We start from the raw sequence: 228,046 nt of genomic DNA on the forward strand, positions 1-228,046 counted from the left end.
GAACGCGCCGACCGCGGCCGAGACCTTCAGTTGGGCGGCCACGCCGGCCACCAGCAGCGTCAGTCCGAGCACGCCGAGCAGCAACGCCTCCGGATTGTTCACCGGAAAAATCGCCGAGATGGCCCGGCCGTACCGGGTGGCCACCAGCAGCACGACCACGACGGTGGCTACGGCCACCACGAGCGCGATCCCGCCGCCCAGCAGGCCGGTGCCGGCCAGCAGCGCGGTGAGCAGCGGCAGGTAGAGCGCCATGGCGAGGTCCTCGATCACGAGGACGGAAAGGATCACCGGGGTCTCCCGGTTGCCGAGCCGGCCCAGATCGGCCAGCACCTTGGCGATGACCCCGGACGAGGAGACCCACGTGACGCCGGCCAGCACCACCGCCGACAGCCACCCCCAACCCAGCAGCAGCGCGAAGGCCGCGCCGGGCAGGGCGTTGAGCACGCCGTCGATCAGGCCGGCGGGAGCGGCCGAGCGCAGGTTGCCGACCAGCTCGTCGGCCGAATATTCCAGGCCGAGCATCACCAGCAGCAGGATCACGCCGATCTCGGCGCCGGTGGCGAAGAACTCCTCGCTGGCGTTCAGCGGGAGCAGGCCGCCCTGGCCGAAGGCCAGGCCGGCGAGCAGGTAGAGCGGGATGGGGGACAGGCCGATCCGCCGGGCGAGCCGGCCGAGCATGCCGAGGCCGAGCAGCAACGCCCCGACCTCGATGAGCAGGACGGTCGTCTCGTGGTGCATCCTCCTCAGCCGTCCGGCAGCATCTGGGCGAGAATCCGGGATACCCCGTCGATGCCGTCGCGGGTGCCGACCACCACCACCACGTCACCGGCGGCGAACACGAAGGACGGGTCCGGCGAGGCGATCACCTCGGCCTCCCGCAGCACCGCCACGATGGAGGCGCTGGTCCGGGTCCGGGCCTTCGTGTCGCCCAGGGGGCGGCCGACGTACCTGGAGCCGGCGGGGATGAGGATCTGCTCGGTGAGCAGCCCGGCGGCCTGCTGCCGCAGCCCGGCGAGCTGGCCGAGCATCAGCGAGGCGCCGAGGACGTCGGCCAGCGCCTCCGCCTCGTCGTCGGTGAGCGGGACGCTGGCCGCGCACGAGTCGGGGTCGTCCTGGTCGTAGAGCACGAGATCGCGGCGTCCGTTGCGGTGGCTCACCACGCCGATCCGCCGACCGGAGTCGGTGATCACGTCATGGCGTACACCGATGCCGGGCAGGGTCGTCTGCTCCACGCGTACTCGCACGTCGTCCAGGCTACCGAGTCCGGCCGTCGATGATTCGCGGCCGGCGGTGGGTGGAGATCCCGGCGCCGGGTCGGGATCATCTCCGGTATGACCCGGAGTCGTCGCCGCGCCGCCGGCGCGCTCGCGCTCGCCGTGCTGCTGCTGGCCGCGCCGGGCTGCTCGATCGGCAAGGTACGCCGGGCCGTGCCGCCGTCCGGACCGGCCGGCACCGCCACGCCGGCCGGTACGGCGCCGGTCGTCGCGGTCCGCACGGCCCGGGTGCCGGTGCCGGACGACTTCCGGCTCCAGCAGCTTGACTTCGTCACCGCGGAGCGCGGGTACGCGCAGTTCACCCGCTGCGGCACGGTCACCGATCCGAGCGGAAGCCGACCGAGCTGCGCGGCCAGCCTGCTGCGCACCGACGACGGCGGACTGTCCTGGCGGCCGCTCCGGCATCCCCGGCCGGAGGCGGCCAGCCACCAGCTCGTGGTCACCCGGGACGGCGATCTGTTGCTGTGGGCCGCGCCGAACTGGTACCGGTCCACCGACGGCGGCCGCAGCTTTGCCCGGGTCGCCGGGGGCGCCGAGCAGGAGATCCCGGACGCCTTCCAGGAGAGCCTTTCGCGGTTCCAGCACGACACCGCGCGGCCGGAACGGATCGTCGACTGGCGCGGCGGCCGGGCCCGGCCCGTTCCGGCGCCCCCCTCGGTTCCCGGGAACAGTGTCCTGACGTACCGGAAGGGGCAGCTGTGGGCGACCGGGGTGGCCGGCGGCTGGCCCGTGGTGGCGCTCTCCACCGACGATGGCCGGACCTGGCGGCCGACCCCGGTCCCGGATCCGGGCCCGCCGGACATCACCGTCGTACAGGTGGAGGTCGCCCCCGACGGGGAGCCGTGGCTGGTCGTCCGGTCCGCCGATCCGGCCCGCCCGCCCGCGTTGTGGCGCTACCAGTCGCCGCCCGGGGCGACCGATCCCGGCGCCACCGAGCTGCGGGCCTGGGCGCCGGTGCCCGCGACCGGCCTGCCGGCGGCTCGGGCCGAACAGGTGCTGCCGATCGGTGGTGGTCTGCTGCTCACCTCGGGACCGGCCGGCAACGGCCTGGTGGCGGCGGACCGGTACCGGGCCCTGGACTGGCCGCTGAACAACCAGGGGATCGAGGTGCTCTCCGACGCCACCGTCCTGGTGCCGTCGCCCGGCGGTGACGGGCCGCTGCTCGGCGTCGGTACGGGTGCGGACCGGACCTGGTTCCGGATCGTGCTGGTACCGGAGTGATCAGCGGAGGGACGATGGATCGATGAGGGTCCGGTTCCGGTCCGCGGCGGCGCTCGCCGCCGTGCTGCTGCTCGCGCCGGCCGGCTGCGGTATCGGGGACGTCCGCCGGACCCCGGCCCGGCCCAGCGCGCCGGCGAGCGCCCGGCCGAGCCTCGACGAGCCCTGGCCGGTCCGCACCGCCCGGGTGCCGGTGCCGGCCGACTACCCGTCCTGGACGGTCCGGTTCACCGACGCGGAGACCGGGTACGTGCTGTTCTCGCGCTGCTACGCGACCAGCCTCGGCGCCGAGCCGGGCGGCACGCCGCCGCCGCCGGAGTGCCCGGGCGTGCTGCTGCGGACCCTGGACGGTGGCCGGCACTGGACCTCCCTGCCGCTGCCCCGGGCCACCGCCGCCAACTTCCAGCTGTTCGCCCGGGATGACCGGCTGGTGCTGGTGGCCGAGCCGCACGGCTGGTACGCCTCGACGGACCGGGGCAGCACGTTCAGCCACCCCTCCGCGCGGACGGATCCACCGCCGGCGGCGTACTTCATGGTTCAGGGACGCTTCCAGGTGTGCTGCGACCGGGACCGGCGGCCCCCGGCGGTGCTGGAGTGGGCGGCCGACCGGGCGCGCCCGCTGGCCCGCCAGCCGGACGTGCCGGGGCTGGCGGAGGTGGCGTACGCGAACGGCCGGCTGGTGGCCACCGGGGTGCGGGACGGGCGGCCGTACGCGGCCATCTCGCCCGACGACGGGCGGACCTGGCGCTCCACCCCGGTGCCGGCGCCCGGCGGCCGGTTGGGTCGGCTGGAGCCGCAGGTCGACGGCGGCGATGCGTGGCTGGTGGGCTGGCCCGCCGACAATCGCCAGTTCCCGACGCTGTGGCGGCTCGTCGGCGACGCGTGGCGGCCCGAGTCGGCGGCCGGACATCCGGACCTGGCCTACGCGGTGACCGCCATCGGCGACGGCGTGCTGGCGGTGCAGGGATCCGCCGGCGCGGGGGTGGTGGTTGCCGGCCGGTACCGGCGGGCGGCGTGGCCGGCCGTCGGAGACCTCACCCTGCTGGCGGACGGGGCGTTGTGTGTGGTGACCGAGGCGTACCCGCGGACGATCTGGCTGGGCCGCGGCGCCGGGGTGGACCGGCGATGGGTCCGGCTCGAGTTGGTCACCGAGTGACCGGCGTCACAGCCTAGACTTGAGCGGAATAGACTCAAGTCTGGTTGTGTCATGCCTAGTGGACACACCTGACCCCGGGGGAGCCATGAACGCCGAACGCCTTACCACCAAGAGCCGCGAGGTCATCACCGGCGCGGTTGCCATCGCCAACCAGCGGGGGCATGCCACCGTCGAGCCGTGGCACCTGCTGCTCTCGCTGCTGGACACCGGCGGCTCGACCGCGGCCGCCCTGCTGCGCGCCACCGGGGCCAACCCGGCCGACGTCCGGCGGGCCGCCGCCCGGGCCGTCGAGAACCTGCCGGCCGCCCGCGGCTCCAGCGTGGCCGAGCCCAGCCTGTCCCGCGAGTTCGTCAACGCCGTCGGGGCCGCCGAGCAGATCGCCCGGCCGCTCGGCGACGAATACACCTCGACCGAGCACCTGCTCGCCGGGCTGGCCCGGGTGGGCGGGGCGGTGGCGCAGGCGCTCAAGGCCGCCGGCGCCACCGAGGAGACCCTGGTGGCCGCGTTCCCGACGGTTCGCGGCGGCGACCGCCGGGTGACCACGGCCGATCCCGAGCAGACGTACCAGGCGCTGGAGAAGTACGGCGTCGACCTCACCGAGCGGGCCCGCGAGGGCAAGATCGACCCGGTCATCGGCCGGGACTCGGAGATCCGCCGGGTGGTCCAGGTGCTCTCCCGGCGTACGAAGAACAACCCGGTGCTCATCGGCGAGCCCGGCGTCGGCAAGACGGCGATCGTGGAGGGCCTGGCCCAGCGGATCGTGGCCGGCGACGTGCCAGAGTCGCTGCGGGACAAGAAGCTCGTCTCGCTGGACCTCGGCGCCATGGTGGCCGGCGCGCAGTACCGCGGCCAGTTCGAGGAGCGGCTCAAGTCGGTGCTCGAGGAGATCAAGAACTCCAACGGCCAGGTCATCACGTTTTTGGACGAGCTGCACACGGTGGTGGGCGCCGGCAAGGGCGAGGGCTCGATGGACGCCGGCAACATGCTCAAGCCGATGCTCGCCCGCGGCGAGCTGCGGATGGTCGGCGCCACCACCCTGGACGAATACCGCGAGCACATCGAGAAGGACCCGGCGCTGGAGCGCCGGTTCCAGCCAGTGCTGGTCGGCGAGCCGACCATCGAGGACACCATCGGCATCCTGCGCGGCCTCAAGGAGCGGTACGAGGTGCACCACGGCGTACGCATCACCGACGCCGCCCTGGTGGCCGCGGCCGCGCTGTCCGACCGGTACATCACCGACCGCTTCCTGCCGGACAAGGCCATCGACCTGGTCGACGAGTCCGCGTCCCGGCTGCGTATGGAGATCGACTCGCGGCCGGTCGAGGTCGACGAGATCGAGCGGGCCGTCCGCCGGCTGGAGATCGAGGAGATGGCGCTGGCCAAGGAGCCGGACGAGGCCTCGGCCGAGCGGCTCGAGCGGCTGCGCAAGGAGCTGGCCGACAAGCGCGAGCAGCTCACCGCGCTGTCGGAACGCTGGCAGCTCGAGAAGAGCCACATCGCGCGGCTGTCCGCCGCCAAGGAGGAGCTGGAGCGGCTCGGCGGCGAGGCCGAGCGGGCCGAGCGGGACGGCGAGCTGGAGCGCGCCGCCGAGCTGCGCTATGGCCGGATCCCGGAGCTGCGTGCCGACCTTGCCCGGGCCGAGCAGGAGCTGGCCGGGCTGCAGGCCGACGGCGGGATGCTCAAGGAGGAGGTCGGCGCCGACGACATCGCCGCGGTGGTCGCCTCCTGGACCGGCATTCCGGCCGGTCGGCTGCTGGAGGGCGAGACCGCGAAGCTGCTGCGGATGGAGGACTCGCTCGGCGCCCGCGTGGTGGGCCAGGCCGAGGCCGTGGCCGCGGTCTCCGACGCCGTACGGCGGGCCCGCGCCGGCGTGGCCGACCCGGACCGCCCGACCGGCAGCTTCCTGTTCCTCGGGCCCACCGGTGTCGGCAAGACCGAGCTGGCCAAGGCGCTCGCCGAGTTCCTCTTCGACGACGAGCGGGCCATGGTGCGGATCGACATGAGCGAGTACGGCGAGAAGCACTCGGTGGCCCGCCTGGTCGGCGCCCCGCCCGGATACGTCGGGTACGAGGAGGGCGGCCAGCTCACCGAGGCGGTGCGCCGCCGGCCGTACTCGGTCATCCTGCTGGACGAGGTGGAGAAGGCCCACCCGGACGTCTTCGACGTGCTGCTGCAGGTGCTCGACGACGGCCGGCTGACCGACGGTCAGGGCCGCACGGTGGACTTCCGCAACGCCATCCTGATCCTCACCTCCAACCTCGGCTCGTCGGTGATCACCGACCTGACGCTGAGCGAGGAGGAGCGCCGGGAGGCGGTGCTCGCGGTGGTCCGGTCGGAGTTCAAGCCGGAGTTCCTCAACCGGCTCGACGACATCGTGGTGTTCGCCAGCCTCGGCGGCGAGCAGCTGCGGTCGATCGTGGACATCCAGCTGGACCGGCTGCGCCGCCGGCTGGCCGAGCGCCGGCTCACGCTGGACGTGTCCGACCCGGCCCGCACCTGGCTGGCCGAGCACGGGTACGACCCGATCTACGGCGCCCGGCCGCTGCGCCGGCTCGTGCAGACGGCCATCGGCGACCAGCTCGCCAAGGCGCTGCTGAGCGGCCAGATCCGCGACGGCGACACCGTGCGGGTCGACCTGTCCGACACCAAGGACGCCCTCGCGGTAACCCGCCCCTGACCGGCCTGGTCGGTCAAGAAGTCAGCGGCGATTCGATCTCCGATGTCGCCGCCAACTTCTTGATCGATGTGCGGGTCGAGGGGTGGGTGCCGGGCGGGTGGGGAAAGGGAGTGGGCATGCTGGGACGAGGCAAGCGGGACCGGGAACTCGACGACGCGATCCGGGAGTTGGCGGAGGCCGACACCCTCGCCTTCGGTGGGGTGGGCTTCGCCGGCCAGACCCTGCCACCCACGGCCGCGTACGAGGCCCTCGAACGGCTGCTGCCGGACCGCGCCGAGGAACTGCGGGAGCGGCTGACCACGATCCTGGCCGACGGCTCCCCGGCCGGCAAGGCGTACGCCGCCAGCCTGCTCGGTCGGTTCGACGCGGCCGCGGCACGGGCGGCCTGGGAGTCGCTGACCGAGGACCGCGGCGAGCTGACCACGTTCGTCGGCTGCGTCATGGGCCGCACCACCCTCGGCGAGTACGCCCGGGACCGGCTGCGCCCGGACGAGGACTGAGCCCGGGCTCCCCGCAGGATCCGGTCGGCGGGTCCCCTGCCGTTTGTCGCCCAACGCTGGCAGGGTATCGATGACCAATCTCGTGGATCTAGGAAGGGAGAGCCCGTGTCGGAACCGAGCAATCCGGCCGCGCCGGCGCCCGGTGTGCGATCGAGCAGCGTCACCATCTCGACATATCTGCTGTACGCGGTCGCCGCTCTGCAGGTGATCAGCGCGATCGTGGCGTTGTCCGTTCTCGGCAAGATCAATAGCGTCTACAAGGAGTTGTACGCCGGCACCTCCGCGGAGGGCGCCGAGTCGTTCGCCACGGTCGGCGCGATCGTCGGCGTCGTGGTCTCGTTGCTGCTCGCGGTCGCCTACGTGGTTCTCGGCATGTTCAACAACCGCGGCAAGAACGCCTCGCGCATCGTGACCTGGGTGCTGGCCGGCATCGGCGTCTGCTGCACCGGCGGCGGGCTGGCCGGCCGCGGCCTGACCGGTTCGATGGGCGGCAACGGCGGCAACGCCGACGTGCCCAGCGCCACCGAGGTGCAGAACCGGCTGAACGACGTGCTGCCGTCCTGGTACGGGCCGGTCGCCGCGATCCTGTCGGTGCTCGCGGTGCTCGCCCTGCTTGCGGTGATCATCCTGCTCGCCCTGCCCGCCTCCAACGCGTTCTTCCGGAAGCCGCAGCCCGGGTTCGAGCCGCCGACCCCGGGGGCCGCCTACCCGTACCCGCAGACCCCCGGATACCCGTCGGCGCCCGGCGAGTCCCAGACCCCCGGCTACCCGCCGTCGTCCGGCCAGCCGGGCCAGTGGCAGCCGGGCCAGGGCCAGGCGGGCGAGGGCACGCCGCCCCCGCCGGCGGAGGGCCCCGGCGGCTACGGCGCCGAGGGGCAGGGTCCCGGAACGCACGGGCCCGGGTCGTTCGGCCCCGGATCGCACGGTGACCGGCCGGAGGACGAGGCCGGTCCGCCGGCGCGGTAGCGCGCCCGCCCCTGGCGCGCCGCCGACCGGACCGACGGCGCGGCGTACCGGTGCGGCTGACGTTCCGCCGGGCGATCCCTCCGGGTAGGTTGCGAACCAACCGCAAACCCGGAGGGATCGCCCGTGTCGTACCCAGGATCGGCGCCGGTCGCCGAGGCGGATCCACACCGGCCGGCCGCGCCGGTCCGCCCGGGCCGGCGTCGGCCGGTCGCCGTGACCGGCGCGGCGGCGCTGCTGACCCTGATGGCCGCGGTCGGGCTGGTGCACGCCCTGATCGGACTGTCGATCCTGAGTGGCACCGTGGCCCGGTTCCGGTCGGCAACGGCCAGCACGGCCGCCGACCACGCCCAGCTCACCGTCGCCGTGACGCTCATCCGCGGCGCGGCGGCGCTGGCCACGTTGATCGCGGTGGGCATGGCCGTGTTGCTGGGCCTGCTGGCCCTCGGTCTGCTCCGCGGCACCCGCGGGTCCCGGCTGGCCGTCTGGGCCGTCAGCGCCATCGGGCTGCTGCTCGGCTGTGGCGCCCTGGCGGTCACCGGCCTGCAGCGGGTCGTACCGCTGGACTTCCGGCCCGAGGACCTGGCAACCGAGCAGCTCGTCCGGGCCGCGGCCGGGGCGTACCCGGCCTGGTGGGCGCCGCTCGGCGCCGCGCTGTCGACGGGCCAGGCCCTCGGCTACCTTGTGGTGGCGCTGCTGCTGGCGCTGCCGGCGGCCAACGCGTACTTCGACCGGACCGATGCGGACTTCCCGGCCGCCGACCGACCGGTGAGATGAGGAACCGACAGTGACCGAGGCCGAGCCCGTTCCCGCGCCCGCCGTCGCCGCCCGGGATGGCGGCACCGCGCTGATCACCGGCGCCACCTCGGGGATCGGTGCGGCCTTCGCGCGCCGGCTCGCCGCCGACGGCCGCCGGTTGGTGCTGGTAGCCCGGGACGGCGACCGGTTGGCGGGCACCGCGGCCGAGTTGACCGCGCGGCACTCCACGGCCGTCGAGGTGCTGCCGGCGGATCTGGCCAGCGAGGACGGCTGCGCGGCGGTGGCGGACCGGCTGCGCGACGGCGCGGACCCGGTCGAGATGCTGGTGAACAACGCGGGCATCAGCCTGAACCGGCCGTTCCTGCGGTCCGCCGTCGAGGACGAGATCCGGCTGCTGCGGTTGAACGTGCATGCGGTGCTCCGACTGACCCACGCGGTCCTGCCTGGCATGGTGGAACGGCGTCGTGGGGCAGTGATAAATGTCTCTTCGGTTGCCGGTTTCGGTGCGGTGATGCCCGGCTCGACCTACTCGTCGAGCAAGGCCTGGGTGACCAACTTCAGCGAGTCGGTGGCCCAGTCCGTGCGGCCGTTCGGCGTACGGGTGCTGGCGCTGTGCCCGGGCTACACGCGCACCGAGTTCCACGACCGGGCCGGGATCAACATGACCAAGACGCCCCCCTGGCTCTGGCTGCGTGCCGACGATGTGGTCGCCGAAGGCCTGCGTGACCTGCAGAAAGGGCGGCTGGTCAGCGTTCCGGACTGGAAGTACAAGCTCGCCGTCTTCGGCCTGCGGCACACGCCGCGGCGGTTGCTCCAGGGCGTCGCCCGGGACACCCGCGGACGGCTCGGCCGCGACCAGGGCTGAACCGTCACGGCCGGTGGCCGGGCCGGCGCGGCGGACAGTCGTACGTCGATGTGGGCCGCCGCGCGGCTCGGCCGGTGCGGCCGGGGCACTCAACGAGTTCTCAGACTCGGGCAGTACGATCCTGCGGCATGGGGGACCACGACGACCTGCGTAAATTCATCACCGACCTGGCTGTGATCCATGGACCGGTGGTGTTGTCGTCGGGCCGCGAGGCGGATTGGTACATCGATCTCCGTCGGGTCACGCTGCATCACGCGGCCGCCCCGTTGGTCGGTCGGGTGCTGCTCGACCTCACCCGTGACTGGGAGTACGACGCGGTCGGCGGGTTGACCCTCGGAGCTGACCCGGTCGCCGCGGCCATGTTGCACGCGGGGGCGTCGCTGGGCGGGTCGCTCGACGCGTTCGTCGTCCGCAAGTCCGCGAAGACACACGGGCTGCAACGGCGGATCGAGGGACCGGGCGTGGCGGGTCGTCGGGTCCTTGCCGTGGAGGACACGTCGACCACGGGGGGGAGTGTGCTGACCGCCGTCGAGGCGTTACGCGAAGTTGGCGCCGAGGTCGTGGGAGTGGCGGTTATCGTCGATCGTGGAGCCGGCGAAGCGGTGCGGGACGCCGGATTGCCCTACCGGGCGGCCTACACGATGGCTGACCTCGGCCTTCTGGCGTAAAAGTTTGCCGATTCGGATCTGCTGATATGCAGGCGGGTCGATGCTGCAAGTGGAAGGATGGAATACGTGGGAACTGCGTTGGCCGAAATGACAATGCCTCAGATCTCGCCGCTTGCCGGCGAGCCGATCGAACGTGCCGACGCCGAGCGACTGGCGGGAGTGCTCAAGGCACTCGCCGACCCGGCTCGGCTGCGGCTGCTCAGCCTCATCCAGTCGGCGCCCGAGGGCGAGGCGTGCGTGTGTGACCTCACCGCGCCGCTCGGACTCTCCCAGCCGACGGTGAGCCACCACCTGCGAATCCTGACCGAGGCGGGTCTGCTCGAGCGGGAGAAGCGGGGCGTGTGGGCGTATTACCGGCTGGTGCCGACGGCGATCGCCACGATCGCCGATCTGCTCACCCCGCCGCGTAAGCGCGCCACCAAGAAGGCTCGCTGAGCTTCGGGTTCGGCGGCGGATCACGCCGCCGGACGACGGTCGTCCGATGCCCGTCCGCGGTTCGGATGCGCATTGGGCGACCGTCAGCTACACGCTGCGCGTGACATCCCTCGGGGTGCCGTGCGGCGCCTCCGCGCGCCGTCGCGGTCAGCACCAAGCCTGTCGCTGATGTCGGGTGTCCGGGAAATCCCGGGACCCAACATCAGCGACGTCGTGTCTCCGAGCGGATCCCGCGCCGTGCCGTCGGGCGGTCAGCGTCCGCCGTCGTGCCGGTGCCGCGGGCTGTGCTGCCCGCGCTCGCGGTCGTCCTGGTGCTCGCCGCGCAGCGTCTCGGCGGCGCCGGCCGCGCCGGACGAGGCCACCACCTCCAGCGCCTTTGCCCGTCGCCGGGACCGTCGGTCCCGCAGCAGCTCCAGCAGGATGGGCAGCACCGAGATCAGGATGATCACCGCGACGACCGGCAGGATGTACTTGTCGATCTGATCGCCGATGGCGTCGTAGATCTGCCGGGCCAGCAGGTAGCCGATCAGCAGGATGCCGTCCACCCAGAGCACGGCCCCGACGATGTTCCACACCAGGAACTGCCGGGCCGGCATGCCGAGCACCCCGGCCACCGGGTTCAGGAAGGTCCGCACGATCGGGATGAAACGAGCCAGCACCACCGCCTTGGCCGGGCCGAACTTGCGGAAGTAGTACTCCGCCTTTTCGACGTACTCCCGCTTGAACAGCCGGGAGTTCGGCCGCTCGAACATCCGGCGGCCGTACCGGGCGCCAAGGAAGTGCCCGAGCTGGGCGCCGAGGATCGCGCAGATCGGACCGCCGATGAGCAGCGCGGGCAGCGACAGCCGGGTCCCACCACCGAAGATGGCGTCGGCCACCGACGACGCCGCCACGCCGGCCAGGAACAGCAGCGAGTCCCCCGGGAAGAAGAACCCCACCAGGAGACCCGTCTCGGCGAAGAGGATCACGCAGACCCCGATCAGCCCGAAGGTGTGCAACAGGTCCTTCGGATCAAGCGGGTTGATCGCCAGGTTGTCGGAGAGTGCGCGGATGTGCTCGGCGGTGTCCACGGGCACAAAGGGTACCGGCATCGGCCGGGGCGCCGGGCGTGAGTGCCGGGCGGCCGCCCCGGCCACCGGCGGCCTCCGTCAGTGGTCGTAGTCGTCGTCCGGGCCGACCACCCGGGCCTGTTCCATGGCGTCCCAGTCGTCGACCTCGAGCCCGCGGTGCGGTACGTCCGGCTCGGCGCTCGGGTCCGCGACCGTCGCCTGCTCCACGGCGTCGTCCTCCGGCGCCTCCGGGTCGCGTTCCTCCGGCGTGAGGTGGTCGCCCGGGGCGAAGTCCTCGTCTGGCTGGGTCATCCCGCCTCCTCTGTCGCCGATCACGGAACGGTCCATCCACCGTACGGGCTGTGCCGGTCGCCCGCGACCGACTCTCCTGCCCGTTGCGCCCGGGACGAAACCGCGGGGGCCGGCCCGGAACCGCGCGGGTCGGCGAATTGACGGCCGGCGGCGGCCGTCGGGTGCCAGGATGGGAGCGTGGCGTTCCTGATCCGGCTCGTGATCAACGCGTTCGCGCTGTGGGTCACCACCCTGGTCGTCGACGGGATCGACGTGACGGCCCGCACGGCCGGCGGCAAGGCCGGCACCGTGCTCGTGGTGGCCCTGATCTTCGGCGTGGTCAACGCCGTGCTGAAGCCGATCATCCGGGTGGTCGGCTGCGTGTTCTACGTCGTCACGCTCGGCCTGTTCGCGCTGGTCGTCAACGCGCTGCTCTTCCTGCTGACCGGCTGGATCGCCGAGCGGTCCCACCTGCCGTTCTCGGTGAACGGCTTCTGGGCGGCGTTCTGGGGTGCGATCGTCATGGCGGTGCTCAGCTGGATCATCAGCCTCGTGGTCCCCGACCGGGCCGAGCGCGGGTGAATCGGGGGGCGTGGGACGGGTACCGGTCGGTTGTGCCCACGCCGGTGCGCTACGGGATACTGCCGGCACGCAGACAACGCGGTCAGGCGCACCCGCCCAGGACAGCGGCCCGCCGGGGCCCAGAGCGATATGAGTAAGGAGCCTTCGAGATGCCCATCGCTTCGCCCGAGGTGTACGCCGAGATGCTCGACCGGGCCAAGGCCGGCCGGTTCGCGTACCCCGCGATCAACGTGACGTCGTCGCAGACCCTGAACGCCGCCCTGCAGGGGTTCACGGAGGCGGAGAGTGACGGCATCGTGCAGGTCTCCACCGGCGGCGCCGACTACCTCTCCGGTCCCACCATCAAGGACATGGTGACCGGCGCCGCGGCGTTCGCCGCGTACGCCCGCGAGGTGGCCCGGAACTACCCGGTCAACGTCGCGCTGCACACCGACCACTGCCCGAAGGACAAGCTGGACAAGTTCGTCCGGCCGCTCATGCAGCTGTCCAAGGAGCGGGTGAGCCGCGGCGAGGAGCCGCTGTTCCAGTCGCACATGTGGGACGGCTCCGCCGTGCCGGTCGCCGAGAACCTGGAGATCGCCAGCGAGCTGCTGGACCGGGCCGCCGAGGCCAAGATCGTGCTGGAGATCGAGGTCGGCGTCGTCGGCGGCGAGGAGGACGGCGTCGAGAACGCCATCAACGAGAAGCTCTACACCACGGTCGAGGACGGCCTGGCCATGGTGGATGCGCTCGGCCTCGGCGAGAAGGGCCGCTACATGGCCGCGCTCACCTTCGGCAACGTGCATGGCGTCTACAAGCCCGGCAACGTGAAGCTGCGCCCCGAGGTGCTGAAGAACATCCAGGAGGCGGTGGGCGCCAAGTACGGCAAGGAGAAGCCGCTCAGCCTGGTCTTCCACGGCGGGTCCGGTTCGCTGCTGTCGGAGATCCGCGAGGCGCTGGACTACGGCGTGGTGAAGATGAACATCGACACCGACACCCAGTACGCCTTCACCCGGCCGGTGGCCGACCACATGCTGCGCAACTACGACGGCGTGCTGAAGGTCGACGGCGAGGTCGGCAACAAGAAGATGTACGACCCGCGCGTCTGGGGCAAGGCCGCCGAGGCCGGGATGGCCGCCCGGGTGGTCGAGGCCTGCGAGGCGCTGCGCTCGACCGGCACGAAGATCGGCAAGTAGCCGGCAGGGTCGAGCTGGGGCATGTGGTCGCTGGTTGATCTCCGATCGCGACCGTGTGCCCCGGCTCGACATGCCCTAGCTCGACGGCGGTGTGGGGGGCGTTGCCGGCGCGGCGGTGAGCAGCCGGACCGCCTCGGTCAGGTCGTCGGTGACCTGGATGAGCGGGCTCAGGTCGCCGCCCCGGGCGCCGGCCAGCAGCGGCCGCAGCAGGCTCTCAACCGGCAGCGTCCGGGTCCAGTAGTCCCGGCCCAGGAAGACGTACGGACCGCTGGCGCCGTCCGTGCCATAGAACGTCTTCGTGGCCGCCTGGAACACCTCCTGTACGGTCCCGGCCTGACCGGGGGCGAAGACGATGCCGCCACGGGCCAGCCGCAGGATGGTGTCCTCCCGGATGGCGTTCGAAAAGTACTTCGCGATCCGCCCGGCGAACAGGTTGGCCGGCTCGTGGCCGTACAGCCAGGTCGGGATGGCCAATCCGCCCCGGCGCGCCCAGGCCGGCGGCACCGGGACCCGCGACCCGGACGGACCCGGCTCGGCCTCCGCCGGTGGGCGGGACCGGGGCACGACGGCCGGGGCCGGGAAGCGGTCCCGGACTGCCAGCGCCGCGGCCGTGTACGGTCCGTGGTCCGCGAAGTCGGGCGCGGTGGCCAGCAGGTCGATCGCCGCGCCGAGGTCGTCGGTGGGCCGGCTCGCGAGGAATGCGCCGAGGTTGGCCGCCTCCATCACCCCGGGGCCGCCGCCGGTGACCACCAGCCGGTCGGCCCGGGCCAGCTGCCAGCCGAGCGCGGCGGCCATCCGGTACGCGGGCTCGCCGCGCAGCACCGCGTGCCCGCCCATGATGCCCACCACGGTCGCCGGCCCGTGCGCGGCGAGCCAGGAGCGGATCGCGTCGGCCAGCGCGTTGTCGATCCCGTGATCGTGCAGCCGCTGCGCCAGCGCCTCCCGGACCGGCGGCAGCGCCCCACCGGTGTGCCGGAAGTGCTCGTACACCCGGGTGTCGTACATGGTCGCGAAGCCACCCTCGGCGAACCCCGCGGTCAGGTCGTCGGCGGTGTAGAGCCGGGCCGGCTGGGTGGGGTAGGGCACGTCCCGGAACGGCGGTACGACGTGCGCCCCGCGCCTCACCAGCGCCGCCTCGACCTCCGGGTCGGCGAAGTGGCAGCCCACGAAGAGCGTGTCGGTGACGTCGACCCCGACCAGGTCCGGCGCCGGATGCTGATCCAGCCGCAGTCCCTGCACGGTGAGCCCGGCCAAGCTGCCGGCCCGCAGGTGGGGTTCGAGTTCGGCCCGGGATTCGATCTCGTTCGGCGTGGTGTCGTGCGGTTCCACGATCTCGGGTGGCGGAGGGCTGGGCACGACCGCCATCATGCCGGTCGGCCGGCGCCGGGGGCCGCGCCGGGGCGGTGTCCGGACAGGGCGAGAGCCCGGCGACTGGTCGCCGGGCTCTCGCCGCCGGTTCCTGGGGAGGCTCCGGACCCTCAGTTTTAGTGCAGCGCGCGGCCGGCCGCACCGGCGTACCGGGTGGATCTCCTCCACCGTTCAGCCAGCCCACCACCGCCCCGGTGTGCCCACCCCCGCTCCGAGCGGGTTGAATGGGCCGATGCAGAACCTCTTGCCCGAGCCGCCGGCAACGCTCCTGCCGACCGACGAGGCCGCCGAGGCGGTCCTCGCCGGAGCCGACGCGCAGAACACCGACGAGGCGTACGCCGCGGTGGCCGCGGAGTTTCCGGCCTTCAGCGCCGGCTGGGCCGCCCTGGCCGGGCGGGCGCTGGACGAGGGCCAGGTGGTGGCCGCGTACGCGTACGCCCGCACCGGATACCACCGCGGGCTGGACCAGTTGCGGCGCAGCGGCTGGAAGGGCCACGGCCCGGTGCCCTGGTCACACGCGCCCAACCGGGGCTTCCTGCGCTGCCTCTACCTGCTCTCCCGGGCCGCCGGCGAGATCGGTGAGTCCGACGAGGCGGCCCGGTGCGCCCAGTTCCTCCGGGACTGCGACCCGGCCGCCGGGGACGCGCTGGCCGGCAGCTGACCCGGCCGCCGAGGCCCGTTACAGTCCCTCGGCCACCGCCGCGGCGATCTTGAGCCAGGCGTCCCGGGTGGCCGAGGTGAGCTGCCCGTACCGCATCGGCTCGCCGGTGTCGATGAGCCGCTCGTATGGCGCCAGCAGCACCGCCCGGGTCCGGGCCGCGAAGTGCCGCTCGATGGCCGGCAGGTCGATCTCCTTGCGGGACGGCGGCATGGAGACCACCGTCACGGCCTGCCGGACGAGCCGGTGCCGGCCGCTCTGCTCGAGGTGGTCGAGCATCCGGGCCGCCGTCTCGGCGGAGTCGTTCCGGGCGGACATCGTGATCAGCAACTGGTCGGTGGCGTCGATGGCCGCCTGCCAGTTCTGCGCCCGCACGTTGTTCCCGGTGTCCACGAAGATCAACTTGTAGAACCGGCTGACGACCTCGCGGATCTCCCCGAAGGCCCGGGCCGTCAGCATCTCGCCGCCGGTGGCCGACTCGTCGGAGGCCAGCACGTCGAACATGCCCTCGCCCTGCGCGCGGACGTACTGGGAGAGGTCCCCGATCCGGCCGTGCGCGCCCTGGAACTGGCCCAGGTCCCGCAGCAGGTCACGGACCGTACGGGAGTGGAAGTCCTGCTGGGCCCGCATCCCGAGGGTGCCCTGGGTCTCGTTGTTGTCCCAGGCCAGCACGTACCCGCCGCGCTTCTGGCCGAAGGTCATCGCCAGCAGCAGGATGGCCACGGTCTTGCCGGCGCCGCCCTTGGGGTTGACCACCGTCACCTGACGCAGCCCGCCGAAGTTGCGGCGGACCATCTCGATGTCGCGCTTGATGTCCTGCTCGTGCCGGCTCGGGGCGAGCCGCACCAGGCCCAGCTTGTTGACGGCCGCCCGGACCCCCATGGTGGCCACCGGGTCGGCCGGCCGGACCGCCCGGCGCTGGGCGAACTCCTCGGCCGTCGGCACCGACGGGTCGGGCACCCACGGCGTGTCGTCGTACTCGCCGGCGGCGGGGGCGCCGGGATAGCCCGGGGTCGGCGCCGGGCCTGGCGGCGCCGGGTAGCCGGCCGCCGCGCCGTAGCCGGGCGGCGGCGTCCAGGTCGGCGGCTGTGGCGGGTACGGGCCGGGATGCGGCGGTTCCTCCGGCCCGTCGAACCGCGCGCCCTCGACCTGCGGCGGCGGGCCGTCCGGCCGCGACACCGGCGGCAACGGCCGGGCCGGCCCGGCCCAATCGGGCTGCGCCGGCGAGGCGTGCCAGCTCGGCTCCCCCGGCCAGGGCCCGGGCGGATCCGCCTCCCCGGTGAAGGTCGCCTCCGCGGGCGACCCGGGCTCCGCGGCGAAGGCGGCCGGCCCGGGGAAGGCAACCTCCGCAGGCGGCGCGGCCTCGCCGGGCCACGGTGACGGACCCGGCGGTGCCTCGCCGGGCCATGGACCGGGATCGGTGACCGCCGTCTCGGCCCCCGGCGCCGGCGGCCGGGCGGGCGGCTGTGCCCACGGAGACGCCGCCTCCGGTCGGACAGGTCCCGCCGGTGGGCCGGCCGGGCCGTCCGGCGCGCCGGGCGGCCCGCTGCTGTCCGGCCCGGTGGGCGGATCGTCGTGGTCGAACGGCTGGGCGAGGCCGCCCGCGCCGTTCGGTCCGGCCGCGGCCGGACCGAGCTTCACCGATCCGCCGGCCGCCGGTGGGCCCACGGGCCCACCGCTGGGCGGGGTGAAATCCGGGCCGTCGCCGGCCGGGGCGTCCCGCGGCCCGATCACCGGCCACGCCCGGGTGGGCAGGTCGCCGGTCGGGGCCGGGGGCGGGTCGGCGGGCAGGCCGGCGCCCGGCGCGGGCCTGATGACCGGGGGGATTCCCGGAATGTCCGGCGCGGGCGGCAACGGCGCGCTGGCGTCCGGCGTCGCCTGGTCGTCGATCCCGGGCTGGGACGCGGTGACCCACGGCGGCAGCGGCTGGGTGGTCGCCCAGGACGGCGCGTCGCCGGGAGTCGGTTGGTCGCCGCCGGCGTACGCCGGCTCGGCGCCCTCGCCGGCCGGCCGTTCCCGCAGCCAGGACGGTACGGGTGGCGTACCCGATCCGGGTGCCGGCGTGCCGGACGACGGCCCGGACGCGCTCGCGGGGTCGGCGGCCGGCGGCGTGCCGCGGTGGATCTCCCGCGCCTCCGGATCGGTCTCCTCCTCCGGCGGCCAGAACGGCTCACCGGCCCGCTGCGGACCCGAGCCTCCCTGGCCGGGCACGTACACCCTGTCGTCGTGCACCACGGATACCTCCCCCATCTCCCATGCCGAGGATATGCCCGCCGGGCAGTACGGCACGGATCCCGGTCGATCGAGCTACCCGGACACGCTCGGGTCGAAAACCGCCCATGCCCCGGGCTCGACCCACCAGGACCGCTTCCTGGTCAGCTCGCCGCCCACCCCGTCGTCCAGGTAGGACACCCGTTCGGTACGCGGGTTCACCGCCACCGCGCGACCCCGGGCGCGACGGATCTCGACGCGGACCCGGGGGCGGCGGGTCCAGCCGGAGCGCGCGACCACCGGCACCGCCACGGCCACCTCCACCAGCCCGTCGGCCGGATCGGTGGCCGTCAGCAGCGGCACCCCCTCCACCTCGGCGTACCCCCCGGCGTTGCCGACGACGCAGGCCAGCAGTTGCTCCTGCCCGTCGGACAGCACGGCGCCGTCCACCTCGACCCGACCCTGCCACGGCCGGGGCGTTCCGCTCTCGTCCGCGCCGCCGATCAGGGCGCCGTCCAGGGTCACCGAGCCGCCATCGTTGCGCAGCAGATCCAGCCGCCGGACCCGGCCGGTCAGCACCGCGCCGGCCACCTCCGCGGGGCTCCTCGGCAGGCCGAGCTGGGCGATCAGGTCGGTGGCGCCGGACCCCGGACCCCGGGCCGGATCGAGCGGCAGCAGTCCGATCGCCGGCAGGTCCGGAATCGTGCGGTTGGGGGCAAGGTCCGCCGGGCGGCGGCTGGGCGGTGGCGCGTACCGGCGCACCAGCCGGCGCAGGACGGCCCGCAACTGGCCGTCGCTGGCCACCGCCACCACCAGCCTGGCCTTGCCGTCGGAGTCCGGCCAGCTGAGCCCGTCCGGCCGGGGCGACCCGTCCAGGCGGGCGAGCGCGGCATCGATCTCGGCGTCCGAGTGGGCCGTGACCGTGCTCACCCGGGCGCCCGCCCGGGTGAGGGCGTCGGCGCAGGCCAGCACGGGCACCCGGGGCGCATCCGCGCAGCCGTCCCCGCCGCAGCCGTCCGAGCCCGGGCGGTCGGAGCCGCAGCCCTCCGAGCCCGCGCGGTCGGAGCCGAGGGCGAGCAGCACCACGTCGTACACGGCCGGGGCCTCCTTCGATGATCCGGCCGCTGCGGCCCGGACCACCACTAGTTGTTAACCTGACTCACCGGGCTTGTCGCGCGGTCGCCACCTGGGCACCCGAGCCCCTTGGAGGCGGTTTCACGATGCCAGCGATCGTGCTCATCGGCGCACAGTGGGGCGACGAGGGCAAGGGCAAGGTTACCGACCTGCTCGGGGAGCGGGTTCACTACGTCGTCCGCTACTCGGGCGGCAACAACGCCGGGCACACGGTGATCACCCCGGACGGCCAAAAGTACGCCCTGCACCTGATGCCTTCGGGTGCGCTCTCCCCGAACGCCAAGATCGTAATCGGCAACGGCGTGGTGGTGGACCCGAAGGTCCTGCTCGAGGAGATCGACGGCCTCGCCGCGCGCGGTGTCGACGTGTCCCGGCTGCGGATCTCCGGCGACGCGCACCTGATCATGCCCCACCACCGGGCGCTGGACCGGGTGGTCGAGCGCTACCTCGGGTCGGCCCGGATCGGCACCACCGGTCGCGGCATCGGTCCCGCGTACGGCGACAAGGTGGCCCGGATGGGCATCCGGGTCCAGGACCTGCTCGACCCCGGCATCCTGCGCAAGAAGCTCGACCTCGTGCTGCGCGAGAAGAACCAGATGCTGTTCAAGGTCTACAACCGCAAGGCCATCGACGCCGACGCGGTGGCCGAGGAGTACCTCGAGTACGCGGCGCGGCTGCGGCCGTACATCACCGAGACCCGGGCGCTGCTCTGGGACGCCCTGGACCGCGGCGAGAACGTGCTGCTGGAGGGCGCCCAGGCGACCATGCTGGACATGGATCACGGCACCTATCCGTTCGTGACCTCGTCGAACCCGACCGCCGGCGGGGCCTGCGTGGGCGCTGGCATCCCGCCGACCGCCATCGGCCAGGTGATCGCGGTGAGCAAGGCGTACACCACCCGGGTCGGCGCCGGGCCATTCCCGACCGAGCTGTTCGACGCGAACGGCGAGCACCTGCGCAAGGTCGGCGTGGAGTACGGCACCACCACCGGCCGGGAGCGGCGGTGCGGCTGGTTCGACGCCGTGGTGGCCCGGTACGCCTGCCGGCTCAACGGCGTCACCGACCTCGTGGTGACGAAGCTGGACGTGCTCACCGGCCTGGAAAAGGTGCCGATCTGCGTCGGCTACGAGATCTCCGGCGAGCGGGTGGACGACATGCCCATGACGCAGACCGCGTTCCACCACGCCAAGCCGGTGTACGAGGAGCTCGACGGCTGGTGGGAGGACATCTCCAAGGCCCGCTCCTGGGACGAGCTGCCGCTCAACGCCCGCCGCTACATCGAGCGGATCGAGCAGCTCTGCGGCACCCGGGTCAGCGTCATCGGCGTAGGCCCCGGCCGCGAGGAGAACGTGGTCCGTCACGACCTCCTCTGAGGGCCGGCGCAGCCGAGGCGACCCGTAGGATGCGGGGTCGTGCGCGTACTTCTTCTCGGCGGGGGTGGGCGGGAGCACGCCCTGGCCCTCGGCCTGGCCACCGACCCGAGCGTCGACCACCTGATCGCCGCGCCCGGCAACCCGGGCATCGCCACGCTGGCCGAGCTGCGGGAGGTGCGGACCACCGATCCGGCCGCGGTGGCCGCGCTCGCCGTGGAGACCGCCGTCGATCTCGTGGTGATCGGCCCGGAGGCGCCGCTGGTGGCTGGGGTCGCAGATGCCGTACGCGCCAAGGGCATCGCGGTGTTCGGTCCGTCGGCGGCGGCCGCGCACCTCGAGGGCTCGAAGACCTTCGCCAAGGAGATCATGGCTGCCGCCGGGGTGCCCACGGCCCGGGCCCGGACCTGCGAGAACCCCGCCGAGGTGGCCGCGGCGCTGGACGAGTTCGGCGCGCCGTACGTGGTCAAGGACGACGGCCTGGCCGCCGGCAAGGGTGTGGTGGTGACCGACGACCGGACGGCCGCCGAGCGGCACGCCGCCGAATGCGGCCGGGTGGTCATCGAGGAGCACCTGGCCGGCCCGGAGGTCTCGCTCTTCGTGGTGACGGACGGGGAGGCGGCCGTCCCGCTGCTGCCGGCCCAGGACTTCAAGAGGATCGGTGACGGCGACACCGGGCCGAACACCGGTGGCATGGGGGCGTACGCACCACTGCCGTGGGCGCCGGCCGGCCTGGTCGACGACGTACTGGCCCGGGTGGTGGGGCCCACCCTGGCCGAGCTGCGCCGCCGCGGTACGCCGTTCGTCGGCCTGCTCTACGTGGGTCTCGCGCTCACCGCTAGCGGACCCAAGGTGATCGAGTTCAACGCCCGGTTCGGTGATCCGGAGACGCAGGTCGTGCTCACGCTGCTCGACAGCCCGCTCGGTGCCCTGCTGCACGCTGCGGCCACCGGCACGCTGGCCGCACACCCGCAGCTGCGGTGGCGGCCGGGCGCGGCCGTCACGGTGGTCGTCGCCGCGGCCGGCTACCCGGGTACGCCCCGGACGGGCGACCCGATCACCGGCGCCGAGCGCCCCGGCGTGATCCACGCCGGTACCGCCCGATCGGCCGACGGCACCCTGGTCTCGGCCGGCGGCCGGGTACTGGCCTGTACGGCCGTCGCGACCGGGCTGGTGGCCGCCCGCGAGGCCGCGTACGCCCTGGTCGACGGCATCGGCCTGGCCGATGCCCAGTACCGTCACGACATCGCGCTGGCCGCCGCCGAGCACCGGATCGGCCTCCCAGGCTGAGTCGCGCCCCGGACCATCCCGCCACCCCAGGTCGGGCTCGGATCCGCGCGTCGTACCGATCCGCCATCGAACGGGCGGTCGGCTGGCGGAAGATCCTGGCCGTTCCGGTCGGTGGAACGTCAGCGACCTCACCGGGCTTCCATGAGGTCGCTGACGTACCACCGACCGCCGGGCCCTAATGCGGTCGCGCCGGACGTCCGGGTGAGACAGGGTGGACGGATGCTGATCAGGGAGGCGACCGCCGGGGACTGGCCGGCGATCTGGGCGTTCTTCCGGCAGATCGTGGCGGCCGGGGAGACGTACAGCTATGACCCGGACATGCCCGAGGAGCGGGCCCGGGAGATCTGGATGCTGGCCCCGCCGGGCCGGACGTTCGTGGCGGTGGACGACTCCGGCGTCGTGGTGGGCTCGGCCAAGCTGAACCCCAACCAGGGCGGGCCGGGCGCGCACGTGGCCAGCGCCAGCTTCATGGTCGATCCGGACCACGCCGGCCAGGGCGCCGGTCGGGCCCTCGGCGAGTACGTCATCGAGCGGGCCCGGTCGGACGGCTACCGGGCGATCCAGTTCAACGCGGTGGTGGAGACCAACACCCGGGCCGTGCGGCTGTGGCGGTCGCTCGGCTTCGAGGTGCTGGCCACCGTGCCGGAGGCGTTCCACCACCCGAAGCACGGGTACGTCGGCCTGCACATCATGCACCGCCGGCTTGGCTGACGAGGCTGCGTTAACAAGGGCCCCTTGCTATACCAAAAGCGATAACAAGGGGCCCTTCCTTCCGGGCGGGTCAGCCGCGGTACTGGCGGAGGTCGCGGGCGACCACCTTGCCGGTGGCGTTGCGCGGCAGGTACGGCGGGAAGTACACGTCCCGGGGGACCGAGAACCGCGCCCGGTAGTGCCGGACGTATTCGCGCACGGCCTCCGCGTCGAGCGTCTCGCCCCGGTGCAGCACCACGTACGCGGCCAGCCGCTGCCCGTACTCCTGATCCGGTACGCCGATGACGGCCACCTCGCGGACCTGCGGCAGGCCGGCCAGCAGGTCCTCCACTTCGGAGGGAAATACGTTCTCGCCGCCGGAGACGATCATGTCGTCCTGCCGGCCGTCGACGTACAGCAGTCCGTGCTCGTCCAGGTGACCGAGGTCGCCGGTGTCCATCAGCCCGTCCCGCCGCTCCCGGCCGTTGCCCGAGGTGTAGCCCTCGAACAGCATGTCGTTGCCCACGAAGATGCGCCCGGTCCGGCCGCGCGGCACCGGCGCGCCATGCTCGTCGAGGATGGCCAGCCGGGTGCCGTGCGGCGGCCTGCCCGCGGTGGTCGGGGCGCGCCGCAGGTCGGCGGGGGTGGCGATCGATGCCCAGGAGACCTCGGTGGAGCCGTACAGGTTGTAGAGCACGTCGCCGTACAGGTCCATGAACCGCGGCGCGAGCCCGCCGGGCAGCGCGGAGCCGCTCACGGCCACCACCTCGACCGGGGGACGGCGCGCCGGCGGCGGCACCTCCAGCAGGCGTTGCAGCATCACCGGTACGGCGAACAGCGCCCGGCAGTCGTGCCGGTCGAGGGCCCGGAGGGTGGCCACCGGGTCGAACCGGCGGTGCAGCACGATCGTGGCGCGCAGCCCAAACCCGAGCTGGAGCGCCGCATAACCCCAGGTGTGGAAGATCGGTGCGGTGATCAGCATCCGATCATGGACGTTCAACGGGATCCGGTCGATGATCGACACGAGCGGGCCGAAGTTGCTCGGCGTACGCCGCCGGGCGCCCTTCGGAGCACCGGTGGTGCCGGAGGTGAGCACGATGGTGCGGCCGCTGCGGGCCGGCGGCCGGAGCGGCTCCGGCGGCGCGGTGGCGATCAGTTCCTCGTGCCGCCGCTCGTCGACCCGATGGATGTGGGCCGGCAGGCCGACCGTGCGGTCCGCGAACTCGGCGTCGTAGATGAGCACCCGTAGGTCCTGTTCCTGCGCCACCACGTCGAGCTGTGGCCCGGACAGGCCGGTGTTGACCAGCACCGAGTCGGCGCCCAGCAGGGACGCCGCCACGCATGCCTCGACGAGCCCGCCGTGGTTGCGGCACAGGATGCCGATCCGGCGCCCCTCCTCGAGGCCGAGGGAGCTGCGCAACGCCGCAGCCAGCCGCTCGGCCCGGCGGAGCAGGGCGCCGTACGTGATGCTGCCGTAACCATCGTCGACGAGCGCGACCCGGTCCGGGTCGCGGTCCGCCGCCTGCCGTAGCTCGCCGGCCAGGCTGTAGCCCCATTTTCGCAGCGTGTTCAGCTGGGAGAGCACCCGGCCGGGCGCTCCGGGGCTGAGCATGCCGCGGCGGGTGAGGGTGGCGACGACGAACGGTAGGTCCACAGGCTGTCCTTGGGGTCAGTGATCGATCGGGGCCTTCCTCCGGGGTGTCTCGCGAGGTCGCGGAACACCCTCTTGGTTGAATCGGCGACGGGGCGGCTGTTGTTACGTCAGCGGATCTGGCGGCCGGAGATTGCCCGCGAGATGACCAGGCGTTGGATCTCGGAGGTGCCCTCGAAGATGGTGTAGATCTTCGCGTCCCGGTACCAGCGCTCCACGGGGTGTTCCCGCAGGAAGCCGGCGCCGCCGAGGATCTGCACGGCCTTCTCGGTGACCGCCACGGCCACCTCGCCGGCCTTGAGCTTCGACATCGAGCCCTCGCCCGCGGTGAACGGCCGATTGTTGCGGCCCATCCAGGAGGCGCGCCAGACCAGCAGCCGGGCCGCGTCGATCTCCATCCTCATGTCGGCGAACGCGAACGCCACGGCCTGGTTCTCGATGATCGGCCGGCCGAACTGGACCCGGTTGCCCGCGTACTCCAGCGCGTACTCGTAGGCGGCCCGGGCCACCCCGATGGCCTGCGCCCCGACGGTCGGCCGGGACAGCTCGAAGGTCCGCATGGCGGCCTGGGACGCCGCCCGTTGCCCCGAGCGGGCGCGGGCCAGCCGTTCCTCGAGCGCCTCCCGGCCGCCGAGCAGGCAGGAGCCGGGGACCCGCACGTCGTCCAGGAACACGTCCGCGGTGTGCGACGCGCGCAGGCCGAGCTTCTTGAGCTTCCGGGTCGAGGCCAGCCCGGGGGTGCCGGGCGGGATCACGAACGCGGCCTGGCCGCGGGAGCCGAGCGACGGGTCCACCGAGGCGGTGACCACGTGCACGGCCGCGATCCCGCCGTTGGTGGCGTACGCCTTCTGGCCGTTGAGCACCCACTCGTCGGTGGCCTCGTGGTAGACGGCCCGGCTGCGCATGGCGCCGACGTCCGACCCTGCCTCGGGCTCGGTGGTGCAGAAGGCGCCCACGGCGGGCTCGTCGACGGTGCCGAAGCACTGCGGCACCCACTCGACGAGCTGCTCGGGCGTGCCGGAGCCATAGATGGCGGCCACCGCGAGCGAGGTGCCGAAGATGCCCAGCCCGATGCCGGCGTCGCCCCAGAACAGCTCCTCGCTGGCGATCGGCAGGGACAGGCCGGTGGGGTCGGCCCAGCAGTTGGCGAGGAACTCGAAACCGTACAGACCGATCTTGGCGGCCTCCTGGATGACCGGCCAGGGGGTCTCCTCGCGGGCGTCCCACTCGGCGGCGGCCGGGCGCACGGTTTCGCGGGCGAAGCCGTGCACCCAGTCGCGCAGGTCCCGCTGTTCCTCCGTCAGGTCAAGCGAGAACTCGGCCATGGTCAGGCCTTCGGGATGTCGAACAGGTTGGCGATGTTGGCCGCCAGACCCAGGTCGCCCTTGGCCTTCAGCTTGCCGGTCATGAACATCATCACCGGGTTGGCGGCGCCGGCGACGATCTTCAGGAACTCGACCGGACCCATCGTGAGGGAGAGCTTCGGGTCGCGCTGCGGGGTCTCGGTGACCGTGCAGGCGCCGTTCTCGATGGCCACCTCGTAGGTGTCGGTGCCGCCGTCGGGCCGGCCGGTGATGTTCCAGTGGATGACCGCGTTCGTGGAACCGGCCCGGTCGGCCCGGAACAGCGACGGCATCCGGGTGAAGACCTCGTTGAGGACCTTGCCCCGGGCGTCGCCGGACATGACCTCGGCGATCTTCGCGTCCGGAGTGGACTTGACGAGCTGGGCGAATTCCTTGGGGCCGACCGTGGCGAAGTTGGCCGGGTCGAAGTCGGTCATGATTGCACCTTCCGCGGGCAGACTTGGTTACTCCCGCGTAACCCTACGCACGAGTAGGTATGCTCGCAAGGGTGCCGACCTCGTTCAAGCGACTGCCCCGGGCCGTACGCGAGCAGCAGATGCTCGACGCCGCGGTCAAGGTCTTCTCCCGGCGCGGCTATCACGCCGCGAGCATGGACGAGATCGCCGACGACGCCGGCATCAGCAAGCCCATGGTGTACGCCTACCTGGGCGCCAAGGAGGAGCTGTTCACCGCCTGCCTGCACCGGGAGGGCACCCGGCTGATGGAGGCCATCGCGGCCGCGGTCGAGCCCGACCTGCCGGCCGACGAGCAGCTCTGGCGCGGCCTGCGGGCGTTCTTCCGGTTCGTCGGCGCGCACCGGGACGGGTGGGCGGTGCTCTACCGGCAGGCCCGCGGCGAACCGCCGCTGGCCGGGGCCGTGGTGACCATGCGCGGCCGGATGATCGATGTGGTCACCGGCCTGCTCGAGCGGGCCCTGGCCGCGCGGGGCCGCGAGGTCCGCGCGAGCGAGCTCGAGATCATGGCGTACGCGCTGGTCGGCGCGAGCGAGTCGGTGGCCGACTGGCTGGCCGACCACCCGGAGGCCGACGCCGACCGGGCCGCCACCCGGATGATGAACGTCGCCTGGCTCGGCGCCGGCCAGCTGCTCGATGGCGAACTTTGGCGCCCCGCCGACGCCGGCTGAGCCGGCTCAGGGGCCGCCGGTGGTGCAGGCCGCCCGGTTGAACGTGAACGTGCCGGGTGCCGCGTTGCTGGTCGCCCACCGGCTTGACCTCAACGCGGCTTGAGGTTGCACGCTGGTCGCCACGAAGGTTGGCGAGCGGGGGAGCGGCGCATGCGCGCGGTGTGGTTGACCGGGTACGGCGGGCCGGAGGTGCTGGTGCCGGGCGACGCGCCCGAGCCGGCGCCCGGCCCGGGCCAGGTGCTGGTGGACGTCGCGTACGCCAACATCACCTTTGTCGAGACGCAGTTCCGGGCCACCGGGTTCGGGCCGTTCCGGGGCGAGCTGCCGATGATCCCGGGCAACGGCGTCGGTGGCCTGGTCGCGGCGGTCGGGCCGCAGGTCGACCCGGGCCTGGTGGGCCGCCGGGTGGTCACCGGGACGGGCGGCGCCGGCGGGTACGCCGAGCGGGTGGCCGTACCCGTCGACGGGTTGTTCCCGGTGCCGGCCGGGCTGCCGCTGGACGGCGCCGTCGCCCTGCTGGCCGACGGCCGTACGGCCACGATGCTGATCGCGGCCGCGGAGCTGGCGCCGGGGGACCGGGTCCTGGTGGAGGCCGCCGCCGGCGGCGTCGGGTCGCTGCTGGTGCAGCTTGCCCGGGACGCCGGCGCCCGGGTGGTGGCCGCGGCCGGCGGGTCACGGAAGACCGGGCTGCTCGGCGGGCTCGGCGCGGACGTGGTGGTCGACTACGCCGAACCGGGCTGGTCGGAGCGGATCCGGTCCGAGCTGGGCGGTCTTGACGCGGCCTTCGACGGGGTCGGCGGCGAGATCGGCCGGTCGGCGTTCGAGCTGCTCGAGCCGGGCGGCCGGCTGCTCAGCTTCGGTCTGGCCAGTGGCGGCTGGACGGACGTGCCGGCCGAGCTGGCGGCCGAGCGCGGAGTGCGGCTGCTCCGGCCCGCCGCCCCGCCCGAGCGGCTGCGCGCGTACACCGAGCAGGCGCTGGCGGCCGCGGCGGCCGGCCGGCTGCGACCGGTGATCGGGCAGCGGTTCCCGCTGGAGGCCGCCGCCGCGGCGCACGCCGCCATCGGCGCCCGGCGGACGATCGGCAAGACCCTGCTGGTCACGGGCCTTCCCGGCTAGCCCGTGGGGCGCACCCGACGCCGCGACCGCCGGGCCACCCGAGCCGCGGGTGCCGGCGCCTCCGGGTGGGCGGCCTTGTTAGGATCGCGCGGTGAGTTCACTCCTTACGGAACCGCTCGCCGCCTCCCGCGCCGCCCTGATCGTGGTGGACCTCATGCCGCGCATCGTCGAGCAGGACATGGGGCCGCACGATGGCGCCAGCGTGGTGCGGCGCGCCGTGCGCCTGGCTGCGGCCTTCCGGCGGGCAGGCGGCACGGTGGTCCTCGTCCGGGTCGACCGGCCGGGGGTGACCGAGCAGCCGCCGGGCAGCGGTTTCGTGCCCGAGCTGCGGCCGCAGGACGGCGACATCACCGTGGTGAAGCGAACGATCGGCGCCTTCTATGGCACCGATCTGGCCGACCGGCTGCGGCAACGTGCAATCGACACCGTGGTGATGGCCGGGCTGGCCACCACCATGGGGGTCGAGTCGACCGCTCGGGCCGCGGCCGACCACGGCCACGAGCTGGTGTTCGCGTCCGACGCGATGAGCGGCATGACGGCCGAGGAGCATGAGCACGCCCTGACCGTCATCTTCCCCCGCTTCGGCGCGGTCCAGACGACCGACGAGATCCTGGACCGGCTCGCCTGAGCGGGGCGCCGGTTAACAGGGGACCCTTCCTATACAAAAAGCGATAAGAAGGGGCCCTTCCTTACTCTCGGCGGGCGGTGCCGGAGAGGTGGGGTTTGCCGGAGGTCGCGGCGTGCAGGGCGAACCGCCAGCCGTCGCCGTCCGGCGCGGCGCTGAAGGCCACCGTGGAGGGCAGCGGCAGCGGCAGCTTGAACCCGACGTCCACCGTGTACGCGTCGGGCAGCCGGCTGTGCAGCGCCGCCAGGCAGCGGGCCTTGCTCCACATGCCGTGCGCGATCGGCCGGGGGAAACCGAGCAGCCGGGCGCCGAGCCGGGAGGTGTGGATCGGGTTGTGATCCCCGGAGACCCGGGCGTAATCCGGGCCGACCCGGGGCTCGACCCGCCACCGGGCGGCCGGGGCCGGCGGCGCCGGTCGGTCACCGCGGTCGCGCCGCTCACCCTGGCCGGCCCCGCGGTCCCGGCTCAGGTACGTCGAGACGTCCCGCCAGACCTCCTCGCCGCCCACCGAGGCGGTGGCCACCACGTCGAGCTGGCGGCCCCGATCGTGCGGCCGCAGGTCGGTGGCGCGGACGGCCAGGTCGTACCGTTCCCCCGCGTCCAGCGGCCGGCGCACGGTGATCCGGTTGGCCAGGTGCACGAGGCCGACCATCGGGAACGGGAAGTCGGGCGCGGTCATCAGCCGCAGCGCCAGCGGGAACGCCATGATGTGCGGGTACGTGGCCGGCAGCCGGTCGCCGAGCGGGAAGCCGCAGACCCGGTCGTACCCGGCCAGGTGCTCGCGGTCGACGGGCACGTCCCGGACCACCAGCTCGAGGTCGGGCAGCTCGGCGGCCCGGCGGCCGCCGCCGACGCCCGGCACGAGGGCCAGGGCGGCCCGCCGGTACAGCGGGCCGGCGGCCGGCAGCCGCGGCAACTCCAGGGTGGACATCCTCACGCTCCCAGCAGGCTCTGGCCGCACACCCGGACCACGTTGCCGGTGATCCCGCCGGCGGCCGGGCTCGCCAGCCAGGCGATCGTCTCGGCCACATCCACCGGCAGGCCGCCCTGGGCCATGCTGTTCATCCGCCGGCCCGCCTCGCGCAGCATCAGCGGGATCCGGGCGGTGAGCCGGGTCTCGATGAAGCCGGGCGCGACCGCGTTGACGGTGATCTCCCGGTCGGCCAGCACCGGCGCCATCGACCGCACCAGCCCGACCACCCCAGCCTTGCTGGTGGCGTAGTTCGTCTGGCCGCGGTTGCCGGCCAGCCCGGCGATCGAGGAGACGCCGATCAGCCGGCCGCCGGCCCGGATCAGGTCCCGGTCCAGCAGCACGTCGTTGATCCGCTCCTGGCTGGACAGGTTGACGTCCAGCACGGCGTCCCAGCGGCCCGGATCCATCCGGCCGAGGGTCTTGTCCCGGGTTATCCCGGCGTTGTGCACCAGCACGTCGAGCTGCCCGTGCCGGTCGGCCAGGTATCGGGCCAGCCGGTCCGGCGCGTCGGCCGCGGTCAGGTCGAGCTGCACGGCCTCACCGCCGATGGCGTTCGCCACCGCGGCCAGCTCGTCGCCGGCGGCCGGCACGTCCAGCGCGACGACCCGGGCGCCGTCCCGGGCCAGCACCCGGGCCAGCTCCGCGCCGATGCCGCGGGCCGCGCCGGTCACCAGGGCCACCCGGCCGGCCAGCGGCCGGTCCCAGTCGGCCGGCGCGGTGGCCGGCCCCGGGCCGATCCGGATCACCTGGCCGGACACGTACGCCGAGCGGCCGGAGAGCAGGAAGCGCAGCGTGGACTCGAGGCTGACCGGCGAGCCGTCCCGGTCGACGTACACCAGCTGGCTGGTGCTGCCCCGGCCGAACTCCTTGCCGATGCTGCGGGTCAGACCCTCCAGGGCGCGCTGCGCGGTCGCCTCCCGGGGCGTCGCGCACGCCTCCGGCGGGGTGCCGAGCACGATCACCCGGCCGGACGGGGTGAGGCCGCGGGCGTACGGGTGGAAGAAGTCGTACAGGGCGCGCAGGCCGGTCGAGTCGGTGATCCCGGTGGCGTCGAAGATCAGCGCCCCGTACCGCTCGGCGGACCGGCCGTCGGCGGTTGCGTCGGTGGCCGCGGCCGGCTCGCGCAGCTCGACACCGGCCGCGGTCAGGATCTTGGCCACCTGATCGCGCAGCCGGCCGCCGGGCGCGGCGCCCAGCAGCGCCGGACCGGGCAGCAGCGGGTCGCCGGGCCGGTGGCGGCGCAGCCGGGGCGGGTCGGGCAGGCCGAGCCGCTTGACGAGCGTCCGGCCGGGGCCGGAGTTGGCGAAGCTGGCGTACCGGTCGGTCATAGCCGTAGCCTACTGGCGAGTAGGTTGGGCGCAAGCCCGTCGCGGACTGAGGAGGCCGGATCGTGCAGGAAATCCGTCGTGTCGCGGTGCTCGGAGGCAACCGGATCCCGTTCGCCCGCTCGAACGGCCGGTACGCCCGCGCCTCGAACCAGGACATGCTCACGGCGGCGCTCGACGGGCTGGTGGCCCGGTTCGGCCTGGCCGGCCAGCGGATGGGCGAGGTGGTGGCCGGCGCGGTGCTCAAGCACTCCCGCGACTACAACCTGACCCGCGAGGTCGTGCTCGGCTCGCGGCTCGACCCGCACACCCCCGCGTACGACATCCAGCAGGCCTGCGGCACGGGGCTGGAGGCGGCGATCCTGGTGGCCAACAAGATCGCCCTCGGCCAGCTCGACGTGGGCGTGGCCGGCGGGGTGGACACCACGTCCGACGCGCCGCTCGCGGTCAACGAGGAATTCCGGCAGACCCTGTTGCGGATCAACTCGGCCCGCAGCCTGGGCGCCCGGCTCCGGGCCGCCACCGCGCTCCGCCCGCACCACCCGTTCACGCCGGAGATCCCGCGCAACGCCGAGCCCCGTACCGGGTTGTCCATGGGCGACCACGCGGCCATCACGGCCCGGCGCTGGAACATCGACCGGCGGGCCCAGGACGAGCTGGCGCTCGCCTCCCACCAGCGCCTCGCGGCCGCGTACCAGCGCGGGTTCTTCGACGACCTGGTCACGCCGTACCTCGGATTGCAGCGCGACCAGAACCTGCGCCCGGAAACCACGCTGGAGAAGCTCGGCGCGCTGAAGCCGGCCTTCGGCGCCCGTGGCCCGGAGACCGACGCCGCCACCATGACGGCCGGCAACTCCTCGCCGCTCACCGACGGCGCCTCCACGGTGCTGCTCGCGTCCCAGGAGTGGGCCGCGGCGCACAACCTGCCGGTGCTGGCCTGGTTCTCCGACGCCGAGACCGCGGCCGTGGACTTCGTGCACGGCGACGAGGGGCTGCTGATGGCCCCCGCGTACGCGGTGCCCAGGCTGCTGGCCCGGAACGGGCTGACGCTGCGGGACTTCGACTTCTACGAGATCCACGAGGCGTTCGCGTCGCAGGTGCTGGCCACCCTCGCGGCCTGGGAGTCGCCGGAGTTCTGCAAGGAGCGGCTGGGCCTGGACGCCCCGCTCGGCTCGATCGACCGCGACCGGCTGAACGTCAACGGGTCGTCGCTGGCGGCCGGCCATCCGTTCGCGGCGACCGGTGGCCGGATCGTGGCGACGCTGGCCAAGCTGCTGGCCGAGAAGGGCAGCGGGCGGGGCCTCATCTCCATCTGCGCCGCGGGCGGCCAGGGCGTGGTGGCCATCCTGGAACGCTGATCGCGCCGGGTCCGGCGCCCACCGGCCCGGCTCTCGGCCGGCCCGACGGCCACCGGGCCGGCGCCCACTCCCGGCGCCCACTCCCGGCGCCCACTCCCGGCGCCCACTCCCGGCGCCCACTCCCGGCGCCCACCCCCGGCGCCCACGGGGCGGCCACCGGCCCGACGGCCACCTGCCGGCCCGACGGCCACCTGCCGGCCCGGCGTCCCCGGGTCAGCCCGGCGTCGGCCCGGCCGCCGGCCGGGTGGGCGGCGGGGTGCGGCGTGGACTCGGGCTGACGGTCCGGGTCCGGCTCGGCGTCGGGCGGGCCGACGGGGTCGGGCTCACGCACCGGGACGGCTCGCAGGTCGGCGTCGGCGAGCCGGTCGGGCTCGGCCGCTCGGTCGTCGGCGCGGGCGCGGCGGTGGTCGGCGCGGGCGGCGGGCCGCTGGGGGTGGCCGGGGTGTCGTCCGGGAACGCCGGCGCCTCGAAGCGGTACTTGTCCGGGTCGAGCTTGAGGGCTGCGGTGGCCTGTTCCATGAACTGCCGCCAGATGGGCGCCGGCCCGGTGGCCCCGTACACCTCGTAGCTGCCGCTCCGGGTCTTCAGCGGCTTGCCGTCGTCGGTGCCCAGCCAGACCGCGGCCGCGAGCGCCCCGGTGTAGCCGACCATCCAGGTGTGCACGTTCTGGGTGGTGCTCTGACCGGCCTGCCAGGTACCGGTCTTGCCCGCCGAGTCCCAGCCGTTGCCGAGCTTGGCCGCCTTCACCTGGCGGAGCGTCCAGTCCAGCTGGTTGACCGCCTCCCGGTCCAGCCCGAGGTCGCTCTGGGTGAGCTGCTCGTCGTACACCTTGTCGTCGCCCTTCGTCACGGACCGCACGAAGTGCTCGTCGGACCGCTTGCCGTGGGCCGCGAGGGTGGCCATCCCGTTGGCGTGGTCGGCCACCGTGATGCCGTACTGGCCGATGCCCACCTCGGTGCTGAACTGCTTGGCGGTCTCCTCGCCGGGGTGACCGCGCAGCTCCACCCGCTGCGGGTGGGGGTTGCCCGGCACGTCCTTCCACATCGAGTCGATGCCCGCGCGGGTGGCCAGGTCGACCACCTTGGCGGTGCCCAGCTTCTCGGTCAGCTCGAAGTAGGTGACGTTCAGCGAGGCCACCGTGGCCTCCCACAGCGCGCAGTCCGGCTGGCACGGCGCGTGCTCGGCGTTGCGGATCGGGCCGGCCGGGCTGCCCTTCGTCCGGCCGGACTCCGGGAACTCCTTGGTGTCCGGGGAGTCGAAGTGCTGCTTCACCGAGATGTTCTGCTGCACGGCCGCGGCCAGGTCGTACGCCTTGAACGACGACCCCGGCGGGTGCTGGCCGTAGCCGCGAGCCTCGCCCTTTTCGTCGTAGTACCAGCCGGCGTAGTCCGGGCTGTTTCCGTTGTTGCCGCCGTAGTAGCCCAGCACCCGGCCGGTGCCGGGTTCGACCGCCACGAGCGCGGCCCGCCAGTTCTTCGGCTGGCCGCGTACCTCCGCGGGCGCGCTGTCCCGGTTGATGTCGGCGGACGCCTCGGCGGCGTCCTGGACCCGCTTGTCGATCGTGGTCACGATCTTGAAGCCGCCGTTCGCGATGTAGTCGGCCGGCTTGTTCTTGAACGGGTCGGTCTGCCGCAACTCGCTGAGCACGTGATTGACCACCTGGCCGGTCGGCTTGTCCAGCCCGGACTGCCCGGCGTTCGGGTCGACCGGCTTCACCGAGTCCGGGTACGCCAGGTTCGCGGCCTGGTCGGGGGTGAGGTAGTTCAGCCGCACCATGCCGTCGCGGATGTAGTTCCACCGTTCGATGGAGTTCTGCCGGGCCTTCGGGCCGCGCCGCGGGTCGTAGCCGGGCTGGCCCGCGGGGTCGTCCGGGTTGGCCTCCGGCTGCTTGACCATGGCGCACAGCACCATCGCCTCGGCCACCGTCAGTTGCTTCGCCGCCGGCGCGTCTCGGCGCACGGTCTTGCCGAAGTACGCCTGCGCGGCCGCCTCGATCCCGTACGCGCCCCGGCCGAACGGGACGGTGTTCAGGTAGTAGCCGAGGATCTCCTGCTTGCTGTACTTGTCGTCCAGCTTCCAGGCGATCACCGCCTCGCGGAGCTTGCGCGAATAGGTGACCCCCTTGAGGTCGGCGGCCACCCGCGCGTACTGCTGGGTGATGGTCGACGCGCCCTGCCGCTGCCCGCCGGTGAGGTTGGACCAGGCCGCCCGGAGCACGCCGGTGAAGTCGATGCCGCGGTTGGTCCAGAAGGTGCGGTCCTCGGCCGCCACGATCGCCTGCTTCGGGCCGTCGACCATCTGGTCGTACGGCACGATCGTGCGGTTCTCGGCCCCCAGCGTGGCCATCGCGGTCCTGCCGTCGGAGTAGTAGACGGTGGTGGACTCCGGCAGCTTGAGGTCGGTGGGCGCCGGCACGCTGTCGACGTAGTAGATGCCACCGATCAGACCGATGCCGGCCACGAGCGCCGCCACGGCCAGCGCGGCCAGTAACCGATTGCGCCGGCGTCGCGGGGCGACCGGGCGCCGGCCCGCGCCCGGTTCGCCGGAGGCGGGGCGCGGCCCGCCGCCGGCACCGTACTGGTACCCGTTGCCGGCACCCTGCTGATACCCGTCGGGAGACATCCGCACCCGTTACCCTGCGGCGCCGTCGCCGAATCCCGTGCCGGGCGGGACCGTGGCGGGTCGACCCCCAAATGAGTGTTTGACAGTAGGGCGCCGAGAGCCTTAACCTCCAAACATGTCTTTGGGAGATGAGGCGCCGGGCGGCGCGGCCGAGGAGGACACCGCGCGGCTCCGGGCGCTGGCGCACCCGATCCGGCTGCGCATCCTCTCCCTGCTCACCGGGGCGGCGCTGACGGCCGCCGAGGTGGCCCGGGAGCTCGACCTGACCCACGCGAACGCCAGCTACCACCTGCGGCAACTGCTCGCCGCCGAGGCCATCGTGATCGCCGGCGAGGAGCGCATCCGCGGCGGCGCGGCGAAGCGCTACCGGTACGACCCCGACCGGGACCGGGACCGGCCCCGCAACCACGACGACATCCAACTCACGTACGAGGCGCTCACCACCGAGTTGCGGCGCCGGGCCACCGCCTGGCGTCCCGGCACGGCCGCGCTGGTCGACGCCGAACTCTGGGTCGACCCGGAGGTCTGGGCCGAGGTGACCAGGGCGATCGGCGAGGCGGCCGTCCGGCTGCACCGGGCCGCCAAGCCGCCCCGCACCCCCGGCGCCACCCACGTCAACGCCACCGTTGCGCTCTTCCAGATGGAGGACTGATGTTCGCGCCCCTGCGGCACGCCGCATTCCGCAACCTGGCCCTCGGCCGGCTGATCAACATGCTGGGCAACTCGATCGCACCGATCGCGCTGGCCTTCGCCGTACTGGATCTCACCGGCTCGGTGCGCGACCTCGGCCTGGTGGTCGGCGCCCGGTCGCTGCTGAACGCCGTGTTCGTGCTCTTCGGTGGCGTCCTGGCCGACCGGCTGCCCCGCCGGGTGGTGCTGGTCGGCTCCAGCCTGCTCGGCGCGCTCACCCAGGGCGCGGTGGCGGCCCTCGTGCTCAGCGGAACGGCCACGATTCCCCTGCTGTTGGCGCTGAGCGCGGCCAACGGGGTGGTGAGCGCGCTGGCTCAGCCGGCCGCCGCGGCGCTCACCCCGCAGACCGTGCCGCGGGAGCTGATCCAGCCGGCCAACGCGATCAACCGGCTGGGCATCAACGCCGCCATGATCGGCGGCGCGGCGCTGGGCGGCATCCTGGTCGCGGCCGTGGGGCCGGGCTGGGGCCTCGCGACCGACGCCGTCACGTTCGCGCTGGCCGGCCTGGTCTTCGCCCGGGTACGGGTGCCGGCGTCCGCCGCGGCGGCCGGCGACCGCCGGAGCATCCTGGCCGATCTGCGGGTGGGTTGGTCCGAGTTCGTGGGCCGGACCTGGCTCTGGGTGGTGGTGCTCGGCTTCATGGTGCTGAACGCCGTCCTCGCCGGCGCGGTGAACGTGCTCGGCCCGGCGGTGGCCGACGGCACCATCGGGCGGAGCGCCTGGGGCGTGGTGCTCGCGGCCGAGGCCGCCGGGATGATCGTGGGCGGCCTGATCGCCCTGCGGATCCGGGTACGCCGGCTGCTGCTGCTCGGGGTGTCCTGCATGTTCGCCGAGGCGCTGCTGCTGTTCGGGTTGGCCCTGGCGCCCCGGGTCCTGGTGCTGGTGCCGGCGGCCATGCTGGCCGGGCTGGGCGTGGAGCAGTTCGCGGTGGCCTGGGAGACGTCGATGGCCCAGCACATCCCGGCGGACCGGCTGGCCCGGGTCTACTCGTACGACATCCTGGGCTCGATCATCGCGATCCCGCTCGGTCAGGTCGTGGTCGGACCGGTGGCGGCCGCCGTGGGTAACCGGGACACGTTGCTCGGCGCCGCGGCGCTGGTGGTGCTGTCGGTGCTCGGCATGCTCGCCAGCCGGGACGTCCGGCGGCTGCCGGTCGGCTCGCCGGCCGACGGCGCCGACGGGTCGGCCCCGCCCGGCGGCGGTGTCCCTGGCGCTCCGGGCGGGGCCGACCCGGTGTCCGCCCCCGCGTGACGCCGTGCATTTCCGCGGGCTCGACCGACGGGAGACCGTCGCTGGGCCATCCTGTCCCTAGAATCACCGCTCGTGACGACGATTCCGAATGTGCTGGCCGCCCGCTACGCCTCGCCGGAGCTGGTCGCGCTCTGGTCGCCGGAGGAGAAGATCCGGATGGAGCGCCGGCTGTGGGTCGCGGTGCTGCGCGCCCAGCGCGACCTCGGGGTGCCGGTGCCGGACGGCGTGGTCGAGGCGTACGAGCGGGTGCTGGACCGGGTCGACCTGGCCTCCATCGCGGAGCGCGAGCGGGTCACCCGGCACGACGTCAAGGCGCGGATCGAGGAGTTCAGCGCGCTGGCCGGGCACGAGCACATCCACAAGGGGATGACCTCCCGGGACCTGACCGAGAACGTCGAGCAGCTGCAGATCCGGGCGTCGCTGGAGCTGATCCGGGACCGGGTGGTGGCCGCGCTGGCCCGGCTGGCCTGGCTGGCGCACGAGCACTCCGGCCTGGTGATGGCCGGCCGGTCGCACAACGTCGCGGCCCAGGCCACCACGCTGGGCAAGCGGTTCGCGTCGGCCGCCGAGGAGCTGCTGATCGCGTACGAGCGGCTGGCCGACCTGCTGGCCCGGTACCCGCTGCGGGGCATCAAGGGCCCGGTCGGCACCGCTGCCGATCAGCTGGACCTGTTCGACGGCGACGCCGGCAAGGTCGCCGAGCTGGAGCGGCGGGTGGCCACGCACCTCGGGTTCGCCCGGGTGATCAACAGCGTGGGCCAGGTGTACCCCCGCTCGCTCGACCTCGACGTGCTGTCGGCGCTCGCGCAGACGGCCGCGGCCCCGTCGTCGCTGGCCACCACCATCCGGCTGATGGTCGGCCAGGAGCTGGTCACCGAGGGCTTCAAGCCGGGTCAGGTCGGCTCGAGCGCCATGCCGCACAAGATGAACACCCGGTCCTCGGAGCGGGTGAACGGGTTGGCCGTGGTGATCCGAGGCTACCTCTCGATGGTGGGTGAGCTGGCCGGGGACCAGTGGAACGAGGGCGACGTCTCCTGCTCGGTGGTGCGTCGGGTGGCGCTGCCCGACGCGTTCTTCGCGGCGGACGGACTGTTCCAGACGTTCCTCACGGTGCTCGACGAGTTCGGGGCGTACCCGGCGGTGATCGCCCGGGAACTGGACCGCTACCTGCCCTTCCTGGCCACCACCAGGATCCTGGTCGGCGCGGTTCGTCGGGGCGTCGGCCGTGAGGTGGCGCACGAGGTGATCAAGGAGCACGCGGTGGCCGTGGCGCTGGCCATGCGCGAGAAGGGCACGGTGGAGAACGACCTGTTCGATCGGCTGGCCACGGACGGCCGGCTGGGCCTGTCCCGGGCCGAGATCGACGAGCTGGTGGCGGACCGGACCGCCTTCGTGGGAGCGGCCCGCGCCCAGGTCGACGCCGTCACGAAGCGCATCACCGAGGTGGTGGTCGCGCACCCCGAGGCGGCCGCGTACAGTCCGCCGCCGATCCTCTGACTCAGTTCCCCCGTGTGGGGGTCTCGCCGGCCGTCCGCAGGTTGGGCGCGCTGGGCGCCTCGGCGATCGCGCCCGAGTCGATGGGTTCGGCCGGGTGCGCGGTCTCGGCGGCCACCAGCGGCTGGTCCGGCGCCGGCGCGGTGGGGATCCGGTACGCCACCACGGCCGTGCCGTAGGCGCAGACCTCCATCCACATCTCGCCGACCTCGCGGTGCTCGAACCGCATCCCGAGCACCGCGTTCGCGCCGAGCCGCCGGGCCTCCTCGCCGAGCCGGGCCACGGCGTCGGTACGCCAGCGGGTGAGGTTCTCCGGCGCGGCGGGGTCGTACGCGCCGCCGCGCAGGCTCTTCACTCCCTCGCGGTAGACGTTGCGGGTACGGGCCTGGGAGGAGACGACCTGGCCCAGGACCTCGCGGATCTCGTACCCCGGAAGGTGGTCCATCGTCACGACCAGCACGGATGTGATGCTCGCAGACCGGAACCGGGCGGATTCGTGAAGCATGTTCACGTCATCGCATGCTGCGAAACCGGTCGGGCGGGACGGCCGCGACGCGGTGGTCCGGACGGGGCGGGCCGGGCGGGCCGGGCGGTGACCGGGACGAACCGCCCAGTCGGCGCCGGAGCACTCCCTGTGGACAGGGTAACGCCGTGCTGACGGCCGGTGTCGATCATTGATCGCGACGACTTTTCCACAGGGTTTTCCACAGCCGGCGGGCGGTGCTTCCACGGGTCCTCCTGGCAGGTAGGCTTGGGCGCGCTTGCCCCGTTGGGGCCCGCATCCGCGCTGCCCCAACCAGTCAGGAGTGGCCCGTGCCTCGCGTGGTGGTCGACGTCATGCTCAAGCCCGAGATCCTCGACCCGCAGGGTCAGGCCGTCGCTAACGCGTTGCCCAGCCTCGGGGTCGACGATGTCGCCTCGGTGCGGATCGGCCGGCGGATCGAGCTCGAATTCACCGGTGAACCCGACCTGGACCGGGTGCGGGAGCTCGCCGACAAGCTGCTGGCCAATCCGGTGATCGAGGACTTCACGGTCCGGCTGGCGGGGGCCGACGAGAGCGCGGTGCCCTCGTGAGCGCCCGGATCGGCGTGGTGACCTTTCCCGGCTCGCTCGACGACGGCGACGCGGCCCGGGCCGCCCGGATCGCCGGCGCCGAGGCCGTGCCGCTCTGGCACGCCGACCCCGACCTGCACGGGGTGGACGCGGTGGTGCTGCCCGGCGGCTTCTCGTACGGCGACTACCTGCGCTGCGGGGCCATCGCCCGGTTCGCGCCGGTGATGCGTACGGTCGTCGACGCCGCCCGCGAGGGCCTTCCGGTGCTCGGCATCTGCAACGGCTTCCAGATCCTCTGCGAGGCGCACCTGCTGCCCGGCGCGCTCACCCGCAACGGACACCTGCACTTCCGCAACCGCGACCAGGTGCTCCGAGTCGAAACGACCGACACCGCGTGGACCAACGCGTTCCACCCGCGGCAGGAGATCCTCATTCCGGTCAAGAACGGCGAGGGCCGGTACGTCGCCGACGAGCGCACCCTGGACGAACTGGCGGCGCAGGGCCAGATCGTGGCGCGCTACCTGGGGGAGAACCCCAACGGCTCGCAGCGCGACATCGCGGCCGTGGCCAACGAGGCCGGCAACGTGGTCGGCATCATGCCGCACCCCGAACACGCCGTCGAGGAGCTGACCGGGCCGTCCCTGGACGGCCTGGGCTTCTTCACGTCGATCCTCAAGCACCTCGCGGGAGCACCGGCATGACGATCCAGTCCGACGCGGCGCCCGGCGCCGCCGACCCGACCGAGTCCGGCCGGGAGGCCGCCGGCGGGAGCGGATCCGGCGAATCGTTGGGTGCCGGGATCCCGGCCGGCCGGATCCCGACCGGATCCAGCGGCGGCGAGCACGCCAGCCGCGAGCAGACCGAGCTGGACGGGGTCGACACCGTCGACCGGGCGGCCGGCACCCCCGAGGAGCTGCAGCCCTACCCCGAGCTCGGGCTGCACGACGACGAGTACGACCGGATCCGGCAGATGCTGGGCCGCCGGCCCACCCAGTCCGAGCTGGCCATGTACTCGATCATGTGGAGCGAGCACTGCTCGTACAAGTCGAGCAAGGTCCACCTGCGCCAGTTCGGCGAGAAGGCTCCGCCGTCGGAGCACCTGTTGGCCGGCATTGGCGAGAACGCCGGCGTGGTCCGGGTCTCCGACCGGTTGGCCGTGACGTTCAAGGTCGAGTCGCACAACCACCCGAGCTTCGTCGAGCCGTACCAGGGCGCGGCCACCGGGGTCGGCGGCATCGTCCGGGACATCCTCGCGATGGGCGCCCGCCCGGTGGCCGTGATGGACGCGTTGCGGTTCGGCGCGGCCGACCATCCGGACACCGCCCGGGTGCTGCCCGGCGTGGTGGCCGGGGTTGGCGGCTACGGCAACTGCCTCGGCCTGCCGAACATCGGCGGCGAGGTCGTGTTCGACGACTGCTACCAGGGCAACCCGCTGGTCAACGCGCTCTGCCTGGGTGTGCTGCCGGTCGACCGGCTGCAGAACAAGGCCGCGGCCGGGGTGGGCAACGTCGTGGTGCTGATGGGCGCCAAGACCGGCCGGGACGGCATCGGCGGGGTCTCCGTGCTGGCCAGCGCCACCTTCGAGGAGGGCGGCGAGGGCCGCCGTCCGTCGGTCCAGGTGGGCGACCCGTTCATGGAGAAGCTGCTGATCGAGGCCTGCCTGGAGCTGTACGACGCGCAGCTCGTCGTCGGCATCCAGGACCTCGGCGGTGCCGGCCTGACCTGCGCGCTCACCGAGACCGCCGCCGCGGCCGGCACCGGTATGCGGGTCGTGCTGGACCGCGTGCCGCTGCGGGAACCCTCCATGCTGCCGCACGAGATCCTGGCCAGCGAGTCCCAGGAGCGGATGCTGCTGATCGTCGCCCCGGAAAAGTTGGAAGCGGTGCTCAAGACCGCGGCCAAGTGGGGCGTACCGGCGACCGCCATCGGCGAGGTCACGCCGGCGGCCGAGGACGGCACCCCGGGCCGGCTCCTGATCACCTGGCGCGACCGGGCGGTCGTGGACGTGCCGCCGGCCACCCTGGTCGACGACGGCCCGGTGTACGCCCGCCCGCTGCGCGAGCCGGCCGACCGCATCCTCTTCGACGCCGACCGCGCCGAGACGCTGCCCCGGCCGAACACGCCCGAGGCGCTGCGGGAGACCGTGCTGCGGATGATCACCGCGCCCAACCTGTGCGACAAGACCTGGGTCACCGAGCAGTACGACCGGTACGTCCTCGGCAACACGGTGCTGGCCCAGCCGGAGGACGCGGGCGTCATCCGGATCGACGAGCAGTCCGGGCTGGGCGTGGCCCTTTCCCTCGACGGGAACGGCCGGTACACCCGCCTCGATCCCTACTCGGGGGCCAAGCTCGCGCTCGCCGAGGCGTACCGGAACGTGGCCGTGACGGGCGCCCGGCCGCTCGCCGTGACGAACTGCCTCAACTTCGGCTCGCCGGAGGACCCGGCGGTGATGTGGCAGTTCGCCGAGGCGGTCCGCGGGCTCGCCGACGGCTGCGCCGAGTTGGGCATTCCGGTGACCGGCGGCAACGTCAGCTTCTACAACTCGACCGGAGCGGCCGCGATCCATCCGACGCCGGTGGTCGGCGTGCTCGGGGTGATCGACGACGTCGCCGATCGGGTGCGGATGGGCTTCGTCCGGACCGAGCACCTCGGTGACGAGCTGATCTTCCTGCTCGGTGAGACCCGGGCCGAGCTTTCCGGCTCCGAGTGGGCCTCGGTGGTGCACGGGCACCTCGGCGGTCCGCCGCCCGAGGTCGACCTGGCGCGCGAGCGGGCCCTCGCCGAGCTGCTGGCCGAGGCCAACCGGGTGGGGCACCTGCGCACCGCCCACGACCTCTCCGACGGCGGCCTTTCACAGGCCCTGATCGAGTCCTGCCTGCGGTACGGCGTCGGCGCCCGCATCGCGCTGCCGGCCGAGTTCACCGACGGCACAATGCCGTTCGTCTACCTGTTCAGCGAGTCCACCGGACGGGTGCTGGTCACCGTGCCGCGCGGCCAGGACAAGGCCTTCACCGCGCTGTGCGACGAATTTGGGGTGCCGTGGACGGGGCTCGGGGTGACCGATCCGGCCGGCGGGGTGCTGGAGATCCGTGATCAGTTCCGGATCGGCCTGGACGAGCTGCGCGAGGCGTTCACCGGCACGCTGCCGATGCTGTTCGGTGGCGCGGCCGAGGCGCCGCGGCCGGCGGGCACGGTGCCGACCGAGATCGGCGTGGCCGAGTCGGCCGTGGCCGAGCCGGTCGAGACCGAGCCGGTCGTGGCCGAGCCGGTCGTGGCCGAGTCGGCCGCCGAGGCGGTCGTGGCCGAGTCGGCCGCCGAGCCGACGTTGGTTGCCGAAGCCGCGCCGGCCCCCGAGTCGGCCAGCGTGGAGCGTGCGGCCGGGGACGCCCCGGTCAGGACCGAGCCGGCGGATGGCGCCACGGTCGAGCCCACGCCGCAGGTCGTGACCGAGCCCGCACCCGAGGCGGCAACGGCTCCGGCGGCCGAGTCGGCCGCCGAACCGGTCGGCGAGACCGCCGACACGTCCGGCACCGAGAACCGCGACGCCGCGGCTCGCCACCCCGCGGCTCGCCACCCCGACGGCCGTAGCCCCGAGGATCAGGGCTCCGAGGGTCGCAGCCCCGAGGGTCACGGCTCCGAGGGTCACGGCGGTCAGCCGCCGGCCGGGTCGAGGTGACGCTTCCGGTCTTCGGGCAGCCGGGGACCGGCGTCCGGTTCGACTGGGGACTGTCGGGCGCGGCCGAGCTCGGCCGGGTCTGCGCGGTGCTGGTCGTTGTCGACGTTCTTTCCTTCACCACGTCGGTGGAGGTGGCGGTGAGCCGGGGGATGCGGGTCCACCCGTTCCCCTGGGGCGCTCAGGCCGCGGAATTCGCCGCCCGGATCGGCGCGGTGGCCGCGGTGGGCCGGGGCGCGGTCGACGAGCGGCATCCGTGGTCGCTCTCCCCGGCCGCGCTGCGCGTGGCACCGGTGGTGCCCGACCTGGTGCTGCCGTCACCCAACGGCTCCGCCATCTGCGCCGCCGCCAGTTCCACCGGGACGCCGCTGGTGACGGCCTGCCTCCGCAATGCGGCCGCCGTCGGTCGCTGGCTCCGGGCCGAGGGGTACGGCTCGGTCGACCGGCCGGTGGGGGTCGTGGCGGCGGGCGAGCGGTGGCCCGACGGCACGCTTCGACCCTGTGTGGAGGATCAGCTCGGCGCGGCGCTGGTGCTCGACGCCCTCGCCACCGCTCCGGGTGGACTGTCGATCGAGGCCGCGGTCGTGCTGACGGTCCTCGGTGGAATTCCCGACCTCGGGGCGGCCATCCGCGGCTGCGTGTCCGGACGGGAACTGATCGCGCGCGGCTTCGGCGAGGACGTCGAGCTCGCCGCCCGGACCGGTCTGTCGAGCACGGTTCCGGTGCTGCGCAACGGCGTACTCACCGCGGCCTGACCGGCCGGACCGCAACGTCGTACCCCGCCGCGGCCTGACCGGCCGGACCGCAACGACGTAGTCACCGCGGCGACCGGCCGGACCGTCCCCGGGACGGCGGCGGGCGGGCCCCGGGACGGCTGCGGGCGGGATCAGTCGTCGAGCCAGTCCACGGAACGACGCCCGGCCCGGTTGTCCTGCTGGTGGCCGCCGGCCTGGTGCTGGTCACCGTAGTAACCGTTGCCCTGCTGCTGGCCGCCGTTGTCGTAGCCGCCCTGCTCGCCGCCGTAGCCGCCGCGGTTGTCGTAGCCGCCACCCTGGGCGCCGTACTGGTCGTAGCCCTGGCCGCCGCCCTGCTGGCCATAGCCGTAACCGCCGCCGCCCTGCTGGGCGCCGTTGTCGCCGTAGCCGCCGTGCTGGGCGCCGTTGTCGTACCCGCCGCCCTGCTGGGCGCCGTTGTCGCCGTAGCCGCCGGGATATCCGGCGCCGTTGCCGCCGTACCCGCCGTCGTTGCCGGCGCGGTTGTCGTAGCCGGCGCCGTTGTCGCCGTATCCGTTGTTGCCGGCGTAGCCACCGGCGGGGTAAGAGCCCTGGTCGGCGCCGTACCGCTGGTCGTCGCCGCCCTGACCGGCCTGGCCATAGGCCGTGTTGTACGGATCGGCGGGCTGCTGCTGGCCGTAGCCGCCACCGTCGTACCGGCCGGTCGGCTCGCCGTACCCGCCGCCGTAGCCCTGGTTTTGCTCGCCGTATCCGCCCGCGCCCGCGCCCGAGCCCGGGGCGTTGCCGTACCCGCCGGCGCCGGCGCCCGAACCTGGGGCGTTGCCGTACCCGGCGCCCGAGCCCGGTGCGTTGCCGTACCCGTTGCCGTTGCTGTTGCCGTAACCCTGGCTCTGGGCGGCGCCGTACCCGGCCGCCCCGGCGGCGCCGTAGCCGACCTGGGTGGGCGCGCTGTTGTCGGGGTAGCCGGCGCCGGCCCAGTCGTCGGCCTGGCGGCCGTAGCCGGGTTGCTGGCTGGGCAAGGGGGCGCCGTACGGGTCCGGGAACTCGTCGTCCACCAGCGGCCGGTTGTGCATCATGGTCGGTGCCTCGGCGAGCGCCGCGCCACCGGCCATGGTGGGGTCGGCGCCGGGCCGGTTCGCCACCCGGGTGGCGTCGCTCGCGCCGGCATAGCCGCCCCCCTGGGCCGGAGCCACCGGAGCCGACGGTCCGGACGCGCCCGTTCCCGGGCCGTCGTCGTCGCTCTCCTTGCGCCGCATCCAGAGCAGCACGATGGCGCCCACGCCCAGGGCCACCAGCAGGCCGCCGGCGATGATGAGCAGCCACTGGCCCATCCCGCCGCCCGACGAGGCCGGCTTGCTGGCGGTGTTCGCCGGTGGCGCCTCGGTCGGCGCGGCCTCGGTGGCCTCGTCCGTCGCCCCGTCGTCGCTCGGCAGGTCGGTCGGCGTCGCCTCGGCCGACGGCGTGGCGCTCGGGGTGGGCGCCGGAATGTTGAGCGAGAGCCGCTGGCCGCTGATGGACTGGCCGGCCGCGGCGGTCAGCGACTTGGTGTCGGTGACGTCGTTCTTGCCGGCGCCGAGCTGGAGGGTGCCGGGGACGATCGGGTTGCCGGAGCTGCCGTTGAAGCAGAAATTGCCGTTGCCGTTCGAGATGGTGGAGTGGGTCTTCCCCTGGCCATCCTGCAGCTGCACCGTGGCGTTCGAGATCGCCGCGCCGGAGTTCCGGTTGACAACCTTGCCGCAGACCTGCTTGACCGTCTGCGGCTGGTCAGGCGGCGGTGCGGCCTTACCCTTCAGCCCGACCTGGATGCTCTGCGAACTCTGGCCGCCGCCGCCCTGTGAAACCGCGCGAATAGTGATGTTGGCCGACTGGTCAGAGGTACCCGCATTCGCGTACCGGAACGTAGCGGTGCGGTCGCCACTGTCGGTGACCGCGGCGGCGCTACAGCCGTCCACACAAATCAGCCTGGGATTGCTGGATGCCACGGTGATGTCGGCGGGTCCGTCCTGGACCGGCTGGAACTTGAGCGAGTAGCTGACCCGCACGGTCCCGCCCTCGTCCACCGAGTTTGGTGACGCCGAGACGTTGGTGATGTTGGGCGCGGCTGCCATCGCTGGTGTGGTGGGGACGGCGAGCAGGGCGCCGGTCACCAGCGCCACGACCACACCGGCCCGTTGGCTCCAGGCTCGTCGGTGTGTTGTCACGTCCACCGCCTTCCGCGTCCGGCCTCCCCGGCGCGGCTTGACCGCCTGGGAGTTACCGCCGTACGAATTACACCGTCGGCCACTATGCCTTGTGAAGCCGGATCGGCGCGACCCAGGGGCCACGGCGAACGTTCGCCGTCCGGGTCGTATCGTCCCGACGTGTCCTCTCCGCACAGTACGTCCGCGCCGGTCCGGGCCGTGTTGGCGGCCCTCGATGCCGGCGAGTCGCCCGAACGGACAATGCTGCGCGACGCGGTGCGCGTACTTCTCGCCGGATTGTCCGAGCGGGCACCCGGACGATCGGTGGAGGTACGTGTCCCACCATATGGGGCGGTGCAGGTCGTTGCGGGTCCGCGACACACCCGTGGCACCCCGCCCAACGTGGTCGAGACCGATCCGCTCACCTGGGTGCTGTTGGCCACCGGTCGGCTGGACTGGGCGGCGGGAGTAGGGGACGGCCGGATCAGGGCCAGTGGGATCAGGGCCGATCTGTCGGGTCTGCTCCCGATTTGGGACGCGCCCGGGCCGGACCGCTGAAGATGCCAGAAGTCAACGATGGTTGACCTTTCGATCGCGCAGCTCAGCCGGGTCGAGACATTGATCAGCCTCACCGTATGCGGTCGGCGGCTGGCTCCCTGTTGTGGTGTCGTCTCGCGTACACTCTGGGGGCGACGGTAGTTCCCGGACCGATTCCCAGCAGCTCACAGAGGGAGCGTCAGGTGCCCCGAGGCGATGGCCGGCTGAACCACGACCTCGACCCCGAACGGCCCGGCCCGCAAGATGCCTGCGGAGTCTTCGGCGTCTGGGCCCCGGGCGAAGACGTGGCCAAGCTCACATACTTCGGCCTGTACGCCCTCCAGCACCGCGGCCAGGAAGCGGCCGGGATCGCGGTCAGCGACGGGTCGGGCGTGGTGGTCTTCAAGGACCTCGGTCTGGTCGCCCAGGTCTTCGACGAGCCGACCCTGGCGAGCCTGCGCGGACACCTGGCCATCGGCCACGCCCGCTACTCCACGACCGGCGGATCGACCTGGGAGAACGCGCAGCCGACCATCCGGGCCACCGAGGCCGGCACCACGATCGCGCTGGCGCACAACGGCAACCTGGTGAACACCGCCGAGCTGACCGGGCAGCTGGCCGAGCTGGGCGTCGACCTGGACGGCGCCACCTCCGACACGAGCCTGGTCACCGCGCTGCTGGCGAGCCGGCCCGGGATGTCGGTGGAGGCGGCCGCGCTGGACGTCCTGCCCCGGCTGCGGGGGGCGTTCAGCTTCGTCCTGATGGACGAGTCGACGCTGTACGCGGCCCGGGACCCGCACGGCGTACGACCGCTGGTGCTGGGCCGGCTGGAGCACGGCTGGGTGGTGGCCAGCGAGACCGCCGCGCTGGACATCGTGGGCGCCAGCATGGTGCGCGAGGTCGAGCCGGGCGAGCTGCTGGCGATCGACGCCGACGGCCTGCGGTCGGTGCGGTTCGCCGCTCCCGAGCCGAAGGGCTGCCTCTTCGAGTACGTCTACATCGCCCGACCCGACTCCACCATCGCCGGGCGGAACATCCACGCGGGCCGAGTGGCCATCGGTCGCCAGCTGGCCAAGGAGCACCCGGTGGAGGCCGACCTGGTGATCCCGGTGCCGGAGTCCGGAACGCCGGCCGCGATCGGCTACGCGGAGGCCTCGGGCATCACGTACGGGGCGGGGTTGATGAAGAACCCGTACGTCGGGCGCACCTTCATCCAACCCTCCCAGACGCTGCGACAACTCGGCATCCGGCTCAAGCTCAACCCCCTTCGGGAAAACGTCCGCGGCAAGCGGCTGGTCGTGGTGGACGACTCGATCGTGCGCGGCAACACCCAGCGGGCCATCGTGCGGATGCTGCGCGAGGCCGGCGCGGTGGAGGTGCACGTTCGGATCTCCTCGCCGCCGGTCAACTGGCCGTGCTTCTACGGCATCGACTTCGCCACCCGTGCCGAACTGTTGGCCAATGGGCTGGACAACGAGGGCATCCGGCGGTCGATCGGCGCCGATACGCTGGGCTACGTCTCCCTCACCGGGTTGATCTCGGCGACCGAGCAGCCGAAGACCCGGCTCTGCCGGGCATGTTTCGATGGCGAGTACCCGATCGAGCTGCCGGCTGGCAACCTGATCGGCAAGCACCTGCTCGAAGGCGCGGCGCGGCGGCCAACCGGCCGGCCGGGCGCTGCCGGAGGGCCCGACCCCGCCGCCGGGACCGACCGTCCCGGGTCGGGGACGTTACCGCTCGTCGCCAGCCCCGGTGGGGCCGACGCACTGCACCGCCCATAGCACCGGCCGGTGCCATCCACCGGCAGTCAGCGCCGCCGGATGGTCTCCGTCGATCACGGATCCGGTCGGCCGCACAACGAAGGGAAAAATGGTGACCCACGTGTCCGAGCGCAGCGGCGCAGCTGGCGGACCGACCGGCGGCTCGGGTGCCGACCGGCGACCCTGGACGGCCGGTGGCCGTGCCGGGCGGAAGCGGAGCGCGTCGTACGCCGAGGCCGGGGTCTCGATCGACGCCGGGGACCGGGCGGTGGAGCTGTTGAAGTCCAAGGTGCGGGGCACCCGCCGGCCGGAGGTGCTGGGTGACCTCGGTGGTTTTGCCGGGCTGTTCCGGCTCGATACGGCACGCTACAAGCACCCCATTCTCGCCTCCTCCACCGACGGCGTGGGGACCAAGCTGGTCATCGCGCAGCAGCTGAACATCCACGACACGGTCGGCATCGACCTGGTCGCCATGGTGGTGGACGACCTGGTGGCGTGCGGCGCCGAGCCGCTGTTCCTGCTCGACTACATCGCCTGCGGCGAGGTCGTGCCCGACAAGGTCGCCGAGATCGGCGCCGGCATCGCCGACGGCTGCCGGTACGCCGGCTGCGCCCTGCTCGGCGGCGAGACCGCCGAACACCCGGGGGTGCTGCGCCCGGACGAGTACGACGTGTCGGCCACCGGCGTCGGCGTGGTGGAGGAGAGCGAGCTGCTCGGTCCGGACCGCGTCGAGGTGGGCGACGTGGTGATCGCCATGAAGTCCTCCGGGCTGCACTCCAACGGGTACTCCCTGGTCCGGCACGTGCTGCTGGGCGCCGGCCGGATGCGCCTGGACACGGTGGTGGACGACTTCGGCGGGCAGCGGACGCTCGGCGAGGAGCTGCTCACGCCCACCAAGATCTACGCGCAGGACTGCCTCAAGCTCATCACCGAGGCGGAGGTGCGGGCACTGGCGCACGTGACCGGCGGCGGCATCCCCGGCAACCTGGTGCGGATCCTGCCGGACACCGTCGACGCCGTGGTCAACCGCGCCACCTGGAAGCCCCAGCCGATCTTCGACCTCATCCAGGCGAAGGGTCGGATCGAGGACAGCGAGATGGAGTCGACCTTCAACATGGGCGTCGGCATGTTCGCGATCGTGTCGGCCGAGGATGCCGACCGGGCTCTGGCCACGCTTGCCGGCCGCGGCGTGGAGGCCTGGCAGGTCGGGGAGATCATCGAGGGCACCGGCCAGGTGCAGATGATCGGCCAGCACACCCGCGGTTGATCACGCTCCGCACATCCTACGTCTACCTGATGGGCCTTCACCCGACCGGCCATGGCCCCTAGCCTGGTAGCACGTCAGGGGCGGGGGAGGTGTGAATGGAGGCACCGCTGGCACCGTCCGGGATGCGTGGCCTGGCCGCCGTCCCGGCGTACGTGGTGATGCAACCCACCACGCTCTGTAACCTTGATTGCGCCTACTGCTATCTCCCGTTGCGCGGCACGGACCGGCGGATGCCGGTGGCCGTCGCGGCCGCGGTCGCCGAATCGGTGAACCGCTGGGCGGCGGATGGGCGGTTCTCGGTGGTGTGGCACGGCGGTGAGCCGCTCGCGGCCGGCCGGCGGCACCTGACCGCGCTGTTCGCCCCGTTCGCCGGGTCGGTCGAGCACCACGTGCAGACCAACGCCACGCTGATCGACGACGACTGGTGCGAGTTCTTCGTCGAGCACCAGGTGCGGGTGAGCGTCAGCGTCGACGGTCCCCGGGCACGGAACGCGGACCGGACCAGCCGGGCCGGCCGGCCGGCGTACGACCGGATCCAGCGCGGGATCGCGGCGCTGCGCCGGCATGACATCCCGTTCTCGGCGCTGTGCGTGGTGTCCCGCCCCGAGCCGGGGCTGGCCACCGAGCTGTACGAATACTTCCTCGACCTCGGCTGCTCGGTGCTGGGCATCAACATCGAGGAGACCGAGGGCGTCAACACCCGGAGCAACGCCCATCCGGCCGGACTCGTGCGCGGCTTCTGGGCCGAGCTGGTCGCGGCCTGGCGCCGGGACCCGCGGATCCACCTGCGCGAGGTGGAATGGTCCCTGCGGTACGCGGGGGCGGTCCTCGACGACACGGCGGACGAGCTGCTGCCGCGCCGTCTCGACCCGATCCCGACCATCGCCGACGACGGCTCGGTGGTGCTGCTCTCGCCGGAGCTCGCGGGCTTTTCCGACCCGCGGTACGGCGACTTCAGCAGCGGCAACGTGCTGTCCACCCCGTTGCCGGAGATCCTGGCCGCATGTCCGGACACGCCATGGGTGGCCGAGTTCCTGCGCGGCGTGGAGGCCTGCCGGTCCGGGTGCGCCTACTTCGGGTTCTGCGGCGGCGGGCACGCGGCCAACCGGTACTTCGAACATGGCCGCTTCGACGGGACCGAGACCGAACACTGCCGGAACAGCAAGATCCGCCTACTGGAGGGAGTGTTGGACCATGCCCGAGACCACCAGCAACCGGTCGCCTGAGCACGCCGGGGACGGCGTTGCCGAACGGGTGCGAGGGGCGCGCGCGGGACTGGACGCCCTTCTGCGGGAGGCCGAGCAGGCCCGCCGGGGTCGCGCCGAGGCGGCCGGCGACAGCGCCGTCTGCGCCTGGAACCACTTCGAGAACATCCCGACGTTCTACAACTGGAACAACCGCCCCCGCTGACACCGACCGGGGGGAGCGGGGTTGGGAACCTGCCGCGGTACGGATGAGCCGACCGGGCCGCGACAGGTTCACCGACCGTCGTGATGTGTTTCGGCGATGCGCTGGGACCCGTACCGGACATGCGTGAGCACGCGGATGTCACCGCGTGCTCGTCAATCCTTCAGGGTCAGCGGGTGCGAGGCGCCCAGGAGTCCTGGTCGTCCTCGTCTAGATCGTCGTCCTCGTCGTCGACCAGTTCCTTGTAGTCGTCGTCGAAGCCGCGGTCCGACTTGCCGCCGCCGCCGAGTTCCCGCTGCAAGGCGGCGAGATCGGTGTTCGGGGTGTGATATTTCAACTCCCGGGCCACCTTTGTCTGCTTGGCCTTAGCACGGCCGCGCCCCATGGCTCGACCCCCTCGCACAGAATTCGGGGCAGCCCAAAGGCGGGCCCCGATGACGTTAGGCATCTCTCGTGGCTCTTACGGTACATGGGCGGGCGGCCGTTTGGCACCTCGGGTTCCCTCGGTCACGCCCGCGCGTCGCGATCCATGCGAGCCCTACTCATTGTAACCAGTAAGGCACACCCGCCCGCCCACCCATTATCTTCGGGAGCCGACTAACCCAGGCGGATGGACCGCAGCCGCCCGATCTCGGCCATCCGGCGCTCGGCGAGCCGGTCGGCGGCCACCGCGGGCGGCACCCCCTCGGCGTCGGCGAGCCGGAGGATCTCCCGGGTGGTGTCGAAGATCCGGGTGGCCCGCAGCTTGGCCCGCTCGAAGTTGAAGCCCTCGATCTCGTCGGCCACCTGGATCACGCCGCCGGCGTTGATCACATAGTCCGGCGCATACAGCACGCCGCGGTCGGCGAGGACCTTTTCGATCCCCGGGTGCGCGAGCTGGTTGTTCGCCGCGCCGGCGACGATCTTGGCGCGGAGCACGGCCACGGTCTCGTCGTTCAGGGCGCCGCCGAGGGCGCACGGGGCGTACACGTCGATGTCGGCGCCGACCAGCTCGGCCGCGTCGGTGACCAGGTCCACCTGCGGGTAGGTGTTGCGGACCCATCCCCGGGCCCGGTCGTTGACGTCGGTGGCCACCACGGCGGCCCCGTCGTCCAGCAGGTGCTTGGTCAGGTGCTTGCCCACCTTGCCCAGGCCCGCGATCCCGACCCGGCGCCCGGCGAGGGTCGGCGAGCCCCACTGGTGCTCGGCAGCGGCCCGCATCCCCTGGAACACGCCCCAGGCGGTGAGCACCGAGGAGTCGCCGGCCCCGCCGTGCTCCACGCTGCGCCCGGTGACGTAGCGGGTCTCCCGCGCCACGATGTCCATGTCCGAGACGTAGGTGCCGACGTCGCAGGCCGTGTAGTAGCGGCCGCCCAGCGACTGGATGAACCGGCCGTACGCGCGCAGCAGCGCCTCCGACTTGATCTGCTCGGGGTCGCCCCAGATGACCGCCTTGCCGCCGCCGAGGTCCAGGTCGGCCAGGGCGTTCTTGTACGCCATGCCGCGCGACAGCTCGAGCACGTCGTGCAGCGCCGCTTCCTCGCTCTCGTACGGGTAGAAGCGGGTGCCGCCGAGCGCGGGTCCGAGCGCGGTCGAGTAGATGCCGATGATCGCCTTGAGGCCGGTCGGCTTGTCCTGGCAGAAGACGACCTGTTCGTGTCCGGTCGCCGTGGCGTCGGTGCTGCTGAATACACCCATGACTGCTCTGCTCCTCGTCGGTGCGCCCTCGTGGGGCGCGCGGGCCGGTGGGGTTCGCCGGCGGGGGTGGTGCCGGTGTTGCGAGCCTAGTACGCATCGGTCGTGCGCCCGCCGCGCGCGGATGGAGTGGCCGCTCGGCGGGACGGCGGCCCGTCGCCCGCCACACCGGCGATCCGGCCGATCCTGACGACGGGGTAATCGGACTTTCATGGGAGGATCGCGGCGTGCCGTCGCTCTTCGCTGCCTATCTGCGCGTGTACGAGCCGTTGACCGCCTTCGACCGGGACCGCCAGACGTTCTGGCGCCGGTACGTCCAGTCCGGCCGTGCCGTGACGCCGCTGGACGGCCCCGGCCGGCAGCGGACGGCGGTGATCGAGGCCCTCGGCGCCGGCTGGACCCGGCTGCCCGACCTGCCCGACGAGGCGTACGTCCTGCAGGTCGAGGACACCCTGCTGGTCTGCCCGTGGAACCTTCGGCTGCGGGTGGCCGAGGCGGCCCTCAATGCCCGGGACGGCGTGCCGTCGGTGCTCGCCGACGCCTTCGTGCCGCCCATCCTGGCCGGCCAGGCCAAGGCCGTGGTGGAGGACTGGCGCAGCGGCGCCCGGGTGCTGGAGCACGGCGTGCCGCGGGTGCACGAGCAGATAGCCACCTGGGGGGTGCCGCTGCGCTGGTTCGTCTTCGTCTCGCCGGACGAGCGGGAGTTGAGCGTCGAGCCGGGCCGGCGGATGCTGCGGTACCGCACGGAGATCTCCAAGGCCCGTCGCCGCGCCTCCCGGGGGCTGTCGGTGCTGCGCAAATCGGTGGGCGACGCGCCAATCACCGAGGCGGTCGAGGAGGGCGCCCGGTGGCTGGAGGAGTTCCACCCGCGTTCGGTGGTGGAGCTCGACTACGGCGGCCTGGTCGATCTGCTGCCGGACGACAAGCTCAACGCGGACGACTCGCCCGAGCTGGTGGCGAAGGGCCTGGCCGCGCTGTCCCGCAGCGACGGCGAGGCCGCCACCGAGGCGTACGAGAGCCTGGTGGCGCGCTGGCGGGCGGTTCAGCTGCTGGAACGGTGCAATTAACCCGAATCAGGATCGAAGGGTCGTGGGCACGCGCCCATTGTGAGCGCTGTTCGTGGCTGAGGGGTTGCCGGGCGCGATCATGAGTCCGAATAAGACCGGTTCTGGCATAAGAAAATGGCATAATTCGGTCTTGGTTCATCCGTCCGACCAAGGACGTTCGGCCGTTCGGCCCATGTCGGACATCGGGGACTAGCCGGACCATGGGAGGCGCGTCGGCCGGCGGGACCCCGGCCGATGTCTATAGGTACCTGTGGAGGAGTGACCGATGGCATCGCGTACGCACGAACCCGAGCCGCTACTCACACCGGCCGAGGTGGCGTCGATGTTCCGTGTCGACCCGAAGACCGTGACCCGGTGGGCGAAGGCGGGCAAGCTGAGCGCCATTCGTACGCTGGGCGGCCACCGCCGCTACCGGGAGTCGGAGGTTCGCGCACTGCTGCAGGGGCAGATTCCCCAGCAGCGCCAGGGTGACTGACAACCCACTTTCCGCCAGTTCGCCCCGGCGAACGCAACCCCCGGAAAGCAGCACCGGCGTGGCGGGTCAACCCCCCAATCCGCCCACCGGGACGAGGTAGCTCGATCAGGGGCGGAGTTCCACGGACACCGTGGGGCTCCGCCCCTGAGGCGTCTAGCGGACCGGTCACCGGATACCGTCTGCTGATGCCCGGCCAACCCCGCATCGGCGACGTCTTCGGCGAACTCCTCCGCGACGCGTACGCGGTGCAGACCGGCGTCGGTCCCCGACCGCTCGCCGGCGGCCGGTTGCCCCGGCCGGTCATCGAGGTCATCGAGCGCGACGACGGCCTCATCAACGGCGCCCCGGCCGAGCATTACCTGGCCGGCCCCGAGCAGTGGCAGCCGCACGACCACCGGGCCATCGACCGGGTCCGCGGTCGGGTGCTCGACGTGGGGGTCGGCGCCGGTCGGATCGCCCTCGAACTGCAGCGCCGCCGGGTAGCGGTCACCGGCCTGGACATCTCGGCCGGCGCTCTCGACATCGCCCGCCGGCGCGGCGTCCGCGACCTCGTGCTGGCCACCGTGGACGAGCACGCGGCGGTCGGGCGGCGCTACGACACCTTCCTGTTGCTGGGCAACAACCTCGGGCTGATCGAGGGACGGGACCGGGCGCCCGGCTTCCTGGCCGCGCTGGCCGCGCTGGCCCGACCGGGCGCGGAGATCATCGCGCACGGCACCGACCCGTACGGCACCACCGACCCGGTGCACGTGGGCTACCACCGGTGGAACCGGGAGCGCGGCCGGCTCGGCGGCCAGCTGCGGCTCCGGTTGCGGTACCGGGAGCTGGGCACGCCCTGGTTCGACTATCTGGTGTGCAGCCCGGACGAGCTGGCCGAGCTCGTACACGGTTCGGACTGGCGGTTGGCCGACGTGGACCGGCTGGACGCGCCGTACTACCTGGCGACGCTGCGGCTCGCGGCCTGACCGGCCGGCACGGCCGCCGCGCCGGGGCGGGACGCGGGCCGTGCCCCGCCGGCCGCCGGCCGGGACGCCGGCGGCGGCAGCCCGGCGGTCAGCGCCGCGAACGCCTCCCGGCGCAGCTGGGCGAGGCCGCCGCGGCCGTCGGCCGCGGCCCACGCGGTGAGGGCGACGTCCCACGAGGCCACCGCGGCGCTGGCCACGAGCAGCGGGTACGGATCGGTGTCGGGCAGGCCGGTCCGGTCGGCGACGAACTCCACCACCACCCCGTGCAGCTCGCGGTTGAGCAGCAGGTAGACGCCCACCAGCGACGGCTGCCGCTCCATCAACCGCATCCGTACGACGAGTTCCTGCTGCTCGTCCGGGCCCATGTCCAGGGCGTCCAGCACGACCCGGACCGCCTCCACCGGCGCCAGCTCCGGCGGGCTCGCCGCCAACGCGGCCCGCAGCCGGCCCACCCGCTGGTGCGCCGCGTCGCCGAACAGGACGTGCTGCTTGGAGGCGAAGTACCGGAAGAAGGTCCGGACGGCCACGTCGGCGGCGTCGGCGATCTCCTCGACCGTCGTGTGCTCGTAGCCCTTCTCGGCGAACAACCGCAACGCCGCCCGCTCCAGCGCGGCCCGCGTCTCCCGCTTCCGGCGCTCCCGCCGACCGGGCGAGAGGTTGGGTGGGGCGGGCAGGTCCGGCGGCGCGGACAGGTCGGCGGCGGTCACGAGCCCATGGTCGCACGCGGTCGGCGGCCGGGACGTACCGTCGGTCCGGGCGACCGGGCCGCGCGGGGCCGGTCCGGACCGACGGTCGTCCGCCGGTCATGAGCCGTGCCGGTGGGCTGCCGCAACCGGAGGCGGCGGCGCGCGGAGGCGCCGGCGGTATCGCGAGACCGCCGGCGACAGCGCGGCTGGTGCTTCAGGCGGTCGGCGGCAGGTCGGCCGGCGGGAGACCGCCGTCCCCGTCGACAACCTCGTCGGGGGTGCCGTCCTCGTCGATGTCCACCATGGTGATGTCGACCTTGCCGTCGCCGTCCGTGTCGAACTGGAACAGGTCGGCCTTGCCGTCGCCGTCCGTGTCCACCACCCAGACGTCGGTCTTGCCGTCGTTGTTGGCGTCCGCGCGCAGCAGGTCCACGCGGTCGTTGCCGCGGGTCTCCACGGTCTCCTGCGATCCGGTCTCCGGCGCCTCGCTCATGCTCAAGTCCCTTCGTCGCTCCTGCACGCCCTGTCGCCGGACGGACTTACCCGGATCTCGTGCGCGGCAAGCCCGGGACCGGGCCGGCCGCGGCCCGGCCCGGTCGGCGGGCCGCCCGCCTGCGCGACGGCGGGCCGCCCGGGCGCTCGACGGCGGGGCAACCCCGCGATGCCGGCCGGGAAACCCGCTGCATAGGGTCGCCAGCATGACTGATCGCTTCGTGGTCGTCGGCGCCGGCACCATGGGCCTCGGCATCGCCTACGTGGCCGCCGGGGCCGGTTTCACCGTGGAACTGGTCGAGGTGGACGCCGGTCGGGCCGAGGCCGGGACCGCCAGCCTGCACCGGCTCTGGGACTCCGCGGTGCGTCGCGGCAAGCTCTCGGCGGCCGAGGCCGACACCGGCCGGGACCGGCTCGCCGTCCGGCAAGACCTGGCCGAGACGGCCGAGGCGCCGGCGGTGACCGTGGAGGCCGTCCCGGAGCGGCTCGACCTGAAGCGGGAGGTGCTGGCCGCGGCCGAGGCGCGCGGGCCGCTCCTGCTGGCCAGCAACACCTCCAGCATCCCGATCGCCGAGCTGGCGACCGGGCTGCGCGCCCCGGACCGGCTGCTCGGGCTGCACTTCTTCAACCCGGTCTGGGCCATGCCGCTGCTGGAGATCGTGGTGGGCGCGGCCACCGCGCCGGACCGGGTCCGGGACGCGGTTGCGCTCGCCGGCCGGCTGGGCAAGGACCCCATCGTGGTACGTGACCTGCCCGGCTTCGCCACCTCCCGGCTCGGTGTGACGCTCGGGCTGGAGGCCATCCGGATGGTGGCCGACGGGGTGGCCAGCCCGGCCGACATCGACAAGGCCATGGTGCTCGGCTACCGGCATCCGGTGGGTCCGCTCGAGCTCACCGACCTGGTCGGCCTGGACGTCCGGCTCGACATCGCGCGGACCCTCCAGCGGGCGTACGGGGACCGCTTCGCCCCGCCGCCGCTGCTGGCCGAGATGGTCGCCGACGGCCGGCTGGGCAAGAAGTCCGGGCAGGGCTTCTATCGCTGGGAAGGCGGAACGAAGGCATGAGCGAGCGGGTTGGCAGCGTGCGGGTGGAGCGCCGGCCGGACCGGACCGTGGTCACGCTCGACCGGCCGGCCCGGCGCAACGCCATCGACGCGGAGATGGTCGCCGCGCTGCACGAGGTCTGCGCCGAGCTGGAGGCCGAGCCCCGGCTGCTGCTGCTGACCGGAGGGACCGACGGGATCTTCGCGGCGGGCGCCGACATCGGTCAGCTGCGCGAGCGGGGTGTTCGGGACGCGCTCGCGGCCATCAATTCCGCGATCTTCGCCCGGATCCGGGCGCTGCCGCTGCCCACCGTGGCGGCCGTGGACGGGCCGGCGCTGGGCGGCGGCGCCGAGCTCGCGTACGCCTGCGACCTTCGGGTGTGTACGGCCCGGGCGGTGTTCGGCCAGCCCGAGGTGCGGTTGGGCATCATCGCCGGCGCTGGCGCCACGCACCGGCTGCCGGCGCTGGTCGGCGAGGCGCGCGCCAAGGAGCTGCTCTTCACCGGCCGGCGGGTGGAGGCGGCGGAGGCGCTCCGGATCGGCCTGGTCAATCGGGTGGTAGCGGAACCGGACGAGCTGCCGGCCGCCGCGCACGAGCTGCTCGACGAGATCGCGAAGGCCTCGTCGCTGGCCCTGCGGCTGACCAAGCTCGCCGTGGACGCGCCCGCGGCCGCGCATCCGCAGCTGGACCTGGTGAGCCAGGCGGTGCTGTTCACCGACGCGGAGAAGCACCGTCGGATGACCGAGTTCCTCGACCGGCGCCGGGACCGGTGACCGCGCCGGTCCCGGCGATCGTGCGGGTCAGTGCCGGATCTGCACGCCCGCCGCGGTGAGCGCCTTGATGACCTGGGCCGACTCGCCGAAGCCGATCACGAGTACGGCGTCCGCGCCGAAGCTCTTGATCTCCTTGGCGCCGGCCGAGAAGTCCAGGGTCGACGTGGCGGGGTTCTCCGGCGGGTCGTAGGTCACCAGCTTGAGCTTGTCCTCCCCGATGCCGGCCTTCTCGAGCTCGGTGCGGACGTATCCCTGCAGGCCCTCGCCGTAGGCATCCTTCCGGGCGACCAGCGCGATCTTGTGTGGACCGTCCCGCAGGATCACATCGGCCAGGGCCCGACCCTGCAGGATGTCGGACGGAGCGGTCCGGAAGTAGAGGCCCTTGTCGTCGGGGCTGCTGAGGCCGGCGTCGGTGTTGCAGGGTGAGAACAGGACGATGCCCGCGGCCACCACGTCGGGCAGGACCGCCCGGGAGATGCCGGACGCGCCGGCCCCGATGATCACGTGTACGCCCGCGGCGATGTGCCTTGCCACGGTCTCCTTGGCGACCTTCGGGTTCGTCCCGTCGTCCCCGTCGATCCACTGCACCGGGTCGCCCAGCACCCCGCCCGCGGCGTTGACGTCCTTGATCGCCAGCTTCGCGCCGGCGATCAGCGGCGGGTAGGCGAGGGCCAGGTCACCGGTCTTCGGCAGCAGGCCGCCGATTTTCAGCGGGGACCCGTCCTTCTTGTCGTTCTTGCCGCCCTCCTGCTTCTTCGGCGCCGGCGGCGCGGCCGTGCTGGCCGCGGACTCGTCGCCGGCGCCCACGTACTCGGTCTTCCCGTCGTCGAGCTGGTCCGAGTCGTTGAAGTGCAGCGTTCCGTAGCTGGCCGTGGAGGGCTCGCCGGCCGCCGTGAAGCCGCCCCGGGTGAGCGACGCTCCCCGGTATTCGACGTCCACTCCGGACCGCGCCAGCTTGAGGCACTGGGCGGCCGAGTCGCAGCGCTCTCCGGTGAGGGTCACCCCGTTGATCTGCTGGGCGATCTTGGCCGGGTTGGTGGTGCCGGCCAGCTGGGCGGCGATCGAGCTGATCACCACGGCGTCGTACGTCTCGGCGGCGTAGAGGAAGTCGTTGAGCTTCGGATCCACGGTGCGCAGCCGGCTCTTGAAGTCCTGGGACAGCGGGGTGAGCGGGGTGGTGCCCTTCATCCCGGACAGCACGCCGGCCTGATCGGTGAACTCCTTGCCGAAGGAGTTCTGCATGTTGCCGTCCGTGCCGTAGAGCCGAACCTGAGGGGCGGGCGTGCCGGCCTCCTTGTCGTCCTTGTCGCCGCACGCGGTGGCGGTCAGCGCCAGGACGGCGCACGCGGTCAGCGCGACGCCCCGGGTCAGACGGGGAACAAGCATGGGTCCGTCCTTTCTCCCCTGAAGTCCGGTGCGCACCATAGCGTGCCGAAGCGGTCGGGTGTGATAGAGGCCGCAGGGAAGTTTCGACGCCCACTCGGGCCGCGCCCGACCGGACGGTTCCGCTGCGCGGGTTGACGGGGAGGAATACTGTTCGGCACGTGACGGATCTGCCTCCGGAAACCCTCGACGACGCCGCCGCCGTGCTGCGCTCGGCCCTGTCCGGCGACACCGCCGCCGTGGAGGGCGCCTTCGACGCCGTGCTGGACCGGTCCGGGGTGGTCGGGGCGTACGACGTGGCCTGGTGCCTGGCCGCCGCCATGGTGCCCGCCGAGGCGCCCAGCGGGTCCTGGACGCTGGACTTCCCCGGCATCGAGCAGGCCCGGTACGACGCGCGGTGGGTGGCCCGGTTCGTCAGCGCGTACGCCAACTGTGACGTGCCCACCGCCGAGGCGCTGTTCGGCGCGGCGCTGGCCGACGGACAGCTGCCGGACTGCCTGCTGACCCTGGCCGGCTCCGCCGGGGCCACCCTGCGCCGCCGGACGTAAGGAAGGGCCCCTTCCTATCGTTTTCGGTATAGGAAGGGCCCCCGGTTAACCGCGCGGTGGCCCGGCCGCCGCCCCGGCCGGGTCGCCCGGGTGCTCAGTAGGCGGTGTCGGAGATCAGCGGGTCGTACTGGAAAAAGTTGTTCGAGAAGCGGACCCGGAAGTGCGCGCCGTCCCGCACGTTCGTTGCCACGACGTAGAAGCCCGACTTCGCGGGCAGGTAGGTCCAGTAGTTGCAGTTGTTGGTCTTGTCGACGAAGACCACGCAGGCGTTGGTGCTGAACACGCTGTCGTTGCGCACGTTGATGTCGAGACAGCGGGTCGAGGCGGTGAAGGTGCCCACCTCACCGCCCCAGCCACCCTGCTGGAACACCCGGTGGGCGGCGCCGTCGTAGCAGCCGGCGAGGGTGGCGGCGGCCAGGTTGGCGCCGCCGGATTCGAGGTCCGGTGCGGCCTGCGAGGCCTGCGCGGCCTGCGGGAAGAGTGCCATCGTGGTGACCAGGGGCAGGGCCGCGCCCAGCAGCACCCGGGCGGAGGATGGGGACATGGTGCCTCCGAGTGGGGAAGGGTCAAAACATCGATGATCATATCTTTTCGCGCGGCGCTGCGGCAGCCCCTCGTCGCACCCACGTGGTAGTTGTGGTGCCATGTCGGACGCGATCCTGGACAAGGTACGCAAGTTGCTGGCCAAGGCCGAGGACCCCGGTTGCACGGCCGAGGAGGCGGCGGCGTTCACGGCCAAGGCCACCGACCTGATCGCCCGGTACGGGGTGGACCGGGCGCTGCTCGCCGCCCGCAACCCGGAGACCGACCCGGTCGGCGACCGGGTGCTCGAGATGCTGCCGCCGTACGCGCTGGACAAGGCGGGACTGCTGGCCGGGGTGGCCGGTTCGCTGCGCTGCCGGTCGGTCCGCCGCCGGTCCGGACCGGGTCGCTTCGACATGCACCTGTTCGGCTTCACCAGCGACCTGGATCGCGCCGAGCTGCTCTTCACGTCGCTGCTCGTGCAGGCCGCGCACGGGCTCGCCGGGACGCCCGTGCCGCTCGACGAGCATCCCGCGGCATTCCGCCGATCCTGGCTGGCCGGCTTCACGGCCGCTGTGGCCCACCGGCTGCGCGCGGCCGAGACGGCCGCCGCGGAGGACTCTGGCAAGGCGCCGACGATGGCCTTGGTGCTGGCCGACCGCTCCGGCCGGGTGGACCGGCGACTGGCCGAGGCCTACCCGCGGACCAGCACGGCGGGCGCCCGACGGCTGGTGGGCGGCGGCAGGGGACTCGGCATCGCGGCCGGCCGCCGGGCCGACCTGGGTGACCCACGGCTCACCGGATCGGCCGGCGGGCGCCGCGGCGTGACGGGCTGATCGCCCGGCCAACCGCCGTCAGGGCACCCGCAACATGTCGGCGTACCGGCCGAGCAGCTCCTGCCAGCCGGCGGTCAGCGCCTGCAGGTAACCCTGCGCGTCGTCGCCGTGCCGGTCGAAGCCGCGGTGGTCGAGCTCCACCAGGGTCCGCACGTCGCCATCGGGGACGAACCGCACCTCGATCTCGCTGGCCTGGCCCGGGTCCGGCACCGGCACCCGGTCGGGACCGATCTGCCAGGTGAGCACCAGGCGCTGCGGCGGGTCCCAGACCAGCACCCGGCCGAAGTCCGTCCGGAAGCCGTGCGGCCCGATCTCGTACGCCATCCCGTCCGGCCGCGGCTCGATGCCGATGTCCGCCAGCGCGGCGGGCCCGGACCAGGTGTACTCCCGTACCCACCAGTCGGCGAACCGTTCGGTGAACGCCGCGAAGGCGATCGCCGGCGGCACCGGCACGTGAATCCGGCAGTGCAGGGAGAAATCGGCGGCGTCCGGCCGGACCTCGGGGAGTTTGATGGCGCCCTGTCCCATAGGCCCGGACCATACCGGCCGGTTCTGGGAAGTTACACCTTGGCGATCATTTCGGAACGACAACGGCGGCTCAGGAAACCTTGGCGACGATCTCCACGAGGTTGCCGTCCGGGTCCCGCAGCAGCGCGTTGCGGTTGCTGTTGCCGGAGTCGCGCGGCGGCCGGACCGCCGGCGCCCCGGCCGCGGTCAGCATCGCGAAGGCCGCGTCGACGTCCCGGGTCCACACCACCAGCGCCATGGCGGGCCGGCCGGGTTCGGCGGTCACCCCGTGCGCCCGGGCGGCCGCCTCGACCGTGCCGAGCCCCAGGGTGAAGCCGTCGAGCCGCAATTCGACGTGCTCCGGGACCCCCTCGGTGGGCGTCCGGAACGTCTCGGCGAACCCGAGCAGGTCGCGGTAGAACCGGATCGCCGCCTCGATGTCGGCGGTGTACACGTTGACGAGTGCCGATTCGAACATGCGTACACCCTAGCGGCGGTAGAGCTGCGGCAGGGGCCCGGGCACAAGCAAGAGCGCCGACCGGCGTTTCCGCTGGTCGGCGCTCTAATAGCCCGGCGAAAGGCTATGTGGCCAGGGGCGGGGTCGAACCGCCGACCTTCCGATTTTCAGTCGGACGCTCGTACCAACTGAGCTACCTGGCCGGGTTTGCTCGGGTCATGCTACCCGCTTGGCGGGCCGGCCGCCGAACGGGTTGCTGCACCCGTAAACGCAAACCGCCGCGCGATGATCGCGCGGCGGTCGGCGCTGTGCGGTCCTGACGGGACTTGAACCCGCGACCTCCGCCTTGACAGGGCGGCGAGCACTCCAACTGCTCCACAGGACCTTGCTGACCGGCTGGGCCGGGTGTTGCGTGCCCCCAACGGGATTCGAACCCGTGCTACCGCCTTGAAAGGGCGGCGTCCTGGGCCGCTAGACGATGAGGGCGGCCCCGCAATCATTGCACATGTTGCACATGACAACTCAGCGGCTGTGCTCCCATCCGGCCCCGCCGGAAGCTTGGAAAGCATACGTGATGCCCCGCCGCCCGACCAAACCGGTACCCCCGAAGCCGGGGGCACCGGTCGCCGCGCGGCGCTCAGCGGAGCTGGACGAGGCCGTACCGCTGCTTGAGCCAGGGGATGACCGCCGGGCAGGCGGCGACGGTCCCGCTGCGGTTCCCGCCGCCGTCGTGCATCAGCACGATGGCCCCGGGGTGGGCGTGGTGCTCGACGCTGGCCACGATCGCGGCCTTGCCCGGGCTGCGCCAGTCCTGCGGGTCGACGGCCCAGTGCAGCGGGCTCATCCCCAGCTCCTTGACCACGGCCAGTTCCGGGGTCGTCCACTCGCCGCCGGGCTGCCGGAAGAACTTGATCGGCGCGCCCGGCGCGGCCTTGTGGATCGCGTCGTTGGTCCGCAGGAGGTCGGCGCGGATCGCGGCCGGCGACTGCCGGCCGAGCCGCAGATCGTGCGACCAGCTGTGGTTGCACAGCGTGTGGCCCTCGCGGACGATCCGGGCGACCAGCTGCGGATATTCCTGTGCCTTCACCCCGATCAGGCAGAACGTGGCCTTTACCTGGGCGGACTTCAGGTAATCCAACACCCTGGGGGTCCAGGTCGGCTGGGGGCCGTCGTCGAAGGTGAGCGCGACGGCCCGTACCCCGGTCGAGTGGCGGGCGGCTCGAATGGCCGCCAGGTCCGGCTTGGTCGGTCCGGGCCGACTCACGGTCTTTGGCGGCGCGGCCGGCTTGCCGCCGGGCTTGGCCGGCTTGCCACCGGGCTTGGCCGGCGGCCGGGCGGCCGTGGGGCTCGGCGCCGCACCGGCGCCGGCCTGGCCGGCCCGGCCGTGGCTCGCCGTCGCGGTCGGGCCATGGGTCGGCGCGGGTCCCGGTCCGCCGTCTCCACCACAGGCTCCGGCGAAGAGCGCCAGGAGCAGGAGCAGCGCGACCGGAGCGCGATTAGGCATCAACGTCTCCGAGGGGGTATCGGAAGCTCGGCGAAACGGACGTTAGCGCATCGATGCCGCCCGTGTCTGCCTCGGATTCGTCACCGGGCGGCTCACCTGCGCTTGCTCCGTCCGCACGAGGTGCGGGGTCCAGTCGAGGTTAGCCGGCCGCCGGCCGGTCGGTCGAGTCGCGTACCGCGGTGGTGAGGCTGACGGCCTGGGCGAGGTCGCCCGGCCGGACCACGCCCGGCGGCAGCGTCTCGGGACGCCATCCGGGTCCGGCCGCCAGCAGCAGCAGCGGGCGGTGCGGACCGGCCAGCACCTCGGCCAGCTGGGCCGGATCCGACGTGGCGCGGTCGTGCGACCAGACCACCACGGCCACCGGACCGGTCCGGGCGATGGCCCGGACCAGCGCGGCCGGCGGGACCCGGGCGCCGAGCATCCGGCACGGCACGCCGGCCTCGGCGAGCGCCGCGGCAAGCGCCTCCAGCGGCAGCGTGTGCTGCTCCTCGTCGGCGCAGGCGAGCAGGATCTGCGGCGCTCCGCCGGCGGCGCCCGGCCGGGGCACCGCGGAGAACGCCTCGGAGATCGACCGGCTGAGCAGGTGTTCGACCTCGATGAGCCCGCCCCCGGTGAGGTGCCGCAGGCCGATCCCGGCCAGGACGGGCCGCAGCAGCCGATCCCAGGAGTCCACCACGCCCCGGGCGGAGATCGCCCGGTCGATGGCGGACCGCACGCCGGTCTGGTCCAGCCGCATGGCGGCCCGGGCCAGTCCCTGGGCGGCCGGTCCGGACCGGCCCAGCGGGATGGACGGCCCGGGCGCGGCGGCGCGGGCCCCGGACCGGCGCCGTCCGGACGGCGTACCGGCGCCGGACCGCGAGCCGTCCGGCTCGTACGGGTTGGGCACCCGGCGGGCCCAGCGGGCGGCCTCGGCCGGACTCACCCCGTCCGCGGTGAGCCGGCGCATGATCTCGAGCCGGGCCAGGTCCTCCGCCGTGTAGCGCCGGTGGTGGCCCGGGACGTGCTGGCTCGGGCCGAGGCCGTAGCGCTGATGCCAGGTCCGGAGCGTGGTGACCGCCACACCGAGCCGGCGGGCCACCACGCCCGCGCTCAGCACCTCATCGGCCACCCGACCGCTCCACCACCTCGCCGGACAGTTCCACACCGGTCCGTTCCGGGCCGGCGGGCCCAGCGGACCGGAGCAGCTGCTGGAGGACCCCGGAGAACCACGGCGCGTACGCGTCGGGCCGGGCGGCCAGGTCGGCCGCCACCTCCGTCGGATCCACCCAGCGGACCTCCGCCACCTCGTCCGGATCGGGATCGGCCTCGATCCCGGCCGGCGCCTCGGCGCGCAGCACGTGGTCGTACTCGAACTCCACCCGACCGGTGGCCGGGTCGTCCGCGCGGTACAGATGGACCCCGCACTCGGTCAGCGCGGCCGGCGGGAGGCCCAGCTCCTCGCCGAGGCGGCGGTTGGCCGCCTCGGCCAGCGGCTCCTCCGGCGCCGGGTGGCCGCAGCAGGAGTTGGCCCAGCGCAGCGGGAAGCGGGTCTTCCGTGCCGACCGGCGCTGCAGCAGCAGCCGCCCGTCGCCGTCGACCAGGAACACCGAGAAGGCCCGGTGCAGCCGGCCGGGTGGCTCGTGCGCCGCGCGCACACTGGTCTCGCCCACCGGCGTACCGTACTCGTCGACCAGCTCGACGAGGTGATCCTCCCGGGACGTCATCGCGCACCCCCGGTGATCCGGCCGGCCGCGAGCTTGCCGGAGATGAGCACCATCGGCACTCCCACGCCGGGCTGGGTCCCGGATCCGACGAACACCACGTTGGACAGTGTGCGATGCAGGTTGCCCGGGCGGAACGGGCCGGTCTGGAACAGGCTGTGCGCCGCCGCGAACGGCGTACCGGCGGCCATCCCGGCGTCGGCCCAGTCGGCCGGCGTGACGGTGTGCAGCACCTCCACGCCGTCGGCGAACCCGACGTATCCCCGCTCCTCCAGCGTGCGCATCAGCTCGTCCGCGTACCTGCGGTCCAGCCCGCCCCGCCAGTCCAGCGGGGCCCGGTCCAGGTTCGGCACCGGCGCCAGGACGTAGTACGTCTGCCGGTCCGCCGGGGCCGCCGAGGGATCCGTCCGGGTCGGGTTGGTGACCAGCAGGGACGGGTCGGACATCAGCTGACCGTGCCGGATCACCTCGGCGAAGGTGCGCCGCCACGGCTTGCCGAAGTGGATGTTGTGGTGGGCGATCTGCGAGTATGCCTGGCGGGAGCCGACGTGCAGCACCACGCAGGACGGCGAGTAGGTCAACCGGCGCGTCCGGGCCGGCGGCAACAGATCCCGGTACGCCACCGGCAGGTCGGGGTTGAGCACGACCACGTCGGCCGGGATCCGCTCCCCGTCGGCGGTCAGCACCGCGGTGGCGCGCCCGGCGGACGTCTCCACCCGGGTCACCGTGGTGCCGTACCGGATCTGCACGCCGTGCTTCTCAGCCGCCCCGGCCAGCGCGCGCGGCACGGCGTGGATGCCGCCGCGCGGGAAGCTGACCCCGGCCACCGAGTCCAGGTAGGCGATCACCGCGTAGATGGCCAGCGCGTCCTGCGGGGCGAGGCCCGCGTACATGGCCTGGAAGGAGAAGATCCGGCGGGTCCGGGGATCCTTGAAAAACTGATCGATCTTGGTCTGCAGCCGCCGGAACGCGCCGTTGGTCAGCAGCCGGAGCAGGTTGCCGGTGATCAGGTCGGTCGGCGCGTCCAGGTTGCGGTCGATGAAGTCGGTCCGCTCCAGCCGCCACAGCTCCCGGGCGTAGTCGACGAACCGCAGGTAACCGTCGGCCTCCCGGGGACCGCAGACCCGGGAGATCTCGCCGGCCATCCGCACCGTGTCGGTGATCACGTCCAGCGTCGAGCCGTCCGGGTAGTAGGCCCGGTACGCCGGGTCCAGCGGGGTGAGGTCGAGCCAGTCGCTCAGCTCCTCGCCCACCGCGTCCAGCGCCTCGGCGATCAGCTCGGGCATCGTCAGCACGGTGGGACCGGTGTCGAACTCGTACCCGTCGAGCGCCAGCCGGCCCGCCCGGCCGCCCGGGACCGGTTCGCGTTCCAGCACCGTCACCTGCCGACCGCTGCCGGCCAGGTGCAGCGCGCAGGCCAGGCCGCCGAGACCCGCGCCGACCACGACCACGTGGTCCGTCCGTCCGGTCACCGTCCGCACGTCATCACCTTCCTCGATCGCAGTTGTCAGGCTCGCCGCTGAGTCGCGGAGACGGCGAGTTCGCCGAGCGCGTGCCGCGCGGCCGGGTCGATCGGGGAGCTGTCCAGCGCCGTGAGGGCCTCGTCGACCCGGTCGGCGATCAGGCGCTCGATCCGGTCCACCGCGCCGGTGGCCCGGACCACCTCGGCCAGTTCGCGCACCGACCCGGCCGAGCCGCCATCGGGTGCCGCGGAGCCGTCCGGCGCCGTCGAGCCGCCCGGGGCCGCGGAGTCGGCCGGGGTGGGGCGTACCCCGTCCAGGACGGCCCGCTGGGCCGGCGTGGCCAGCTCGCGGGCCAGCATGAGCAGCCCGGTGGGCTTGTTCCGGAGCAGGTCCTCGCCGGCCGGCTTGCCGGTGGTGCGGGGGTCGCCGTACACCCCGAGGAGATCGTCGCAGAGCTGGAAGGCCTCGCCCACGGCCAGGCCGTACCGGTGGTACGCCGCCGCCAGCGGGCCGTCCCGGCGCAGGTCGGCCAGGGCGGCGCCGAACAGCAGCGGGCGCTGCACGGTGTAGCAGGCGGTCTTGTAGCGGGCCACCCGCATGGCCCGGTCCAGTGACCAGGAGGACACGGCCGTCTCGCTGAGCACGTCGAGGTATTGCCCGGCGACCGTCTCGACCCGCATCTGGTCGTAGCACCGGCGGGCTTCCAGGATCGTCGCGGCCGGCAGGTTGGCGTGCCCCAGCAGTCGGTCGGCCCAGACCAGGCACAGGTCGCCGACCAGCACGGCGGCCGCCTCGCCGAAGCGGTCGCCGTCGCCGGTGCGGCCCGCGGCCGCGTGCTGGGCCGCCAGCGCGCGGTGCGCCGAGGGCCGGCCCCGACGGGTGGCCGAGGCGTCCATCACATCGTCGTGGACCAGCGCGAACGCGTGCAGCAGCTCGAGCGCCGCCAGCGCCGGCAGGACCGGGGCGACCGGCTCCGAGCCGCCGACCACGCCACGCCAGCCCCAGTACGCGAACACCGGGCGGATCCGCTTCCCGCCGGCCAGCACGGCGTCCTGGGCGGTCCGGCCGAAGTCGCCGGCCGCCGGGTCGATCTCGTCGAGCGCGCCCACCTCTCCGGTCAGGAAGGCGGTCAGCGTGGCCTCGATGGCGCCACGCACGGCGAACGGCCGTTCGGCCTGCCGGGACACCCGGGGGTCGCTCGGCTGGGGGTGCTGGCCCGGCACGGTGCGGATCAGGGGAATCGCGTTACCCGCAACGGCTTCGTTGGCCACGACCGCGAGCGTACCCTAAGCTTAGTTCTTGCGTCGATTGGTGCGTCGATTGACCAGCCCAGGGGGACGGAGCGGAACCGGTGGACACGGATCTCGGTGCGGCCTATCAACGCTGCCGTGAGCTGCACAGACGGCACGGCCGCACCTACTATCTCGCGACCCGGCTGCTGCCGGGGTGGAAACGCCGTCATGTGCACGCCCTCTACGGCTTCACCCGCTACGCGGACGAGATCGTGGACCGCACCGAGGACCTGCCCTCGGCCGAGCGGGCCGCCCGGCTGTCCGCCTGGTCCGAGCGCTTCCTGGCCGGCCTGCACGGAGCCCCGGTCGACGACCCGTTGCTGCCGGCCGTCCTGCACACCATCGCCGTCTTCGACCTCGACCGCGCCGACTTCTCCGCCTTCCTGCGCAGCATGGCCATGGACCTGACCGTGGGCTCATACCCCCGCTACGACGACGTACTCGACTACATGGAGGGCTCCGCGGCGGTCATCGGCACGATGATGCTGCCCATCCTCGGCAGCGCCGATCCGGCCGCCGCCCGGGAGCCGGCCCGGCAGCTCGGCTTCGCGTTCCAGCTCACCAACTTCATCCGGGACGTGGCCGAGGACCTGGAGCGCGGCCGGACGTACCTGCCGGACGAGGACCTGGACCGGTTCGGGGTGCGCCGGGACGACCTGGTCGAGGCCGCCCGGCGGGGAGCGGCCACACCGCCGATCCGGCAACTGATCGAGTACGAGGTGACCCGCGCGCAGGCGCACTACGCCGCCGCCGCGCCGGGGATCCTGCTGCTGGAGCCGGCCTCGCAGGCCTGCATGCGCACCGCCTACGCGCTGTACGGGGGCATTCTCGACGAGATCGCCGCGGCCGGGTTCGACGTCTTCGCCCGCCGCGCGGTGGTGCCCAACCGGCGCCGGATGGCGGTCGCGGCCGGCTCGCTGCTGGCCCGGACCGGCGCCCCGGTCGGGCTGCCCGGCCCGGTCCCGGTGGCGGCGTGACCGAGGAGTCCGGATGACCCGTACGGCGGTCGTGCTGCTCACCCGCGACCTGCGGTTGCACGACCAGCCGGCGCTGGCCGCGGCCTGCGCCAACTTCGCCGAGGTGGTGCCGCTCTTCGTGCTCGACCCGGCGCTGGCGGGGCTGGCCGTCAACCGGCACCGGTTCCTCGCGCAGAGCCTCGCCGACCTGCGCGAGTCGCTCCAGGCCCGGGGCGGCGACCTGGTGCTGCGCCGCGGCGATCCGGTGGCCGAAACGATCAAGGTGGCCCGCGCGGTGGACGCCGCGGGCGTGGCCCTGTCGGCGGACGTCAGCCGGTACGCCCGGCGCCGCGAGCGCCGGCTGGCCCGGGAGTGCGAGCGGCACCGGATGTCGCTGCGGCTGTTCCCCGGCGTGACGGTGGTCGACCCGGGCGCGCTGCAGCCGGCCGGCGGCGACCACTTCAAGGTCTTCTCGCCCTACCACCGGGCGTGGCTGGCCAGCGACTGGCGCACCGAGGTGAGCACCCCGAAGCGGATCACCCTGCCGCCGGACGTGTCGCCCGGCCGGCTGCCGGGCGAGCCGCGGGGCGGGTCGCCGGACGTGGTCCCCGGCGGCGAGCGGGCCGGCCGGGACCGGCTGCGCGGCTGGCTCAAGATCGAGGACCGGTACGACGACCTGCACGACGACCTGGCCGGCGACGGCACCTCGCGGCTCAGCCCGTACCTGCGGTTCGGCTGCCTGTCGCCGCTCGCGGTGGCCCGCTCGGTGGACCGCGCCGGCCCGTTCGCCCGGCAGCTGGCCTGGCGGGACTTCAACTACCAGACCGCGCTGGCCCGGCCGGACCTCGCCGAGCAGCCGCTGCGGCCGCGCTCGCCGCGGGAGTGGCGGCACGACGAGGCCGCCCTGGCGGCCTGGTCGCAGGGGCGGACCGGGGTGCCGATCGTGGACGCCGGGATGCGGCAGCTGCGCGCCGAGGGGTGGATGCACAACCGGGCCCGGCTGATCACCGCGTACTTCCTGACCCGGAACCTCGGCCTGGACTGGCGGTCCGGCCTCAAGGTGTTCGGCGACTGGCTGGTCGACGGGGACGTGCCGAACAATGCCGGCAACTGGCAGTGGGTCGCCGGCACCGGCGCGGACACCCGGCCGAACCGCGGGTTCAACCCGATCCGCCAGGCCGAACGCTACGACCCCGACGGCGAGTACGTCCGGCGCTACGTCCCCGAACTGGCGGACGTGCCGGAACTCGCCGGCAAGGCCGTGCACCAGCCGTGGAAGCTACCCCCCGAGACCCGCCGCCGCCTCGACTACCCACCCCCGCTGGGGATGTAAGGAAGGGCCCCTTCTTATCGTTTTCGGTATAGGAAGGGCCCCCTCTTAACACCTCCTAACGCCTCGGCCCGAAGGCTGGCAGCCGGCGATCTCCTCGGGCATGCTGGCCGGGTGACGGAGACGCGGGTTGACGTGGTGGTACTCGGGCTCGGCGTGGGCGGCGAGGAGGTGGCCGGCAAGCTCGCCGAGGCCGGCCTCACCGTCGTCGGCATCGAGGACCGGCTGGTCGGCGGCGAGTGCCCGTACTGGGGCTGCATCCCGAGCAAGATGATGATCCGCGCCGCCAACGCGCTGGCCGAGACCCGCCGGGTGGCCGAGCTGGCCGGCCGGGCGACCGCCGAGCCCGACTGGGCCCCGGTGGCCAAGCGGATCCGCGAGGAGGCCACCGACAACTGGAACGACGAGGTGGCGGTCCGCCGGTTCACCGACAAGGGCGGCCGGTTCGTCCGCGGCCGGGGCGTGCTGGACGGCCCGGGCCGGGTCCAGGTCGGCGACGACGTGTACGTGGCCGGGCGCGGCATCGTGATCGGCACCGGCACCACCGCCTCGGTGCCGCCGATCGACGGCCTGGCCGGCACGCCGTACTGGACGAACCACGAGATCATCGAGTGCGACGAGCTGCCGGAGTCGCTCATCGTGCTCGGTGGCGGCGCGATCGGGCTGGAGCTGGCCCAGGTGTTCGCCCGGTTCGGGGTGCGGGTGCAAATCGTCGAGGCGTTCGAGCGGGTGCTGCCGATCGAGGAGCCGGAGGCCTCCGACGTGGTGGCCGAGGCGCTGCGGGCGGACGGCGTCGAGATCGTCACCGGCGCCAAGGCGGAAGGGGTGAGCCACGGCCCGGACGGCTTCGTCGTACACCTGGCCGGCGGCCGGGAGGCGCGCGGGGAGCGGCTGCTGGTGGCCACCGGGCGGCACGCCGGGCTGGCCGAGCTCGGCCTGGACAGCGTCGGCCTCGACCCGCGCCAGCGATACCTCGTACCGGACGAGCGGATGCGGGTGGGCGAGCGGATCTGGGGGGTCGGCGACGTCACCGGGCAGGGCGCCTTCACGCACGTGGCGATGTACCAGGCCGCCATCGTGGTGCGGGACGTGCTGGAGCGCGGCGGCCCGGGCGCCGACTACCGGGCGCTGTCCCGGGTGACCTTCACCGACCCGGAGGTCGGCGCCGTCGGGCTGACCGAGCGGCAGGCCCGGGAAAGGGGCCTGAACGTTCGGGTGGCGGTCAGCCCGCTGCCCGAGTCCACGCGCGGTTGGATCCACAAGGTGGGCAACGCCGGCTTCATCAAGCTGGTGCTGGATGCCGACCGGGGCGTCCTGGTGGGCGCCACCTCGGCCGGCCCGGCCGGCGGCGAGGTGCTGGGCTGGCTCAGCGTGGCCGTGCACGCCGAGGTGCCGGTCGAGACGCTGCGCAACATGATCTTCGCGTACCCGACGTTCCACCGGGCCATCGAGGACGCCCTGCACCGCCTGGACTGACACAGCCCTGCACCGCCTGGACTGACACAGGGGTGACGGCGCGCCGGTCAGGCCGGTGGGGCGGGCTCGCCGTGTCGGCCCGCGCCGGCGGCGAACCGGGCCGCCCCGGCCGCCGCGTCGGCGGCCAGCGACGCCATGCCGTAGCCGAACTCGTCGGCCAGCGCGGCCGCCTCGGGCCGGCCGGCGGCGTTCAGCACCGACAGCCGGTCGTTGCGCAGGCACGTCTGCGGCAGGGCGGCGAGCTGCGCGGCCAGCTCCTCGGCGCTGGCCCGGGCGCCGCCCGGCGGCGCCAGCCGGTTGACCAGACCCATGTCGTACGCCTCGGTGGCCGGCACGGGCCGGCCGGTGAGGATCAGGTCCATGGCCCGGCTCTCGCCGATCAGCCGGGGCAGCCGGACCGTGCCGCCGTCGATCAGCGGCACGCCCCAGCGCCGGCAGAACACCCCGAGCACGGCGTCGGACTCGGCCACCCGGAGATCGCACCAGATCGCCAGCTCCAGGCCGCCGGCCACCGCGTACCCGGCGATGGAGGCGATGACCGGCTTGCTGAGCGCCATCCTGGTCGGGCCCATCGGGCCGTCGCCGCTCGGCTCGACGCGGTTGCCGCGCGGCGTACCCAGGGCCTTCAGGTCGGCGCCCGCGCAGAACGTGCCGCCGTCGCCGTGCAGCACCGCGACGGCGGCCGCGTCGTCCGCCTCGAACGCCCGGAACGCGTCGGCGAGCGCCCGCGCGGTCGGCCCGTCGACCGCGTTGCGCCGCTCCGGATGATCGAGGATCACCGTGGTCACCGGCCCGGACCGCTCCACCCGTACGCCCATCGCCCGAGTGTAAGGAAGGGCCCCTTCTTATCGTTTTTTGTAGAGGAAGGGTCCCTTCCTAACCGCCAGCGGCCCGTCCCGCGTCAGAACGCCTCGTCGAGCGCCACCCGCCCCTCGACCGCCACCTGGTACGCCGACACCCGCCGCTCGAAGAAGTTCGTCAGCTCCTGGACGTCCTGAAGCTCCATGAACGGGAACGGGTTGGCCGAGCCGTACTCGGCCGGCAGGCCAAGCCGGGCGAGCCGCTGGTCGGCGACGTACTCCAGGTATCGCCGCATGTCGGCGGTGTTCATCCCGGGCAGCCCGTCGCCGCACAGGTCGTGGGCGAACGCCAGCTCGGCCTCCACCGCCTCGCGCAGCATGTCCCGGACCTGCCCGGCCAGGTCCGCGTCGAACAGGTCCGGCTCCTCCCGGCGTACGGTGTCGACCACCGCGAACGCGAACTCCATGTGCATGGACTCGTCCCGGAACACCCAGTTGGTGCCGGTGGCCAACCCGGGCAGCAGGCCGCGGGAGCGCAGCCAGTAGACGTACGCGAACGCGCCGTAGAAGAACAGCCCCTCCACGCAGGCGGCGAAGCAGATCAGGTTCAGCAGGAAGGACCGCCGGTCGGCGCGGCCGTTCAGCCGGCGCAGCTCGCCGATCGAGTCGATCCACCGGAAGCAGAACTCGGCCTTGTCCCGGATCGACGGGATGTGCTCGACGGCCGCGAACGCCCGCGCCCGCTCGTCGGGGTCGGGCAGGTACGCATCGAGCAGTGTCAGATAGAACTGGACGTGCACGGCCTCCTCGAACAGTTGCCGAGACAGATACAGCCGGGCCTCCGGCGCGTTGACGTGCTGGTAGAGGTTGAGCACCAGGTTGTTGGCCACGATCGAGTCGCCGGTGGCGAAGAACGCCACCAGCCGCCGCACCAGGTGTCGCTCGCCGTCGGTCAGCCGCGCCAGATCCGGTACGTCTGCCGCCAGGTCGACCTCCTCCACCGTCCAGGTGTTCCGGATGGCGGCCCGGAACCGCTCGTAGAACTCCGGGTACCGCATCGGGCGCAGGGTGAGATCCATGCCGGGATCGAGCAGCAGGTTCACTGGCACGCCTCGCAGTTCTCCGGGTTCTCCAGCGAGCAGGCATCGGCCGGGGTGTTAACAGGGGGCCCTTCCTCTACAAAAGGCGATAACAAGGGGCCCTTCCTTACGGTGGTCTGGGTGATGCGGGTGGCGGGGCGGGAGCGCAGGTAGTACGTCGTCTTGAGGCCGGACCGCCAGGCGTAGGCGTACATCGAGGAGAGCTTGCCGATGGTGGGCGCCGCCTGGAAGAGGTTGAGCGACTGGCTCTGGTCGACGTACGGCGCCCGGGCGGCGGCCAGGTCGATGAGCGCCTTCTGCGGCAGCTCCCAGGCGGTGCGGTAGCGCAGCTTCAGCTCGTCCGGCAGGTCCAGCCCCTGCACCGAGCCGTCGGCCTGCTTGATCGCGTCCCGGGTGGCGGCGGTCCACCGGCCCAGCCGCTTGAGATCGGCCACCAGATGCCGGTTGACCTGGAGGAATTCCCCGGAGAGGGTCTCCCGCTTGAATACGTTGGACACCAGCGGCTCGACACATTCGGCACAGCCGGCGATCGACGCGATGGTGGCGGTGGGGGCGATGGCCACCAGCAGCGAGTTGCGCAGCCCGTGCCGGGCGATCTTCGCGCGGACCGCGGCCCACGCCGCCGGCCTGGCCGGCCGGGCGTCCGGCCAGTGGTCCGGGTGCAGCACCCCGCCGGCCGCCCGGGTCAGCGGGTACGCCGGGTGCGCGCCGCGGTCGGCGGCCAGCTCGGCCGAGGCGTCGTACGCGGCCAGCGCCACCTCCTCGGCGATCCGGGTGGACAGCGCGGCCGCCTCGGCCGAGTCGAACGGCAGGCGCAGCGCGCCGAACACGTCGGCCAGCCCCATCACGCCCAGGCCCAGCGGCCGCCACCGCCGGTGCGCCTGCTCCGCCTGCGGGGTGGGGAACCAGTTGCGGTCGATGGCCCGGTCGAGCGCGGCCACGGCCAGCCGTACGGTCCCGGCCAGGGCGGCGTAGTCCATGCCGTCCGGGCCGAGGTGGGCGGCCAGGTTCACCGAGCCGAGCGTGCAGACCGCGGTCTCCGCGTCGCTGGTCACCTCCAGGATCTCGGTGCACAGGTTGGAGTGGTGCACCACGCCACCGCCGTTGCCGACCTGGTTGCAGGTCCGGTTCGCCGCGTCCTTGAACGTCATCCAGCCGTTGCCAGTCTGCGCGAGGGTGCGCATCATCCGCGCGTACAGGCTCCGCGCCGGCAGGGTCCGGACGGCCCGGCCGGCCTTCTCGGCGGCGCGGTAGGCCGCGTCGAACTCGGCCCCCCACCTGTCGACCAGCTCCGGTACGTCCTTCGGGTCGAACAGCGACCATTCGGTGTCGGCCTCGACCCGGCGCATGAACTCGTCCGGCACCCAGTTGGCGAGGTTGAGGTTGTGCGTCCGCCGCGCCTCGTCACCGGTGGAGTCGCGCAGCTCGAGGAACTCCTCGATGTCGGCGTGCCAGGTGTCCAGGTAGACGCAGGCCGCGCCCTTGCGCCGGCCGCCCTGGTTGACCGCCGCCACGCTGGCGTCCAGCGTCCGCAGCCACGGCACGATGCCGTGCGAGTAGCCGTTCGTGCCCCGGATCAGCGAGCCGCGGGACCGGACCCGCGACCAGGAGATGCCGATCCCGCCGGCGAACTTCGACAGCTTCGCCACCTGGGCGTACCGCTCGTAGATCGATTCCAGCTCGTCCCGCGGCGAGTCCACCAGGAAGCACGACGAGAGCTGCTGGTGCCGGGCGCCCGCGTTGAACAGGGTGGGCGAGCTGGGCAGGTAGGCCAGCCGGGCGAGCAGTGGATACAGCTGCGCCGCCTGGGCCGGTGTCTCCGCCAGCGCCGCGGCCACTCGCAGGTGGAAGTGCTGGGGGGTTTCCAACACCCGTCGCGTCACCGGGTGCCGCAGCAGGTAGCGGTCGGCCAGCGTACGCAGCCCGAAGTACTCGAAGCGGTCGTCCGCCCCCGCGTCGAGCAAGCCGTCCAGCTCGGCCGCGTGCCGGGCCACGAACGCGGCGAAGCCCGGGTCGAGCAGTCCCTGCGCGTCGGCCGCGGCCACCGACTCGGCGAAGGTGCGGATGTCCTGCGCGGCCGTGTCTCGCCGGAGCTGGTCGGCGAGCAGCCGGGCGGCGAGCCGGGAGTACTGCGGCTCCTCGCCGATCAGCCCGGCCGCGGCCGAGATGGCCAGCTCGTTGAGCTCGGCCGGGTCGGCGGTCCCGGTGTGGCCGGACCGGACCGGGCCCAGCAGGCGTTCCGGGTCGACGTCCGGCAGGTCGCGCCGGTGCCGGTCGATGGTGGCACGCAATTCGTCGAGGATGGATCTGACCATGGTGGCGGTCGGTGGCACGTGGGCTCCTGATCCGGGCCGGGCGGCCCCGGTTGGTCGGGGCGGCAGGCCCCGGTTCGGCTGGGGACGGAGCCTCGCGGACGGCGTGCCGGCACGCCGGATCGACCGCCGGTCGGTGAGCCGGCGGTTGAACAGGACGTCTCGACAGGCCCCCCGCGAGGCCCCGAGGATGATCCGTGCCGGGCGGGCTGCCGGGCACGGGTTGCTGGTAGGTCTTCGGACTCGCGGGCCGGGCGACGGCTGGGTGCCGCGCCTGCCTACTGACCGTCGCTTCCCGGCCCCGTCGGGCCAGTGCTCATGACGGCGGTCGTTCCCGCTCACCGCTGCGGGGCAGTCCCGGATTCGCACCGGGTTCCCTGTTGGACGGCCGGCCCTGGCTGGGCACGACACCGCCTGCCCACCCGCGCGCCGACTTGCGTGCACGAGTGGACCAGCAACGCCCTTGATCCTAGATGTAGGGGCGCCCTCGACGTCAACACACCAGATGTCGTGGCGTGTCGGCGCGGGCGCGTCGGTCGGGGCAGGCCGTCCGTGCTGCTGTCCCGGATCCGGCCCGGACGCGCCGCCGGTCCGGTTTGCCGGCGCGCCGGAGGGGAATGGCAACCAGATGCGTGAGGTGCTGGCAAGGCTTGAGCAGGCGTCCGGGCTGGACGCGGTCGGTGAGCGCGCCCAGCGCTCGGTGTGGGCGGTGTTGCGGTCCCAGCGGATCCGCGACCTCCTGCACGGCGTGTGGCTCGGGCATCCGCTGCACCCGGTGATGGTGCAGGTGCCGGTGGGCGCCTGGACGAGCGCCGCCGTCCTCGACCTCATGCCGGGGCAGCGGCGCGCCGCCACCACCCTGGTCGCGGTGGGCACCGCCAGCGCACTGCCGGCCGCCGTGGCCGGCTGGAACGACTGGGCCTCGCTCTCCACCGAACAGCGCCGGGTCGGCCTGGTGCACGCCGCGGCCAACATCGTGGGCGTGACCCTGTACGCGGGCTCGCTGACGGCCCGGCTGGCCGGCCGGCACGGCGCCGGCCGGCTCCTCGCGTTCCTCGGCCTGGCCTCCGCGGGCGGCGGCGCCTACCTGGGCGGCCACCTGGCATACAAGCAGGCCGCCCAGGTCAACCACAGCGTGACCGAGATGCACCGGCTGCCCGAGGACTGGCGGGCGGTGGCCGACCTCGACCAGATCCCGGAGGGCTCGCTGGTCCGGCGGACCGTCGAGGACGTGGACGTCGTCGTCTACCGCGACGGCCCGGACGTCACGGTGCTGCTGGACCGCTGCGCGCACCTCAGCGGCCCGCTCAGCGAGGGCGAGGTGACCAAGGTGGACGGTCAGGCCTGCGTCGTATGCCCATGGCACGGCAGCACGTTCCGGCTCGACAACGGCGAGGTGGTGCACGGGCCGGCGGCCACCGACCAGCAGATCCTGCCGACCCGGGTCTCGGACGGCGTGCTGGAGGCCCGCCTCCCCTGACCGGCCGCGCCGCCCGCCCGCGCCCCGCCCCCCCGTGGCCGCCTCAGCCGTGGAACCGGCGGTGCCGGCCCGTCTGCCCGGTCGACCCGCCCGGTGGGCCGGCTGCCGGTCCCGGATGGCCGGCCGGGCGACGAAGCCCGAGCATGGCGCCGATCTGCGCGCCGACCAGGGCTGCCACCGTCAGCACGGCGGACACCGCGAGCGGCCGGTTCAGCGCGCCCAACCGCTCGGCCCGGGCGGCGCCGGCGGACAGCGCCGGGGTGTCGCGCCCGGACGAGGCGTCCGAGACCCCGGTGGACGATCGGGCGCCCGACGCGGACCGGGACGGCACGGGCGGCCGCGCCGGGGTCGTCGGCCGGGCCGGGTTGCGGCGCGGCGCCGGCGCCGTGCCACCCCGGGCCGCCGCCGGGCCGATCAGCCGACCGTTGGCGTGCGGCCGCTGGCCGCGATCGACCGCGTCCCGGGGCAGCCGCAGCTGCTGCCCGGCCGCGATGCGGTCCGGATCCCGCAGCTCGTTGAGCCGGCTGATCTCCGGGTAGCGGCGGAAGTCGCCCAGGTAGCGCTCGGCGATCCGGCCCAGGTAGTCGCCGTGCGCGACCCGGTACACCGGCGGGGTGGCCGCGCCGGCGGGGCGGGACACGACCGCCCGCCCGGTTACCGACCGCGGGTCGTGCGCGTCGGCGAGCCGGGTCTGGTATCCCGTCGCCGGCTGCACGTGTGGCAGCCCCGCGGCGACGTGCCCGAGCCCGGCCTGCCCGAGGCCGGAGACGCCCGGCGGGCCGGCCGGTTGGGCCGGCGCGGCCGCGATGGCCGGCTGCGCGGCCACGGTGGCCGCCATGGCGGCGGCCGGGCTGGCGGCCAGGATGAGGGCCACCGAGCCGACCAGGGCGGCCGCCGCCCGCTGCTGGCGACCCATTCCGGGCAGCCGGGGAGCCGGCCGGCGCAGCAGCCGGGCCGGCAGCTCCACCAGTACGGACAGCGTGAACGTGGCCCAGCCGGCCCAGCCCAGGATGGCCAGCGTCCGGAGGAACAGCTCGCCGTCGTCCCGGCTGGTGAGGGTGGCGCCGAGCTCGGTCAGCGTCGGAACGTGATCCGGCAGCGGGTCGCCGGCGAGGGTGAGCAGGGCGATCGGCGCGCCGCCGAGCAGGGCGGCGAGCACCACCAGCGCACCGAGGCCGGTGAGGACCTGGCCGGCCCGCCGTCGGGCGGGCGAACCGGATGGAGCCATGGCTGCGTTCCTTCCTAGGGCACGTCCTCGAGTTGTGCGGTGGCCTCCGCGTGCTGCCGGAGCGTGTGCCACCCGAAGAAGCTGAGCAGGACCGGCCGGTAGTCCAGGTCCACCCGGGCGGTGAGCTGCCGGCCGCCGCTGCCGGCCGGCACCTCCGCGGACCCCCGGGCGCCGGCCTCCCTGATGTACGTCTCGGCCGCGGCCTCGGCGCGGCGCCGGTCGAGCACCTTGGCGCCGCCACCGATGGCCGAGCCCTCGTCGATGGCCTGGCCACCCGTCCGGGCCGCCTCGGCCGCGATGCTGCGCGCCCGGTGCAGCGCGAAGAGCTGCCCGGCGCCGTCGACCGACAGGCCGATCACCAGGAACACGGCGAGCAGGGTGATGGCCAGGAAGATGCTCACCCGGCCGGCGTCGTCGCCCCGGCGGCTCACTGCCGCCCCCGAAACCGGTCGATGGGGGAGACGAAGTCGCGGACCACCGTGATCCGGCCCGGCGTGCCGGGCATCCACAGGTCGGACAGCGGGACCGTGCACCGGACGGTGGCCACCACGAAGACCAGCTCACCGACCCGCCACGGGTCGAAGGCGTCGTCCAGGGTGATGTCGCGTCCGTCCGGGAGCCGGCCGGTGAGGGTGACCGAGGCGGCGGGCGAACATTGGATCCCCTCGTCGGCCAGCACCTCCGCCACCCGCCGCCGACCCTCGGCCATGGCATCCTCCCGGGTACGCGCCACCGACGCGGCCCGGGCCGCGTCGTGCGCGGCCGAGTCCACCACGCTGCGGGCCACCGCGGCCCGTCCGGCCGTCACGGCCAGCCCGAGCAGCAGGATGAACACCGGCGCGAGGATGGCCACCTCGACGGTGACCGAACCCCGCTCGGCCCGGCGTCCGCGCCGGCTCAGCCCCATGATCATCCTCCGGTGGTGATCCGCTCGACGGGACCGTGCGCGGTCTGCGCCACCCGGATGTCGATCCCGGGCAGCAGCCGCAGCACGTGCCCCTCCACCCGGGCGGTCACCTCGGTCCCGGTCTTGTCGACGTGCGCCTGCGGCCCGGTGAGCCAGCCGGGGGCCGTGCGCGCGTAGTCCAACGCCACCTGCTCGCCCTGGGCGGCCGTCCCGCCCTGGTAGGTCCGGGCGCGCTCGACGGCCTCCTCAGCGGCCGTGAAGGCCACCGTCCGGGCCAGGAAGTACGCCGCGGCCTGGATCGACATGATCAGCAGGAACAGCACCATCGGCAGCAGGATGGCCAGCTCGACGGGCGTGGCGCCCCGGTCCCGGCCCGCGGGCGCGCCGGACCGGCCGGTCGGGATCCCGATCCGGCGGCCCGGCAGCGACCACGGGAGCGTCACTTCGAGGCGGGATTGCTGCCCGCGCCCGGGATGAGCGCGTCCCAGCCCCGCACGGCCGCCGCAGCCGCGCCCAGGATGGTCAGGGCCATCACGGCCAGCCCGGCGATGATGATGGCGGTGGGCACCGGGCTGTCGCCCCGATCGGACTCGGTCCGCAGCTCGACGATTCGGGCCTGGACCGCGGCGTACAGGTAGTGGACGAGGGGCATGGGGAGACACCTTTCTTGTGGCCGTCAGATTCGGCTGACGAAGGGGTAGAGGACGAAGCCCATGAGGACGAAGACCAGCAGCGCGCCCGGCACGTCCAGCCGGGCCGTCACGGCCTCGGCCCGGGCCAGGTTGTCGGTGCGGATCTGGTCGCGCAGCGAGTCGGCCCGCTGGCGCAGCGTCTCGTGCACCTGGGCGCCCTCGGTGCCGGAGGACTGCATGATGGCGCCCACGTCGGCCAGCTCGAGCACCCCGATCCGGTCGGCCAGCTCGCGCAGCTCCTCCCAGGGCGAGTGCATCTGCAACTGGGCGATCCGCAGCGCCTCGCGGATCCGCTCGTACACCCAACCGTCGCAGACCGCGGCCGCGCGCTCGAGCGCCTGCACCGGGCCGTGCGCGGCGGACAGTTGCAGCGCCACCAGGTCGAGATAGGTGCAGACCGCCCGCCGGAACTCCCGGCGGGCCCGGTCGGCCTTGGCCAGCACGTCGTAGTGGGCCATGGCCGCGAACAGCACGGCCAGGCCGAGGCCGGCCACCACCGGCACCACCAGCGGCGGGGTGACGCCGAGCAGCGACGCGGCGGCGGTGGCCAGCCCGGGCAGCATCAGCCCGGCGAGCCCCGACAGCAGCACCGACAGGGCGTACTGCTCCGGGGTGCGGTCCAGCAGGGCCAGATCCCGGGCGGGCGGGCGCAACCAGCGCGCCGTACCGGACAGCCAGTCCGTCCGGCCGGGCCGGCCGGCACGGGCGCCCGGGGCGACCGGCTGGTGCAGCCGGCGCAGCGCCGGCCCGAGCGCCGGGGTGGCCGGCAGGGCCTCCCGGACCAGCACGAAGACGCCCAGCCCGACCGCCGCGCCGCCGGCCACGGCCAGGGTGAGCTGCCAGTTGAGCCCGATCACGCGAGCACCTCCTCCGGGTCGGGGCCGGCGAGGAACCGGGCCGGCGGCGGCGGCTGGCTCATCGACCGGACCCACGCCAGCAGCCCGACGAAGGCGCCGCTCAACGCCACCATCACGAGTTGGCCGGTCAGCTGCCGGTACGGCGCCATGTACGCGGGATTGACCAGCCCGTACGCGAGGACGGCCAGGGTCATCGCGGTGAGGAACCGGACCGCGAACCTCGGCTGGGTCCGCTTGGCCTCCACCTCCCGCCGGGTGGCCACCTCGGCCGCGGCGCCGGCCGCGATGGACCCGAGCACCTCGCCGAGCCGCTCGCCGCGGTCGGTGAGGTGCAGGATGAGCGCGGCCACCACCTGGTCGCAGACCGGGTCGCCGATGTCGTCGGCGAACGCCAGCAGCGCCGTACGCCCCAGCCAGCCGGCCTGCAACCGCTGGGCGAGCAGCCGTACCTCCTCGCCGATCTCGTCCGGCGCGGTCGGCACGGTGCCGATGATGGCCTGCTGGAGCCCCTGGCCGGTGGCCGAGACGTCCTTGATCCGGCGGGTCCACTCGCCCACGGCCTCGATCCGGCCGATGGCCCGGCGCTCCGCCTTGCCGACGGTGAACAGCCACGGCGTGCCCGGCACGGCCACGGCCACCAGCAGCCCCACCACCGGCAGGCCGGTGAGCAGGAACGCCAGCGCGCCGGCCACCACCGCGGCGACGAGCAGCGCCTGGTGCCGGCGCCGGTCCCGGGGGTTCGGGCTGGCGCCGTGCCAGACCCGGGCGAACGCCCCGGCCGAGCCGCCGGGCCGGGCCGGCCGGCGCGTGCCGACCAGGGCCACCACGGCCAGCACCGCCCCCGCCACGCAGGCCGCGCCGGAGAGCAGGGCGACCAGCTCCAGATCGGACACGGCTATCCCCGCCGTCCCAGCCGGGAGTGCCGGGGGCGCCGCCAGGCGCCGACGCCGGCCTCGATGTACCGGGCCAGCAGCCGGGCGTCGTAGCCGACCCGCAGCAGCTCGTCGCGGACCCGCTCGGGCAGGTGCCGCGGTACGGCCCGCCCGTCCGGCCCGGGACCGAACACCGAAGTCGTGGTGATCCTGGTCCCCTCGCCGACCCCGATGACCTCCTCGACGTGCGAGACGAACCGGTGCTTGCGGCCGCCGATCGCGCTCTCGTCCTCGACGGTGACGTACACGATGAGGTCGAGGGCGTTGCCGGCCATTCGGCGGGCCTGCTCGACGGTCATCTCCTTGCCGTGCGACAGGGCCAGCTCGATGATCCGGTCGCTCACCCCGGTGGGCGTGCGGGCGTGGATGGTGCACATCGAGCCGCGGCTGGTGGTCATGGCCTGGAGCATCGGCACGATCTCCCGGGACCGGACCTCGCCCACGATGATCCGCAGCACGCCCATCCGCAGGGAGAGCGGGATCAGGTCGGCGATGCTCACCTCACCCGCGGGCCGGCCGTCCAGGCCGCGCTCGCCGTGCCCCTCGCGGGCCTCGAAGCTCAGCACCGCCCGGTGCTTGCGCTGCCGGCGGGCCGGCAGCAGCTCCCGGCTCTCCTCCAGCAGCACGTACGGCTCGTCCGCCGGGATCTCGTCCATCAGCGCCCGGATGATCGTGGTCTTTCCCGCGCCCGCCAGGCCGGCCACCATGATGTTCAGCCCGGCCCGCATGGCGGCCCGGAGGAAGTCCCGGATCAGCGGGTCGATCATCTCGTCCAGGTCGCCCCGGCCGCCGGCCACGTCCTCGAGCGACACCTCCAGGGTGTTGTGCTTGCGCAGCACCGCGTACGGCCGCTGGCTGACCTGGTAGACGGCGGCCAGCCGGCTGCCGTCCGGCAGTTGCAGGTCGAGGGTGGGCTTGGAGGTGGACAACGACCGCTCGGTGGCCCCGGCCCGGCGGGCCGCGGCCTGCAGGATCTCCACCAGTTCCTCGTCGCTGTCGGCGATCGGCTCGGCCCAGTCGACGCCGCCGCCGTGCCGGGTGATCCGCACCGTGTCGCAGCCGAGGATGTGGACCTCCTCGATGGTGTCGTCCACCAGCAGGGTCTGCAGCCGGCCCAGGCCGACCAGCTCGGCGGTCACCTGGTCGAGCAGGATCCGCTCCTCGCCGGCCGGCATGGGGGTGCCGGCCCGCCGGGTGGCGTCGGCGTACTCGGAGACCACCGCCACGGCCAGCCGGGCCCGCTCGGCATCTTCCTCGGCCACCGTGAACTCGCGGCCGCGCTGCCACAGCGTCAGCCGTTCGCTCAGCTCCCGGCGCAGCTCCCGGACGACGGCGAAGTCCACCCGGGGTCGGGGCGGTGCCGCCGGTTGCGGGGGGTGTGCAACCGGCGGCACCGGGCCAGGGGCCGCCATCGGCGGCGGCGCGGGGTGGTAGTGCCGACCGTTGGGCGGGATCGGCGGGACCGTGGAGGTCGCGCCGCGCGGATCGTGGGACACCGGCTCAAACCGCATGCGGTACCTCCGGGCTGACCGGCCAGCTCAGCCGGGCCTGCCGGCGTTCGAGCAACGCCCCCACCGGCACCTCCAGGGCGCCGGCCGCGCGCATCAGCGGCCGCCGGCCCCGCACGGTGCCGCCGTGGCAGAGCACCCGAGCGGTACGCGGATCCGTCGGCAGCTGGGCGACGACGGGCAACGCCAGCGCCCGGCTCACCTCAGCCCGGCCGTTGCCGTTGCCAACCAGCACCAACCGGAGCGAGCCGGGCGGCACGCGGTGCTCCGCGAAGTCCCGCTCGATGGCGCGTACCGCGGCTCGGGTGCTGGACAGGTCGGGCAGCTCGGCCCCGGTCACCACCAGGACCACGGCGGCGGCCCGGAGCAGCGGCCACGGCGCACCCGGCACGGCCAGCCGGCCGCAGTCGACCAGTACGTCGTACCCTGGCTGGCCCCGGTCGAGCGCCGCGAAGACGTCGGCGAAGCGCTGCCACAGCGGGGTGACGCTGCCGGCCTGGGCCGGGTCCATCACCCCGGGCAGCAACAGCCGTTCCCGGCGCGGCGCGTCCAGGTCGACCAGCTGCGACCAGAACGCCTCGTCGAGGTTGCCGTCGCGCAGCTCCCCGACGGCCAGCTCGCCGATGCCGCGCGGCCCCTCCAGCGCCCCGCCCAGGTAACCGGCCATGATGGACCCGCCGGCCGGGTCGCACTCGGCCAGCACGAGCCGGCGGTTCCAGGACAGCGCGCAGGCCAGGGCCGTGGTGGTGACCCCGGGCGAGCCTTTGGCGGCGACCAGCGCGATGATCGCCATGCTCAGGCCGTCCCGACGAGGACCACGGCGAGCCGGTCCTGCGCCTGGAGCGCGACCACCGGGGCCACATCGCGGATGGCCAGCGCCAGGTAGAGCACCCGGGTGCTCTGGTCGGTGTCCGCCGAGTCGATCACCACGGCGTCGAACCGGGTGCTGCCGGCGTTCCCGCCGGCGTCCCGGGCGGGGGTGCTCACCAGCAGCACCTTGTCGCCGGGGTGCAGGGTGCGGGCCGGCACGGCGTCCTGCTTGAGGCTCACCGCGAGCTGCTGCTGGCCGGGACCGAGCAGCGGCTTGTCGGTGACCTGGGCCATCGTGAGCAGCGTGCCGGCGCTGAGCCGCAGGGCGGCGCGCCGGCCCAGCACCTTGTCGCGCTGATCGGCCGGGATCGGGGTCAGCCCGCGGCCGCCGGCCAGCTGGACCGAGGTGAGATCCGCCGGGGCGAGCTGGGTGCCGGCCGGCACGTCCCGGGCCAGCGCCAGATAGGTGCCGGTGGCCCGGACGGAGGTCACCGCGAAGGCGGCGCCCAGCCCGCCGAGGGCGATCAGCAGGACGGCCAGGCCGAGCAGTCCCGGACGCATCCGGCGCTGCCGGACGACCTTGGGCGCGGCGATCGGCGCGTTCACCGGTCCGGCGCCGTTGAGGGTGGGTGCGGCGGTCATTGGGTCACCACCTGGAGCTCGTTGATGATCACTTGTGCGGTCTCGCTCGTCCGCGGGACGTCGTCCAGCGCATGCCAGGGGCCACCGTCCACCCGCCACTCCACGTGCCAGTGCGTGGTGACGGAGACGCCGTATGTGCCGGACGCCGGATAACCGTCGTAGCCGCAGGGCGCCCGGCCGGTCTGGTCGGTGTGCCGCTCACCCTGGCTCCGGCAGGTGATGCCCGCGCCGTTGCCCAGGTTCCAGTCCGCGTACTGGACCTTGGCGGTGATCTCCACGTGCATGCCGGCCACGTGGCGGTCCCGGCCCTGCGGGCCCCAGGCGGTGTCCCGGTCCTGGCCGGCGGGCTCGCCGGTCCACAGCCAGACCGGCAGGCCCACCAGGCCGCCGGGCCGGCCCGGCGCGGGCGCGATGCCGACCTTGGGGAATGCCAGGGTCAGCTGGGCCTCCAGCTCGCGGGCGATCTCCGCCGGGTCGGGCGGGGCGCCGACCCCGGGCGGCGGCGCGGCCAGCCAGACGGTGTCGAAGCCGGCGGCGCCACCGGTGCCGCAGAACCGGGTGTACGCCTTCGTGCCCGGGTCACCGCCGGAGGGCTGCGGCTCGGCCAGCTTGTAGTAGCAGCCGTCGGCCTGGTTGAACCAGCCGTACAGGTCGTCGTAGCAGGGCACCGTCTCGCCGGCGCGGGTGCAGGTGTGGCTGCCGCCGCCACCGTTGCCCGGCTTGCCGCCGCCACCGGGGTTGCCCGGATTCCCGGGGTCTCCCGGCTTGCTGTCCCAGACGTGGCAGTCGGTCTGCGCGGGCGGGCAGGCGCCACCGCCACCGCGCAGGGCCGCGCCGGCGCCGGTGGCGCCGCCGGCCGCGGCGGCGAGGACGAGGGTGAGGGCGGCGCCGGCGGCCGCCAGCCGGGCGGCGGCGAGGCTAATCGGCCGCCGGCCAGCGGTCCGCCGGCGGGTCCGGCCGGTCGTCGCGGTCAGCATGGCTGGTCCTGGTACGCGGCGCCGTCGCTGATCAGCCAACGGCCGTCGGGATAACGGGTGGCCGTGGCGGTCACCAGGTGGCGGCCGCCGGTGGAGCCGGGCACCGGCGCCGAGTTCCGCCGGTAGACCAGCCGATAGCCGGTCGCGTCCAGGCAGTCCTGGATCACCACGGTGGCGGGATCGTCGGCCAGGCTCACGGTGGTCACCTCCGGGTTGGAGCGCATGGTGCCGATCCGGGTGGCGCCGTGCGCGTGGACCTCGCGGACCATCACCCGGACCTGGGTGAGCAGCGGGTCGGCCAGGTAGCGCCGCAGTTCGGGGCTGGTCGGGTCGCCGCGCTGCTCGGCCCGCCGCGAGGCGGACAGGTAGCCGGCGTACGCCGCGAGGGCGGCCCGCTTGGCGTCCGCGGCGTGCGGATCGTCCGCGGCCGGGCTGGCCGCGTGTGCGGCCGTGTCGGACATCGCCGCCGGGCCGTCGGACGACCCGCAGGCGACCGTGCCACCGGCGAGCGCGGCGGCCAGGACCGCCGCCGACAGCCGGCTCCAGTGTGCTGCCCGCACCGAAATACCCTCCTCTTTTCCACGCCTGAGGTGACGCGTGATCCGCAATGCGTGCGGTGCCGCGAAGAAACCGGTCCGGCCGGTCCGGAAAGGGCAATTCCTCGCCGTTGAAAATGGTGAGTCGCCCGGCCCGGGGCGCGCGGATGCGGCCGGCCCGGTGCCGACGATCAGACCGTTCGGTGAAGGGAATTGTCCCGCCGGGCCAGCGTCTGGCCCCAAGTCCCGATCGCCGCCTCCCTTTGCAGCGTGAGATCCGCTTCAAGCCCTATCAGACCGCCCGCGACCTTGTGGGATACGGCGGTTGCAAGTCACCCAAGGGGGCAGCATAGGCTCACCGCCGACAATGCGACAGGGGCAATTTGCATTATCACTCAGGGTGAGAGAGATCGCGGATTAGCCGAGAAATCAGTTTGTCGGCAATCAATAAGAGGCAGTCGCGATGGAACATTACATTCGGACTGTCCCGGGTGATCGTGGTCATCCATTCCCGGCCGGACCCGCCCTGAGATGCGCGTCGAGGCCGGTGTCGACCCGTGGACGGGACCCGTGGCGGAGCAACGGGCGCGGCCGGCGCGCCCTTGCCGCCGGACGGCCGGCGAGGAGCGCGGAAGGTCGTCGCTCGCGCGGGCGCAGCGGGAAACACGGACCGTGACGGCCGCCCGGTTCGTGGTCGCCCGAGCCCGCACCGGTCGACTACCATCCGGACATGACCTGGCGATATTGATCCTGCCGCCGAGACCTGACGGGGGTCCGCAGCCGCGGACCGCCGGGGATGCCGCGCCCTCCGACGACATCCGCCCGGCTCTCCCAAGAAGGTCTCATGACATCCGCCATCGCCGCCGATCCGGCGCGGGCGCGGCGCATCGCCGCGACCCTTTACGGCTACTCCTTCCTGGACGATTTCGTCCTGCTCTATCCCCTGTACGCCCTGCTGTTCAGCGACGCCGGGCTGTCGGTCGGGCAGATCTCCGTGCTGTTCGCGATCTGGTCCGGCAGCGGCCTGCTGCTCGAGGTGCCGTCCGGGGTGCTGGCCGACGCCGTGTCCCGGCGGCTGCTGCTCTGGACCGGTCCGCTGCTGACCGCGGCCGGCTTCACCCTCTGGGTGGTCGCGCCGTCCTTCTGGGCGTTCGCCGCCGGCTTCCTGCTCTGGGGTGCCAAGGGCGCGCTCGGTTCGGGTGCGCTGGAGGCCCTGGTCTACGAGGAACTGGACCATGCCGGCGCGGCGGGCCGGTACGCCTGGATCATGGGCCGGGCGAAGGCATTCGGCACCGCCGGGGTGGTGCTGGCCATGGCGGTCGCCGCGCCGGTGCTCCGGGTCGGCGGCTACCCGGCCGTCGGGGCGGCGAGCGTGCTCGCCTGCGTGCTGACCGCCGCCGTGGCGGCCACCTTCCCGGAGCGCCGCCGGGCCGACCGAACCGAGTCACGGCTCGCGGGCGGCGGCGGGGCGGAGGAGCTCGGCTGGCTGGGCACGCTGCGCGCCGGGATCGGGCAGGCCCGGCGTCGCCCCGCGGTCCGGTCGGCGCTGGTCCTCGTGGTGGCGGTGACCGCGATCTGGGGAGCGCTGGACGAGTACACCCCGCTGCTGATCAAGGCGTCGGGGATCGCCGATCCCGGCGTACCGGTGCTGTTGCTGCTGATCTGGGCGGCGGTCGCGGTCGGCGGTCTGGCCGCTGGCCGGGCCGGGCGGCTGGGCCCGCGCCGGCTCGCCGCCCTGCTCGCGGCGGCCGCCGCGGCGCTGGCCGCCGGGGCGCTCAGCGGACGTCCCGGCGGCATCGCGCTGGTGGCGCTGTCGTTCGCGGCCTTCCAGGTCGTCGAGGTGGTGGCCGGGGCGCGGCTGCAGGAGCGGCTGGACGGCACCGCCCGAGCCACCGTCACCTCGATGGCCGGGATGGCCACCGACCTGGGCACCATCGCCGTCTACGCCGGTTACGCCGGGCTGGCCGGCTCGGCCGGGCACGGCGGCGCCTTCGCGATCCTGGCCGTCCCGTACGCGGTCGTGGCCCTGTGGCTGCTGCGCGGCGCCGGCCGCGCGGGGTCAGCGGGCGCCGCCGGCCCGGCCGGCCCGGTACGACCGCATCTTGGCCCGGCTGCCGCACATGCTCATGGTGCACCAGCGTCCCCGGCCGGCGGGGCTGTGGTCGTAGTAGACCCATCGGCAGCCGTGCGCGGCGCACGCCTTGAGCCGGCGCCAGGTGCCGGCGGCCTCGGCGGCGAGGACCTCGGCGCAGATCCGGCCGAGCAGCGCCGCCGTACCGGATGACGCGGCCGGTGCGGCCCGGACCGTGCCGTCCGGGCCGACCGCGAGCACCAGCGGCGCGCGGGCCGTGAGCTCGGCCAGCGCGGACCGCTCGGCGACCGGCAGGTCCGCGCCGGTGTGTGCCGCGCAGACCTCGCGAAGCAGCTCGCGGAACCGCCGTACCTCGGCCAGGTCCTCGGCCGTGGCGCCGGGATCGGGCAGGCCGTGGTCGGCGCAGAACCCACGCAGGCCGGCCGGCTCGGTAAGCCGGTCGTGCCGGCCCTCGATGTCGTTGGTGTTGATCAGGTCCTGCACCAGCGCCAGCGGCTCGGGCGCGGGGGCCCGATCGCCCGGCTGCCTCATGTTGCCCACGTTACCGGTTTCCCCTAGCCTCTGGTAACGGTTACCTGATGAGGGGGTATTAATGGTAACGGGGCGGCGATCAATCCTGGCGCGTCATCGTGACTTCCGCTGGTTCTGGGCCGGGCATACCGCGTCCGTGCTTGGCAGCCAGGTCAGCGCGGTGGCGCTGCCGCTGGTGGCGGCGCTCACCCTCGGGGCCGGCGCGTCCGGGGTGGCCGCCGTGGCCACGGCCGGTTACCTGCCGAACGTCGTGCTCACGCTGCTGGTCGGGCGCTGGCTGGAGGCCCGCCGGCGGCGCCGGGTGATGGTGGCCGCCGACCTGATCCGGGCCGTGGCCATGGCCGCCGTTCCGCTCGGCTACCTGCTCGGGCTGCTGTCCCTGCCGGTCCTCGTCGGGCTCGCCCTGCTGATCGGCGCGGCGACCGTGGTGTTCGACATCGGCAGCTTCGCCTACACCGTGTCGCTGGTCGATCGGCCCGACCTGCCGGCGGCCAACCGGGCCACCCAGGGCTCCAGCACGGCCGCGCAGGTGGCCGGACCGGGCCTGGCCGGCGGCCTGGTGCAGCTCGCCGGGCCGGTCGGCGCCCTCGTGGTGGACGCGGTCAGCTATCTGCTCTCCGCGCTCGGTGTGGCGAGCGCGCGGAGCCCCGAGCGGCCCCCCGCGCCACCGGCCGCCGGCGCGGGCATCCTCACCGGGCTTCGCCAGGTGGCCGCGAACCCCGTGCTGCGGGCGCTCACCATCCATGCGGCGACGTACAACGGCGCCGCGCAGATCCTCGTCGTCAACCTCATCGTGTACGCGGTCACCGATCGGCACCTCGCGCCCGGCCTGTACGGGCTGGCGCTCAGCGCGGCCGGCGCCGGAGCGTTCCTCGGCACGATGCTCGCACCGGGGCTGGCCGGCCGGCTCGGCTATGGGCGAGCCTTCGCCTCGGCCCTGTGCCTGTCCTGCGGGACCCCGCTGGCCATCGCGGCGCTGCCCGGCTCGGGGCCCACGCTGGCCGCCGGGCTCGCCGCCGTCCAGTTGGTCAGCGGCGCCGGGCTGGGCGTCGCGAACGTGCTCTCGGTGACGCTGCGCCAGGTGGTGGCCCCGGAGGGGGCGCTGGCCCGTACCAACGCCGGCTACCGGCTGTGCACCTTCGGCACGCTGCCGCTGGGCGGGGCCCTCGGCGGCCTCCTCGGGCACGCGGTGGGCAGCCGGGCCGCGGTGGCCGTCGGCGCGGCCGGGCTGGCGCTGTCGGCGTTGCCCATGATGACCCGGCGGATCCGGACCGTGGCGCGGCCCGAGGACGCGGCGCCGGCCCCCGCGTCCCGTCCCGCGGCGCCGGCGACTCGCCCGGCGGGGCCGGCGGCGGCCTCGGCGTCCGCAAGCTGGTCGGCTGGACCCGGCGAGGGCCGCAGGCGGCCCGGGTGACCGACGTCACCGTGACCTCGGCGCCGATGGCCGGGATATCGGGCTTCTCCCTCCGCTGACCTGGGGAACAACCGGAATCCCGGCGTCCGCCGCCCGGTCCCGGGCCCACCGTGGCCGCCGGCCGGATGTCATTGGTCACTCCTCACGCGCGGCCCCGGTGGCCGCTCGGCCCGGTCGCCCCTACCGTTGGTACGTGCCGCTCAATCCGTCAGTCGATGACACTTGGCACAGCGTGTCCGAATCCCGGCGCGCCGACCCGCGGTGGATACCCACCACGACCTAAGGATGGCCGTGTTCGCTTCGTGGGGCTCGTTCGCCTACCGGTTCCGTTGGCTGGTTCTCGCGGTCGTGGCGGCCGCCGTGGTCGGCGCCGGCTCCTGGGGACTGGGCGTCTTCGGCCAGCTCAGCGAGGGCGGCTACGAGGATCCGGGCAGCGAGTCCAGCCGCGCCGCGGCCGCGGCCGCCGCGGCGCTCGGCCAGCAGGGCGGCGACGTCATCGTCGTCTACACGCCGGACTCCGGAAACGTGGACGACCCGGCCGTCGCCCAGCGGATGGCCACCGCCCTGCGCTCGCTGCCGGCCGACAAAGTCACGCAGGTGACGTCGTACTGGTCGGCCCGGGCGCCTCAGCTCGCCACGCCGGACCGGCACAGCGCCCTCGCGGTGCTCACCCTGGCCGGGGACGGCGGCGCGAAGCTGACCGCCTTCCGGGACGTCAAGGACGACCTGACGGTGCCCGGCGTACGCACCGAGATCGGCGGCGGGGCCGTGCTGCAGGACTCCACCTCGCACCGGTCCAAGACCGACCTGACCCGGGCCGAGGCGGTCTCCATGCCGATCGTGCTGATCCTCCTGGTCCTCATCTTCGGCTCATTGGTGGCCGCCGCGCTGCCGGTGCTGGTGGGCGGCCTGGCCGTGTTCGGCTCGCTGGGCGTGCTGCACCTGACCGCGCTGCACACCGACGTCAACTCGTTCGCGGTCAACGTGGCCAGCCTGCTCGGCCTCGGCATGGCGATCGACTACGGACTGTTCATGGTGGGCCGGTTCCGGGAGGAGCTCGCGGCCGGCCGGACCAACCGGGACGCCGTCCGCAACACCGTGGCCACGGCCGGTCGTACGGTGATCTTCTCGGCCACGTTGCTGATCATCGCCCTCGGTGGGCTGCTGCTCTTCCCGCAGGGCTTCCTCAAATCGCTCTCGTACGGCGGGATGGCGGCGGTCGCGCTGGCCGCGCTGATCTCGCTGACGCTGCTCCCCGCGCTGCTGGGCGTCCTCGGCCCGCGCATCGACCGGCTGTCGGTACGGCGACGCCGGACCGGCGCCCGGCCCACCGGGCCGGTCACCGGCGGGTGGGCCCGGCTGGCCCGGCTCACCATGCGCCGGCCGGTGCTGGTGGTGCTGCCGATCGTGGCCGGCCTGCTGGTGCTCGCCGCGCCCATCGGGCACGTCCGGTTCGGCGAGGTCGACGAGCGGGTGCTGCCGCGCAGCGACCCGGCCCGGCAGGCCATCGAGACCGTCAAGACCGAGTTCCCCGCGATGAGCGGCAACGGCGTCGAGGTGGTGCTGCGCGGCGACGCCGGCCGCACGCCGGACCGCGCGGTCGCGCAACGGTTCGCCACCGAGGTCGGCGCGGTGCCCGGGGTACGGCAGGTGACCCCGGCCGGCGCGCGCGGCGACGTCGCGGTGTTCACGGCCACGCTGACCGGCAGCGACCCGCTCACCGACGCCGCTCGGAACACAGTGGACGGCATCCGCGCGCTCTCGCCGCCGGCCGGCACCGAGGTGCTGGTGGGCGGCACCACCGCGCGGAACGTGGACAGCCTGGACGCGACCGCACGCCAGCTGCCCTGGATGGTGCTGCTGCTGGCCGGCGCGACGTTCCTGCTGATGTTCCTCGCCTTCGGCTCGGTCCTGCTGCCGCTCAAGGCCGTGCTGATGAGCGCGCTGAGCCTGTCGGCCACCTTCGGCGCGCTGGTCTGGCTGTTCCAGGAGGGGCACGGGGCCGGCCTGCTGGGCGTCACCCCGGCGCCGCTGGAGGTCGGCATCCTGGTGCTGATGGCCGCGGTGGTGTTCGGGCTGTCCACGGACTACGAGGTGTTCCTGCTGTCCCGCATGGTCGAGGCCCGGGCGCGGGGCGCGTCCACCCGGGACGCGATCACCACCGGGCTGGCCCGGACCGGCCGGGTGATCAGCGCGGCGGCCCTGCTGCTGATCGTGGTGACCGGCGCGTTCGCCTTCGCCAGCGTGGCCATGATGCGGTTCATCGGGGTCGGCATGATCATCGCGCTGATCCTGGACGCCACCGTGGTCCGGATGCTGCTGGTGCCGGCCACCATGCGGCTGATCGGCGATGCCATCTGGTGGGCCCCGGGGCCGCTGCGCCGGTTGCAGCAGCGGGCCGGGCTCCAGGAGAGCGACGAGATCGACGCCGCCGAGCCGGCCGGGACGACCGAGCCGGCCGCCGCGCGGTGGCCGGGCGGTCCGGACGCCAACGGTCCGGACGCCGACGAGCGGGAGCTGGTCCGCCGCTGACCAGGCGGGTGCTCCGGCGACCGGCCGGGCGACCGATGGTCGGGGCGTGCGCGTTCCTCTAGCCTCCGGCTATGAGGAGATCGACCGGGATCGCTGCTGCGGGCGTACTGCTGCTTCTCGTGCTCTGGCCCGGCGGCCCGGCGGCGGCGCACGACGAGCGGCCACCGGTCTATCCCGACGGCACCGGCAGCGTGCCGGCCTACCGGACCGGCGGGCCGCAACTGTTGGTCTGCAAGGCCGACCCGGTCGATTTCGCGGCCCGGATCGCCGGCTTCCCGGCCGACCTGCGGGCCCGCAACCTCGCGCTGTTCGCCGAGTGCCAGCGCGGCGGGTACCGGCACCTGCAGGCGGCCGTCGACGCCGCCCCGGCCGCCGGCGCCCGGATCCTCATGCTGCCCGGGGTATACCAGGAGGAGCCGAGCCTCGCCCCGCCCACCGGTGGCTGCGACACCCTGGACGCGCCGTGGTCGAGCAACCGGCAGTACCAGGTGCTCAGCTACGAACAGCAGCGGGACTGCCCGCACGTACAGAATCTGGTGGCCGTGCTGGGCAAGCGCGACGTGCAGATCGAGGGCACCGGCGCGACCCCGGCCGACGTCGTGCTGGACGCCCAGTTCCGCAAGCTCAACGCGCTGCGTGCCGACCGGGCCGACGGCTTCTACCTGCGCAACCTCACCGCCGAGCGGACCACCTTCAACGCCGTGTACGTGATGGAGACCGACGGCTTCGTGCTGGACCGGGTGACGGGACGGTGGAACGACGAGTACGGCTTCCTCACCTTCGCCGACGACCACGGCCTCTACACCGACTGCGAGGCGTACGGTAACGGCGACTCGGGCGTCTATCCCGGCGCGGCGTCCAACCTGAACGCCCGACGCGGCTACGCCGTCGGCCGGTACGCCATCGAGATCCGCCGGTGCAACTCACACGACAACCTGCTCGGCTACTCCGGCACCGCCGGCGATTCGGTGTGGGCGCACGACAACACGTTCACCAACAACACGGCCGGGGTGGCCACCGACTCGGCGTTCCCGCACCACCCGGGGATGCCGCAGAACCACGCCCGCTTCGAGCACAACACCATCGGCGACAACAACCGGGACTACTACGGCTATGTCCGGGACGGCACCTGCGCCCGGCCGTACGCCGAGCGCGGGTACGAGCACGGCGTGGTCTGCCCGTCGGTCGGCGTGCCGCCGGGCACCGGCGTGATCAACCCGGGCGGCAACTACAACCTGTGGCAGGACAACTGGGTCTACGGCAACGCGTACACCGGGTTCCTGACCTCCTGGGTGCCGGGCTTTGTCCGCGGCGACAACCGGTTCGGCGCGCAGTTCGACACCTCGCATCACAACCGCTATCTCGGCAACCGGCTCGGCGTCGACCCGTCCGGCCGGAAGGCGCCGAACGGGATGGACTTCTGGTGGGACGGTCAGGGCCGGGGCTCCTGCTGGCAGCCGGCCTCCGCGCCGGTCGAGCCCCGCGCGCTGCCGCGGTGCGGCGCCGACCAACTCCCGACCTGGCCGACCGCGAATCGCGCGCTCGCCGAGCCCGGCAAGACCCTCAAGCTGTACGTCTGTGCCGACTATTCGCTCGGCGACCGGCGCATCCCGGTCAACTGCGACTGGTTCGGCGCCCGCGGCATCGGCCGGATCGAGGTGCAGTGGGCGCTCGGCGAGGCGGTGCTGCTCGGCCTGGCCATGCTCGCGTTGTGGCTGCGGATCCGGCGCGGCCGCCGGTCGGCGGTGGCGGTCGCCGTGGCGCTGGCCGGGCTCGTCGTGGGCGTGCTCGGCACCGCGTACGACGGAAGCTGGCTGACCCCGATCGGCCTGGGGCTGCTCGGCCTCGGCTGGCTGGGGCTGGGCCGGGAGCTGGTCGCGCGCGCCCGGCCCGGCGTGCCCGGCGACGGCCGGGGGCTCGGCATCCTGACACTGGCCCTGGCGGTCTGCGCGTTGCTCGGCGCGGTGGACCGCGGCCTGGTGCTGCTGCCGTACACGCCGGTGGGGCCGGTGTGGCCGCGCATCCTGCTGGAGCTGCTCTGGGTCCCCTGGGTGGCGGTGGCCGCGGCGCTTCGGCCCGTCGCCGCGCCGGGAGGCCCCGTGGCCGCGCCGGGAGGCCCTGTCGGCGAGCCGCACCCCGGCAGCCGGCCTTCCGGCGCCGGCACGGTTGGCGCCAGCTGAAGTCGGCCGGCGGGCGTGCCCGGCGCGGACGGGATTGTCGTATCCCTGTTCTAATCTGATGTGCATGATCGATCGGCTGGGCGAGGCGGACGCGGCGGTTTCGGCCTGCCTGGCCGCGCCGCTCTGGTCCCTCGACGCGGACGAGCTGGTCGGTTCGCTGGTGGGCGTGCACGGGCTGTTGCGACGGCTCGCGGCTCTCGAGCTTTCTCTGGTGCGCGAGGTGGACGGTCGGGATCTGGGCCGTGCCCAGGGCGCCGCCTCGACCGCAGGCTGGCTGCGGGACCGGTTGCGGGTGGCGGCCGGGCCGGCGCGCCGGTTGGTCTCCGACGCGTCCTGGCTGGCAACCGGCGCCGCCGACCCCACCTCCGGCGCAACCGCCCGGAGCGGCGCGGCCGATTGTGGCGCCGACGCTGCCGGCGGGGTGCTGCACGAGGCCGTCACGGCCGGAGATGTGAGCGTTGAGCAGGCGAAGATCATCGCTGCTGCCGTCGGCGGGGTTCGCGCCGAGGCTGGGATCGATCTCGCGGACAAGGCACTGCACACGCTGCTCGCCGATGCCCGAGAGCTCGAACCGTCCGCGCTGCGCAGCTGTGCCGACCGGATCCTGCAGCACGTCGCGCCCGAGTTGGCCGAGGAGGCGGACCGCCGGGCGCTGGCCGCAGCCGAGCAGCGGGCCGAACGCAGGCGCGACCTGACCCTGTCGACGTCGCCGGAGGGCTGGGTCCGGCTGCGCGGCGTGCTCGACGCCGAGGCGGGCAGCACGCTGATCGCGGCGCTCGACCCGTTGACGAAGCCGAACGGCCCCGGCGACGACCGCAGCCCGGGCCAACGCCGGCACGACGCCATGGCCGAGATTGCCCGGCTGGCACTGCGTACCGGTGAGCTTCCCGACAGCGGCGGGGAGCCGGCGCAGATCGTCGTGACCACCAGCTTCGCGGCGCTGTCGGCGCAGGTGCGGGTCGGCGGACCGTTAAAGCGGCGACCGTCCAATGCTGGCCCGAGCCGGCCCGGCCGGCGCGCGGGCAACGGTCCGGCGCCGGCCAACGCCGCGTCCGAGGGCTCAAGGCACGCTGCGAACGCCCTCCCTGGTGCGGCCATGATGCTCCGTGGTGCGACAGCCCCGCCCACGACGACCCTCAACCGCGCGGCAGCAGCAGACGGTCTGGACGCCAGCATCGTGGATGCCGGGCTCGCGCCAGGCGCCCTGCCCACCACGCCTGTCCAGTCGGCCGGAAGCCGCCATCACCTCGACCGTTCCCGGGGCCGGTTCGGGGTGGGCCTTCTCGACAGCGGGCTTCGGTTGTCGGCGGCGACGGTCCGGCGGCTGGCCTGCGACGCGGGGATCCTGCCGGCGGTGCTCGGCGGGCAGGGCCAGGTGCTGGACGTCGGGCGGCAGCGGCGGCTGTTCACCGGCCCCCTGCGTCGGGCGCTCGTCTTGCGCGACCGTGGCTGCGCCTTCCCCGGGTGCGATCGCCCGCCGCGCCGGTGTGCCGGCCACCACATACAACATTGGACGGACGGCGGCGAGACCGCCCTGCACAACGCCGTCCTGCTGTGCGGCTATCACCACCGGGTGGTGCATCGCGGCGAGTGGACCGTACGGCTCGCCGCCGACGGTCATCCCGAGTTCCGCCCGCCGCACTGGGTCGACCCCGAGCGCAGGCCACGGCGCAACCGGCACCACCTCCGCTGCTGAGCTGCCCGCTGGTCGGGTCGTCGTCGCACCCGGCTCGCGAGCCGGCAAGGGAGATGTAGTGATCCGCATCCGTCAGTTCGACTGGGCCGACTATGACGCCGTGGTGGCCCTGTGGGCGGCGGCCGGCCGGGAGGCCCTCTCCCGGGCCGAGTTGGCGGCCAAGCTGGCCCGCGACCCCGAGTTGTTTCTGGTAGCCGAGGCCGTCCGTGACCCTGCCTCGGAGGTCGGCGCGCCGCCGACGGCTGAGGTCGGCGTGGGTCCGGTGGCCGCGGCCGGCCATGTTGTGGCCCGCGAGGTCTGCGACGGGCGGGCCGGCGGAGGGGGCGGGAGTCTGGTGGGCGTGGTCCTGGGCACCTTCGACGGGCGGCGGGGCTGGATCCTGCGGCTCGCCGTACCCCCCACCCACCGCCGGAGGGGCGTCGCCAGCCTGCTGGTGGACGAGCTCGAGGGACGCTTCCGCCGGTTGGGCTGCCCGCGGGTCAACCTGCTCGTCATGCCGGACAACGCGGCCGGCCTGCGGTTCTGGCAGGCGCTCGGCTACCTGCCGATGCCGGACGTGCTGTGCACCAAGCCGATGTAGACCCTCCCGCGACAACCCGGCATGCCCGCCCGCATGCCCGCCGTCCGTCTGGCCGGTCGTGTCGGCCCGGCCACCCTGGCTGGTCGTGTCGGCCCGGCCACCCTGGCTGGCCGAGTCGGCCCGGCCACCCTGGCTGGCCGAGTCGGCCCGGCCACCCTGGCTGGCCGAGTCGGCCCGGCCACCCTGGCCGGATCGGGGCCGGCGGTTGCCGGTCGCATCGGAGAGCTCGGACTCCTATAGTCAGTTCCTATTGGAAACTGAGGGGAGTGGGCGAATGCGGGACGTGCCACGGGTGGTCTGGGTGCTGGCGGCCGGGCGGTTCGTCAATGCCTGCGGTTCGTTCCTGTTCACCTTTCTCTTCCTCTATCTGACCGGGCCGCGGGGCATCCCGCTCGGGCCGGCCGGCCTGCTGGCCGGGAGTCTCGGCGCCGGCCTGCTGCTGGGCAACTTCACCGGTGGCGGCTTCGGGGACCGGTACGGGCACCGGCGGGTCATGCTGGTCGGCTCGGCGGCGGTCGGGCTGCTGACCCTGGCCATCCCGTGGCTGCCCAGCCCGGTCCTGGTCGTGGCGCTGCCGGTGCTCGGGTACGCCTCGGCGACCACCGGCGTCTCGCAGGGCGCGCTGGCCGCGCTCGCCGCGCCGCCCGGCGATCGGCGGCGCGCGGTGGCGATCGGTCGCACCGCCTTCAACGCCGGCTGCGTGATCGGTCCGCCGCTCGGGGCGCTGCTCTCGACGTACGGCTTCACCTGGCTGTTCGTGGTGGACGGCGCGGTCACCCTGGTGGTCCGGTTGGTGACGGCCCGGCTGCTGCCCACGGAGCCGGCGCCGGCCGCGCGCCCGGACGGGCGCGGCCGCCCGGCGTTGTGGCCCGCGCTGCGGGCCGACCCGGGCCTGCTGTTGCTGCTGCCGGCCATCGTCGGGGTGGACCTGGTCTACCGCCAGCTGTACTCGACGGTGCCGGTCTACCTGCGCGACGGCGGGCAACCGGTCGCGCTGTACGCCGCGCTCATCGCGCTGGGGTCCGGGCTGATCCTCTGCCTCGAGCTGCCGGTGGCCCTCGCGCTGCGCCGGCGGAACGCCGTCGGCATCGTGGCCGCCGGGTACGTCCTGGTGGGGCTGGGGTTCGGGCTGTTCACCCTCGGGACGGCCACGGTCGCGGTGGTGGCGGCCATGGTGGTCATCACCGCCGGGGAGATCCTCTACAAGACCACCGCCACCGCGTACGTCCTGGACGCCGCCCCCGATCGGCTCGTCGGTCGATACCAGGGCCTCTACACCGGCGCGGCCACCAGTGGCACCATCCTGTCACCGCCGGTGGGCGCGCTGGCCTACTCGGCCGGCCCGCGCCTGCTCTGGCCCGCCTGCGCGGTCGTGGCGGTGGGCGCCGGCGCGCTGGCCTGGTGGTCCGGCCGGCGGCCCCGCCCGGGCGCGCCCACCGGCCCGCCCGTGCCGGCCGCCGCTCCCGCGTCCGGCCCTTGACCCGTCATCCGGCGCGGAGCAGGCTCGCACCATGGTCACCTCCGGCACTCCCGACAGCGCCGGCACGTCCGGCACCTCCGGCAGCCCCGGCACCTCCGGCAGCCCCGGCACCGAGGCCTTCCGGGCCGCGCGGGACTTGCTGCTCGCGCACCGCGAGGACCATGACACGGCGTACGAGCGGTTCCGCTGGCCCCGGCCGGCGGAGTTCAACTGGGCGCTCGACTGGTTCGACGTCATCGCGCGCGACAATGAGCGTACGGCGTTGTGGATCGTCGAGGCCGACGGCGCCGAGCGGCGCTGGTCGTACGCGGAACTGTCCCGCCGGTCCGACCAGGTGGCGAACTGGCTGCGCGGTCGCGGGGTACGGGCCGGCGATCCGCTGCTGCTGATGCTCGGCAACCAGCTGGAACTGTGGGAGACCATCCTCGCCGCGATGAAACTGCGGGCCGTGCTCATCCCGGCCACCCCGCTGCTCGGCCCGGCCGACCTGGCCGACCGGATCGACCGGGGCGCGGTCCGGCACGTCGTGGCGGGCGCGGGCGACGTGGACAAGTTCGCCGACGTACCGGGCGACTACACCCGGATCGCGGTCGGCGGCGCCGCGGCCGGGGACGGCTGGCTGGCGTACGCCGAGGCGTACCGGGAACCGGCCGGGTTCACCCCCGACGGACCGACCGGGGCGGACGAGCCGCTGCTGCGCTACTTCACCTCGGGTACGACGGCCCGGGCCAAGCTGGTCGAGCACACCCACACGTCGTACCCGGCCGGCCATCTGTCCACGATGTACTGGATCGGGCTGCGCCCCGGCGACGTCCACCTGAACGTCTCCTCGCCGGGCTGGGCCAAGCACGCCTGGAGCAGCGTGTTCGCGCCGTGGAACGCCGAGGCCACGGTGTTCGTCTACAACTATGCCCGGTTCGACGCGCCGGCCCTGCTGGCCGAGCTGGACCGCTGCGGGGTGACGAGCTTCTGCGCCCCGCCGACGGTGTGGCGGATGCTGATCCAGGCCGACCTGAGCCGGCTGCGCACCCCGCCGGAGATCGTGGTCGGCGCCGGGGAGCCGCTGAACCCCGAGGTGATCGAGCAGGTGCGGGCGGCCTGGGGGGTGACGATCCGGGACGGGTACGGGCAGACCGAGACCACCGCCCAGATCGGCAACCCGCCGGGCCAGCGGGTGAAGCCGGGCTCGATGGGTCGGCCGCTGCCCGGCTATCCGGTGGTGCTGATCGACCCGCTCACCGGGGAGCCGGGCGACGACGGTGAGGTGTGTCTCGACCTGTCCCGGCGGCCGGCCGCGCTGATGACCGGCTACCACGGCGACCCGGAGCTGACCGCCACGGTCATGGCGGGTGGGTACTACCACACGGGCGACCTCGCGGCCCGGGACGCCGACGGCTACCTGAGCTACGTGGGCCGCACCGATGACGTGTTCAAGGCCTCGGACTACCGGGTCTCGCCCTTCGAGCTGGAGAGCGTGCTGCTGGAGCACGAGGCCGTGGCCGAGGCGGCCGTGGTCCCGTCGCCGGACCCGGTCCGGCTCGCGGTGCCGAAGGCGTACGTGGTGCTCGCGTCGGGATGGGCGCCGACCGAGGAGACCGCCCGGGCGATCTTCGCGTACTCCCGCCGGCGGCTGGCGCCGTACCTGCGGATCCGCCGGCTGGAGTTCGCGGACCTGCCCAAGACCATCTCCGGCAAGATCCGTCGTACCGAGCTGCGCGCCGCCGAGCGCGACAAGCACGGCGCGGCCGACGCCCGGCCGCCCGGCGAGTACCGGGAAGACCAGCTGTCCTGAAAGGACATAGGCGGCACATGAGACGTGCCACTTCTGCTGCGTCCGGGGCTCGGGCACGGTAGGTTCGAGCCATGGCCGTCGCTCTCGCACCCGCATCGTGGGTGGCGCGGTGGCTGCTGCGGTCGGTCGCCTCGCTGGCCATGACCGCGTTCACGGCCGCGATCCTGGCGCTCGGCGCCGGTGCGGCCGCCCCCACTGCCACGGCCGCCCCGCCGGACGCGGATCGGGTCGCCGTGACGGTCGACCGACCGTCCGCCGCCACGGCCGCGGTCCGGCCCAGCACGCTGACCGTCGCCGCGGGCGCCACCCGGGACCTGCGTCCCGCCCGCGCCCTGCTCGCCGCGCCGGTCGCCGTCCCCGGCGCCGACTCGCTGCCGGCGCCGACCACCGCGCTCGCCGGGTCGACCGCCGCGACCGTCGGGTCCGCGGCCAGCACGGGCTGGCGGCCCGTCCGGGCGGTGCTTCCGGGTACGACGGGCGAGCGCGCCCCGCCGACCCGCTGAGGCGTCCCGCCCTCGGCCGTCACCGCACGGCCCGTCCCGGCTCCGCCGGAGACCCGGCCTGCCCCACCTCGGTCCAGCCCGGGACGCCCCCCCGCGTGCCCCTTTCCGCTCGACCCCCCCGAGGTGCTCTCCCCATGGAAACCGTCCTGTCCGTCGTCCTGCCCGACGTGCCGCGCGCCGCGGTCATCTGGTTCGTTCTGCTGCTCCTCGGCCTGGTGGCGATGGTCGCCCTGGTCAGTCAACCCGTTCGCGCGCAGCGATCCGGCGCGCCGGACGGTCCGGACACCGCCGGTGAACACGAGCGGGACCTGCTGCGGTATGCCGATGAGGTCAGCGTGGCGGCCGATCGGGCGGCCGCCACCGCCCGGCAGGCTCGGGAGGCCTGGTCGGCCGCCGAGGACGAGGTGGAGGCCGCCTGGCAGGCGTACCGTGCCGCGGACGAGGCGCTGGACCGGGTCGCCGCCGCTGCCGCGCTGCCGGCGCCGCGTACCCCGCAGACCCCGACCGAGTACGCGGACCGCGAGCGGTACCTGCACCGTGCCGTGATCGCCGCGCACTGGCGGGGTGACCTGCCGGTGGCGCGGCTCACCGAGGCGCTGGCGCACCGCGCCGGCTGGGATCCGCGGCTGCACCCGGTCGACCAGGAGCGGCACCTGCTGCGGGTGATCCGGGACGAGAAGCTGGCCGCGCACCGCTCCGCAGCGGAGCGGGAGCGGACGGCGTGGCAGCAGGCCGAGCGGGCCGCCGAGGCCGCCCGCAGCCTGCGGGCCGAGGCGGCGCAGGCCACCGCGCTGGCGTCCCGGCCGGCGCCCGCCGGGGACCTGCTGGGGGAGCTGCTGACCGGGGCCACCGTCACGGTCCCGGTCGTGCCGGCGCAGCGCCCGGCGAACGCGCCGTCCCGGCTGCGGGCCGCCCAGGCCGGCTGACCGGGCCGGCCGGGCACCGGACGTCGCGGCCGGCTACCAGGTGCAGGAGGTGAGCAGCAGGGTGTCGAGCAGCCGGGCGCGGGTCGCGGACGGCACCTCGCGCCGCGGCTTCCAGGTGCAACCGAGGTCGTACGCCACCACCCGGCCGGTGTCGAAGACCCGCCGGACGGCCGCGAGCACCTCGGCCGCGGAGGGCCCGCGGGGCGCCGGGTAGCGCGGTTCCGGCAGCTCGCCCGGATCGATGACATCGGCGTCGAGGTGCAACATCAGCGGACCCGGGGGCAGCGTCGTCGCGGTCAGCCCGGGCACGGTCGACCGGTGGATGCCGGCGGTGGCCAGGTACGTCTCCTCGGGCGGGTCGAGATCGCGGCCGTCCACCAGCACGACCCGATCCGTGGCCAGCGGGCGCAGCCCGAGCCGGTCCGCGCTCAGCTCCGGGCGGTAGCCGGTGAGGATGCGCAGCGGTATCCCGCCCAGGTAGCCGGAGGCGCTGGTCTCCAGGGTCTGCAGGTCGCCGTGCGCGTCGAACCAGACGAGCGCCGGCTGCACCCCGGCCCGCTGCAGCCCGGCCAGCACCCCGAGCGCCACCATGCAGTCGCCGGAGAGCACCGCCGGCACGGCGTTACCGCGTACCCGATCGGCCACCAGGTCGGCCACCCGGTCGTGTAGCCGGGCCATCCGGTCCCACGGGTCGCCCTCGGGCAACTCGACCGTCACCGTCTCGGCGGCGGCGCCCGGTGGCAGCAGCAGGTCGAGGTCCGGAAGATGCTCGTCCAGGTGGTAGGGGACCACGAGGGGTAGTGGCATGCGGACACCTTACGACCGTCGGGGGTTCGGTGGGGCGGCGGCGGTTGCCGGTCCGCCGCCGCCCCACCGCCGGGGGCGGTCATGGTGCCGTCGGGGATCAGGCGACCCCGACGGGCCGGAACTGCACGCTCACCCGGGGGCCGACCGGGCGGGTGGTCTTGGGGACGGCATGTTCCCAGGTGCGCTGGCAGGACCCGCCCATCACCACCAGGTCGCCGTGACCGAGCAGGAACCGCCGGCTCTCTCCGCCGCCGCGCGGCCGCAGCAGCAGCGGGCGGGGCGAGCCGAACGACACGATGGCCACCATCGTGTCCAGGTAGGAGGATCGACCCCGGGTGTCGCCGTGCCAGGCGACGCTGTCCCGCCCGTCGCGGTAGAGGCAGAGGCCGGCGGTGACGAACGGCTCGCCGAGCTCCCGCAGGTAGTGCTCGGTGAGCCGGTTGCGCGCCTCGGTGAGCACCGGATGCGGCAGCCGCTCCCGGCCGTCGTACCAGCACAGCAGCCGGGGCACCGCCACGTCGTTGTCGTACATGGTCCGGCGCTCGGCCCGCCACCGTACGTCGTTGAGCAGGGTGCGCAGCACGGCGTCCGAGCCGCGGACCCAGCCGGCCAGATGGTCGACCCAGGCGCCGTGGGTCAGCTCGTGGCGCCGGATCCGACCGGTCAGCGGGCCCAGCCGGGCGCCGCGCTCGTCGTCGAGGTCGAGCATCGAGGGCTGGTACGCCAGGGAGGTCATGGCGATCACCCTACCTCGTCGTTCGAACTTGTGTTCGATAAACCGCCGGATCGGTGCCGGCATGTCGTCGAGCCGGCCACCGGTGAGCCGGGGGTGCGCACAATGAGCTCAGTGCTCCGGCGGCGACGCCGCGGGACGGGGAGGTGGAGATGGAGCCGCTACGACCGGGCCGCCGCGCCCCGCGTACCGGCGAGCCGGGAGCGGGCGACTCAGGCTTCCCGCCTCCGCCGGCCACCGACAGCCGCTTCGTGCTCGACGACGGTCCGGAACTGGACACCGAACACCTCATCACGGCCCCGGGCCAGGCGATCACGGTCACCCTGGAGACCACCCGGTGCGTCGGCGCGGTCGACCCCGACGGTTTCCTCTACTTCGCGGCCGACCACATCGCCCGGGGCACGCTGGCGGCCACGCTGACGTTGAGCGTGGCCGCCCGGATCTCCGGTCTGGAAACCGGTGGCACACTGGGGTCGGATCCCGCGGGCGCGGCACTCGCGGTGCGGGTCCTGCTGCACTCCGGCACCGCCCGGGAGTGCTCGCTCGGCACGCTGACCGGCACGTACACCGCCGCCAGCGACGACTGGCAGATCTTCGTGCTCGAGGTGGCCGCCGGCGACGTCCGGTCCCGGACGATCCGGCCGGGCCGGCACCGCTCGATCCGGCGGGTTGGCGGCTCATACCGCGTCCGAACGACCTCACCTTCGTGTTCACCGGAGCCGCTCTGCCGGTGCGGTTCGAGGTGGACTGGGTGGCGCTCGAACCCCGTGACACCGACCAGCTCGCCTGGCGGCCGATGCTGCTGCTGCACGGGCTGGGCGTGGACAGCGCCTCCATGCGTCCGCCGGCCGCCTGGGCCGTGGGCTGCACGACCCGGGACATCGCCTGGTACGCCCCGGATCTGACCGGGGACGGCTCGGTTCCCGACAACGGCCTGGAGGTCACGACCGCCGTCGGCCACCTCAGGCGGCGTATCGGCGTGGACCGGGTACACCTGGTCGGGCACAGCAAGGGTGGGATCGACGCCAGAGAACACGTCGATCATGCCGACGACGTCGAGGTGCTGGTCATGGTGGCCGCGCCGAACGACGGCAGCCTGATCGCCAACACCGCCGCCATCGCCATCCCGCCGCTCGTCGCGATCGGCATGTACATCGGCGGCACCTTCCCGATGACCAGGGCGTACATGGCGTACTACGACTGGACCAGGCCGGAGAACAGCGCCACCCGCTATGTGAGCGTGGCCGGCGACAACCACCAGCCGCTGGCCGACCGGCTGGCCCGCAACTGGGGACCGAACGACCTGGTGGTGACGGTCGACAGCGTGCACGCCCTGTCGTACGCGGAGCGGCACACCTACGCGTCGGCCGACAACCTGACCGACCACTTCGGGTTACGGAGCAACACCGCCGTGGTGGACGAGATGTTCCCGCTGTACCTGTCGAACTCCGGTCCCGAGCAGTTCGCCAGGTTGGCGGAGCTGATCGTCGACGACGGACCGGTCGAGCAGGTGGCCTGGACCGTCGCCGGCAGCGCCGCTCCGGGCACCGTGGCCACCCACGAGCTCCCGGTCGACGCGGTGGCCGCAGCCCTGTTCCTGCTCTTCGGGGATCAGGCCGGACTACGGCTCGCGCTGATCGACCCGGCCGGGACCCGGTACGAGCCGGAGACGATCGGCCCGGCGATCGCGTACGGGTCCTTCCCCGACCAGGGTCCGCTGTCGTACGCCGGCTACCAGGTCGAGATGCCGGTGACCGGCGCCTGGACGGCCGAGGTCACCTGCACCGGCACCGACGAGCTGCCGTACGCCGTCGCCGTCGCCGCGTTCGTCGACCGGGAGACCGGCGTCGTGCTGACCGCCGACGTGGCTCGGGCCGCCCACCCGGTGGGTAGCCTGGTCGAGATCGACGTGTCGGTGACCGAGGGCGGCACACCGGTGCCGGACGCGACGGTGACGGCCCTCGTGACCCACCCCGACGGCGACACCACCACCGTGACGCTGGAGCCGGCCTCCCCCGGCGCCGCCGGCTACCGGGGCACCTTCCCGGGTGCGACCGCGCCGGGCGACCATCTGGTGGTCGTCTCGGCCGAGCGGGCCCAGCCGGCGTTCGGACGGAAGCACCTGCTCCACCTGCCGGTCACGCTCGGCGGGACGACCTTCTCCGGTGAGGTCACCGACCAGGGCCTGGACCTGGACGGCGACGGTCGGTACGACCAACTGGTGATCGCGGTCGGCTTGGCGGTCGACCTGGCGGGGGCGTACCGCCTGCGGGGGCGGCTCATCGACAACGCCGGCCGGGTGGTGGGCCTGGCCCGGGCCGAAGACGTGCTGCCGGTCGGGGTGGGGGCTCTGTCGCTGGCCTTCGACGGTGCGGCGATCTTCGCCGGCGGCCACACCGGTCCGTACCATCTGCGGGACATCGTGTTGACGGAGGTCGCCACCGGGCTCGCCCTCGGCACGCTGCCGCCCTACAGCACCGGTCCGTACTCGTACACCCAGTTCCAGCGCCCACCGGCGCTGTTCACCGGCACCGTCACCGATCAGGGGGTGCCGGCCGGGAGCGGCGGCCTGCCGCCGTACGCGGAGCTGGTGGTGACCGTGGGGGTCGATCTCGTGGCGCCGGCCGCGGTCCGCGTCCGGGCGACCCTGACGGACGTCGGCGGCGGGTTCGTGGCGGCGAGCGTCGCGCGGCCGGCGTTGCCCGCCGGACCTGGCGCGCTGGCGTTCCACTTCCGCGCCCCGGACATCTTCGCCGCCGGCCGCGACGGCCCGTTCGAGGTGCGCTTGGTAAGCATGTCCGGCACCACCACCAGCGATGTTCCCGGGCTGCCCGCCGGCAGCTTGGTCGGGTTGCGGGACGCCGGACCGCTGGGGGTGACCGCCGGCTACCGGCTCGCCGACTTCGCGCCGCCCCGGACGTACGCCGTAGGCGGGACCGTCACCGGGCTGGCCGGTACCGGCCTGGCGCTGATGGACAGGGTCACGTTCGCGTCGATCGAACCGGGCAACGGCCCGTTCACCCTGCCCGGACTGCGGGACGCGGGGACCGGCTACGACGTGCGGGTCACCCGGCTGCCGGGCAACCCGCTCCAGCTGTGCACGGTTACCGGCGGCACCGGAACGATCGGCGCCGCCGACGTCACCGACATCGAGGTGAGCTGCGCGACCGTGCCGCCCGGGCCGGACCTGGACCCGACCTTCGGCTACGGCGGCCAGGTGACCGTGCTGCGCGAGCCGCCGGTCGCCATGACCGTGGCGCCGGACGGTGGGATCCTGCTGCTCGGGCCCACCCTGCTGAGCCGGTTCACCCCCGACGGCCGCCCTGATGAGGCGTTCGGCGTGGCGGGTGCGATCCCCATCGACTTCGCCGCCGACGGCGTGTCGGCGGCGCGCGGGCTGGCCGTGCAGCCCGACGGCCGGATCCTGGTCACCGGCTACACCAGGGTCGGCGACCAGTACGACGTCGCGGTGGCACGGTATCTGGGTGACGGCACGCCCGACCCGGACTTCGGCGTCGGCGGTCTGGTCAGCGCCGACTTCGGCGGCGACAGCGACCAGGGGCAGGCGGTGCTCGTCCAGCCGGACGGGCGGATCGTGGTGGCCGGCAACGCCTGGATGGGCTCAGAGCCGCCCGGGAACGACCTGGCCGCCGCCCGGTACGCCCCGGACGGGACGCCAGATCCGGGCTTCGGCACCGGCGGGAAGGTGAGCATCGACGTAGCCGGCCGGACCGACCTGGCAGCAGCCGGGCTGCTCCAGCCGGACGGCCGGGTGGTGGTGATCGGGCGGGTGGCCGACGGCGGCGGCGACGACCCGGACCTGGGACTGGTCCGGTGGACGGTGGACGGGCGACCCGATCCGACGTTCGGCACCGCCGGAGTGGTCCGGACGAACTTCGGCCGGCCGGGGTGGTGGCAGCCCGCGGCCGCGGCGCTGCAGCCCGACGGCCGGATCGTGGTGGTTGGCCGGGGAGACACCGCCGGGGCGTACGCGGTCACCCGCCTCGACCCGGACGGGACGCCGGATCTGAGCTTCGGGGTCGGGGGTGTGGTGACCACCCCGCTCGGGGCAGGCGACGCGACGGCCCGGGCGGTGCTGGTCCAGCCCGACGGTCGGATCGTGGTCGCCGGCTACGCGAACGCCGACCCGATAAGCACCGCCACCGTGCTGCGTTACCTGCCGGACGGCACCGTGGACCCGGACTTCGCCCGGGGTGGCCGGGCCGAACTGGCCTTCTTCGGCGCGGGGGGCCAGGTCGCGTGCCTGGCAGCCGGGCCCGACGGCACCCTGCTGGTGGCCGGCTCCGCGATCAACGTCAACGCCGGCGTGCTGGCCCTGGCCCGCCTGCTGCCGTGATGTCCGGCCCGGCCGCTACGCTCGATCGCGTGGCAGATCCGTTCCGGGTGCGCATCACCGTCCGCGGCTACGAGCTGGACACCCAGGGCCATCTGAACCAGGCCGTCTACCTGCAGTACGCCGAGCACGCCCGGTGGGAGTGCCTGCGGGCGGCCGGCATCTCGCAGGAACGGCTGATCGCCTCCGGGATCGGCCCGGTGGCCCTGGAGGTCACCCTCCGCTACCTGCGGGAGCTGCGCGGCGGTGACGAGGTCGACGTGACCTGCGGGTTCCGCTGGGGTGCGGGCAAGACGTTCCTGATCGACCAGAACTACACGCTGCCGGACGGCACCGAAGTGGCCGCGCTGACCGGCGTGGGCGGTCTGCTCGACCTGTCGGCCCGGCGCCTGGTGCCCGACCCGACCGAGCGGTTTCGCGAGCTGGCCACCGACCCGACACCGCTCGGCCTCCAGGGGCGCGCGGCCGGGCCGGGACACCTCCGGCCCGGAAGCTATCCATCGGAAATGTGATTGCCGGGCAGCGGGGACGGTCGTACGGTGATCGAGCAGGTGGTTCGAGGAAGCGGGGGAGCACGATGTCGTGCGAGTGGGTGAGCCGGGCCGTACGGAGCCTTCCGTTCGGCGGGACGTCGCTGGCCGGCATGGCGCTGAGCTGGGCCGATCGGCGGTCTGAGCGGCCGCGGTGGTGGTGCGCCTGACGCGCGTCCGCCGACCGTGAGCCGTCCGCCCCAATGGGGCCGGGCGGCTTTTTCGTAAAGACGTACGCCAATTGCCGGACCTCGCGGGGGGAAACGGGGGGAACCGGGCCGGGAGGTCGGGTGGGGCAGCCCACTTCCGGTCCGGTTCGCCGGGGCGTCAGCCGGGAGCGGTCAGCACGGCGGCCAGCGTGAGCACGATGCCGAGCGAGTTGGCCAGGCAGTGCAGGGCGATGCCGAGCCGCACGCTGCGGCTACGGACCACCAGGGCCGTCGAGATCAGCTGCAAGATGAAGATCAATACCCAGTTGTACGGCTGCCAGTAGTGCTGCACCGCGAACAGCGCCGCCGACACCGGCACCGCGGTCCAACCGGCCACCGGCAGCCGGGGCAGCAGGTGACCGCGGAAGTACAGCTCCTCGATGGCGGGGTTGAGCAGGCCGTCTACCACGAGCGACACCAGCAGGACGCCGACCAGCAGCGATCGCGGGTGCCCAACGGTCGGGTCGTACCCGGGCAGCGTCCAGTCCGGCCACAGTCCGGTCAACCCGCCGCCGAGCGCCGCCCCGAGTGGCGACCAGGCGATCGCCAGCCCGACGGCCACGGCCAGCAGCACCGGCACGAGCAGCCACCACCGGCGCAGCGGGCACCGGTAGGCGATGACGGCCGGCAGCGCCCGCAGCGACCAGCGGCCGGTCGCCCGGTGCGCGGCGTGCAGCAGCAGGCCCAGCTCGATCGGGCTGAGCACCAGGGCGAACGCGGTCGTCAGGGCGAAGCTCGCGGGCAGGCCCAGGCGGGTCATCAGGGGCGCCAGCGCGAGCGCCGTCCCGAACGTCACCGCGGCCGGTCCGAGATGCAGGGCGATGGTCCGTCCCCAGCCGAACCGCTCCGGACGCGCCGTACCGGCCGGGCGGACATCGACACTGGTCATGAAATCGACGGTACGGGCGGAGCGGCCGGCCGGCCCTCCCGCTGGCCGCCCTCTTCGTGGTCCGGCTGGCCCTACCCGGGGCCGGCTGGCGGCCGGATCAGGCGGGGCGGACGTACGACAGGGCGGCCCGGACCGCGGCGGCCAGGGGGCGACCGGGGTGGTCGATCCAGTTCTGGGTGGCGGCGCGCAGCCCGGCCAGGAAGGTGGCGGCCAGCACCCGGGACCGCAGGTCGGCGTCGGCCCCGCGGCCGAGCCGGGGGATGAGCGCGGCGGCCAGGTCCCGCTCGACCGTGCCGTACATGGCGATCTGCTGGGCGGCCAGCGTGGGATGGCCGTGGATGAGCCGGCGGCGGGCGAGCCAGCCCGGGTCGACCCGGCCGGCGTCGCCGATGAACTCCTCGGCGCTGCGGCGCAGGGCGGTCCAGGCGTCCTCGCCGGCCGGCCGGGCCCGGACCAGTCCGATCAGGCTGCGCAGCCGGACCAGGTCGGCGTGCAGCAGCGCCTCCTCCTTGCTGGCGAAGTAGTTGGAGAAGGTTCGCCGGGACACCTGGGCGGCGTCCGCGATGGCCTCCACGGTCAGCCGGTCCAGCCCCTGCTCGGTGGCGAGCCGCAGCGCCGACTCGTGCAGCGCCTGCCGGGTGGCCGCCTTCTTCCGCTCCCGCAGGCCGGTGCTCTCCGACACGGTCCGGCTCTCCGTCACGGTCCGCAGTCTACGAGCCGAGGTGACGCGCTTCTCATCGAGCAAAGTTGCCCAATGAGCAAGATCTGTGGAAACTTGTATGAGGCAACCAATTGTTTCGAGGAGGCGACGTGGGCACCACCGCTCGCCATGCGCACCTGATCGGCCGGATGGGCGAACTCACCCGGCTCGCCCGGCAGGTCCGCCAGCACCGCACCGAGGAACGGCCGGCCATACCGTCCGGGATGGTGGAGACGCTCGGCCTGATCGGCCAGGTCGTCGACCGGGTTCCCGGCTGCCACGCCAAGGAGCTGGCGGCGGCATCCAGCCTCGACCCGTCGACCGTGAGCCGCGCCGTGGCCGCGCTGGTGGCGGAGGGACTGGTCGAACGCCGGGTCGACCCCGCGGACCGGCGCGCCAGTGTGTTGGCGATCACCGACCGCGGCCGTACGGCCTTGGCCGAGTCGCAGCGCTGGTATGCCGACCTGCTCGACCGCGCCCTCGCGGGCTGGCGACCGGAGGAGATCGACGCCTTCACCCGCGCGCTCGGGCGGTTCAGCGCCGACATCCAGGAAATCCTGAACGTAGAAACCCGTAACCCCGACTTGGAGGCAGCGCGATGAGCGCTCCGACCGCAACCACCACCGCGCAGGGCGCGGAGCCGATGAGCCATCGGCAGACCCTGGAGGCGCTCAGCGGTCTGCTGCTCGTGCTCTTCGTGGCCATGCTCAGCAGCACCGTCGTCTCCACCGCGCTGCCGCGGATCATCGGCGCGCTCAACGGCTCGCAGACCCAGTACACCTGGGTGGTCACGGCCACCCTGCTCACTGCTACCGCCACCACCCCGATCTGGGGCAAGCTCGCCGACCTGTTCAACAAGAAGGCGCTCGTCCAGATCGCCATCGTGGTGTTCGTGCTCGGTTCGGCCATCGCCGGCTTCAGCCAGAGCGCCGGGCAGCTGATCGCCGCCCGCGCCTTCCAGGGCATCGGCGTCGGCGGACTGCAGGCCCTCGTCCAGGTGGCCATCGCCGCGATGATCCCGCCGCGTGAGCGCGGCCGGTACAACGGCTACCTTGGCGGCGTGATGGCCCTGGCCACCGTCGGCGGCCCGCTGCTGGGCGGCCTCATCGTGGACACCTCCTGGCTCGGCTGGCGCTGGTGCTTCTTCGTCGGCGTTCCGGTGGCGATCGTCGCCCTGATCGTGCTGCAGGCCACCCTGCACCTGCCCACCCTCCGCCGGGAGAACGTGAAGATCGACTACCTGGGCGCCTCGCTCATCGCCGCGGGCGTGAGCGTGCTGCTCATCTGGGTCTCCTTCGTCGACAGCTCGTTCGGCTGGATCTCCTGGCAGACCCTGGCCATGGTCGGCGGCTCGCTGGTGCTGCTCGCGCTCGCCGTCTTCGTGGAGTCGCGCGCGGCCGAGCCGGTCGTGCCGTTGAAAATCGTCCGGGAGCGCACCACGGCGCTGGCCATCCTGGCCAGCCTCGCGGTCGGCATGGCCATGTTCGGCGGCGCCGTCTTCCTCGGCCAGTACTTCCAGATCGGCCGCGGCTACAGCCCGACCGAGGCCGGCCTGCTCACCATCCCGCTGATGGGCGGGGTGCTCATCTCCTCCATCGTCGCCGGGCAGCTGATCACCAAGACGGGCCGGATCAAGCCGTACATCATCACCGGCCTGATCGTCCTGGTCGCCGGCTTCGGGCTGCTCAGTACCATCGACCACCAGACGTCGCTGGTCTTCGTGGGCGTGGGCATGTTCCTGGTCGGCATCGGGGTCGGCATGAGCATGCAGAACCTGGTGCTCGCCGTGCAGAACACCGTGGCGCTGCGGGACATCGGCGCGGCCAGCTCGACGGTGGCGTTCTTCCGGTCCCTGGGCGGCGCGGTCGGCGTCTCCGTCCTGGGCGCGGTGCTGGCGCACCGGGTCACCGACCGGATCACCCACGACCTCACCGCGCTGGGCGTACCGGCCTCGGCCTCGAGCTCGGGCGGCAGCACGCTGAACCTCGGCTCGCTGCCGGCGCCGATCCTGAACATCGTGCGGGCCGCGTACGGCGACGCCACCGGGCACATCTTCCTGATCTCGGCCTGCATCGCGGTGTTCGGCCTGGCGGCCGCGCTGCTGCTCAAGCAGGTCACCCTGCGTACCAGCCTGGATCTGCCGGACGCGGGTGCCGGCACCGGCGCGGCGGCCGGGTCCGGGACGGCCGCGGGCGCCGTCGACGGCACGGCCGCGGCCAGCGGTACGCCCGCCACGTCGATCGACGGCACGGCCGGCGGCTCGGCGGCGGATGCGCCGGACCGGGACGGGCGCGGCGCCACGCGGGTCGGCTGACCGATCGAGGTGTCCGCGCCTGCCGAACCGGCACGGCGCGGACACCCTGCCGGATGAGGCCGCCTATCCGGCCTTCGATAACGGCGCCGGCCCGGGATGTGTCTCCGGGTCGGCGCCGTTCGGGAACGCCCGTTCACGCTGGCGGCTCGGGTGTGCTCCCGACCCGCGCTTGCGGCTCATGGGATTGACTGGTATCCATAGATAACCAGCACCGTGCGATATCTGGCATCCGGGCAGCCAGATGAGTCGCACTCTTCCGGCCAGGGCAGCCGGCATGCCGCCAGTGTGGACGTGGTCGCGACATGGCCGTCGCGCCGCTGTCAGCCGTCACGTCGGGGCGTCCGAGCCGTTGCCCGCCGCCCCTGCCTCGGTCGCTGGCCGATGCCGGCATGCGCAGCCGCATCCGCTCACCCGAGGAGTCCCATGAGACCGAGTCATCGGCGGCTCTGGCTCGCTGCCGCCACGACCGTCGCGGTCGGCGCCTACGGAGCCGTCGCCGTGCAGTCCGCGCAGGCGGCCACCGGCTGCCAGGTCAACTATGTGATCAGCTCATCCTGGCCCGGTGGCTTCGGCGCCAACGTCACGATCAACAATCTCGGCGATCCGGTCAACGGCTGGCGACTGTCCTGGAGTTTCGGCGCCGGCCAGACCATCCAGCAGCTGTGGAACGGCTCGTACACCCAGTCCGGTGCGGCCGTGACCGTGACGAACGCTTCGTACAACGGCAGCATCCCCACCGGCGGCAGCACGAACTTCGGGTTCAACGGCTCGTGGAACGGGAGCAACCCCGTACCCGGGTCATTTTCGCTGAACGGCGTGGCCTGCACCGGCGGGGTCACCCCGACCAGCGTGCCGCCCTCCTCGCCGCCGCCCTCCTCGCCGCCGCCGTCGTCCCCGCCGCCGTCGTCCCCGCCCCCGTCCTCCCCGCCGCCGGCAACGGCGCAGGCGTGTGACCTGTACGCGGCCGGGGGCACGCCGTGCGCGACCGCGCACAGCACCACCCGGGCGCTCTTCGCCGCGTACAACGGGCCGCTCTACCAGGTGCAACGATCCTCGGACAAGGCGTACCAGGACATCGGGCTGCTGGCGGCCGGCGGCTACGCCAACGCCGCGACCCAGGACGCGTTCTGCGCGAACACCTCCTGCACGATCACGAAGATCTACGACCAGACGTCCTACCACAACGACCTGCCGGTCTCCTGGGGCGGTCTGTGGAAGGGCAGCGGGCCCAACGGCGCGGACAGCCCCGCGAACGCCAAGGCGTTGCCGCTGACCGCGGGCGGGCATCCGGTGTACGGGATCAAGATCGACCCGGGCATGGGTTACCGGGTCGACAACGCCAAGGGCGCGCCGACCGGGTCACAGCCGGAGGGCGTCTACATGGTGACCTCGTCGAACTACACCAGCGGCGACTGCTGCTTCGACTACGGCGCCGGCGTGAACAACCACACCGACGCCGGCAACGGCACCATGAACGCCGTCTACTGGGGCACGGCCTGCTGGTTCGGCACCTGGGGAAACAACCCCTGCGTCGGCACCGGTCCCTGGGTGGAGGCCGACCTGGAGAACGGCATGTTCCACACCGGTTCGGGCTCGAACAAGGATCCGAACAACTCCGGCATACACCTCCCGTTCGTCAGCGCCTGGCTGAAGGAGAACGGCACCAGCAACTTCACCCTGAAATGGGGCAACGCCACCAGCGGCGGCCTCACCACGCCGTACTCCGGGCCGCTGCCGCCCAACGGCTACTCGCCGATGAAGATCGGTAATTCGATCCTGCTGGGCACCGGGGGCGACAACAGCCCGTACGGCAAGGGCTACTTCTTCGAGGGCGCGGTGACCATCGGCTATCCCACCGACGCCACCGAGAACGCCGTGCAGGCCAACATCACCTCGGTCGGGTACCGCTTCTAGCACCCCGCGGTCCGAACCCCGCGCACGCCGACGCCGCCCGGGCGGAACTCCTGCGGTTCCGCCCGGGCTGGTCGGGTAACCTCAGCCGGGACGGGCCGCTAGCTCAATGGCAGAGCTGTGGACTTTTAATCCATAGGTTCAGGGTTCGAGTCCCTGGCGGCCCACCGAACGGCCCTTGACCAGGTCAAATGCCAACCCAAGATCATTTGCGTACGGGCCGGGCACGCCCCGTTTCTGATCTTGACCCTCGCCGCTGCCGGCACCCTTGACCTCACCCTTGACCTTCCATCGAGGGCTTCTGACACGGTGGGCGAACACATACCGTCCTGGCCATGTGGGGCTACTCGCGACACCATCGCGCCGGACCGCGCCGTCCGGCCTCCATCGTTCTCGCCGTGACCGCCGCCGTCGCCGTGTCCACGGTCACCGGTGGCGGCGCGGCCGCGGCGCCACCCTCCGGTCAGCCCACCGAGCTGTACGTGGTCCAGGTGAAGGGCGCGCCGGTCAGCACCTACTCCGGCGGTGAGGCCGGTCTTGCGGCCACCAGGCCGGCGCCGGGCCGGAAGATCGACCCGAACGCGTCGGGCGTCCGTCGGTACCGCGACCACCTGCGGGCCGAGCGCTCGGCCGTGTTCGCCACGTCCAGGGTGGACCGCTCGCGCACGGTGTACGACTACTACACCGCGTTCAACGGCTTCGCGATCAGGCTGACCGCGACCGAGGCGACGAAGCTGAAGAGCACCCCGGGCGTGGTCAACGTCTGGAAGAACTCGATCGTCTCGGCGCAGACGCTGAGCACCCCCGAGTTCCTGGGGCTGGCCGGCAAGGCCGGTGTCTGGCAGCGGCAGTTCGGCGGCGTCGACCGGGCCGGCGAAGGGGTCATCGTCGGGGTGCTCGACTCCGGCTTCTGGCCGGAGAACCCGAGCTTCGGGCCGATCGCCAGGCCACGCGACCAGCGGACCATCGACGCCAAGTGGCACGGCGCCTGCGACCCGGGCGTCGAGGCGCCGATCACCTGCAACAACAAGGTGATCGGGGCGCGCTGGTACAACGCGGCCGGCCTGTCGCGGGCCAACCCGGGCGAGTTCGACTCGCCGCGCGACTTCTACGGCCACGGATCCCACACGGCGAGCACCGCAGCCGGCAACAACGGCGTGACGGCCACGATCAACGGTTCCGTCGCGGGCAAGGTTTCCGGCATGGCGCCGGCCGCGCGACTGGCCATCTACAAGGTGTTGTACGCCAACGCGGCGGGCGACAAGTCGGTCGGCTCGACGGTGGACATCGTGGCCGCGATCAACCAGGCCGTCGAGGACGGCGTGGACGTGCTGAACTACTCCATCGGCGACGACGCGGACGGCTTCGGCCCCGAGGAACTGGCGTTCCTGAACGCCGCGACCGCCGGCGTGTTCATCGCCGCCTCGGCCGGCAACGCCGGCCCGGACGCCGGCACGGTGGACAACGCGATGCCGTGGCAGACCACGGTGGCCGCGGGCACCCACGACCGCAGCTCGGTCAAGACCCTCACGCTCGGCGACGGCCGCACGTTCGAGGGCGTCGGAGTGGGCCCGGGCGCCGGCCCTGCGCCGCTGGTCGACGGGGCGGCGGCCGGCAGGGCGGGGGTGGATCCGCTGACGGCGGCCCGCTGCGTGAGCGGCGGCAACCTCGATCCGGCGAAGGTCACCGGCAAGATCGTTGTGTGCGTGCGCGGCGTCAACGACCGGGTCGACAAGAGCCGCGCGGTCAAGGAGGCGGGTGGTATCGGGATGGTCCTCTACAACCCGTCCGGCAACTCGCTCAACGCGGACTTCCACTTCGTGCCGTCGATCCACATCAACGACTTCACGGGAGCCGTCAAGGCGTACGCGGCCACGGCCGGCGCCACCGCGACGATCTCGGCCGAGCGGACCGAGAAGGTCGAGGCGCCCGCGGTGGCCGGCTTCTCGTCCCGCGGCCCGTCCCGGTCCAGCGGCGGCGACCTGCTCAAGCCGGACATCATGGCGCCGGGCGTGGACGTGGTGGCCGCCGTCGCGCCGCCGACCTCCTCGGGCAACATGTGGGGCACCAACAGTGGTACGTCGATGGCCTCCCCGCACATCGCCGGCATCGCCGCCCTGCTGATCAGCAAGAACCCGCGCTGGTCGCCCATGGCGGTCAAGTCGGCGCTGATGACCAACGCATCGGTGCTGGACAACGCCGGAAAGCCCATCGGCGACCAGGGCACCGGCGCGGCCGCCACGCCGCTGGACTTCGGCGCCGGCCAGGTCGTCCCGGCCCCGGCGTTCGACCCGGGACTCGTCTACGACTCGGGGCCGGCGCAGTGGCTCCAGTACGCGTGCGGCATCGGCGTACACCTGACGCTGACCGGCGGGCTGGACTCCTGCGACGTGGTCGGCACCCGTGATCCCAGCGACTTCAACTCGCCGTCGCTGGCCGTGGGTGACCTGGCCGGCAAGCAGACCCTGAGCCGCACGGTGACGAACGTGACCGGCCGCTGGTCGGTTTACCTCGCGAAGGTCAAGGCCCCGGCCGGGTTCACCGTGAAGGTGTCGCCGCCGGTGCTGGTGGTGCCGCCGCACAGGTCGGTCGCCTTCAAGGTCACCATCACCCGCACCAGCGCGGCGTTCGACCAGTTCGCGTTCGGCTCGCTGACCTGGCGGGATGGGCGGCACTCGGTGCGCAGCCCGATCGCCGTACGGCCGGTGGCGCTGTCCGCGCCGGCCGAGGTGTCCGGCAGCGGATCCAGCGGCTCCACCAGGCTGGCCGTCACGCCGGGCTTCGGCGGCACCCTGACCGCGACCGGGTACGGACTGGTGCCGGACACGGTACGCGCGACGTCACTCACGCCGACCCCGTCGGCGCCGTTCAACCCGGACGCCCCGGCCGTCAGCCCGCGCACCGGCCGGTTCGACCTCACCGTCCCGGCGGGGACGAAGGTGGCCCGGTTCGCCACCCTCGACGCCGACTACGCCGCCGGGACCGACCTGGACATGTACGTCTACAAGAAGGCGGCCGACGGGTCACTGACCCAGGCCGCGGTGAGCGCCGGCGGCACCGCGGAGGAGTCCGTCACGCTGACCGAGCCCGGTGACTACGCGGTCTTCGTCGACCTGTTCGCATCCCCCGTCGCGGGCGGCGTCTCGACGAAGCTGCACACCTGGCTGGTCGGTGCCGCGAACGCGGGCAACCTGACCGTAACCCCCGCCAGCCAGGCAGCCACCACCGGCGCCGCCGCGACCGTCACGGTGGGCTGGTCCGGTCTGACTACCGGACAGCGCTATCTGGGCGTCGTGGAATACGGCGACGGCAGCCGGGCGGTGGGTCGTACGGTCGTGTCGGTCACCCCGTAGGCCCGCGGGCGAGGTCCCCTTCCGGAGCGCGCGACGTGCTCCGGAAGGGGACTTTTCACGTGCCCGGCTCGGCCGCGTCGTCGGCGACGCAACGTCGGATGAGCTGTCCGCGGTTGCGGACGCCGTACCGGCGGTACAGCCGGGTCAGGTTCGCCTCCACGGCCTTGACCGAGAGGTAGGCGGCCTCGGCGATCTCCCGGTTCGTGGCGCCGGAGCGCACCAGGGCGAGGACCCGTCGCTCGGTCTCGGACAATGGCTGGGCGCCGCCGTCCAGCCGGGCCAGTTCCGCCTCGGCGACCGCCTGCCAGGGGCGGGCGCCGATGCGGGCGTACCGGGTGACGGCCTCGGCCAGGGCGGCGCGGGCCGCGGCCCGGCGATGTGCTCGCCGCTTCAACCCGCCGAGCACGTGCCAGGCGCGGGCCACCTCGTGCGGATGGGGATGGTCGGCGGTGGCCTCGATGGCGGCCGCCAACTCGTCGGCGCCGGCCCGGGCATCCGCCGCGAGCAGCGCGCCGGCGCGGGCCAGGCCGAGCCGCACGACGGACTGCCCGAGCCGCTCGGCCGCGGCCCGGACCTCGGCGAGAATGCGCTCGCCCTCGTCTCGCGCGCCGACGCCGGCAAGCGCCTCGACGAAGTCGGCGTGCCACGGGAACGCGGCCGGGTCGATCCGGCCGAGCCGCTGCTCGATGGCCCAGGCGGCGCGCATCGGCGCCACGGCGGCCGCGGGGTCGCCGGCCAGCAGATGCGCCTGGCCCGCGACCGCGTACGCCACCCGGAGCCAGTCCTCGTCCCCGGCGGCGGCGCAGGCCCGGACGGCCTCGCCAGCCAGCTCGGCGGCGCGCGCCACGGTGCCGGCGAGCAGCTCCACAAGGGCCCCGACCAGCAGGCCGGGTCCGGGGGTGTGCTCGATGTCCAGGACCAACCGCATGTGCTCCCGGCCGGCCGCCAACGCCGCCGACCCGTACCCGGCCCGGCTGTTGATCGACGCCACCGCCCGCAGCACGGTCGCCAGGTCCCGGATGGTGCCGGAGCGGTCGACCGCGGCCCGCAGCTCCTCGATGCGCCGGACCGCCTCGGCCACGTCGCCCTCGAAGGCCAGGCTCATCGCGTACATCTGGCGGGCCCGGACGACCTCGGTGGTTGGCGGCAGGGTCCGGGCCAGTCGATCGGCCCGCTCCAGCAACTCGGGCGCCGACTCGACCTGCGACCGGAACGCCAGCACGTCGACCAGCACCACCGGGTTGCCGCCGGCCTCGGCGTCCGCCTCGGCCCGCTTGAGCTCGGACATGGCCGCCTCGGCGTCGCCGTCGTAGTAGGCCTTCAGCGCCCGATAGACCCGGACCCGACACAGCAACGCCGGGTCCATGCCGGCGTCGGTGTGCGCCGCGTCGAGCAGCGGTCCGGTCGCGGACTGGTCCTGCCCGGCAAGATCCACGAGCAGCAGCCGAGCCCCCACCCGGACCGCGGCGCTGTCCGCCCCGTCGAGCGCCGCGTTGGCCAGCCGGCGCGCGTCGGCGGTGAGTCCGGCGGCGTAGGCGTGCTGCGCGGCCACGTACTGCCGGGTCGCGGCACGACCGACGTCGGCCGGTGGGGTGCGCTCGGCGGCGCGTTCGGTCAGATCGGCCGCGATGGCCGGGGCGCCCCGGCGGCGCGCGACGGTGGCGGCCGCGTCGAGTTGGGCGGCCAGGTCCTCGTCGGTGCCGGTACGGGCCAGCGCCAGATGCCGGGCCCGCTCGACCGGATCGTCGATCCGTGTCGCCAGCCGTTCGTGCGCGGCCGCCCGCGCGGCCGCCGACGCGTCGGCGTAGACCACCTCGCGCAGCAGCGGGTGCGCGAAGCGGACCGCACCGTCCGGCTCCACGGTCACCAGACCCGCGCCGAGCGCCGCGTCCAGCCCCTGGCGGTCGGGGCCGAGCAGCGCCACGGTCGGCCGCGCCGCGGCCGCCACCAGCAGCAGCGCCGAGCCGCTGGATGGCGGCAGGTCGGCCAGCCGCCGGGACAGCAGGGGGCGAAGGCGTTCCGGCACCGGCAGTGGCTCGGTGTACTTGGCCGCACCGCCACGAGCCACGAGCACCCGGCCCAGCTCGACGGCGAGCAGTGGATTGCCCTGGCTGGCCTGGTGCACCCGGGCGATCGTGAGCAACGGCAGCACCGGTCCGAACAGGTCGCGCAGCATGTCCGCCGTGTCGTACTCGGTGAGCGGCGCCAGCGGCAGCTCGTGCACGGGCGGCGGGCAGAGGTCCGCGTGCGCCGGGGCCGCGCCGGGCTCGTCCACCCGCTCGGCGCCGAGCATCCGCACCGGCAGGCCGGCCAGCCGCCGGGCAACGAAACGGAGCACCCCCGCGCTCGGCTCGTCCACCCACTGGAGGTCGTCGACGATCAGCAGGACGGGTCGCTGGGTGGCCAGGTGCCGCAGCACCTCGAGCACCGCGAGCCGGACGGCCAGCTGGTCCTGGGCGTCCGTCGGGACCGCGCCGCGCAGCAGCGCGCCGTCGAATGCCGCGCGCAGGTGGCGAGGCAGGTTGGCCAGTTCCGCACCGTCGACGCGGTCGAACAGATCGACCAGGGTGAGATGCGGTAGCCCGCTCTCCACCTCGGCCGCGGAGGCGCGCAGCACCCGCGCGTCCGATTCGGCGTCGGCGGCGAGCGCGGCGAGCAGGGTCGACTTGCCGATCCCGGCCGGGCCGCAGACGAGCGCGCTGCCACCCTCGGCCAGCCGCTCGCGTACCTGGTCGAGCACCTCGGCCCGCCCCACCGGGGTCACTGTCCGAAGGCGCGCCATCTGGCCGAGTCTGCCCGGCCGGGGCCCTCCCGGCTACCCCCGCACGGTCCTGCTCGGATCAACCCCGCCCGCTCCGCGGCCGATCCATTTCGGCAGCGGGGGAGTCGTTGTGCGCGCGGACGACCGCTGTTATCGTTAACATTGACACATGTATATTGATTAGTTGCTCCGGCATCCCGAGCGGTTCCGGCGGCGACCCAGGAGACCGGTGCCGGCCGGCCAACGTCACGACGAGGCGCGGGTCGGCGCCGAGGGCCGGAGGGACGAGACGTGACGCAAGACCAGAATGGGCCGCTGAGTGGCGAGCGGAGACTGCTGAGCCGCAGGGCCGTCCTGACGACGATGGGGGCCGTGCCGGTCCTCACGGTCGCGGCGTCGGTGCTGGGCGCCACGCAGGCCGCGGCCGCGTCGGCCAGCATCAATCTGTCGGCGTCGAGGCAGTCGATCAAGGGCTTCGGCGGCATGAGCCACGCGATCTGGGCGGGAGACCTGACGGCCGCCCAGCGGGACACGGCGTTCGGCAACGGCGACGGCAAGCTGGGATTCTCCATCCTGCGGATCCCGATCAACGAGAACCAGTCGGACTGGAGCCGTGACCTGGCCACGGCCCAGCGCGCGGTCGCGCTCGGCGCCACCGTCTTCGCGTCGCCGTGGAACCCGCCGGCCAGCATGACCGAGACCGTCAGCGGCCGTAAGCGCCTCAAGTACGGTTCGTACGGCGCGTACGCCCAGCACCTGAACGACTTCAACACGTACATGCGCAACAACGGGGTGAACCTGTACGCCGTGTCGGTGCAGAACGAGCCCGACTACGCGACCGACTGGACGTCGTGGACGGCCACCGAAATCGTCAACTTCCTCAAGCAGAACGCCGGGTCGATCAACACCAGGGTGATCGCGCCCGAGTCCTTCCAGTACGTGAAGTCCATGTCGGACCCGATCCTCAACGATCCCGCGGCGCTCGCCAACGTGGACATCATCGGGGCACACCTCTACGGCACGCCGTACTCGAACTTCCCTTACCCCCTCTTCCAGCAGAAGGGCGCGGGCAAGGAACTCTGGATGACCGAGGTCTACTACCCGAACAGCAACGCCAACTCGGGAGACTCCTGGCCCGAGGCGCTCGACGTGGGGGAGCACATCCACCACGCCATGGTGGACGCCCAGTTCCAGGCGTACGTCTGGTGGTACATCCGGCGCAGCTACGGCCCCATGCGCGAGGACGGTCAGATCAGCAAGCGCGGCGCGATCATGGCGCAGTTCGCCCGGTTCGTCCGCCCCGGGTACCTGCGGATCGACGCGACGGCGAACCCGGCGTCGAACGTGCTCGTCTCGGCGTACAAGGGCGGCGACACCGTCGTCATCGTCGCCGTCAACAAGAACACCTCGTCGGCGAGCCAGCAGTTCACCCTGAACACCACCGCGTCCGGCAGCGTCTCGAACTGGGTGACCGACGGCAGCCGTAACGTCGCGGCCCAGGGCGCGGTCACGATGTCGAACGGCGCCCTCACCGTCACGCTACCCGCCCGCAGCGTGACGACCTTCGTGGCAAACGTGAGCGGCAGCTCGACGCCCAGCCCGTCGGCCAGCGCGTCTGCAAGCGCCTCTGCCAGCGCATCCGCGAGCGCCTCGGCCAGCGCGTCGCCCACCGCCTCGCCCACGCCGAGCCAGACGCCCAGCGCCGGCACCGGTGCCCGGGTCGCCTACACGATGAACACCTGGAGCAACGGCTTCACGGCCAGCATCAGCATCACCAACACCGGCGCCTCGACGATCGACGGCTGGACGCTTACCTTCACCCTGCCCTCCGGCCAGTCCATCACGTCGGGCTGGAACGCCACCTTCTCGCCCGCCAGCGGCCAGGTGAGCGCCCGCAACGTCAGCTACAACGGCACGCTCGCCCCCGGCGCCACGGTCGACATCGGCTTCCAGGCCACCCACACGGGCAACACCGCCGAACCGACCGCCTTCACCCTCAACGGAATACCCTGCACCGTCGTCTGATCGCCGCCATGGCCGCGGATCGAGGGTGGGCGGGCCGCGGTGGTGTGCCGCGGCCCGCCCGGTCCCGGTCCCGGGGGTCGCCTCGGGACGCTGCCGGCGTGGCCGGTCGGCGCATCGCCGACGGCGGCCCGCGCGAACCGCGGCCGGTCAGCCGATGGCGGTCCGCGGCGAGGGAAGTCGCAGTTCGAGTTCGATCGAATCCACTCGCTGATCCGGACCCACCACTATCGGTTCGGGTCTGCCGGTCCAGTAGCCCTGGGCGAGATCCACCGCGCACTTCCGCAGGAACTCGATGGTCTCCTCGTCCTGCACGTGTTCGGCGGCGACCCGGATGCCGAGGGTGTGACACAGCGTTACCAGCATCGACACGATGGCCTGATCCGCCGGGGACCGGCACAGATCGACGACGAACGTTCCATCGATCTTGACCAGGTCCACCGGGAGATACCTCAGATGGGCGAGCGCGTCATAGCCCGTGCCGAAGTCGTCGAGCGCGAGATGGCAGCCAATCTCCCGGATGCCGGTGGCGAAGGCCAGCGCCTCCTTGCGATTCTCGATGAGAGCGGTCTCGGTGATCTCGAACGTCAGGCAGTCCGGCTTCACCCTGTGCCGGCGGATCGCCTCGGTCACGTAGTCCAGCAGTCCGGGGTCGGCGAGCGACCTGCCCGAGATGTTGACCTGGTAGTGCGAGGTCTGGGCGCCGCGGCCGATCAACTCCAGGGCGTGGTCGACGACCCACTTGTCCACGGAGAGGATCTCGCCCACCCGCTCCGCCATGTCGAGAAAGGCCCAGGGCGGGGCCGGCTCTCCGGTCTCGCTGCGAACCCGCAGCAGGATCTCGTGCCGGGTGACCTCGTTGCGGGCCAGGTCAAAGATGGGCTGGGCGAAGAGCGCGAACCTGTTGGCCGAGACCGCGTACCGCACCCGCGAACGGCACCGGTCCGTCCGATCCTCGTCCCGGACCGGTTGGTCGAGAACGACGACCGGAACGCCCGCGCGTCGCGCGTCGCGCGCCGCGTGCTCGGCATCGATCAGGAGGTCGAACGCGGTGGCGCTGGCCCCCTTCTCGAACCGGACCAGGCCCGCCCAGGTGCCGAGGCGTAGGGTCCTGGGCCCGACGCCGAACAGATTGCTCCGGAAGGTTTCGACGACCCGCTCCGCCACGGCCTCGACGGCCGCCGTCTGTTCGTGGGACGGGGTGAGGAGCACCCCCCAGAGGCCGGGGGCGACCAGCCCGCAGGCCACGTCGTCGCCGACGGCGGTGCGCAGGAGTTGGGCGACCGCCGCCGCCAGTTGGTCGTGATCCTCATCGCTGAGCGCGTCGGGCGGCCGGGTCGTGGGCTCGGCCACCACCACGAGGAGCGCCCCGTCGGTCGTTCGGCGCGCGCGGTCGACCTCGTCCGTGAAGTTGCCGCGGGTCTGCGGTCCACCCGGCACGTCCCGCAGGGCCAGGTCGGCGCAGAGCATCTGGTTGCGGGTGGTGAGCCGGCGGCGTTCCTGCCTGGCGAGTTCGACGGCGGTGACGTCTTCGCCTGTGGCGATGATCCCCGACGGTCTGCCCGCGGTGGTGAGGACTTCGAGGTGGCAGTGCACGTGCCGCACGCTGCCGCCGGGCTGGATGACCCGGAAGACCACCTCGCCGGGGCATTCGTCTGCCCAGACCGCCGCGACGGCCGCGCGGACGGTCTGGACGTCCGCGGGGTGGACGAGTTCGACCAGGGTCTCGGGGGTGAGGCGCAGGGTCCCCGGCGGCCGTCCGAAGATCATCGACATCTCGTCCGACCAGGAGAGCCGGCCGGATGCCGCGGCCCGGCCAGCGCCGGCGGTCCAGGTGATCGTGCCGAGCTTCGTCAGCTGCGCGGCGCGGGCGATCCTGATCGCCTCGTCGACCTCCGCGGTCAGCGGATCGACGAGGTCGGTGTCGACAAGGATCTCGTAGCCCTCGGCGAGCGAGCGGTCGTACTGGCTCTGCGCCGCTCGCGCGACCCGGCGCGCGCGGGCCCGTTCCAGCGGGCTGGGCCGGCCGGTCTCGGCCAGGGCCAGGATGTCATCGAGATCCACGGGTGCCTCCCTGCTGCCGACGGACCTCCGAGTCCGTGTAGCCCGCCTCCTCGGCCAGCTCGCGCAGCCGCCTTTTCGCGGCCATCTTGTACGACCGGACGCTGTTGTCGGCCAAGCTGAGGAGCCGGGCGATCTCCTGGTTGGTGAAGCCGGCGCGGGACAGCTGGAACACCTCGGCATGCCGTGACGGGAGCTGATGCAGCCAGGCCTCCAGCGTCGCCCGTGCCTCCCAGGCGTCCGCGATGTCGGAGTGCGTCGCTGGCGGCAGGTCCTCCGGTGCCACCGCGGCCTCCCGCTGACGTCGCTGGCGCTCCTTCCGGAGCTTGTTCCGGGCGGTTGTGATGATCCAGCCGATGGGCGCGTCGTAGCCGCGGATCTTCGGCCACCGCACCCGTCCGTGCAGGTACGCCTCGTTGAGGGCGTCCTCAACCATCGCCTGGTCCGGGCACGCGGCCCGCAGGATCCGCTCCACGATGTGGTAGGTGCCTTCGGTGAAGGCCTCGAATTCCCGATCGTGCTCGGCCTTGCGGCATGCGGCCTCCGCCTCCCGTGCCGTCGTGCCGTCGACCGGCCCCGGAATGCGGGCGGCGGCGCCTCCCACCCCGCTCACGCTGCCTCCCCGGCGCCGTCGCACCGCAACGCGTTACGGAGACCGAGCTCCACCTCGCGGTCCCCATCGCGGTCGCGCTCCACGATCCGCACGACGTCGTGGTCGGTCTCCGCGAGCCGTATCAGCCCGGTCAGCCGGGCCGCGTTGCGCGCTGACGCCTCACGCTCCTCGTGCAATCGCGTCCGGTACGCGAGGTAGGCCCGTAACAACCCGGCCGCCGTTCCGGTGACGGCCACGGCCGAGGCCACCACTCCGTAACCGGACAGCGGCTCCACCAGCGTTCCGTGCATCGTTCCCCCTTGTCGCCCTCAGCTCGCTAACTACTGTCCGTGGCGAGGGGCGGATGTAGGTGTCCGGCCGCCGGTAATCTTCATATTGATCAATGATCTAGGGATTCACCGGGTGAGACAGCGAAAAGTCATTCCGGGGGCACGCTGGGCGAGCTCCCTCCCTGACCTCGATGAATGACTCCAACGCAACCGATGGGCACGGTCGGTGATTGTTGATCAGGTACCGGGCCCATGCTGCGGCGTTCCGCTGACCAGCGCGGCCGGCGACGGGCTCCGCGAGCCGCCGACCAGCGCGGCCGCCGGGAGTTGCCGGCCGACCACGCCGGCCGGGAAGGCGGGCGGGGCGATCCCGTCATCGGTCTCCCGCCACGCCACCTCGCCGGCCTCCATCGTCCGCAGCACCTCGCGCAGCGCGGCCCAGTCGTCCAGCTCGGCGAGCGTGGCGGCCGAGGTCATCAACAGGTGCCGGCCGCTGGGGTAGTCGCCGATGTCCAGACCGATCTCGCCCCGGACCCGGTCCAGTCGGGCGCTGAGCGGGGCGAGCAGCTCGCGGTCCTCGCCCGCGGCGTTCAGCGATTCCAGCCGGGCGGCCGCCACCCGGGCCAGGTGGTCGGCCTCGACGGGATGGCCCAGCGCCAGGACGGCGCGGGCCAGCAGGGCGTACGCGCGGACCTCGCCGTGCGCGTTGTCCATCTCGCGGAACGCCACCGTGGCGGCCGCTGCCCGCCGCGCCGCCCGGGCCACCAGCCCCGGATCACCGGGGTCGCCGTCGGTCCCGGTGACGCCGGTGGTGGCCGCGCGGCCCAACAACAGCCGAGCCGTCCGGTACGACACGGTGGCCGCCCGCCGCGCGTCCCCGTCGACCAGGGACAGGGCGAGGGCGAAGTGGTGCTCGGCGCTGGCCCACTCGGCCCGCCGGCGGGCGCCCTCGGCCAGCGAGAGCTGGATCCGGTAGCGGGTCGTGTCGGACAGCAGCTCCTCGTCCTTGGCCGCCTCGGGGGTGTCGACATGATGCGCCTCGCCGAGCAGGATCCGGATGAGCCGCTGCTCCCCGCGGTCCGCGATGACCTCGGCCTGCCGGTAGGCCCGCTCCAGGGTGGCGATGCCGCGCCGGTAGCGGGCGGCCTGGAGGAAGCCCTCGCCCATCCGCCGCCTGGCGGCCACCAGCCGCTGCCGCGCCGCCGCCGCCGTACCGGGGTCGCCCCGGTCGGCCAGCGCGGCCGCCAACTCGGCCGCCTGGTTGAGGCTCGCCTCGGCCTGCGGGTACCACTCGACCGCCGTGAGGTAGGCGCCGCGGGCCAGCAACACGTCGATGAGCCCCAGCTCGGCGCCGGACCGCTCGGCCGCCCGGATGGCCTCGTCGTACGCGTCGAGGGTCGCTCCGGTCCGCACCCCGGCCGGGACGCAGCCGTCGAGCCAGGCGCCCACCCGCCAGCGCACCTCGTCGCCGGCCCCGGGCAGGTGGATCACCCGGAGCAGGCTGGGGTACTCGGTGCGTACCCACAGCTCGGGATGGGCGGCGATCCGTGCCGGCAGCGTCGATCCGGCCAGCCAGGCCGGCCGTTCCGGGCCGGCGTACTCCGGGTGCAGCTCCGCCAGCGCCGCCCGGACCACCTCGAGGTACGCCTTGTCCAACCGGGACAGTGCGGCCTCCCGCTCCGCGACCGGGCGGCGCTCGGCCTGCTGAGCGGCGAAGATGCGGATCAGCGGCGGCAGCTGCAGGCGGGCGTCCTCCGACGTGCGGTCCTTGCCGAGGTCGGCCACCAGGTGCGCGGCCGCGAGCCGGTCCGCGAGGGCCTCCGCGTCCGCCTCGGCCTGCGCCGGCGGCAGGTCGAGGAGCGGCCCCAGCACCCACGGTACGAAGGTCAACGAGGGCACCAGGGCCAGCATGGCGAGGGCGCGCTGCTCCTGCGGCAGCAGCTGGCCGAACTCCTCCGCCAGGTCGCCCCGCAGCGACTGGTTGGGCCGGTCCAACCAGGTCAGCCGGGACCGCGGCTCGCGAAGCAGGCCCGCCACCTGGCCGACGTCCGCGCCGTCCGCCCAGACCCGCTCGGCCGCGGCCCGGATGGCGAGCGGCAGACCCCCGCACAGCCGGACGATCTCGGCCGCGCACTCCGGCCGGACGCCCTCGTGGGTGCCGGAGGCGGCCCGGAAGATGGACAGCGCGTCGTCGTCGTCCGCCGGCCCCAACAGGTGGGACGGTTCCGGCACCGGGTCCGGCCAGAGCAGCTCCCGGCGGCTGGTGATGATCACGGCGGCCGTCGGGTGGCTCGGCATCACGTGCCGGACCTGCTCGGCGTTGAGCGCCGCGTCCAGGATGAACAGCATCCGCTTCCGGGCGGTCAACGAGCGGAAGATCTGCTCCCGGCCGGTGGTCGTGGCCGGCATCTCGTCCTCGCTCCAACCGAGGGCGATAAGGAGTTCCTGCAGGACCTCGCTGGGCGTCCGGGCGGCGCCGTCGGTGCTCATGCTCACGTACACCTGGCCGTGCGGGTAGCGCTCGGCCAGCTGCCTGGCCAGCTCGTCGACCAGGGCGGTCTTGCCGACGCCCGGGCCGCCGTGCACGGTCAGCACCACCGGTCCGCTCGCCGCCGACCGCCTGCGTCCGGCCGCGGCGCCGGGCGCCGGTGGCCGGCGCCGGGGCGGCCAGATGTTGGCCCGGGCCGACGCGCGCCGATCGTTCCGCTGCCGGTCATGCGCCGCCCGCAGCGCGTCGAGGTCCCGCCGCCGACCCCGGAACAGCTCGTCACGCGGCGGCAACGTCAGCGCGGGCCGGCTGAGCCGGCGGGGCAGCAGCCGCGACAGCCACTCGCCGATCCGGCGGACCAGCCGGCGCGCCGGACCCGGTTGCCGGGCGGGCTCGCCCGCTGCTCCGGGCGCGCTCCTCGGCCGGGCCGTCGGGAGGCCGCGGCGGTCCGGGTCGGCCCCGCCGCGTGACTGCGGCGGCTCGGCCAGCAGCACCACCATGGCCCCGGACACGGCCAGCACGGCCAGGGAGATCAGCTGCCACCGGTGCGGGATGTTGTCGTAGACCGTGCCCAGGCCGGTCGACAGCCCCGCCAGGACCGTCGCGAAGAACAGCCGGTAGTGCCGGATCGGGTGCAGCCAGCGCCGGACGCGCCGCCGGACGCGCCGCAGCCACAGCCGCACCGGGGTGCCGCCTCCGGTCGCCGGCCGACGGGTCACCTGCCCGCCCTTCCGGTGGCCAGGATGGAGCGCCACCCCGGCCCGCCCGGCCCGGCGGCGTCGGTCCGCCCCCGGTCGCCCTCGATCGGCCGCGACCGGCCGAGCTCCGCCGGCCGCGGATGGTCGGCGGCCCGGTCCGGCGGCGCCGACTCGACCCGGTAGAGCAGGTGGTCGGCGCGCCGGACGCTCCGCTCGTCGCCGAAGCCGGCGAAGGCCTGCTGGGCCGCCACGAGCAGCAGCCGGGCGTTCCGGTTGCGGCCGTCCAGGTGGTACGCCTCGGCCAACGCGGTGGCCGCGTCCGCCAGCAGCCACCGGTCGCCGCACCGGCGCAGCGTGCCGTGGCACTGTTCGAGCAGCGGAATGGCGTGCTGGAGCCGCTGCTGGGCCAGGTGCGCCCGGCCGAGCGCCAACATGGCGTTCGCCGCGCCGTAGCTGTGCCGGAGCGCGGTGAAGCCCTCCAGCGCCGCTGCGCTGAACTCGCGACTCTGGTCGTCGTCGCCCGCGTCGAGCAGCAGCAGCGCACGCTGCTGCCGGATCCAGGACTGGCGCAGCCGATCCGGCTGGCCGTCCCGATCGTCCCGGTCGGTGGTCAGCCGCTCCGCCTCGGCCAGCAGGGCCGCGCTCCGGTCCCGGTCGCCGCACACCCGCTCCAGCATGGCCTCGGCGAGCAGCACGCCGGGGAGCTCCCGGCCGCCGGCCGCCCGGCACCGGTCGGTGGCCTGTGCCGCGTACGCCCGGCCGAGTTCCAGGTCGTGCCGCAGCGCCTGCAGCGCGGTCAGCTCCCGGAGCAGCCGGATTCGCTCCACCTCGGCGTCGGTCGGCGTGGCCTGATCGGCCTCCTCGCCGGCCGGCGCGAGCGAGCCGATCTCCGCCTGGCAGCTGGCCAGCAGCTCACCGGCCTCGGTCCCCTGGTGCAACCGTCGGCGCAGGTCACCGGCGAGCCGCAGAGCGCGGACCGAGGCCATCGACGACAGCGGTTTGCGCTTCCAGACCCGGTCCACGCAGTCGATCGCCGCGTCCAGCCAGCCGAGTTCGGCCAGCACCTCGCCGAGCGCCACGAGTTCCAGGCTCTCCTCGATGGCCAGCAGGCCGCCGGAGTCCTCCAGAGAGGCCCGGTCCAGCCGGCTGAGCGCGAGCGACTCCCGGGCGGTGTCCAGCGCCTCGTCCAGGCGGCCCTCGTCCAGGTGCCGGTACACGCTGTTGCGCAGCGAATCCTCGGTGCGCCGCTCGGCGCGCTGCTGCCGCCGGGCCGCCACGGCCGCGGCCACGCCCTCCCGGACCGGCGCCGGAAGGTCACCGGTGAACCGGTGGGCGGCGTACTGCCGCACGTAACTAGGCACGCTGTAGGACAGCGGGCCGAGGTCGTTGTCCAGCCGGCGTTCGATGAACCGGGCCCGGGCGAGCCGATCCAGCAGCCGGCCGGCCTCGGCCGCCCCCGGCGCGTCGTCATCGGGGGACGCGGCCCGTAGCGCCGTGGCGAGCATCCACGGCTCCACCCGGCTGGCCTCGAAGAGCCCGAGCAGACCCAACGCCCGCCGCTCCGCGCTGGTGAGCAGGGCCGCGGCCAGATCCAGGACCCCGCTGAACGGTACGGCGGACTCGGCCGGCCCGGCCGCCGTCTGATCGACCGGATCGGGTGGGACGGCCGCCATCCGTTCGACGGCGGACGCGAGGGTCCAGTTCCGGCGTACGGCCAGGGCGGCGCCGGCGATCAGGGCGGCCAGCGGATAGCCGGCGGTGGCGGCCGCGATCGCGGCGGCCGGCTCCGGCTCCCGGCCGACCCGCCCGCCCCCCACAAGCTGATCGAGCAGCTCACGGACGGCGCGGTCGCCGAGCGGAAGCACGGCCTGCCGGAGCGGCGGCGGCCCGTCGCCGGGCGGGTCGGGCAGGCGCTCGGTGGAGGTGAGAATGGTCAGGCAGCGGGGGCCGGCCGGCAGCAGCGGCGCCACCCGGTCGATGTTGCGGACGTCGGTGAGAATGACGAGTACGCGTTGGCGCAGGGTCCGGTCCCGATACCAGCGGCGCAGATCGTTGTCGTCGACGTTCTCCCGCGGCCCCTTCAGCGCCCGGACGAACATTTCCAGTTGCTCCTCGACAGATCCGCTGGCCCTATCTTCGGGGCTGAGCATCAACTGCCCGTCCGGATAGTCGTCGGCCACCCGATGGGCCAGGCTGATGGCCAGCGCGTTGCGGCCCACCCCCAGTTCACCGTGCAGCATGATCACCTGAGGCCCGTGCCGGTTGCCGGTCCGGTTCTCCAGATGGCGCAGCATCTTGTCCAGCTCGTCGTCCCGGCCGATCAGCAGCCCGGGCGGCGGCGGCAGCTCGGCGGGCCGGATCCGCTGGTCCCGCAGCCCGCCGGCGGGGCGCTCGAGGCCGCCGGGCAGGACCCCCGCGGCCGGCACCGTCGGCCGCAGGCGCCGGACGGTCAGCAACAGCAGGTAGGCGAGCATCGCGCCGACGACGCCGGCCGAGAGGATCTCCAGCGCCGACATCCAGAAGCGGTGCGCAATGGCCAGCACCGACATGAGCAGCAATGCGCCGACGGCCGAGGTGAACCAGATCGCTGTTCTTGCCCGCATCGGCACTCCTCCCTGGGCGTTCCATAATGACGCCACCGGTCAACGCAGGCTACAAATCGGTGGCGCTGAATAGCAAAAGGAACGGAGAGTCGACCCCGCCGAACCGAAGAGCAATCGCCAATGGCTGAATGGTCAATTCAACGCATTGCATTGTCGGATTTCCGATCAACGGGGTGACGGCCGGCCCGGACCTCGTCGGCGCCGATCGCTGTCGGTGCCGGCCCGTATGGTCGGGGGCGTGCGAGACACGACCGGCAGCGATCGGCTCGAGCCCTTCCGGGTCGAGCTGACCGGCTACTGCTACCGGATGCTCGGCTCCGGGTTCGAGGCCGAGGATGCGGTGCAGGAGACCATGATCAAGGCTTGGCGGGCGATCGACCGGTACGACGAGCGGCGTTCGTCGATGCGCGGCTGGCTCTACCGGATCGCCACCAACGTCTGCCTCGACATGCTGCGCGGCCCGCAGCGCCGCGCCGTGGCCATGGACCTCGGCGGCCCGTCCCGGGCCGGCGCGGATTTCGGCGCGCCGCTGCCGGACCGGGCCTGGGTCCAGCCCGTCCCGGACGCGCTCGTGCTGCCCGCCGAGGGCGGCCCGGAGGAGCAGGCCGTGCGCCGCGAGTCGATCCGGCTCGCCTTCGTGGCGGCCCTCCAGCACCTGCCGCCCCGGCAGCGGGCGGTGCTGATCCTGCGGGACGTGCTGTGCTGGCACGCCGAGGAGGTGGCCGAGCTGCTCGACGGCACCACCGCGGCGGTCAACAGCGCGCTGCAGCGGGCTCGCGCGACGCTGCGAACGGTCCGGGCGACCCCGGGCGAGCCGCTGCGGCCGGCCGACCCGGCGCAGCGGGAGCTGTTGACCCGCTACTGCGACGCGTTCGAGCGGCACGACGTGGCCACCCTGGTGGCGCTGCTGCACGAGGAGGTCACCCTGTCGATGCCGCCGTTCGCGTGGTGGCTGCGCGGCCCGGTGGAGTTCCGCCGGGCGTTCACGGCCACCGACGCGTGTGCGGGCGCCCGGCTCATCCCGGTGGCCGCGAACGGCTCCCCGGCGTACTGGCAGACCCGGCCGGGCCCGGACGGCTCGCACCCGGTCTTCGCACTGGTCATCCTCGATGTGGCCGGCGGCCTGGTGACCGGCAGCACCACCTACCTCGACCCGGGCCGGCTGCTCCGGCTGTTCGGCCCGCCGGCCGGGCTGCCGTTGGGGGTCGCGCACCGATGAGTTCCGGGTCGCCGGGCCGTAGGAACCGGTGAGCCCGATCTCGCAGAGGAGCCGCCATGCCGACCGTCCAGCCGGTCATCAGCACGCCCGACCTGAGCCGCCTGCTCGACTACTACCAGCGGGTGTTCGACGCCGTGGAGTCCGACCGCTATCCCCGCGAGGGGGAGCCGTTCTTCGTGAACCTCCGGGTGGGTGACTCGGAACTCGGGCTGGTGTCCCAGGGCGACGCGGGTGGCGAGGCGCCGCCGCGGATCCTGCTGTCGGTGGCGGTCGACGACGTCGACGGCCGGTTGCCCGAGGTGACCGCGGCCGGCGGGCGGGTGCTCGGCCCGCCCAATGACATGCCCTGGGGGCAGCGGGTGGCGCACACCCTCGACCCGGACGGCAACCTGGTCAACCTGACCCGGTCGGTCTGAGTGCCTTCTTTCCGGTGCGCCGAGCGGTCGGCTAGCGTGAGGCCCATGAGCGCTGAGGCCGTTGGCATGCACATGCCCGCCGTCATCAAGCTCGACGACGTGGCGGTGATGAACGCCGCCGACTCGAATGGTCACCGCTACGAGAACAGCCCCGAGGGGGTTCTGTCGGTCCTGCCGCCTCCCGACTCGGTGCACGCGATGATCGCGAGTCGCCTCTTCGCCTGGCTCATCATGGCCGGTTGGCCCGCCGAGCAGGTGCTCCAGGCGGTGGGGGTGCGGATTCCGGGGCCGAACGGCGACGGCGGACGGATCCCCGACCTGACGGTGTGGCGGGAGCCTCCGCGCCGGGGTGTCTGGTCGGCGGTTGTGGGTCTCGCTCTCGTCGTGGAGATCGTCTCTCCAGGGTCGGAGGCGATGGACGCGGTGACCAAGGTGCGGGAATACTCGGCGGCCGGCATCCCGCAGTACTGGGTGGTCGAGCGGGACGCCGCGCAGACCGTCATCCTGCGCCGGCTTACGCACGAGGGCCGGTACGAGGAGCGGGCGAAGATGCCGCTGGCCTGGCTGCTGCAGACCTCTCCCGGCGACCGCCTCGACGGGCCAGGCTCGGCCAGCTGAATCGGGTGCCGCCTGCTGGCGGGTCTCGACCAACGAGGATGGTTGGGTGCGATGGCCGGCTGCCCGGCGGCGGCCGTCGTGTGCCCGGCACGGCCGGCACGGCCGGCACGGCCGGCACGACCGGCACGACCGGCACGACCGGCACGACGGCGGCGCCGCGCGCACCCGGCGGGCGAGTGACCGGCGGACTATCCTTCGCGGATGCCACCTCAGCCCATGGCGGGCGACCGCATCCGATACGGAAGGGCGAGCCGTTGAGCGTCGAGGCCGTCAACGCACTGACCGCACGCTGGGCCGCCACCGCCACCGCCACCGCCACGGTCGCCGGCGAGGGGGGGACGGTGCTCTCCGGCGCCGGCGCGTACCCGTTGCTGACGCTGCTGGCCCCGTACGCGACCGGCGACGCGCGGGCGGAGCTTGCGGCCGTGGCGTCCACGCCGCCGCCGGCCCTGGACTCGGCCGAGGTCAGGCTGGCGGTGGCGGCCTGGATTCGTGACGACCTGCCGCTGACGGACGACTGGCTCGCGCTGCCCGAGTCGCTGCGCGGCCGGCTCAGCGGCGACCCCGGCGTCGACCAGCCGGTGCTGGACCGGTGGGCCGCCCAGAACACGGCCGGCCTGATCGAGCGGATGCCGGTGGCGGTCACCGACGAGACCCGGATGATCCTCGCCAGCGCCCTCTCGGTCGTCACCACCTGGCGATGGCCGTTCACCGAGCGGCCGTGCCGGCCCGCCGCCGGTCCCTGGGCCGGTCGGGAGCTGCTCGGGCTGGACCGCGGCCATTACGACCCGGCGCTGCTGCGCGTGGTGCAGACCGACGCCGGGACGCTCACCCTGCTGGCCGTGCCCGGCGAGGAGGACGTGGACGTCGTACTCGCGCTCGGGCCCGCGGATCGACCGGCCGCCGCCGTGCTGCCGGCCGCGGTCGGCGCGTTGCCGGCGCTGGTGCCGGCGCTGCCCGGCGGCGCCGACGTGCCGGTGCGGCCCGCGGCGGGCGGTCCCGGCGTGACGGTACGACTGATCCACGCCTTCGACGACCGGCCGCAGCTCGACGTCTCGACCGTCGCCTTCGCGGTCTCCGGGGAGCACGACCTGCTGGCGCACGCCGAGCTCTTCGGGCTGGTCGCGGCCACCGACACCGGGCGCGGGCATTTTCCCGGGATCAGCCCGGAGCCGCTGGCGGTGTCGCAGGCCAAGCAGAGCGCGACGGCGCTGTTCGGGGCCGTGGGATTCAAGGCCGCCGCCGTCACCGCCATGGGGATGGTGCGCGCGGGCTCGATCCAGCAGCCCAGCATGCAGAAGGAGCTGACGGCGCTGACGATCGATCGTCCGTTCGGCTTCCTGGCGGTGCACCGGCCGACCGGCGCGGTGCTGGTGGCCGGCTGGGTGACCGAGCCCGAGCCATACCGCTAGCCGTCAAGCGCTCGCCGGCGCCAGCGCCGTCGACAGCCGCCTGAGCCGCCTGCGCCGTCGGCAGCCGGCAACGCATTGACGGAAACCGATTTCCTTGGCAGGCTGCGTAGCAGGAGCCAGCGCGGCAGCCGCGCAGCCGGCCGGGACCTTGGGCAGCTCCCGGCAGTCCGGGCACGACCAGACCCGACTCGATTCCCGGGGGCTTCATGTCCACCTCAGCCCGAATCCATCCCCTGCCGCGCCGCGCGTGGCTGCTCACGCTCGGCGCGGCGCTCGCCGTGCTGCTGAGCGGCGCGGCCGCCGTGATCCTGCCGCACGCGGCGTCCGCGCACGGCTCGGTCATCGATCCCGCGACCCGCAACTACGGCTGCTGGCAGCGCTGGGGCGACCGGTTCCAGGATCCCGCCATGGCCACCGAGGACCCGATGTGCTGGCAGGCCTGGCAGGCCAACCCGCAGACAATGTGGCAGTGGAACGGCCTCTACCGCAACGAGGTCGGCGGCAACCCGCAGGCCGTCATCCCGGACGGCCAGCTGTGCAGCGCCGGCCACACCCAGGGCGGCTTGTACGACTCGCTGGACGCCATCGGGCCGTGGAAGACCACGTCGATCGGCGCCAACTTCCGGATCAAGCTGTTCGACCAGGCAAAACACGGCGCCGACTACATCAAGGTGTACGTCACCAGGCAGGGCTTCAACGAGCTGACCCAGCCGCTGCGCTGGGCCGACCTGGAACTCGTCGGCCAGATCGGCAATACCCCGGCCGCGCAGTGGACCCCGGAGACCAACGGCGTCTCCATCCAGGTCGCGGGCAGCGCGCCGGGCCGGACCGGCCGGCACATCGTGTTCACGCTGTGGCAGGCCAGCCACATGGACCAGGGCTACTACCTGTGCAGCGACGTCGACTTCGGCGGCGGCCCGACGACCCCGCCGACGACGACCACGCCGCCCACCAGCACCCCGCCGACCACGACCCCGCCGACCACGACCCCGCCCACCAGCACGCCGCCGACCACGCGCCCGCCGACGACCCCGCCCAGCACGACCCCGCCGGCCGGTGGCTGCTCGGCGACCTACCGGGTGACCAGCCAGTGGAGCGGCGGCTTCCAGGGTGAGGTCCAGGTCACGGCCGGCGCGGCCGCCATCCGCGGCTGGACGGTCCGCTGGACGTACGCGAACGGGCAGACCATCAGCTCGTCGTGGAACGCGACGGTCAGCAGCACCGGATCCACGGTGACCGCCACGAACGTGGCCTACAACGGCGCGCTGGGCGCCGGGGCGAGCACCACCTTCGGCTTCCTCGGCTCGTGGAGCGGCGGCAGCAACCCCGTACCGGCGCTCAGCTGCACGGCCACGGCCTGACCGCCCGGAAAGGGCGCGTGCCCTCCCGCCGGTCCAGGCGGGAGGGCACGCGGGTACGGCACGCGGTCGTTCGATCCTCAGCGAGTGAGGATCTGCGCGAGCACGTCGTGCACGTAGGTGTTCTGGTGCTTGCCGGTGAACTGGTCGGCCAGCGGACCGTACGCGGTGACCGGCACGTCGACGCCGGTGTGGCCGCTGGTGGTCCAGTCCAGGTTGAACTGCAGGTTGCTGCCCTTGATGGCGAACGGCCCGTCCTCGGCGGAGATGCCGTCGCCGGACTCGTCGCTGGTGCCGGTGTCCTCGACGGTCAGGCCGCCGCAGTCGTGGTCACCGGTGATCACCACGAGCGTGTCCTTGTGGGTGGCGGCGTAGTTGCGGGCCACCACGACGGCCTTCTCCAGCTCGCCCATGCTCTGCAGCATCCGGGTGGCGTTGTTCTCGTGCGAGAACTCGTCCACGCCCTCCTCCTCGACGAAGAGGAAGAAGCCCTTCTTGTTGCTGGACAGCGTGTCCAGGGCCTTGGTGGTCATGGTGGCCAGGCTCACCACCGGGTTGTAGATGTCGCCCTGGCCCTCCGGCCGCTGCTGGAACATCTCCTCGTTGCTGAACAGGCCGAGCAGCTTGCCGCCCTTGGCCTTCTGCAGCTGGTCGGCCGTGGAGACGTACTTGTAGCCGGCCTGGCGGGCCTTGTCGATCAGATTGCCCTTGGTGCCCTTGCTGGCCTCGCTCGGGTCCTCGGCCGGGTGGTCCGGGTAGGCGCCGGCGGTGCCGGCCGGCAGCCAGAAGTCCTCGCCGCCGCCGAGGATGACGTCCGGCTTGGAGACCTCGATGTACTGCCGCGCGATCTCGTCCTGCGCCGACCGGTTCTCGGTGTTGGAGAACCAGGCGGCCGGGCTGGCGTCGGTGACCTGGGCCGTGGTGACCAGCCCGGTGGCCTTGCCGTTCGCCTTGGCCTGCTGGCCCAGGGTGGGCAGCGGGTTGTGGTCGACGTCGACGCTGATGGCGCCGTTGTAGGTCTTCTCGCCGGTGGCCCACGCGGTGGCCGCGGCGGCCGAGTCGGTGATCGGGCTCTTCGGGTCGTGCGGGGTGGTGATGAGCTGGCCGGACACCGGCAGCTTGTCCATGTTCAGCTGGCCGTCGAGGCCGGCCAGGTAGAGGCGGGCCGCCTCCCGGTGCGCGGCCGACATGCCGTCGCCGTTGATGAAGATGACGTTGCGTGCCTTGCCCTTGGCTGCGCCCGCGTCGGCGGACTGGAGCGGGTTGAGCAGGGTCATCCCGGTCGCGGCGACGGCCCCGGCAAGCACCGGGGCAAGCAGCCACCGAACGGTACGGGAAGTCACGTGGCTCCTCCTGGAGTTAGATCAGTGCTTCGAGCAACAAGCAACACGAAGTACCGGAGCGCCAGGTGACCGGCCGGTTAACGGCCGCCCCTTTTCTTAGATACTTTCCGAGCCGCAAGCATCGCCGGCCCGAGGCGGAGGGCGGCCCGAGGCGGGCGCCGCCGGAGGCGGGGCGCGGCCCGGACCCCTGCCGGGTCCGGGCCGCGAGCGGCGTCAGTGGTGCCGGGCCGCCTTGCGAATCTCCACCGGCTGGGCCGGCGCGCCGTCCACCGGCGCCGGGTCGTCCGGCGTGGCCGCGATCCCGCCGGCCGCGATCCGGTCCAGCGTGGCCAGACCGGCGGCGTCCACCGAGCCGAAGACCGTGTAGTTGGGCCGCAGGATCGAGTCGGCGTACACCAGGAAGAACTGGCTGCCGTTGGTGTTCGGCCCGGCGTTGGCCATGGCCAGCGTGCCGCGCGGATAGATCCGCCGGACGCCGGTCGGGTCCGTCGGCGCCGGCGGGAGGTTGGTGGGCAGTTCGTCCTTGTACTGGTAGCCGGGGCCGCCCTCACCGGTGCCGGTGGGGTCGCCGCACTGCAGCACCTTCAGGGTGCTGTACGCGGTGAGCCGGTGGCAGATCGTCCGGTCGTAGAAGCGGTGCCGGACCAGATGCAGGAAGCTCTGCACCGTGCACGGCGCCTGCTCCCGGTCCAGCGTGAGCCCGATCGGCCCGAAGTTGGTATAGAGGGTGACCTGCGTCGTGCCCCGGCTCGGCGTGTGCCGCGGGTCCGGCGGCAGTGGCACCGGCCGGGCCGCCGGATCGTCCGGAGTGGACGCGTACGCGCACGGGCCGTGGGTCGTCTTCGGTGGACGGTCGGCGGTGGCCGCGGTCGCGCCGACAGTGCCGGCGCCGGTGGGCGCGGCCACGGCCGCGCCGCCGGCGGCCAGCATCGCGCCGGTGGCCAGCGTCGCGAGGGTCAGGCCGGTCAGGGTTCGGGAAGCGCGGCGGCCCGCGGTTGCGGGCGCGCCGTCGGGTTCCGGTCGGGGGTCGCTCGACACGTGGGATCCTCCTGAGAGCTGAACGAGCCGGAAAGGTCGCAGTCTATGGACGCTCCGGCCCCCGCACCACCCGGTAGCGCAGGTGGACCACCTCGTTGCCCTCGACGATCGAGTACGGGCCGGTCAGCTCAACCGGAGCGGTGGCCAGCGCGCCGAAGAGCGGGGTGCCAGCGCCGAGGACGAACGGCGTCAGCTCGACGTGGACCTCGTCGACCAGGCCGGCGTCCAGGCCCTGCCGGGCGATCGTCCCGCCGTTCAGCGCCACCCATTTGTCGCCGGCCAGCTCCCTGGCCTGCTCGACAGCGGCCTCGATCCCGTCCGTGACGAACACGAAGTTCTCGTCGGCCAGCGGCCGGTCGGTCGGCGGCCGGTGCGTGAGCACCACGGTGGGCACGTCCAGCGGGTGCCGGCCGCCCCAGGCGTTGGTGAGGTCGTACAGGTGCCGGCCCACCACCAGCGCGCCGACGTTGCTCATCATCTCGCGCAGCACGTCGGCGCTGGCCCTGGTGGTGTGCCAGGTGAGGTCCGGGTTGATGTTCCGCGTCTCGACGTCGCCGTTGTTGTACCACCGGAACAGCAGGTCGAAGCCGCTTTCGCCGGGGCCGGCGATGTAGCCGTCGAGCGACATGGTGGCCCCGGTCATGACCTTGCTCATCTCTGATCCGCTCCTCGCGTACCGAAGTTGTCGTCACCGGTACGTCGAACGGCGGTGGGGCGCGGAGGACACCCGCGGACGTTCTTTCTCAGGACCATCCGTGGTCGGACCGCAGCGCGGCGGACACGCGGTCGAACCGGGCGCGGTCCAGCACCGCGCCCTCGCGCCGGATGCTGTCCTCGCGCATGGTGAGCACCCGGTCCAGGCGGATCCAGCTCGGCCGGTTCTCCCGGTCCCAGCTGCCCGGGCCGAGCGCCAGCCAGTTGCGCTGCCCGTCCCGTTCGCTCTGGCTGGACAGCATGAGGCCGTACAGCGTGCGGCTCTGCCGCCCCACCACCAGCACCGGGCGGTCCTTGCCCTGCCGCGGGTCGTCCTCGTACGGCACCCAGGTCCAGACCACCTCGCCCGGGTCCGCGCGTCCGTCCGGCTCCGGCGCGTAGCTGAGCTGCCGCCGCTGCAACGCCGCGACCTGCCGCTCGCGCGCCGGCCGCGCCGGTGCCGGCCGGCCCCGCTGCGCCGGGACCGAGCCGCCGGTCGGCGCCGACCCCCGCCCGATGATCCGGCCGACCTTTTCCGCGATCCCGTTCCACAGCCTCGTCACGGCCGGCAGCCTACCGGGGGTCGGAGCGGAGCGCTCCCGGGCGAACTGGGGAGGATTGTTGTCGCTGGGGTGACAACAATTCTCCCCAGTCCGGTTGGTCATCCGGGCGCCGGTGGGCGTGCGGCAGACTTGGTCGGATGCGGAACGCGTTGGCCGAACTGTTCGGCGTGGAGCTGCCGGTGCTGGCCGCGCCCATGGCCGGCGGGCCGAGCACCCCGGGCTTCGTGGCGGCCGTCTCGGCCGCGGGCGGGCTCGGCTTCCTGGCCGCCGGCTATCAGCCGCCCGCGGTGGTCGCCGCCGAGATCGATCGGGTACGCGCCACCGGCCGCCCGTTCGGGGTGAACGTCTTCGCGCCGTCGCCGGTGCCGGTCGGGACGGCCGAGTTCCGCCGGTACGCGCGGACCATCGCGCCGGAGGGCGCGGCGTACGGGCTGGACCTCTCGGCCGCCGAGCCGGTCGAGGACGACGACCACTGGGCGGCCAAGCTGGATCTGCTCACCCGCCACCCGGTGCCGGTGCTGAGCTTCACCTTCGGGCTGCCCGACCGGGCCAGCGTGACCGCGCTGCGTAGCGCCGGGACCCGCGTACTACAGACCGTCACGTCGGTCCCGGAGGCGGTGGCCGCCGCCGAGGTCGGGGTGGACGGGCTGCTCGTCCAGGGTGCCGAGGCCGGCGCACACTACGGCACGTTCACCCCGCGGGCCCTGCCGCCGGCGGCGCCGCTGCCCGACCTGGTCCGCGCGGTCCGGGCGGCGGCCGGACTGCCGGTGGTGGCGGCCGGCGGCATCGCCGACGCCGCCGGGGTACGGGCGGTGCTGGCCGCCGGCGCGGTCGGCGCCATGGTGGGCACGGTGCTGCTGCGGACCGGGGAGAGCGGCGCCAGCCAGGTGCACAAGGACGCCCTCGCCGACCCGGCCCGCGCCGGCACGATCGTCACCCGGGCCTTCACCGGCCGGCCGGCGCGGGCGCTGCGGAACGCCTTCACCGACCGGTACGACGGCGCGGCGCCGCTCGGCTATCCGGCCGTGCACCACCTCACCCGGCCGCTGCGCCGAGCCGCCGCGGCCGCGGGCGACCCGGAGCGGCTGCACCTGTGGGCCGGGACCGGCTACCGCGCCGCCCGGGCGGCCCCGGTGGCCGAGGTGCTCGCGGCGCTCGCGAGCGGCTGAGCCGGCTTGCGTGGGGGGTGTCCCATGGGAGCATGGCGAGCGACATTGAGCAGCGGCTAACGGTGGCCGCCCGAGCGGTCCGCGAGTACGAGCTGGCCGAGCAGCGGTCGGCGGAGCTGCTGGCGCGGATCCGCGAGCTGTCGGCGCAGGTCAGCCAGCTACGTGGCCAGTACGCCGAGGAGCAGGCTGATGTCGACCGGCTGACCGGGCTGTCCCTGACCCGGGTGCTCACCGCCCTGCACGGCAGCCGGCGCGACACGCTGGCCCGGGAGCGGGCGGAGGCGGATGCCGCCCGTTACCGGTTGGACCAGGCGGAACAGCTACTCAAGACACTGCACGATGAGGCGTACCGGAACCGGCTCGTGTTGCGCCGGCTGTCGTCGGAACGCGGCGAACACGCCCGGCTGCTGGCCGAGAAGGAACAGCAGCTCATCGGGAGCGACGATCCCCGGCAGGCCCGGCTGCTGGAACTCGCGACCGAGCGCGGGAGGCTGCACGTCGAGGTCACAAAGCTGCGCGAGGGGTTGCGGGCCGCCGACAGCGCCTGCCAGGCGTTGTCCAGGGCCCTCCAGTTGCTCGACCAAGCGTCCGGCTGGTCGTCGTACGACACGTTCCTCGGCGGCGGGATCATCGGTAGCGCGGTGAAGGAGAACTTTCTCGATGAAGCCGCCGACGCCGCCGCATACGCGGAAAGGTGCCTCGCTGCACTGCGGACGGAACTCTCCGACGTGGCGGAGCCAGCACTGCCCAGCGTCGAGCCGGCGGTCTCCGGTCTCACCAGGTTCGCGGACATCTGGCTCGACAACGCGATCACGGACCTTGCCGTCCGAAGCCGGATCCAGCGGTCAACAGAGAGCCTTGACGGGTGGCTGGGGTGGGCGAGCCATACCCGCGAGGGACTGAGCCACCGCCTCGCCCGGGCCGAGGCGGCGGCGGAGTTGCTCGACAGCGAACGCCGGCGGCTGCTCGACCCGCCGTGATCCGCCGCCCCTGTCCGGTTGGGGTCTAGGCCGTGGCGCAGGACGCCCCGTTGAGCGCGAAGCTGGTGGGCGGCGTGTTGCTGGCGGTCCACCGGCCCTGGAAGCCGAACGAGACGCTGCCGCCGGGCGCGACCGTGCCGTTCCAGGTGAGGTTGCGGAACGCGACGACCGCACCCGTCTGGGTGTACGTGGCGCTCCAGGCGGACGTGATCTGCTGGTCGCCGGGGAAGACGAAGGTCAGGGTCCACCCGTCTAGCGGGGCCGATCCGGTGTTCTGGATGCTCACCGCGGCCACGAAGCCACCGGGCCATTGTGACTGCGTACGGTAGGAGACCTTGCAGGTCGGTGCCGGCGGTGGCGGCGCCGGCGGGCTCACCGCGACCTCGTTGGTGGCGATCGACACGTTGCCCGCCGCGTCCCGGGTCCGGACGTAGAAGTGGTTGGGCACCGACGACGACAGCGGAACCGTGTAGCTGGTGCCCGGCACGGTCGCCAGCAGCGTCGAGGCGAGAACGCCGTCCCACCGGTAGACGTTGTAACCGGTCACCCCGACGTTGTCGGTGGCGGGCGACCAGTTGAGGGTGGCGGTCGTGGCGGTGACGCCGGTGGCGGTCAGCGCACCGGGCGCGCCCGGCGGCACGGTGTCGGGGCCGGTGTCGGTCGCCGGGGTCACGATGGTGACCGAGTCCGACGTCGGGGAGGAATGGCCCGCCGAGTCCTTGGCGCTCACGAAGAGTCGGTACTGGGTGGCCGGCTTGAGGGTGATCGTGGCGGTGGTGACGTTCCCGACGTCGACCGACGTGCCCAGGTCGTAGAAGGCCGGGAAGTACCCGACGGTGTATCCGGCGATGGCGCAGCAGCCGGGGGCGGCGGCCGTCCAGGTCAGGGTGACCGACGTCGAGGTGATCTTGGTGGCGGTCAGGTTCGTGGGCGCGCTCGGCGGGAGGTCCGTCGGCGGGGCCGGATCCGCCGTGACCGTGTTGGAGGCCGGCGACAGGTTGCCGACGGCGTCCCGGGCCCGTACGTAGAACATGTTCATCGAGGTCGTCAGCTGGACCTGGTACGTCGTGCCCGGCACGGTTGCCAGCAGCGTCGAGATGTAGAGCCCGTCGAACCGGTAGACGTTGTACCCGGTCACCCCGACGTTGTCGGTCGCGGGCGTCCAGTTCAGCGTGATGGTCGTGGGCGTCACGTCCGACTTGGTCAGCGTGCCCGGCGCGGTCGGCGGCACGGTGTCCGGGCCGGTGTCCGTCGCCGGGGTCACCACGACGATCGAGTCGGACGCGGCCGACCGGTGTCCCACGTCGTCGTGCGCGGTGACGGAGAACCGGTACTGGCCGGTCGGCTGGGTGTAGATCGTGGCCGTGGTGACGTTCCCGACGCTCTTGGTGTAGATCACGTCGTTGAATGCCTGGGTGTACGTGATGTCGTACCCGCTGACGGCGCAGCAGCCGGGAGTCGAGGCGGTCCAGTTCAGGACGATGGAGGTGGTGCTGACCTGGGCGGCCCTCAGGTTGGTGGGCGCGCTGGGCGGGAACGGGGAGGTGTTCGGCGTCGAGGGGACCGCGGTGCCCGTGGGCGTCGGGCCGGGAGCGGCGGCGCCGGCGGCGGGAGCCGCCAGGCAGACGCCCAGCAGCGCGATCGGCAGGGCCAGGGCGGCGGAGAGGGCCGGCCACCGGCGGCGTAACACGGAATACACGCCAGACATGCCTCGACGATGCGTAATCCATCGATGTACGTCAAGGTAAGCCCGAGCGGTGGGACGTGCCGTCAGCGCGGCGTGGCGTGGTCACGTCCGGCATCGGCCGGCGCGGACCGGAAGGTGCGGCGGTACGCCGAGGGCGAGACCCGCATGGCCCGGACGAAGTGGTGCCGGAAGGTCACCGGGCTCTCGAAGCCGGTCGCCGCGGCCACCCGGTCGATGGGCGCGTCGGTGGTCTCCAGCAGCGGCAGGCTGGCCTGGATCCGCTGGCCGATCAGCCAGCGGATCGGGCTGGTCCCGCTGCACCGGGCGAAGTGTCGCAGGTAGCTGCGGGTCGACATGTGCGCCCGGCGGGCCAGATCGGCCACGGTGAGCGGCCGGTCGAGGTGCGCGCGGGCCCACTCCATGCTCCGGGTGATGCGGTCGTCGTCCACCTCCCGGGTCACCGGCGCCTCGATGAACTGCTTCTGGCCGCCGTCCCGGTGCGGCGGGATCACCAGGCGCCGGGCCACGGCGTTGGCCACGCTCGGCCCATGGTCGGTGCGGATCAGGTGTACGCACAGGTCGAGCCCGGCCGCGCTGCCGGCGCTGGTCAACACGTCGCCGTCGTCGACGTACAGGACGTCCGGGTCGACGCGTACGGCCGGGAACCGTCGGCGCAGCTCGGCGGCGTACCGCCAGTGCGTGGCGGCCCGCCGGCCATCCAGCAGGCCGGCCGCGGCCAGCGCGAACGCGCCCGAGCAGATCGAGACGATCCGGGCACCGCGTTCGTGGGCCCGGCGCAGCGCCGCCACCACCGCCCCGGACGTCTCGGCGCGCACGTCGGGCACCCCGGGCACGATCACCGTGCCGGCGGCGGCGAACTCGGCCAGGCCGTTGCCGGTGGCCAGGGTGGCGCCGCCGAGCATCGGGACCGGTTCCGGCCGCTCGGCGCAGATGGCCAGGTCGTACCAGTCGACGCCCAGCTCCGGGCGGGGCAGCCCGAACACCTCGGTCACGATGCCCAGCTCGAACGCGGACATGCCGGGATAGGCGAGCACCGAGACGCGGCGGTCGGGCGTTGCGGGGATCCGGTCGGGGGGCATGGCGACAAGTTAGCGGACATGGGCGTTCCCGCCACTGCCGGGTCACGGCCGGCCCGGGCAGCATCGGGGACATGAGCGCCGTACTCTCCACCGCACCCGCCCAGCCCGCCGCGGCCGCCCAGCACTTCGCCGCGCGGCTGACCTTCGAGGCGGACGTCAGCGACGTCCACGCCGACCTCACCGCCGGGGTGCCCGGCCTGGTGGTGGTCGACTCCCGCTCCGAGCAGGCATGGAACGCCGGCCACCTGCCCGGGGCGGTACACCTGCCCACGGCCCGGATCCCAGAGCTGGCCACCGCGCGGATCCCCGCCGACGCCGTCGTGGTGACGTACTGCTGGGGGCCCGGCTGCAACGGCGCCACCCGGGCGGCGCTGGCCTTCGCCCGGCTCGGCTACCGGGTCAAGGAGATGATCGGCGGGTACGAGTACTGGATGCGCGAGGGACTGCCGGTGGTGACGCCGGCCGGCCGCACGAGCCGGCCGGCGGACCCGTTGACCGCCCCGGTGCTGAGCGTCAGCTGCGACTGCTGACGCGAGGCCGGCGAGGCCGGCGGGACCGGCGTGCCGGTACGGGCGTGCCGGGCGGGGTGGCCGGCCGTCATGGCTCGAGCGGCAGCCGGCCGCGGCCGAACGCGTCCAGCCGGCCCCACCGGCCGGGAATGTCCAGCAGCTCGATCCGGCCCATCCCCACCGGCACGGCCGGCTCGACCGACAGGTGGCCCTCCCGGGGCTCGATTCCGAGCAGCACCCGGAGCAGCAGCAGCGGGGCGCCGCTGGCCGTTCCGTACGGGCCGCGCATCCTCGGCCGGCTCACCGGATACCCGGTGAGCCGGCGGTCGTACCCGGCGAAGGCCGCGGGCAGCCTGCCCTCGAAGTAGGTGGCCGCCGACAGGATGCCCTCGGCGATCCGGGCCGCCGGTCCGGTGTGGCCGTAGCGGCGCAGCCCCCAGGCGATGAAGGAGTTGTCGAACGGCCAGACCATGCCCGTGTGGCTGCCGATCGGGTTGTAGCGGTGGTTGTCCGTGGCGAGCGTCCGGACCCCCCAACCGGAGAAGAGCCGGCCGTCCATCAGCAACTCGGCGATCCGGTCCGCCCGATCGGCCGGGACGATGCCGCTCCACAACAGGTGGCCGATGTTCGAGGTGAGGCTGTCCACCGGGGTTCCGTCGGCCTCCACGGCCGCCGCGTACCAGCCGCGGTCGCCGATCCAGAAGTCGCGGTTGAACCGTTCCCGCAGGTCGGCGGCGGAACGCTCCAGCCGCTCGGCGTACGCCGGATCGCCCCAGCAGTCTCGGGCAAGCCGGGCGCCGCGACGCTTCGCGTCGTACGCGTAGCCCTGCAGCTCGCAGGTGGCCAGGGGGTAGCCGGGCAACCGGCCGTCCCGGTAGGAGATGCCGTCCGGCGAGTCCTTCCAGCACTGGTTGAGCCGTCCTGAGCGTTCGTTGCGCCGCCGGTAGGCGAGGTAGCCGCGGCCGGTCAGATCGGCGTACCGGTCGACCCAGTCCAGCGCCCGACGGGCCTCGTATTCCAGCGACCGGACCAGCTCGACGTCCCCGGTCCACCGCTCGTACTCGTCGAGCAGCACGACGAACAGCGGCGTGGTGTCCGCGGCGCCGTAGTACGCGGCTTGGGGGAGGTCCTCGAAGGCGGCGCTCTCGCCGTACCGGACCTCGGCGAGCATCTTCCCGGGCTCCTCCTCGCGGAAGTCGTCGCTCACCGCGCCGTGCCCGGCGGCCAGGAACGTCAGTGTCGGCCGGCTCAGCTGCGGGACAAACGGCACGGTCTGCAGGCAGGCAAGCAGGGCGTCCCGGCCGAGGAACGTCATCGACAGGGGCAGCCCGGCAACCGGCAGGCGCTCGTGCAGCGCCAGCGTGGCGTAGCGCAGCGCGCCAAGGTCCACCAGGCACCGCCGATAGGTGGCCGCGAGCGGCCCGTCGGCGACCAGCCGCGGCGCGCCCGCCACCCAGTCCGCCAGCTCGGCCCGCATCTCCGGGCGCGCGCGGCCCTTGTGGGCGGCCAGGCTGGCCCGGACGTCCCGGCCACGGGCGCCGCGCAGCACGGTCTCGACCTCCAGGGTCGTGTGCCAGCTTCCGTGCGGGTCGATCCGGATGTCGTACGTGAGGCCGCGCTCGTCCACCGCGGCCGGCGCCGCGGAGGAAACGATGGTCTCCCGGACAAACGTCTCCCGCTCATAGCTGAGCCGCAGGTGGTCCTCCTCCACCCGGGCGTACGACGTACCGTGGCGCGGCTCGTCGGTCGGGTGGCCCAGCAGCGCGGCATCGGCGAAATCGCTGGCGATCTCCATCCGGATCCGCAGCTGCATGGGCGCCGGGTCGTGATTGAACACGGTCAGCTCCTCGGCGAAGCTGCCGCCCACCCAGCGGCGCCGGATCACCGAGACCTTGGCATCCACGTAGTGGGTGGCGGCCCCGGGGACCAGGAAGAACCGGGCCTCGAAGTAGGCCAGATCATCGACGGAGAGCGGATTGAGCCGTTCGCCGTTGACCGTCAGCTCCCATCGGGACAGATGCCGGGTGTCGAACGAGTAGAGCCCGAGCGGCGCCAGCTGGTCCGGCGAGATGTCACCGCAGCCGTCGCTGAGGATGAAGGTGTTGCCGTCGAGGATGCCGACGGGTGGGGTGTCCACGGTCAGGCTCCGGGACGAGTGGGCGTCGGCTGGTGCAGGTCGGGCGCGATCGCGAGCAACTCGCGCAGCGGGGTGAGCAGGGGGAACTGCCCCTCGACGCTGATCAGGTTGCGCCAGACGGCGGCGTACAGGCCGCGTCGTCCGGTGATTACGTCGCCGAACACCTCCGGCCGGCCCTGGACCACGCAGTCGGCTTCCAGATCCTCCCGGCGCACCTGCACCCGGCCGTGCTCGATGATCAGCATGAACTGGGTGGTCACCTGGCCCTCGGACAGGTCGATGCGAATCGTCCCGGAGTACTTGGGCGGGAGCAGCTCGGGGCCGCGCCGGTCGATCTCGGCGAAGAACCGCTCGATCGCCTCGACCATCCGTCCTCCCCGTCGCGAACCGGTGCCCCCGCAGCCTGCCGCCGCTGCGGGTGACCGGGCCTCACCCGAACCGGATGAGCCGAAGGAAGGGCCCCTTGTTATCGCTTTCGGTAGAGCAAGGGCCCCCTGTTAACGCCGCCGCTTAACACATGTCACATCGATGAAATGTGTGACACGGATGGATGGCCGTCGCTGTCCGGTGCTGGCTAACGTCGCCGCACGCCGACGAATCCGCCGGCGTAGCGAAGGGAAGGTCCCATGCGACACCTCGCCCGCGCGGCCGTGGCCGCCGCTGCGCTGCTGCTCAGCCTCGTGACCGCCGCCCCACCCGCCGCGGCGGCCGGCAACCCGTACACCACCAGCCCGGTGTCCGGCTCGCTGTCCACTTATCACATCTCCGGCGTGTACGTCGCCGGCGTCTCGGCCGGCGGATACCTGGCCACCCAGCTCCAGGTCGCGTACTCCGGCCGGATCGCCGGCGCGGCCGTCTTCGCGGCCGGGCCGTACTACTGCGCGCAGAACAACGTGCTGCAGGCGCTGAACGGCTGCGGTGACAACGCCTGGCCGACGTACCTGGGCAACCTGGAGGGCTACACCCGGCTCTGGGCGTCGTACGGCTGGATCGATCCGGTGCGGAACCTGGCCGGCAAGCCGGTGTACGTCTACCACGGCAACAGCGACGGCACCGTGAAGAAGTCGGTGAACGACGATCTGGTGTCCTACTTCCGCGACTTCGGCGCCTCGGTGCAGTACGACAGCGGTTCGGCCGCCGGGCACGCCTGGGTCACCCCGTACGGGACCGTCGGCTGCTCGGCCACGGCATCGCCGTACCTGAACGACTGCGGCACCGACCCGCAGCGGGCCCTGCTCGGCAAGCTGTTCGGCGGGGTGGTCGGCCCGAACACCGGCCCGCTCGGCGGCACCCTCGTGAGGTTCAACCAGAGCAGCTACGCGGTCAACGGGTACGCGCCGGGGCTGAGCATGGACCCGACGGGCTTCGCGTACGTGCCGGCGTCCTGCGCCGCCGGGGCGAGCTGCCGGCTGCTGGTCGCGCTGCACGGCTGCGTTCAGGGGTACGGCGCGGTGGGCACCGCCTTCGTGGACCGGTCCAATTTGGACCAGTACGCCGACACGAACAACATGATCGTGCTGTACCCGCAGGCGGCCGCGTCGGGCGTGAACCCGAACGGCTGCTGGGACTGGTGGGGCTACCTCGGCTTCACGAACTATCCGATCAAGGGCGGCGCGCAGATCGAAACCATCATGACCATGGTCCGCCGGCTCGGCGGCTGAACGCCCGAGCGCACCGCACCGCCCGCGTGGCGGGAGGCGGGCGTTAAGAAGGGCCCCTTGCTATACAAAAAGCGATAACAAGGGGCCCTTCCTTCGGCTCAGACGAGCGCGTCCACGTCGGCCGGGCGGAGGGCCAGGGCGAGCACGTCCGCCACGTCGGCCAGGGTGTGCACGGTCAGCGCCTCCCGGACCTCGGTGGGCAGGTCGTCCAGGTCCGGCTCGTTGCGGGCCGGGATGATCACCTCGGTGAGGCCGGCCCGGTGGGCGGCCAGCAGCTTCTGCTTCACGCCGCCGATCGGCAGCACCCGGCCGGAGAGCGTGACCTCGCCGGTCATCCCGAACTCGGGGCGTACCGGGCGACCGCTGGCCAGCGACGCCAGCGCGGTGACCATGGTGATGCCCGCGCTCGGGCCGTCCTTGGGCACCGCGCCCGCCGGCACGTGCAGGTGGATCCGCCGCCCCGCGAGGGCGTTCGGGTCCAGCCCCAGCCGGCGGCCGTTGGACCGCAGGTAGGACAGCGCGATGTGCGCCGACTCCTTCATCACGTCGCCGAGCTGGCCGGTGAGGGTCAGCCCCGGCTCGCCCTCCATCGAGGTGGCCTCGATGAACAGCACGTCGCCGCCCGCGCCGGTCACCGCAAGTCCGGTGGCCACGCCGGGCACCGCGGTCCGCTCGGCCGACTCCGGCGTGAACTTGGGCCGGCCCAGGTAGCGGGCCAGGTTGTCCACGTCGACGCGTACCGGATCGGGGTTGGTGGCCAGGGTGACCGCGGCCTTGCGCATGATCTTGGCGAGCGCCCGCTCGAGCTGCCGGACGCCGGCCTCCCGGGTGTGCTCGCCGGCGATCTTTGCCAGCGCGGCGTCCGTCACGGTGAGCTCCGAGGCGGTGAGCCCGGCCCGCTCCAGCTGCCGGGGCAGCAGGTGGTCCCGGGCGATGGCCACCTTCTCGTCCTCGGTGTAGCCGTCCAGGGTGACCAGCTCCATCCGGTCCAGCAGCGGGCCGGGGATGGTCTCCACCACGTTCGCGGTGGCCAGGAAGAGCACGTCGGACAGGTCGAGGTCGACCTCGAGGTAGTGGTCCCGGAAGGTGTGGTTCTGTGCCGGGTCGAGCACCTCGAGCAGCGCCGCGGCCGGGTCGCCGGAGAAGCCTCCCGCCGAGACCTTGTCGACCTCGTCGAGCAGGATCACCGGGTTCATCGAGCCGGCCTCGCGCAGCGCCCGGACGATCCGGCCGGGCAGTGCGCCCACGTAGGTGCGCCGGTGGCCGCGGATCTCGGCCTCGTCGCGGATGCCGCCCAGGGAGACCCGGACGAACTTGCGGCCCAGCGAGCGGGCCACGGACTCGCCCAGGCTGGTCTTGCCCACCCCGGGCGGGCCGGCGAGAGCGAGCACCGCGCCGGATCCGCGACCGCCGACCACGCCGAGGTTGCGCTCCGCGCGCCGGTTGCGCACCGCGAGGTATTCCAGGATCCGGTCCTTCACGTCGGCCAGGCCGGCGTGGTCGGCGTCCAGCACCGCGCGCGCCGCGTCGAGGTCGGTGTTGTCCTCGGTACGCGTCGTCCACGGCATCTCCAGCACCGTGTCCAGCCAGGTACGGATCCAGCCCGCCTCCGGCGACTGGTCGCTGGAGCGTTCCAGCTTGCCGACCTCGCGCAGGGCCGCCTCGCGGACGTTCTCCGGCAGGTCGGCGGCCTCCACCCGGGACCGGTAGTCGGCCGAGCCGTCCGGCTCGTCCTCGCCGAGCTCCTTGCGGATCGCGGCGAGCTGCTGCCGGAGCAGGAACTCCCGCTGCGACTTCTCCAGGCCCTCGCGTACGTCGTTGTTGATCCGCTCGTTGACCTCCTGCTCGGCCAGGTGGTCGCGGACCCAGCCGACCAGCAGCTCGAGCCGGGCGGTCACGTCGGGGGCGGAGAGCAGTTCGATCTTCTGGTCAAGGGTGAGCCAGGGGGCGTACCCGGCCGCGTCGGCCAGCTCGCCGAGGTCGGTCATCCGCTCCATGGCGTCGATGACCTGCCACGCGCCGCGCTCGGAGAGCAGCGACGTCATCAGGGCGCGGTATTCGCGGGCCAGCTCCTTGGCCTTGCCGGCCGGCGTCGGCTCGTCCAGGACGGTGGCCTCGACCCAGAGCGCGGCGCCCGGGCCGGGCACCCCGGCGCCGATGCGGGCCCGGGAGACGCCCCGGATTACCGCGGCCGGCTCGCCGCTCTGCAGCCGGCCGACCTTGTCGATCAGGGCGACGGTGCCGATCGAGCCGTACTCGCCGTCCACCCGCGGGACCGCCAGCAGCTGCTTGTCGCCGGTGGCCCGGGCCGCGTCGACGGCGGACTGGGTGCTGGGGTCGAGGGTGACCGGGATGACCATCCCGGGAAGCAGGACGGCGTCGGTCAGGGGCAGTACGGGAAGTGTTGCCATGACACACCTGCGATTCGTCAGTTGAGCGTGCCAGGCTCAAGTCACGAACGGCCCCGGCTGTTCCCCCCAGCACCCTCCATGTGACCCAGCACACTCCCGACACGCCTCCTCAACGGGATCCTCGGCCGGAGCCGGAGCCGGAGCCGGAGCCGGAGCCGGAGCCGGAGCCGGAGCCGGAGCCGGAGCGGGGCGCTGGTGTCAGGGGCGGGGCGTTGTCAGGGGCGGGTGCGGCGGCGGCGGGCCCCCAGGACCAGGAGGGTGGCCGTGAGGACCGCGCCGACCGACACCGCGGCCATCAGCCCGAGTGTCCCGCCCGGGATCCCGCCGGTGGGCCGGCTGTCCGAGGCCGGCTCCAGCGCGCCGAGCCCGCCGGGGGTGGCGGTGGGCTCTCCGGCCGCCGGCTCGGCCGGCTCGGCCGAGCCGAGCCCGGCGGTGTCCGCGGCCGGGGACTTGGCGGTCGCCGTGGGACGGGGCTTGGCGGCCGGCTTCCGCTTCGCGGTGGCGCCGGCCGCCGCGTTGGCGCCGGAGAAGACCACGTCCGAGCAGGAGTAGTAGGTGTCCGGCGTGCTGCTCGTCTGCCAGATCGTGTAGATCAGGTGCGCGCCCGTCCGGTCCGCCGGCAGCTTCCCGCGGATCTGGTACGCGCCGTTCTTGAGCGGCGGGTCGGTGACGGTGAGGAACGGCTTGGCCGCCAGGTCGCCCCAGCCCAGCGGCGTGGACCGGGACCAACCCGGCCGGGTGAGATAGAACCGGAAGCTGCCCTGGTGCGGGATGGACGCCCTGTACCGGAACGTGATCGTGGCGCCCGGGGTGAGCCGGGTGCTCGGCCAGTCCGGACGGGCCAGGTCCAGCCCGCGGAACCGGTCCAGGTTCCCGCTGCACAGGTGCCCGTCCGGGATCACCTGCCGGTCCCGGCCGTTCACGTCGGGCACCCGGATGTCGTCCCAGGCGGCCGCGTCGTCCCCGGCCGCCGCCGCGGCCCGGCAGGCCGCGGAGCGGGCCGACCCGCCGTCCGGGGCGCACGCGGCGGCCCGGCTGGCGGGCGCGGACAGCGCGCCGTGCGCGTCGGCGGGCGTCGCGGACAGGGCGAGCAGCAGCAGCGGCGCGAGGCCGGCGGCGAGCCGGCGGCAGGTGGTCCTCACGTCGGTTGGTACGGCGAATCAGCGCCGATCGTTCGAACCCTGCCGCCCCGATTCGGCACCTCAGGGTGGGTTGGAGCCCCGCTTCTCCTCCTGAGCGAGCACGCCCGGCAGGTCGTCCTCGCTGCCCAGCCGGCGCACCGCGGCGAGCATCCGCGGATTGTCCCGGAGCCGGTTCTGGTTGCGATGCAGGAAGCTCGTGAAGCCCCCGGTGAACGGGCAGGCGTCGTCACCGAGCCCCCGCCGCGGGTCGTACCGGCAGCCGCCACAGTGGTCGCTCACCCGATCCAGGTACGACCCGTCGGCCGCGTACGCGTCGGTGGCGATCCGGCCCAGATCGGCGTACTGGCTCAGCCCGATGACCGTCGCGTTCATCACCCAGTCGCTGCCGTCGACGAAGCTGTCCCGGAACCAGGAGACCAGTTCGGCGGGGCGCCAGCCGCGCTGCAACGCGTAATTGCCGAGCACCATCAGCCGCTGTTCCTGGTGTGCCCAGCCGCCGTCGCGGACCCCGGCCAGGGCGTCCGCCAGGCAGGCCGCCTCCACGGCGTCGGCGTCCAGGTCGGCGAACCAGTCCGGCACCGGCTCCTGGGCCGCCAGCCAGTTGCCGCTGCGGAAGCCGGGATCGAAATACCAGTACAGATGCCAGAGGAAGTCCCGCCAGCCGAGCAGTTGCCGGACGAACGTCTCCACCGCCGCCGGCGGGGCGCCGCCGGCCCGCCCGGCCTGCTCGACGCGGCGGATCACCGGCAACGGATCGAGCAGACCGAGGTTGAACGCCGGCGACAGGACCGAGTGGGCCAGATAGGGATCGCCGGAGCGGACCGACCGCCGCAGCGACGCGTACGCCGGCAACCGGTGCGTGAGGAAGTGCGCCAACCGCGCCTCCGCCTCGGCCGCCGTCACCGGATACCGCCGCGGACCGTCCCGGCCCACGAACCGGATCCCCTCGGCGGCCCAGCGATCCAGCTCCCGGCGTACCTCGGCGTCGATCTCGTCCTCGACCGGCGCGGGCGGCGGCGGAACCGGCGACCCCGATCCGCGCCGGGCGACGACCCCGCGGGCCGTCGCGGCCGCGCCGGCCGCGGCCGGCCCGGCAAGCAGCACTCGGTGGCGCTCCCGGGCGAACCGGTAGAAGTCGGCGACCCGTAGCGCGCCGCGGCGCGAGTCGGCCCAGGCCACGAAGTCCCGGTGGTCGGTGACGAAGCCCCGCGCGGGCAGCACCGTCAAGCCGGCGGTACGGGCGAACTCCAGCGCCTGCCGGGACGTCGGGTGGCAGACCTCGACCGGCTCGCGCAGCCGCTCGAACGCCTCCGGCACGGTGTCGACGCGCAGCTGAACGGCCCGGTCACCGAGCTCGGCGGCCCGGTGCCGCAGCGCCGAAAGGATCAGGTGGGCCTTCTGCCGGTGCACCCGCCGCCCGCGGAAGTCCCCCTTCGCCTCGATCACCAGCACTCGCTGCTCGGTGTCGTCGAGGAAGTGTGGCCCGAGCTGGTCGGCCGGCAGCCACCGAAGCACCATCCGGAAATCCTCCCGGATCTCCCGCTGGTGATCCAGTCGCCGGACCGCCGGTAAGTGTCGGATTCCGTCGCCGCGCTCCGCCGGCGCTGTGGCGGTACGTTCGGTTTCCGCCCAGCCGAAGGGCCTCGCCCAGCCGAAGGAGGCAGATCGTGAGCCAGGAAGTCCGCGGCGTCATCTCCCGGGCCAAGGGAGCACCGGTCGAGGTGGTGCCCGTCGTGGTCCCCGACCCCGGACCGGGGGAGGCGGTGGTCCGGGTGCAGGCGTGCGGCGTGTGCCACACCGACCTGCACTACCGGGAGGGCGGGATCAACGACGACTACCCGTTCCTGCTCGGCCACGAGGCGGCCGGGATCGTCGAGCAGGTGGGCGCGGGCGTCACGGACGTGGCGCCGGGCGACTTCGTGGTGCTGAACTGGCGGGCCGTCTGCGGCGTCTGCCGGGCGTGCCGGCGCGGCCGGCCGTGGTACTGCTTCGACACCCACAACGCGGCCCAACGGATGACGCTCACCGACGGCACCGAGCTGACCCCGGCGCTCGGCATCGGCGCGTTCGCCGAGAAGACCCTGGTACACGCCGGCCAGTGCACGAAGGTGGACCCGGCCGCCCGGCCGGCCGCCGTCGGGCTGCTCGGCTGCGGCGTGATGGCCGGGCTGGGCGCCGCCATGAACACCGGCGGGGTGACCCGGGGCGACTCGGTCGCGGTGATCGGCTGCGGGGGCGTGGGCGACGGCGCGGTAGCCGGTGCGGCCCTGGCCGGGGCGACCACGATCATCGCGGTGGACACCGACCCGCGGAAGCTGGAGTGGGCGCGCGGCTTCGGCGCCACGCACACGGTGAACGCCCGGGAGACGGATCCGGTCGCGGCGATCCAGGAGCTGACCGGCGGGTACGGCGCGGACGTGGTGATCGACGCGGTGGGCCGCCCGGAGACCTGGCGGCAGGCGTTCTACGCCCGCGACCTGGCCGGGACGGTCGTGCTGGTCGGGGTGCCCACCCCGGAGATGAAGATCGAGCTGCCGCTGCTGGACGTGTTCGGCCGGGGCGGCGCGCTCAAGTCGAGCTGGTACGGCGACTGCCTGCCCAGCCGGGACTTCCCGATGCTCACCGCGCTCTACCTTCAGGGCCGGCTGGATCTGGACGCGTTCGTCACCGAGGAGATCGCGCTGGGCGACGTGGAGCAGGCGTTCGCCAAGATGCACGACGGCGACGTGCTGCGCTCGGTGGTGATCTTCTGATGGCGGTCCGGATCGACCACACGGTCACCTCCGGCACCTTCTCGCTGGACGGGCAGACCTTCGAGGTGGACAACAACATCTGGGTGCTCGGCGACGACCGGGAGTGCGTGGTGGTGGACGCCCCGCACGACGTGGCCGCCATCCTGGCCGGCGTGGGCGACCGCCGGGTGGTGGCCGTGCTGGCCAGCCACGCCCACGACGACCACGTCCGGGTGGCCCCGGACCTCGCCGCGGCCACCGGCGCGCCGGTGCTGCTGCACCCGGCCGACCGGGTGCTCTGGGACCTGGTCCACCCGGACCGCGCGCCCGACGGCGAGCTGGCCGACGGGCAGCTGATCGAGGTGGCCGGGCTGGCGCTGCGGGTGCTGCACACCCCCGGGCACAGCCCCGGCGCGTGCAGCTTCCTGGCTCCCGACCTCGCGGCCGTGTTCACCGGCGACACCCTGTTCGCCGGCGGGCCGGGCGCGACCGGCCGGTCGTACAGCGACTTTGACACGATCATCGCGTCGATCCGGGACCGGCTGCTCACCCTGGCGCCGGAGACCGCGGTACACCCCGGGCACGGCGCCTCCACCACGGTCGGCGCCGAGGCGCCGCAGCTGCCCGACTGGATCGCCCGCGGCCACTGACGCCGGCGCCGGCGCGGAAGGCGGCCAACTTTCCGCGCATCCGCCGCGTAGCGACCCCGGCAGCGGGCATGCTCTGGGCAGGCGGCGTGGAGGTACGGCGTGAAGAACTACCAGAGCGACTGGACCGAGGAGCAGTCCGCGGTCTACGACGAGAGCTACGGCATCGGCCAGGACTGGGCCAACGACCCCGGTACGCCATCGGAGGACCTGCAGCAGGTGATCAACCTGGCCGAGGCGGACGAGGCCGACCTCGACGGCATGGAACTCCGGTACGAGCCGCTGGTCGAGGCCGTGTCGGACGCCACCGGCCGGGTCGTCGAGAGCGTGCCGGCCACCAGGGACGACCCGGCCTTTGCCGGGTTCGTCGAGGGCGCCCGGGACGCCGCCAGCGATGACACGTTCGGGCTGTGACCGCGGTACGGGCTGTGACCGCGGTACGGCCCGGGGTCGCGGTACGGCCGGGCGCTGCGGTACGGCCCGGGGCCGGCGCTTCGGCGCGTACCGGCGGGTTTGCGGCCTCCGGAGACGGGTAGCCGGCGCGGCCGGTCGGGGGACCGGCTGGCGGGTGCGGGCGGTGCCCGGTCCGAACGGTGAAGGAGATCGGCGATGACGCTGGCCATGCGGGCGGTCACCCTGCCCTCCGGGATGCAGATGCCGGTGCTCGGCCAGGGCACCTGGTATCTGGGCGAACATCCGGCGACCCGGGACGCCGAGATCGCCGCCCTGCGGACCGGGCTGGACCTCGGACTCACCGTGATCGACACGGCGGAGATGTACGGCGACGGCGCGGCCGAGGAGCTGGTCGGGGCGGCCATCGCCGGCCGGCGCGACGACGTGGTGCTGGTCGACAAGGTGATGCCGTCCAACGCGAGCCGGCGCGGCACGGTCCGGGCCTGCGAGCGGAGCCTCCGCCGGCTCGGCACCGACCACATCGATCTCTACCTGCTGCACTGGCGTGGCCGCTACCCGCTGGCAGACACGGTGGCGGCCTTCACCGAGCTGGTCGACGCCGGCAAGATCGGGCAGTGGGGGGTGAGCAACTTCGACCTGGCCGACATGGCCGAGCTGATGTCGGCGGGCGGCGAGGCGTGCGCCACCGACCAGATCCTCTACAACCTCACCCGCCGGGGCCCGGAATACGACCTGCTGCCGTGGTGCCGGGAGCGTGGCATGCCGGTGATGGCGTACTCGCCGATCGAGCAGGGCCGCATCCTGGGCCAGCCCGCGGTGCTGCGGGTCGCGGCCCGGCACGAGGTGTCCCCGGCGCAGGTGGCGCTGGCCTGGGTGCTGCGCGCCGACGGCGTGGCCGCCATTCCCCGGTCGGCCGACCCGGACCACGTCCGGCAGAACGCCGCGGCGCTCCAGCTCAGCCTCACCGAGCAGGACCTCGCCGAGCTGGACCGGGCCTTCCCCCCGCCCACCGCCCCACAGCCGCTCGAGATGCTGTAAGGAAGGGCCCCTTCTTATCGTTTCCGGTAGAGGAAGGGCCCCTTGTTAACGCGGCATGCGCGGGAGACTCGGCAGGGGGGTGGCGCCGGAAGCGCCGTCAGGCGCCGGTCAGGCGTCGCCGAGGATGTCGGCGATCACCGCGGTGACGTTGTCCGGGGCGCCGGCCTGGTGTGCCAGCTTGACCAGCTGCTCCGCGCAGTGCTCCCGGTCGCCGTACCCGGCCAGCGCCTGCCCGATGACCGCGTCGTCGACCACGTCGGAGAGGCCGTCGCTGCACAGCAGCAGCCGGTCGCCGGCCTGGGCCGGCAGGGTGCCCACGGTGGGTTCCACGTTCCCGCCCTGCACCGCGCGGGTGACCATGGACCGCTGCGGGTGGCGGCGGGCCTCGTCCGGGGTCAGCACTCCCTCGTCCACCAGCGCCTGCACGAACGTGTCGTCCCGGGTGAGCTGGTAGAGCCGCCCGTTCCGCAGCAGGTAGCAACGGGAGTCGCCGACGTGCGCCAGCACCAGCTCATCATCGGCGAGCAGCGCCGCGGTCACCGTCGTACCCATGCCCTGGCTTGCCGGGTCGGCGCCGGCGGCCGACCGGATACGCCGGTTGGCCTCGGCCACCGCGGCCGACATCTCGGCGGCCGGGTCGGCGCCGGTTGGCCGGTCCAGCGGCGTCAGGGCCGCGATGGCGATCTCGCTGGCCACCTCTCCGGCCGGTTGACCGCCGATCCCGTCCGCCACGGCCACGAGCCGCTCCCCGGCGTACGCCGCGTCCTCGTTGTTGGACCGCACCAGACCGGGGTCGGTGGTGCTGGTCGTCCGCATGATCAGGGCCATGTCCGCAAGCTTGCCAAGGATGCCCTCGGCTTGTCTCTACGAACTACTACGTAGGGTTGAGGGATGATGCCGGTTTCCATGGTGGGCCGCGCGGGTGAACTCGGCGAGTTCACCCGGGCCTGGACCGGGGTGGTGACCGGCCACGGGCCGCCGGCGGGAGTCGCGGCGCCGCGGACGGTGGTGCTCACCGGCGAGGCGGGGGTGGGTAAGAGCCGGCTGGTCGCGGCGGCGCTCGACGCGCTGGCGCCGCGTCCGCCGCTGGTGCTGTCGGGCACGGCCCGGGTACACAGCCCCGCACCGTACGACTGGCTGGCAGCCGTGCTCACCGGGCACGACGCCGACGCGCTGCCGCTGCCGTCGGACGCCCTCGCCTGGCTGGCCCAGCACCCGACGGCCCCCCGGGAGCGGTACGCGCCGGCCACCCTGCTGCGGCTGGCCGTCCGGACCGTCCGGCTGCTGGTCGGCGCCGGTCCCGCCGTGCTGGTGGTGGAGGATCTGCACGCGCTCGACCCGGCCAGCCTGAACCTGGTTGGCGAGCTGGCCACCGCGGCCGAGCTGCCGGTGCTGCTGGTGGTCGCCAGCCGGCCGCCGGAGGTGGCCGTGTCGCCGCAGCTCACCGCCCGTACGTTGGCCCGGCTCGCCGGCACCCCGGGGACGGTACGCCAGCACCTCGGCCCGCTTTCGCCGGCGGAGGTGGCCGAGATCCTGGCTCAGGTGTACGCCACTGACGACCCGCTGCCGGCCGGGGCGGTGGACGCGGTGTGGCGGCGTACGGGCGGCAACCCGTACCTGGTCACCGAGCTGCTGGCCGCGGTGCCCGGCCACGACCCGGCGGCACTGCTGGCGGTCGGGCCACCGACCGGGGTGGCAATGGCCGGGCTGGCTCCGGCGGGGGCGGTATCGGCCGGGCTGGCTCCGGTCGGCGGGTCGGTGGTCGTTCCGACCCCGACCGAGCCGGGGCGCGTCGCCCCGACCGACCCGTCGGCCTCGGTGTCGGCCTCGGCCTCGGCCTCGGTCGAGCTGACCGCTCGGGAGCGCGAGGTGCTGGGTTGCCTGACGGCCGGGATGTCGAACAAGCAGGTGGCCCGGGCGCTCTCCATCTCGGTACGCACCGTCGCGGTGCACGTGTCCAACCTGCTGCGCAAGACCGGCACAGCCTCGCGTACCGAGGCCGCACTGTGGGCCCTGCGGAACCCGCGTGCCGCCCCGGCGCCGCAGCCGGTGGCGCCGGCGCCGCCACCGGCCCAGCGGACCGGTGGAGACCTGGACGGGCAGCCCTCCGGGCGCGGTGAGCTGGTCGAACACGGCTGACCGTGCCAGGCCGGCCGGGTCTTCGCGTGCCTGCGCTCTGCCGAACTGTCGGACACGCTCTGTCGGGGAACCCGCTCAGGACTCCGCGGCGAGGTCGGCCACCGGGACGGCGAGTTCCACCACGTCCTCCCGGACCTTCGCGATCTGCTCCGCGAGCGCGTACCGGTCGCCCTGGAAAAGGCCGCGCGAATCGACGCGGACGTACCCGGAGCGCAGCAACCGGGCGGCCAGGTCGGCCGGCACGTCCGGCTCGTCGCCGTCCTCGGTGTGCGGGACCTTGCCGGCGAGCACGCCCTCGCCGCCGGGTGGATCCTGCGCGGTGACCGCGTTCGGGTCGCCCATCCGCACCTCGGTGACGGTCCCGATCTCGCGGCCGGCCGCGTCGACCACCCGCATGCCGTTGTTGACCTGGGCGATCGGCTGGGCCGTTGTGGGTACGTCAGGCTGCATGCCCAGATCGGTTCCCGGCCGCCAGGCCGGCTAAACCGGACATCCGAGCCGGCTGAACGGGCGGCGTCCGAGCCGGCTGAGTCGGACCGGGCGGCCGGCTGGGCCGAACGTCCGCCGGCTGGCCAACCGGCGCACATAGTCGAACGTATGTTCGATATCGTGCTGCCATGGAGCAGCGGAGGCACTGGTGGAACGGCAAATGGGGACGGATGGCGCGGCGGGACGTCTTCCTCCGGGTGGATGCCGACCGGTGGCACGTCGAACAGCGGGCCGGCGGCGCCGAGGGCATCTCCCGGTTCTTCGAGTACGACAGCGAGGACGCCGCGTACGACGCCGTCCGCGCCCTGCTCACCGGCCCGGACACCTGGCGGGAGCTGTCCGCGCGGCCCCGCTGATCCATCATCGTGCGGCGGCCGCGGCCGGGCCTGGACGGCGGCCGCCGATCGGGCCCGGAGGGCGCGCGGGGCTGCCCCCGTTAAAAGGGCCCCTTCCTATACAAAAAGCGATAAGAAGGGGCCCCGGCGGATCCTCCGGCGGCACATGCTGCGCCGGGGTGCCCCCGGAGGATCCGTCCTTGCGCCTCAGGCGTCGGGCTGGCGCTCGCGGTTGAGGAGGTCGTCGAGGGCGCTGCGGCGCTGTTCGGGGGTGCTGTTGCTCTGGGCTACCAGCGCGTCCCGGATCTCGGTGAGCAGTTTGACCTCCTCGCTCGGCGCGGCCGGCGGCGGCTCCTCGCCGCGCCGGCGCCGCTCGGCCAGCTTGTTCATCGGGAAGACCACCAGGAAGTAGAGCGCGGCGGCGGTGAGCAGGAACGTGATGACCGCGTTGATGAACGTGGCGTAGTCGAAGGGGATGCCCCGGACGTGCCACGCCCCGGCGGACACACCGCGGCCGCCGCTGACCAGCTGGATCAGCGGCTTGAGGAACCCATTCGTGAAGGCCCCCACCACTGTGGTGAAGGCCGCGCCGATCACGACGCCGACCGCCAGGTCGACGACGTTCCCGCGCATGATGAAGTCTTTGAAGCCCTTGAGCATGCCCACTCCCACGCTGTCCGGTTGGCTGTCGCGCGAGGACCCTAATTCCTCGATGGGTGGTTGAGGAAACGTGCCGCTTCCTCTGCCGCCCGGGTCGGATCCTGGGCGCGGATGGCCGCCACCAGCCGGTCGTGGTCGACGTATCGGTCGGGCCGCAGGTCAGGGCCCACCGCCGCGGCGACGCTGGCCCGCAGGGCCGCGCCGAACGAGGCGTACAACTCGGCGAACATCGCGTTGTGTGCGGCCGTCACCACCGCGGTGTGCAGCGCCGCGTCCGCCTCGACGAACACGTCCGCGCGGCCCGTCCGCCACGCCGCCGCGCGGGCGGCGAGCGCGCCGTCGAGCGCCGCCAGGTCGGCTTCGGTACGCCGGATCGCGGCCAACCGGGCCGCCTCGATCTCCAGCGCCCGGCGCACCTCGACGGCCTCGCCGAGCCGGTCGTCGGTGACCCGCTGCGCCACCGCCCCGGCCAGCTCGTCGGTGCCGACCACGTACGTCCCGGAACCCTGCCGGCACTCCAGCACGCCCGCGTGGACGAGCGCCCGGACCGCCTCCCGGACGGTGTTCCGGCCCACCCCGTACGCCTCGACCAGGCGGGGCTCGGTGGGGATCCGGCTGCCAACCGGCCACGTCCCGGCCGCCACCTCGGCCCGGAGCCGCTCGATGGTCTGCCGCACCCGGGTCTGTCGCGGCCGGTCCGGGCCGGGGCCCGTCGATCCCGGCCGATCCGGGCCGGGGCCCGTCGATCCGGGCCGGTCCGGATCGGGGCCCGGGGAACCCGGCTGGACCGGGCCGGGATCGACCGCCCGTGTCATCGGTTACAGCCTCGGTCCAAATTCATCCCATGATTGTAGGGTCACCGGTATGACCATGCCGGCCCGCTCCACGCCCACCCCGGCACCTCCGACGTCGCGAATCCCCGCTCCGACCGACGTACCGGCGGCGATGCCGCCACCACCCGCCGAGGCGCCAGGCGCGGCCGACCTCCATGGCGCCGCCGGGGCACCTTCCGCCCCGGCCGACCTCGCCGCCCCGGCCGGCCTCGCCGCCCCGGCCGGCCTCGCCGCCCCGGCCGGCCCCGCCGCCCCAGGCACGCCCGCCGGCGCTGGGCTGCTGGCGCTGGTCGCGCTGCTGCTCGTTGCGGTCAACCTGCGGGCCGCCATCACCGGGCTGGGCGCGCTGCTCGACGACGTACGGCTGGGGCTGCACCTCTCGGGCGCCACGGCCGGGCTGGTGACCACGCTGCCGACGCTGGCCTTCGCCGGCGTCGGCGCGCTGACCCCGTGGCTGGTCCGCCGGTACGCCCCGGCGCGGGTGCTCGTGGTGGCGATGGCCGCGCTGGCCGGCGGCCAGCTGCTGCGGGTGCTGACCGGGTCGCCGCTGGTGTTCGTGGTCACCAGCGCGCTGGCGCTGGCTGGCATCGCGGTGGCCAACGTGCTGCTGCCGATGCTGGTCAAGCAGCACTTCGCGCACCGGGCCGGACTGGTGACCGGCGCGTACTCGATGTCGCTCACCCTGGGCGGCACGGTGGCCGCCGCGGCGGCGGTGCCGGTGGCCCGCGCCTCCGGCTCGTGGCGGGTCGGCCTCGGCGTCTGGGCGCTGCTGGCACTGGCGGCCGTGGCGGTCCTGGTCCCGCTGGCCCGCCGCCGCCGGCCCGCGCCGGAAGCGGCCGCCCGAGCCGGCAGTGCCGGAGCCGCCGCGCCGCCGGCCCGGGTGCGCCCGGCCCGGACCCGGCTCGGCTGGGCGCTGGCGGTGTACTTCGGCACCCAGTCCCTCGGCGCGTACGCGGTGATGGGTTGGCTGGCCCAGTTGTTTCGGGACGCCGGCTACCGGGCCGAGGCGGCCGGCCTGCTGCTGGCCGCGGTCAGCGCGATCGGGATGCCGGTGGCGCTGTTCATGCCGGCGATCGCGACCCGGCTCCGCACGCTGCGCCCGCTGGTGGTCGGGCTGGCCGCGGCCACCGCGCTGGCGTACCTGGGGCTGGCCCTGGCCCCCCGCCCCGGTGCGCTGCTCTGGGTGCCCATCCTGGCCGTCGGGCAGAGCGCCTTCCCGCTGGCCCTAGCGGCCATCGGCCTACGCTCGCGTACCCCGCAGGGCACGGTGGCGCTGTCGGCGTTCGCCCAGAGCACGGGCTATCTGATCGCGGCGCTCGGCCCGCTGCTGGTGGGCCTGCTCTACACCGCCACCGGCGGCTGGGGGGTGCCGATCGGGTTCCTCCTCGGCGCGCTCGCCGTGCAGATGGTGGCGGGCCTGGCCATCGCCCGTCCCCGGTACGTCGAGGACGAGTGACGGCGGCGGGCCACCGCCAGGTCGGGACCGCCCGCCGGTCGGCCGAGGATCGGCCGGCAGCCGACCGGCGGGCGGAGTCTCAGCTGGCTGCGGGGCTGGGTACGGGCGATCCGGCCGGCGGCAACACCGGCGGTGGCGCCGCCAGCTCCGGGCCGGCCAGCGGCGGCGGTTCCGCCGCGGCTGCCGGGACGGTGAAGCTGGTGGACGGCAGCACCATCTATGTGCAGACGGCGTCCGGCGAGCTGATCACGATAAGGACGAACGGGAAGACCGCCGTGCGGGTGCCCGGGAAGCTGGGTGATCTGAAGCCGGGCGACCGGGTCAGCCTCGAGGGAGGGCCGGCCGGCGACGGCGAGGTGACCGCGAGCACCATTACGGGCAGCCGGTGATCCTGGCCATCGACTGCCTAACTGACGCGCTCCCGGTCCCGGCGCGGGCCGGCCGGGGTCGCCGGCCGGCGGGGCGGCTCGGGCGGGAGCGGGCCGATCAGTTCGAGGTCGTGGTCGGCGCGCCGGCAACCGCCTCGTCGACCGTCGGGTACGTCTGGAGCACCTCGACGAGCCCGCTCACCTCGAGGATGCGCAGCACGCCGCGCTGCGGGGCGGCCAGCCGGACGACCCCGCCCGCCTCGTCGCTGCTGTTCTTTGCCCGGACGAACACCGACAGACCGGTCGAATCGCAGAAGGATACGTCCGCCAGGTCGAAAACCAGCCGGCTCCGACCCTTTTCCAGCAGGTCCGTGATCTGGTCTTGCAATTGCGGCGCGGTCGCCATGTCGAGCTCGCCCGCGACCGATACGACGACCACGTCGCCGCGTTGTTCGGTGTTCACCGTCAACGACATTCGGACCTCCTGTATTCGGTCGAACCGTACCCGACAGACTCGGAGGATTGCAGGACGGGATGGGTGGTATCAGTTCAGCGACGAATCCCCGTCGGGCTGTCCGCTGCGTCACGTCGAGGGGGCGGCCCCGGCTCGTTGCTTGGCGGCAACTAGCTATCGTTCTCCGGTGGTAGAGTCCGGCCGGTCCGGCTCCTGGGAGGTAGTGGTGGCGCTCAACGCGGAAGAGAGCGGGCGGTTCGCCGACCTGTTAGGTCAGCACTCCGACCAGATCGTCAAACGGTGGACGGACGTCGTCTCGACGTCGCTGCGCGGCCGACTGAGCCAGGTCGAACTCGACCGGCAGGTTCGCGAGCTGCACGAGGCGCTGGCCGCCGGTCTCCGGGACGGCGCCTCCGGGCGCGGGCTCGACCTGAAGTCCGATGCCGGCGGCGAGATCCGGGCCGTGCTGAGCGAATTGTCCCGTTCGCGCGCCCGGCAGGGCTTCAGCGCCACTGAGACGGCGGTCAGCATCTTCGCCCTGAAGGATGCGCTGCGCGGCGCGCTCGGCACCGAGGGGCAGGGAAAGGTCCGGCTGGACGACTACATCATGTTCGCCGGGCTGATCGACGATCTGGGCCTGTTCACCTTCGAGGCCTACTCGCAGGCCCGGGAGGAGCTCATCGCAGACCAGGCCGAGCAGCTGCTGGAGCTGTCCACGCCGGTGGTGAAGCTCTGGGAGGGCGTCGTGGCGGTCCCGCTGGTGGGCACCCTCGACTCGGCCCGCGCGCAGGTGGTGATGGAGCGCCTGCTGCAGACGCTGGTGGACACCGGCTCGCCGTACGCGATCATCGACATCACCGGTGTCCCGGCGGTGGACACCCAGGTCGCGCAGCACATCCTCAAGACGGTGGTGGCCGCCCGGCTGATGGGGGCGGACTGCATCATCTCCGGCATCCGTCCGCAGATCGCCCAGACGATCGTGGCGTTGGGCATCGAGTTCGGCGACATCGCCACGAAGTCGAGCCTCGCGGACGCGCTGCGGCACGTGCTCCGGCTCACCGGCGTCGACCCCCAGCGCCGGCCCGCGGTCCGGCGGGAGGCCTGATGGATCGGGTACCCGTCCTCAAGATCGGTGACGTCCTGCTGGTGTCGATCCAGGTCGACATGTCCGACCAGACGGCCGTCACTCTGCAGGACGACCTGGCCGACCGGATCGTGGCCACCGGCTGTCACGGTGTGATCATCGACATCACCGCGCTGGACATCGTCGACTCGTTCATCGGCCGGATGCTGTCCACGATCGCCTCCATCTCCAAGGTGCTGGACGCCGAGACGGTGGTGGTCGGGATGCGGCCGGCCGTGGCCATCACGCTGGTCGAGCTCGGGCTGTCGCTCAACGGCATCCGCACGGCCCTCAACGTCGAGCGGGGGATGGACCTGATCGCCGCCAGCCGGGACGACGACTTTGGCGCGTACGAGCCGGAAAGCCCCGACGCCGAACCGGTGGCGTCGTAGCCATGACCGCCGAGCTTGATCTCGGCCAACCCCAGGTCCAGACGATCAGCGCCGACCAGGACGTCGTACGGGTGCGGCAGCTCGTCCGGACCGTGGCCGTGGCGGCCAAGCTCTCCCTGGTCGACCAGACCAAGCTGGTGACCGCGGCGAGCGAGCTGGCCCGCAACACCCTGGTCTACGGCGGCGGCGGGTCGGTCGAGGTGTACCCGATCGACGGCAGCAGCCGCCGCCGGGGCGTACGCATCGTCTTCATCGACGAGGGGCCGGGGATCGCCGACCTGGACCTCGCGCTCACCGACGGCTACACCACCGGCAGCGGGCTCGGCCTGGGCCTGAGCGGCGCGCGCCGGCTGGTGGACGAGTTCGACATCGACACCGCCGTGGGCCGCGGCACCCGGATCACCATCACGAAATGGTCCCGATGAGGGCGACGGACCCGGCCACGGAGTTCGACGACGATGGGATCTGGTTTCGGGTCGAGTCCGGCAGCGCCGCCTCCGCGGTCCGCCGGGCCGCCGAGCGGCTGGCCACCCAGCTCGAGCTGGGGAAGCAGCGTACGGCCAGCCTCTCCATCGTGGCGGCCGAGCTCACCAGCAACCTGGTGAAGCACGCCACCGAGGGCTCGCTGCTGGTCCGTCCGGTCCGCAGCGGCACGACGGCCGGCGTCGAGCTGGTGGCCATCGACTCCGGGCCGGGGATGGCGGACCTGGTCGGCTCGTCCCGGGACGGCCACTCCACCACCGGCACCTGGGGGGTGGGGATCGGCGCGATCACCCGGCAGGCCAGCTGGTACGACGCGCACTCGGTCCCCGACCGGGGCACCGTGGTGGCCGTGCAGGTCTGGCCCGGACTGCCGCCCGGCCCGGCATGGGCGGCCGGCGTCACCCGCCCGTTGACCGGGGAGCAGATCAGCGGCGACGGTTTCGCCATCCGGGTCGAGGAGGGCCGGCACCAGGTGCTGGTCTGCGACGGTCTGGGGCACGGCCCGCTGGCCGCGACGGCCACCCAGGCGGCCCGGCAGGCGTTCCTCACCGCCCCGGCGGTGGCCCCGGCGGCGCTCGTCGAGGCGCTGCACCGGGCCCTCGGGCACACCCGCGGCGCGGCCCTCGCCGTGGCGGAACTGGACGTCGAGGCGGGGGTGCTCCGGTACGCGGGCCTCGGCAACATCGCCGGCACCCTGCTCGGCGCGGAGGCACGGCGCGGCCTGGTGTCGCTGCCGGGCATCGCCGGCCACCAGCGCCGGCAGGTACGGGAATACAACTACCCGTACGCCGCGGGGGACACTCTGGTGATGCACTCCGACGGTGTGAACGACCGGTGGCGGCCGGACGACTATCCCGGGCTGTTCGGCCGGACCCCCGTGCTGGCCGCGGCCACCGTGCTGCGCGACGCCGGGGTGCGCCGGGACGACGCCTGCGTGCTGGTGGCGAGGCTGCCGTGAGCGCCGACGATCACCAGCCCGTACCCGCCGCGGACGGGCTCTCCGCCGCGGCCGGGCCCTCCGCCGCGGATGGGCTCTCCGCCGCGGCCGGGTCCTCCGCCGCGGATGGGCTCTCCGCCGCGGCCGGGTCCTCCGCCGCGGACACCGAGCCGGTGGCCCTGATGTGGATGTCGCTGCGGGTCGAGCACGACATCTTCATGGTGCGCCAGCGTGGCCGCGAGGTGGCCGCCGCCATCGGCCTGGAATACCAGGACCAGATCCGGATCGTCACGGCGCTCAGCGAGGTGGCCCGGCAGTTGCTCGCCCGGGCCGGCGGGGCCGACGTCACGTTCCGGGCCGGTCCGGATCCCGGCGGCCTCGGACAGATCCTCCGGATCGACCTGGTGGCGTCCGGCGCCGTGGCCCTGTCCGAACGCGGCCGGGGGTACGCGGCCGCGGTGGAGCGGCTGGTCGACCGCCTGGAGACGGTGCGGGAGGACCGGAGCACGGTCTTCCGGATGTCCCGCCGGCTTCCGGCGAGCGCCCCGGTGCTGAACCGGGAACGGCTGACCGACCTGCGGGCCCGGCTGGCCGACAAGCTGCCGGGCACGCCGCTCGAGGAGCTGGGGCTGCAGAACGAGCAGCTGGTCACGGCGCTGGACGAGGTACGCAGCCAGCGGGACGAGCTGGCCGTGCTGAATGAGGAGCTGCGGGAGACGAACCACGGCGTGATGGCGCTCTACTCGCAGCTCTCCGAGGAGCTGGAGGCCACCAACCAGGGCGTGGTGGCGCTCTACGCCGAGCTGGACGAGAAGTCGGCCCAGCTGCGGGCGGCCAGCGAGGCGAAGAGCCGGTTCCTGGCCAACGTGAGCCACGAGCTGCGTGCGCCGGTCACCGCCATCATCGGGCTCGGCCGGCTGCTCACCGACTCGTCCTCGGAGCCGCTCACCGGGGAGCAGGCCCGGCAGGTCGGGCTGATCCGCAGCTCCGCGTCGGACCTGCTGTCGCTGGTGAACGAGCTGCTGGATCTCGCCAAGGCGGAGTCGGGCCGGCTCGAGGTGAGCTGGGCCGACGTGGACCTCAAGGTCGTCTTCGGCCAGCTGCGCGGCACGCTGCGAGCGCTGGCCACCCGGCCCGAGGTCGAGCTGGTGGTGGAGGAGCCGCCGCAGCCGGCCACAATCCGCTCCGATGAGGTGCTGCTGGCCCAGGTGCTGCGTAATCTGCTGCACAACGGGCTGAAGTTCACCGAGCGGGGAGAGGTACGGATGCGGGCCGAGCGCTCAGGCGACCAGTGGGTGCTGTCGGTCACCGACACCGGTCCCGGCATCCCGGCCGAGCTGCAGGGGCGGATCTTCGAGGAGTTCTACCAGGTCCCGGGGCGGTCGGCGGCCGGCACCGGGCTGGGCCTGCCGTACGCCAAGCGCCTGGTCACGCTGCTCGGAGGCACCCTCGACCTGACCAGCGAGCCGGGTCGCGGCAGCACCTTCGTGGTGTCCCTGCCGGCGGCCGGAGGCTGAGATGGACGCCGAACCGGCCACCATCCTGGTGGTCGATGACAGCGCCACCAAGCGTTACCTGCTGGTCAGCTGGCTCAACCGGGCCGGGTTCCCGACCGTGGAGGCGGAGACCGGCGCCGAGGCGCTGGCCCGGGTGGACGACTCGATCGACCTGGTGGTGCTGGACGTACGGCTGCCGGACCTGAGCGGGTACGAGGTCTGCGAGCGGCTCAAGGTTGCCCACACCGCGCTGCCGGTGATTCACGTCTCCGCGCACGCGGTGGACGTACGGGACCGGACGCAGGGCCTGACCCGCGGCGCCGACGCGTACCTGGCCGAGCCCATCGAGCCCGAGGAACTGGTCGCCACGGTCCAGGCGGTGCTGCGGTACTACCGGGCCCGCCAGCGCGCCGAGCTGCTGGCCCACCGGCTGTCCCTGCTGGCCGAGACCACGCTCGCGGTCACCGGCGCGTCGTCGTTCGTCGAGCTGCTCCAGCTGGCCGCGGCGGGCGGTGCCAAGATCTTCAAGGACCCGGTGGCGGTGGTGGCCGAGACCGCCGACGGCGACTGCGTGGCGGCCGTGGCCAGCGGGCCGGACGCCACGCCGGAGCTGGTCGGCTGGGTCGTCGACGACACCGGCATCCCGGTCGGCTCCACCGTGCGGGTCGACCCGGCGTCCCGCTGGGCGCTGCTGGACTGGGGCGACGAGCTGCGGGTGACCGTGGCCTCGGCGAAGCTGCGGGACGACCGCGCCCCCATCTACGTCGTGGTGCCGGAGCGTGGGCAGACGCCGGGGACGCCGGTGCTGGTCCAGCTCACCCAGGCCGTGGCCGCGGCCGCCGAGGCGCAGCGGTCGTACGACGAGGAGCACCGGATCGCGGTGACCCTGCAACGCAGCCTGCTGCCCCGGCAGATCCCCCGGATCCCCGGGTTGGACATGGCGGTCCGGTATGAACCGGCGAGCGCCCAGACCGAGGTGGGCGGCGACTTCTACGAGCTGGTGATGCTCGACGGCCACCTGCTGATCGCCATCGGCGATGTGGCGGGGCACTCGCTGCACGCCGCCACCGTGATGGCCGAGCTGCGGCACGCGCTGCGGGCGTACGCGGTCGAGGGGCACCAACCGGGCGAGATGCTGAACCGGGTGGACGAGCTGATGCGTACGCTGCTGCCCGGCGAGCTGGCCACCGTGTGCGTGCTGCTGCTGGACCCGCGTACCGGGCGGATGCGGATGGCCAGCGCCGGTCACCTGCCGCCGCTGCTGCACGACGGCGATGGGGTGCGGTTCCTCGAGCACCGGGCGCCGCTGCTCGGCGTCCGCGCCGACCGCCCGGAGGACCTGGAGTTCACCCTGCCGCCGGGCGCCACGCTGGTGCTCTACACCGACGGGCTGATCGAGCGCCGGGACACCACCATCGACGAGGGGCTGGGCGCGCTGGCCGGGTCGGCCGCCACGGTCGACGAGGATCTGGACGACTTCTGCGAGCGGCTGCTGGTCGAGCTGGCCCCCGCCGAGATCCACGACGACCTCGCGGTGGTCGCTCTCCGCCGCCACTGAGAGAGGACGGGCCCCGTGTTCCAGGAGCTCTTTCCGATCATCACCAGTCCCGATCTGGACGCGGCCGTGCGGTTCTATCGCGACCTGCTCGACTGCCGGGTCACCTACCGCTTTCCGGACGACGATCCCGAGTTCGTCGCGCTGCGGATGGGAGCAGCCAGCCTCGGGCTGGCGGCGGCGACCGCCGAGCGGCCCGCCGGCACGGCGGGCCCGCGCTTCACCCTCTGGGCGTACGTCGACGACTGCGACGCCGCCCTCGCCCGGCTGCGGGCCGCCGGCGTACCGGTGCTGGTCGAACCGGCGGACCAGGAGTGGGGCGAACGGATGGCCACGGTGGCCGACCCGGACGGCAACCAGGTGATCATCGCGCAGCGGAGGTTGCCTTCCGGTTAATAAGGGGCCCTTCCTATACGAAAAGCGATAAGGAGGGGCCCTTCCTTCGGGGTGACATACTTGCGCCGTGTCCGCAGCAACCGCCGGGCCCGCCGGCGCGACAGCCGGGGGCGTGCCGGCCGTGGCGATCCGGGGCCTGCGCGTGGCGTACGGGTCCGCGGTGGTCCTCGACGACCTGGAGCTGACCGTGCCGGCCGGTACGGCTCTCTGCGTGACCGGCGCGAACGGGGCCGGCAAGTCCACCCTGCTGCGCTGCGCCACCGGGCTGCAGGCGGCCGACGCCGGCACGATCCGGGTGTTCGGCCGGCCGCCGGGGCGGTCCGCGGCGTTCTGGCGGGACGTGGCCACCACGGTCGAGAACCCGGGCTGGTACAGCGGGCTGACCGTGCGGGAGCACGCCGAGCTGATCCGGCTGGCGCACGGCGCCGACCCGGCCGACGGTGCGCTGGACAAGCTGTTCGACCTGCTCGGGCTGGTCCCGCTGGCCGACGCCGCGCCGCTCACCCTCTCCTCCGGCCAGCGGCAGCGCTTCCTGCTCGCGGCCGTGCTGGCCCGGCCCAGCAGGCTGCTCGTGCTGGACGAGCCGGAGCAGCGCCTGGACACCGACATCAAGCCGGTGGTGGCCGAGCTGCTCCGCACGTACGTGGCCGGCGGCGGAGCGCTGCTGATGGCCAGCCACGACCCGGAGTTCGCGGCCGAGGTCGGCGGCGAACGGCTGACCCTGTGACGGCGGTGGCCCTGTGACGGCTGAGCCGGTGACGGCGGTGGCCGACCGGGCCGCGCCGGTCCGGCCGGTACCGGTCCGCCGGCTGCGCCGGTGGGTCCGGGCGCGGCGCCGGGCGGCCGGCATCGAGGGCTCGGCCGGGACGATCTATCTGGCCTTCATGACCGTGGTGATCGCGGTGGCCCTGGTCGGCCAGAAGGCGACCGGAGTGGTCTGGCCGCACCATCCGGCGCCGCTGGCCGATGCCGGTGCGGTGCGGCCGCTCGCGCTGCTGGCCCTGCTTCCGCTCGCGCTGTTCGCGCTGCTGCGCCGATCCGGTCCGCTGGCCGTGAGCCGGGCCGACCTGGGCTGGCTGTTCCTCACCCCGGTCTCCCGGCGGGCGCTGCTGGCGCCCGGTGCGCTGGCCGGGCTGGCCGGTGCGGCCGTGGTCGGCGCGGCGGGGGCGGCCGTCGCGGTCGGCCGGTTCGCGGCCCGGCCCGTCCACCCGGTCACGCTCGCCGCGGTGCTGCCGGCCGGCGCGGCCTTCGGCCTTGTCGTGGCGCTGGCCGCCGCGTGGAGCCAGCGGTACGGCCGGCTGGGTCGGGTCCTCGACGTCGTGGCCGGGGTGGTGGCCGTGGCGCTGGCCGGGCTGGCGGCCGGCGTGTGGCAGCCGACCACCGGCGTCGCCGTACCGTCCGGGCCGGCGGCTGCGGCCCCGGTGCTCGCCGGGCTCGCGGCGATCCTGCTGCTGAGCGCCCTGGTCGCCACCGTGCGGTTGCTGGACGGGCTGCCGGCGCACCTGGTGCGGGACGCCACCGAGACCCGGGGCAGCTACCTCGACGCGGCGGTGGCCGTCGAGCCGTCGTTCGCGGTGGACGCCGGCCAGCGCCGGTACTGGCGGTCCCGGGCGCTGCGCTCGGTGCGGCTGCGCCGCGTGCCGGCCTGGGCGCTGCCGATGCAACACGACCTGCTCGTGCTCCGCCGCCGCCCCGCCCGCCTGCTCCTGCTGGCCGTCGGGACGCTCGGGCCCGCGGTGGCCACGGCCGGCCCCCGCTGGCTCCCGGCCGTGGTGACCTTCGGGGGCGCGCTCGCCGCGGCCACCACGACCGTCGACGCCGTACGCCGGGACAGCGCGCAGCCGGCGCTGCTGCGTCTGCTCGGGTTGACCGGACGGCAGGCGCTGACCGGCCGGCTGGCGGCCCCGGTGGCGCTGGCCGCGGTGTGGGCCGCGGCCGCGCTGTCGATCACCGGACTGCTCGGCGACCTGCCGGCCGGACCGTGGTGGGCGCTGGGCCTGGCGCTCGGGCCGGCCGTGGCCGTGGCGGCGGTCCGCCGGGCCCGGGTGGGCAACGTCCGGCACGATCTCATGCCGATCGAGACGCCGATGGGCAGCCTGGCCACCGGCCCGCTGCTCTGGCTGCTCTCCGGGCTCGACCTGCTGGTGCTGCTGGGCGCCCCGGCCCTGCTGACGCTGCTCCGCGGCGTCGCCCCGGACTGGCAGACCGTGCTGGTCCAGGCCGCCCTGTCGATCGGCGGCCTGGTCTTCTACCTCAGCCGCGCCGATCGCCTCGACAGCCGCCTGTAGGTAAGGAAGGGCCCCTTCTTATCGGCTTTTGTATAGGAAGGGGCCCCTCCTAACGCTTGGCGCTTCGGCGAGGTGCCCTTGACGGCGGCTATTCATTCGATGAATAGTATGGCGCATGTCCACCCAGCACGTGCTGCTCGGCCTGCTGTCGGCCGGCCCGCTGCACGGCTACCAGCTCAAGCGGGCGCACGACGACCGGCTGCCCCGGGCCAAGCCGCTGGCCTACGGTCAGGTGTACGCGTCGCTCGGCCGGCTCGAGCGCGACGGGCTGGTGGAGCAGGTCGGGCAGGACCGCGACGCCGGGCCGGACCGCACCTCGTACGGGATCACCGCCGCCGGTCGGCAGGCGGTGACGGACTGGCTGGCCGCGGTCGAGCCCCCGGCCCCGTACGTCTCCAGCACCCTGCTGGCCAAGGTGACCGTGGCCCTGCTGGTGGCCGACGACCGGGTGGCGCGGGATTACCTCATCGCCCAGCGCCGGGCGCACAGCGACCGGCTGCGCGAGCTCACCCGGATCAAGACCGAGCCCGGGGCCACCCTCGGCGACCTGGTCGCGGCCGACTTCGCCATCGCCCATCTCGACGCGGACCTGCGGTGGCTGGCGACCACCCTCGAGCGGGTCACCGACTGGCACCGGGAGGTGCGCGCATGACCACACTCCTGCGAGCTCGCGGACTGGTCAGGTCGTACGGTCTCACGCCCGCGCTGCGCGGCGTGACCATCGACCTCGGCGAGGGGGAAATCCTCGCCGTCACCGGGCCGAGCGGCTGCGGCAAGTCGACGCTGCTGCACTGCCTGGCCGGCATCCTGCGGCCCGACGCGGGCGAGGTGGAGTACCGCGAGCACCGGATCGACACCTGGTCCGAGGCGGCCCGGTCCCGGCTGCGGCGTACGGAGTTCGGGGTGCTGTTCCAGTTCGGGCAGATCGTTCCCGAGTTGACGGCGGCGGAGAACGTGGCGCTGCCGTTGCTGCTCGCCGGCACGGGGCGGCGAGAGGCGCGGACGGCGGCGCTGAGCTGGCTGGACCGGCTCGGCGTCGCCGACCTGGCCGACAGCCGGCCCGGCCAGATGTCCGGCGGCCAGCAGCAGCGGTGCGCGCTGGCCCGGGCCCTGATCACCGAGCCCCGCGTGCTGTTCGCCGACGAGCCGACCGGGGCGCTCGACTCGCTCACCGGGGAGCAGGTGCTCGGCCAGCTGGTCCGGGTGGCCCGCGAGCAGCGCACCTCGGTCGTGCTGGTCACGCACGAACCGCGGGTGGCCGCGTACGCCGACCGGGAGCTGGCGCTGCGCGACGGCCAGCTCGACCCCACCGGGCTGGGGCTCGCCGAGTCGCTACCGGGCCACCGCCGGTGAAGCCCGCCACGCTGGTACGACTTGCCCTGGCCGGCACCCGTACCGACGCACTCCGGGTGGTGCTGACCGGGCTGAGCGCGCTGCTGGCCACCCTCGCGGCGCTGGCCGCGGCCACCGTGCTGGCCATCCCCACCCGGCACGTCACCGATCCGAACGACCACTGGGGCGGGAACTCCGACCAGTACCGTAACCACCTGCTGGCCGAGCCGGGCCTGCGGCCCGGACTGGCCATCGCGCTGTTGCTGCTGCTCATCCCGGTGCTGGCGCTGGCCGGTCAGTGCGCCCGGCTGGGCGCGCCGAGCCGGGACCGGCGGCTGGCGGCGATCCGGCTGGCCGGCGCCACGCCCCGGCAGGCCGTGCTGATCGCGGCCGGCGAGGCCGGGTTGGCCGGGCTGGTCGGCTCGGTCGCCGCGCTCGCGGTCTATCTGGTGGGTCGCCGCGTCCTCGGCCACCCCGGCCCGGACGGGAAGCTGGCGCTGCCCACCGATGTGCTGCCGCCCGCGCCGGTGCTGGCCGCCCTGGTGCTCGGCCTGCCGGTGCTGGCCGCGCTGGCCACCGCGATCATGCTGCGCCGGGTGACCCTGAGCCCGTTCGGCGTGGTCCGGCGGACCGATCCGCGCGGCGTGCCGGGGATCCTGCCCGGGGTGCTGATCGGGCTCGGCCTCGCCGCGTTCGCCGCCATCAAGCCGCTGACCGAGTCCAGCGAGCGCCTCCACTGGCGGTTGCCGGGCTGGTCGCTGCTGGCCCTGCTGTTCGGTGGGAACGCGCTCGCGCTGCTCGGCGTGGTGCTGGGCGCCGGCTGGATCTCGTACAACACCGGCCGGGTGCTGCACCGGTTGGCCCGCCGCCCGGCTGCGCTGCTGGCCGCCCGGCGGCTGCTGGCCGACCCGTGGTCCGGCAGCCGGACCCTGACCGCCCTGCTGTCCTGCGTGATCTTCGGGGCCGGCGCGTCCGCCTTCCGGGCGTATTTCCGCACCTTGCAGGAGATGCAGGTTGAATCCCAACGGCTCTCCGACCTGGCCAGTGGGCGGCCGCCGATGCGAGTGGATCCCGACACGTTCTATCTGGACACGATGAGCCTGGTGAACCTCGCCGTGCTCGTGGCGCTCGTGCTCGCGGCCGGCGGGCTGCTGGTGTCGACCGGCGAGGGCATCGTGGCCCGGCGCCGGTCGTACGCGAACCTCGTGGCGGGAGGCGTGCCGCGCGGCGTGCTCGGCCGGTCGATCGGCTGGCAGGTGCTGGCGCCCGCCGTGCCGGCCATCCTGCTGGCGCTGGCCGTCGGTGCGGTCCTGGGCCGGATGTTCAGCGGCGACCGGGTCACCGAGGGCGGCTCGTCCTGCGTGCCGCCGCCCGGCCTGAGCTGCACTGATCCGGCGATCGCCGACCGATACCAGCGGGCCTACGAGGTGCACCGGCTGGTGCCCGTACCGTTCGGGCAGCTGGCCCTGTTCGGCGCCGGCGCCCTCGCGGCGGTGCTGGTCACGGTGGGGGTGGCCGGGCTGGTGATCCGGGCCGCCACGTCGGTCGAGGAGCTGCGGGTCGGCTGAAGCGGTCAGACCCGGACCAGGGCGCCCTTCGACGAGGCGGAGCCGTGCAGCCGGAGCCGGACGATCCGGTCGTTGGCCGGCAGGTCGTAGACGATGGCGCCGGTGACCAGCTGGCCCGGGTCGATGTCGGCGAGGAAGACCGGTTGGTCGATGTTGGCCAGGATGCTGGCGTCGGAGTCGGGCGGGTACCGCCGGTCGCGCCTGCCGTACGCCTGCTGCCGGTCGTCGCGCAGCAGCACCGGCCCGCCGCTCAGATTGCGTACCTCGAGGTCGACCACGCAGAACTGGCCGACGGCGGTCTGGTTCACGATCGGATCCCCGACCTGGCTGACCCCGCATCGCACCCGGTCCACCCGGAACTCCAGGTCACCGTCCCGGACCGGCTGGCCCAGCCGTACGGCGTGCTCGGTCCGGTCGCGCACGGCGGAGAGCGCGTCCCGACCCCAGGCGAAGATGGCCACGGCCGCGCCGCCGTAGCAGCAGACCAGGAACAGCAGGGCCACCGCCAGGATCAGCCAGGGCCGCGGCCCGGACCGCCCGGGCGGTGCCGCGGATCGCGCCGCCGCGCGCCCCGCCGCCGGGTCGGCCGCGCGCCCCGCCGCCGGCTCCGGGGACGGTCCGGGTTGCGGTTCCGGTACGCCGCCCAGCGGCGGAGCATCGGCCACGGTTTCCGGGGTGGACCAGTCGGCCGGCAGCGGCGCCCGCTCCGGCTCGGCCCCCGGGTGCACGCCGGGCGCCCCCGGTTCGCTGCTGAGCGTCCCGCCGGGTTCCGGAGCCGGGGTGCCGCTGCGGCCCACCCCGGATGCCGGGCCGGGCTCGTTCGGCGGGGAGCCGCGGTCGGCCGGCTCGGGCGTGGTCATCGCGGTCTCCAGGTTGGCGGGGCATTCGCCTGAATTCTAGGCTTTCGTCCGCACGCGATCCCGGGGTTGGGTCCATCGGTGCTCGTGCTCGTGCTCGTGCTCGGTGCTCGGTGCTCGGTGCTCGGTGCTCGGTGCTCGGCGTTCGGTGCTCGGTGCTCGGCGGGATGGCGGGTGGTCGGTCGGTTGCGCCGTCGGTCAGGATGGGCGGGTGGATCTCGTGAGCCTGCAAGACGTGCGGGGCGCCGCCGACAGCGTCGCGGGCCGGGTGGTGCGCACCCCGCTGTTGCCCTGCGGATGGGACGACCGGCTGTGGGTCAAACCGGAGAGCCTGCAGCCGGTCGGCTCGTTCAAGCTGCGCGGCGCCACCCACGCGGTCGCCCGGCTCGATCCGTCCGAGCGGGACCGGGGCGTGGTCACGCACTCCTCGGGGAACCACGGGCAGGCGCTGGCCTGGGCCGCCGCGGCCGCTGGCGTGCCGTGCACGGTGGTCATCCCAGAGGGCGCGCCGGCGGTCAAGGTCGAGGCGATCCGGCGGCTCGGCGCCGAGGTGCTGCTCGTGCCGCCCGCCCGCCGGCTCGCCGAGGCGGAGCGGGTGGCGGCCGAGACCGGCGCGGCGCTCATCCCGCCGTACGACGATCGCCGGATCATCGCCGGGCAGGGCACGGTGGGCCTGGAGATCGTGGCCGACCTGCCGGACGTGGCCACCGTGCTGGTCCCGGTCGGCGGCGGCGGACTCGCCTCCGGGGTCGCCACGGCGGTCAAGTCGCTCCGTCCGGAGGCGGTCGTGCTGGGCGTGGAGCCGGAGCTGGCGGCCGACGCCCGGGAGTCGCTGACCACCGGGGCGCTGGCCCGGTGGGGCCCGGAGCTGACCTACCGGACCGCCGCGGACGGGCTGCGCACCAACCTGTCCGATCTGACCCTCGCGCACCTGCGGGACCGGCTGGACGGGATCCTCACGGTTACCGAGGAGGAGATCATGGCGGCGCTGGCCCGGCTGGTCCGGCGCACCCGGCTGGTGGTCGAGCCGAGCGGCGCGGTGGCCACCGCGGCCGCGCTGTTCCGCGCCGCCGACCTGCGGCCGGGCCCCGCGGTGGCGGTGATCAGCGGCGGAAACATCGACCCCGCCGTGCTAACCGCCGCCCTCGCCCCCTGACCTGTCCCCCGTCCTGCCCCCGTCCGGCCCTCCTGATCCGTCGATCATGGAGTTGTGGCGGGGGAGATGGGAGCTGATCTCCCGCCACAACTCCATGATCCACAGGGTCAAGCGGGTCAGGCGCGGCGCCACTTCTGGTTGGCGCCGCCGGTGCAGTCCCAGGTCTGGAGCGGCGCGCCGTTGGCGCTGTTCCAGTCGGCCACGTCCACGCACTTGTTGGCCTGCGGGTTCACCAGGTCACCGGCGGCGGTGAGCCGGAACTGCTGGGCCGGGTTGCCGGAGCAGGTCGCCAGTTGCACGGCGGCGCCGTTGGCGGTCGAGCCCCACGCCACGTCCATGCACTTGCCGAGGGCGCGCACGGTCCCGTCGCCGGGGAAGCTCCACTGCTGTGCCGGGGTGCCGTTACAGTCCCAGAGCTGCAACCGGGCGCCGTCCGCCGAGATCCCGCCCGGCACGTCGATGCACTTGTTCGCGTACCCGACGATGGCCCCGCCGCCCGGCGTGCCACCGCCGTTGTCCCAGGCCTGGACGTGGACGTAGTCGACCACCAGTTGCTGCGGGAAGCTCGTGCTGCCGTCCGGGTTGCCCGGCCAGCCGCCGCCGACCGCGAGGTTGAGCAGCAGGAAGAACGGGTGGTCGAAGACCCACCGGTTGCCGCCCACGTCGGCCGGCGTCTTCCGGGAGTACGCGGTGCCGTCGACGTACCAGGTGATCGAGTCGGGCGCCCAGTCCACCGCGAAGGTGTGGAAGGCGTCCGCGAACGCCTGGCCGCCGGGCAGGCTGTACGGCGCGCCGAGGCCGCCGGCGCCGGAATAGCCGGGCCCGTGGATGGTGCCGTGCACGGTGCTCGGCTCGCGGCCGATGTTCTCCATGATGTCGATCTCGCCGCTGTTGGGCCAGCCGACGCTGCCGATGTCGGCGCCGAGCATCCAGAACGCCGGCCACATCCCCTGGCCGCGGGGCAGCTTCATCCGCGCCTCGAACCGGCCGTACGCCTGCTGGAAGGTGCCCGAGGTGAGCAGCCGGGCGGACGTGTACTGGCAGCTGCCGTAGTGGCACTGGTAGCCGGCCGGGTTCTCCTGGCGGGCGGTGATGACCAGGTTGCCGTTGCCGTCCAGCGCGGCGTTCCGGGTGCTGTCGGTGTAGTACTCCAGCTCGTTGTTGCCCCACCCGCTGCCGCCGATGTCGTGCTTCCACCGGCCCGGGTCCGGCGCGCTGCCGGCCGGGCCGTTGAAGTCGTCGCTCCAGGTCACCGCGCCGGGTGCCGCGATCGCGGGGCTGGGCGCGGTGACGGTGGTCGCGAAGGTCCAGGTCAAACCGGCCAGCGCGAGGCCGGCGAGCAGTCGCCGGATATTCATAGATGTAACTTCTACGTCATGCCGGCGGATTAGGCAAGGTTCTTAACAGATATCGCTACTCCTTGCGGCCGAGCCGGTCCAGGATCCACGCCGCCACGAACGCCTCCTCGCGCCAGGCGTTGTACCGGCCGCTCGGCCCGCCGTGCCCGGCCTCCAGCTCGGTCTTCAACAGGTACGACCCGTCCGGCGCCACGGCGCGCAGCCGGGCGATCCACTTGGCCGGCTCGTGATAGAGCACCCGGGTGTCGTTCAGGCTGGTCAGCGCCAGGATGGCCGGATAGCGCACGGCGCGGACGTTCTCGTACGGCGCGTACGAGCGCATGTAGGCGTACACCTCGGGGTCGTCCAGCGGGTTGCCCCACTCCTCCCACTCGGTGACCGTGAGCGGCAGCGACGGGTCGAGGATCGAGGTGAGCGGGTCCACGAACGGCACCTGCGCCACGATCCCGGTGAACGCGTCCGGCGCCAGGTTGGCCACCGCGCCCATCAGCAGGCCGCCGGCCGAGCCGCCCCGGGCCACCAGCCGGTCGGCCGCGGTCCAGCCGGTGGTGGCCAGGTGCCGGGCGCAGGCCACGAAGTCGGTGAAGGTGTTCTTCTTGGCCAGCATCTTGCCCTGGTCGTACCAGCGCCGCCCCAGCTCGCCGCCGCCCCGGATGTGCGCCACCGCGAAGACCACGCCCCGGTCCAGCAGCGACAGCCGGGGAACCGAGAACCACGGGTCCATGCTGGCCTCGTACGAGCCGTAGCCGTACAGGACGCAGGGGGCGGAGCCGTCCCGGGGCGTACCGGCCCGGCAGACCAGCGAGATCGGCACCCGGGTGCCGTCGTCGGCCACCGCCCACTCCCGGTGCTGCTCGTAGTCGGCCGGATCGAACTCGCGGCCGTCCGGGCCGGGCAGCACCGGCCGGCGCCGGCGCAGCGTCAGCGCGCCGGTGACCAGGTCGACGTCGTACACCGACTCGGGCGTGACCAGCGAGGTGTAGCTGATCCGGACGGTGTCGGTGTGGTACTCGGGGTTGCTGTCCAGGCCCACCGCATAGATCGGCTCGGGAAACGGGACGTCGTACGCGTCGGTGCTGCCCACGGCGAGCACCCGCAGCCCGGTCAGCCCGCCGCTGCGCAGCGAGACCACCAGGTGGTTGGCGAACGCGTCGACCGACTCCAGCCGGGTGCCCGGACTGTGCTCGATGATCGGCGTCCAGGCCCCGGGGGCGTCGGCCGACGTGTACGCGAGCGCGAAGTCCTCGGCGCCGTCGTTGTGCAGGATCAGGAACCGATGTCCGTGGTGCTCGACGGAGTATTCGACCCCCTGCCGCCGCTGCGCCACCACGGCGGGCTCCCCGGTCGGGTTGCCGGCCGGGATCACCCGCACCTCGCTGGTGATCTTGCTGCCGATGTCGATGAGGATGAACTTCTCCGAGCGGGTCAGCTCGACACTCACCCAGAACCGCTCGTCCGGCTCCTCGTACACGATGACGTCGTCACCGGTCGGCGTGCCGAGCGTGTGCCGCCAGACCCGGTGCGGCCGCCAGGCCTCGTCGACGGTCAGATAGAACAGCACCGAGCCGTCCGCGGACCAGGCGGTGCCGTAGAAGGTGCCGGGGATCTCGTCGGCCAGCACGTCGCCGGTGGACAGGTCCTTGATCCGCAGGGTGAACCGTTCGTCCCCGGCGAAGTCGGTGGAGTAGGCCAGCCACCGCCCGTCCGGGCTCACGTCGAAGGCGCCCAGCGCGAAGAAGTCGTGCCCCTCGGCCAGCGCGTTGCCGTCCAGCAGGATCTCCTCGCCGGCCAGCGGGGCGCCGTCGTCCGTGCTCGGCGGCTCGCTCTCGCCCTCGGCGATCGGCCGCCGGCAGTGGATGCCGTACTGCTGACCCTCCTCCGTACGGGTGTAGTACCAGTGGCCGCCCTTGCGGACCGGCACGGTGAGGTCGGTCTCCCGGGTCCGCCGCCGGGTCTCCGTGAACAGCGTCTCGCGCAGCCCGGCCAGGTGCGCGGTGGCCGCGTCGGTGTACGCGTTCTCGGCTCGCAGGTAGGCGAGCGTCTCCGGGTCGTCCTTGGTGGCGAGCCACGCGTACTCGTCGATGACCGTGTCGTCGTGGTGGGTGCGCTCGCTCGGGACCCGCTTGGCGGCCGGCGGGGCCGGCATCTCCGTCGTCACCCCGGCCACGTTACCGGCCACCCCCGCCCGCCCCACCCGACGCCGCCCGCGAAGGAAGGGCCCCTTGTTATCGCCTGCGGTATAGGAAGGGCCCCCTGTTAACGCCGGGCCACCCCGCCCTTGTCCCTCGTTCGTACACATGTACGATAACGAGGAGTGGGGGGTGTGATGACATCTGGTGATCAGCCGCTACCCGGCATCGGCGGACGGCTCGAGAAGATCTGCGGTTCCGGCTTCGCCCGTCCCGCGGGGGGCGCCGACGAGGTGGCCGGCCGGCCGGCGCGGTGGGTGGCCGTGCCCGGCTCGCCGGCGGCGGTGGGCGAGGTCCTCCGGCTCGCCGCGGAGTACGACCTGTCCGTGGTGGCCCGCGGCGCCGGCACGAAGATCGACTGGGGCGCGACGCCGGCCCACCTCGACATCCTGCTCGACACGGGCCGGCTCGCCGGGGTGTGGCACCGGTCGACCGGCGAGCTGACCGCCGAGGTCGGCGCCGGCACGCCCATCCGGGCCGTACAGGCGGTGCTGGAACGGTCCGGCCAGCGGCTGCCCATCGACGTCCGGTCCGAGGGGGCGACCGTCGGCGGCGTGGTGGCGGCCGACGAGGCCGGCCCGCTGCGGCACCGGCACGGTTCGCCCTGCTCGCAGGTCGTCGAGGTGGGCTACGTCGACGCCGGCGGCGAGCCGGTCCGGCTGGCCGGCACGGGCCCCGAGGGCGCGCCCGCCGAGCTGGCCTCGCTGCTGTGCGGGTCGCAGGGCGCGCTCGGCGTGCTGGTCTCGGCCACCCTGCGCGTGCAGCCCGTGCCCGCCCGCCGGTTCTGGCTGCTCCGTCCGGTGTGGACCCCGCTGGAGGTGCACAATCTGGTCGGCGAGATCCTCGCGAGCGCCATCGAGCCGGCGGCCATCGAGGTGGATCTGCCGGCGGCCGTTCCGGAACCGGTCGGCGGCCCGGGATATCCGGCGGACCGCGGCGGGCATCCGGCCGGCACCGCCCGGCCCGCCCGGAGCGGCCCGACGGGCGGGTCCGGCACGCTGGCCGTGCTCATCGAGGGCGGCCCGGCCGAGGTGGCCGAGCGGGCCCGGCGGCTGGGTCGGATCCTCGGCACGGCCGCCCGCGGCGCCGCGGCGCCACCGCCGTGGTGGCGGCGGTACCCGTTCGACGGCGATGACGTGGCGCTCCGGATCGAGGTGCCGATCGGGGATCTGCACGCGGCGGTCTACGCCCTGCGGGACGCCGCCGGCACGCCGGTGGCGGTGCGCGGTTCGGCTGGGCTCGGGGTGGTGCACGCCGCCCTGCCGGCGGCCACGCCGCCGCCGCGGGTGGCGGCCATCCTCACGTCCGTCCGGGACGTGCTCGCCGCCCGCTCGGGGCGGTGCCTGGTGCTCGCCGCGCCGCCGGAGGTCCGCGGCGCCGTGGACCTGTGGGGTCAGCTGCCAGATCTGCCGCTGCTGCGCCGGGTCAAGGAGCGGTACGACCCGGACCATCGCCTGGCGCCCGGCCGCTTCCCCGGCGGCCTGTGAGCCGACGGACCAGCAGAACCGGCCGCTTCCCCGGCGGCCTGTGAGCCGACGGACCAGCAGAACCAGCCGCTTCCCCGGCGGCCGGTGAGCCCGCGGTCCGGCATAACTTTCAGGCGGCGTCGTTGCGGAGCACCAGGATGGCGATGTCGTCCCGGGGCGGCTCGGCGGAGAAGCCGATGGCCGTGGTGCGCAGCCGGGCCGCCACCACGTCGGCCGAATAGCCGGCCAGCGGCATGGCGGCGGCCCGCAGCCGCTCGGTGCCGAACAGTTCGCTGCCGCGGCGCCGCTCGGTCACCCCGTCGGTGTAGAAGACCAGCGCGTCGCCCGGCCCGAGCGGCACCTCGGCGGCCGGCGAGACGATCGTGTCGAGCAGCCCGAGCGCGGTGCCGCCGCTGCCCACGAACGACGCCCGGCCGTCGCCGCGGACCAGCACCGGCCGGTCGTGCCCGGCAAGGTGCAGCGAGACGTCGAGCCGGTCCGGGCCGACCGGTCGGACGGCGGCCAGCGCCAGCGTGCAGTAGCGCCCGCCGCCCCGCTCGACCAGCGTCTCGTTGAGCCGGCTCAGCGCCTCCGGCAGCGGCTTGCCGTCGCCGACGAGGACCCGGATCACGTCCCGGACCAGGCCGGTCACGGTGGCGGCCTGCACGCCCTTGCCGGACACGTCGCCCACCACCACCAGCCAACGGCCGTCCGGCAGCGGCACCACGTCGTAGAAGTCGCCGCCCACGTCGGCCACGTCGCCGGTCGGCACGTACTCGGCCGCGAAGCCGATCCCGGGGACCACCGGGAGCACCGGCGGCAGCAGCGACTGTTGCAGGGTCTGCGCCACCCGGCGCCGTTCGGCGTGGATGCGCGCGTTCTCGATGGCCAGCCCGGCCCGCCGGGCCACGTCCTCCAGCACGCCCACCTCGTCCGGGTCGTGCCGGCTGCGCTGGTGCCGGCCGACGGCCAGGGTGCCGAGCCGCTGCCCGCGAGCCACCAGCGGTACGGCGATGCCCTCCAGCGGCGGCCCGATCGGCAGCTGGATGCCCAACCGGACGGCCTCCCGCAGGGTCCCCTGCACCGAGTCGGGGTCGGTCTCCTTGAGCAGCTTGTCGAGCTCCGGCAGCGCCGCCTCGTCCTCGTGGGTGACCGCCGAGAGCCGCAGCCGTCCCCACTCGTCCACGGTGTGCACCGCGCACCACCGACCGAGCCTGGGCACCACCAGCTGCGGCACCAGGGCCATGGTCAGCTCCACGTCCAGCGACTGGGCGAGGAGCTCGCTGGCCTCGGCGAGGAACGTGAGCCAGGTCTGCCGGCGCAGGTCGGTCCGGCGTAGCCGGTCGTTCTCCAGATGCAGGGAGAGCCGCTCGGCCATCAGCGCCGCCAGCGGTCGCGCATACCCGGACGGCGCCACGTCCAGCTCGACCTCGCCGTGGTACGGCCGGTTCACCGCGAGCGGGATGCGCAGCTGATCGTCGTCGTGCCGGGGCTGCCGGCCGTACCGGGCCAGCACCTGGAGCCCGTCGCCGTCGCCCCGGTCCAGCCGCACGGTGCCGCCGGCCGCGCCGAGGATCTCGGCCACCCGGGCGAGCAGCCCGGCGGCGAAGTCGGGCAGCGGGTCGTCCGCGTACGGGTCGGGCGCCAGCTGCATCAGCGTGGTCATGGCGCCGGCACTCGGCGCGGTCGGCGGCGGACCCTCGGCCGTGGCGGTCAACGCCCGGCCGGCGATGTCGCGCGGGGCGGTCGACCGCGCCTTGCGGTCGAGCCGGAACCACACGCCCTTGCCGGTCGGCAGGTGCAGCGTGCCCCACCGGCTGGCGAAGTGGTCGACCAGAAGCAGGCCGCGACCCCGCTCGGAGACCTCGGTGATGTCCGAGGCGTCGTTGCGGGGCCCGGCCGTCACGTCGTCGATGGGCCCGGCCGCGAAGTCCGAGACCATCACGTTGAGGCCCTCGTCGTCCGCCAGCACCTCGATGTCCAGCTCGGTGCGGGCGTGCTCGACCGCGTTCGTGGTGAGCTCGGTGGTCAGCAGGAGCGCCTCGTTGAGCAGTTCGTCGAGGCCGGCCTCGACCAGAACGGCCCGGACCAGCGCGCGGGCCGTCGCCGGCGTCCGCCGGTCGGCCGGCAACCGGACACGGCGGACACGCTCGTCGGTACCGCCGGCCAGGTTCCGCTCCGTGGACACCCCTCGTATCCTCCACGGCCGGGCGTCCAGTTCCAAGCCGGTCGAGCCGTTACAGTCGGTAGCGAGGGACGTTTACGGCATTCGCCTCTTTCCCGTACGAATTCGCCGCAGGCCGGCGATCGGCGCGCCTTGGCAGTCGGGCGCTCCCCGCACCATGATGGGTGCTGGCCACGGGCGGGGCCGACCACCACCGGTCCCGCCTCCGGCGAGCTGAGCGAGGAATTTCATGACCACGGTGAACGACGTGTCCGCGGGCGCGACCCCGAACGAGACCGCGCTGCTCGGTGAACTCACCGAGGCGTTGCGGCGGGTCCGCCGGGGCGATCTCAAGGTACGGCTGCCCCGGCGCGCCGGGAGCGCCGGTGAGCTTGTCGACGTCTTCAACGACGTGGTGGCGCTGCAGGAGCGGCAGCATCTCGACCTGCGGCGGATCAGCCGTACGGTGGGCCGGGACGGGCGGCTCACCGAGCGCCTGGACGAGGAAGGCCTGGACGGATCGTGGGCCGAGAGCAACCGGGCGGTCAACTCGCTGATCGACGACCTGGGCCGGCCCACCACCGAGATCGCCCGGGTGATCGCCGCCGTGGCCAACGGCGACCTGTCCCAGCACATGGCCATGGAGATCGACGACCGACCGCTGCGCGGGCAGTACCTGCGGATCGGCCGCACCGTGAACACGATGGTGGACCAGCTGTCGTCGTTCGCCGACGAGGTGACCCGGGTGGCCCGCGAGGTGGGCACCGAGGGCAAGCTCGGCGGCCAGGCCCAGGTCCGGGGCGTCTCGGGACGCTGGCGCGACCTCACCGACTCGGTGAACACGATGGCCTCCAACCTCACCCACCAGGTGCGGTCCATTTCCCAGGTGTCCACGGCGGTGGCCCGGGGCGACCTGTCGCAGAAGATCACCGTGTCGGCCCGGGGCGAGGTGGCCGAGCTGGCTCACACGATCAACTCGCTGACCGACACGCTCCGGCTGTTCGCCGAGCAGGTGACCCGGGTGGCCCGGGAGGTCGGCACCGAGGGCAAGCTCGGCGGTCAGGCCGAGGTGCCGAACGTGGCGGGCACCTGGAAGGACCTGACCGACAGCGTCAACTCGATGGCCTCGAACCTCACCGCCCAGGTCCGCAACATCGCCCAGGTCTCCACGGCGGTGGCCGGCGGTGACCTGAGCCAGAAGATCACCGTGGCCGCCCAGGGCGAGATCCTCGAGCTCAAGGACACCGTGAACACGATGGTGGATCAGCTGTCGTCGTTTGCCGACGAGGTGACCCGGGTGGCCCGGGAGGTGGGCATCGAGGGCAAGCTGGGCGGCCAGGCCCAGGTCCGGGGCCTGTCCGGTACGTGGCGGGACCTCACCGAGAACGTCAACCAGCTCGCCGGCAACCTCACCTCGCAGGTGCGGAACATTTCCCAGGTCTCCACGGCGGTGGCCAAGGGCGACCTGTCGCAGAAGATCACGGTGGATGCCCGGGGCGAGATCCTGGAGTTGAAGTCGACGGTGAACACGATGGTGGATCAGCTGTCGTCGTTCGCCGACGAGGTGACCCGGGTGGCCCGCGAGGTGGGTACGGAGGGCAAGCTCGGTGGTCAGGCGCAGGTGCGGGGCGTGGCCGGCACCTGGCGGGACCTGACCGACAACGTGAACTCGATGGCCTCCAACCTCACCGCCCAGGTCCGCAACATCGCCTCGGTGACCACGGCGGTGGCCAAGGGCGACCTGTCGCAGAAGATCACGGTGGATGCCCGGGGCGAGATCCTGGAGTTGAAGTCGACGGTGAACACGATGGTGGATCAGCTGTCGTCGTTTGCCGACGAGGTGACCCGGGTGGCCCGCGAGGTGGGTACGGAGGGCAAGCTGGGCGGTCAGGCGCAGGTGCGGGGCGTGGCCGGCACCTGGCGGGACCTGACCGACAACGTGAACTCGATGGCCTCCAACCTCACCTCGCAGGTCCGGAACATCGCCCAGGTCTCCACCGCGGTGGCCCGGGGCGACCTCGGGCAGAAGATCACGGTGGACGCGCAGGGCGAGATCCTGGAGCTGAAGTCGACGGTGAACACCATGGTGGATCAGCTGTCGTCGTTCGCCGACGAGGTGACCCGGGTGGCCCGCGAGGTGGGCACGGAGGGCAAGCTGGGCGGTCAGGCGGAGGTGAAGGGGGTCTCCGGCACCTGGCGGGACCTGACCGACAATGTGAACTCGATGGCCTCCAACCTCACCTCCCAGGTCCGCAACATCGCCTCGGTGACCACGGCGGTGGCCAAGGGCGACCTCGGGCAGAAGATCACGGTGGACGCCCAGGGCGAGATCCTGGAGCTGAAGAACACCGTGAACACGATGGTGGATCAGCTCTCGTCGTTCGCCGACGAGGTGACCCGGGTCGGTCGCGAGGTGGGCATCGAGGGCAAGCTCGGCGGTCAGGCGCGGGTGAAGGGCGTCTCGGGCACCTGGCGGGACCTCACCGAGAACGTCAACCAGCTGGCCTCGACGCTCACCACCCAGCTGCGGGCGATCGCCCAGGTCTCCACGGCGGTGACCCGCGGCGACCTGACCCAGCGCATCGCCGTGCAGGCGCAGGGCGAGATCGCCGAGCTCAAGGACAACATCAACCAGATGATCGTCACCCTGCGGGAGACGACCAAGAAGAACGCCGAGCAGGGCTGGTTGGATTCCAACCTGGCCCGGATCGGCGACCTGTTGCAGGGTCAGCGCGACCTCGGCGAGGTCTGCCGCATGATCATGATGGAGGTCACCCCGCTGGTCGACGCCCAGCTCGGCGCGTTCTTCCTGGCCGACGACTCCGACGGGGCGATCCGGCTGCGGCTCACCGCCTCGTACGGCTATGTGTCGCGCGACCACGACATCACCTTCGGTCCCGGCGAGGGCCTGGTCGGGCAGACGGCGCTGTCCCGGCGGACGATCCGGGTACGGGCGGTGCCGGATGGGCGGCTCGTGGTCCGCTCCGGCCTGGCCGAGACCCCGCCGGCCGACCTGGTGGTGCTGCCGGTGCTGTTCGAGGGCGAGCTGCTCGGCGTGATCGAGTTCGCCGGTGTGACCACCTTCTCCGATCTGCACCTGGCGTTCCTCGAGCGGCTGGTGCTGACCATCGGCGTGGCCGTGAACACCATCCAGGCCAACCGGCGGACCGAGGAGCTGCTGGCCCAGTCCCAGCGGCTGGCGCACGAGATGCAGGAGCAGTCGGCCGAGCTGCAGCGCACCAACGCCGAACTGGAGGACAAGGCACAGCTGCTGAGCGAGCAGAAGGGCAACATCGAGACGAAGAACCGGGAGATCGAGCTGGCCCGCATCGGGCTGGAGGAGAAGGCGCAGCAGCTGAGCCGGGCCTCGGCGTACAAGTCCGAGTTCCTCGCGAACATGAGCCACGAGCTGCGGACGCCGCTCAACTCGCTGCTGTTGCTGGCCCGGCTGCTGGCCGACAATCCCGAGCGCAACCTCACGGACAAGCAGATCGAGTTCGCCCGCACCATCCACAGCGCGGGCTCGGACCTGCTGTCGCTGATCGACGACATCCTCGACCTGTCCAAGATCGAGGCCGGTCGGATGGACGTGGAACCGGTCGAGGTGCGGTTCGCGGAGATCCGCAACTACGTGGAGCAGGCGTTCGCCCCGCAGGCCGAGCAGAAGGGTCTGGACTTCCAGGTACGCGTCTCCCGCGACCTGCCCGTCGCGATCGTCACCGACGCCCAGCGGCTCCAGCAGATCCTGCGCAACCTGATCTCCAACGCCGTGAAGTTCACCGACAACGGCGCGGTCACGCTGCGGATCGGCCCGGCGCCCGCCGGCCGGCCGTTCGAGGTGCCGACCCTGCAGGCCGCCCGGCAGGTGGTCGCCTTCGAGGTGATCGACACCGGGATCGGCGTGCCGGACGACAAGGCGGACCTCATCTTCGAGGCGTTCCAGCAGGCCGACGGCACCACCAGCCGGCGGTACGGCGGCACCGGGCTGGGCCTGTCGATCAGCCGCGACCTGGCCCGGTTGCTCGGCGGCGCCATCACGGTGTCGTCCGCGCCCGGTCAGGGCTCGACCTTCACGCTGTGGGTGCCGGACGTGCTCGCCCCGGAGGCGGTGCTGACCCCCCTCCAGGCGGCCACGCCGCAGCTGCTCGGCGCCGGGGCGCCGCCGATGTTGCGGGCGATCTCCGAGGAACCGGTGAGCACGCCAGCGTCCCGGCAGCTGGACGGCGCGACGGTGCTGATCGTGGACGACGACGTGCGGAACGTCTTCGCCCTCACCAGCGCGCTGGAGCTGCACGGCATGACGGTGATCTACTCGGACAACGGCGTCGACGGGGTCCGGCTGCTGGCCGAGCATCCCGAGGTCGACATCGTGCTGATGGACGCGATGATGCCGGACCAGGACGGGTACGAGACCACCCGGGCCATCCGGCGCAACCATCACTTCGCGGAGCTGCCGGTGGTCTTCCTGACCGCGAAGGCCATGCCGGGCGACCGGGAGTCGGCGCTGGCGGCCGGCGCCAGTGACTACATCACCAAGCCGGTCGACCTGGACGAGCTGATCGAGCTGATGGCCGTCTGGGTGACCGGCGACCGGCGCGCCCCGGACGGGCGGCTTGGCGGATCATGACGAGCGCGGCGAAGGACCACGCGGCCCAAAAGCACGCGGGGAACGGCGACGCGGGGAACGGCGCGGCGAATGTCGGACAACGAGGCTGAGGAGCGTGGCGACAGGTGAGCGAGCAGGCCAAGGCGCTGCTGGTCGATGACCGCCGGGAGAACCTGCTGGCGCTCGAGGCGATCCTGCAGGGCCTGCCGGTCACGCCGGTCGCCGTGGAGGGCGGCGAGGCGGCCCTGAAGCAGCTGCTCGTGGACGACTTCGCGGTGATCCTGCTGGACGCGCAGATGCCGGACATGGACGGCTTCGAGACGGCCAGCCACATCAAGCGGCGGGAGCGGACCCGGCACATCCCGATCATCTTCCTCACGGCGGCCGATCGGGACGCCCAGCTGGCCTTGCGCGGGTACGCGGTGGGCGCCGTCGACTATCTCACCAAGCCGTTCGACCCCTGGGTGCTGCGGGCCAAGGTGTCGGTCTTCGTCGAGCTGTGGGAGAAGAACCGCCAGCTGCACGCCCAGTCGCAGCTGGTACGGGAGCGCGAGGACCGGTGGCGGGCGCTGACCGCGGCGGTGCAGGAGGCCGCCGATCTGCTGCGTACGGCCGATCCGGACGCCCGGGACCGCGCCCTGGACCTGCTCGACCAGGCCCGCACCGGCGGCGCGGCCGCCCGTTGATCATGGCCTTTACTGCGACGCAGGACGTGTCTGTCGCAGTAAAGACCATGATCGCCGCGACCGTCAGCGCAGGTAGACGTTCGGGGTGGGCGGGGTGGACATGCCGTTGCCGATGAAGAAGCCGGGGTGCGGCGGCTGGTTGTAGGCGGTGTTCTGCCAGGCGACGGAGACCCGGTACTGCGGGTCGTGCATCAGCGTGTAGATCCGGGTGGTGGTGGGCGTCGGGGTGCTGTAGATCCGCAGCGCCCGGCTGTCCGAGGTGCGCCAGACCACCTCCTCGCGCCAGTCACCGAGGATGTCGGCCGACAGCGAGGGCGTGGCCTTGGTGCCGTTGTTCGACGCCACGCCGCTGCCGGTGAGCAGCCGGGTGTCGCCGCCGGTGCCGTACTTGTCGATGTGCGTGTCGTCCAGCAGCTCGCGGGTGGTGTCGCCGTCCCACCAGATGACGAAGTTGATCGAGGACGGCTTGCGGCCGATGTTCTGGCCGCGGGTGTCGAGCAGGCCGTCGGCGTGCGCGGACCAGGACTCGGCGCCGGCGCTGCCGGCGTAGACGTCGTCCGAGACCCCCCGGCCGTTGTCGCCGTTCGGCGGGGTGGTCCAGAGCACCTGGCCGGTACGCGCGTCGGCCATCCAGGAGCTGGGCTTGGTGTCGTCCTCGTCGACCTTGAAGATCTCCAGGCCGGCCCGGCTCGGGTCGAGGTCGCCGACGTGCAGCGCGTCGCCGTGCCCGTTGCCGGTGGAGTAAAGCAGCCGGCCGTTGTCGTCGATGGTGGCCGCGCCGTACACGATCTCGTGGCGGCCGTCGTTGTCCACGTCGGCCACCGACAGGTTGTGGTTGCCCTGGCCGGCCGCGGCGCCGTTGCCCGAGGCGTTCGAGTCGAAGGTCCACCGCTTGGTGAGGGCGCCGTTGCGGAAGTCCCAGGCCGCGATCACCGCCCGGGTGTAGTAGCCGCGGCACATGATCAGCGAGGGCCGTTGCCCGTCCAGATACGCGGTGGCCGCGAGGAACCGGTCGACCCGGTTGCCGTACGAGTCGCCCCAGGACGAGACGGTGCCGCGCGGCGGGTCGTAGTCCACGGTGGAAAGGGCGGCGCCGGTGCGGCCGTCGAACATGGTCAGGTACTCCGGCCCGGACAGCACGTACCCGCTGGAGTTGCGGTAGTCCGCCGAGGACGAGCCGATCACCTGGCCGGTGCCCGACCGGGTGCCGTCGGCGGTCTTCATGGCCACCTCGGCGCGGCCGTCGCCGTCGTAGTCGTACACCTGGAACTGCGTGTAGTGGGCGCCGGCCCGGATGTTGCGGCCCAGGTCGATCCGCCACAGCCGGGTGCCGGTCAGGGTGTACGCGTCGACGTAGACGTTGCCGGTGTAGCCGGACTGCGAGTTGTCCTTGGAGTTGGACGGGTCCCACTTGAGCACGAACTCGTACCGGCCGTCCCCGTCCAGGTCGCCGACGCTGGCGTCGTTGGCCGAGTACGTGTACGCCACGCCGTCCGGGGTGGTGCCGCCGGCCGGCGGCTGGATCGGCACGTCCAGGTAGCCGGACGGGAACTGCAAGGCGGGGGCCGAGTCCGCCTGCTCCACGCCGTTCACCACGGCCCGCACCGTGTACGCCGAGCCGGCCGCCGCCCCGGGGTCGAGATAGTTGGTGGCCCCGGTGATGGGGCTGGAGTTGACCCTGGTCGAGCCGCGGTACAGGTTGAACGACACCCCGGACACCTCGGTGCCGAGCAGCCGCCAGGAGACCAGGTTGCCGGCGCCGGAGCGCACGCTGACCAGGCCCCGGTCCAGCTTCTCCAGCTGCTTGGCCCCGGGCGCCGGGCTCGTCGGCGGGTCCGTTGGCGGCGGGGGAGTGGTCGGCGGCGCGCTGGTGGGTGGCGCGGTCGTCGGCGGCGCCGTCGTGGGGGGCGCGGTGCTGGGGCCGCCGGTCGGGACCGTCCCGGTGCAGGTCGTCCCGTTCAGCGCGAAGGAGGGCGGGGCCGGGTTGCTGCTGTTGTTCCACGAGGCGTTGAAGCCGAACGACGCGCTCCCGCCGGTGGGGATCGAGCCGTTGTAGCCGGCGTCCCTGGCCGTGACCTGGGCGCCGGCCTGGGTGACCGTGGCGTTCCAGGCGCTCGTGACCTGCTGGCCGGCGGTGTAGGACCAGGTCAACGTCCAGCCGTTGACGGGGTCGCCGAGGTTGCTGATGGTGACGTTGGCGCCGAAGCCGCCGGACCACTGGCTGGCGATCTGGTAGTCGACCCGGCAGCCGGCCGCCGCGGCCGTCGCGGTGGCCGTGCCGAGCGTGCCGGCCGCGAGCACGGCGGCGCCGGCCGCGGCGAGCAGGGCGGTCCGGCGGGAGAAGGTGCGGGACATGGGCGAACCTCCGCGGAGGGTGTACGCGCGCGGCCGTCGCCGCGGTCTGCCCTGGACTCGCGGGGGGCGCGCCGCGCTGACTCAGCAAGCGCTTACATTGACGTACGTCGCTCGGCCCGTGTGCTTCAGCACGCTAGCGGACCCGGTTCCCCGACACAACCACCCGCCAGCCCCCCCGTCGATCAAGAAGTTGGCGTTACGGGAAGCGCTTTCCCAAGGCCCGGATCTCTCGGCCAACCTGCGCTGGGGTGGGGTGGGTCAGCCGGCGGATTGTTCGTTGCGGACCATCAGGGCCGAACGGAGGCCGGTGATGTCGAGCACCCGCAGCAGGAAGTCGCCGACGTTGGTGAGGATGAGCAGGCTCTGCGCGTGGCTCGCCTTGCGGCTGAGCACCACCAGCGTGCCCAGCCCCTGCGAGTCGCAGAAGGTCACCCCGGCCAGGTCGAGCACGATGCGCGGCGGCGGATCCGCCAACGCCTCGTTGACCACGGCCGACAGCCGGGTCGCCGTGAGCATGTCGATCTCGCCGGCGAGGCCCAGGATGACCTCGTCGCTCGTCCGCTGCACCGTGATGGTCAGCTCCGCACGCTCCACGCTGCGAGCCTATCGCGATCTAGCGCGGCCGGCCCGCTGAGCGCGCGGCCGGGCGGCGGGGTGAGCGCGGCCGGGCGGCGGGGTGAGCGCGGCCGGCGGCGGGGTGAGCCTGGTAACCCGGGGTGGGGTCGGTGCCGGTCCGCGCGGCGGCGCTGTCAGAATGGCAGAGCCGTGACTGATTCGTACCCCGCCGGCGGCGCTCCGTACCCGAGCGCTGCGCCGGCCTCCGAAGCCCTCTTCGACCGCGCCCGCAGCATCGTCCCGGGCGGGGTCAATTCTCCCGTACGCGCCTTTCAGGCCGTGGGCGGCACCCCCCGGTTCATGGTGCGCGGGTCGGGCGCCTGGCTGTACGACGCCGACGAGCGGCGGTACGTCGACCTGGTGGCCTCCTGGGGGCCGTTGCTGCTCGGGCACGCCCACCCGGAGGTGGTGGCCGCGGTGCAGGCGGCGGCCGCCCGCGGCACCAGCTTCGGCACGCCGACGCCCGGCGAGGTCGAGCTGGCCGCCGAGATCGTGGACCGGACGCCGGTCGAGCAGGTCCGGCTGGTCAACTCGGGCACCGAGGCGACCATGTCGGCGATCCGGTTGGCCCGCGGGTTCACCGGCCGGTCCAAGATCGTCAAGTTCGCCGGCTGCTACCACGGGCACGTGGACGCGCTGCTGGCCTCCGCCGGCTCCGGAGTGGCCACCCTCGGCCTGCCGGATTCGCCCGGGGTGACCGGGGCGGCCGCCGGGGAGACCATCGTGCTGCCGTACAACGACGCGGCGGCCGTGGCGGCGGTCTTCGCCGAGCAGGGCCAGCACATCGCGGCGATCATCACCGAAGCCGCGGCCGGGAACATGGGCATGGTGGCCCCCCGGGACGGCTTCAACGCCCGGTTGGCGGCCATCGCGCACGAGTACGGCGCGCTGCTGATCGTCGACGAGGTGATGACCGGCTTCCGGGTCAGCCGGGGCGGTTGGGCCGGGCACGAGCCGGTCGACGCCGACCTGTTCACGTACGGCAAGGTGATGGGCGGCGGCCTCCCGGCGGCGGCGTTCGGCGGCCGGGCCGAGGTGATGGCCCGGCTGGCCCCGGCCGGTCCGGTCTACCAGGCCGGCACGCTCTCCGGTAACCCGCTGGCCTGCGCGGCCGGCCTGACCACCCTGCGGCTCGCCGACGACGCGCTCTACCGGCGGCTGGACGCGGTGGCCGACCGGTTGGGCCGGCTGGCCAGCGACGCGCTCGGCGCGGCCGGCGTGCCTCACCGGCTGTCCACCGCCGGCAACATGTTCTCGATCTTCTTCACCGAGGTCGACGTGCGGGACTACGAGACCGCGCGCAGCACGGACGTGGCCGCGTACCGGGCGTTCTTCCACTCGATGCTCGCCGACGGCGTCTACCTGCCGCCCAGCGCCTTTGAGGCGTGGTTCGTCTCGGACGCGCTGGCCACCGACGACGCGGCGCTGAACCGGGTGGCCGACGCCCTGCCCCGGGCGGCCACCGCGGCGGCCGGCGCTCTGTCCCGGGCGGCCACCGCGGCGGCCGGCGCCCGCAAGAGCGAGGAGCCGGCGTGAGCGAGACCGTGGTGCACGTGCTGCGGCACGGCGAGGTGCACAACCCGGAGAAGATCCTGTACGGCCGGCTGCCCGGTTACCGGCTGTCCGAGTTGGGCGTACAGATGGCCAAGGCGGCCGCCCAGGCGCTCGCCGAGCGGGACATCGTGCACGTGGTGGCCAGCCCGCTGGAACGGGCCCAGCAGACCGCCGAGCCGATCGCGGCCCAGTTCGGTCTGCCGGTCGGGGTCGACGAGCGGCTGATCGAGAGCGCCAACTGGTTCGAGGGCAAGCGGGTGTCCCCGGGCGACGGCTCGTTCCGGGATCCGCGCAACTGGTGGGTGCTGCGGGACCCGGTCACCCCGTCCTGGGGCGAGGCCTACAACGTCATCGCCCAGCGGATGTTCGGGGCACTGCAGGCCGCCCGGGTGGCGGCCGAGGGCCGCGAGGCCGTCTGCGTCTCGCACCAGCTGCCCATCTGGACCCTGCGCCGGTACGTCGAGCGCAAGCGCCTCTGGCACGACCCGCGCCGGCGGCAGTGCGGGCTGGCCAGCCTCACCTCGTTCCACTTCGACGGCACCAAGATCGTCGGCATCGGCTACTCGGAGCCGGCCGCACACCTCGTCGCCCTGTCGCCTGGCGCGCGGACGGCCAAGGGGGCGTGATGGCCCGCCGCGTGCTCGCCGGACTCCTGGCCGCGGTCGCGGCCGGGGCGCTGGTCGGGTGCTCGAACGGCGGCACGAAGTTCGACTGGCGGTCCAGCTGCGCCACCACGCCGGAGGGCGTGGTGCAGTGCCCGCCGGACAAGCGGCCGGCGCCCACCCCGATCAGCGGCGAGCTGCTGAACGGCGGCTCGTACGACGTGCAGCAGGACCGCGGAAACGTCGTGGTGGTCAACTTCTGGGGCTCCTGGTGCGCGCCGTGCCGGGCCGAGGCCGACGACCTGGAGTCGACATACCAGGCCACGAAGGCGGCCGGGGTGCGGTTCCTCGGCGTCAACACCCAGGACGGCCGGGACAACGCCCGGGCCTTCGAGCGGGGCCGGCTGACCTACCCGAGCCTGTACGACCCGGGCAGCAAGGTGGCGCTCGGCTTCCAGGTGCCGCCCAACGCCACCCCGGCCACCGTGGTGCTGGACCGGGCCGGTCGGATCGCCGTGGTGATCCGCAAGCCGGTACGCGCCGAGGACCTGCGGCCGATCGTGGACCGGATCGCCGCCGAGCCGCCGAGCGGGACCTGATGGGCGCCGCGTTCGCCAATCTCGCCCAGTCCGGCCCGCTGCTGCTGGCCGTGGGGGCGGCCGCGCTGGCCGGGCTGGTGAGCTTCCTGTCGCCCTGCGTGCTGCCCCTGGTCCCCGGCTACCTGTCGTACGTCACCGGCCTGGCCGGCGCCGACCTGGAGGGCCGGTCGGTAAGGAAGGGCCCCCTGTTATCGGATTCCGTTGTAGCGGGGACCCTTCCTAACACCGCCGCCGGCGGGACGGCGGCGGACACCGCCGGGGCCGCGGTTGGCGCCGCGACCGGCGGCGCCCCGACCGCCGCGACCGCCGGCGCCGCGGTTGGCGCCGCGACCGCCGGCGCCGCGACCGCCGGCGCCGCGACCGCCGGTGCCGGGGCTGGCACCGTGACCGTCGAGCGGCCGGGCGACCGGGGGCCGTCGGCCGGCCGGGGGCGGTCGGTGAAGGGCCGGGTGCTGGCCGGGACGCTGCTGTTCATCGCCGGCTTCACGGCGGTCTATCTGCTGACGGCCATCCTGCTCGCGGGCGTCGGGCAGGCCATGCTCGCGCACCGCCGGGCCCTCGAGGTGGCCGTCGGCCTGCTCATCATCGTGCTCGGGCTCTCGTTCCTCGGCCTCGTTCCCGGCCTGCAGCGGGAGTTCCGGCTGCACCGGCTGCCGGCCGCCGGGCTGCTCGGCGCCCCCGTCTTCGGCGCGGTGTTCGCGCTCTCCTGGGCGCCGTGCACCGGGCCCACCCTCGGGGCGGTGCTCGGAATGGCCACGGTCGGCGGGCAGACCGACCGGGCGGTGATCCTGGCCGCGGCGTACTGCCTGGGTCTGGGGTTGCCGTTCGTGGTCTTCGGCCTGAGCTTCTCCCGGCTGCTGGGCCTGTTCCGCGCGGTCCGCCGGAACAGCCGGTGGGTCACCCGGGTGGGCGGCGCGCTGCTGATCCTGGTCGGCCTGGCCCTGGTCACCGGCGGGTGGCAGAGCTTCATCATCTGGTTGCAGACCACGGTCGGCCCCGGGGAGGTGGGTATCTGATGTCCACGGTGACCGAGCGGGTGGCCAGCCCGCCCACGCCGCCGCCCCGGCGGCCCAACTGGCTGCTCGCGCTGCTCCGCAACTCCTGGCGGCAGCTGACCAGCATGCGCACCGCGTTGGTGCTGCTGTTCCTGCTGGCGGTGGCCGCGATCCCCGGCTCGCTGCTGCCGCAGCGGGCCGTCAACATCGACAAGGTCAACGACTGGCAGGCGCAGCACCCGAAGCTGTTCCCGGTGTTCAACTCGGTCGGCGCGTTCGAGGTCTTCGCCTCGCCCTGGTTCTCGGCCATCTACGTGCTGCTGTTCGTCTCGCTGGTCGGCTGCATCGTGCCGCGGGCCCGGGACCACCTGCGGGCGTTGCGGTCGCGGCCGCCGGCCGGGCCGCGTCGGCTGGACCGGCTGCCGCAGCACCGGGTGCTCACCGACCCGGCGGCCGCCGATCCGGCGGCCATCGCGGCCGTGCTGCGCGGGCGCCGCTGGCGGGTCGCGGTCCGCGGCGACACCGTGGCCGCGGAGAAGGGGTACCTCAAGGAGACCGGCAACCTGGTCTTCCACGTGACGCTCATCGCCGTCCTGCTCGGGGTGGCGCTGGGCAACTGGTACGGGTGGCACGGCAACCGGCTGCTGGTGGCCGGCGCCGACAAGACCTTCTGCAACGTCCTGCAGCAGTACGACGAGAGCGGGCTCGGCCCCCGGGTGGACGCCTCCGAGTTGCCGTCGTTCTGCCTGGAGCTGACCGACTTTCAGGCGACCTACCAGCCCACCGGCCAGCCGAAGTCGTTCCGGGCCACCGTCAAGGTGGACGAGCAGGGCCGGCCGGAGCGTACGGCCGCGTTCTCGGTGAACGATCCGCTCCGGCTGCGCCACGCCAACGTCTACCTGCTCGGCCACGGGTATGCCCCGGTGATCCGGTACACCGACCGGTACGGCCGCCAGCAGACCTCGGCGGCCCCCTTCCTGACCAACGACGGGATGCTCACCGGCCAGGGGGTGGCCACCTTCCCGGACGCCAACGTCGACCCGAAGACCGGGGCGCGCAACCCCGACCAGCAGGTCGGGTTCGACGGGCTCTACCTGCCCACCGCGCCGGACTCGCCGCCGTACGTCCGGTCCAGCTATCCGGCGGAGCGCAACCCGCGGCTCAACCTGGTCGCGTACCGGGGGAACCTGGGCATGGACGCCGGCATCCCCGGCTCGGTCTACCGGCTCGACCAGCGACAGATCGCCAGCGGCAAGCTCAAGCAGGTCGGCGCCAAGGTGATGAAGCCCGGCGACTCCTGGACGCTGGACGATGGCAGCAAGGTCGAGTTCCTGGGCACCCGCCCGTACGTGACGCTCTCCGTCCGGTACGACCCGGGGGAGCTGATCGTGCTGGGCGGCGCGGTGGCGCTGCTGATCGGGTTGATGCTGTCGCTCACCAGCCGGCGCCGCCGGGTCTGGTTCCGGGTCTCGGCGAACCCGGACGCCGCTTCTCCGACGGACGGTAGTAGCTTGGTGGAGGCCGGTGGGCTGCCGCGCGCCGACTACGCAGGATTCGCCGACGAGTTCGACCAGCTCGTCACCGCCGTACGCAACGGCGGGGCCGAGAGCACCGCCGCGACCAGCGGTGATGCCGACAGCGTCGCGGGGGACCGCGGCGCGGAGCGCGAGAGGACCGACTGATGGCCGCGCTGTCCGACCAGCTCCTGGTCGTGACGATCTTCGTGTATCTGGTCGCGATGATCTGCCACGCCGCCGAGTACGCCTTCGGCAACCGCGCGGCCGTGGGCCGTGGTTCGGTACGTCCGGCCCGCGAACTGGTCACGGTGGGCGCGGGCGGCGGTACCTCCCCTGGACCCGACCTGCCGGTCGCGGACGAGGTCCCGGCCGTCGAGCCGCCCGCCGGCCCCGTCGACCGGGGACCGGGGCGGGCCGCGCTGGCCGGCCGGTTGGCCGTGCTCGCCACCCTGCTGGGCGCGGCCGGCCACCTGGCCACCATCGTCACCCGGGGCATCGCGGCGGACCGGCTGCCGTGGGGGAACATGTACGAGTACGTGCTGGTGGCCACGTTCGTGGCGATCGTCGGCTGGCTCGTGGTGCTGCGCCGGGCGCCCGGCATCCGGCACCTGGGGCTGTTCGTGGCCCTGGCCGAGGTGCTGCTGCTGGCCATGGCCGGCCTGGTGGTGTACGTGCCGATCGGTCCGCTGGTGCCGGCGCTCAACTCGTACTGGTTCGTCATCCACATCACCGCGGTGAGCCTGGCCTCCGGGCTGTTCCTGCTGGGCGCGGTCCCGGCGGTGATGTTCCTGATCCGGGACGGCTACGAGCGGGGCAAGCGGCGGTTCCCGTACTCGCTGGGCCGGCGGGTCCCGGCGGCCGCGCCGCTGGAGCGGATGACGTTCCGGCTGCACACCTTCGCCTTCCCGATCTGGACGTTCGGCGTGATGGCCGGCGCGGTCTGGGCCGAGGCGGCCTGGGGGCGGTACTGGGGCTGGGACCCGAAGGAGACCTGGGCTTTCATCTCCTGGGTGGTGTACGCCGGCTACCTGCACGCCCGCGCCACCCCCAGCGTCAAGCGGAACGTCGCCACCTGGATCGCAGTGCTGGGCTTCGCCACCATGCTGGTCAACCTCTTCGGGGTCAACCTGTTCATCAGCGGCCTGCACTCGTACTCCGGCGTGAAGTAGCCGACCTCGTCCTCGTCGACCCGGCCCGGCTCCATGCCGAGGGGTAGGGCGGGAACTGGGGAGGTTTGTTGTCGCTCCAGCGACAACAAACCTCCCCAGTTCGGCGAGGCGGGACGGCTCAGAGCGCCAGGCAGTCGGGGCGGATGGCCGCATCGCGCAGCGCGCTCCGCACGATCGAGTACGTCGTACCGTCCAGCACCAGGCCGACGTGGCCGACCACCCGCAGCGGGCAGTAGGCCTGGACCAGCACGTTCGTGGCGCCGTCGGTGAGCGCCGCGTTTGGGGTGGGCCGGACCAGCTCGTCCTGCGCGGTCCGGATGGTCGTGTAGCGGACGCCGCCCGGGGTGTCGTCGCCGCTGTTGAGCGCGGCCAGGAACGACGAGCCGATGGTCATCTGCTGGCACGCGATGATGCCCACGCAGCTGCCCAGGCCCAGGAACGCCAGGATGTTCGCCACGTAGGTGCCGTACTGCGGGGTGCCCAGGCTGATGTACCGGCCGACGCTGCCGGCCCCGCCGAGGTTGCGCAGGTAGTAGCGGGAGACCAGGCCACCCTCGGAGTGAGCGACCAGGTCCACCCGGGCGGCGCCGGTGCTGGCCAGCACCCGGCCGACGTACCCGCGGAAGGCGGTCGCGGAGGCGGCGATGTCCCCGAAGCCCAGTTCGGGGAGTTCGTAGACGAAGGTGCGGTAGCCGTCCGCGCGGAGCCGGTCGGCCAGCGGCCCGTAGACGGCGGCGAACCCGGAGAGACCGCCCACGACGATCACCGGGTTGCCCGCGGCGGCGACGGCCGAGCCGGCGGTCGAGGTCGAGCGGGACGTCGGGCCGGTGGCGGAGGCCGAGCCGGCGGTGATGGTCGAGTGGGTCGTGGTCGTGGTCGTGGTCGTGGTCGTGGTCGCGGTGGCCGGGGCGGCGCCGGCTCCGGTGTTGGCCGCGGCGGCCCCGCCGGCGGGTATGGCGACGGCGGTCGCGGTGGCCAGGGCGGCGCTGATCAGGATCTTTCGGAGCAGCATCGCTGCACCTCCTGCTGGAGGTCCCGGTGGGGTTCCGGGAGGTGGTGGGGGCTCCGATCGATCGTGAGAACAGCATGCGCTTAACAATCCAGCAACGTCAATGAAAAAGTTACCGCTCGGTAGCGCAAAGTTCGCCGGCCCCGGACCGGGCGGCGAGTGGATCGTGGTTCAGCCGCCGAGCCAGCCCGGTACGTCCAGCCGGTGCAGGTTGGCGGCGGCGAGGAGGTGCAGATCGTCCTCGATGGCGGCCACCCGGTCCGCGCCGAGGGCGCCCACCCAGCGGTCCCGGAGTTCGTCGAAGATCTCGGCGGACCGACGGAGGCCGTCCCGGCCGCGATCCGTCATCCGGACGATCTTGCGGCGGGCGTCCCGGGGGTCGTCGACCCGCTCCAGGTATCCGGCCGCGACCAGGCGGTCGATCGTCTTGCCGGCGGCCTGCTTGGAGATGCCGAGCCGCCGGCCGAGCTCCGTTGCGGTGGTGCCGCTCGGCCCGACCGCCTGGAGCACGAACCCGTGCAGCGGGCGGAGCTCGGGGTGCCCGCCCGTACGGGCGAGTTCGGTGTGCAGGTCGTCGATCAGCGTCCGAAACCCGGCCAGGAGCAGCAATGGAAGCAGGAATCCCGGCCGGTCCGGCTCAGCCGGTGACATGGCCGTTGCCAGGATCGACAACCGCGTTTACTATTTGGTCAACCACGTTGACGATCGTACGGCATGGCCGGATCGAGGCGGAGTGCCCCGCCGTCCTGCCGCGATCCCGTTCGCCCGGAAAGGCCGGCCATGTCCGAGAGCTTCCCCGTACACACCGTGCACACCGCACCGCCCGCGGCCCGGCCGATGATGGAGCGGATCCACCGTTCCTTCGGCTATCTGCCCGCCGCCGTCGGCCTGATGGCCGAGTCGCCGCAACTGCTCGAGGGATTCCTCGCGGCCAACCGCAGCTTCGAGGCCAGCGGCCTCGACCGGCTGCAGCGGGAGTTTGTGATCATGACCGTCGCCACCCGGAACGGCTGCCACCTCTGCGTGGCCATGCATACCGGCGCGCTGACCAGCGCCGGCGCGCCGGCCGAGCTGATCGCCGCCCTGCGGGCCGGCGACGCGGTGCCGGATCCACGCCTGGAGGCGCTGCGCCGCTTCACACTCGCCGTCCTCGACCACCGGGGCGCGGTGCCCGACAACGAGCTCGACGACTTTCTGGCCGCCGGTCACCTGCCGCGGCACGCCCTCGACGTCGTGCTGGGCGTCGGGGCGTACACGATCTCCACCTTCGCCAACCGCCTGGTCGGCGCGCCGCTCGACGAGTCCCTGCGGCCCTACGCCTGGGAGCCGGCGCCCGCGGCCTGACGGCCTGGGCACGGCGCCCGCGGCCTGACGGCCTGGCGGGCGTGCCGTTCGCCATCGAGAAGATCGAGGAGTGGCAGCTCGGCGACTGCCCTGAGGCGACGCGGGCGCACGGACCACGTGGCCCGGGACGGGGGCGTTAACAGGGGGCCCTTCCTATGCCGGAAGCGATAACAAGGGGCCCTTCCTTCGGGTCGGGGGGCGGTGCGGGAGACTGGGGGGATGGCACCACGTGGCTTCCCGTACCCGGACCTCAAGGACTTCCTGGCCGCTCTCGAGCGGGCCGGGGAGCTGCGCCGGGTCGACGTGCCCGTGGACCCCACCCTGGAGATCAGCGAGGTGGTCACCCGGACCGTCCGAGCCGGCGGGCCGGCGCTGCTGTTCGAGCGGCCGACCCGGGGCGAGATGCCGCTGGCCATCAACCTGTACGGCACCGAGCGGCGCACCGCCATGGCGCTCGGGGTCGACTCGCTGGACGAGATCGGCGAGCGGATCGGCGCGCTGGTCAAGCCGGAGCTGCCGGTCGGCTGGTCCGGGATCCGGGAGGGGCTGGGCAAGGTGCTCCAGCTCAAGTCGGTCCCGCCGCGCAAGGTGAAGACCGCGCCCTGCCAGCAGGTGGTCTACCGGGGCGGGGAGGTGGACCTGAACCGGCTGCCCGGCCTGCAGGTGTGGCCCGACGATGGCGGGATCTTCCACAACTTCGGGCTGACCCACACCAAGCACCCGGAGACCGGCAAGCGGAACCTGGGGCTCTACCGGTTGCAGCAGCACTCGCCGAACACCCTGGGCATGCACTGGCAGATCCACAAGGACTCCACGGCGCACCACGCGGTGGCCGAGCGGCTCGGCCAGCGGCTGCCGGTGGCGGTGGCCATCGGCTGCGACCCGGTGCTCAACTACGCGGCCACCGCGCCGCTGCCCGGTGACATCGACGAATACCTGTTCGCCGGCTTCCTCCGCGGCGAGCGGGTGGAGATGGTGGACTGCCTCACCGTGCCGCTCCAGGTCCCGGCGCGCGCCCAGGTGGTGCTGGAGGGTTATCTGGAGCCCGGGGAGCGGCTGCCCGAGGGCCCGTTCGGGGACCACACCGGGTTCTACACCCCGGTCGAGCCGTTCCCGGTGCTGCACGTGGAAACCATGACCATGCAGCGCGACCCGGTGTACCACTCGATCGTCACCTCCCAGCCGCCGCAGGAGGATCACGGCCTCGGCAAGGCCACCGAGCGGATCTTCCTGCCGCTGCTGAAGCTGCTGATCCCGGACATCGTCGACTACGACCTGCCGGCCGCCGGGGTGTTCCACAACTGTGTGATCGTGTCCATCCGCAAGCGCTACCCGAAGCACGCGCAGAAGGTGATGAACGCCGTCTGGGGCGCCCACCTGCTGAGCCTGAGCAAGCTGATCGTGGTGGTGGACGACGACTGCGACGTGCACGACTACGCCGAGGTGGCTTTCCGGGCCTTCGGCAACGTGGACTACGACCACGACCTGCTGGTCACGCAGGGGCCGGTGGATCACCTCGACCACGCGTCGTACCAGCAGTTCTGGGGTGGCAAGGCGGGCGTGGACGCGACCCGCAAGCTGCCGACCGAGGGCTACACCCGGGGGTGGCCGGCGGCGATGCGGATGTCGCCCGAGGTGGTCGCCCTGGTGGACAAGCGGTGGAAGGAGTACGGGATCTGATGACGGCGGTGGCGGAGCGGCCCGGCCGGGTCAAGTCGTTCCTCAGGTTGGTCGCGATCGAGCACTCGGTGTTCGCGTTGCCCTTCGCGTACCTGTCCGCCCTGACCGCCATGGAGGTGGTGGGCGGCCACGTGCGCTGGCTGGACCTGCTGCTGATCACGGTGGCCATGGTGGGCGCGCGGACGTTCGCGATGGCCGCCAACCGGATCATCGACCGCCGGATCGACGCGCGGAACCCGCGTACCGCCGGGCGGGAGATGGTGACCGGCGCGGTGAGCGTCCGGACGGCCTGGACCGGCGCGGTGGTGGCGCTGGTCGTATTCCTCGGCGCCGCTGCCCTGCTCAACCCGCTCTGCCTGGCCCTCGCGCCGCTCGCGGCGGTGCCGCTGGTGATCTACCCGTACGGCAAGCGGTTCACCGATTTTCCGCATGCGATCCTCGGCGTCGCGCAGGCCGTGGGACCGGTCGGCGCCTGGCTGGCGGTGACCGGCACGTTCGCCGGCTCCGGCCCGGCCTGGGTGCTGGGCGCGGCCGTCGGGCTGTGGATCGGCGGCTTCGACCTCATCTACGCCTGCCAGGACGCCGAGGTGGACCGGCGGATCGGCGTGCGCAGCGTGCCGGCCCGGTTCGGCCTGCGTACCGCCCTGCACGCCTCGACGGTGGCGCATATCGTGACGTTCGTGCTGTTCGTCTGGTTCGGGCAGCTTGTCGGGTACGGCTGGCCGTGGTGGCTCAGCCTGCTGCTCACGGCCGTTGCGTTCGGCTACCAGCACGTGGTGGTCAGCCCCACCGACCTGTCCAAGGTCAACCGGGCGTTCTTCACCGCGAACGGCTTCGTGGGCATCGCCCTGTTCGTGTTCGCCCTGCTCGATCTGGTCTTCCGGCTGGGCCTGCGGGGATGAGTGTTCCGGCTGGGCCCGCGGGGATGAGGCGTCCCGCCGTCATCTCAGGGCGTGAGGTCATGACGCTGGGCGACGGCCGCCGCGGCAGGCAGGCTTGACGGCATGCGCAGGCCGTGGGTGGTTGGAGTCTCCGGAGCATCCGGTACGCCGTACCCGGCGGCCGTGCTCCGCGCCCTGCTGGACGCCGGTGAGCCGGTCGATCTGGTGGTCTCCCGGGCCGCCCGGCTGACCCTGCTCGACGAGACCCGCCGGCCGTTCCGGGACGCGCACTGGAAGGACGACCTGGCCGGCTGGCTCGGTCGCGATCTGGCCGGCGCCGACCTCGAATACTGGCCGGCCGGCGACCTCGCGGCCGGGCCGAGCAGCGGTTCCTACCCGGCCCGCGGGATGGCGGTGGTGCCGGCCAGCACGGCCGCCTGCGCCGGCATCGCCATCGGACTGTCCAAGGATCTGTTGCAGCGCGCCGCCGAGGTGAACCTCAAGGAGCGCCGACCGGTGGTGGTGGTGCCCCGGGAGACCCCGGTCACCCGCAGCCACCTGGAACACCTGATCGCCCTGCACGACGCCGGCGCCGTGGTGCTGCCGGCCAGCCCCGGCTTCTACGGCGCCGGCGCGCAGGCATCGGCGGAACAACTGGTGGACTTCGTGGCGGGCAAGGTGCTGGACGCGCTCGGCGTACCGCACACGCTGTTCCGGCGCTGGACCGGCGAACTCGGCGGTGCGCGGTAGCGACCGGCGCTCAGTAGAGGCCGGCGTTCGCCGGGCCGGGTGGCCCGCCGGTGGCGGCCGGACCCGCGTTGCGCGGCCGGTCGCCGGCTACCTCGCCGACCTCGTCGAGCATGCCCTCCCCCTCGAGCAGCGCACGCACCTCCGACTCGCGGAAGCGCCGGTGCCCGCCCGGAGTCCGGATGCTGCCGATCCGCCCGGCGGCGGCCCAGCGGGTGACGGTCTTCGGGTCGACCCGGAACAACGCGGCCACCTCGCCAGGCGTCAACAGACGATCTCCAGTATCCACAGCCCCCTCCTCGCGTCCGACGAGCCCCCCGGCTGCTAGGACTGTCCCCCAGCCGGGTGCTTACCGCGGTCGGTTAGGGACGTAGGGCAATTCAAGCATCGCCGGCGTGGCGTGTCCCCGAAACGCGAAAACGTACTCGTTGAGAAGATGAGCGTTCTTTTTTGCGGGGTTTTCTGCCGTTTCATGTTATGGTCCCGGCGGCGTCCGGGACGACGCCGGAACACGCCGCGTAGGCTCTAGATCTCATGGACGCCATCGATCGGGCCCTGGTCGACCTGTTACGCGGAAACGCCCGGCTCTCCTTCGCGGAACTCGCCCGCCAGGTCGGGCTGTCGGCGCCGGCCGTGCACGAACGGGTGGGCAAGCTCGAGGCCGGCGGGGTGATCCGGGCCTACCGCGCCGACATCGAGCCCGAGGCCATCGATCTGGGCGTCACGGCGCTGATCGGGATCGTCCAGGACTCCGGCGGGGACACCGACGACGTGCTGGCCGCGTTCCGGGAGATGCCGGAGATCGAGTCCTGCTACTTCATGGCCGGGGTCGAGTCCTTCCTGCTCAAGGCGCGGGTGGGCAGCATCGCCGAACTCGAACAGCTGATCAACCGGCTGAACCGGACCCCCGGGGTGGCCTCCACCCGTACCGGCATCGCGCTGTCCACCAAGTGGGAGAACCGCCCGCAACCGCTGATGCCGCCGCCCGGCTGACCGGCCGCTGCCCGGCTGACCGGCCGCTGCCCGGCTGGCCGGCCGCCGCCCGGCTGAGCGGCCCGCCGCCGCCCGGCTGAGCGGCCGCCGCCGTCCGGCGGTGCCGGCAGCCGGCGGGTTCGGCGGCCGGCGGGCGGCCTTGGCAGGGCTGCCAGCGGTACCTAGGGTGCGAACGTGAGTTCCGTACCGGCCGGAGGGTCCGCCGTGGTGACGGGCGCGGCCCGTGGGCTCGGCCTGGCCATCGCGGCGGCGCTGCACGCCGACGGCTGGCGGGTGCTGGTCACCGACGTGGACGCGGCCGGCGCGGCCCGCGCGGCCGAACCGCTCGGCGGCTGGTCCGCTGGCCTGGACGTGCGCGACGAGGCCGGCTGCGCCGCGGTGGCGGCCGAGGCCGACCGCCGGGACGGGCTCGGCCTGTGGGTGAACAACGCGGGCATCCTCGCCACCGGTCCCGCCTGGACCCAGGACGCGGCCGCCCGGCGGCAGATCATCGAGGTCAACGCCCTCGGCGCCATGAACGGCACGCTGGCGGCGCTGGCCGTCATGCGCCGGCGCGGCGCCGGGCACGTGCTCAACGTCGTGTCGCTCGCCGGGCTCGTGGCCGCGCCGGGCGAGACCGTGTACGCCGCCAGCAAGCACGCGCTGCTCGCGTTCAGCCTTGGCACCCTGGCCGACCTGCGCGGCGCGGGCGTACGGGGGATCGACATCTCGTGCCTCTGCCCGGACGGCATTTGGACGCCGATGCTGCACGACCGGCTGGACGATCCGCAGGCGGCGGCCTCGTTCACCGGCGCGCTGCTGCGGCCCGAGGCGGTGGCCGCCCGGGCCGCCCGGCTCGCCCGGCGCCCGCGCCCGGTGGTCACCATGCCCGGGTGGCGCGGCGCCCAGGTGCGGCTGCTGGACGCCCTGCCCGGGCTCGCCGTCCGGCTCACCCCGGTGGTGGCGGCCGTGGGCCGGGCCGGGCAGCGCCGGCAGCGCCGCCGGCTGTCCGACCGTGGCCGGCCTTGACCGACGGTGGCCGCCGGCCCCGAGCGGACGTGGCGCCGGCGCTGAGCGGGGTGGCCGCCGGCGCTGGGCGAGGTGGCCGCCGGCGCTGAGCGGGGTGGCCGCCGGCGCGACCGTCGGTCGCTGCCGCCATCATCGTCGGTGGCTGCCGGCCCGCGCGGGCAGGTGGCGGCGGCGCGACCGGGCGCTGTACCGTCCCGCAGGTGACGCACGTGGACAGGTGTAACGACGCAGACCGAGCCTGGGTTACGGCCGCAATCGCGGCCGTAGAAGCGGACGCCAACCGGTCCGCCGACACGCACCTGCTGCCGTTCCCGCTGCCGCCCGAGTGGGGTGTCGACCTGTACCTGAAGGACGAGTCGGTGCACCCCACCGGCTCGCTCAAGCACCGGTTGGCCCGCTCGCTGTTCCTGTACGCGCTGTGCAACGGGTGGATCGGCCCGCAGACCACGATCGTCGAGGCATCCTCCGGGTCGACGGCCATCTCCGAGGCGTACTTCGCCCGGATGCTGGGCCTGCCGTTCGTGGCCGTGATGCCGGCGTCCACGTCGGCCGAGAAGATCAGCCTGATCGAGTTCCAGGGCGGCCGCTGCCACCTGGTGGACGATCCGGCCCGGGTGGTCGTCGAGGCGCGCTGGCTCGCCGAGGACCAGGGTGGCCACTTCATGGACCAGTTCACCTACGCGGAGCGGGCCACCGACTGGCGCGGCAACAACAACATCGCCGAGTCGATCTATCACCAGCTGGAGCTGGAGCGGCACCCCGTACCGGCGTGGATCGTGGTGGGCGCCGGCACCGGCGGCACCAGCGCGACCATCGGCCGGTACGCGAGGTTCCGCCGGCTGGCCACCAAGGTCTGCGTGGTGGACCCGGAGAACTCGGCGTTCTATCCGGCGTGGGCGGCCGCCGACTGGTCGGCCACCACCGGCCAGGGCTCGCGGATCGAGGGAATCGGCCGGCCTCGCGTCGAGGCGTCGTTCGTGCCGTCGGTGGTCGATCGGATGATCTCGGTGCCCGACGCCGCGTCGCTGGCGGCCATGCGCGCCGCCTCCCGGACCCTCGGCCGGCGGGTGGGCGGCTCGACCGGCACCAACCTGTGGGGCGCGTTCGCCCTGATCGCCGAGCTGCGCGCCACCGGCCGGACCGGCTCGCTGGTCACCCTGCTCTGCGACGGCGGAGAGCGGTACGCCGACTCGTACTATTCGGACGAATGGGTTGCTCGGCAGGGCATGGACCTGGCCCCGCACCTGGCCATCGTGGAGAAATTCCTCGCCACCGGCGTCTGGCAGGGCTGAGAAAGGAGGGCACGCTCAGCCGGCGCGGCGCGCCAGCCCCGGGTAGTCCCGCACGAAGCCGCGCTCGTCCAGGTCGAGGTCCGCCCTGAAGGTGTCGCTGGCGAACCGCACCCGGCCGCCCCCGAGCGTCGTGTAGACCTGCTCCGCCGGCACCACCACCAGGCTGGGCACCAGCACCCAGGCGACGGTCAGCCCCCGCTCGGTGTCCGGCGCGGCGTCGAGCAGCCCGAGCCGGCGTACCGGCAGCGTGTTGAACAGCGGCGCGCCGCCGAGGTCCACATCGAGCGCCTCGGCCAACCGGTCCGGATCGTCGGTGCCGGGCAGCCCCACGGGCGGGCGGCCCGCCGCCCGCAGCGCCGCGTCGAGGTCACCCTGCTCGCCGGTGGTCACTCGCCACCGGTCGCCGGCCCGCTCCAGCCGTACGGTCCGCTGCCAGCCGGCGCCCTCGGTGGTCACCTCGAGTCGGACCGTGGTCCACGACTCGTCGGTGAGCACCTCGTACTGGCAGGTGTGCGGGACCGGATCGACCGCCTGCGCGACGCCCCGGGCGGTCAGGCCGGCATGGTCGTCGACCAGGCAATGGTCGCTGCCGGTGGTGTCCGTGCGGGTCCAGAACAGCGAGATCGGCATCGTGGCCATGAACGGGACGTTACCGGCCGGCCGGGATCCCCGCACCCGGTCCGGCGCGGGCGCCGCTCGCGCCCGGTTCGGCGCGGGCGCCGGGTCGCACCCGGTTGGGCGCGGGCGCCGGTCGGACCCGCGCGCGCCGGGTCGCGCCCGGTCCGGCCCGGCGGGACGTGCGGCCCCGCCGGGCACCGGGTGGATCAGTGGGTACGGCTGGGTCGCCGGCCGTCGAAGCGGCGCTGCCCCTGGTCGCCGCGGTCGGCGAACGGGCGCCCGGCCGGCCGGAACGAGCCGCGGTGCTCGCCGCTGCGCTGCTCGGCCCGCGGCCGATCGGAGAAGCGGTCCTCCCGCCGCGGCCGGTCGTCGTACCGGCGCTCGCCCCGCTCGGTGGACCGTTCCCCGGACCGGTCGTCCCAGCGCGGCCGGTCGCCGTGCGGTCGGTCGCCGTGCCGGCCCTCACCCGCGGGCCGGTCCGAGAAGCGCCGCTCGCCGGTCGGGCGGTCGCCGTACCGGCGCTCGCCGGTCGGGCGGTCGCCGTACCGGCGCTCGCCGGTCGGTCGGTCGCCGTACCGGCGCTCGCCGCGCGGGCGGTCGGAGCGTGGTCGGTCGGACCGGCGCGGCGCCGGCTCGTCGACCACCGGCACGCCGCTGGGCTGGCGGGCTCCGGTCAGCTCGGCCAGCACCGGGTCGCCGGGGCGGACCCGGGACTGCTCCGGCTGGACGCCGGCCTTCTCCAGCATGGCCACGGTCGACCGGCGCTGCTTGGGCAGGACCAGCGTGGCCACCGCGCCGGACTCGCCGGCCCGGGCGGTACGACCGGCCCGGTGCAGGTAGTCCTTGGCGTCCTTGGGCGGATCGATGTGCACGACCAGGGACACCCCGTCGACGTGGATGCCCCGGGCGGCCACGTCGGTGGCGACCAGGACGTCCATCCGCCCCTCGCGGAACTCGGCGAGGGTGCGGGTGCGTACCCGCTGGGTCTTGCCGCCGTGCAGGGCGCCGGCCCGGACCCCCACCGCGGCGAGCTGCCCCACCAGGCGGTCGACGCCCAGCTGGGTACGGGCGAACATCATGGTCCGGCCCTGGCGGGCAGCGATGGAGGCCGCCACGGCGAACTTCTCGGTCGGCGGGATCAGCAGCAGGTGGTGATCCATGGTGGACACGGCGGCCGTGGCCGGCGCGGTGGAGTGCGTCACGGGATCGGTCATGAACCGCTTGACCAGGGCATCCACGTCGCCGTCGAGGGTCGCCGAGAAGAGCAGGCGCTGCGCGCCGGCCGGGGTCTTGGCCAGCAGCTCGGTCACCTCGGGGAGGAAGCCCATGTCGGCCATCTGGTCGGCCTCGTCCAGCACGGTGACCTCGACCTCGTCGAGCCGGCAGGCGCCCCGCTCGATGAGGTCGGCCAGCCGGCCCGGGGTGGCCACGATGATCTCGACGCCGCGCCGCAGCGCGTCGATCTGGCGGTCGTAGGGCACGCCGCCCACGGTGGTCTTGAGGAACACCCCGACGGCCTTGCCGAGCGGCAGCAGCGCGTCGTTGACCTGCATGGCCAGCTCGCGGGTGGGCACCAGGACCAGCGCGCGGGGATGCCTCGGCCGGGCCCGCTCGCCGGCCGCCAGCCGGGCCAGCACGGGCAGCCCGAAGGCCAGCGTCTTGCCGGAGCCGGTCTGCCCCCGGCCGAGCACGTCGCGGCCGGCGAGGGCGTCCGGCACGGTGGCCGCCTGGATCGGGAACGGCGCGGTGATGCCCTCTCGGGCCAGCGCCCGGACGAGCGGCTGGGGCAGGCCGAGCGAGCCGAAGGTCGCGGCGGGCTGCTGCTCGCTGCCGGTGGCCGCGTCGGCGGGCTGCTGCTCGCCACCCGGGGCCGCGTCGGCGGGCTGCTCCGGGGCGTTGGCCGGGCTCGCCGCGTCGGGAGCGTCGGCCGGGATGTCGAAGACGGACGGGAACGTGCTGGGGTCAGCAAAGGACGTCAAGAAGAACCTCTCAGGGCGGGGCGCATCTTCGCGATGGCCCGCCGCGGCCGGATGGTCGCCGCTGATTCGCCCGCAAGATCGCCCAAGGGCGCACGCCGTGCGCGCCCGGTCAATGATCGCGACAAGTGTACGGCGGTCGTCGCGCGTCGACACCGCGCTCCGGGCACTCCAGTGGGCAGCGTCACCTCGCGCTCCCGCGACGGTCACGGAGCGTGCTTAGGCAACCGCCAGCCGGGTATCCGCTCGCGACCCGGACGCCGGCCCCTGGAACCCCGGACCCGGTCGCCGTCGAGGGCCTCGATGCGACCTCCCGCCCATGACGTACCGCAAGGAGTAACGGCCCATGCCGCCGGGGTTCCATTCCTGAGGGCCCGCTCAGCTACCGAAGGGAAGACAGGACATGGCGGTCAAGACCGAGGCACGCCCGCGCGTGGCGGACATCCGGCCGTTCACGGTCGACGTGCCAGAGGTGGAGCTCGAGGACCTGCGGGCCCGCATCGCGGCCACCCGCTGGCCGGACAGGGAGACCGTCACCGACCAGTCCCAGGGGGTGCCGCTGGCGACGGTCCAGGCGCTGGCCAGCTATTGGCAGTCGGAGTACGACTGGCGCCGGGCGGAGGCGCGGCTGAACGCCGTACCGAACTTCACCACCGAGATCGACGGGCTGGACATCCACTTCATCCACGTGCGCTCCCGGCACGAGGACGCCCTGCCGCTCATCGTCACGCACGGTTGGCCGGGCTCGGTGATCGAGCAGCTGAAGATAGTCGACCGGCTCACGGATCCCACCGCGCACGGCGGCAGCGCCTCCGACGCCTTTCACCTGGTGATCCCGTCGCTGCCCGGGCACGGCTTCTCCGGCAAGCCGACCGCGCCCGGCTGGGGTCCGGAGCACATCGCCAGCGCCTGGATCGAGCTGATGAAGCGCCTCGGATACTCCCGGTTCGTGGCTCAGGGCGGCGACTGGGGCGCCATCATCACCGACCTCATGGCCGTGCAGGCGCCCCCGGAGCTGGTCGGGATCCACGTCAACATGGCCGGCGTGGTACCGCCGGCCATCGACGTGCTGTTCCAGTCCGACATCACCGGGGCGAACAACGCGCTCGGCCACCTGCCCGCCGACCTGTCGGCGGAGGAACGCCGCGCGTCCGAGCAGTTGGACTTCGTCTGGAAGCATGTGGCGTACGGGTTGATCATGCAGACCCGCCCGCAGACGCTGACCGGGCTCGCGGACTCGCCCGCGGGCCTGGCGGCCTTCCTGCTGGACCACGACGCGGCCAGCCTCGCGCTGATCTCCCGGGCCTTCGCCGGGCAGCCCCAGGGGCTCACCCGGGACGACGTGCTGGACAACATCACCCTCTACTGGCTGACGAACACGGCGATCTCCGCGGCCCGGCTCTATGCGGAGAACACCCTGTCCTTCTTCGCCACCAAGGGCGTCTCCGACACCGTCCCGGTCGCCGTGAGCGTCTTCCCGGACGAGCTCTACGAGGCACCCCGGAGCTGGGCCGAGCGGGCGTATCCGAACCTCGTCCACTACAACCGGTTGGACCGGGGCGGCCACTTCGCGGCCTGGGAACAGCCGCAGCTCTTCGTCGAGGAGGTCCGCGCCGCCTTCCGACCGGTGCGCTAGGCAGCGGATCCGGCGCGCTGGGCGGTCGTGCCGGGCGCGGCGCGCTAGCCGCTCAGCGGGGCGCCGCGCTAGCTGCCCAGCGCTCCGCCGAACAGGCTGCGGAACACGTCTGCCGCCACGCCGGCGATGAGCAGGCCGATCAGCACCACCAGGCCCAGCCCGACGACCAGCGCGATCACCACCTTCGCGGTGCTGCGGTCGCGCTGGGCCGGCGAATCGGCCCAGCCCTGGGCGAGGATGTGGCCGGTCAGCGACCCGGAATTCTCCACCGAGACCGGCAGCGCCGGGATGGTGCGCTGGCTGAGATCGCTCCGCTTGTGGCCGTCGTACACGGTGCCCTGACCACGCTGACCGGCGCTGCCGCTCAACGGCGCGGTGACGGCCCGGAACACCTGCGTGGCGTCGTCGTCGACCCGCCCGGGGGCGTCCCGTGACGGTTGCTCCGCGGCCCGCCCGGGCCGGACCGGCACCACCTGGGTCTGCTCGGTGTCGGCCGGGATGCTGCCGGCGCGGACGACCTGGGTCTGCTCGGTGTCGGTGGGCATGCTGCGGGCGCGGGCATCCTTGGTCTGCTCCGTGTCGGCCGGAATGGTCCGGGCGCGGACGACCTGGGTTTCCCCGGTGTCGGTGGGGATGGTCCGGGCGCGGATGACCTGGGTTTCCTCGGTCCCGGCCGGAATGGTCCCCGCGCGTACGACCTGGGTTTCGTCGGTCCCGGCCGGGAGCTGGCCGGCCGGCGTCGCCCGGGTCTGCCCAGCGCCGTCGGGCCGTCGGGGCGGCGTGGTGCCGATCCGGACGACCTGCGTTTCGGCCTCGCCAGAGGTCGCCCTCATGCTCGGTCCGAGGCCGGGCCGGTCCGCCGGTGGCGCCGACGCGACCGAGCCGGTCATGGCGGGGCCGGCCGGGTCCGCCGGTTGCGCCGACGCGACCGAGCCGGTCATGGCGGGCGGCGGAGGGAACGGCGGCGCAGGCATCGGCCCGGGCGGCGCCGGCGCCGGCGGGACGGGCGGGAACGGCTGCGGGACCGGTGGGACCGGACCGGGCGGGACGGGGCCGGGCGGCCCCGGCGGCGTCGGCGCTGGCGGGAGCGGGTCGGGCAGCGGTCCCGGCGGGGTCGGTCCGGGCGGCGTCGGCGCGGGCAGCGGCGGCACCGGCACCGGTACGGGTGGGGCGGGCGGCTCGGGCACCGGGGCGGGTGCCGGTTCCGGCTCCGGCCGGGGTTCCGGTTCGGGGCGGGGCTCCGGCGGGGCGGGCGGCTGCGGCGGCTCCGGCGGTTCGGCGGGCAGCGACGGTTGCCCGGCCTCCGGTTCCGGCGTCGTCCGCAAGGCCGGCTCGATGTCCCGGGGCTCGATGTCCCGGGCCGGCTCGACCTCGCCGGTGGGCACGCTCTCCCGGGCCGGCTCGACCTCGTCGGTGGGCACGCTGTCCCGGGCCGGCTCGACCTCGTCGGTGGGCACGCTGTCCCGGGCCGGCTCGATCTCCCGGGCCAGTTCGGCCGCCTGGCCGGGCTCGGTATCCCGCGCTGGCTCGATGTCGCGGACCTGCTGCGCATCCCAGGCCGGTTCGGCGCCGACGGCGGCCTCGGCCTGGCCGGCGACCCGGGCGTCCGGAGCCGGCTGGATGTCCTCGGCGGGTTCGGTGTCGGCGGCGGTCTCGGTGTGGGTGGCGGTCTCGGTGTGGGTGGCGGTCTCGGCGTCCGGACCGGGCTGGATGTCCTCGGCGGGTTCGGTGTCGGCGGCGGTCTCGGTGTTGGTGGCGGTCGTGGCGTCCGGAGCCGGCTGGATGTCCTCGGCCGGTTCGGTGCCGGCGGCGGCCTCGGTGTGCGGGGCCGGCGGGGTCTCCGCGGCCGACCCGGTGTCGGCGGCGGGCTCGAGGTCCCGACCGCTGGCCGGCGTCACCGCACCGACCGGGGCGGCCCGCTCGCCGTGGGGAGCGCCGTCCTCGTGCGCGGCGTCCGGCATGGCCACCCGGCCGGTGGCCCGGGGGGCGCCGGCGGACGGCGCGCCGGCAACGGTCGCCGGGGCGGCCGCACTCTCCGGGGATCTGCGCGGCAGGGGCACCCGGGGCGAGCCATCGACGATGGCCGTACCGCCGGGTCCGGGCGTACCGCCGGGGGTTTCGGCGCGGCCGTCGGCGACCTTTGCGCTGGCCCGCGCCACCACGGCGGTCTGGCCGCGGGCGGTGCCGGCGCGCGCGGTGCCGGCGGCCGGTCCGCCGTCGGCCTGCGCAGCGGGCGGCTCGGGCGATCCGTCTCGCGCGGCGGCGTCATCGGTCGAGCGCACGGCGTCGGGATTCGCCACCGTGGTCGTCCCCGACGTGGCCTGCTCTTCGTCCATGACTGCCTCCCGCACCCGTACCCGGACCGGTGCGCCGGACCCGAATCCCACTGTCCACCGTGCCACACCGGGCATCCGCCCGCATCCGCCTCGGCAGCCGATCCACAGCTCAGCTTCCCGACGGGACAACCGCCGAAACAGTACCGGTGCCCGCGACCGGCGTCAGCTCCCGGACGGGCTGGCGCCGCCGCTGCTCGCGACGGTCGTCGGCGCCGCGCTGCTCGGCCGCGCGGCCGCCGTGGTCGGCGCCGGGCTGGGCGCCGGCTCATGCGACGGCGTCGGCTCCTGCGAGCCGGAACCACCCGGGGTCGCGCTCCCGGTGCCGGCCGGCGTCGGGGCGGGGGTGGTCGGGGCCGGGGTGGTCGGGGTGGGCGTGCTGGGGGTCGGGCCCGGCGTGGTCGGCTTGGTCGTCGGCGGCGTGGTCGGGGGCTTGGTGGCCGGCGGCTTCGGGGCCGGTGGCTTGGTGGTCGGGGGCTTGGGGGCCGGCGGCTTGGCGGCCGGCGGCTTGGCGGCCGGCGGGTTCGGTACGACCGGCGGGACGTCCTGCCCCGGCACGGCGCCGAAGACCCTCGTGGCGGCGTAGAAGCGGGACCACCACACCGTCGACACCTTGACCACGTCGCCGCTGTTGGGCGCGTGCACCATCTTGCCGTTGCCGATGTACATGGCCACGTGGTGCACCGTGCGCCAGTCGCGGTTGTCCGAGGCGAAGAAGATCAGGTCGCCGGGGAGCAGCGCGGACCGGTCGACGCTGCGAGCCCTGGTGCCGTAGTACTGGTCCCGGGCGACCCGCGGCAGCGTGTAGCCGACCGACCGGTACGCCGCCCACATCAGGCCGGAGCAGTCAAACTGGTGCGGACCCTCCTCCGACCAGACATACGGGTCGCCGAGGTGGGCGAGCGCGTACCGCACGGCCCCGGCGGCCCGCGGGTCGGCGGCCATCCCGGCGGCGCTGCCGTCGGTGTAGCCCGCGCCGAGCTGCTGCTCGGTCGCCTCCTGGGCCCGCTCGATGACGGCCAGCTGGTCGGTGTTCTGCTTGCGCAGGTTGATCAGCGCCGTCTCGCGCTGCTGGTACGTCGTCTGCGCCTTGGTGAAGGCATCGGCCGCCGCGCCGGCCTTCGCGGTCGCGCCGGTGAACGCCGCGTTCGCCAGGTCGACGGCATGGCGGGCCCGGATGACCTCGCCCTCGGTCCCGGTGAGGGCGGACTTGGACCGGTGGCCCTCCTGGATCTGGCTGAGCGCGCCGAGACCGTGCAGGTCGGAGCCGAACGCGCCGGGCGGCAGCGCTGCGGCCTCCTTCAACGCGTCGCCCGCGGCCGCCTCGGCCCGGCTTTCCGCGGCGAGCAGCGCCGCGGTGGCGGTGGCCAGCTCGTTCTGGGCGCGCAGCCGCTCGGCCTGGGTGCCGTCCCGGTCCTGCTTCAGCTGCAGCAGCTGGTCGCCGAGGGCGGCCACCTCGTTCTCCTGCGCCAGCAGCTGGGCCGCCAGCGGGCCGTTCACCGCGGCCGGCGTGGTGGTCGGGCTGCCCGACGGCGTGGTCGGCACCGAACCCGGCATGGCCAGCTGGCCGGTCACCTGTGGCCGGGTGCCGGTGTCCGGGATGGTGTTGGGCAGCGCCGGGTCGGCGTATCCGGGCGCGGCGAAGGCGACCGCGGCGGCCATCCCGAGCACCGCCGACCAGAGCGCCGGCCGGAGCACCGGAGAGATGACATCCCGCAACCGAACCTGCCGCCGTCCGACCCTGGTCATCCCGCTCCCCGGTGTTGTCCCGATATGTCGCGTTCATGGCGCGATCCACTGTGCAGCGTGGCTCGGTGCGCCGCGCCCACACTTTGTCTTACCTGAATATGTCGCCGATGTCACCGGGCGGTCGGGTAACGACATACTGAGAATTGGTCGTCCGGATCGTGGCCGGACGTCGGCCACGATCGCGCTCCACGTACGCTCGATGCGGATCGTCCCAGGTGAGGGGTGGAATGATGGACGCCGGGCGCAGGCGCGAGATCGAGCGGAAGGTGTACGCCGGGCAGCGGCTGGACCGGGCCGACGGGGTCGGGTTGGCCGGCTGTGACGACCTCGTCTGGCTGGGCCGGCTGGCCCACCACCGGCGGGCCGACCCGGAGCGGGCCGGCTTCGTGCTGGATCCGCGGTGGGGCCCGGCCACGGACGCCGGCTTGGCCGCAGACGCCGGCGTGACCGCCGACGCCGGGCCAGCCGCGGACGCGAGGTCGGCGGACGCCGGGCCGGTGACGGTTCTGACGTACGGCCGGGACACCGCGCCGGAGATCTGGGTGGACCGGCTGATGGCGGTGCGGGACCGGCAGGACGCCGACGGCGGCTGCCGCGTCCTCGTGGCGGTCCGTGCGGGGACCGCGCCGGAGGAGGTGGCCACGGCCGACCCGGCGGCGCCGGTGCTGGCCCTGCGGCTGCTGGCGCTGTCCCGGCTGCTGCTCGACAACGTGGCACGGATCGCGGTCAGCTACCCGATCGAGGGAGCGTCGCTGTGCCAGCTGGCGCTCAACTTCGGCGTGGACCAGCTGCTGGCCGGCGCCGAGGGCGGTCCGGAGGCGACGGCGGCGCTCCGGGAGGAGCTGGTCACGCTGATCGGCGACGCCGGCTTCCGGCCGGTGGAACTCGACCCGGAGCAGCGGGTGATCCACACCTACGACCCCCCGCCGAGCCAGGCCGACCGGCGCTCCGAGCCGCAACGCGTCTGGGCCTGAGTCCTCGGCGTACCCTCGGTGGGTCATGAGCGAGAACGACGGCGGCGGCGGGTTCCCGGAGCGCGACGGCGAGGGTCGGATCACGCGCCTGTCCCACCTGCTCGGGGTCGGGCTCGCCGGCGTGGTCATCGGGGTGCTCGCCCTGGTGGTGTTCGACTGGGGCTTCGCCACCGTGGGCGCGGGCCGGTTCGGGCACGCCAACGGCTGGCTGGCGGTGATCCTGCCCGCCTGGTTGTTCCTGGACGACTTCCGCGCCTGGGCCCGGGGCGTCGCCCGGGCGGTGGCCGCGGTGCTCGCCCTCGCGGTGGCGATCGTCGGTGGCCTGCTGGCCGCGGGGGCGACCGGCGCCCTGCCCGCGCTCTGGTCCGGCGCCGTCGCGGCCGTGGTCTTCACGGTGGTGTACGCGGTGATCTGGTTTGTCGGCGTCCGGTGGCTCAGCCGCCGGACGGGTTGAGGAGAAGGTGGCGAAGATGTCCCCCGCGGTGAAGTACACGCTGGGCCGGATTGGCCTGTTCGTGGCGGTGTTCGCGGTGCTCCTGCCGGTGCAGCTCAACCTGTTCGTCAAGCTGATGATCGCGCTGGCCTTCTCGGCCGCGGCCTCCTACTTCCTGCTGCGCCCCTGGCGGGACGCGATGGCCGAGCAGCTGGCCGAGGGCGCGGACCGCCGCCGGGGCGAGAAGGAGCGGCTGCGCGCCGCCCTGGCCGGCGAGAACGCCGCCGCGCCGACCGACGCCCGCCCGGCGGGTGTGCGCCGGGCGAGCGCCGGCGAGGACGCGGGCCCAGCGGACGCCGGTCGAAGGATCGGACCGGAGACCGCCGGGCCGACGCCGGACGGGCCGGGCGCCGTTGACCGGCCCGTCGATCCGGGCGCCGCCGAGGACGGCCGCTGAGCGACCGCCCCGCCGGCGCTGCTCACCAGTTCGTCGAGCCCGCGACCCGGGGCCAGGGCTTCCACCAGGGCTTGATCAGGTACGCGACCCCGCCGGTGCCGCTGCCCACCGAGCCGTCCGCCCGGTACCGCTTGGTGCGCAGCCAGATCTGCTCGAACTGCTTGCGTGGGTAGACGTTCCGGACCGCCTCGTCGGAGGAGGAGGCCGGGTCGTTGACCACCACGTCGCCGGCGGCGGTGAAGCCGACCACCACGAACAGGTGTCCCGAGGTGCCGTAGTTCGCCCCGTCCAGCTCGCTGGCCAGGAACGACTGGCTGGTCACCACCGGGATGCCGGCCGCGATGAACCGTTCCACCTCGTCCAGCGAGTGCAGCCGGGTCACCCGGGCGTCCAGGCCCGGGTAGGAGGCGGCGTACGCGGTGTTGAACGGCCAGTTGCCCGTGCCCTCGTACTGGTAGTCGTAGGTGCGCCGGGCCGCCTGGTCGACGGTCGGGTCGGCGTAGCTGGGGTCCACCCACGCCGTGTCGGCCGCGGACGGCCGCCGGCCCCAGTACTCCACCACCATCTCGGTGGAGGTGGGTGAGCACCAGGCCTCGCCGCCGCCGTCGTACTCGGGGTACTGGCCCTTGTGGATGTTCTGCGAGTAGCGCGGCACCGCCAGCTCCCGCCCCCAGGCGATGTGCCCGGCGCTGGGCGGCACGCTGAACCGGTCCGGCACGTTCGAGGTCATGGCGCCGAGCATCCAGACCCGCGGCGAGCGCCACTGCCCGGGCGCGCGGTAGAGGGTCAACCGCAGCCGGTACGCGGACAGCAGCACCCCGGCCGACGCGTCGTCGATGGCGAACGTGTCGGTCCAGACGGACGAGTACGCGTCGCCCTGCCCGTCCACGCTGGTGCGGCGGATGTCGCCGTCGCCGGAGGCCCACCGGCCCATGACGTACCAGGGGGTCTGCTGGCCGGAGTTGTACGTGCCCTGCATCTCGACCTGGATCCAGGTGCCGGCCGGGGTCTCGGCGTTCCAGGAGGCCACCAGCTCGGTGGCGGCGAAGCCGATCCGCCGCACCGGCGAGGTCCAGGTCGCGTACTCCCAGCTGCGGGTGGCGCCGGTGTGCGGGTCGGTGTAGTCGGTCACGCCGGCCGGACGCAGCATCGTGACGCCGGTGCGCGCGCCGGGGAGGGCGATGGTCCCGTTCTGGCTGCCGCCGCGCCAGTCGGAGTAGCTGTTCCAGTCTTGATAGGTGATCTGCTCATCGTGCTGCACCGGTTCGCCGGCCGCCAGGGCGGGTGCGGCGCCGGTGATCACGGCGAGGCTGACAAGGCCGGCGACGGTGGCCGCGCGCAGGCATCGAGCCATGGGGCACGCTCCGCGGGTCGGGGGATGGGGGTGTTCCGGCCACTATCCCGCTCGGAGGGAACTTTCGCCAGATGCAGCCTCTTGGAAAATTCTTGCCGATCTTGGTTGACCGGCGCCGGGGCCTCGGGCCCGGGCCGCGGGGTGCGCTACCGTTCTAGCGACCGCGCCACAGCGAAGCCGGTGCGAAACCGGCGCTGTCCCGCAACTGTGATGCCCCTCCGTGCCACCAGCACGGTCGGGACGAGCCAGGTCGCCTGCGGCGTGGTCGCGAACAAGCGCTCTCGAGGAAGGGCGCCTCGCGGACGGGACACCGCAGGGTGGGCACTGTCGGCGAAGCACCGGCTCCTCGACCGACAGGAGGACCCATGCGCAGACGTACCCCCGCGATCCTGACCGCCGTGCTGGCCGCGGCCGCCCTGGCCGTCACCGGCTGCGGCGGCGGGACCGACCGGCCGGCCGCGCCAGCGAGCAGCGGCAACGTGGCCTACCCGATGACCGTGGGCAAGCTGACCCTCGACGAACAGCCGCGAAAGATCGTGTCGCTGTCGCCGACCGCCACCGAGATGCTCTTCGCGATCGGGGCCGGCTCGCAGGTCACCGCCGTGGACGACCAGTCGAACTATCCGCCCGAGGCGCCGAAGAGCAAGCTGTCCGGCTTTCAGCCGAACGCCGAGGCGATCGCCGGCCGGAGCCCCGACCTGGTGGTGATCTCGAACGACACCAACAAGATCGTCGACCAGCTCGGCAAGCTGAAGATCCCGGTCTACCTCGCGCCGGCGGCCAAGACCCTGGACGACACGTACCGGCAGCTCGGCGACCTCGGCAAGCTGACCGGGCACGCCGACCAGGCCACCGACGTGGCCGGCAAGATGAAGGACGACATCGCCAAGCTCGTCAAGGACGTGCCGACCGGGAAGAAGCAGCGCTACTACTACGAGCTCGACCCGAACTACTACACGGTCACCAGCAAGACCTTCGTCGGCTCGCTGTTCAGCATGATGGGCCTGACCAGCATCGCCGACTCGGCCGACAAGGACGGCGCGGCCGGTGGCTATCCGCAGCTGTCACCGGAGGTCGTGATCGACGCCGGGCCGGACTTCGTCTTCCTCGCCGACGCCAAGTGCTGCCAGCAGACCCCGGGCAAGGTCGCCGGGCGGGCCGGCTGGGGCGGCATCCCCGCCGTCACCCACCATCGGGTGATCACGCTGGACGACGACATCGCCTCCCGCTGGGGGCCGCGCACCGTCGACCTGGTGCGGTCGATCGCGGACGCGGTCGCCAAGGCCCGGGCGTGACCGGGAAGAGCGCGCGGAGGTGACCGACGTGGCCGGCCCCGCCCGGCTGCGGGCGTGGACCGTCCTGGTCGGGCTCGCCGCGGTGCTGGCGGCCGCGATCGCCGGTATCGCCCTGGGTCCGGTACGGCTGCCGCCGGGCGGCGTGGCGCTGCAGCTGCTCGACCTGCTTCCCGGGGTACGCCTGCACAGCGGGCTCAGCACCCAGCAGGCGGCCATCGTCACCGAACTCCGGCTGCCCCGGGTGGTGCTCGGCCTGCTCGTCGGGGCGATGCTCGCGCTGGCCGGCGGGACCTACCAGGGGGTGTTCCGCAACCCGCTGGCCGACCCGTACCTGCTCGGCGTGGCCTCCGGCGCGGGCCTGGCGGTCACGGCGGTGGTGGCCTTCCGCTCGGTCACCGGGGACGTGACCGTCGGGCTGCCATTCACCGTGCCGGTGGCCGCGTTCGCCGGCGCGGTCGGCGCGGTGCTGCTGACGTACCTGGTCGGGGCGTCCGGCGGGCGGAGCCGGTCGCCGGCCACGCTGCTCCTGGCCGGCGTGGCCGTGTCGGCCTTCCTCACCGCCGGGCAGACCTACCTGCTGCAACGGAACGCCGAGACGATCCGCGACGTGTACGCCTGGCTGGGCGGCCGGCTCAGCACGGCCGGCTGGCACGACGTGCTGCTGATGCTGCCGTACGTGGTGCTCACCATGGCCGTCGTGCTGCTGCACCGGCGGGAACTGGACGTGCTCTCGGTCGGCGACGAGGAGGCCCGCGGGCTCGGCCTGCACCCGCAGCGATCCCGGTACGTGCTGCTCGCCGCCGCCGCGCTCGGCACCGCCGCGGCCGTCTCGGTGTCCGGCCTGATCGGTTTCGTCGGCATCGTGGTCCCGCACGCGGTCCGGCTGGTCTTCGGCTCGACGTACCGGGTGATCCTGCCGCTGTCGATGCTGTTCGGCGCCGCGTTCCTGGCCCTCACCGACGCGGCCGCGCGGACCCTCGCGGCGCCGACCGAGATCCCGATCAGCGTGCTCACGGCCCTGGTGGGCGCGCCGTTCTTCGTGTTCGTGCTGCGCAACAGCCGCCGGGAGTTCCGGTGAGCCCCGGCGTGCCGGCCGGCCCTGACGTGCCGGCCGACCAGGGCGTGCCGGCCGGCCCGGGCGTGCCGGCCGTTCGGGTCGATGGGCTGCGGGTGGTGCTGGACGGCGTACCGGTGCTGGACGGCGTCGACCTCACGGTCGGGGTGGGCGAGTGGGTCACGGTGATCGGACCGAACGGCGCCGGCAAGTCGACCCTGCTGCGCGCCGTCGGAGGCCTGCTGCCGGCGACCGGCGCCTGCACCCTCTTCGGTACGCCTGGCGCGGTCCTGCGGCGGCGGGCGCGGGCCCGGCTCATGGCCGTCGTTCCGCAGTCTCCCGTGGTGCCGCCCGGGATGGCCGTGCTCGACTACGTGCTGCTGGGCCGGACCCCGTACATCCCGGCGCTGGGTCGGGAGTCGGCCGCCGACGTGGCCGTGGTGCACGACGTGCTCGACCGGCTCGACCTGGCCCGCTTCGCCGTCCGGCCGCTGGCCACGCTCTCCGGCGGGGAACGCCAGCGGGTGTTTCTGGCCCGGGCGCTGGCGCAGGGCGCCACGCTGCTGCTGCTCGACGAGCCGACCAGCGCGCTGGACATCGGGCACCAGCAGGAGGTGCTGGAACTGGTCGACCGGCTGCGCCGGGAGAACGGGCTCACCGTGCTGGCCACCATGCACGACCTTTCGGTGGCCGGCGAGTACGCCGACCGGCTGGTGCTGCTGGCCGACGGGCGGGTGGTGGCCGAGGGCCCGCCGCCGGAGGTGCTGACGGCCGAGCTGCTGGCTCGGCACTACCGTGCCCGGGTCCGGATCGTGGCCGGCGAGCACGGCCCGCTGGTGGTTCCGGTCCGGCGCTGATCGGCGCTCCCGGGCCGAACGTCGATCGGCGGTTCCGTTCCGGGCGCCGACCGGCGGCCCGCGCGGCAACCGGGTCAGCGGCTCCGGTCCGGCGCTGGTCAGCGGGGCGTGCCCGGGTCGAGCAGCGCGCGGACCGCGGCCGTGTACTCCTCGAACGCGAGCCGGCCGCGCCGGCTGAGCGAGACCAGCGTGGTCGGGGTACGGCCCCGGTGGGTCTTCTCCACCGTCACGTACCGGGCGTCCTCCAGCTTGCGCAGGTGCACCGAGAGGTTGCCGGCGGTCATCTGGAGGAGCTCCTGCAGCCGGGGAAACGGGAGCCGATCGCCCTCGTGCAGGGTGGCGAGCGTGGCCACCACCCGCAGCCGGGCCTGCGCGTGGATGACCGGGTCCAGCTCCGGCGGCCCGCCGGCGGGCCCGGCAACCTCCGCCATCCCGGGGTCGCCCGTCGTTGCGGCGTCGCCCGTCATTCCGGGGTCGCCCGTCGTTGCGGCGTCGCCCGTCATTCCGGCGCCTCCCGGCCGGACGGGACGAAGGCCGTGGCCAGCAGCATGCCGCCGCCGCCCAGCAGGCCGAGAATCAGCGCGTGCCAGCCCGGCCCGGCGAGGACGCCGACGATGTTGATGACGGTGATCCAGATGCCCAGCCGGAAGAGGTTCCGGGCCAGCCAGATGGCGCCGCCGGCCATCTGGAGGATCCCCGCGACCCCCGTGGTGACGCCGGCCCAGAGCAGGTTGGCCTGCTCGATCGGCAGATCGTTGCTGACCCGGGAGAGGGTGACCGCGACCGTGGCGTATCCGAGCCCCCACGCGGCCCCGTACCAGCCGGCGCGCCGCGCCGAGTCCCCGGCGGTCTGCCCGTACCCGCGCCGGCTCACCACCGAGGTGAGCACGGCGGCGCCGGCCAGCAGGATGAGCAGCACCGCCAGCGGCAGCCAGGTCGGCATCGGCACGAAGACCCGCCCGTCCGGACCGAACCGGAGAAACTCCAGCCCGAACCCGACCAGCCAGGCCACGCCCCAGGGCCAGATGAACGTGCGCAGGTCGGGATTCAGTTGACGGGCGGCGAACACCTGCTGCTCGCGGATCAGTCGCAGGCTCTCGGCCGGATCGGCGGGCGGCCGCTCTTCGTTGTTCGGATCCACGCAAACCACTTTATCGTACAAAGTCGAAGCTGGGCGACCGCGGTGCGGGCGCCGCACGGCTGCCGGCGCGCCGGTCCGACCGCTGTCCGGCCGGGACGTTCGGGGGTAGCTTGACCATTCATGCGGATACGTGTGATCGCCACCCTCGCCCTCTCCGCCGTCGCCCTCTCCGCCGTCTCCGGCTTTGACTGGCGACCCCAGCCGCGCTGGGAACCCGGCGACAGCGCGGGCGCCACGGCCCGCCTGCGCGGCCTGTCCGCGGTCAACGGGTCGGTGGCCTGGGCCAGCGGCAGCGGTGGCGCGGTGCTGCGGACGACCGACGGCGGCCGCCACTGGCGTCCGGTCGGTCCCGCCGGCTCCACCCTGGAGTTCCGCGACGTGCAGGGCTTCGACGCGGACAGCGCCGTGGTGCTGGCGATCGGGCCGGGTGACAGCTCCCGGGTCTACCGCACCGACGACGGCGGGCGGTCCTGGGCCGAGACCTTCCGCAACGAGGACCAGCGGGCCTTCTACGACTGCATGGCCTTCTTCGACCGGGACAGCGGGCTGGCGCTCTCCGACCCGGTGGACGGGCGGTTCCGGCTGCTGTCCACTCAGGATGGTGGCCGGTCCTGGCGGGTGCTGCCGACCAGCGGGATGCCGCCGGCGCTCGACGGCGAGTTCGCCTTCGCGGCCAGCGGCACCTGCCTGGTCACCGCCGGCGACCGGTCCGGCAACGCGTGGATCGCCACCGGCGGCGGCCCGGCCGCCCGGGTGTTCCGCACCGGCGACCGCGGGCACACCTGGTCCGTCATCGACACGCCGGTACCGGCCGCGCCGACCGCCGGCATCTATTCGCTCGCCTTCCGCGACCCGTGGCACGGCATCGCCGTGGGTGGCGACTACGCGACCCCGACCAGCGCCCCCAGGGCCGCCGCGGTCAGCCGGGACGGCGGGCGCTCCTGGGCGCCGGCCTGGCGGGAGCCGGGCGAGTACCGGTCCGGCGCCGCCTGGGCCGGCCACCGCGGCCCGCTCGCGCTGGCCGTCGGCCCGACCGGCAGCGACCTGAGCTACGACGGCGGCCGGATCTGGCGGCGCTTCGACAGCGGCAGCTACGACGCCGTCGCCTGCGCGGGCGGCACCTGCTACGCCACCGGCGAGCAGGGCCGGGTGGCCCGGATCCGCTGGAGCTGAGCCCCCGGCCGCGGCCCGCGGTCGCGGGCCAGCCCGCCGGCGGCGCGGGGTCCCGGGTCAGCCCAGCGGCGCCGGCAGCGGGTCGGCGTGCAGCACGGTGAGCCGCGACACCGCGCGGGTGAGCACCACGTACAGCCGGTGCAGGCCGCGCGGCTCGGCCGCGACGATCTCGGCCGGCTCCACGACCACGACCTGGTCGTACTCCAGGCCCTTGACCGCGCTGGCCGGCACCACCGTGACCCGCTCGCCGGCCATGTCCTCGACGGTGGCGGTGGCGATGCCGTCGGCGTGCAGCGCCGCGCGCAGTTGCTCGACCCGGGCGTCCGCGGCGATGACGCCGACCGAGCCCTCGTGGTCCAGCGCCGCCCGCACCTGCGCCACCGTCGCGGCCGGCAGCTCGGCGGCGGTACGGATCTCCAGTCCGCCGTCCCGGCGCAGCGACCGGGCCGCCGGCACGTCCACCGCCAGCGCCGGCAGCAGCCGGTTCGCGAACGCCACCACCGCGGCCGGCACCCGGAACCCGACGGTCAGCGGTACGACCGCGGTGGCCGGCTTGCCGAGATGCCCCAGCAGCGTCGGCCAGTCCGCGGCCGCCCACGGCGCCGTACCCTGCGCCAGGTCACCGAGCAGGGTGATCGAGGCGTGCTCACTGCGCCGGGCGATGGCGCGGCACTGCATCGGGGAGAGGTCCTGCGCCTCGTCCACCACCACGTGGCCGAAGCTGGGCGACCGCTCGATCAGCCCGGCGGCCTCGTCGATCAGGATGGCGTCCGCGGCCGACCAGCGGGCGGCCTTCGCCGTACGGGCCGGCCTGGGCCAGCGCAGCAGCGCCTGCTCGTCGGCGTCGAGCAGCCCGTCGGCCGCGTTCGCCAGGGTCTGCGCGTCGGCCAGTAACTCGAAGACCAGGCCCTCCGGGGTGACCGCCGGCCAGGTCGCGTCGAGGAACTCGGTGACCGGGCGGGACCGGCCCATCCGCCGCAGCCACGCGTCGCCGGGCGACTCCGCCCGGCGCGCCTCGGCCTGCCGCTGCAGCAGGCTCACCACCCGGGCCCGGACCCGCTCGCGGCCGGTGCCGTACGGCAGTCCCTCCCGGCGTGCCTCGTCGACCACCCGGCGCAGCACCTCCTGCCCGAGCCGCCACCGGTAGGAGCCGTCGGAGACGGTGATCGGCTGCTCGGGCTTGCGGATCCGCCCGTACAGCGCCCGGCGCAGCACCTCGGCCATCCGCGCGTCGTGCTTGGCGGTAGCCGTTGCGGTGTCGTCGACGGCCCTCACCGGCACCCGGGCCACCAGGTCTTCGACGGTCGACTGGGCCACCTCCACCTCGCCGAGCGCCGGCAGGACCCCGGCGATGTATGCGAGGAACGCCCGGTTCGGCCCCACGATCAGCACGCCGGAGCGGCGTAGCCGCTCCCGGTGCAGGTAGAGCAGGAAGGCGGCCCGGTGCAGGCCCACCGCGGTCTTGCCGGTGCCCGGCGCGCCCTGCACGCAGATCGAGGCGTCCAGCTCGGCCCGGACCAGCTCGTCCTGCTCCGGCTGGATGGTGGCCACGATGTCCCGCATCGGCCCGACGCGCGGGCGCTCGATCTCTGCGGTAAGGATCCGGCTGGCGGTGCCCAGCTCCTCGCCGCGGGACAGGTGCTCGTCCTCGAACGAGGTGATCTCGCCCTGCTGGAAGCCGAACCGCCGGCGGGTGGCCACCCCCTGCGGATCCTTGACGCTGGCCCGGTAGAACGACCGGGAGATCGGCGCCCGCCAGTCCAGCACCAGGGGCTCGCCGAGATCGTCGGTCACATGCCGGCGGCCGACGTGGTAGGCCCGCCCGCGGTGGTCCGGATGATCGCCGAAGTCCAGGCGGCCGAAGAAGAGCGGCGTGTCCGGGTGGTCGGCCAGCTCGGCCACCCGCCGGGCCATGTGCCGCCCCAGCTGCTCGGCCGTGTACGCGTCGCCGGCCACCGTGTCGCCGGTGGCGTACAGCTGCTCGGCGCGCTGCCGCATCCGGCGCAGGGCCGCGCGCGAGACGGTCAGGTGGGCTCGTTCGGCCGTGAGATCG

The 228,046-nt window shown here is 73.6% G+C and carries 196 protein-coding genes, 4 tRNA genes, 5 pseudogenes and 2 riboswitches (2 of these 207 only partly in view); of the genes and pseudogenes, 115 read left to right on the top strand and 90 right to left on the bottom strand.

Features of this window, described 5'->3' with window-relative positions; translation table 11 throughout:
• Positions 1-738: the 5' portion of a cation:proton antiporter gene (locus ACFFHU_RS03670; RefSeq protein WP_377335632.1), read on the bottom strand. Its footprint begins 471 nt before the window's first position; 738 of the gene's 1,209 nt are visible here — the first part of the coding sequence; the start codon lies at positions 736-738; its stop codon lies off the left edge, out of view.
• Between the two features lie 5 nt (positions 739-743).
• Complete coding sequence (locus ACFFHU_RS03675) at positions 744-1,244, bottom strand: cation:proton antiporter regulatory subunit (RefSeq protein ID WP_377335634.1); 501 nt, start codon at positions 1,242-1,244, stop codon at positions 744-746.
• 87 nt (positions 1,245-1,331) lie between these two features.
• Here ACFFHU_RS03675 and ACFFHU_RS03680 point away from each other — a divergent pair, with 87 nt between their 5' ends.
• The 9 genes from ACFFHU_RS03680 (at position 1,332) to ACFFHU_RS03720 (ending at position 10,515) form a co-directional block, all read left to right on the top strand.
• Positions 1,332-2,495: a WD40/YVTN/BNR-like repeat-containing protein gene (locus tag ACFFHU_RS03680; protein ID WP_377335636.1), complete on the top strand. Its 1,164-nt coding sequence runs from the start codon at positions 1,332-1,334 to the stop codon at positions 2,493-2,495.
• 22 nt (positions 2,496-2,517) lie between these two features.
• Positions 2,518-3,648 (top strand): beta propeller repeat protein, encoded by a 1,131-nt coding sequence (locus ACFFHU_RS03685; protein ID WP_377335637.1) that lies wholly within the window; start codon positions 2,518-2,520, stop codon positions 3,646-3,648.
• Positions 3,649-3,733: 85 nt separating this feature from the next.
• A complete protein-coding gene (gene clpB, locus ACFFHU_RS03690) occupies positions 3,734-6,325 on the top strand; it encodes an ATP-dependent chaperone ClpB (protein WP_377335638.1) in 2,592 nt (863 codons plus the stop codon).
• 116 nt (positions 6,326-6,441) lie between these two features.
• A complete protein-coding gene (locus ACFFHU_RS03695) occupies positions 6,442-6,825 on the top strand; it encodes a hypothetical protein (protein WP_377335639.1) in 384 nt (127 codons plus the stop codon).
• Positions 6,826-6,930: 105 nt separating this feature from the next.
• The gene (locus ACFFHU_RS03700) at positions 6,931-7,791 is read left to right on the top strand and encodes a hypothetical protein (RefSeq protein ID WP_377335641.1); all 861 of its coding nucleotides are present in this window, start codon (positions 6,931-6,933) and stop codon (positions 7,789-7,791) included.
• A gap of 123 nt (positions 7,792-7,914) precedes the next feature.
• Positions 7,915-8,565 (top strand): hypothetical protein, encoded by a 651-nt coding sequence (locus tag ACFFHU_RS03705; protein WP_377335643.1) that lies wholly within the window; start codon positions 7,915-7,917, stop codon positions 8,563-8,565.
• Between the two features lie 10 nt (positions 8,566-8,575).
• On the top strand, positions 8,576-9,412 hold the full coding sequence (locus ACFFHU_RS03710) for an SDR family NAD(P)-dependent oxidoreductase (protein WP_377335645.1): 837 nt from the start codon (positions 8,576-8,578) through the stop codon (positions 9,410-9,412).
• Positions 9,413-9,540: 128 nt separating this feature from the next.
• Entirely contained in the window at positions 9,541-10,080 is a 540-nt protein-coding gene (gene pyrE / locus ACFFHU_RS03715; RefSeq protein ID WP_377335647.1) for an orotate phosphoribosyltransferase, read from the top strand.
• 57 nt (positions 10,081-10,137) lie between these two features.
• Positions 10,138-10,515, top strand: a complete 378-nt coding sequence (locus tag ACFFHU_RS03720) for an ArsR/SmtB family transcription factor (protein ID WP_007073957.1) — start codon at positions 10,138-10,140, stop codon at positions 10,513-10,515.
• Positions 10,516-10,766: 251 nt separating this feature from the next.
• Here the strand turns inward: ACFFHU_RS03720 and ACFFHU_RS03725 are convergent, their stop codons facing one another.
• Positions 10,767-11,606 (bottom strand): DedA family protein, encoded by an 840-nt coding sequence (locus ACFFHU_RS03725; protein WP_377335649.1) that lies wholly within the window; start codon positions 11,604-11,606, stop codon positions 10,767-10,769.
• A gap of 57 nt (positions 11,607-11,663) precedes the next feature.
• A complete protein-coding gene (locus ACFFHU_RS03730; protein WP_377335653.1) occupies positions 11,664-11,876 on the bottom strand; it encodes a hypothetical protein in 213 nt (70 codons plus the stop codon).
• Positions 11,877-12,053: 177 nt separating this feature from the next.
• Between ACFFHU_RS03730 and ACFFHU_RS03735 the strand changes: the two genes are divergently transcribed.
• A complete protein-coding gene (locus tag ACFFHU_RS03735) occupies positions 12,054-12,437 on the top strand; it encodes a phage holin family protein (protein WP_377335654.1) in 384 nt (127 codons plus the stop codon).
• A gap of 149 nt (positions 12,438-12,586) precedes the next feature.
• Positions 12,587-13,612, top strand: coding sequence for a class II fructose-bisphosphate aldolase (gene fbaA, locus ACFFHU_RS03740; protein ID WP_377335655.1), 1,026 nt, complete (start codon positions 12,587-12,589; stop codon positions 13,610-13,612).
• 75 nt (positions 13,613-13,687) lie between these two features.
• Here the strand turns inward: fbaA and ACFFHU_RS03745 are convergent, their stop codons facing one another.
• Positions 13,688-14,977: an LOG family protein gene (locus ACFFHU_RS03745; RefSeq protein ID WP_377336048.1), complete on the bottom strand. Its 1,290-nt coding sequence runs from the start codon at positions 14,975-14,977 to the stop codon at positions 13,688-13,690.
• A gap of 235 nt (positions 14,978-15,212) precedes the next feature.
• On the opposite strand from ACFFHU_RS03745, the gene ACFFHU_RS03750 reads away from it, so the two are divergent.
• Positions 15,213-15,641, top strand: coding sequence for a DUF3151 domain-containing protein (locus ACFFHU_RS03750; protein WP_377335657.1), 429 nt, complete (start codon positions 15,213-15,215; stop codon positions 15,639-15,641).
• Positions 15,642-15,659: 18 nt separating this feature from the next.
• Here the strand turns inward: ACFFHU_RS03750 and ACFFHU_RS03755 are convergent, their stop codons facing one another.
• Entirely contained in the window at positions 15,660-17,888 is a 2,229-nt protein-coding gene (locus ACFFHU_RS03755) for a MinD/ParA family ATP-binding protein (protein WP_377335659.1), read from the bottom strand.
• Between the two features lie 57 nt (positions 17,889-17,945).
• Complete coding sequence (locus ACFFHU_RS03760; RefSeq protein WP_377335661.1) at positions 17,946-18,944, bottom strand: diacylglycerol kinase family protein; 999 nt, start codon at positions 18,942-18,944, stop codon at positions 17,946-17,948.
• 125 nt (positions 18,945-19,069) lie between these two features.
• Between ACFFHU_RS03760 and ACFFHU_RS03765 the strand changes: the two genes are divergently transcribed.
• The 3 genes from ACFFHU_RS03765 to ACFFHU_RS03775 all read left to right on the top strand — a co-directional run bounded on the left by ACFFHU_RS03765 (position 19,070) and on the right by ACFFHU_RS03775 (position 22,354).
• A complete protein-coding gene (locus ACFFHU_RS03765; RefSeq protein ID WP_377335663.1) occupies positions 19,070-20,356 on the top strand; it encodes an adenylosuccinate synthase in 1,287 nt (428 codons plus the stop codon).
• A gap of 39 nt (positions 20,357-20,395) precedes the next feature.
• Positions 20,396-21,643 (top strand): phosphoribosylamine--glycine ligase, encoded by a 1,248-nt coding sequence (gene purD / locus ACFFHU_RS03770; protein ID WP_377335665.1) that lies wholly within the window; start codon positions 20,396-20,398, stop codon positions 21,641-21,643.
• A gap of 219 nt (positions 21,644-21,862) precedes the next feature.
• Positions 21,863-22,354, top strand: coding sequence for a GNAT family N-acetyltransferase (locus tag ACFFHU_RS03775; protein ID WP_377335667.1), 492 nt, complete (start codon positions 21,863-21,865; stop codon positions 22,352-22,354).
• Positions 22,355-22,424: 70 nt separating this feature from the next.
• Here ACFFHU_RS03775 and ACFFHU_RS03780 read toward each other — a convergent pair whose 3' ends face one another.
• The 3 genes from ACFFHU_RS03780 to ACFFHU_RS03790 all read right to left on the bottom strand — a co-directional run bounded on the left by ACFFHU_RS03780 (position 22,425) and on the right by ACFFHU_RS03790 (position 25,764).
• On the bottom strand, positions 22,425-23,987 hold the full coding sequence (locus ACFFHU_RS03780) for an AMP-binding protein (RefSeq protein ID WP_377335669.1): 1,563 nt from the start codon (positions 23,985-23,987) through the stop codon (positions 22,425-22,427).
• A gap of 107 nt (positions 23,988-24,094) precedes the next feature.
• Positions 24,095-25,309, bottom strand: coding sequence for an acyl-CoA dehydrogenase family protein (locus tag ACFFHU_RS03785; protein WP_377335671.1), 1,215 nt, complete (start codon positions 25,307-25,309; stop codon positions 24,095-24,097).
• Between the two features lie 2 nt (positions 25,310-25,311).
• Entirely contained in the window at positions 25,312-25,764 is a 453-nt protein-coding gene (locus ACFFHU_RS03790) for an SCP2 sterol-binding domain-containing protein (RefSeq protein WP_377335673.1), read from the bottom strand.
• Between the two features lie 59 nt (positions 25,765-25,823).
• Between ACFFHU_RS03790 and ACFFHU_RS03795 the strand changes: the two genes are divergently transcribed.
• The 3 genes from ACFFHU_RS03795 to ACFFHU_RS03805 all read left to right on the top strand — a co-directional run bounded on the left by ACFFHU_RS03795 (position 25,824) and on the right by ACFFHU_RS03805 (position 28,215).
• On the top strand, positions 25,824-26,471 hold the full coding sequence (locus ACFFHU_RS03795; protein WP_377335675.1) for a TetR/AcrR family transcriptional regulator: 648 nt from the start codon (positions 25,824-25,826) through the stop codon (positions 26,469-26,471).
• A 150-nt stretch (positions 26,472-26,621) separates the two neighbouring features.
• Positions 26,622-27,587 carry a zinc-binding dehydrogenase gene (locus ACFFHU_RS03800; RefSeq protein ID WP_377335677.1) on the top strand — a complete coding sequence of 322 codons (966 nt, stop codon included), beginning with the start codon at positions 26,622-26,624 and terminating at the stop codon, positions 27,585-27,587.
• Positions 27,588-27,678: 91 nt separating this feature from the next.
• On the top strand, positions 27,679-28,215 hold the full coding sequence (locus ACFFHU_RS03805) for an isochorismatase family protein (protein WP_377335679.1): 537 nt from the start codon (positions 27,679-27,681) through the stop codon (positions 28,213-28,215).
• Between the two features lie 61 nt (positions 28,216-28,276).
• Here the strand turns inward: ACFFHU_RS03805 and ACFFHU_RS03810 are convergent, their stop codons facing one another.
• Positions 28,277-29,143: a MaoC/PaaZ C-terminal domain-containing protein gene (locus tag ACFFHU_RS03810; protein ID WP_377335681.1), complete on the bottom strand. Its 867-nt coding sequence runs from the start codon at positions 29,141-29,143 to the stop codon at positions 28,277-28,279.
• 2 nt (positions 29,144-29,145) lie between these two features.
• The gene (locus ACFFHU_RS03815; protein ID WP_377335683.1) at positions 29,146-30,513 is read right to left on the bottom strand and encodes a 3-oxoacyl-ACP reductase; all 1,368 of its coding nucleotides are present in this window, start codon (positions 30,511-30,513) and stop codon (positions 29,146-29,148) included.
• Between the two features lie 62 nt (positions 30,514-30,575).
• On the opposite strand from ACFFHU_RS03815, the gene ACFFHU_RS03820 reads away from it, so the two are divergent.
• Positions 30,576-31,868 carry an acetyl-CoA C-acetyltransferase gene (locus ACFFHU_RS03820; RefSeq protein WP_377335685.1) on the top strand — a complete coding sequence of 431 codons (1,293 nt, stop codon included), beginning with the start codon at positions 30,576-30,578 and terminating at the stop codon, positions 31,866-31,868.
• A 213-nt stretch (positions 31,869-32,081) separates the two neighbouring features.
• On the opposite strand, the gene ACFFHU_RS03825 is transcribed toward ACFFHU_RS03820, so the two are convergent.
• On the bottom strand, positions 32,082-34,490 hold the full coding sequence (locus ACFFHU_RS03825) for a transglycosylase domain-containing protein (protein ID WP_377335687.1): 2,409 nt from the start codon (positions 34,488-34,490) through the stop codon (positions 32,082-32,084).
• Positions 34,491-34,605: 115 nt separating this feature from the next.
• Here ACFFHU_RS03825 and ACFFHU_RS03830 point away from each other — a divergent pair, with 115 nt between their 5' ends.
• The 3 genes from ACFFHU_RS03830 to purB all read left to right on the top strand — a co-directional run bounded on the left by ACFFHU_RS03830 (position 34,606) and on the right by purB (position 37,928).
• Complete coding sequence (locus ACFFHU_RS03830; RefSeq protein WP_377335689.1) at positions 34,606-35,142, top strand: helix-turn-helix domain-containing protein; 537 nt, start codon at positions 34,606-34,608, stop codon at positions 35,140-35,142.
• Positions 35,142-36,431 carry an MFS transporter gene (locus ACFFHU_RS03835; protein WP_377335691.1) on the top strand — a complete coding sequence of 430 codons (1,290 nt, stop codon included), beginning with the start codon at positions 35,142-35,144 and terminating at the stop codon, positions 36,429-36,431. Before ACFFHU_RS03830 ends, ACFFHU_RS03835 begins: the two co-directional genes overlap by 1 nt.
• A gap of 72 nt (positions 36,432-36,503) precedes the next feature.
• The gene (gene purB, locus ACFFHU_RS03840) at positions 36,504-37,928 is read left to right on the top strand and encodes an adenylosuccinate lyase (protein ID WP_377335693.1); all 1,425 of its coding nucleotides are present in this window, start codon (positions 36,504-36,506) and stop codon (positions 37,926-37,928) included.
• Position 37,929: 1 nt separating this feature from the next.
• Here purB and ACFFHU_RS03845 read toward each other — a convergent pair.
• A pseudogene (locus tag ACFFHU_RS03845) lies at positions 37,930-38,397 on the bottom strand (YbjQ family protein); the annotation flags it as partial.
• Positions 38,398-38,738: 341 nt separating this feature from the next.
• Here ACFFHU_RS03845 and purS point away from each other — a divergent pair.
• The 4 genes and pseudogenes from purS to ACFFHU_RS03865 all read left to right on the top strand — a co-directional run bounded on the left by purS (position 38,739) and on the right by ACFFHU_RS03865 (position 43,409).
• Positions 38,739-38,999, top strand: a complete 261-nt coding sequence (purS, locus tag ACFFHU_RS03850; RefSeq protein WP_377335695.1) for a phosphoribosylformylglycinamidine synthase subunit PurS — start codon at positions 38,739-38,741, stop codon at positions 38,997-38,999.
• Complete coding sequence (gene purQ / locus ACFFHU_RS03855; RefSeq protein ID WP_377335697.1) at positions 38,996-39,679, top strand: phosphoribosylformylglycinamidine synthase subunit PurQ; 684 nt, start codon at positions 38,996-38,998, stop codon at positions 39,677-39,679. The genes purS and purQ overlap by 4 nt, the downstream gene beginning before the upstream one ends.
• Positions 39,676-42,234: pseudogene (gene purL, locus ACFFHU_RS03860) on the top strand (phosphoribosylformylglycinamidine synthase subunit PurL); the annotation flags it as partial. The gene purQ and the pseudogene purL, both read left to right, overlap by 4 nt.
• A gap of 419 nt (positions 42,235-42,653) precedes the next feature.
• Positions 42,654-43,409, top strand: coding sequence for a 2-phosphosulfolactate phosphatase (locus ACFFHU_RS03865; RefSeq protein WP_377335701.1), 756 nt, complete (start codon positions 42,654-42,656; stop codon positions 43,407-43,409).
• A 131-nt stretch (positions 43,410-43,540) separates the two neighbouring features.
• Here ACFFHU_RS03865 and ACFFHU_RS03870 read toward each other — a convergent pair whose 3' ends face one another.
• A complete protein-coding gene (locus ACFFHU_RS03870; RefSeq protein ID WP_377335703.1) occupies positions 43,541-45,589 on the bottom strand; it encodes a hypothetical protein in 2,049 nt (682 codons plus the stop codon).
• Between the two features lie 159 nt (positions 45,590-45,748).
• Here ACFFHU_RS03870 and ACFFHU_RS03875 point away from each other — a divergent pair, with 159 nt between their 5' ends.
• From ACFFHU_RS03875 to amcA, 5 genes are all read left to right on the top strand, one after another.
• Positions 45,749-46,126 (top strand): sterol carrier family protein, encoded by a 378-nt coding sequence (locus ACFFHU_RS03875; RefSeq protein ID WP_377335705.1) that lies wholly within the window; start codon positions 45,749-45,751, stop codon positions 46,124-46,126.
• Positions 46,127-46,308: 182 nt separating this feature from the next.
• Positions 46,309-47,886: an amidophosphoribosyltransferase gene (gene purF / locus ACFFHU_RS03880; RefSeq protein WP_377335707.1), complete on the top strand. Its 1,578-nt coding sequence runs from the start codon at positions 46,309-46,311 to the stop codon at positions 47,884-47,886.
• Positions 47,887-47,977: 91 nt separating this feature from the next.
• Positions 47,978-49,132, top strand: a complete 1,155-nt coding sequence (gene purM / locus ACFFHU_RS03885; RefSeq protein ID WP_377335709.1) for a phosphoribosylformylglycinamidine cyclo-ligase — start codon at positions 47,978-47,980, stop codon at positions 49,130-49,132.
• A 122-nt stretch (positions 49,133-49,254) separates the two neighbouring features.
• Positions 49,255-50,358, top strand: coding sequence for a cyclophane-forming radical SAM peptide maturase AmcB (gene amcB / locus ACFFHU_RS03890; protein ID WP_377336051.1), 1,104 nt, complete (start codon positions 49,255-49,257; stop codon positions 50,356-50,358).
• Entirely contained in the window at positions 50,327-50,542 is a 216-nt protein-coding gene (gene amcA, locus ACFFHU_RS03895; RefSeq protein WP_377335711.1) for a multiple cyclophane-containing RiPP AmcA, read from the top strand. Before amcB ends, amcA begins: the two co-directional genes overlap by 32 nt.
• Positions 50,543-50,708: 166 nt before the next feature.
• On the opposite strand, the gene ACFFHU_RS03900 is transcribed toward amcA, so the two are convergent.
• Positions 50,709-50,924: a DUF3073 domain-containing protein gene (locus tag ACFFHU_RS03900; RefSeq protein ID WP_377335713.1), complete on the bottom strand. Its 216-nt coding sequence runs from the start codon at positions 50,922-50,924 to the stop codon at positions 50,709-50,711.
• Positions 50,925-51,136: 212 nt separating this feature from the next.
• A complete protein-coding gene (locus ACFFHU_RS03905; protein ID WP_377335714.1) occupies positions 51,137-52,216 on the bottom strand; it encodes a Glu/Leu/Phe/Val family dehydrogenase in 1,080 nt (359 codons plus the stop codon).
• A gap of 224 nt (positions 52,217-52,440) precedes the next feature.
• On the opposite strand from ACFFHU_RS03905, the gene ACFFHU_RS03910 reads away from it, so the two are divergent.
• From ACFFHU_RS03910 to ACFFHU_RS03920, 3 genes are all read left to right on the top strand, one after another.
• A complete protein-coding gene (locus ACFFHU_RS03910; RefSeq protein WP_377335716.1) occupies positions 52,441-53,280 on the top strand; it encodes a DUF8083 family protein in 840 nt (279 codons plus the stop codon).
• Positions 53,281-53,545: 265 nt separating this feature from the next.
• Positions 53,546-53,755 carry a BldC family transcriptional regulator gene (locus tag ACFFHU_RS03915; protein ID WP_007073996.1) on the top strand — a complete coding sequence of 70 codons (210 nt, stop codon included), beginning with the start codon at positions 53,546-53,548 and terminating at the stop codon, positions 53,753-53,755.
• 185 nt (positions 53,756-53,940) lie between these two features.
• Entirely contained in the window at positions 53,941-54,720 is a 780-nt protein-coding gene (locus ACFFHU_RS03920) for a class I SAM-dependent methyltransferase (RefSeq protein WP_377335718.1), read from the top strand.
• On the opposite strand, the gene ACFFHU_RS03925 is transcribed toward ACFFHU_RS03920, so the two are convergent.
• Both ACFFHU_RS03925 and ACFFHU_RS03930 read right to left on the bottom strand, forming a co-directional pair.
• Positions 54,690-55,427 carry an acyl-CoA-like ligand-binding transcription factor gene (locus ACFFHU_RS03925; protein ID WP_377335719.1) on the bottom strand — a complete coding sequence of 246 codons (738 nt, stop codon included), beginning with the start codon at positions 55,425-55,427 and terminating at the stop codon, positions 54,690-54,692. The two genes, ACFFHU_RS03920 and ACFFHU_RS03925, sit on opposite strands and share 31 nt — an antisense overlap.
• Before the next feature lie 193 nt (positions 55,428-55,620).
• Positions 55,621-55,899 (bottom strand): hypothetical protein, encoded by a 279-nt coding sequence (locus tag ACFFHU_RS03930; RefSeq protein WP_377335721.1) that lies wholly within the window; start codon positions 55,897-55,899, stop codon positions 55,621-55,623.
• Between the two features lie 205 nt (positions 55,900-56,104).
• Between ACFFHU_RS03930 and ACFFHU_RS03935 the strand changes: the two genes are divergently transcribed.
• Together ACFFHU_RS03935 and ACFFHU_RS03940 are read left to right on the top strand one after the other, a co-directional pair.
• Positions 56,105-56,962 (top strand): 3-hydroxyacyl-CoA dehydrogenase family protein, encoded by an 858-nt coding sequence (locus ACFFHU_RS03935; RefSeq protein WP_377335723.1) that lies wholly within the window; start codon positions 56,105-56,107, stop codon positions 56,960-56,962.
• Positions 56,959-57,714, top strand: a complete 756-nt coding sequence (locus ACFFHU_RS03940) for an enoyl-CoA hydratase/isomerase family protein (RefSeq protein ID WP_377335725.1) — start codon at positions 56,959-56,961, stop codon at positions 57,712-57,714. The genes ACFFHU_RS03935 and ACFFHU_RS03940 overlap by 4 nt, the downstream gene beginning before the upstream one ends.
• Positions 57,715-57,741: 27 nt before the next feature.
• Here the strand turns inward: ACFFHU_RS03940 and ACFFHU_RS03945 are convergent, their stop codons facing one another.
• Positions 57,742-59,100, bottom strand: coding sequence for an ABC transporter substrate-binding protein (locus tag ACFFHU_RS03945; RefSeq protein ID WP_377335727.1), 1,359 nt, complete (start codon positions 59,098-59,100; stop codon positions 57,742-57,744).
• A 158-nt stretch (positions 59,101-59,258) separates the two neighbouring features.
• On the opposite strand from ACFFHU_RS03945, the gene ACFFHU_RS03950 reads away from it, so the two are divergent.
• Positions 59,259-59,645 carry a hypothetical protein gene (locus tag ACFFHU_RS03950; protein WP_377335729.1) on the top strand — a complete coding sequence of 129 codons (387 nt, stop codon included), beginning with the start codon at positions 59,259-59,261 and terminating at the stop codon, positions 59,643-59,645.
• A 94-nt stretch (positions 59,646-59,739) separates the two neighbouring features.
• Here the strand turns inward: ACFFHU_RS03950 and ACFFHU_RS03955 are convergent, their stop codons facing one another.
• Entirely contained in the window at positions 59,740-60,189 is a 450-nt protein-coding gene (locus ACFFHU_RS03955; protein ID WP_377335731.1) for a hypothetical protein, read from the bottom strand.
• 100 nt (positions 60,190-60,289) lie between these two features.
• Here ACFFHU_RS03955 and ACFFHU_RS03960 point away from each other — a divergent pair, with 100 nt between their 5' ends.
• Positions 60,290-61,003, top strand: coding sequence for a DUF2786 domain-containing protein (locus tag ACFFHU_RS03960; protein ID WP_377335733.1), 714 nt, complete (start codon positions 60,290-60,292; stop codon positions 61,001-61,003).
• A gap of 18 nt (positions 61,004-61,021) precedes the next feature.
• Here ACFFHU_RS03960 and ACFFHU_RS03965 read toward each other — a convergent pair whose 3' ends face one another.
• The 10 genes from ACFFHU_RS03965 to ACFFHU_RS04010 all read right to left on the bottom strand — a co-directional run bounded on the left by ACFFHU_RS03965 (position 61,022) and on the right by ACFFHU_RS04010 (position 67,905).
• Positions 61,022-61,531 (bottom strand): SRPBCC family protein, encoded by a 510-nt coding sequence (locus ACFFHU_RS03965; protein WP_377335735.1) that lies wholly within the window; start codon positions 61,529-61,531, stop codon positions 61,022-61,024.
• 70 nt (positions 61,532-61,601) lie between these two features.
• Positions 61,602-61,988: a VOC family protein gene (locus ACFFHU_RS03970; protein WP_377335737.1), complete on the bottom strand. Its 387-nt coding sequence runs from the start codon at positions 61,986-61,988 to the stop codon at positions 61,602-61,604.
• A 108-nt stretch (positions 61,989-62,096) separates the two neighbouring features.
• Positions 62,097-62,170 (bottom strand) — tRNA-Phe (locus ACFFHU_RS03975).
• Positions 62,171-62,278: 108 nt separating this feature from the next.
• Positions 62,279-62,352: transfer RNA gene (locus ACFFHU_RS03980), tRNA-Asp, on the bottom strand.
• A gap of 28 nt (positions 62,353-62,380) precedes the next feature.
• Positions 62,381-62,453, bottom strand: a tRNA-Glu gene (locus ACFFHU_RS03985).
• 151 nt (positions 62,454-62,604) lie between these two features.
• Complete coding sequence (locus tag ACFFHU_RS03990) at positions 62,605-63,471, bottom strand: polysaccharide deacetylase family protein (RefSeq protein ID WP_377335739.1); 867 nt, start codon at positions 63,469-63,471, stop codon at positions 62,605-62,607.
• A 139-nt stretch (positions 63,472-63,610) separates the two neighbouring features.
• Complete coding sequence (locus ACFFHU_RS03995; protein WP_377335741.1) at positions 63,611-64,579, bottom strand: MerR family transcriptional regulator; 969 nt, start codon at positions 64,577-64,579, stop codon at positions 63,611-63,613.
• A complete protein-coding gene (idi, locus tag ACFFHU_RS04000) occupies positions 64,569-65,174 on the bottom strand; it encodes an isopentenyl-diphosphate Delta-isomerase (protein WP_377335742.1) in 606 nt (201 codons plus the stop codon). Before idi ends, ACFFHU_RS03995 begins: the two co-directional genes overlap by 11 nt.
• Positions 65,171-66,652, bottom strand: a complete 1,482-nt coding sequence (gene crtI, locus ACFFHU_RS04005; protein ID WP_377335744.1) for a phytoene desaturase family protein — start codon at positions 66,650-66,652, stop codon at positions 65,171-65,173. The genes idi and crtI overlap by 4 nt, the downstream gene beginning before the upstream one ends.
• Positions 66,653-66,678: 26 nt before the next feature.
• Positions 66,679-67,905, bottom strand: a complete 1,227-nt coding sequence (locus tag ACFFHU_RS04010; RefSeq protein ID WP_377335746.1) for a polyprenyl synthetase family protein — start codon at positions 67,903-67,905, stop codon at positions 66,679-66,681.
• An 80-nt stretch (positions 67,906-67,985) separates the two neighbouring features.
• Here ACFFHU_RS04010 and ACFFHU_RS04015 point away from each other — a divergent pair, with 80 nt between their 5' ends.
• From ACFFHU_RS04015 to ACFFHU_RS04025, 3 genes are all read left to right on the top strand, one after another.
• Positions 67,986-68,903, top strand: coding sequence for a phytoene/squalene synthase family protein (locus tag ACFFHU_RS04015; protein ID WP_377335747.1), 918 nt, complete (start codon positions 67,986-67,988; stop codon positions 68,901-68,903).
• A 13-nt stretch (positions 68,904-68,916) separates the two neighbouring features.
• Positions 68,917-70,215, top strand: coding sequence for a cryptochrome/photolyase family protein (locus ACFFHU_RS04020; protein WP_377335748.1), 1,299 nt, complete (start codon positions 68,917-68,919; stop codon positions 70,213-70,215).
• A gap of 111 nt (positions 70,216-70,326) precedes the next feature.
• A complete protein-coding gene (locus ACFFHU_RS04025) occupies positions 70,327-71,688 on the top strand; it encodes a dihydrolipoyl dehydrogenase family protein (protein WP_377335750.1) in 1,362 nt (453 codons plus the stop codon).
• A gap of 47 nt (positions 71,689-71,735) precedes the next feature.
• Here ACFFHU_RS04025 and ACFFHU_RS04030 read toward each other — a convergent pair whose 3' ends face one another.
• From ACFFHU_RS04030 to ACFFHU_RS04040, 3 genes are all read right to left on the bottom strand, one after another.
• Positions 71,736-72,506: a crotonase/enoyl-CoA hydratase family protein gene (locus ACFFHU_RS04030; RefSeq protein ID WP_377335752.1), complete on the bottom strand. Its 771-nt coding sequence runs from the start codon at positions 72,504-72,506 to the stop codon at positions 71,736-71,738.
• An 83-nt stretch (positions 72,507-72,589) separates the two neighbouring features.
• A complete protein-coding gene (locus ACFFHU_RS04035) occupies positions 72,590-73,567 on the bottom strand; it encodes a ribonucleotide-diphosphate reductase subunit beta (RefSeq protein WP_377336054.1) in 978 nt (325 codons plus the stop codon).
• Between the two features lie 20 nt (positions 73,568-73,587).
• Entirely contained in the window at positions 73,588-75,903 is a 2,316-nt protein-coding gene (locus tag ACFFHU_RS04040; protein ID WP_377336057.1) for a ribonucleoside-diphosphate reductase subunit alpha, read from the bottom strand.
• A 228-nt stretch (positions 75,904-76,131) separates the two neighbouring features.
• A riboswitch (cobalamin riboswitch) is annotated at positions 76,132-76,279 on the bottom strand.
• A 249-nt stretch (positions 76,280-76,528) separates the two neighbouring features.
• On the opposite strand from ACFFHU_RS04040, the gene ACFFHU_RS04045 reads away from it, so the two are divergent.
• Positions 76,529-77,380: a Rieske (2Fe-2S) protein gene (locus ACFFHU_RS04045; RefSeq protein ID WP_377335754.1), complete on the top strand. Its 852-nt coding sequence runs from the start codon at positions 76,529-76,531 to the stop codon at positions 77,378-77,380.
• Between the two features lie 43 nt (positions 77,381-77,423).
• On the opposite strand, the gene ACFFHU_RS04050 is transcribed toward ACFFHU_RS04045, so the two are convergent.
• From ACFFHU_RS04050 to ACFFHU_RS04105, 12 genes are read right to left on the bottom strand one after another with little or no spacing between them, the layout of a single operon-like run.
• The gene (locus ACFFHU_RS04050; protein ID WP_377335756.1) at positions 77,424-78,608 is read right to left on the bottom strand and encodes a LysM peptidoglycan-binding domain-containing protein; all 1,185 of its coding nucleotides are present in this window, start codon (positions 78,606-78,608) and stop codon (positions 77,424-77,426) included.
• Between the two features lie 14 nt (positions 78,609-78,622).
• Positions 78,623-79,039, bottom strand: coding sequence for a hypothetical protein (locus ACFFHU_RS04055; protein WP_377335758.1), 417 nt, complete (start codon positions 79,037-79,039; stop codon positions 78,623-78,625).
• The gene (locus ACFFHU_RS04060; RefSeq protein ID WP_377335760.1) at positions 79,036-79,515 is read right to left on the bottom strand and encodes a TadE/TadG family type IV pilus assembly protein; all 480 of its coding nucleotides are present in this window, start codon (positions 79,513-79,515) and stop codon (positions 79,036-79,038) included. The genes ACFFHU_RS04055 and ACFFHU_RS04060 overlap by 4 nt, the downstream gene beginning before the upstream one ends.
• A gap of 2 nt (positions 79,516-79,517) precedes the next feature.
• A complete protein-coding gene (locus tag ACFFHU_RS04065; RefSeq protein ID WP_377335762.1) occupies positions 79,518-79,958 on the bottom strand; it encodes a TadE/TadG family type IV pilus assembly protein in 441 nt (146 codons plus the stop codon).
• Entirely contained in the window at positions 79,955-80,167 is a 213-nt protein-coding gene (locus ACFFHU_RS04070) for a hypothetical protein (RefSeq protein WP_377335764.1), read from the bottom strand. Before ACFFHU_RS04070 ends, ACFFHU_RS04065 begins: the two co-directional genes overlap by 4 nt.
• Positions 80,168-80,191: 24 nt before the next feature.
• The gene (locus tag ACFFHU_RS04075) at positions 80,192-81,061 is read right to left on the bottom strand and encodes a type II secretion system F family protein (RefSeq protein ID WP_377336059.1); all 870 of its coding nucleotides are present in this window, start codon (positions 81,059-81,061) and stop codon (positions 80,192-80,194) included.
• The gene (locus tag ACFFHU_RS04080; protein WP_377336061.1) at positions 81,061-82,002 is read right to left on the bottom strand and encodes a type II secretion system F family protein; all 942 of its coding nucleotides are present in this window, start codon (positions 82,000-82,002) and stop codon (positions 81,061-81,063) included. The genes ACFFHU_RS04075 and ACFFHU_RS04080 overlap by 1 nt, the downstream gene beginning before the upstream one ends.
• The gene (locus tag ACFFHU_RS04085) at positions 81,960-83,507 is read right to left on the bottom strand and encodes a TadA family conjugal transfer-associated ATPase (protein WP_377335766.1); all 1,548 of its coding nucleotides are present in this window, start codon (positions 83,505-83,507) and stop codon (positions 81,960-81,962) included. Before ACFFHU_RS04085 ends, ACFFHU_RS04080 begins: the two co-directional genes overlap by 43 nt.
• Positions 83,497-84,297: a CpaE/TadZ family protein gene (locus tag ACFFHU_RS04090; protein WP_377335768.1), complete on the bottom strand. Its 801-nt coding sequence runs from the start codon at positions 84,295-84,297 to the stop codon at positions 83,497-83,499. The genes ACFFHU_RS04085 and ACFFHU_RS04090 overlap by 11 nt, the downstream gene beginning before the upstream one ends.
• A gap of 2 nt (positions 84,298-84,299) precedes the next feature.
• Positions 84,300-84,956: an SAF domain-containing protein gene (locus tag ACFFHU_RS04095; RefSeq protein WP_377335770.1), complete on the bottom strand. Its 657-nt coding sequence runs from the start codon at positions 84,954-84,956 to the stop codon at positions 84,300-84,302.
• Positions 84,953-85,933 carry a hypothetical protein gene (locus tag ACFFHU_RS04100; RefSeq protein WP_377335772.1) on the bottom strand — a complete coding sequence of 327 codons (981 nt, stop codon included), beginning with the start codon at positions 85,931-85,933 and terminating at the stop codon, positions 84,953-84,955. The genes ACFFHU_RS04095 and ACFFHU_RS04100 overlap by 4 nt, the downstream gene beginning before the upstream one ends.
• Entirely contained in the window at positions 85,927-86,469 is a 543-nt protein-coding gene (locus ACFFHU_RS04105) for a hypothetical protein (RefSeq protein WP_377336063.1), read from the bottom strand. Before ACFFHU_RS04105 ends, ACFFHU_RS04100 begins: the two co-directional genes overlap by 7 nt.
• An 844-nt stretch (positions 86,470-87,313) precedes the next feature.
• Here ACFFHU_RS04105 and ACFFHU_RS04110 point away from each other — a divergent pair.
• A pseudogene (locus ACFFHU_RS04110) lies at positions 87,314-88,498 on the top strand (MFS transporter); the annotation flags it as partial.
• A gap of 30 nt (positions 88,499-88,528) precedes the next feature.
• Here the strand turns inward: ACFFHU_RS04110 and ACFFHU_RS04115 are convergent.
• Entirely contained in the window at positions 88,529-89,092 is a 564-nt protein-coding gene (locus tag ACFFHU_RS04115) for a CGNR zinc finger domain-containing protein (protein WP_377335774.1), read from the bottom strand.
• 61 nt (positions 89,093-89,153) lie between these two features.
• Between ACFFHU_RS04115 and ACFFHU_RS04120 the strand changes: the two genes are divergently transcribed.
• The 9 genes from ACFFHU_RS04120 to ACFFHU_RS04160 all read left to right on the top strand — a co-directional run bounded on the left by ACFFHU_RS04120 (position 89,154) and on the right by ACFFHU_RS04160 (position 102,195).
• Complete coding sequence (locus ACFFHU_RS04120) at positions 89,154-90,506, top strand: MFS transporter (RefSeq protein ID WP_377335776.1); 1,353 nt, start codon at positions 89,154-89,156, stop codon at positions 90,504-90,506.
• Positions 90,507-90,797: 291 nt separating this feature from the next.
• The gene (locus tag ACFFHU_RS04125; protein ID WP_377335778.1) at positions 90,798-93,038 is read left to right on the top strand and encodes an MMPL family transporter; all 2,241 of its coding nucleotides are present in this window, start codon (positions 90,798-90,800) and stop codon (positions 93,036-93,038) included.
• Positions 93,039-93,109: 71 nt separating this feature from the next.
• The gene (locus ACFFHU_RS04130; protein ID WP_377335780.1) at positions 93,110-95,218 is read left to right on the top strand and encodes a right-handed parallel beta-helix repeat-containing protein; all 2,109 of its coding nucleotides are present in this window, start codon (positions 93,110-93,112) and stop codon (positions 95,216-95,218) included.
• Positions 95,219-95,282: 64 nt separating this feature from the next.
• Positions 95,283-96,914 (top strand): HNH endonuclease signature motif containing protein, encoded by a 1,632-nt coding sequence (locus ACFFHU_RS04135; protein ID WP_377335782.1) that lies wholly within the window; start codon positions 95,283-95,285, stop codon positions 96,912-96,914.
• Positions 96,915-96,972: 58 nt separating this feature from the next.
• Complete coding sequence (locus tag ACFFHU_RS04140; protein WP_377335784.1) at positions 96,973-97,494, top strand: GNAT family N-acetyltransferase; 522 nt, start codon at positions 96,973-96,975, stop codon at positions 97,492-97,494.
• 274 nt (positions 97,495-97,768) lie between these two features.
• On the top strand, positions 97,769-98,974 hold the full coding sequence (locus ACFFHU_RS04145) for an MFS transporter (protein WP_377335786.1): 1,206 nt from the start codon (positions 97,769-97,771) through the stop codon (positions 98,972-98,974).
• Positions 98,975-99,005: 31 nt separating this feature from the next.
• Complete coding sequence (locus ACFFHU_RS04150; protein ID WP_377335787.1) at positions 99,006-100,766, top strand: AMP-binding protein; 1,761 nt, start codon at positions 99,006-99,008, stop codon at positions 100,764-100,766.
• A gap of 71 nt (positions 100,767-100,837) precedes the next feature.
• A complete protein-coding gene (locus ACFFHU_RS04155; protein ID WP_377335788.1) occupies positions 100,838-101,269 on the top strand; it encodes a hypothetical protein in 432 nt (143 codons plus the stop codon).
• A 134-nt stretch (positions 101,270-101,403) separates the two neighbouring features.
• A complete protein-coding gene (locus ACFFHU_RS04160) occupies positions 101,404-102,195 on the top strand; it encodes a hypothetical protein (RefSeq protein WP_377335790.1) in 792 nt (263 codons plus the stop codon).
• 33 nt (positions 102,196-102,228) lie between these two features.
• On the opposite strand, the gene ACFFHU_RS04165 is transcribed toward ACFFHU_RS04160, so the two are convergent.
• Both ACFFHU_RS04165 and ACFFHU_RS04170 read right to left on the bottom strand, forming a co-directional pair.
• The gene (locus ACFFHU_RS04165) at positions 102,229-103,002 is read right to left on the bottom strand and encodes an arginase family protein (RefSeq protein ID WP_377335792.1); all 774 of its coding nucleotides are present in this window, start codon (positions 103,000-103,002) and stop codon (positions 102,229-102,231) included.
• Between the two features lie 97 nt (positions 103,003-103,099).
• Positions 103,100-103,738, bottom strand: a complete 639-nt coding sequence (locus tag ACFFHU_RS04170; RefSeq protein ID WP_377335794.1) for an alpha-ketoglutarate-dependent dioxygenase AlkB — start codon at positions 103,736-103,738, stop codon at positions 103,100-103,102.
• Positions 103,739-103,887: 149 nt separating this feature from the next.
• Here ACFFHU_RS04170 and ACFFHU_RS04175 point away from each other — a divergent pair, with 149 nt between their 5' ends.
• The 3 genes from ACFFHU_RS04175 to ACFFHU_RS04185 all read left to right on the top strand — a co-directional run bounded on the left by ACFFHU_RS04175 (position 103,888) and on the right by ACFFHU_RS04185 (position 108,601).
• Entirely contained in the window at positions 103,888-104,640 is a 753-nt protein-coding gene (locus tag ACFFHU_RS04175; protein ID WP_377335796.1) for a hypothetical protein, read from the top strand.
• A 2,342-nt stretch (positions 104,641-106,982) separates the two neighbouring features.
• Complete coding sequence (locus tag ACFFHU_RS04180) at positions 106,983-108,092, top strand: NHL repeat-containing protein (protein ID WP_377336065.1); 1,110 nt, start codon at positions 106,983-106,985, stop codon at positions 108,090-108,092.
• Between the two features lie 29 nt (positions 108,093-108,121).
• Positions 108,122-108,601, top strand: coding sequence for an acyl-CoA thioesterase (locus ACFFHU_RS04185; RefSeq protein WP_377335798.1), 480 nt, complete (start codon positions 108,122-108,124; stop codon positions 108,599-108,601).
• A 345-nt stretch (positions 108,602-108,946) separates the two neighbouring features.
• Here ACFFHU_RS04185 and ACFFHU_RS04190 read toward each other — a convergent pair whose 3' ends face one another.
• Together ACFFHU_RS04190 and ACFFHU_RS04195 are read right to left on the bottom strand one after the other, a co-directional pair.
• Entirely contained in the window at positions 108,947-109,717 is a 771-nt protein-coding gene (locus ACFFHU_RS04190; protein WP_377335799.1) for a CPBP family intramembrane glutamic endopeptidase, read from the bottom strand.
• A gap of 97 nt (positions 109,718-109,814) precedes the next feature.
• Positions 109,815-110,417 (bottom strand): TetR/AcrR family transcriptional regulator, encoded by a 603-nt coding sequence (locus ACFFHU_RS04195; RefSeq protein ID WP_377335801.1) that lies wholly within the window; start codon positions 110,415-110,417, stop codon positions 109,815-109,817.
• A 110-nt stretch (positions 110,418-110,527) separates the two neighbouring features.
• On the opposite strand from ACFFHU_RS04195, the gene ACFFHU_RS04200 reads away from it, so the two are divergent.
• From ACFFHU_RS04200 to ACFFHU_RS04220, 5 genes are all read left to right on the top strand, one after another.
• Positions 110,528-111,019, top strand: a complete 492-nt coding sequence (locus ACFFHU_RS04200) for a MarR family winged helix-turn-helix transcriptional regulator (RefSeq protein WP_377335803.1) — start codon at positions 110,528-110,530, stop codon at positions 111,017-111,019.
• Positions 111,016-112,731, top strand: coding sequence for an MDR family MFS transporter (locus tag ACFFHU_RS04205; protein ID WP_377335805.1), 1,716 nt, complete (start codon positions 111,016-111,018; stop codon positions 112,729-112,731). The genes ACFFHU_RS04200 and ACFFHU_RS04205 overlap by 4 nt, the downstream gene beginning before the upstream one ends.
• Positions 112,732-113,154: 423 nt before the next feature.
• Positions 113,155-114,645, top strand: coding sequence for an arabinofuranosidase catalytic domain-containing protein (locus ACFFHU_RS04210; protein WP_377335807.1), 1,491 nt, complete (start codon positions 113,155-113,157; stop codon positions 114,643-114,645).
• Between the two features lie 92 nt (positions 114,646-114,737).
• Positions 114,738-114,809 (top strand) — tRNA-Lys (locus ACFFHU_RS04215).
• 231 nt (positions 114,810-115,040) lie between these two features.
• Complete coding sequence (locus ACFFHU_RS04220) at positions 115,041-117,995, top strand: S8 family peptidase (protein WP_377335809.1); 2,955 nt, start codon at positions 115,041-115,043, stop codon at positions 117,993-117,995.
• Positions 117,996-118,050: 55 nt separating this feature from the next.
• Here ACFFHU_RS04220 and ACFFHU_RS04225 read toward each other — a convergent pair whose 3' ends face one another.
• Positions 118,051-120,777: an AAA family ATPase gene (locus ACFFHU_RS04225; protein WP_377335811.1), complete on the bottom strand. Its 2,727-nt coding sequence runs from the start codon at positions 120,775-120,777 to the stop codon at positions 118,051-118,053.
• Between the two features lie 342 nt (positions 120,778-121,119).
• On the opposite strand from ACFFHU_RS04225, the gene xynC reads away from it, so the two are divergent.
• A complete protein-coding gene (xynC, locus tag ACFFHU_RS04230) occupies positions 121,120-122,781 on the top strand; it encodes a glucuronoarabinoxylan endo-1,4-beta-xylanase XynC (protein WP_377335813.1) in 1,662 nt (553 codons plus the stop codon).
• Positions 122,782-122,928: 147 nt separating this feature from the next.
• Here the strand turns inward: xynC and ACFFHU_RS04235 are convergent, their stop codons facing one another.
• The 5 genes from ACFFHU_RS04235 to ACFFHU_RS04255 form a co-directional block, all read right to left on the bottom strand.
• On the bottom strand, positions 122,929-124,842 hold the full coding sequence (locus ACFFHU_RS04235) for an EAL domain-containing protein (RefSeq protein WP_377335815.1): 1,914 nt from the start codon (positions 124,840-124,842) through the stop codon (positions 122,929-122,931).
• Entirely contained in the window at positions 124,829-125,452 is a 624-nt protein-coding gene (locus tag ACFFHU_RS04240) for an RNA polymerase sigma factor (RefSeq protein WP_377335817.1), read from the bottom strand. Before ACFFHU_RS04240 ends, ACFFHU_RS04235 begins: the two co-directional genes overlap by 14 nt.
• Positions 125,449-125,742, bottom strand: coding sequence for a hypothetical protein (locus ACFFHU_RS04245; RefSeq protein WP_377335819.1), 294 nt, complete (start codon positions 125,740-125,742; stop codon positions 125,449-125,451). Before ACFFHU_RS04245 ends, ACFFHU_RS04240 begins: the two co-directional genes overlap by 4 nt.
• Before the next feature lie 216 nt (positions 125,743-125,958).
• A complete protein-coding gene (locus ACFFHU_RS04250; protein ID WP_377335821.1) occupies positions 125,959-128,928 on the bottom strand; it encodes an NB-ARC domain-containing protein in 2,970 nt (989 codons plus the stop codon).
• Positions 128,925-131,510, bottom strand: coding sequence for a hypothetical protein (locus ACFFHU_RS04255; protein ID WP_377335823.1), 2,586 nt, complete (start codon positions 131,508-131,510; stop codon positions 128,925-128,927). The genes ACFFHU_RS04250 and ACFFHU_RS04255 overlap by 4 nt, the downstream gene beginning before the upstream one ends.
• A 238-nt stretch (positions 131,511-131,748) precedes the next feature.
• On the opposite strand from ACFFHU_RS04255, the gene ACFFHU_RS04260 reads away from it, so the two are divergent.
• From ACFFHU_RS04260 to ACFFHU_RS04280, 5 genes are all read left to right on the top strand, one after another.
• Positions 131,749-132,729: a sigma-70 family RNA polymerase sigma factor gene (locus ACFFHU_RS04260; RefSeq protein WP_377335825.1), complete on the top strand. Its 981-nt coding sequence runs from the start codon at positions 131,749-131,751 to the stop codon at positions 132,727-132,729.
• 56 nt (positions 132,730-132,785) lie between these two features.
• Positions 132,786-133,145 carry a VOC family protein gene (locus ACFFHU_RS04265; protein ID WP_377335827.1) on the top strand — a complete coding sequence of 120 codons (360 nt, stop codon included), beginning with the start codon at positions 132,786-132,788 and terminating at the stop codon, positions 133,143-133,145.
• 45 nt (positions 133,146-133,190) lie between these two features.
• Positions 133,191-133,763, top strand: a complete 573-nt coding sequence (locus ACFFHU_RS04270) for a Uma2 family endonuclease (RefSeq protein WP_377335829.1) — start codon at positions 133,191-133,193, stop codon at positions 133,761-133,763.
• A gap of 254 nt (positions 133,764-134,017) precedes the next feature.
• Positions 134,018-135,175: a serpin family protein gene (locus ACFFHU_RS04275; RefSeq protein WP_377335831.1), complete on the top strand. Its 1,158-nt coding sequence runs from the start codon at positions 134,018-134,020 to the stop codon at positions 135,173-135,175.
• A 206-nt stretch (positions 135,176-135,381) separates the two neighbouring features.
• Positions 135,382-136,536 carry a lytic polysaccharide monooxygenase auxiliary activity family 9 protein gene (locus ACFFHU_RS04280; protein ID WP_377335833.1) on the top strand — a complete coding sequence of 385 codons (1,155 nt, stop codon included), beginning with the start codon at positions 135,382-135,384 and terminating at the stop codon, positions 136,534-136,536.
• A 77-nt stretch (positions 136,537-136,613) separates the two neighbouring features.
• Here ACFFHU_RS04280 and ACFFHU_RS04285 read toward each other — a convergent pair whose 3' ends face one another.
• The 4 genes from ACFFHU_RS04285 to ACFFHU_RS04300 form a co-directional block, all read right to left on the bottom strand.
• A complete protein-coding gene (locus ACFFHU_RS04285) occupies positions 136,614-137,876 on the bottom strand; it encodes an alkaline phosphatase (protein WP_377335835.1) in 1,263 nt (420 codons plus the stop codon).
• A gap of 213 nt (positions 137,877-138,089) precedes the next feature.
• Positions 138,090-138,806: a peptidylprolyl isomerase gene (locus ACFFHU_RS04290; protein WP_377336067.1), complete on the bottom strand. Its 717-nt coding sequence runs from the start codon at positions 138,804-138,806 to the stop codon at positions 138,090-138,092.
• A gap of 151 nt (positions 138,807-138,957) precedes the next feature.
• On the bottom strand, positions 138,958-139,569 hold the full coding sequence (locus ACFFHU_RS04295) for a dihydrofolate reductase family protein (protein ID WP_377335837.1): 612 nt from the start codon (positions 139,567-139,569) through the stop codon (positions 138,958-138,960).
• A gap of 88 nt (positions 139,570-139,657) precedes the next feature.
• Positions 139,658-140,128: a type II toxin-antitoxin system PemK/MazF family toxin gene (locus ACFFHU_RS04300; protein ID WP_377336069.1), complete on the bottom strand. Its 471-nt coding sequence runs from the start codon at positions 140,126-140,128 to the stop codon at positions 139,658-139,660.
• Between the two features lie 179 nt (positions 140,129-140,307).
• On the opposite strand from ACFFHU_RS04300, the gene ACFFHU_RS04305 reads away from it, so the two are divergent.
• Both ACFFHU_RS04305 and ACFFHU_RS04310 read left to right on the top strand, forming a co-directional pair.
• Complete coding sequence (locus tag ACFFHU_RS04305) at positions 140,308-141,339, top strand: NAD(P)H-dependent flavin oxidoreductase (RefSeq protein ID WP_377335839.1); 1,032 nt, start codon at positions 140,308-140,310, stop codon at positions 141,337-141,339.
• Positions 141,340-141,371: 32 nt separating this feature from the next.
• Positions 141,372-142,319: a hypothetical protein gene (locus tag ACFFHU_RS04310; RefSeq protein WP_377335841.1), complete on the top strand. Its 948-nt coding sequence runs from the start codon at positions 141,372-141,374 to the stop codon at positions 142,317-142,319.
• A 25-nt stretch (positions 142,320-142,344) separates the two neighbouring features.
• On the opposite strand, the gene ACFFHU_RS04315 is transcribed toward ACFFHU_RS04310, so the two are convergent.
• Positions 142,345-144,027, bottom strand: a complete 1,683-nt coding sequence (locus ACFFHU_RS04315; RefSeq protein WP_377335843.1) for a cellulose binding domain-containing protein — start codon at positions 144,025-144,027, stop codon at positions 142,345-142,347.
• Positions 144,028-144,089: 62 nt separating this feature from the next.
• On the bottom strand, positions 144,090-145,106 hold the full coding sequence (locus ACFFHU_RS04320) for a helix-turn-helix domain-containing protein (protein ID WP_377335845.1): 1,017 nt from the start codon (positions 145,104-145,106) through the stop codon (positions 144,090-144,092).
• A gap of 71 nt (positions 145,107-145,177) precedes the next feature.
• Between ACFFHU_RS04320 and ACFFHU_RS04325 the strand changes: the two genes are divergently transcribed.
• Positions 145,178-145,636 (top strand): rhodanese-like domain-containing protein, encoded by a 459-nt coding sequence (locus ACFFHU_RS04325; protein ID WP_377335847.1) that lies wholly within the window; start codon positions 145,178-145,180, stop codon positions 145,634-145,636.
• Between the two features lie 67 nt (positions 145,637-145,703).
• On the opposite strand, the gene ACFFHU_RS04330 is transcribed toward ACFFHU_RS04325, so the two are convergent.
• Both ACFFHU_RS04330 and ACFFHU_RS04335 read right to left on the bottom strand, forming a co-directional pair.
• Positions 145,704-147,752 (bottom strand): amylo-alpha-1,6-glucosidase, encoded by a 2,049-nt coding sequence (locus ACFFHU_RS04330; protein ID WP_377335849.1) that lies wholly within the window; start codon positions 147,750-147,752, stop codon positions 145,704-145,706.
• Between the two features lie 2 nt (positions 147,753-147,754).
• Positions 147,755-148,120, bottom strand: a complete 366-nt coding sequence (locus ACFFHU_RS04335) for an SCP2 sterol-binding domain-containing protein (RefSeq protein ID WP_377335851.1) — start codon at positions 148,118-148,120, stop codon at positions 147,755-147,757.
• Between the two features lie 258 nt (positions 148,121-148,378).
• Here ACFFHU_RS04335 and ACFFHU_RS04340 point away from each other — a divergent pair, with 258 nt between their 5' ends.
• Positions 148,379-149,413, top strand: coding sequence for an extracellular catalytic domain type 2 short-chain-length polyhydroxyalkanoate depolymerase (locus ACFFHU_RS04340; RefSeq protein WP_377335853.1), 1,035 nt, complete (start codon positions 148,379-148,381; stop codon positions 149,411-149,413).
• 98 nt (positions 149,414-149,511) lie between these two features.
• On the opposite strand, the gene lon is transcribed toward ACFFHU_RS04340, so the two are convergent.
• The 3 genes from lon to ACFFHU_RS04355 all read right to left on the bottom strand — a co-directional run bounded on the left by lon (position 149,512) and on the right by ACFFHU_RS04355 (position 154,484).
• Positions 149,512-151,824 carry an endopeptidase La gene (lon, locus tag ACFFHU_RS04345; RefSeq protein ID WP_377335855.1) on the bottom strand — a complete coding sequence of 771 codons (2,313 nt, stop codon included), beginning with the start codon at positions 151,822-151,824 and terminating at the stop codon, positions 149,512-149,514.
• Positions 151,825-152,039: 215 nt separating this feature from the next.
• Positions 152,040-152,966 (bottom strand): lytic polysaccharide monooxygenase, encoded by a 927-nt coding sequence (locus ACFFHU_RS04350; RefSeq protein WP_377335857.1) that lies wholly within the window; start codon positions 152,964-152,966, stop codon positions 152,040-152,042.
• A gap of 60 nt (positions 152,967-153,026) precedes the next feature.
• Positions 153,027-154,484 (bottom strand): cryptochrome/photolyase family protein, encoded by a 1,458-nt coding sequence (locus ACFFHU_RS04355; protein ID WP_377335859.1) that lies wholly within the window; start codon positions 154,482-154,484, stop codon positions 153,027-153,029.
• 149 nt (positions 154,485-154,633) lie between these two features.
• Between ACFFHU_RS04355 and ACFFHU_RS04360 the strand changes: the two genes are divergently transcribed.
• The 4 genes from ACFFHU_RS04360 (at position 154,634) to ACFFHU_RS04375 (ending at position 157,797) form a co-directional block, all read left to right on the top strand.
• Positions 154,634-155,719: an S-(hydroxymethyl)mycothiol dehydrogenase gene (locus ACFFHU_RS04360; protein ID WP_377335861.1), complete on the top strand. Its 1,086-nt coding sequence runs from the start codon at positions 154,634-154,636 to the stop codon at positions 155,717-155,719.
• On the top strand, positions 155,719-156,348 hold the full coding sequence (locus ACFFHU_RS04365) for an MBL fold metallo-hydrolase (protein ID WP_377335863.1): 630 nt from the start codon (positions 155,719-155,721) through the stop codon (positions 156,346-156,348). Before ACFFHU_RS04360 ends, ACFFHU_RS04365 begins: the two co-directional genes overlap by 1 nt.
• A gap of 99 nt (positions 156,349-156,447) precedes the next feature.
• On the top strand, positions 156,448-156,759 hold the full coding sequence (locus ACFFHU_RS04370) for a hypothetical protein (RefSeq protein ID WP_377335865.1): 312 nt from the start codon (positions 156,448-156,450) through the stop codon (positions 156,757-156,759).
• Between the two features lie 195 nt (positions 156,760-156,954).
• Complete coding sequence (locus ACFFHU_RS04375) at positions 156,955-157,797, top strand: aldo/keto reductase (RefSeq protein ID WP_377335867.1); 843 nt, start codon at positions 156,955-156,957, stop codon at positions 157,795-157,797.
• 108 nt (positions 157,798-157,905) lie between these two features.
• On the opposite strand, the gene ACFFHU_RS04380 is transcribed toward ACFFHU_RS04375, so the two are convergent.
• A complete protein-coding gene (locus ACFFHU_RS04380) occupies positions 157,906-158,625 on the bottom strand; it encodes a PP2C family protein-serine/threonine phosphatase (protein WP_377335869.1) in 720 nt (239 codons plus the stop codon).
• A 63-nt stretch (positions 158,626-158,688) separates the two neighbouring features.
• Between ACFFHU_RS04380 and ACFFHU_RS04385 the strand changes: the two genes are divergently transcribed.
• Positions 158,689-159,936: a response regulator transcription factor gene (locus tag ACFFHU_RS04385; RefSeq protein ID WP_377335871.1), complete on the top strand. Its 1,248-nt coding sequence runs from the start codon at positions 158,689-158,691 to the stop codon at positions 159,934-159,936.
• Positions 159,937-160,011: 75 nt separating this feature from the next.
• Here ACFFHU_RS04385 and ACFFHU_RS04390 read toward each other — a convergent pair whose 3' ends face one another.
• Positions 160,012-160,386: a hypothetical protein gene (locus ACFFHU_RS04390; protein WP_377335873.1), complete on the bottom strand. Its 375-nt coding sequence runs from the start codon at positions 160,384-160,386 to the stop codon at positions 160,012-160,014.
• 167 nt (positions 160,387-160,553) lie between these two features.
• Here ACFFHU_RS04390 and ACFFHU_RS04395 point away from each other — a divergent pair, with 167 nt between their 5' ends.
• Positions 160,554-160,781: a hypothetical protein gene (locus ACFFHU_RS04395; RefSeq protein ID WP_377335875.1), complete on the top strand. Its 228-nt coding sequence runs from the start codon at positions 160,554-160,556 to the stop codon at positions 160,779-160,781.
• A gap of 186 nt (positions 160,782-160,967) precedes the next feature.
• Here ACFFHU_RS04395 and mscL read toward each other — a convergent pair whose 3' ends face one another.
• Both mscL and ACFFHU_RS04405 read right to left on the bottom strand, forming a co-directional pair.
• A complete protein-coding gene (gene mscL, locus ACFFHU_RS04400) occupies positions 160,968-161,420 on the bottom strand; it encodes a large conductance mechanosensitive channel protein MscL (RefSeq protein ID WP_377335877.1) in 453 nt (150 codons plus the stop codon).
• A 41-nt stretch (positions 161,421-161,461) separates the two neighbouring features.
• Positions 161,462-162,097, bottom strand: a complete 636-nt coding sequence (locus ACFFHU_RS04405; protein ID WP_377335879.1) for a FadR/GntR family transcriptional regulator — start codon at positions 162,095-162,097, stop codon at positions 161,462-161,464.
• Positions 162,098-162,284: 187 nt separating this feature from the next.
• Here ACFFHU_RS04405 and ACFFHU_RS04410 point away from each other — a divergent pair, with 187 nt between their 5' ends.
• Together ACFFHU_RS04410 and ACFFHU_RS04415 are read left to right on the top strand one after the other, a co-directional pair.
• Positions 162,285-163,709, top strand: coding sequence for an MFS transporter (locus tag ACFFHU_RS04410; RefSeq protein WP_377335881.1), 1,425 nt, complete (start codon positions 162,285-162,287; stop codon positions 163,707-163,709).
• On the top strand, positions 163,706-164,098 hold the full coding sequence (locus tag ACFFHU_RS04415; RefSeq protein ID WP_377335883.1) for a hypothetical protein: 393 nt from the start codon (positions 163,706-163,708) through the stop codon (positions 164,096-164,098). The genes ACFFHU_RS04410 and ACFFHU_RS04415 overlap by 4 nt, the downstream gene beginning before the upstream one ends.
• A gap of 97 nt (positions 164,099-164,195) precedes the next feature.
• On the opposite strand, the gene ACFFHU_RS04420 is transcribed toward ACFFHU_RS04415, so the two are convergent.
• Positions 164,196-164,552 (bottom strand): STAS domain-containing protein, encoded by a 357-nt coding sequence (locus tag ACFFHU_RS04420; protein WP_377335885.1) that lies wholly within the window; start codon positions 164,550-164,552, stop codon positions 164,196-164,198.
• A gap of 205 nt (positions 164,553-164,757) precedes the next feature.
• Here ACFFHU_RS04420 and ACFFHU_RS04425 point away from each other — a divergent pair, with 205 nt between their 5' ends.
• The 12 genes from ACFFHU_RS04425 (at position 164,758) to ACFFHU_RS04480 (ending at position 176,101) form a co-directional block, all read left to right on the top strand.
• Complete coding sequence (locus ACFFHU_RS04425) at positions 164,758-165,636, top strand: STAS domain-containing protein (protein ID WP_377336071.1); 879 nt, start codon at positions 164,758-164,760, stop codon at positions 165,634-165,636.
• Positions 165,636-166,046 (top strand): STAS domain-containing protein, encoded by a 411-nt coding sequence (locus ACFFHU_RS04430; RefSeq protein ID WP_377335886.1) that lies wholly within the window; start codon positions 165,636-165,638, stop codon positions 166,044-166,046. Before ACFFHU_RS04425 ends, ACFFHU_RS04430 begins: the two co-directional genes overlap by 1 nt.
• A 2-nt stretch (positions 166,047-166,048) precedes the next feature.
• Positions 166,049-166,471: an anti-sigma regulatory factor gene (locus ACFFHU_RS04435; protein WP_377335888.1), complete on the top strand. Its 423-nt coding sequence runs from the start codon at positions 166,049-166,051 to the stop codon at positions 166,469-166,471.
• On the top strand, positions 166,459-167,487 hold the full coding sequence (locus tag ACFFHU_RS04440; protein WP_377335890.1) for a SpoIIE family protein phosphatase: 1,029 nt from the start codon (positions 166,459-166,461) through the stop codon (positions 167,485-167,487). The genes ACFFHU_RS04435 and ACFFHU_RS04440 overlap by 13 nt, the downstream gene beginning before the upstream one ends.
• Positions 167,488-167,654: 167 nt before the next feature.
• Complete coding sequence (locus ACFFHU_RS04445; RefSeq protein ID WP_377336073.1) at positions 167,655-168,983, top strand: ATP-binding protein; 1,329 nt, start codon at positions 167,655-167,657, stop codon at positions 168,981-168,983.
• 1 nt (position 168,984) lies between these two features.
• Entirely contained in the window at positions 168,985-170,520 is a 1,536-nt protein-coding gene (locus ACFFHU_RS04450; RefSeq protein ID WP_377335891.1) for a SpoIIE family protein phosphatase, read from the top strand.
• Between the two features lie 15 nt (positions 170,521-170,535).
• Positions 170,536-170,913, top strand: a complete 378-nt coding sequence (locus ACFFHU_RS04455) for a VOC family protein (protein ID WP_377335893.1) — start codon at positions 170,536-170,538, stop codon at positions 170,911-170,913.
• 67 nt (positions 170,914-170,980) lie between these two features.
• The gene (locus ACFFHU_RS04460) at positions 170,981-171,640 is read left to right on the top strand and encodes an ABC transporter ATP-binding protein (RefSeq protein WP_377335895.1); all 660 of its coding nucleotides are present in this window, start codon (positions 170,981-170,983) and stop codon (positions 171,638-171,640) included.
• 13 nt (positions 171,641-171,653) lie between these two features.
• Positions 171,654-173,201, top strand: coding sequence for a DUF6297 family protein (locus tag ACFFHU_RS04465; RefSeq protein ID WP_377335897.1), 1,548 nt, complete (start codon positions 171,654-171,656; stop codon positions 173,199-173,201).
• A gap of 115 nt (positions 173,202-173,316) precedes the next feature.
• Positions 173,317-173,853: a PadR family transcriptional regulator gene (locus ACFFHU_RS04470; protein ID WP_377335899.1), complete on the top strand. Its 537-nt coding sequence runs from the start codon at positions 173,317-173,319 to the stop codon at positions 173,851-173,853.
• A complete protein-coding gene (locus tag ACFFHU_RS04475; protein ID WP_377335901.1) occupies positions 173,850-174,554 on the top strand; it encodes an ABC transporter ATP-binding protein in 705 nt (234 codons plus the stop codon). The genes ACFFHU_RS04470 and ACFFHU_RS04475 overlap by 4 nt, the downstream gene beginning before the upstream one ends.
• Positions 174,551-176,101, top strand: coding sequence for an FtsX-like permease family protein (locus tag ACFFHU_RS04480; protein WP_377335903.1), 1,551 nt, complete (start codon positions 174,551-174,553; stop codon positions 176,099-176,101). Before ACFFHU_RS04475 ends, ACFFHU_RS04480 begins: the two co-directional genes overlap by 4 nt.
• Before the next feature lie 5 nt (positions 176,102-176,106).
• Here ACFFHU_RS04480 and ACFFHU_RS04485 read toward each other — a convergent pair whose 3' ends face one another.
• Entirely contained in the window at positions 176,107-176,961 is an 855-nt protein-coding gene (locus ACFFHU_RS04485) for a DUF4352 domain-containing protein (RefSeq protein WP_377335905.1), read from the bottom strand.
• Between the two features lie 208 nt (positions 176,962-177,169).
• Between ACFFHU_RS04485 and ACFFHU_RS04490 the strand changes: the two genes are divergently transcribed.
• Positions 177,170-178,114, top strand: a complete 945-nt coding sequence (locus ACFFHU_RS04490) for a threonine ammonia-lyase (protein ID WP_377335907.1) — start codon at positions 177,170-177,172, stop codon at positions 178,112-178,114.
• A 116-nt stretch (positions 178,115-178,230) separates the two neighbouring features.
• On the opposite strand, the gene ACFFHU_RS04495 is transcribed toward ACFFHU_RS04490, so the two are convergent.
• Positions 178,231-179,472 carry a ricin-type beta-trefoil lectin domain protein gene (locus ACFFHU_RS04495; protein WP_377335909.1) on the bottom strand — a complete coding sequence of 414 codons (1,242 nt, stop codon included), beginning with the start codon at positions 179,470-179,472 and terminating at the stop codon, positions 178,231-178,233.
• A 55-nt stretch (positions 179,473-179,527) separates the two neighbouring features.
• Entirely contained in the window at positions 179,528-181,630 is a 2,103-nt protein-coding gene (locus ACFFHU_RS04500; RefSeq protein ID WP_377335911.1) for a S9 family peptidase, read from the bottom strand.
• 168 nt (positions 181,631-181,798) lie between these two features.
• Between ACFFHU_RS04500 and ACFFHU_RS04505 the strand changes: the two genes are divergently transcribed.
• The gene (locus ACFFHU_RS04505) at positions 181,799-183,148 is read left to right on the top strand and encodes an FAD-binding oxidoreductase (protein WP_377335913.1); all 1,350 of its coding nucleotides are present in this window, start codon (positions 181,799-181,801) and stop codon (positions 183,146-183,148) included.
• A 109-nt stretch (positions 183,149-183,257) separates the two neighbouring features.
• On the opposite strand, the gene ACFFHU_RS04510 is transcribed toward ACFFHU_RS04505, so the two are convergent.
• Positions 183,258-185,315 carry a SpoIIE family protein phosphatase gene (locus ACFFHU_RS04510; protein WP_377335915.1) on the bottom strand — a complete coding sequence of 686 codons (2,058 nt, stop codon included), beginning with the start codon at positions 185,313-185,315 and terminating at the stop codon, positions 183,258-183,260.
• Between the two features lie 226 nt (positions 185,316-185,541).
• Here ACFFHU_RS04510 and ACFFHU_RS04515 point away from each other — a divergent pair, with 226 nt between their 5' ends.
• Positions 185,542-189,918, top strand: a complete 4,377-nt coding sequence (locus tag ACFFHU_RS04515) for a hybrid sensor histidine kinase/response regulator (RefSeq protein ID WP_377335917.1) — start codon at positions 185,542-185,544, stop codon at positions 189,916-189,918.
• 104 nt (positions 189,919-190,022) lie between these two features.
• On the top strand, positions 190,023-190,583 hold the full coding sequence (locus ACFFHU_RS04520) for a response regulator (RefSeq protein ID WP_377335919.1): 561 nt from the start codon (positions 190,023-190,025) through the stop codon (positions 190,581-190,583).
• A 63-nt stretch (positions 190,584-190,646) separates the two neighbouring features.
• On the opposite strand, the gene ACFFHU_RS04525 is transcribed toward ACFFHU_RS04520, so the two are convergent.
• On the bottom strand, positions 190,647-192,938 hold the full coding sequence (locus tag ACFFHU_RS04525) for a rhamnogalacturonan lyase family protein (protein WP_377335921.1): 2,292 nt from the start codon (positions 192,936-192,938) through the stop codon (positions 190,647-190,649).
• A 258-nt stretch (positions 192,939-193,196) separates the two neighbouring features.
• The gene (locus ACFFHU_RS04530; protein WP_377335923.1) at positions 193,197-193,532 is read right to left on the bottom strand and encodes an STAS domain-containing protein; all 336 of its coding nucleotides are present in this window, start codon (positions 193,530-193,532) and stop codon (positions 193,197-193,199) included.
• 171 nt (positions 193,533-193,703) lie between these two features.
• Between ACFFHU_RS04530 and hemL the strand changes: the two genes are divergently transcribed.
• Genes hemL through ccsB form a run of 6 tightly spaced genes read left to right on the top strand, consistent with a single transcriptional unit; the run spans position 193,704 to position 199,989 of the window.
• Positions 193,704-195,089, top strand: coding sequence for a glutamate-1-semialdehyde 2,1-aminomutase (gene hemL, locus ACFFHU_RS04535; protein ID WP_377335925.1), 1,386 nt, complete (start codon positions 193,704-193,706; stop codon positions 195,087-195,089).
• The gene (locus ACFFHU_RS04540; protein WP_377335927.1) at positions 195,086-195,733 is read left to right on the top strand and encodes a histidine phosphatase family protein; all 648 of its coding nucleotides are present in this window, start codon (positions 195,086-195,088) and stop codon (positions 195,731-195,733) included. Before hemL ends, ACFFHU_RS04540 begins: the two co-directional genes overlap by 4 nt.
• Positions 195,730-196,308 (top strand): TlpA family protein disulfide reductase, encoded by a 579-nt coding sequence (locus ACFFHU_RS04545; RefSeq protein ID WP_377335929.1) that lies wholly within the window; start codon positions 195,730-195,732, stop codon positions 196,306-196,308. Before ACFFHU_RS04540 ends, ACFFHU_RS04545 begins: the two co-directional genes overlap by 4 nt.
• Positions 196,308-197,324, top strand: coding sequence for a cytochrome c biogenesis CcdA family protein (locus ACFFHU_RS04550; RefSeq protein WP_377335931.1), 1,017 nt, complete (start codon positions 196,308-196,310; stop codon positions 197,322-197,324). Before ACFFHU_RS04545 ends, ACFFHU_RS04550 begins: the two co-directional genes overlap by 1 nt.
• Entirely contained in the window at positions 197,324-198,985 is a 1,662-nt protein-coding gene (gene resB, locus ACFFHU_RS04555) for a cytochrome c biogenesis protein ResB (RefSeq protein ID WP_377335933.1), read from the top strand. Before ACFFHU_RS04550 ends, resB begins: the two co-directional genes overlap by 1 nt.
• A complete protein-coding gene (ccsB, locus tag ACFFHU_RS04560) occupies positions 198,985-199,989 on the top strand; it encodes a c-type cytochrome biogenesis protein CcsB (RefSeq protein WP_377335935.1) in 1,005 nt (334 codons plus the stop codon). The genes resB and ccsB overlap by 1 nt, the downstream gene beginning before the upstream one ends.
• Positions 199,990-200,107: 118 nt before the next feature.
• On the opposite strand, the gene ACFFHU_RS04565 is transcribed toward ccsB, so the two are convergent.
• Positions 200,108-201,001, bottom strand: a complete 894-nt coding sequence (locus tag ACFFHU_RS04565; protein WP_377335937.1) for an esterase/lipase family protein — start codon at positions 200,999-201,001, stop codon at positions 200,108-200,110.
• A gap of 168 nt (positions 201,002-201,169) precedes the next feature.
• Positions 201,170-201,649 (bottom strand): MarR family winged helix-turn-helix transcriptional regulator, encoded by a 480-nt coding sequence (locus ACFFHU_RS04570; RefSeq protein ID WP_377335939.1) that lies wholly within the window; start codon positions 201,647-201,649, stop codon positions 201,170-201,172.
• A gap of 129 nt (positions 201,650-201,778) precedes the next feature.
• On the opposite strand from ACFFHU_RS04570, the gene ACFFHU_RS04575 reads away from it, so the two are divergent.
• The 4 genes from ACFFHU_RS04575 to ACFFHU_RS04590 all read left to right on the top strand — a co-directional run bounded on the left by ACFFHU_RS04575 (position 201,779) and on the right by ACFFHU_RS04590 (position 205,653).
• The gene (locus ACFFHU_RS04575; RefSeq protein WP_377335941.1) at positions 201,779-202,342 is read left to right on the top strand and encodes a carboxymuconolactone decarboxylase family protein; all 564 of its coding nucleotides are present in this window, start codon (positions 201,779-201,781) and stop codon (positions 202,340-202,342) included.
• A 219-nt stretch (positions 202,343-202,561) separates the two neighbouring features.
• Positions 202,562-204,022 carry a menaquinone biosynthesis decarboxylase gene (locus ACFFHU_RS04580; RefSeq protein ID WP_377335943.1) on the top strand — a complete coding sequence of 487 codons (1,461 nt, stop codon included), beginning with the start codon at positions 202,562-202,564 and terminating at the stop codon, positions 204,020-204,022.
• The gene (mqnP, locus tag ACFFHU_RS04585) at positions 204,022-204,924 is read left to right on the top strand and encodes a menaquinone biosynthesis prenyltransferase MqnP (protein ID WP_377335945.1); all 903 of its coding nucleotides are present in this window, start codon (positions 204,022-204,024) and stop codon (positions 204,922-204,924) included. Before ACFFHU_RS04580 ends, mqnP begins: the two co-directional genes overlap by 1 nt.
• A gap of 102 nt (positions 204,925-205,026) precedes the next feature.
• Positions 205,027-205,653 (top strand): UbiX family flavin prenyltransferase, encoded by a 627-nt coding sequence (locus ACFFHU_RS04590; RefSeq protein ID WP_377335947.1) that lies wholly within the window; start codon positions 205,027-205,029, stop codon positions 205,651-205,653.
• A gap of 10 nt (positions 205,654-205,663) precedes the next feature.
• Here the strand turns inward: ACFFHU_RS04590 and ACFFHU_RS04595 are convergent, their stop codons facing one another.
• Positions 205,664-205,939, bottom strand: a complete 276-nt coding sequence (locus ACFFHU_RS04595) for a BldC family transcriptional regulator (protein WP_377335949.1) — start codon at positions 205,937-205,939, stop codon at positions 205,664-205,666.
• A 245-nt stretch (positions 205,940-206,184) separates the two neighbouring features.
• Here ACFFHU_RS04595 and ACFFHU_RS04600 point away from each other — a divergent pair, with 245 nt between their 5' ends.
• The 3 genes from ACFFHU_RS04600 to cds1 all read left to right on the top strand — a co-directional run bounded on the left by ACFFHU_RS04600 (position 206,185) and on the right by cds1 (position 208,943).
• Entirely contained in the window at positions 206,185-206,643 is a 459-nt protein-coding gene (locus tag ACFFHU_RS04600; protein ID WP_377335952.1) for an Lrp/AsnC family transcriptional regulator, read from the top strand.
• A gap of 174 nt (positions 206,644-206,817) precedes the next feature.
• Entirely contained in the window at positions 206,818-207,651 is an 834-nt protein-coding gene (locus ACFFHU_RS04605; RefSeq protein WP_377335955.1) for an SDR family oxidoreductase, read from the top strand.
• 200 nt (positions 207,652-207,851) lie between these two features.
• A complete protein-coding gene (gene cds1 / locus ACFFHU_RS04610) occupies positions 207,852-208,943 on the top strand; it encodes an L-cysteine desulfhydrase Cds1 (protein ID WP_377335957.1) in 1,092 nt (363 codons plus the stop codon).
• Between the two features lie 15 nt (positions 208,944-208,958).
• Here cds1 and ACFFHU_RS04615 read toward each other — a convergent pair whose 3' ends face one another.
• Both ACFFHU_RS04615 and ACFFHU_RS04620 read right to left on the bottom strand, forming a co-directional pair.
• Positions 208,959-209,573 (bottom strand): putative glycolipid-binding domain-containing protein, encoded by a 615-nt coding sequence (locus tag ACFFHU_RS04615; protein ID WP_377336075.1) that lies wholly within the window; start codon positions 209,571-209,573, stop codon positions 208,959-208,961.
• A gap of 194 nt (positions 209,574-209,767) precedes the next feature.
• Complete coding sequence (locus ACFFHU_RS04620; RefSeq protein WP_377335959.1) at positions 209,768-211,540, bottom strand: DEAD/DEAH box helicase; 1,773 nt, start codon at positions 211,538-211,540, stop codon at positions 209,768-209,770.
• Positions 211,541-211,940: 400 nt separating this feature from the next.
• On the opposite strand from ACFFHU_RS04620, the gene ACFFHU_RS04625 reads away from it, so the two are divergent.
• Positions 211,941-213,173 carry an epoxide hydrolase family protein gene (locus ACFFHU_RS04625; protein WP_377335961.1) on the top strand — a complete coding sequence of 411 codons (1,233 nt, stop codon included), beginning with the start codon at positions 211,941-211,943 and terminating at the stop codon, positions 213,171-213,173.
• A gap of 68 nt (positions 213,174-213,241) precedes the next feature.
• On the opposite strand, the gene ACFFHU_RS04630 is transcribed toward ACFFHU_RS04625, so the two are convergent.
• Positions 213,242-215,509 (bottom strand): hypothetical protein, encoded by a 2,268-nt coding sequence (locus ACFFHU_RS04630; protein ID WP_377335963.1) that lies wholly within the window; start codon positions 215,507-215,509, stop codon positions 213,242-213,244.
• Between the two features lie 162 nt (positions 215,510-215,671).
• A complete protein-coding gene (locus ACFFHU_RS04635) occupies positions 215,672-217,255 on the bottom strand; it encodes a C40 family peptidase (protein WP_377335965.1) in 1,584 nt (527 codons plus the stop codon).
• A gap of 230 nt (positions 217,256-217,485) precedes the next feature.
• On the opposite strand from ACFFHU_RS04635, the pseudogene ACFFHU_RS31660 reads away from it, so the two are divergent.
• The 3 genes and pseudogenes from ACFFHU_RS31660 to ACFFHU_RS04650 form a co-directional block, all read left to right on the top strand.
• A pseudogene (locus ACFFHU_RS31660) lies at positions 217,486-217,623 on the top strand (aminofutalosine synthase MqnE); the annotation flags it as partial.
• 631 nt (positions 217,624-218,254) lie between these two features.
• Positions 218,255-218,683, top strand: coding sequence for a hypothetical protein (locus tag ACFFHU_RS04645; protein ID WP_377335969.1), 429 nt, complete (start codon positions 218,255-218,257; stop codon positions 218,681-218,683).
• A gap of 16 nt (positions 218,684-218,699) precedes the next feature.
• Positions 218,700-218,975: pseudogene (locus ACFFHU_RS04650) on the top strand (DUF4229 domain-containing protein); the annotation flags it as partial.
• A gap of 166 nt (positions 218,976-219,141) precedes the next feature.
• Here ACFFHU_RS04650 and ACFFHU_RS04655 read toward each other — a convergent pair.
• Positions 219,142-220,473 carry a C39 family peptidase gene (locus ACFFHU_RS04655; protein ID WP_377335970.1) on the bottom strand — a complete coding sequence of 444 codons (1,332 nt, stop codon included), beginning with the start codon at positions 220,471-220,473 and terminating at the stop codon, positions 219,142-219,144.
• A gap of 176 nt (positions 220,474-220,649) precedes the next feature.
• A riboswitch (cobalamin riboswitch) is annotated at positions 220,650-220,723 on the top strand.
• 115 nt (positions 220,724-220,838) lie between these two features.
• Here ACFFHU_RS04655 and ACFFHU_RS04660 point away from each other — a divergent pair.
• From ACFFHU_RS04660 to ACFFHU_RS04670, 3 genes are all read left to right on the top strand, one after another.
• On the top strand, positions 220,839-221,768 hold the full coding sequence (locus ACFFHU_RS04660) for an ABC transporter substrate-binding protein (protein ID WP_377335972.1): 930 nt from the start codon (positions 220,839-220,841) through the stop codon (positions 221,766-221,768).
• Positions 221,769-221,787: 19 nt separating this feature from the next.
• Positions 221,788-222,846: a FecCD family ABC transporter permease gene (locus tag ACFFHU_RS04665; protein WP_377335974.1), complete on the top strand. Its 1,059-nt coding sequence runs from the start codon at positions 221,788-221,790 to the stop codon at positions 222,844-222,846.
• Between the two features lie 62 nt (positions 222,847-222,908).
• Positions 222,909-223,679 (top strand): ABC transporter ATP-binding protein, encoded by a 771-nt coding sequence (locus ACFFHU_RS04670; protein WP_377336077.1) that lies wholly within the window; start codon positions 222,909-222,911, stop codon positions 223,677-223,679.
• A 98-nt stretch (positions 223,680-223,777) separates the two neighbouring features.
• Here the strand turns inward: ACFFHU_RS04670 and ACFFHU_RS04675 are convergent, their stop codons facing one another.
• Positions 223,778-224,182: a winged helix-turn-helix domain-containing protein gene (locus ACFFHU_RS04675; RefSeq protein WP_377335976.1), complete on the bottom strand. Its 405-nt coding sequence runs from the start codon at positions 224,180-224,182 to the stop codon at positions 223,778-223,780.
• Complete coding sequence (locus tag ACFFHU_RS04680; protein WP_377335977.1) at positions 224,179-224,820, bottom strand: transporter; 642 nt, start codon at positions 224,818-224,820, stop codon at positions 224,179-224,181. Before ACFFHU_RS04680 ends, ACFFHU_RS04675 begins: the two co-directional genes overlap by 4 nt.
• A 120-nt stretch (positions 224,821-224,940) precedes the next feature.
• Between ACFFHU_RS04680 and ACFFHU_RS04685 the strand changes: the two genes are divergently transcribed.
• On the top strand, positions 224,941-225,993 hold the full coding sequence (locus ACFFHU_RS04685) for a beta propeller repeat protein (RefSeq protein ID WP_377335979.1): 1,053 nt from the start codon (positions 224,941-224,943) through the stop codon (positions 225,991-225,993).
• A 57-nt stretch (positions 225,994-226,050) separates the two neighbouring features.
• Here the strand turns inward: ACFFHU_RS04685 and ACFFHU_RS04690 are convergent, their stop codons facing one another.
• On the bottom strand, positions 226,051-228,046 hold the 3' portion of the coding sequence (locus ACFFHU_RS04690; protein WP_377335981.1) for a HelD family protein. It continues 23 nt past the right edge of the window; 1,996 of the gene's 2,019 nt are visible here — the last part of the coding sequence; its start codon lies beyond the right edge, outside the window; it ends in the stop codon at positions 226,051-226,053.

The organism is Plantactinospora siamensis, from assembly GCF_042434095.1.
In the GTDB taxonomy this organism is placed as follows: domain Bacteria; phylum Actinomycetota; class Actinomycetes; order Mycobacteriales; family Micromonosporaceae; genus KBS50.

Excerpts from the sequence above, each read along its gene's own strand:
- ACFFHU_RS03965 (WP_377335735.1), bottom strand. The coding sequence starts at position 61,531 with ATGGGACAGGGCGCCATCAAACTCCCCGAGGTCCGGCCGGACGCCGCC.
- ACFFHU_RS03930 (WP_377335721.1), bottom strand. The coding sequence starts at position 55,899 with ATGAGCGAGGCGCCGGAGACCGGATCGCAGGAGACCGTGGAGACCCGC.
- mqnP (WP_377335945.1), top strand. The coding sequence starts at position 204,022 with ATGACGGCGGTGGCGGAGCGGCCCGGCCGGGTCAAGTCGTTCCTCAGG.
- ACFFHU_RS04625 (WP_377335961.1), top strand. The coding sequence starts at position 211,941 with ATGGCGGTCAAGACCGAGGCACGCCCGCGCGTGGCGGACATCCGGCCG.
- ACFFHU_RS04305 (WP_377335839.1), top strand. The coding sequence starts at position 140,308 with ATGCGGAACGCGTTGGCCGAACTGTTCGGCGTGGAGCTGCCGGTGCTG.
- ccsB (WP_377335935.1), top strand. The coding sequence starts at position 198,985 with ATGGCCGCGCTGTCCGACCAGCTCCTGGTCGTGACGATCTTCGTGTAT.
- ACFFHU_RS04435 (WP_377335888.1), top strand. The coding sequence starts at position 166,049 with ATGACCGCCGAGCTTGATCTCGGCCAACCCCAGGTCCAGACGATCAGC.
- ACFFHU_RS04475 (WP_377335901.1), top strand. The coding sequence starts at position 173,850 with ATGACCACACTCCTGCGAGCTCGCGGACTGGTCAGGTCGTACGGTCTC.
- ACFFHU_RS04600 (WP_377335952.1), top strand. The coding sequence starts at position 206,185 with ATGGACGCCATCGATCGGGCCCTGGTCGACCTGTTACGCGGAAACGCC.
- ACFFHU_RS04280 (WP_377335833.1), top strand. The coding sequence starts at position 135,382 with ATGTCCACCTCAGCCCGAATCCATCCCCTGCCGCGCCGCGCGTGGCTG.
- ACFFHU_RS04325 (WP_377335847.1), top strand. The coding sequence starts at position 145,178 with ATGAGCGCCGTACTCTCCACCGCACCCGCCCAGCCCGCCGCGGCCGCC.
- ACFFHU_RS04445 (WP_377336073.1), top strand. The coding sequence starts at position 167,655 with ATGTCGCTGCGGGTCGAGCACGACATCTTCATGGTGCGCCAGCGTGGC.
- ACFFHU_RS04180 (WP_377336065.1), top strand. The coding sequence starts at position 106,983 with ATGACCGTGGCGCCGGACGGTGGGATCCTGCTGCTCGGGCCCACCCTG.
- ACFFHU_RS04115 (WP_377335774.1), bottom strand. The coding sequence starts at position 89,092 with ATGAGGCAGCCGGGCGATCGGGCCCCCGCGCCCGAGCCGCTGGCGCTG.
- ACFFHU_RS04130 (WP_377335780.1), top strand. The coding sequence starts at position 93,110 with ATGAGGAGATCGACCGGGATCGCTGCTGCGGGCGTACTGCTGCTTCTC.
- ACFFHU_RS04145 (WP_377335786.1), top strand. The coding sequence starts at position 97,769 with ATGCGGGACGTGCCACGGGTGGTCTGGGTGCTGGCGGCCGGGCGGTTC.
- ACFFHU_RS04160 (WP_377335790.1), top strand. The coding sequence starts at position 101,404 with ATGGAAACCGTCCTGTCCGTCGTCCTGCCCGACGTGCCGCGCGCCGCG.
- ACFFHU_RS04615 (WP_377336075.1), bottom strand. The coding sequence starts at position 209,573 with ATGCCGATCTCGCTGTTCTGGACCCGCACGGACACCACCGGCAGCGAC.
- ACFFHU_RS04270 (WP_377335829.1), top strand. The coding sequence starts at position 133,191 with ATGAGCGCTGAGGCCGTTGGCATGCACATGCCCGCCGTCATCAAGCTC.
- ACFFHU_RS03920 (WP_377335718.1), top strand. The coding sequence starts at position 53,941 with ATGCCCGGCCAACCCCGCATCGGCGACGTCTTCGGCGAACTCCTCCGC.
- ACFFHU_RS04335 (WP_377335851.1), bottom strand. The coding sequence starts at position 148,120 with ATGGTCGAGGCGATCGAGCGGTTCTTCGCCGAGATCGACCGGCGCGGC.
- ACFFHU_RS04205 (WP_377335805.1), top strand. The coding sequence starts at position 111,016 with ATGAGCGCTCCGACCGCAACCACCACCGCGCAGGGCGCGGAGCCGATG.
- ACFFHU_RS04090 (WP_377335768.1), bottom strand. The coding sequence starts at position 84,297 with ATGGCGATCATCGCGCTGGTCGCCGCCAAAGGCTCGCCCGGGGTCACC.
- ACFFHU_RS03900 (WP_377335713.1), bottom strand. The coding sequence starts at position 50,924 with ATGGGGCGCGGCCGTGCTAAGGCCAAGCAGACAAAGGTGGCCCGGGAG.
- ACFFHU_RS04635 (WP_377335965.1), bottom strand. The coding sequence starts at position 217,255 with ATGACCAGGGTCGGACGGCGGCAGGTTCGGTTGCGGGATGTCATCTCT.
- ACFFHU_RS04565 (WP_377335937.1), bottom strand. The coding sequence starts at position 201,001 with ATGCTGCTCCGAAAGATCCTGATCAGCGCCGCCCTGGCCACCGCGACC.
- ACFFHU_RS04255 (WP_377335823.1), bottom strand. The coding sequence starts at position 131,510 with ATGCGGGCAAGAACAGCGATCTGGTTCACCTCGGCCGTCGGCGCATTG.
- ACFFHU_RS04100 (WP_377335772.1), bottom strand. The coding sequence starts at position 85,933 with ATGCTGACCGCGACGACCGGCCGGACCCGCCGGCGGACCGCTGGCCGG.
- ACFFHU_RS03785 (WP_377335671.1), bottom strand. The coding sequence starts at position 25,309 with ATGGCCGAGTTCTCGCTTGACCTGACGGAGGAACAGCGGGACCTGCGC.
- ACFFHU_RS04120 (WP_377335776.1), top strand. The coding sequence starts at position 89,154 with ATGGTAACGGGGCGGCGATCAATCCTGGCGCGTCATCGTGACTTCCGC.
- ACFFHU_RS04590 (WP_377335947.1), top strand. The coding sequence starts at position 205,027 with ATGCGCAGGCCGTGGGTGGTTGGAGTCTCCGGAGCATCCGGTACGCCG.
- ACFFHU_RS04295 (WP_377335837.1), bottom strand. The coding sequence starts at position 139,569 with ATGAGCAAGGTCATGACCGGGGCCACCATGTCGCTCGACGGCTACATC.
- ACFFHU_RS04170 (WP_377335794.1), bottom strand. The coding sequence starts at position 103,738 with ATGACCTCCCTGGCGTACCAGCCCTCGATGCTCGACCTCGACGACGAG.
- ACFFHU_RS04385 (WP_377335871.1), top strand. The coding sequence starts at position 158,689 with ATGATGCCGGTTTCCATGGTGGGCCGCGCGGGTGAACTCGGCGAGTTC.
- ACFFHU_RS04085 (WP_377335766.1), bottom strand. The coding sequence starts at position 83,507 with ATGCGGTTTGAGCCGGTGTCCCACGATCCGCGCGGCGCGACCTCCACG.
- ACFFHU_RS04495 (WP_377335909.1), bottom strand. The coding sequence starts at position 179,472 with ATGAATATCCGGCGACTGCTCGCCGGCCTCGCGCTGGCCGGTTTGACC.
- pyrE (WP_377335647.1), top strand. The coding sequence starts at position 9,541 with ATGGGGGACCACGACGACCTGCGTAAATTCATCACCGACCTGGCTGTG.
- ACFFHU_RS04135 (WP_377335782.1), top strand. The coding sequence starts at position 95,283 with ATGATCGATCGGCTGGGCGAGGCGGACGCGGCGGTTTCGGCCTGCCTG.
- ACFFHU_RS04375 (WP_377335867.1), top strand. The coding sequence starts at position 156,955 with ATGACGCTGGCCATGCGGGCGGTCACCCTGCCCTCCGGGATGCAGATG.
- ACFFHU_RS04155 (WP_377335788.1), top strand. The coding sequence starts at position 100,838 with ATGGCCGTCGCTCTCGCACCCGCATCGTGGGTGGCGCGGTGGCTGCTG.
- ACFFHU_RS04660 (WP_377335972.1), top strand. The coding sequence starts at position 220,839 with ATGCGCAGACGTACCCCCGCGATCCTGACCGCCGTGCTGGCCGCGGCC.
- ACFFHU_RS04225 (WP_377335811.1), bottom strand. The coding sequence starts at position 120,777 with ATGGCGCGCCTTCGGACAGTGACCCCGGTGGGGCGGGCCGAGGTGCTC.
- ACFFHU_RS04365 (WP_377335863.1), top strand. The coding sequence starts at position 155,719 with ATGGCGGTCCGGATCGACCACACGGTCACCTCCGGCACCTTCTCGCTG.
- ACFFHU_RS04045 (WP_377335754.1), top strand. The coding sequence starts at position 76,529 with ATGCGTGAGGTGCTGGCAAGGCTTGAGCAGGCGTCCGGGCTGGACGCG.
- amcA (WP_377335711.1), top strand. The coding sequence starts at position 50,327 with ATGCCCGAGACCACCAGCAACCGGTCGCCTGAGCACGCCGGGGACGGC.
- ACFFHU_RS04430 (WP_377335886.1), top strand. The coding sequence starts at position 165,636 with ATGGATCGGGTACCCGTCCTCAAGATCGGTGACGTCCTGCTGGTGTCG.
- ACFFHU_RS04060 (WP_377335760.1), bottom strand. The coding sequence starts at position 79,515 with ATGGGGCTGAGCCGGCGCGGACGCCGGGCCGAGCGGGGTTCGGTCACC.
- ACFFHU_RS03800 (WP_377335677.1), top strand. The coding sequence starts at position 26,622 with ATGCGCGCGGTGTGGTTGACCGGGTACGGCGGGCCGGAGGTGCTGGTG.
- ACFFHU_RS04165 (WP_377335792.1), bottom strand. The coding sequence starts at position 103,002 with ATGCCACTACCCCTCGTGGTCCCCTACCACCTGGACGAGCATCTTCCG.
- ACFFHU_RS04175 (WP_377335796.1), top strand. The coding sequence starts at position 103,888 with ATGGAGCCGCTACGACCGGGCCGCCGCGCCCCGCGTACCGGCGAGCCG.
- ACFFHU_RS04575 (WP_377335941.1), top strand. The coding sequence starts at position 201,779 with ATGTCCGAGAGCTTCCCCGTACACACCGTGCACACCGCACCGCCCGCG.
- ACFFHU_RS04550 (WP_377335931.1), top strand. The coding sequence starts at position 196,308 with ATGGGCGCCGCGTTCGCCAATCTCGCCCAGTCCGGCCCGCTGCTGCTG.
- ACFFHU_RS04320 (WP_377335845.1), bottom strand. The coding sequence starts at position 145,106 with ATGCCCCCCGACCGGATCCCCGCAACGCCCGACCGCCGCGTCTCGGTG.
- ACFFHU_RS04630 (WP_377335963.1), bottom strand. The coding sequence starts at position 215,509 with ATGGACGAAGAGCAGGCCACGTCGGGGACGACCACGGTGGCGAATCCC.
- ACFFHU_RS04290 (WP_377336067.1), bottom strand. The coding sequence starts at position 138,806 with ATGCTGGCCGCCGGCGGCGCGGCCGTGGCCGCGCCCACCGGCGCCGGC.
- ACFFHU_RS04525 (WP_377335921.1), bottom strand. The coding sequence starts at position 192,938 with ATGTCCCGCACCTTCTCCCGCCGGACCGCCCTGCTCGCCGCGGCCGGC.
- ACFFHU_RS04355 (WP_377335859.1), bottom strand. The coding sequence starts at position 154,484 with ATGGTGCTTCGGTGGCTGCCGGCCGACCAGCTCGGGCCACACTTCCTC.
- ACFFHU_RS03685 (WP_377335637.1), top strand. The coding sequence starts at position 2,518 with ATGAGGGTCCGGTTCCGGTCCGCGGCGGCGCTCGCCGCCGTGCTGCTG.
- ACFFHU_RS04450 (WP_377335891.1), top strand. The coding sequence starts at position 168,985 with ATGGACGCCGAACCGGCCACCATCCTGGTGGTCGATGACAGCGCCACC.
- ACFFHU_RS04265 (WP_377335827.1), top strand. The coding sequence starts at position 132,786 with ATGCCGACCGTCCAGCCGGTCATCAGCACGCCCGACCTGAGCCGCCTG.
- ACFFHU_RS03960 (WP_377335733.1), top strand. The coding sequence starts at position 60,290 with ATGTCGGACGCGATCCTGGACAAGGTACGCAAGTTGCTGGCCAAGGCC.
- ACFFHU_RS03940 (WP_377335725.1), top strand. The coding sequence starts at position 56,959 with ATGAGCGAGCGGGTTGGCAGCGTGCGGGTGGAGCGCCGGCCGGACCGG.
- ACFFHU_RS04245 (WP_377335819.1), bottom strand. The coding sequence starts at position 125,742 with ATGCACGGAACGCTGGTGGAGCCGCTGTCCGGTTACGGAGTGGTGGCC.
- fbaA (WP_377335655.1), top strand. The coding sequence starts at position 12,587 with ATGCCCATCGCTTCGCCCGAGGTGTACGCCGAGATGCTCGACCGGGCC.
- ACFFHU_RS03825 (WP_377335687.1), bottom strand. The coding sequence starts at position 34,490 with ATGTCTCCCGACGGGTATCAGCAGGGTGCCGGCAACGGGTACCAGTAC.
- ACFFHU_RS03795 (WP_377335675.1), top strand. The coding sequence starts at position 25,824 with ATGCTCGCAAGGGTGCCGACCTCGTTCAAGCGACTGCCCCGGGCCGTA.
- ACFFHU_RS04050 (WP_377335756.1), bottom strand. The coding sequence starts at position 78,608 with ATGGCTCCATCCGGTTCGCCCGCCCGACGGCGGGCCGGCCAGGTCCTC.
- ACFFHU_RS03990 (WP_377335739.1), bottom strand. The coding sequence starts at position 63,471 with ATGCCTAATCGCGCTCCGGTCGCGCTGCTCCTGCTCCTGGCGCTCTTC.
- ACFFHU_RS04030 (WP_377335752.1), bottom strand. The coding sequence starts at position 72,506 with ATGGGCGTACGGGTGGAGCGGTCCGGGCCGGTGACCACGGTGATCCTC.
- ACFFHU_RS04570 (WP_377335939.1), bottom strand. The coding sequence starts at position 201,649 with ATGTCACCGGCTGAGCCGGACCGGCCGGGATTCCTGCTTCCATTGCTG.
- ACFFHU_RS03815 (WP_377335683.1), bottom strand. The coding sequence starts at position 30,513 with ATGACCGACCGGTACGCCAGCTTCGCCAACTCCGGCCCCGGCCGGACG.
- clpB (WP_377335638.1), top strand. The coding sequence starts at position 3,734 with ATGAACGCCGAACGCCTTACCACCAAGAGCCGCGAGGTCATCACCGGC.
- ACFFHU_RS03935 (WP_377335723.1), top strand. The coding sequence starts at position 56,105 with ATGACTGATCGCTTCGTGGTCGTCGGCGCCGGCACCATGGGCCTCGGC.
- ACFFHU_RS04420 (WP_377335885.1), bottom strand. The coding sequence starts at position 164,552 with ATGTCGTTGACGGTGAACACCGAACAACGCGGCGACGTGGTCGTCGTA.
- ACFFHU_RS04035 (WP_377336054.1), bottom strand. The coding sequence starts at position 73,567 with ATGGATCTCACCCTGCGCCCGATGCGGTACCCGGAGTTCTACGAGCGG.
- ACFFHU_RS03725 (WP_377335649.1), bottom strand. The coding sequence starts at position 11,606 with ATGCCGGTACCCTTTGTGCCCGTGGACACCGCCGAGCACATCCGCGCA.
- ACFFHU_RS03945 (WP_377335727.1), bottom strand. The coding sequence starts at position 59,100 with ATGCTTGTTCCCCGTCTGACCCGGGGCGTCGCGCTGACCGCGTGCGCC.
- ACFFHU_RS04515 (WP_377335917.1), top strand. The coding sequence starts at position 185,542 with ATGACCACGGTGAACGACGTGTCCGCGGGCGCGACCCCGAACGAGACC.
- mscL (WP_377335877.1), bottom strand. The coding sequence starts at position 161,420 with ATGCTCAAGGGCTTCAAAGACTTCATCATGCGCGGGAACGTCGTCGAC.
- ACFFHU_RS04070 (WP_377335764.1), bottom strand. The coding sequence starts at position 80,167 with ATGCCCCTCGTCCACTACCTGTACGCCGCGGTCCAGGCCCGAATCGTC.
- ACFFHU_RS03970 (WP_377335737.1), bottom strand. The coding sequence starts at position 61,988 with ATGTTCGAATCGGCACTCGTCAACGTGTACACCGCCGACATCGAGGCG.
- ACFFHU_RS03695 (WP_377335639.1), top strand. The coding sequence starts at position 6,442 with ATGCTGGGACGAGGCAAGCGGGACCGGGAACTCGACGACGCGATCCGG.
- ACFFHU_RS03755 (WP_377335659.1), bottom strand. The coding sequence starts at position 17,888 with ATGGGGGAGGTATCCGTGGTGCACGACGACAGGGTGTACGTGCCCGGC.
- ACFFHU_RS03745 (WP_377336048.1), bottom strand. The coding sequence starts at position 14,977 with ATGGCGGTCGTGCCCAGCCCTCCGCCACCCGAGATCGTGGAACCGCAC.
- lon (WP_377335855.1), bottom strand. The coding sequence starts at position 151,824 with ATGGCAACACTTCCCGTACTGCCCCTGACCGACGCCGTCCTGCTTCCC.
- ACFFHU_RS04150 (WP_377335787.1), top strand. The coding sequence starts at position 99,006 with ATGGTCACCTCCGGCACTCCCGACAGCGCCGGCACGTCCGGCACCTCC.
- ACFFHU_RS03765 (WP_377335663.1), top strand. The coding sequence starts at position 19,070 with ATGCCAGCGATCGTGCTCATCGGCGCACAGTGGGGCGACGAGGGCAAG.
- ACFFHU_RS04095 (WP_377335770.1), bottom strand. The coding sequence starts at position 84,956 with ATGACCGCCGCACCCACCCTCAACGGCGCCGGACCGGTGAACGCGCCG.
- ACFFHU_RS04470 (WP_377335899.1), top strand. The coding sequence starts at position 173,317 with ATGTCCACCCAGCACGTGCTGCTCGGCCTGCTGTCGGCCGGCCCGCTG.
- ACFFHU_RS03915 (WP_007073996.1), top strand. The coding sequence starts at position 53,546 with ATGGCATCGCGTACGCACGAACCCGAGCCGCTACTCACACCGGCCGAG.
- ACFFHU_RS03905 (WP_377335714.1), bottom strand. The coding sequence starts at position 52,216 with ATGGGTGTATTCAGCAGCACCGACGCCACGGCGACCGGACACGAACAG.
- ACFFHU_RS03955 (WP_377335731.1), bottom strand. The coding sequence starts at position 60,189 with ATGTCCCCATCCTCCGCCCGGGTGCTGCTGGGCGCGGCCCTGCCCCTG.
- ACFFHU_RS03830 (WP_377335689.1), top strand. The coding sequence starts at position 34,606 with ATGTCTTTGGGAGATGAGGCGCCGGGCGGCGCGGCCGAGGAGGACACC.
- xynC (WP_377335813.1), top strand. The coding sequence starts at position 121,120 with ATGGGGGCCGTGCCGGTCCTCACGGTCGCGGCGTCGGTGCTGGGCGCC.
- ACFFHU_RS03790 (WP_377335673.1), bottom strand. The coding sequence starts at position 25,764 with ATGACCGACTTCGACCCGGCCAACTTCGCCACGGTCGGCCCCAAGGAA.
- resB (WP_377335933.1), top strand. The coding sequence starts at position 197,324 with ATGTCCACGGTGACCGAGCGGGTGGCCAGCCCGCCCACGCCGCCGCCC.
- ACFFHU_RS04580 (WP_377335943.1), top strand. The coding sequence starts at position 202,562 with ATGGCACCACGTGGCTTCCCGTACCCGGACCTCAAGGACTTCCTGGCC.
- ACFFHU_RS04685 (WP_377335979.1), top strand. The coding sequence starts at position 224,941 with ATGCGGATACGTGTGATCGCCACCCTCGCCCTCTCCGCCGTCGCCCTC.
- idi (WP_377335742.1), bottom strand. The coding sequence starts at position 65,174 with ATGACGTCCCGGGAGGATCACCTCGTCGAGCTGGTCGACGAGTACGGT.
- ACFFHU_RS03835 (WP_377335691.1), top strand. The coding sequence starts at position 35,142 with ATGTTCGCGCCCCTGCGGCACGCCGCATTCCGCAACCTGGCCCTCGGC.
- ACFFHU_RS04655 (WP_377335970.1), bottom strand. The coding sequence starts at position 220,473 with ATGGCTCGATGCCTGCGCGCGGCCACCGTCGCCGGCCTTGTCAGCCTC.
- ACFFHU_RS04675 (WP_377335976.1), bottom strand. The coding sequence starts at position 224,182 with ATGACGGGCGACGCCGCAACGACGGGCGACCCCGGAATGACGGGCGAC.
- ACFFHU_RS04645 (WP_377335969.1), top strand. The coding sequence starts at position 218,255 with ATGAGCGAGAACGACGGCGGCGGCGGGTTCCCGGAGCGCGACGGCGAG.
- ACFFHU_RS03680 (WP_377335636.1), top strand. The coding sequence starts at position 1,332 with ATGACCCGGAGTCGTCGCCGCGCCGCCGGCGCGCTCGCGCTCGCCGTG.
- ACFFHU_RS03775 (WP_377335667.1), top strand. The coding sequence starts at position 21,863 with ATGCTGATCAGGGAGGCGACCGCCGGGGACTGGCCGGCGATCTGGGCG.
- ACFFHU_RS04390 (WP_377335873.1), bottom strand. The coding sequence starts at position 160,386 with ATGCAGCCTGACGTACCCACAACGGCCCAGCCGATCGCCCAGGTCAAC.
- ACFFHU_RS04020 (WP_377335748.1), top strand. The coding sequence starts at position 68,917 with ATGACCCGTACGGCGGTCGTGCTGCTCACCCGCGACCTGCGGTTGCAC.
- ACFFHU_RS04410 (WP_377335881.1), top strand. The coding sequence starts at position 162,285 with ATGACCATGCCGGCCCGCTCCACGCCCACCCCGGCACCTCCGACGTCG.
- ACFFHU_RS04380 (WP_377335869.1), bottom strand. The coding sequence starts at position 158,625 with ATGGCCCTGATCATGCGGACGACCAGCACCACCGACCCCGGTCTGGTG.
- ACFFHU_RS04040 (WP_377336057.1), bottom strand. The coding sequence starts at position 75,903 with ATGGTCAGATCCATCCTCGACGAATTGCGTGCCACCATCGACCGGCAC.
- ACFFHU_RS04315 (WP_377335843.1), bottom strand. The coding sequence starts at position 144,027 with ATGTCTGGCGTGTATTCCGTGTTACGCCGCCGGTGGCCGGCCCTCTCC.
- ACFFHU_RS03810 (WP_377335681.1), bottom strand. The coding sequence starts at position 29,143 with ATGTCCACCCTGGAGTTGCCGCGGCTGCCGGCCGCCGGCCCGCTGTAC.
- ACFFHU_RS04210 (WP_377335807.1), top strand. The coding sequence starts at position 113,155 with ATGAGACCGAGTCATCGGCGGCTCTGGCTCGCTGCCGCCACGACCGTC.
- amcB (WP_377336051.1), top strand. The coding sequence starts at position 49,255 with ATGCGTGGCCTGGCCGCCGTCCCGGCGTACGTGGTGATGCAACCCACC.
- ACFFHU_RS03730 (WP_377335653.1), bottom strand. The coding sequence starts at position 11,876 with ATGACCCAGCCAGACGAGGACTTCGCCCCGGGCGACCACCTCACGCCG.
- ACFFHU_RS04440 (WP_377335890.1), top strand. The coding sequence starts at position 166,459 with ATGGTCCCGATGAGGGCGACGGACCCGGCCACGGAGTTCGACGACGAT.
- ACFFHU_RS04505 (WP_377335913.1), top strand. The coding sequence starts at position 181,799 with ATGACATCTGGTGATCAGCCGCTACCCGGCATCGGCGGACGGCTCGAG.
- ACFFHU_RS03720 (WP_007073957.1), top strand. The coding sequence starts at position 10,138 with ATGGAATACGTGGGAACTGCGTTGGCCGAAATGACAATGCCTCAGATC.
- ACFFHU_RS03750 (WP_377335657.1), top strand. The coding sequence starts at position 15,213 with ATGCAGAACCTCTTGCCCGAGCCGCCGGCAACGCTCCTGCCGACCGAC.
- ACFFHU_RS04485 (WP_377335905.1), bottom strand. The coding sequence starts at position 176,961 with ATGACCACGCCCGAGCCGGCCGACCGCGGCTCCCCGCCGAACGAGCCC.
- ACFFHU_RS04310 (WP_377335841.1), top strand. The coding sequence starts at position 141,372 with ATGGCGAGCGACATTGAGCAGCGGCTAACGGTGGCCGCCCGAGCGGTC.
- ACFFHU_RS04340 (WP_377335853.1), top strand. The coding sequence starts at position 148,379 with ATGCGACACCTCGCCCGCGCGGCCGTGGCCGCCGCTGCGCTGCTGCTC.
- ACFFHU_RS04190 (WP_377335799.1), bottom strand. The coding sequence starts at position 109,717 with ATGACCAGTGTCGATGTCCGCCCGGCCGGTACGGCGCGTCCGGAGCGG.
- ACFFHU_RS04395 (WP_377335875.1), top strand. The coding sequence starts at position 160,554 with ATGGAGCAGCGGAGGCACTGGTGGAACGGCAAATGGGGACGGATGGCG.